The sequence below is a fragment of the Methylobacterium oryzae genome, assembly GCF_036441375.1.
GTDB classification, from domain to species: domain Bacteria; phylum Pseudomonadota; class Alphaproteobacteria; order Rhizobiales; family Beijerinckiaceae; genus Methylobacterium; species Methylobacterium oryzae_A.
Map to the genome: position 1 here is coordinate 927,899 of NZ_MLCA01000001.1, position 224,674 is coordinate 1,152,572.

Genomic DNA, 224,674 nt, shown 5'->3' on the forward strand with positions numbered 1-224,674 from the left:
GTTGGCGCGCTCGGCATCGGTCACGCCGGCCACGGAGGCGCGGGCCGCCTCGGCGGCGATCTGGCGGAGGTTGTGGGCGGCGCCGAGACAGATCCCGAACACCGCGATCCCGGCGAAGAGCAGGAACAGCACGGGCGCCACGAGGGCGAATTCCACCGCGGAACTGCCCCGACGGCAGGTCCATCCGCCGGGCGCCCTCCGCCGACGCAAGCGCCGCATGCCCATCGCATCGCCCTCCGCGACCCGCGCAGCAAAACCACTGCACGACCCATCGTGGCGGCGATCTTCTAACTAATGGTTGTTTTGACTCCTGATATTACAACCAAAGGGCGTGAAGGCAGCCTCCGAGACGGCCTCCCGGCGGGGACCAGGGCAGGGTGTGACCCGGCCTCTCGCCGCGGCGCGCCGCTCGCCAACGTCGGAGGACGGACGCTCCCGACCGCGGCAGTCTCAGATCGCCCGCGGCGGCCGCAGCAGGCCGATCCCGGCCGGATCGAAGGAGGCGCTCTTGATGATGGCGTGGACCTCGCGCCCGGGCGCGAGGCCGAGTTCGCGAACGGCCGCGGCGGTCACCCGCGCGACGAGACGGGCGCCGTTGCAGTCGATCTCCACCGCCGTCTCGGCGCCCGCCGGAGTCAGCCCGCAGATCCGGCCGGCCAGCACGTTGCGGGCGCTGAGACCGCGGGGATGTTCGGTGGCGACGAGAACGTCGCGGGCGGGAATCCGAACCCGCAGTCGCGTCCCGGCCGGGCGCGACAGGCCCGGCACCAGCAGCTGCCCGGCGGCGCCCGTCAGGCGCGTCAGCCCCGTGGTGGCGTCGACCGCCTCCACGACCATGTCGAGGAGCGCGCCGGCCTCGGCCTCGTGGATCGGCACGAGATCGGCCCGGCGCAGGATCGTCTCCGCGGGTCCGGCAGCGGCCACGCGCCCGGATTCCAGCACGATCACGGTCGTTGCGAGCCGCGCCACCTCGGACACCGCGTGGCTCACGTAGATGACCGGCACGCCGACCTCGTCGCGCAGGCGCTCGATATAAGGGAGGATCTCGGCCTTGCGGGTTTCGTCCAGGGCCGCGAGGGGCTCGTCCATGAGCAGGAGACGCGGCTTGGCCAGCAGCGCCCGCCCGATCGCCACGCGCTGGCGCTCGCCCCCCGAGAGGCCAGCGGGCCGCCGGTCGAGGAGATGGTCGATGCCGAGCATGCCCGTCACCGCCGCGAAGGCCCCCGGGTCGGCGCGGTGCCGGGCGAAGACGCGGCCGTAGCCGAGATTGGTCCGGACGCTGAGATGCGGGAACAGCCGCGCGTCCTGGAACACCACGCCGACCTGTCGACGATGCGGCGGCAGGATCAGCCCGGCCGCGGTGTCGACCCACGGGTGGCCCCCGACGACGATCCGGCCGCGGTCCGGCCGTGCAAGGCCGGCGAGCAGGTCGATCAGGGTGGTCTTCCCGGAGCCCGAGCGTCCGAACAGCGCGGTGAGCCCCGGGCCGGCCTCGAAGACGGCCTCGAGCGTGAAAGCGCCGCGCCGGAGCTGGACGTCGACCTGGATGCTCACGCGGCGGGACTCGGGTAACAGGGCCGCCGGCGCGTCCCGGCGCCGGCCCGGACTTGCCCACGATGATCACGGTCCATCACCTCGAGAACAGCCGCTCGCAGCGCGTGCTCTGGCTGCTGGAGGAACTCGGGCTGCCCTACCGCGTGACGCGCTACGCCCGCGATCCCCGGACCCTGCGCGCGCCGCCCGAACTCGTGGCCGTGCACCCGCTCGGCAAGGCGCCGGTGATCACCCACGGCGAGACGGTGGTCGCCGAGACCGGCGCGATCGTCGCCTATCTCACGGGTCTGGCCGGCGAGAGGCTGGTACCCGGACCCGGGGCCGAAGAGCGGCGGCGCTACATCTACTGGTCGCACTACGCCGAAGGCTCGGCGATGCCCCCGCTGCTGCTGAAGCTTGTCTTCGGGCGGCTGGCGCCAAGCAGCCCGTGGCCGCTGCGACCCCTCGTCCGCCGCATCGCCGACACGGTGCTGCGGGGCTTCGTCGATCCGGACCTGCGCCGGCACGCGGCCTTCTGGGAGGCTGAACTCGCCGGCCGTCCGTATTTCTGCGGCGCCGACTTCACCGCGGCCGACATCCTGATGAGCTTCCCGCTGGAGGCCTTCGCGGCGCGCGGCACGGGTGCCGGCCCGCGCGTCACGGACTGGCTCGCGCGCATCCATGCGCGCCCGGCCTATCAGAGGGCGCTGCGGCAGGGCGGCCCCTACGCGTATGCCTGAACGGGCGGGCCGGCTCGGATGGATCGCCATTCAGCCCGCCCCCAGCCGTCGTCCGGCCCGCCGCGCCAGGAATTCCGAGACCAGGAGCGCCGTGACCGACAGCGCGATCGAGATCAGGGTGAGGCGCAGGGCCGGCCCCTCCCCGCCGGGAACCTGCGTCAGCGTGTAGATCGCCGACGGCAGTGTCTGCGTCTCACCCGGAATGTTCGACACGAACGTGATGGTCGCGCCGAATTCCCCCATCGCCTTGGCGAAGGCCAGCACGGCCCCCGCGAGGCATCCGGGCAGGCTGAGCGGCAGCGTGATCGTCAGGAACACCGCGAAGGGGTGCGCGCCCAGCGTCCCGGCCGCCTGCTCCAGGCGCCGGTCCACCGCCTCGATGGACAGCCGCATCGCCCGCACCATGAGCGGGAAGCCCATCACCGCGCAGGCGAGCGCCGCGCCGGTCCAGCGGAAGGAGAAGACCACCCCGATCTCGGCGAGGGGCGCGCCGAGTGGACCGCGCCGACCGAAGGCCAGCAGCAGCAGGTAGCCGGTGACGACCGGAGGCAGGATCAGCGGCAGGTGGACCAGCCCGTCCAGAAGGGCGCGGCCGGGAAAGCGGCGCCGGGCCAGAAGCCACGCCACGGCGAGGCCGGGCACGAGGCTCGCGAGCGTCGCCACCGTCGCCACCCGAAGGCTCAGGCCGACGGCGGTCCACTCCTCCGGCGTGACGCCGAGCAAGGGTCCGGCGCGCCGCTACTGACTGGCGCCGGGCTGCGCGATCACCGTGAAGCCCTGGCGCTCGAAGAAGCCGCGGGCATCCGGGCCGCGCAGGTAGCCGAGCAGCGCCCCGGCATCCGGGCTGCGCGACTCCTTGTTGACGGCCGCCGGATAGACGATCGGCGGGTGGCTGTCGGCCGGGAAGGTCGCGACCACGTGGACGCTCGGGTCCGCGGCCGCGTCGGTGGCGTAGACGATGCCGAGGGGCGCCTCGCCCCGCGCGACGAGAAGGAGGGCGGCACGCACGTTCTCGGCCTGAGCGACCCGCCCCTTCACGGCGTCCCAGGCGCCGAGCTTCTCCAGGGCGGCCTTGCCGTACTTCCCGGCGGGAACGGCGTCGAGCGTCGCCATCGCCAGCCGACCGCCGCCGAGCATCCGCGTCAGCGTGGTGCCGAGGTTCGGCGCCAGGGCGACCTGCGGGGCCGCGGCGCTGTCCTTCGGCCCGGTGGCGATCAGCACCAGGGCGTTGCGCAGGAGATCGATCCGCGAGCCGGTCTTCAGAAGCCCGGCCCGGTCGACATAGTCCATCCAGGCGAGGTCGGCCGAGATGAACAGGTCCGCCGGCGCCCCCACCTCGATCTGCTTGGCGAGGGCGTTCGAGCCCGCATACGAGATCCGCGCGGTCTTGCCGGTCGCCTTGGTCCAGGCGGCGGCGGCGTCGTCGAGGGCGTTCTTGAGGCTGGCGGCCGCGAATACGACGACCGGCTCGTCTGCCCGCGCGCCCCTGCCCGTGGGAGCGAGGGTCAGCGCCGCGAGCGCGACCGCAACCAGGATCCGTCGGGCCAAGCGCATCCGTGAACTCCCCGTGGCGGCCCGCTGTAGACGGCGGGGAACGACGGAGATCATAGGGACGCGACGGCGGGCGGCCAAGGGCCGGCAGCCACGGGGAACCGGGCGGTCCGGCTTCACATCAACCGAGGTTGGCTTCCTGCCGGTCCTTGGGCTCGGCCTCCGCCCGATGCAGGCGGCTCAGCAGGACGAGGAGATGGCCCGGGAGCGGCCCGTCCGGTGCGGGACCGCCGAAGATCCGCTCACGCGGCCGGGGATGCACGGACGTGTCGTTGACGACCACGGGCCCGCGGGGGCCGGAACGCCGGGACTTGGTCACGCTGTACGCACCCTGCTCAATCGTGATTCACGTAAAAAGCCGGCAAAAACGCCGCTGACAGCGGCGGGTTCCGCGGCCGCGATACCTCATTTGGTTAACGCGCGAACATCCTGCCGCATTCCTGGGCAGCCGGGCGCGCGAATCGGACCCATGACATCACCATGTCCGGATGTCGGGCTTCTCGGTCGGGCGCCCGTCCGGCAGCCCGGCCATATCGTTCGCGACCAGCCGCGCCCAGAGCGCGGCCGCGGCCGTGGTCACGGCCGCGAAGGCGACGCTGATGAGGAGGGACGCGGTCATGGCAGCACGATCGTCTGTCAAAACCGGCGCGCCGCGCGGGAAGTGCGGCGCGCCCGAGTTGAGGGTCAGGCCTTGGGAAAGCCGAGATTGTTTAAGCACGCCCGAAGTCCCTGGACACTGATTTTGATCGCTTCAAAAATAAGTATTGGTGCTTGTGTCTGTCCGGCAACAAGGGGTGGGACGGCACGCCCGCCGGGCTTCCCCGCCCGCCGCGCCCGGATTTTTTCGCACCAGCCCCTGGGCTGCGGCGCGCCCCGGCGTTACAGCCGGGCACCATGCTCGAAGGTCTGCCGCCCCATCGCCCGTCCCACGTCCTGCGTCTGCTGACCGACGAACGCTCGGCCCGCGCGATGACCGACCTGCTGGGCGAGATGTTCGATCCCACGGAGACCGCGGTGGCGGCCTTCGAGGACGAGGACGGGCGCACGTGGCGCCTGGAGGCCTATTTCGCGGACGCGCCCGACGAGGATTACGTCCGCGCGCTGATCCGCCCGGTCATCGGCGATGCCGCCGACGCGGCGGAGTTCCGCACGATAGCGCAGCAGGACTGGGTGCGCGCGTCGCTGGAGGGCCTGAAGCCGGTCCGGGCCGGCCGCTTCCTCGTGCACGGCTCACACGACCGGGACTCCGTGCGGGGCAACGATCTGGCCATCGAGATCGAGGCCGCTCTCGCCTTCGGCACCGGGCATCACGGAACGACGCTGGGCTGCCTCCGCGCCCTGGTCGCGGAACTCAAGCGCCGGCGCCCGGCCCATATCCTCGATGTCGGAACCGGAACCGGGATCCTCGCCTTCGCGGCCGCCAAGGCGCTGCGCCAGCCGGTGGTGGCCGGCGACCTCGACGCGGAGGCCGTGCGCACGGCCCGCGAGAACGCCCGCGCCAACGGGCTCGGCCCTTATCTCAAGCTCTACGAAGGGCCCGGGGTGCGCCACCGCCTCGCTGACCGGTCGCGCCATTTCGATCTCGTCTTCGCCAACATCCTGGCCCGGCCGCTCAGGCTCCTCGCGCCGACCCTGGCGCGGGTCGTCGCCACCGAGGGCGTGCTGGTCCTGTCCGGCCTGATCGAGCGCGACGTGCCGGGCGTGCTCTCGGCCTACCGCCTCCAGGGCTTCTCCCTCGTGCGGCGCGGCGTGATCGAGGGGTGGGTCGCCCTGGTCCTGATGCGCGGCGGGTCGGCGCCGCGTCCGCGGCGCTGACCCGCGCGGAGCCGCCCCGAAACTCCCCGCGTGCCGGCGTGTTATCCGGTCATGAGCCAGACGTCGCTCCACGATCCGCCCGCGGACCCCATCGCCGAGGGCGCCCGCGCCCGGGCGCAGGGCCGGCCCAAGGATGCCTGCCCGTATCCGGCCAATTCGCCCGCGCGTCGGGCCTGGATCGAGGGCTACGACGGCGCGCCCGCCGACCGCGCGCCGGACCTGCCGATCACGAACGGCTGATCAGCGCGCGGTGCGCAATCGACCCGGCCGGTCCGGCTCGCCCGCGGTCTCGGCCGGTGACCCCGGCGCGTCCGCCTGCGACACCGGCGCGCCGAGCGCCGCCATCAGCGCGCGCAGGCCGTCGATCCACTCCTCAAGTTCGGCGAGCGAAGCGAAACCGTCGCGGCGGACCACCGTGTCGGGCTCGATCGTCACGACGGCGTCGAAGCGGCCGTCGGGTCTGTCGCTGATCCGGTAGAAAACGCGGCGTGGCATGTCTGAGTAATAGGCCAAAATCGGCGGCGTGATAAGATTGCTAACGATCTTTAAGCACCGCAACCAACCTTCGACCAACCCTTTTGTCGTGAGAGCAGGGTGTTGCGACGCGGGAGCGGCGGGCGCTAGGCTCGCCGCATGACCGACACCCGTTCGTCCCGACCGCGGCAGCGCTTCCAGAGCTTCGATGACCCGAGCCACCGGAAGGGCGCCGAGCGGATCGAGGCGCTTCGCGCGGCCCTGCGCGAGACCGGGCTCGACGGCTTCGTCGTCCCACGCGCCGACGAGCACCAGTCGGAATACGTTCCCGCCGACGCCGAGCGGCTGGCCTGGCTCACGGGCTTCACCGGCTCGGCCGGGACGGCCGTGATCCTGATGGAGTCCGCGGCTCTCGTCGTCGACGGGCGCTACACCCTGCAGGCGCCCGAGCAGGTCGATACCGGCCTCGTCACGGTGGTGCCGCTCGCCGAAACGACTCCGGAGGCCTGGACCGGCGCCAATCTGAGGCGGGATCAGGTGCTCGGCTACGATCCCTGGCTGCACACGCCGGACGGTCTGGCGCGCCTGGAGCGGGCCGTGACCCGCGCCGGCGGCGCGGTGCGGGCGGTGCCGAACCTCGTCGACGCGGTCTGGGCCGGGCGGCCGCGGCCGCCGGCCGGACCGGTGGTGGTCCATCCGGACGCGCTGTGTGGCGAGGCGTCCACCGACAAGCTCGCCCGGATCCGGGCGTCACTCGCCGAGGGCGGCTGCGATGCCCTGGTGATCTCAGATCCGCACAATCTCGCCTGGGCCTTCAACCTGCGCGGGTCCGACGTCGCACATACGCCTCTGGCGCTGGGCTACGCCATCCTGCCGCGCGAGGGGTTGGCCCGGCTGTTCCTGGTCTCGCCGAACGTCGATCCGTCCCTGTGGACGGCGCTCGCGCCGATCGCCGAGATCCTGCCGCGGGCGGACCTGGACGACGGGCTGGCGTCACTGGCGGGCGTGCGCGTCCGCCTCGACGCGGCGACTGGCGCCGTCGCCCTGAAGGAGAAGATCGAGGCCGCAGGCGGCACGGCCGATATCGGCAAGGATCCGATCACCGGCATGAAGGCGGTGAAGAACACCGCCGAGATCGCGGGCGCCCGCGCCGCCCATGTCCGGGACGGGGCGAGCGTCGTGCGCTTCCTCGCCTGGCTCGACGGCGCGGCCGCCGCCGGCGGTCTCACCGAGATCGCCGCCGTCGAGGCCCTGGAGGATTTCCGGGCCGCGGGCGGCGACCTGCGCGAGGTCTCGTTCCCCACCATCTCGGGTTCGGGGCCGAACGGCGCGATCGTCCACTACCGGGTGAGCCGCGCCACCGATCGCACGGTCCGGGCGGGCGAGCTGTTCCTGATCGATTCCGGGGCGCAGTACCCGGACGGCACCACCGACATCACCCGAACGGTCGCCGTCGGCGCGCCGAGCCCGGAGATGCGCGACCGCTTCACGCGGGTTCTGAAGGGCCACGTCGCCATCGCCCGGGCGGTGTTCCCGGTCGGCACGACCGGCGCCCAGATCGACGGCTTCGCGCGGGCGCCGCTCTGGCAGGCGGGCCTCGACTTCGATCACGGCACTGGGCACGGCGTCGGTGCCTTCCTGTCGGTGCACGAGGGGCCGCAGCGGATCGCCAAGACCGGCACGGTGGCGCTCGAGCCCGGCATGATCCTGTCGAACGAGCCCGGCTACTACGCGCGCGGCGCCTACGGCATCCGGATCGAGAACCTCGTCCTGGTCGAGCCCCGCACGATCGCGGGCGGCGAGCGTCCGATGCTCGGCTTCGAGACGCTGACGCTCGCCCCCTACGACCGGCGGCTGATCCAGTCCGACCTGCTCGAACCCGAGGAGCGCGCCTGGATCGACGCCTATCATGCCCGGGTGTGCGAGACCCTGGTGCCTGGGCTCGATAGCGGGACGCGCGACTGGCTGGAGCGGGCGACGGCGCCGCTGGAGGGTTGAGCCGCCCGCGGGGACGCCGGGCGTGGTCCATGTTAAGACCCGGCGCCGTGGAAATGGACGCGCCGGGCCGGAGACGCCGCGCATGAAACCGCGACCGCCCTGCGCGCGAAGGGACAGCATGATCCGCCGCCTCGCCATCCTGATCCTCGCCCTCGCGGCGAGCCTCTCGGCCGCCGCGGCGCAGGGGTTCCCGCAGGGCTTCCGCACGCCCGCGGACCTCGTCCGGGCGAGCCTCGTGGCCGAGCCCGCCGCGGTCGCCGGCGCGCAGCCGTTCACGCTGGCGGTGCGGATGCAGATCAAGCCGGGCTGGCACGTCTACTGGCGCAATCCGGGCGATTCCGGCCTGCCCCCGGAGGTGACCTGGACCCTGCCGGCCGGCTTCAACGCCGGCGCGATCCGGTGGCCGGCGCCGGAGCGCATCCCGATCGCGACGCTCATGAATTACGGGTATGAGGGCGAGGTCACGCTCCTCGTCCCGGTGACGCCGCCGCCGAGCCTCGATCCGGCCGATCCGGTTCAGATCCAGGCGAAGCTGACCTATCTCGTCTGCGAGACCGAGTGCGTCCCCGGTTCGGCCGATCTCGCCCTGACCCTGCCGGTCGGCAAGGCCGAGCCGGACCCGGCCAGTGCCGCGTTGTTCGCCCGCGCCCGCGCAGCTTTGCCCGTGCCGGCGCTCTGGCCCCTGCGCCTGTCGAGCCAGGGCGACACCCTGCGCCTCGATTTCACTGCGTCCGGCCTCACGCCCGAGGCGGTCCGGAACGCCGCGTACTTCCCCTACGCCGAGACGGCGATCGACAACGCCGCCGCGCAGGTGATGACCGTCAACGAGACCGGCCTGCACCTGACGCTCGCCCGGAGCAGCCCGACCGATCCGGTGCCCACCACCCTGCCCGGCGTCCTGACGGTCGACGCGGTCGACGCGGTCGACGCCGCCGGGACCCGCCGGCTCGCCTTCGCGTACGGCGACGAGCCGGTGCTTCCGGCCGCCGGGGCGCCGGCCGCGACCGCGCCGAACCCGGCCGCGACCGCGCCCGCCGCCTCCGACTTCGACGCGCTGACCCTCGCGACCGCCGCGGCCTTCGCGTTCCTCGGCGGCCTGATCCTCAACCTGATGCCCTGCGTCTTCCCGGTTCTGTCGATCAAGGTGCTCAGCCTCGTGCGGCACGCGGGCGAGGGGCCGGCCCGGCTGCGGCTCCACGGTCTCGCCTACACGGCCGGCGTCCTGGCGAGCTTCCTGGCGCTCGCGGCCGCGCTGATCGCCCTCAAGAGCGGCGGGGCCGCGATCGGCTGGGGGTTCCAGCTGCAATCGCCCGCCATGGTCGCGGGACTCGCCTACCTGCTGTTCGCGATGGGCCTGAGCCTCTCCGGCGCGGTCCATGTCGGCGGCCGGCTCGCCGGCCTGGGCGACGGCCTCACCCGACGCGCCGGCCTGAGCGGCTCGTTCTTCACGGGCGTGCTCGCCACCCTGGTGGCGACCCCCTGCACGGCGCCGTTCATGGGCTCGGCGGTGGGCTTCGCGCTGACCCAGAGCGCCGGCGTGGCGCTCACCGTCTTTGCCAGCCTCGGCCTCGGCCTCGCCCTGCCCTTCCTGCTCCTGACCCTCTGGCCGCCGGCCCTGCGGGCGCTGCCGCGGCCGGGCGCCTGGATGGAGACCCTCAAGCAGGTCCTGGCTTTCCCGGTCTACGCCACCGTCGCGTGGCTGATCTGGGTGCTGGCGCAGCAGGTCGATCCGCGCGGGCTGCTGGCGGCATTGATCGGCCTCGTCCTCGTGGGCTTCGCCGCCTGGGTCTGGGAGCACGGCCGCGCGGCCCCGCCGCGGGCCGGCCGGATCGCGCAGGCCGCCGCGGTGCTGGCGCTGCTCGCCGTCGGGGCCCTCGCCGTCACCCTCCCCCGGGACCGTGCCGCGCCCTCGCCGCAGGCCACCGCCGACGGGGTCGAGCCGTTCACGCAGGCGCGCCTCGACGCCCTGGTCGACGCGCACCGTCCCGTCTTCGTGGACATGACCGCCGCGTGGTGCATCACCTGCGCGGTCAACGAGGCGACCTCGCTCAACACCAGGGCGGTGCGGGCCGCGATGGCCGAGCGCGGCGTGACCTACATGAAGGGCGACTGGACCAACCAGAACCCCGAGATCACCCGCCTCTTGGAGAAGCACGGGCGCAGCGGCGTCCCGCTCTACCTGCTCTACACCGGGACGGGGGAGCCCCAGGTGCTCCCGCAGATCCTGACCGAGGGGACGGTTCTGGCGGCGCTGGAGGCGGTGCCTGCGTCCGGCCGGAGCGCGGCGCTGGCGCGCTGAATCAGTTTGATGTCTCAGGCCCCTGAGCAGCGCCACGCTCACCGGCGTCCCGCCGCCCTGGGTCGCTTCGCCGGGCTCGCGATGACGGTGCGCCGGAGCGGTGTGCCCCTCCGACAACCCTTCGGGCCGCCTCAGGCTTCCAGCGAGAAGGTCTCGTCGAAGGCGTAGCCCGAGCCGCGGACCGTGCGGATCGGGTCGGCCTGGCGCGGGCCGTTCAGCGCCTTGCGCAGCCGCCCGACATGGACGTCGACGGTGCGCTCGTCGATGTAGACGTCGTGGCCCCAGACCCCGTCGAGGAGCTGCTCGCGGGAGAAGACCCGGCCGGGCGCCAGCATCAGGAATTCGAGGAGCCGGAACTCCGTGGGCCCCAGATGCAGCTCCTCGCCGCCGCGGCGGACGCGGTGGCCGGTGCGGTCGAGCTCCAGGTCGCCGGCCGCCAGCCGGTCCGAGACGTGGGCGGGCTTGGCCCGGCGCAGCAGCGCGCGGATCCGGGCGAGCAGTTCCGGGACCGAGAACGGCTTGACGATATAGTCGTCGGCGCCCGTGCCGAGACCGCGGACGCGGTCGCCCTCCTCGCCCCGGGCGGTGAGCATGATCACCGGCAGCCGCTCGGTTTCCCGCCGCGCCCGGATCCGGCGGCACAGCTCGATCCCCGACAGGCCGGGCAGCATCCAGTCGAGCAGCACGAGGTCCGGGGTTCGCTCGGCCAGGAGCAGTTCGGCGTCGTCGCCGCGCGCCGCCGAATCCACCAGGAAGCCCTCGGCCTCCAGGTTGTAGCGCAGCAGCGTGGTCAGCGCCTCCTCGTCCTCGACGATCAGGACTTGCATGCTCACGTTCGAAGACTCGTTCTACCGGCGGTCCAGCGCACGGTGCAGGAGGCGCCGCCCTGCCTCAACCTGCACGGATACTTACCCCGGCCGCGCCCACAGGAAGGCGCGGAGACCGGGGTCTGAAGCTCACGGCGCCTGGACGCCGTCCACCGTCGCGTAGTTCGACGCGTCGTTCTTCGGCCGATCGCCCGCCAGCGTCTCGCCGGTGGCGAGGTAGTGGATCGTCTCGGCGATGTTGGTGGTGTGGTCGCCGATGCGCTCGACGTTCTTGGCGCAGAACAGGAGATGCGTGCAGAACGAGATGTTGCGCGGATCCTCCATCATGTAGGTCAGGAGCTCGCGGAACAGGGAATTGTACAGGGCGTCGATCTCGCCGTCGCGCTCCCAGACGTCGTGGGCCGCCTGGACGTCGCGGCTCGCGTAGGCGTCGAGCACGTCCTTGAGCTGGCCCTCGGCGAGGTCGCTCATGTGGCGCACGCCGAGCACGATCTTCTGGGCCGGCGCCTGGTCGGAGATCGCCACCACGCGCTTGGCGACGTTCTTGGCGAGGTCGCCGATCCGCTCGAGGTCGCCGGAGACGCGGATCGCCGAGATGGTCTCGCGCAGGTCGATCGCCAGGGGCTGGCGCCGGGCGATCAGCAGCACGGCGCGCTCCTCGATGTCCCGCTGCAGCGCGTCGAGGCGCTTGTCGGCGAGGATCACCGCCTGGGCGAGCGTGTCGTCCCGGCGCACGAGGGCGTCGGTCGCCTCCGCGGTCATCTTCTCGGCCACGCCGCCCATCTCCGAGATCGAGCGCCGGAGGTTCTCGAGGTCGGTGTCGTAGGAGGTGACGATATGGCCGGGCATGGTGGATCCTTCGATAAAGTCCCGGGAGCGGCGCGCCGGGGCGGCTTGCGGGGACTTGCCGGCGCGCCGGGGGCGCCGACCGGCAGGTCTCGGGACCGGAGCCTCCCGGTCAGACTAGCCGAAGCGGCCGGTGATGTAGTCCTGCGTGCGGCGTTCCGTCGGGTTCATGAACATCCGGTTGGTCGGACCGAACTCGACGAGCTGCCCCAGATACATGAAGGCGGTGAACTGCGAGATGCGCGCCGCCTGCTGCATGTTGTGGGTGACGATCACGATGGTGAACTCGTCGCGCAGCTGCTCGATCAGCTCCTCGATGCGGCCGGTCGAGATCGGGTCGAGGGCCGAGGTCGGCTCGTCGAACAGGATCACCTCCGGCTTCTGCGCCACCGTCCGGGCGATGCACAGGCGCTGCTGCTGGCCGCCCGACAGGCCGGTGCCCGGCTGCCGGAGCTTGTCCTTCACCTCGTCCCAGAGCGCGGCCTTGCGCAGGGATTCCTCGATCCGGCCGTCCAGCTCGGATTTCGGCAGCTTCTCGTAGAGGCGCAGGCCGAAGGCCACGTTGTCGTAGATCGACATGGGGAACGGCGTCGGCTTCTGGAACACCATGCCGATGCGCGAGCGCAGCTCGTTCAGGTCGACGGAGGGGCTGAGGATGTTCTCGCCGTCGAGCAGGATCTCGCCCTCGGCGCGCTGCTCCGGATAGAGGCTGTAGATCCGGTTGAAGCAGCGCAGCAGGGTGGACTTGCCGCAGCCGGAGGGGCCGATCAGCGCCGTGACCTGCCGGTCGTGGAAGTTGAGGTTGACGTCCTTCAGCCCGTGGAAGCTGCCGTAGTAGAAGTTCAGGTCCTTCACGGCGATCCGCACGGGGCCGCCCTCTTCGGCGCGGTTGCGGTTCAGCTCGACCGTGGGGATCGCGGAGGCGGCGTTCATCGTCGTGTCCTCGAGAGGGGTCTCAGCGCGAGGCCTGCGGCTTGATCACGAGGCGCGCGATGATCGACAGCGCCAGGATGGTCGCGGTGATCAGGAGCGCGCCCGCCCAGGCGAGGCCCTGCCAGTTCGGGTAGGGCGAGAGGGCGAACTGGTAGATCATCACCGGCAGGTTCGCGACGCCGCCCATTAGGTTGGCCGAGAACCAGGAATTGTTGTTGAGCGCGGTGAACAGCAGCGGCGCGGTCTCGCCGGCGATGCGGGCGAGCGCCAGGATGATGCCGGTGACGATGCCGGCCGAGGCCGCCCGCCAGGTCACGCTCATGATCACCGTCGAGGGCGGCGCCCCGAGCGCCGCGCCGGCCTCCCGCAGGGTGCCGGGGACGAGGCGCAGCATGTCCTCGGTGGTGCGCACGATCACCGGCACGGCGATGATCGCCAGCGCCACACCGCCGGCCCAGCCCGAATAGGTGCCCATCGGCCGCACCATGAGCGTGTAGACGAACAGGCCGATCAGGATCGACGGCGCGGAGAGCAGGACGTCGTTGAGGAAGCGGATCAGGGCGGCCAACTTCGAGCCGCGCCCGTACTCGGCCAGGAAGGTCCCGGCCATGACGCCCACCGGCGTGGCGATCAGGATGCCGATCCCGGTCAGCACGAGGCTGCCCAGGATGGCGTTGGCGATGCCGCCGCCCTCGGAGCCGGGGCCCGGGGTCGGGTTGGTGAACAGGGTCGGCGTGAAGCCGCGCACGCCCTGCACGATCAGCATCACGAGGATCGAGCCGAGGACCAGGGCACCCACCACGGTGGCGCCGGTGCAGGCGATGCGCAGTGTCCGGTCGGCGACGCGGCGGCCCTGGCGGACCCGGCCGGGGCGGCGCTGCGCGGTCGCGGCGATCGTGCTGGAGGAAACCATCGCGCGTGCTCCTCAGGCGGCCTGGACGCGGCGCGTCAGCAGCCGGGCGATGATGAGCACCACGAAGGTGATCACGAACAGGATGCAGCCCAGGGCCATCAGCGCGTTCAGCTGGAGGCCGTCCGCCTCGTTGAACTCGTTGGCGATCCGCGACGCGATGGTCGAGCTCGGGTCGAAGATCGAGGCCGAGAGGCGGTTGGCATTGCCCACCACGAAGGTCACCGCCATCGTCTCGCCGAGCGCCCGGCCGAGGCCGAGCATGATCGCGCCGATGATCGAGACCGCCGCCTGCGGCACCAGCACGTGGCGCACGACCTCCCAGGTGGTGCAGCCGATGCCGTAGGCGCTCTCGCGCAGCACGGTCGGGATCTGGTCGAGCATGTCCCGGGCGATCGAGGCGATGAACGGCACGATCATGATCGCCAGGATGATCCCGGCGGTGAACACGCCGACGCCCGACGGCACCCGGGCGTAGAACAGCGTGCCGACGATCGGCATGCCCTCCACGAGGTTCGAGACCGGGATCTGTATGTAGCGCGCGAGGAGCGGCGCGAACACGAACAGGCCCCACATGCCGTAGATGATGCTGGGCACGGCGGCCAGCAGCTCGATCGTCATGGCGACCGGCTTGCGGGCCCAGCCCGGGCACAGCTGGGTGAGGTAGACCGCGATCCCGAGCGAGACGGGGACGCCGATCAGCAGCGCCAGGAAGGCGGAGGCGACGGTCCCGATCACCGCGACCAGGGCGCCGTACTGCTCGGTCCCAACGTTCCAGGCGCTGGAGGTCAGGAAGCCGAAGCCGAATTCGCGGAAGGCGGGCCAGCCGCCGTACAGGATCGAGCCGAGGATGCCGGCCAGCACCAGCAGCACCAGCAGGGCCGCGCCGTACGAGCAGGTCCGGAACAGGGCGTCGAGACTCCGGCTCGGCGCCTTCCGCGCGGTCGCGGAACGGGTTCGGCCGAGGGCGATCGATTCGGTCAAAGCGGGCATCCGCGGTTCTCTGCGAAGGGTGGCGTGGTAGCCCGGTGCGTTCCCGGAAGCGAGGGAGGAGGTTCTCACCTCCTCCCGGCCACGCTCACATGTTGAAGACAGGCTTACCGTCCTTGCCCTTCACGTCCTTCCACTCCTGGTGGATCAGTTCGACGACGTTGTCCGGCAGCGGGACATAGTCGAGGTCGGTCGCGAGCTTGTCGCCGTTCTTGTAGGCCCAGTCGAAGAACTTGAGCACGGCGGCGGACTTGGCCGGGTCGGCGGCGTCCTTGTGGACCAGGATGAAGGTCGCGGCCGTGATCGGCCACGCATCCTCGCCCGGCTGGTTGGTCAGCGAGATGCCGAAGCCCGGGGTCGCCTTCCAGTCGGCGCTCGCCGCCGCGGCCTGGAACGCCTTGTCGTCGGGCTGCGGGTACTTGCCGGCCTTGTTCTGCAGCAGGGCGTAGGAGAGCTTGTTCTGCTTGGCGTAGGCCGACTCGACGTAGCCGATCGCGTTCGGAACCTGCTTCACGGTGGCGGTCACGCCCTCGTTGCCCTTGCCGCCCTGACCGACCGGCCAGGAGATCGTCGTGGCCGCGCCGTACTCCTTCTTCCAGGGCTCGGAGACCTGCGACAGGTAGGTGGTGAAGATGTTGGTCGTGCCCGACGCGTCGGAGCGGTAGACCGGGGTGATGTTGGCGTCGGGGAGCTTCAGCCCGTCATTGAGCTTGGCGATGCGCGGATCGCTCCACTTCGCAATCTTGCCGGCGTAGATGTCGGCCAGCACATCGCCGGTGAGCTTGAGCTTGCCCGGCTCGATCCCCGGGATGTTCACCACCGGCACGACGCCGCCCATCACGGTCGGGAACTGGACGAGGCCGTCCTTGGTCAGCTGCTCGGGCTTCAGGGGCGCGTCGGTGGCGCCGAAATCGACCGTCTTGGCCTGGATCTGCTTGATGCCGCCGCCGGAGCCGATCGACTGGTAGTTGAGGCCCGAACCGGTCTCCTTGCGGTAGGCCTCGGCCCACTTGGAGTAGACCGGGAAGGGGAACGTGGCGCCGGCGCCCGTGATATCGGCGGCGAGCGCCGCGGACGCCAGCTGAACCGTCGCGAGGCCGACGGCGAGCGCGTAAGCGAAGGGTCTCAAAGGAATCTCCGTTGCCGTCGGGCAAGAGCCTGCGCCGCTCCGCCGGCAAGCCCATGCCCGCGGCAGAGCTCTGCGGCCGATCTTCCGAAGAGACCCAGCGCCGGCCGCCCGATGGCCCGGCGGTTACGACAAGTAGATGACACCGGGATGACATCGATCCGCGCACGGCGCGGCACGGTTCCGGGCTCTCGCGCGTTCCTCTCTACCACCAGCAGAAGGACGCGCGGATCGTGGACGGCGACGAGGTCGATGCGGCGACGGAATCCGATCCGGCCTGGCTGGCCCTGCACGCCGAGCGGGAAGCCGTGGAGCGGGCCCTGGCGCTGGCGCAGGCCCGTCAGAAATTCAGCGCCGATCCGGCGGCCGCTTCGGCTGCGCGCGTCGAGGAGGCGGAGCTGCTGGTAAGTCTCGACCGCGTGCTGACATTGATCAGGGCCGCCGAGTACCGCCGACGGCCGGGTGCGCGCCGCTGGTAGCGGCGCGGTGCCGTGTCAGACCGCCCGGCGCAGCTCGCGCTCCTTCTGGCGCAGGCGCAGGAGCAGCTCGACATGCGTGTCGGTGATCGGCTGCGTGTCGACGCTGCCCTCGTAGACCGTGCGGAGCGTGAGGCCGAGCTGGCGCGTGTCGACCGCGCGTTTCAGAGGCTGTCCCGCAGACAGAGGCCCATCGGAGTCGACGACTGACGGCTTCATGGCTCCCTCTCGCCCGTCAACCGCCCAAACCTGCCGCGGTACCGGGATGGGAGTACTCTCACTATGAATAGTTAACGATTCATTACCTGCAACCAACGGTTAAGGTTGACGCCGGTTTACGCGTCGGCACCCTGGAGGAGCCGCGCCGCGGCCGCGCGGGCCTCGTCGGTGACGGTGGCGCCCGCCAGCATCCGGGCGATCTCCTCACGGCGCTCGGCGACCGGCAGGCTCGCCACGCGCGTGGCGACGCGGCCGGCCCCTTTCACCGGCGCCTTGGCGATCAGGAAATGCGTCTCGGCCCGCGCGGCGACCTGGGGCGCGTGGGTCACCGCGACCACCTGCACGGTCGCCGCCAGCCGGGCGAGCCGCATCCCGATGGCATCCGCCACCGCACCGCCCACCCCGGTATCGATCTCGTCGAAGATGAGTGTCGGGGCCGAGCCCTTGTCGGCCAGCACCACCTTCAGCGCCAGCATGAAGCGCGACAGCTCGCCGCCGGAGGCGACCTTCATCATTGGGCCGGGCTTGGTCCCGGGATTGGTCTGGGCCCAGAACTCGACCCGGTCGGTGCCCGCCGGATCGCGGGAATCCGGATCCGTGGCGATCTCGGTGATGAACCGGGCCCGCTCCAGCTTGAGGGGCGGCAGCTCGGCCTTGACGGCGGCGTCGAGCTGCTTGGCCGCCCGCCGCCGCCCGGCGCTGAGCTTCTCGGCCGCCTCGGCATAGGCGGCCTCCGCCGCCGCGAGCGCCTGCTCCAGCCCGGCCAGCGCCGCCTCACCGGCATCGATGGCCGCCACATCGCCGGCGTATCGCTCCGCCAGGGCCGCGAGGTCGTCGGCGGGGACATCGTATTTGCGCGACGCGGCGCGCAGCGCGAACAGCCGCTCCTCGACACGCTCCAGGTCGCGGGGATCGAACTCCGTCTCGGCCACCGCCGCGTCGAGGACGGCGCGGGCCTCGTCGAGGGCGACCATCGCGGCGTCGAGGGCGTTCACGCACGGGTCCACGAGGGCCGGCAGCTGCGCGGCCCGGCGCTCCAGCTTGCGCAGGGCGGCGGAGAGGTGCGGCACGCCGGAATGGGGACCGCCGACGGCCTCCAGCGCCTCGTTGAGCTCGCGCGCGACCTTCTCGGATTGCTGCATGATCGTGCGGCGCTCCGCGAGCTGGGCCTCCTCGCCCGGCAGCGGTGCGAGTTCGGCGAGTTCCTCCACGGCGTGGCGCAGGAAGTCGGACTCCTTGCGGGCCGCCTCCACGCGGGCGCGGTGCTCGGCGAGCGCGGTGCGGGCCGTCCGCACGGTCCGCGACGCGGCGGCAACCTTGGCGAGCTGGGCCTGAAGGCCGCCGAAGGCGTCGAGGATCGCCCGGTGCGAGGCGGGATCGGCCAGCGCCCGGTCGTCGTGCTGGCCGTGGATCTCCACGAGGGCCGCGCCGATCGCCCGCAGGACCTGCACGCCCACCGGCTGATCGTTGACGAAGGCCCGAGTCCGGCCGTCCGCCATCTGCGTCCGGCGCAGGATCAGGTCGCCTTCGGTGTCGATCTCGGCCTCGGCCGCGATTCGGCGCGCGGGATGATCGAGCGGCAGATCGAACACCGCCGTGACCGCGCCCTGCGCCTCGCCGTGGCGGACCAATCGGCCGTCACCGCGGCCGCCGAGCGCCAGGGCGAAGGCATCGAGCAGGATCGATTTGCCCGCGCCCGTCTCCCCGGTCAGGACGCTGAGTCCCGATCGGAAATTCAGTTCGAGCCTGTCGATCAGGACGATGTCGCGGATCGCGAGCTGCGCCAGCATGCGGCGACGGGGATTCCTCAGGATGGGACCGCAGACATAAGGCGGCTGGGGCGCGGATTCACCCCAAAAATGCGTCGCACCGCTCGATCGGTGCGCCGCAATGGGAAAGGCCCGGAGCGGCGGCTCCGGGCCTCGATGATTCTCGGTACAGCCCTGTTCGGGTCTGGAAGCTTACTCGGCCGAGGCGGTCTTGCCGGTGACCGTGCGGTAGATCTTCGAGAGGAACGAGGTCTTCTCCTCGCGGGGCTCGAGGCCGCCTTGAGCCAGCAGCGCGTGCGCGTCCTTGTACCACGGGCTTTCCGGGAAGTTGTGGCCGAGCACCGCGGCGGCGTTCTGCGCCTCCTGGGTGATGCCGAGCGCCCAGTAGGCCTCGGTCAGGCGCTCGAGCGCCTCCTCGGCGTGCCGGGTGGTCTGGTACTTGGCGACCACGTCGCGGAAGCGGTTGATCGCCGCCGGGAAATTGCGCTTCTCCAGGTAGAAGCGGCCGATCTCCATCTCCTTGCCGGCGAGCTGATCGCGCGTGATCTGGATCTTCGCCTTCGCGTCCGCGGCGTATTCCGAGGTCGGATACTTCTGGACCAACTCCTGCAGGGCGACGAGCGCCTTCTCGGACCGCTCCTGATCGCGGGTCACGTCCGGAATCTGCTTATAGTTCGACATCGCCATCAGGTACTGCGCGTAGGCGGCGTCCTTGCTGGCCGGGTGCCGCTGCAGGTAGCGCTTCGAGGCGCTGATCGCGTCGTCGTACTTCTGGCCCTCGTAATTGGCGTAAGCCGTCATCAGCAGCGCCTTCCGGGACCACTCGGAATACTGGTACTGCTTGTCCAGGCTGTCGAACTTCTTGACCGCGCCCTCGTAGTCGCTGTCCTCGAGCTTGGCGAGGCCGTCGCTGTACAGCTTGTCGGCCGGAACGTCCGGAACGACCTCGGGCTTGTACTTCTCGGCGAAGATGCTGGTCGGATCGAAGTCGCAGCCGCCGAGCCCCAGGCCGAGGATGGCCACGAGGGGCGCCGCGAAGGCCGCCGCCCGGCGATGACGAATGGTGACAGGCATCTGGCGCTCTTTCCCGGAACCGGCGCCGACTCGCGCCGTCATGCCATCGCGTGGGTGGATCCGGCCCGCCCCGGGCCGTGCCCGCCGTTCACGGACCGTTAAACCGTGCCGTTTGATTCGGGCACGAAAGCGGCAAGGCTGCGGCAGCGAGGATCGGTTGCCGGCTGTGTCCCGAAGGTCACAGGGGGGCTACAGGTCGCCCGCGAAGGCGGCGATGCCCAGGCCGACGCCCAGCTCGGACAGGACGGTCTCGCGGCGCGAGCCCTGCGCCTCGACGATGGCGTAGTTCGCCCGGTCGGCGAAGAGGGCCGACAGCACCCCGACATTCATCCGGTGGCCGCCGCAATAGGAGCGGTAGGCCCCCTGGATCGGAAGTCCGGCCAGGGCGAGGTCGCCGATGGCGTCGAGGATCTTGTGACGGACGAACTCGTCCTGGAATCGCAGGCCTTCGGGATTGACCACGGCGGTCTCGCCCACCGCCACGGTGTTCTCCAGCGAGGCGCCGAGGGCGAAGCCGGCCTTCCAGTAGCGCTCCACGTCTCGCATCATCCCGAAGGTGCGGGCGCCGGCGATCTCGCGGCGGTAGGTGGCGGGCGACAGGTCCATGGCCTTGCGGGAGCGGCCGATCACCGGGCTCTCGAAATCGATCTCGACGTCGAGGCGGAAGCCCCGGTCGATGGGCCGCAGCTCCGCGAAGGACGTCCCGGTCTCGATGCGGACGTGGCGGAGGATCTTGAGCCAGCGGCGCGGCGTGTCGCAGGTGGCGATCCCGATCTTGTCGATCGCCTGGACGAAGGGGAGCGCGGATCCGTCGAGGATCGGCATCTCGGGGCCGTCGATCTCGACCAGGGCATTGTCGACGCCCAGGCCGTACAGGGCGGACATCAGGTGCTCGACGGTGGCGACTGCGCCGGTCTCGACATCGCCCAGGACGGTGCAGAGTTCGGTGGCGGAGACGAGGGCGTGATGCGCCTTGATCAGGCGGTCATTGCCGTGGGTGGTACCGGTGCGGAGGAAGGCGATGCCGTGATTGGCCGGAGCGGGTCGGATCGTGATCTCGGCGGGATTGCCGGAGTGGACCCCGATCCCCGAGAGAGTCGCCGGCCCTTTGAGGGTCGTCTGTTTATGCGTTCGCATTCCTTAGCCCCCGGGCGCGACCAAATCCCGACACCCCGACTGGAGGTGAAGAGGAACTGACTGATCCGTCCGCTGCTTGATGCCCTAGCCCACGCGATCAGGTTGTGTCCTGCTGCGTGTCGTCTCGATCACATGGTTTCTATAGCTGCGCCGCACAGGGCAGCCAAATCACGGATTCTTACGGTCTGTTACAGACACGCTTAGCGGTTCGTCACCGCAAAGCGCTGCTGCCACAAAGGCTTAAAGGTTGGTTAATACGTGACTAACCCGCGGCCGTTCTGTGGCGCCGATGCACCACGCGTCCCGCCTCGAAGGCCGCGGCGCGCAGCCTCGTCGAGCCCGATTCCTCACCGCAACAACCACGAGTTGCTTTGCTGCAGCGCGAAGGGGCCGGCGGTTTCCCGCCAGCCCCAGGCCGTGTCGGAGACCCGGACCGATCAGTTCGCCTGACGGCGGAGGAAGGCCGGGATCTCGAGCTGATCGTCGTCCATCATCCGCGGCTGAGGGGCGACCCGGCCCTGCCCGTCGAGATTGCCCTGGGCCGGGCGGTACTGCGGGACCGCGGGCGGGGCCGGCGCGCGCGGGGCCGGCGGCACGTGCGGCTGGGCCATGTGCGACTGCGGTGCGGCGGGCGAGGCNGCGGGTCATCGGCGCGGCGGCCTCGATGCGGCTCTCGATCCGCGACTCGGGGCGCATCTCGGGGGCCGAGAGCGGCGCGGGGGCCGGGGCGGGGATCGGCGCCGGGGCGACCGACTCGGTGCGGATGCTCGGCACCGGCGAGGCAGCCCGCGAGCGGGCCTCGGCGCGCAGGCGCTCGGCAACCTCGGCGATGCGCTGCTCGGTCTCGGCGATGGCCGGGTTGTTCGGCGAGTTCGCCGAGATCAGGGCCGGCTCGATGCCGGTGGCGACCACCGACACGCGGATGATGCCGTCCAGGCTCTCGTCGAAGGTGGCGCCCAGGATGATGTTGGCGTCCTGATCGACCTCCTCGCGGATGCGGGTGGCGGCCTCGTCGAGCTCGTAGAGGGTCAGGTCCGAGCCGCCGGTGATCGAGATCAGCAGGCCGCGGGCGCCCTTCATCGAGACGTCGTCGAGGAGCGGGTTGGCGATGGCGGCCTCGGCGGCGCGGTTGGCGCGCTTCTCGCCCGACGCCTCGCCGGTGCCCATCATGGCCTTGCCCATGCCGCGCATGATCGCCCGGACGTCGGCGAAGTCGAGGTTGATGAGGCCTTCCTTCACCATCAGGTCGGTGATGCAGGCGACGCCCGAGTAGAGCACCTGGTCGGCCATCGCGAAGGCGTCGGCGAAGGTGGTCTTCTCGTTGGCGACGCGGAACAGGTTCTGGTTCGGGATCACGATCAGGGTGTCGACCGCGGCCTGCAGCTCCTGGATGCCGGACTCGGCGGTGCGCATGCGGCGCATGCCCTCGAACTGGAACGGCTTCGTCACGACGCCGACCGTCAGGATGCCCATGTCGCGGGCCGCGCGGGCGATGACCGGGGCGGCGCCGGTGCCGGTGCCGCCGCCCATGCCGGCGGTGATGAAGCACATGTGGGCGCCGGAGAGCTGGTCGCGGATCTCGTCGATCACCTCGTCGGCGGCGGCCGAGCCGACCTCCGGGTGCGAGCCGGCGCCGAGGCCCTGGGTGACGCCCAGGCCCATCTGGATCACCCGCTCGGCCTTGGAGGAGGTCAGCGCCTGCGCGTCGGTGTTGGCGACGACGAACTCGCAGCCGAGGAGGCCCGACTCGATCATGTTGTTGACGGCGTTGCCGCCGGCGCCACCGACGCCGAAGACGGTGATGCGGGGCTTGAGTTCCCGGATGTCCGGCGCCTGGAGGGTGATGGCCATGGTGTCGAGCCTCTCGCTAACTGTGCTGTCCGTGCGACGCCTGGGCGCCGGATTCCCTTCGATCCCCCCGCGCGAGCGGGCGGGCGTGAAACCTAGAAGCTGTCCCGGAGCCAGCGGCCGACCCGGTTCAGGTAGTTGTCGGTTCCGGTCGCCGCGAAGGCGCCGTGCCCGCGCGGCTCGAAATGCTCGGCGTGGGCCACCTGCGGGTAGACGAGCAGGCCGACCGCCGCCGAGAAGGCCGGGCCCTTGGCGGCTTCCGGCAGGCCCCGGATGCCGAGGGGCCGTCCGATCCGCACCTGACCCTGGAGGACGCGGCGGGCGACCTCCGGCAGACCGACGAGCTGGCTGGCGCCGCCGGTGAGCACCACGCGCCGCCCGGCCTGGGCGGCGAAGCCCGCGTCGCGCAGGCGGTCGCGCACCAGCTCGACCACCTCCTCGACGCGCGGCTTGATGATCCGCACGAGCTGCGAGCGCGGGATGTGGGCCGGCGCCTCGCCCTCGTCCTCGCCGACCCCGTGCACGGCGATCATGTCGCGGTCGTCGGAGGGGGTGGAGAGGGCCGAGCCGTAGAGGGTCTTCAGCCGCTCGGCCGCCGCCATGCGGGTGGAGAGGCCGCGGGCGATGTCCATGGTGACGTGGTGGCCGCCGACCGCCAGGGCGTCCACGTGGACGAGGTGGCCGCCGGAGAACACGCCGACGCTGGTCGTGCCGCCGCCCATGTCGACGACGCACACGCCCATCTCGGCCTCGTCGTCGACCAGGGCCGAGAGCCCGGCCGCGTAGGGCGTGGCGATCACCGCCTCGACGCCGAGGTGGCAGTGCTCGACCGCCAGCATCACGTTGCGGGCCGCGGCGAGTTCGCTGGTGACGACGTGCAGGTCGACGCTGAGCGCCTCGCCGATCATGCCCGACGGGTCGATCACGGCGCCCTGCCCGTCCAGGGCGTAGCCGGTGGGCAGCGCGTGCAGGACCGCCCGGCCGGGGCTGACGCCGTGGGCGCTGGCCGTCTCGAGCACCCGCTCGACGTCGCTGCCGGTGACGGTGCCCGAACGGACGTTCACCCGCGCCTGGAAATGCTGCGAGGCGAGCCGGCCGCCCGACATGTTGACGATGACCGACTGGACCTCGACCTTCGCCATCCGCTCGGCGGCGTGGACCGCCTGACGGATTGCGCCTTCGGCGGCGGCGAGGTCGACGATGGCGCCGCCCTTCAGGCCCAGGGAGCGCTGGTGGCCGATGCCGATGATGCGCGCGAGGTGCGTGCGGCCGCGGAGCGTCGTGAGCGCCTCGGCGGGCTGCAACTCGGCGATGAGGCAGACCACCTTGCTCGTGCCGATATCGAGCACCGAGAGGGTGGTCGAGCGCCGGGCGGAGAGCGGCTTCAAGCGCGGCGTGAGGCCGTGTTGGCTGTGCATTGACGCTACCGGGCGCGGGGTGCGGGACGGGCGGAGATCTTGGTCGAGGGCATCAGCTGGCCGCGCCCTTCTTCTTCGCCTTCTGCGCTTCCGCACGGGCGGCGGCGGCCTCCTCGGTCAGGCGCACCACGAGGCGGTCCGGCATGCGCAGGTCCACCGCGATGATGTCCTTCTCGAGCAGGCCGGCCTCGCGCTCGAACCGGACGAGGCGGGCGAGCGCGGCGGCCGGATCGGCCTCGGGCAGGCGCACGTCGACGCCGTCGAGCTTGAGAGTCCAGCGCCGACCGGACACGTAGGTGCCGGCCTTGATCCGCTCGGCGAGCGGCCCGGCGGCGGCGATGAGGGCGAGATATTCCGGAAGCTTGGTGTTGGCGTCCTCGCCGACCACTAGGGGCAGGCTGGCGTAACGATCGTCGCGCATGGCGTCGATGACGGTGCCGTCGGCGGCGATGACGTTGATCTCGCCGTTCTTCTGCCAGAGAGCCGCGGGCTCGCGCTCCACCTGGGTGATGGCAATCTCGTTGGGATAGATCTTCCGGACCGAGGCCTGCGCGATCAGCGGCACGCGGAGCAGCCGCTCGCGCACGTCGTTGACGTCGAGGAAGGGAACGGAGGAGCGCCAGTCGATCCCGGCGGCCGCCAGGACCTCGCGCTCGTACATGCGGGAGATGCCCGAAATGGTGACGCGCTCGACGCCGAAGCCGGCGACGCGCGCGGCGATGTCGAGCGGGCGGCCCTGCTCGGCCACGAAGGCGTCGTAGCGGCCGCTCGCCACGAAACCGGCGAGCGCCACGACCGCGGCGGAGAGGGAGACGCCGACGATGCCGACGCCGCGGGGCAGGCGCTCGCTCAGGCGCTGACCGGAGCGGGCCCGACGGACCGAGAGCGACCGGGACGAGGCGCGGCCGACGAGCCGGCCCAGGACCGCGCCGGCGAGGCGCGCGGGACCGCTGCGGCCGGCGGCGTCGCCGCTCAGCGATTCAGGGAAGCGTCCTCCACCATCCATCGGACGAGCTCACCGAAACTCAGGCCCGCATGGGCCGCCATCTCCGGCACAAGGCTCGTCTGGGTCATGCCGGGTTGCGTGTTGACCTCCAGCACGACGAGCAGACCGGTTCCACCCGGTGTGTCGTCGTAGCGAAGGTCGGCACGGCTGACGCCCCGACAGCCCAGTGCTTGATGCGCCGTTAACGACAGTTCTTGGACACGCTGGTAAACATTTGGTTTAAGTTCGGCCGGGAGGACATGGATCGACCCCCCCGGGGCGTATTTGGCGTCGTAGTCGTACCAGTCGCCCGTCGCGGCCTTCACCTCGATCACGCCGAGGGCCCGGTCGCCCATCACCCCGCAGGTCAGTTCGCGGCCGGCTATGTAAGGTTCTGCAAGCACTTGCTCGCCGAAGGTCCACTCGTCGGAGGCGAGGATCTGGGGCGGGTGCGAGCGGCCGTCGCGCACGATGATCACACCCACCGATGAGCCTTCCGCGATGGGTTTCACGACGTAGGGTGGCGGCAGAGGGTGTGTCCTGGCGGCCTCACGACGGTTAACGATCCGGCCCTCCGGCACGTCGACGCCGGCGGCGCGCATGACGGTCTTGGCCCGCTCCTTGTTCATGGCGAGCGCCGAGGCGAGGACCCCGGAATGGGTGTAGGGGATCTTCAGGATCTCCAGAAGACCCTGGATCGTGCCGTCCTCGCCGTCCGGGCCGTGCAGCGCGTTGAAGGCGACGTCCGGCCTGAGCGCCGTCAGCACCGCGGCGATGTCGGGACCGACGTCGACCCGCGTGACGCGGTAGCCCTCTCCTTCGAGGGCGTCGGCACAGGCCTTGCCGGAGTTGAGCGAGACTTCGCGCTCGGCGGAGGTGCCGCCCAGCAGGACGGCGACGTGCTTGGACATCAGGGCACCTCGAATAGCTCGGCTTCGATCAGGATCTGAATGCGCCCGAACGGCCACTGTGGGGGGAGCACACCTTGTCCCGGCCCCATCCGCCCGTCGGGAACATCGCGCTCACTTCGTGTCGGCGGGCCGCCCGATCCTGCGGATTTCCCAGCGCAGCTCGATCCCGCTGGTTTCCCGAACGCGGCGGCGGACGTCCTCGCCCAGCCCCTCGATATCGGCCGCGGTCGCGGAGCCGGTGTTGATCAGGAAGTTGCAGTGCATCTCGCTGACTTGGGCCCCGCCCCGCGTCAGCCCGCGGCAGCCCGCGGCGTCGATGAGCTGCCAAGCCTTGCCGCCCTGCGGGTTGGCGAAGGTGGAGCCGCCGGTCCGCTCGCGGATCGGCTGGGCGGCCTCGCGGGCAGCCGTCACCCGCTCCATCTCGGCCTCGATGGCGGCCCGGTCGCCGGGCCTGCCCCGGAAGAGGGCGCGCGTGAAGATCACGTCCTCCGGCGCGTCCGAGTGCCGGTAGGAGAAGCCCATATCGGCGTGGCCGAAGGTGCGAACCTCGCCCCTGCGGTCGATGCCGCGGGCTTCGACGAGCACGTCGGTGGTCTCGCCGCCATGCGCGCCCGCGTTCATGCGGAGCGCGCCGCCGATCGAGCCCGGGATGCCGCGGTAGAAGGCGAGCCCGTCGAGCCCGGCCTCGGCCGCCGCCTTGGCGAGGCGCATGTCCGGGACCGCGGTGCCGACGGTCAGCGTGTCGCCGTCGATCGCGATGCTGCCGAAGGCCTTGCCGCCGAGGCGCACCACGACGCCCGGCACGCCGCCGTCGCGCACGATCAGGTTCGATCCGAGCCCGATCACTGTTACTGGTACGTCCGGATCGAGGGCCGCGAGCAGGCGGGCGAGATCCTCCTCGTCGGCCGGGGTGAACAGGACCTCGGCGGCTCCTCCGACCCGGAACCAGGTGAGCTCGGCGAGCGACTGGTCAGCGAGCAGGCGCCCGCGAAGGTCGGGCGCGGCGGCCCGGATGCGATCGTGCAGAGATGCGGTCATCTGTGAGTCTCCCCTCGCCCCGCCCGCGGGGAGAGGGATGCGACGACGCGGGTGTCGTCGCATCGGGGTGGCAGCTGACGCTCCGAGGCCGGGATCCGGAGATACATCGCCGGGTCCATCCTCGAAGCGCAGCCCAGTGTAGACGGTGGAAGGCGCCGCCGGCCCGAGACGTCTCCCCGGGCGGGATCACGCACCGCGCTTACCGCCCCCGCGCGGCGAGTTCGTCCGGCAGGGCGTAGGCCCACTGCGTGATCGTGCCGGCACCGAGACAGATCACGTAATCGCCGGGCTTGGCGAGCTCGGCGATGATCCCGGGCAACTCCTCCGGCCGCTCCAGCGCCCGGGCGTCGCGGTGGCCGCGCGAGCGCAGGCCGGCTACGAGGCTGTCACGGTCGAAGCCCTCGATCGGCTGCTCGCCGGCCGCGTAAACCGGCGCGACGATGACCGTGTCGGCATCGTTGAAGCAGGTGCAGAAATCGTCGAACAGCGACTGCAACCGGCTGTAGCGGTGCGGCTGCACCACGGCGATGACGCCGTGCTCGGTCGAGGCGCGGGCGGCCTTGAGCACCGCCTTGATCTCCACCGGATGGTGTCCGTAATCGTCGAAGATCGTCGCGCCGTTCCACTCGCCGGTGCGGGTGAAGCGCCGCTTCACGCCGCCGAAGCCGGCCAGCGCCTGGCGGATCGCGTCCGGCTTCACGCCGAGCTCGTGCGCGACGGCGAGCGCCGCCGTGGCGTTCAGCGCGTTGTGCTTGCCGGGCATCGGCAGGACCAGATCCTCCATCTCCATCCGGTAGCCGGGACGGCGGTCGCGGATCATCACCCGGAAGCGGCTCTGGCCGCCGCGCAGGTCCACGTCGATGAGGCGCACATCGGCCTGCGGGTTCTCGCCGTAGGTGATGATCCGCCGGTCCTCGATGTGGCCGACGAGGTCCTGGACCACCGGGTGGTCGATGCACATCACCGCGAAGCCGTAGAACGGGATGTTGTCGATGAAGCGCCGGAACGCGTCCTTGATGGCGTCGAACGAGCCGAAATGGTCGAGATGCTCGGGGTCGATGTTGGTGACGATCGCCACGTCCGCCGGCAGCTTCAGGAAGGTGCCGTCGGACTCGTCGGCCTCCACCACCATCCACTCGCCCGCGCCCATCCGGGCATTGGTGCCGTAGGCGTTGATGATGCCGCCGTTGATCACGGTCGGGTCGAGGTTGCCGGCGTCGAGCAGGGTGGCGACCAGCGAGGTGGTCGTCGTCTTGCCGTGCGTGCCGGCGATCGCCACGCAGGACTTGAAGCGCATCAGCTCGGCGAGCATCTCGGCCCGGCGCACCACGGGCAGCCGCCGCTCCCGGGCGGCCTGCAATTCGGGATTGTCGCGCCGGATCGCGGTGGAGACGACGACGAGGGCGGCCTCCTCGACGTTCTTGGCATCGTGGCCCACGAAGGTCCGCATGCCCTTCTCGGCCAGACGACGGACGTTGGCGTTGTCGGAAGCGTCCGATCCCTGCACCGTGTAGCCGAGGTTGTGCATCACCTCGGCGATGCCGGACATGCCGATGCCGCCGATGCCGATGAAGTGGATGGGGCCGAGCTTGTCGGGCAGCTTCATGGGTCGAACCGTCTGGTGGCGGGACCGCCGGTGCGGAATCCCTCAAGGAATCAGGTGCGGGCGGCCGTCTCGACGACAACCTCGGCCAGCCGCTCGGCGGCGTCGTGGATGCCCGCGCTTCTGGCCGCATCGGCCGCCGCGGTCAATTTTGCCGGCGACTCGAAGCAGGCGGTCAGTTCCGCGGCGAGGCGTTCCGGCGTGAAATCCGACTGCTTCACGGCCAGAGCCGCGCCGATCGCGTCGAGGGTCGCGGCGTTGGCGGCCTGATCCTGGTCGAGGGAGCCGGGCAGCGGCACGAGGATCGCCGGGCGGCCGATCGCCGCGAGTTCCGAGACCGTCGAGGCGCCCGAGCGGGAGACCACGAGATGGCTCGCGGCCATCCGCGCCGGCAGGTCCTTGAAGAACGGCGCCGCCTCGATCCCGGCGAGCCCCATGGCGAGATAGCGGTTCTGAACGGCCGTCAGGTCCTCGGGGCGGACCTGCTGGACGAGGTGCAGGCGGGCGCGCAGCGCGTCGGGCAGGCGGGCGATCGCCTCCGGCACGACCTCGCCCATGACCCGGGCGCCCTGGCTGCCGCCGAACACCAGGAGCCGCAGGACCTCGTCCGGGCCGAAGGACGGATAGGGGATCTTCGCCGCCTCGATCACCGCGGGACGGAGCGGGTTGCCGGTGTGGATGCGCGGGGCGCGGGCCTTGTCGGGCACGCCGCGCACGACCTTGAAGCCGGTTGCGATGGTGCGGGCGCCCCGCGCCAGGAAGGCGTTGGCCCGGCCCATCACGGCGTTCTGCTCGTGGAGCACGGTGGGCACGCGCAGGAGCTGGCCGGCGAGCACAGGCGGCACGGTCGGGTAGCCGCCGAAGCCCACGATGGCGGCCGGGTTGATCCGGCGGATCTCCTTGGCGGCCACGCCGAAGCCGCGGCCGAGCGTGAGCACGGCGCCGGCCCGCCTCAGGGGCGAGCGACCTGACGGCGTCGCCGAGGCGATGGTCACCACCTCGGAGGCCGGGAACTCGGACGCGATCGCGTCGACCCGGGCATCGGTGGCGAGCGCCACCCGGATCCCGCGGGCGCGCAGCGCGTGGGCGAGGCTCTCGGCCGGGAACAGGTGGCCGCCGGTGCCGCCCGCGCAGAGCAGGATCGTGGGGGTGAAGACGGTCACCGCATCACCCCGGCGACGGTGGCGGGCGCGGTGCCGGGCGGCTTCTGGCTGAGCATGACGGTGCGGGGACGCTTGCGGGTCAGGGCGACGAGGAAGCCGGTACCGAGCGCCAGCGAGATCAGCGAGGAGCCGCCGTAGGAGACGAACGGCAGCGTCATGCCCTTGGCGGGCATCAGCTGGGTGTTCACCGCCATGTTGATGCAGGCCTGGAGCCCGAACAGCGTCGTCAGACCCGTGATCGCCAGCCGCGAGAAGGTATCGTCGGTGCGCCGGGCGAGCTTGAGGCCGCGCAGGACGATGAAGGCGAACAGCGCCACGAGGCAGAGGCAGACGATCACGCCGAACTCCTCGCCGGTGACCGAGAAGATGAAGTCGGTATGGGCGTCCGGCAGGTGGCGCTTGGCCACGCCCTCCCCCGGCCCGGTGCCGAACCAGCCGCCCGAGCGGAACGATTCGCGCGACCAGAAATCCTGGAAGCCGCCACCGGAATCCTTGTCGAGGAACTTGTTGAAGCGCTCACGGACGTGGTGGAAGAACAGGTAGGCCGCAAAGACACCCCCGAGCCCCAGCACGCCGAGCACCGCCACCCAGATCAGGTGGAGGCCGGCGACGAAGAACAGGGCGCACCACACCATGGTAATCAGCATGGTCTGGCCGAAATCGGGCTGCAGCAGCAGCGGCACGATGGTGATCGGGAGCAGCAGGAGCGCGAGGATGCCGCCCGGCATGTCGCGGCGCTGCGCGCCCTCCGAGAAGGCCCAGGCGGCCACGACCACGAAGGCCGGCTTCACGAATTCCGAGGGCTGCAGGCCGAAGGAGCCGAACTGGATCCAGCGGTGCGCGCCCTTGATCTCCGGGCCGAATTTCCCCGCGAGCAGGCACAGGGCGACCCCGCAGACCCAGGTCACCAGCGCGAGCCGCCGGATCCCGCGCAGCGACAGGAACGAGACCGCGCAGATCAGCAGGATGGTCGGCGCGAGGTACATCGCCTGCCGGTTGAGGAAGTAGAAGGTCGGCAGGCCGATGCGCTCGGCCACCGGCGGACCGCCGCCCATCAGGAAGACGAGGCCCGCGACCATCAGCGCGAACAGCGCCGCGAGCAGCCCGCGGTCCACCGTCCACCACCAGTCCGTCAGGGGGGTGCGTTCCGCGCGTGACATCATGCCGGGCAACGACTCCAGGCCGCGCGAATGCCGATCCGCGCGGGTCGGACCGGATCCTCGGCAGGAATGGTAAACGGAGCCTTATGGCCGACGCAGCGGCTCGCGCGGGCCGCGAGAGTGGCTGGCCCTGGAATGCTGTATTAGGCGGGCGCAATACTGGTGAGAAGATACTCTATGTTAATCCGCCTGTTGCAACCTTCGGCTGTATCCCCCCGGCGGGTCGCGGTGCGCCGCGCCCGATCCGCCCAGCGGAAGCCGACGCGCCATGTTTTCTGCCCTGAACGTTCGTGAAGCGCACGCCAAGCTCGCGGCTCTCGACCGGGTTCAGGGCGTGATCGAGTTCGACCTGGCAGGACGGATCCTGTCGGCCAACCGGAATTTCCTGGACGTGGTCGGGTACACGCTGCCGGAGATCGTCGGCCAGCACCACAGCCTGTTCATGGATCCGGCCCAGCGGGACGCGCCGGAATACAGTGCGTTCTGGGACCGCCTGCGCGCGGGCACCTTTGAATCCGGCCAGTTCCAGCGGGTCGGGCGCGGCGGCCGGCCGATCTGGATTCAGGCCTCCTACAACCCGATGCTCGACGTGCGCGGCCGGCCCTACAAGGTGGTGAAGTTCGCCACCGACATCACGCAGCAGCGCACCGCGGAGGCCGACCGCGCCGGGCAGATCGCCGCCATCGACAAGGTGCAGGCCGTGATCGCCTTCGACCTCGACGGCACGGTGATCTCGGTGAATGATAATTTTCTCACCGCGATGGGCTACAGCCGCGCCGAGGTGATCGGGCAGCATCACAGCCTGTTCGTGGAGCCCGCCTACCGCGAGAGCGAAGCCTACCGGGCGTTCTGGGCGGCGCTCCGGAACGGGACCTATCAGGCGGCCCAGTTCCGGCGGATCGGCAAGGACGGTCGCGAGGTCTGGATCCAGGCCTCCTATAACCCGATCCTCGATGCCGCCGGTCGGCCCTACAAGGTGGTGAAGTTCGCCACCGACATCAGCGATCAGGTCCAGCTCCTCGCGAACCTCCGGACGCTCATCGACCGGAACTTCGGCGAGATCGAGCAGGCGGTGACGCATTCCACGAAGGCGGCCGCGCTGGCTTCCGGGGCGGCGGATTCGACTTCCGGGAACGTGCAGACCGTCGCGGCTGCGGCCGAGGAACTGGCGGCCTCGGTCGCCGAGATGTCCCAGAGCATCGTGCGCTCCCAGGGCGCCACCGACACCGCCTATGCCTGCGTCCAGGACGCGGACGGCCACACCAAGCGACTCGCCGAGACCGCCACGGCGATGACCGGCATCGTCGGCCTGATCCAGGACATCGCCGGCCAGATCAACCTGCTCGCGCTGAACGCCACGATCGAGGCGGCGCGCGCGGGCGCGGCGGGGCGCGGCTTCGCGGTCGTGGCCTCGGAGGTGAAGGCGCTGGCCGATCAGGCGGCGCGCGCCACCGGGCAGATCAACGGCGAGATCGCCAGCGTGCAGCGCGTCTCGCAGGAGGTCGTGCAGGCGCTCGGCTCGATCGGGTCCTCGGTCTCCGTGATGCGCGAGACCGTGGTCGCCACGGCGGCCGCCATCGAGGAGCAGAGCGCGGTGACCCGGGATCTCGCCGAGAGCATGCAGAGTGCCGCCGGCGCGGTCACGGCGATCACCGGCAATATCGGGGCGATCGTCCAGTCGGTGGCCAACGTCTCGCAGGCGGTCGGAACCACCCGCGAGGCCGCCAAGGTTCTCGCGCGCTGAGGCCGGCGCTGCCTCAGGGCAGCGCCTGAACCAGCTCACGGAATCGGTTGCCGCGGATCTCGAAGTTCCGGAACTGGTCGTACGACGCGCAGGCCGGCGACAGCAGCACCACCGGCTCGGGCGCGCCCGAGGCGGCGGCGTTCTCGGCGGCCTTCGGGACGGCGTTCTCGAGGGTCTCGCAGCGGGTGTAGGGCACGGCGCCCTCCAGGGTCGCCGCGAAGGCGTCCGAGGCCGCGCCGATCAGGTAGGCGTGGGCGACCCGCTCGAAATACGGCACCAGCGGGAAGATCCCGCCCTCCTTGGCCTTGCCGCCGAGGATCCAGTGGATGTCCCGGAACGCCGTCAGCGCCTTCTCGGTGGAATCCGCGTTCGTCGCCTTGGAATCGTTGACGAACAGGACGTGACCGCGACGTCCCACCTCCTCCATCCGGTGCGGCAGGCCGGGGAAGGAGGTCAGCCCGGCCTGGATCCGCTCCGGTGACAGGCCCAGCGCCCGGGCCACCGCGACGGCCACCGCCGCGTTCTGCCAGTTATGGGCCCCCCGCAGCGAGCCGATGCCGTTGACGTCGGCGAGGGCCGTGCCGTCCGACTCCCGGACGATCCCGTCGCGCACCGTCAGCGCGTCGGTGCACAGCACGTCGCCGTGGGGCACGTGGACGCGCACGAGGTCGGCGCCGCGCCGATCGGCGATGGCGCGGCTCGGGGCGTCGTCGACGCCGACCACCGCGAGGCCGGCGCCCTGGATCAGGCGCTCCTTGATGGCCGCGTACTGCTCCATCGTGCCGTGCCGGTCGAGATGGTCCGGCGTGATGTTCATCAGCACGCCGACGCTCGGATCGAGGCTCGGCGTCAGGTCGATCTGGAACGACGACATCTCGATCACGTGGACGCGGTCGGCGGCCGGGGGCTCCAGCGACAGGATCGCGGTCCCGATATTGCCCCCCATCTGCACGTCCCGGCCCGCCTGCGCGAGGACGTGAGCGATCAAGGCCGTGGTGGTCGACTTGCCGTTGGTCCCGGTGATCGCCACGAACGGCGCCCCCGGTGCCCGCGCCCGCCTCTCCCGGCAGAACAGCTCGATGTCGCCGATGATCGCGACGCCCGCGTCCCGGGCGAGCCGGACGCTCCAGTGCGGCTCGGGATGGGTCAGCGGCACGCCGGGGCTGAGCACGAGCGCGGCGAAGTCGGACCAGTCGGCCTCGCGCAGGTCCCGCGTCTCGATCCCGGCCTCCCGCGCGCGGGCGAGGCTGTCGGCATTGTCGTCCCAGGCCTGCACGGCCGCGCCACCCGCCTTCAGCGCCAGCGCCGTGGCGAGCCCCGAGCCGCCGAGTCCGAACAGGGCGACGGTCTTGTCCTGGAAGACGGTGACGGGTGTCATGCGGAACTCTGGATGCGGCAGCCGGACCCGGCCGATCCAGCCCGGACCCTCATCCCGAGGCGCCCGCGTCGGCGGGCCTCGAAGGAGGGTTCCAGGGATCGCGCGCCTGGCTGGAAGCCTCCTTCGAGGCACCTGCTCCGCGGCCACGCCTCAGGGACGAGGGCGAGGATCGGATCGACCTCTCAGACCGCCCCTCTAGCACAGATTTTCAGCGCAGCTTCAGCGTCGCCAGACCGGCCATCGCCAGGATCACCGCGATGATCCAGAAGCGGATCACGACCTGCGGCTCCTTCCAGCCCTTCTGCTCGAAATGGTGGTGGATCGGCGCCATGCGGAAGACGCGCTTGCCCGTGAGCTTGAACGACGCGACCTGGATGATCACCGACATCATCTCCAGCACGAACAGACCGCCGACGATCGCCAGGACGATCTCGTGCTTCGTCGCCACCGCGGTCGAGCCCAGCAGGCCGCCCAGCGCCAGCGAGCCGGTATCGCCCATGAAGATCTGCGCCGGCGGCGCGTTGAACCAGAGGAAGCCGAGGCCCGCGCCGATCACCGCGCCGCAGACCACGGCGAGCTCGCCCGTGTCGCGGACGTAATTCACCTGCAGGTAGCTGGCGGTGAACGAGTTGCCGACGAGGTAGGCGATGAAGCCGAAGGTGCCGCAGGCGATCATCACCGGCACGATCGCGAGGCCGTCGAGGCCGTCGGTCATGTTCACGGAATTGCCCGCCCCGACGATCACGAAGGCGCCGAACAGGGGGTAGAACCAGCCGAGGTTCAGGAGCGCGTCCTTGAACACCGGGAAGGCGAGCTGGTTCTGGAGCGCGGCGGGCGAATAGACCGCGATGGTCACGCAGGCCGCCATCGCGATCACCGCCTCCAGGGCGAGGCGGAACTTGCCCGAGAAGCCCTTGTGCGACTGCTTCGTGACCTTGAGATAGTCGTCGTAGAACCCGATCGCGCCGAAGCCGAGGGTGACGGTCAGCGTCACCCAGACATAGTGGTTGCGCGGGTTGGCCCAGAGCAGGATCGCCACGACGGCGCCGGCCAGGATCATGAGGCCGCCCATGGTCGGCGTGCCGCGCTTGGTCAGCAGATGGGTCTGCGGCCCGTCCTCGCGGATCGGCTGCCCCTTGCCCTGGCGGATCCGCAGGAGCGAGATGATCCAGGGCCCGAACCAGAACACGAACAGGCCCGCCGTGAACAGCGCGCCGCCGGTGCGGAAGGTGATGTAGCGGAACACGTTGAGCGGCGTGAAGCTGCTGCTCAGGTCCGAGAGAAGGTACAGCATCCGGGCGCTCGGCCCCCTTGTTCAGGCTCAGGTTTCGGGGGACGACGCCGGGCGCGCCGAACGCGCGGGCGTGCCGGTCATGGGACGGTCTGGGTCCGCCGGGTCAGGTCGACCGCGTAGCGGGCTTTCAGCGCCTCGACAATCCGGCCCATGCGGCTGCCGTTCGATCCCTTCACCATGACGGCGTCTCCGGACCGCAGGATCCGGGCGAGCGGCTCGATGAGGTCGGTGGCGGTGTCGGCCACCGCGCCGCGGCGGCTCACCGGCAGGGCCTCGAACAGGTGGCGCATCAGCGGACCGGCCGTGAAGACGAGGTCGATCCGGGCGGCCTCGATCGCCTCCGCGAGGCCGCGGTGCAGGTCGGGCGCGGCGGCGCCGAGCTCCAGCATGTCGCCCAGCACGGCGATCCGGCGCCCGCGGGGTCCGGTCTCGATCCCGGCCAGCGTCGCGAGTGCCGCCCGGACCGCGACGGGATTGGCGTTGTAGCTCTCGTCCACGAGGTAGGCGGTACCGCCGCCGATCTCGAGGGCGGTGCGCTCGCCGCGCCCCGCCGGCGGCGTCAGCCCGCCGAGCGACAGGGCGGCGCGGGCGAGGTCGGCGCCCAGGCTGTGGACCACCGCCATGACGCCCAGGGAGTTCAGGGCCGCGTGACGGCCGGCGGTGCCGAGCTTGTAGGTGACGGGCTGGCCCATCACCACGCCGTCGATCGCCGACAGGTCGGGCCGCAGCACGATCTTCAGGGCGCGGACGTCGGCATCCGGATGCTCGCCGAAGGTCACCACCCGGCCCGCCCGGGAGGCCTGCGCGTGGGCGACCAGCCGGTCGAAATGCTCGACGTCGCGGTTCAGGATCGCGACGCCGCCGGGCTGGAGCCCGGAGAAGATCTCACCCTTGGCGTCCGCGATCGCGGCGAGCGAGGCGAAATGCTCGATATGGGCGGGCGCGATCGTGGTGATCAGCGCGATGTCCGGCCGGACCTGTGCGGTCAGCGGCACGATCTCGGCGCCGTGGTTCATGCCGATCTCGAACACGCCGTAGCGCGCGGAGCGCGGCATCCGCGTCAGGGTCAGGGGCACGCCCCAGTGGTTGTTGTAGGAGGCCGCCGAGGCGTGAGTCTCGCCCTGCTCGGACAGGACGTGGCGCAGGGCCTCCTTGGTCCCCGTCTTCCCGACCGAGCCGGTGACCGCCACGACCTGCGCGCGCGTCCGGGCCCGGGCGGCGGCACCGAGGCGCACCATCGCGGTCAGGACGGGGTCGGCGCCCGCCTCGGGCACCGCCAGGACGGGCCCGTGGGCGGTCAGCTCCTCGGCCCGCGCGGCGCTCACCACGGCGGCGCCGGCCCCTCGCGCCAGGGCGTCGGGAACGAAGTCGTGGCCGTCGCGGGCATCACCGCGAATCGCGAAGAACAGGTCGCCGGGCTGGAGCGTGCGAGTGTCGATCGAGGCGCCCGAGATGGGGCGCTCGAAGCCGGTCAGGCGGCCGCCCGTCGCGGATTCCAGCTCCTCCCGCGTCCAGAGTGCGGTCATCGTCAAATCCCCGTCGTCCTCAGGCCGCCGCGGCGATCGCGGCACGCAGGACCGCGTGGTCCGAGAACGGCAGCGTGCGATCCCCCACGATCTGGCCGGTTTCATGGCCCTTGCCGGCCACGACCAGCACGTCGCCCGGCGCGAGCCGGCGGACGGCGGCGAAAATCGCCTCGGACCGATCACCGATCTCTTCCGCCCCTGGGGCCGCCTCCAGGATCGCCCGACGGATGGCGGCCGCATCTTCGGTGCGCGGATTGTCGTCCGTGACGACGACGATGTCGGCGAGCCGCTTCGCGATGGCGCCCATCAGCGGCCGCTTGCCGCGGTCGCGGTCGCCGCCGCAGCCGAAGACCACGATCAGCCTGCCGGTCGCGAACGGCCGGAGCGCGGTCAGCACACTCTCGAGAGCCTCGGGCTTGTGGGCGTAGTCGACGAGGCAGAGGCCGCCGCGCGCCTCGCCGATCCGCTCCATGCGCCCCGGGACGCCGGTCAGATGGTGGAGGGCCGCGAACACGCCGTCGGGATCGGCGGCGCCCGCGGGCGTGGCCAGCGCGAGGCCGGCCGCAACCAGGGCGTTCTCGACCTGGAACTCGCCGACGAGCGGCAGGCGCAATTCCCGGTTCCGGCCCGCATGCAGGAGACGCGCGGCCTGTGCGAACCCTTCCGTCCGGACGGAGTCGATCCGCAGATCGCGCCCGCCGCGCCCGACCGTGCGGACTGGGCGGCCGGCCGCCTCCGCCGCGGCGATCACCCGCTCGGCATAGGCGCCGTCGGCGTTGACGATGGCCGGGCGGCCCGGCGGCAGCAGGTCGGTGAACAGGCGCAGCTTGGCCGCCAAGTACTCCTCGATGCTCGCGTGGTAGTCGAGATGATCCCGGCCGAGATTGGTAAATCCCGCCGCGTCGAGGCGCACGCCGTCGAGCCGGCGCTGCTCGATCCCGTGGGAGGAGGCCTCCATGGCGAGGTCGGTGACGCCCTCCGCGGCGAGCTGCGCGAGCGTCCGGTGCAGCGTCACCGGATCCGGGGTCGTGAGGGAGCCGTACTGCGCGCCGCGATTCGTGACGATCCCGACGGTGCCGAGGCTCGCGGAGTCGCGGCCGAGGCGCGCGAGGATCTGGCGCACGAAGTCGGCGACCGAGCTCTTCCCGGCGGTCCCGGTCACCGCGACCACGGTTTCGGGCTGAGCCCCGGCGAGGCGGGCAGCGGCGAGCGCCAGCGATCGGCGGGCGTCGGCGACCGGGACCCAGGCAACCGCCTCCGGCAGGTCGGCCGGTCGCGCGCCCTCCCCGGCCACGGCGGCNGCCCTCCCCGGCCACGGCGGCGGCGCCGCGCTGGGCCGCCTGCGCGGCGAAGCGCCGGCCGTCGGCCTTCGTGCCCGGAACGGCGACGAAGACCGTGCCGGTCGCGACCTGCCGGCTGTCGGCCGTGAGATCCGACACGGTCAGGTCCGCCGCGGGGCCGGTGGCCTCGGGGAAGAGGTCGGCGAGCCGCGCGCTCATCGATCCACCCTCATGGATCCACCCTCATGGCCCGCCGAGCTGGTTGACGTGGTAGGCGTTGAGCTTGACCATCTGCGGGAACGGTCTCACCGGCGGCTCGAATTGCGGCGGCAGGCCGAGGATCGGCGCCACGCGCTCGATCACCTTGCCGGTCACCACGCCGGAATTCCAGGCCGCCGTGGCGTAGCCGCCCGATTCCGGCAGGCCCTGCGGCTCGTCCATGATCGTGACGAACAGGTACTTCGGATCGTTCATCGGCGCGGCCGCCATGAAGGTCGTGAACAGGCGGTTGTGGATGTAGCGGCCGCCGATGACCTTCTCGGCGGTGCCGGTCTTGCCGCCGACGAAGTAGTACGGGATCGCCGCCTTCTTGGCCGAGCCCTCGGAGGCGTTGAGCCGCATGATGTAGCGCATCGCCTCGGAGGTCTGGCCGGAGAGCACGTGCGTGGCGCGGGCCTTCGCCGCCTCCGGCGTCGTCTTGAGGAAGGTCGGCGTCATCAGGTCGCCGCCGTTGGCGATCGCCGCCACCGCGGCCGCGGCCTGGATCGGCGCCACCGCGATGCCGTGGCCGAACGCGATGGTGATGGTGTTGATCTCGGTCCAGCGCGACGGGACGATCGGCGCCGCACTCTCCGGCAGCTCGGTACGCAGTCGGTCGAGCAGGCCCATCTTCTTCAGGAAGGCCTTGTGGCCGGGCACGCCCACGCCGAGCGCCATCTTGGCGGAGCCGATGTTGGAGGAGTGGGTGAACACCTCCGGCATGGTGATGACGCGGTTGGTGCCGTGATACTCGTGGATCTTCTGCCGGCCCCAGTTCAGCACGCCGCCCCGGGTGTCGAAGGTCGAGTTGACGTTGTATTTGCCGGAATCGAGCGCCATGGCGAGGGTCATCGCCTTGAAGGTCGAGCCCATCTCGTAGACGCCGACATTCATGCGGTTGATCCGGTCCGGCGAGAGCGCGTCCTTCGGATCGTTCGGGTCGAAATCCGGCATGGAGACGAGCGCGATGACCTCGCCGGTCTTCACGTCGAGGATCATCGAGGCGCCGGCCTTGGCCTTGAAGTGGTCGATGCCCCAGGCCAGCTCGTCGCGCACGGCGAACTGCGCGCGCAGGTCGATCGACAGCTGCACCGGCTTCAGGTCGGCCTGCTTGTTGATCAGCCCGAAGCTGTTCAGGGCCTGCAGGCCGGTGGAGTCGATGTACTTCTCCATGCCGGCGATGCCGATGCCGTCGAGGTTCGTCGCGCCCAGGATGTGGGCGGCCGCGACCCCGTTCGGGTAGACCCGCTTGTGGTCGGGCAGGAAGCCGATGCCCGGGATGCCGAGCCGGTGGACCTCGGCCTGCTGCTTCGGCGTCAGCTCGCGCTTCACCCAGACGAAGCCCGCGCCCTTCTTGTCCTTGCGCTGCGTGAGCTTGGCGCGCAGCTCGGAGGCGTTGAGTTCCGGCAGCACGGCGGTGAGCAGCTCGACGGCCTCGTCCTTGTCGTAGATGTTGCCGGGCTCGGCGAAGACCGAGACCGTGCGGATGTCGGTCGCCAGGATCTCGCCGTTGCGGTCGACGATGTCGGGCCGGAAGGCGGTCGAGGACGCGGCCGCGACCCGGTGTTCCTGGCTGGGCGGCTCACCGAAGATCGCCATCATCAGGAGCTTGGCGGAGATCGTCCCGAACACGCCGACGAAGACCAGCCCGACCAGCGCGACGCGCATGTGCGAGCGCTCGATCGCCAGCCGGAACATGCTGCGCAGGAGCGCCTTGAAGCGGTCGGCGCGCGGCTCGGGCTCGCGCGCCTCCTCTTCCAGGGCACGCGGCGCGGCGGCGGCGTGGGCCAAGGCGGCGGCCTCCAGCAGCGCCGCCTCGTGGTCCGACACGGCGGGCTCGACCGCCGGGGCTAGGGTCTGGTCGGCGTCATCGGACACGGGGATTTACCTCGAAGCCGTCGTCGGGGTGCGGGTCGTGGTGACGGTGCGGGTGATCGAGCCGGTCGTGCGCGGCTCGATCGCGCCCTTGTCCTTGGGCGTCGCCGTGGCGGCGAGCAGGCGGCCGATCTCGTCCCCGCGCTCCGGCCGGGCGGGAAGATCCGAGAGGCGCGCCAAGTGGCTGGTGCCGATCGGCTCCAGGGCGAGATGCTTGTCGACGGCCGCCTGGAGGCGGTCCGGCCGCGTCAGCAGCTGCCACTCGGCGCGCAGGACGGCGATGGCCTGCCGTTCCTTGTGCAGGGCCGTCTGCAGCTTCGACACCTGACCGCCCTGGTAGAGCGTGTCGTACTTGATCGAGTAGGCGTAGATCGCCGAGGCGACGAGGCCGGCCACCGCCAGCAGGTTCAGGAGCCGGATCATCGGCGATGGCCTCCGCGGGCCGCGTCGGGCAGGCTCGCCAGCGCGGTCAGCGCGGCCAGCGGTTCGGGAACGTCGGATTCGGTGCGCTCCGCGGCCCGGAGCTTGGCCGAGCGGGCGCGCGGATTGCGGGCGATCTCGGCCTCGCCCGGCAGGACCGGGCCCTTGGTCACGAGACGGAAGCTGCGGACGGTCTCGACCGGGCTCCCGGGCAGATGGCGGGAGCCCTGCGCCGAGCGGCCGCTGCGCGCCGCGAAGAACTGCTTGACGATCCGGTCCTCGAGCGAGTGGAACGTCACGACGGCGAGCCGGCCGCCGGGCCCGATCACGCGCTCGGCCGCGTGCAGGGCACGGACCAGCTCGCCGAGCTCGTCGTTCACGGCGATCCGCAGGCCCTGGAAGGTGCGCGTCGCCGGGTGGATGTGGCTGCCGGGCTCGGTCCGCACCACGCCGGCGACCAGCTCGGCCAGCTGCGCGGTGGTCTCAATCCGCCCGCGGCGCCGCGTCTCGAGGATGGTCCGCGCGACCGCGCGCGAGCGCCGCTCCTCGCCGTAATGGTAGATGATGTCGGCCAGCACGGTCTCGTCGGCGTCGTTGACGAGGTCGGCGGCGCTCGGGCCGTCGCGGCCCATGCGCATGTCGAGGGGGCCGTCGCTCCGGAACGAGAAGCCCCGCTCCGGTGCGTCCAGCTGCATCGACGAGACGCCGATATCGAGGACCACCCGGTCGACCTGCGCGATGCCGGCCTCCGCGAGCAGGCTGTCGAGCTCGCCGAAGCGGCCGGGCAGGAGGCGCAGGCGTCCGTCGAACTCCGCGACGAGCGCCTGTCCGCCCGCGATCGCCGTGGGGTCTCGGTCGATCGCGACGACCTGCAGGGCCGGATCCGCCGCGAGCAGCGCGCGCGTGTAGCCGCCGGCACCGAACGTGCCGTCGACCGCGATCCCGCCCGCGGTGCCGAGCGCCTCGACGACCTCCGCGAGGAGAACGGGCACGTGCGGCTCGGCCGGCGCATCGGCACCGCCGTGACGGGGCGAGTTCTCGGGAGAGGGGCGGCGCCGGCTCATGGGCGCCTCGATGGTGTGGCGCACCGCGGCGCGCGAGGACGGGCGGATTGTCGGCGCGTCCCGGAAATCCGGGCGCGGATGCGGCTCGTGCGTCTCATGGTGCCCTGTGCCGGACCGCGCGAGCGCGGCGCGCGTGACGGGAACGGCACCGGATGCGGAGCGCGCAAGACGCCGCGCACGGACGGGACCTGCGCGGTGGCAGGGTGCGCCCGGCGATCCGATACACGCCGTTGACGGGAGGATGCCGGGTATCATGGGCCTCGGAGGATCGTCAACGCACAAGCTTGGCGCTGCCGCGCGGACCGATCTGAACCCGGCAAGGTTAACCGAAGGTTTTTGCCGCCCCGGAATTTTCGGCGCGCCGCCCGCCGGCGCGGGCACGGCGCCGGGTCGATAAGACGTTGAAGACGCAAGTCTTATCGGGGAGTGGATCAGCCGGCCTGTAAGCCGGGTTCTGTATGGCCGGAGCGCTCGCGCGCCCGACGTGGCGGCCATTCCTCTGGGACGATCGTCGCCGACCGCCTCGAGCAACCAACCCGGGCGACTGGCCTGGAGAGCCGGCCTGCCCTTCTCGCGAAGGGCGCGCCGCCCCTATTCGGTCTTGCTCCCGGTGGGGTTTGCCGTGCCGTCCGCGTTGCCGCGTCCGCGGTGCGCTCTTACCGCACCCTTTCACCCTGACCCCGGACGGATCCGGGGCGGTCTGCTCTCTGTGGCACTGTCCCTGGGGTCGCCCCCGCCGGAGGTTATCCGGCACCGTCTCTCCATGGAGCCCGGACTTTCCTCCCCGGATGCTCGCGCGTCCGGAGCGGCCGCCCGGCCGGCTGATCCGCGGGCAGATGCGCCCGCGGGGCCGTCCGGGTCAAGGGCGCAGAGCCGCTACCAGGCGGGCAGTGTCGCTACCAAGTGCCGGTATTCTCCATGGACTTCCACGGCTCCTGCGGCTCCTTGGCCCCGCCCTTCTGGAGGATCTCGATGGAGATGCCGTCCGGCGACTTGACGAAGGCCATGTAGCCGTCGCGCGGCGGCCGATTGATCGTGACGCCCTTCTCCTGCAGCTTGGCGCAGAAGTCGTAGATATCGTCGACCTGATAGGCGAGATGGCCGAAATTGCGCCCGCCCGAGTAGGTCTCCGGATCCCAGTTGTAGGTGAGCTCGATCAGCGGCGATTTGGTCGCCGAGGCCCGCTCCACATCCCCGGGCGCCGCGAGGAACACGAGGGTGAAGCGGCCCTTCTCGTTCTCGACGCGGCGCACCTCCTTCAGGCCGAACGTGTCGACGTAGAAGGCGAGCGCCCGGTCGAGGTCGGCGACCCGGACCATGGTGTGCAGAAATTCCATCGGGACCTGTCCTGTTGCTCTTCGGAAACGGATCGCCTGCCCGCCTCCGACTGACTCGCCCCGCTAGCTAGCGGCCGGCCCGGCGGTGAGAAGGCCGCCCGGCTCGGTCTCGGTACAAATCGGCCCGGGCGTATGTGGGAGCCGGAGCCCGTCCGAAACGGACGGTGTGGCAACAGGGCCCTCAGAGTCATTCGCGCGAGGGCCATCGTCGAGCCGAGTGCATCCAGTCGGTTCCTCGAGACTCCGGCTCCCGCGATGGAGAGATCCTCGGCCGAAAGATGGTGCGCGGCTTACCCAGCAAGATGTAGCCGTGCCGCGACGGTTTCGACTTATCCGGCGGGACCACGAGAGCGGTTTCGGACATCGGAGGCCGTGATGCGGACGCAGGGGTCTGAGCGCGGCAGGCATGATGCACAGCTGATCGGACTCGACGCGGCCCGCTTCCTCGCCGCGATGCTGGTCATGACGTTTCATCTCGGCGCCTACGCCTGGCAGGCGCCGCTCTCGACGGCCGGCCGCGCCTTCGATGCCGCCGCGGCCTATCCGGATTTGTTCGCCTGGACGTGGTTCGGATGGATCGGGGTCGAGTTGTTCTTCGTCATCTCGGGCTTCGTGATCGCCTACTCGGCCGAGCATGCGACCGCGCGCACCTTCCTGCGCAGCCGCCTCCTGCGTCTCGTGCCGGCGGTCTGGATCTGCGCCACACTCACCGTCCTCGTCTCGCTCGCCATCGGCCGCATGGGATCCGTCCGGCATGTGCTGCGGGCCTATCTCGACTGCGCCCTGTTCGTTCCGGTTGAGCCTTGGCTCGACGGCGTCTACTGGACCCTCGGCGTGGAGATCGCCTTCTACGGTCTCGTCTTCGCGCTGCTCGGGTTCGGGCGATTTCGGAGCATCGGCCCGGTCTGCGCGGTGGTCGGCGGCGCCAGCACCTTCTTCTGGTGCGCGACCTTGGCCGTGCCGAACCTCGCCGCTTTGGCCGCGAACCGCGTGGCCGAACTGACGCTCCTGCGCCACGGCTGCTTCTTCGCGCTCGGCGTCTTCCTGTGGCTGTCGCTGGTCAAGGGTCTGACGGCCGGCCGCCTGTGCGTGATCGCCCTCTGCGCGGTTGGGGCGCTCGTCGAGATCGGCGACGCGGCCGCGTCGTTCCTGGTCCAGATGGGCCGGAGCGAGGGCCCGCTCCTCCCGCGCGTCGTCTTCGCGGGCTGCGTCCTGATGATCGTGGCCAGCGTGCTCGGCAATGCGTGGCTGCGCGCGCGGCTCGGGCAGACGGGCTGCACGCTGGCCCGTCGGCTCGGGCTGATGACCTACCCGCTCTATCTCCTGCACAACGTCAACGGTGCAGCCCTGATCCACCGCCTCGTGAGCGCCGGAGTCCCGCCCTACGCGGCGCTCGCGGCCGCGTGCTGCGCCATGCTTCTGCTGAGCTTCGCCGTCATGCGCGGGGCCGAGCCGGTCGTCCGGGCTCGGCTGTCCACCGGGCTCGACAGGATCGGCCTCGATCGACCGCTCCGTGCGGAGGGCCGCCCGGTTCCAGGCCTCTGAACCGGCCGCGGACTGCCTCACGCGGGCGGATGCGGCGGCTCCGATCGTTGCGCGAGGCGCTCCGAGGGACCAGAACGGGCCCGACCCGCACCCGGAGTGAGCCGAATGCGCACCGAGACGCCGCCGCTGATCCGCCTCGAGGAATACCGGCCCAGCGACTACCTGATCGATCGCGTCGACCTCGACATCCGTCTCGCCCCGCACGCGGCCCGCATCGACGCGACGTTGACGCTGCGACCGAACCCGGCGGGAACGGCCGCGGCACCCCTCGCCCTCGACGGCGACGATCTGCGGCTGGTCTCGGCCGAACTCGACGGCGCGCCGCTGGCGGCCGACGCCTACGCGGCGTCGCCGTCGGGCTTCCTCCTCCGCGATCCGCCGCCGCGGCCCTTCGCGCTGCGCCTCGTCACGGAGGTGGATCCGACCGCCAACACCAAGCTGATGGGGCTCTACCGGTCGAACGGGGTCTACTGCACCCAGTGCGAGGCGGACGGCTTCCGGCGGATCACCTACTTCCTCGATCGACCCGACGTGCTGGCTGTATACACTACGCGCATCGAGGCCGACCGGGCCGAGGCGCCGGTCCTGCTCGGCAACGGTAACCTCGTCGAGACCGGCGAGGCCGGGCCGGACCGCCACTTCGCGATCTGGCACGATCCCCACCCGAAGCCCGCCTACCTCTTCGCCCTCGTGGGCGGTCGGCTCGGGAAAGTCGAGACCAGCTTCACCACGATGGAAGGCCGCCCCGTCACCTGCGCGGTCTACGTCGAGCCCGGCAAGGAGGACCGGGCGGGCTACGCCCTCGACGCCGTCATCCGCTCCATGGCCTGGGACGAGACCGCGTTCGGCCGCGCCTACGACCTCGACGTCTTCAACGTCGTCGCGGTGTCCGACTTCAACATGGGCGCCATGGAGAACAAGGGCCTCAACATCTTCAACGACAAATACGTGTTGGCGAGTCCCGAGACCGCGACCGACGGCGACTACGCGGCGATCGAGGCGATCATCGCGCACGAGTACTTCCACAACTGGTCCGGCAACCGGGTCACGTGCCGGGACTGGTTCCAGCTCTGCCTGAAGGAAGGCCTCACGGTCTTCCGCGACCAGGAATTTTCCTCTGACATGCGCTCCCGGCCGGTGCACCGCATCGCCGAGGTGCGGTCCCTGCGGGCGCGCCAGTTCCCCGAGGATGCCGGGCCGCTGCGGCACCCGGTGCGGCCGCGGGCCTATGCCGAGATCAACAACTTCTACACGGCGACCGTCTACGACAAGGGCGCCGAGATCGTTCGGATGCTGCGGACGCTCGTCGGTGCCGAGGCCTTCCGGACCGGCATGGACCGCTACTTCGCCGACAATGACGGGCGCGCCGCCACCGTGGAGGACTTCCTCGCTTCCTTCGCGGCCGTGACCGGGCGCGATCTCGATGCCTTCGCCCGCTGGTACGAGCGCCCCGGGACCCCCCGCCTCGCCGTCACGGCCGCCTACGATCCGGCAGCCGCGCGCTACACCCTCCGGTTCGCCCAGAGCCTGCCCGTCAGCACAGAGCCCGACGGGCCACCCCTGGTGATCCCGGTCGCCCTCGGTCTCGTCGGGGAATCCGGACCGCTGGCGGGCGCGACGTGCCCGGACGTGCGGGACGGCGTCTACGTGCTCGACCGCCCGGAGGCCGAGATCGAGTTCGAGGCGGTCGCCGAGGAGCCGGTCCCCTCGCTCCTGCGCGACTTCTCCGCGCCGGTGCGGCTCGACCTTGCGCTGACTGACGGGCAGCGGGTGCGGCTGCTGGCGCAGGACAGCGATCCCTTCAACCGCTGGCAGGCCGCGCAGGACGTGGCGCTGCGGCTGATCCTCCACCCCGACGCCCACCGGACGGAGGCCTTCGCGGCGGCGCTCGGCCGCTTCCTCGACGGCGAGGCTCTGGCAGACCCGGCCTTCGCGGCCCTGGTCCTGGCGCTGCCGAGCGAGGGCGAGGCCGCCGACGCCGTGCCGGCCGACGTTGATCCCGACGCGATCCATCAGGCGCGATCCGACCTGCGGGCCCGGCTCGGCCAAGCTCTGCGGCCGCGGCTGGAATCGATCGACGCCGCGCTCGCGCGGGACGCAGCTGCGCCGTACAGCCCCGACGCCGCGTCGGCGGGGCGCCGGTCGCTCCGCAACGCGGCCCTCGACCTGATCGCGGCCGGCGATCCTCAGGCAGGCGCTGCCCGCGCCGCCGAGCGCCTCACCGAGGCCACCAACATGACTGACCGGCTCGCCGCCCTCGGCACGCTGGCGCTGATACCCGGAGAGGCCCGCGAGGCTGCCTTCGCGGAATTCGCGGCCCGCTACGCCGACGAGCCCCTGGTCCTCGACAAATGGTTCGCCATCCAGGCTCAGATCCCGGAACCGGGCACCCTCGAGCGGATCGCGCGGCTTCAGGGACACCCGGCCTTCACCATGACCAACCCGAATCGCGTGCGGGCCCTGATCGGAAGCTTCGCGTTCGGCAATCCGACCCAGTTCGCCCGCCGGGACGGGGCGGGTTTCGCCCGCGTGGCGGACACGGTCGCAGCGCTCGATTCGACCAACCCACAGGTTGCCGCACGGCTGCTCACGGCCTTCGGATCGTGGCGCCGGCTGGAAAAATCGCGCGGCGCCAAGGCGGTCGAAATGCTGAATGGGATCAAGGCGATCCCCGGTCTCTCCCGGGACACGGCCGACATCGTCGCGCGCACCCTCGGAGACGGCTAAGCGTCTGAACCCGCGGCAGAAATTGATTCTCGGGCGGCCGGGCAACACCCGGCTTTCGTCAAGCCCGTATGGTAAAAAATCCGTGGACAAACTGCCTCCCGAAGTGATTGTATTCAGTCAGATTCGGCGGGCCTTCGGGGGCCGGGCGCCCGCACCGGATCACAGTTCCCACGGGCGAGGTTCGGCCATGCCGGAGGCGGCTTCCGCTTCCATCTCCGCGCGTGCGGATTCGAGTCTCACGATCTCCTGGCCGATGCGGGCCCGGGATCCGCGGCTCGGGCAGGCCGAGCGCTGGCTGCGCTACGCCGTGCCGGGAACGCTCGCGATTTTCCTGGCCTGTCTCGTCGGGCTCGCGGCCCTCCACATCCAGGGTCAGCGAGCCGAGATCCTGGCGGGTGCCCGGGCCGAGGTCGAAGGCTTCGCCCGTCTGGCCGCGCGGGCGGTGGATCCGGCCGGCACCGTTGCGGAGGACCTGCGTGCCCTGATGCCGGAGAGCGAGCGGCATTCCGGCCGCCGCCTGCTGGTGGTCCGTCCCGACACGCGTATCGTCGCTGCTCATCCGCCGCTGCCCGCCGACCGGACGACTCTCGCCGCCGTGCTCGGCGAGAGCGAGCCGCTCTCCGGCCTCGGCGAGCGCGCAGGCGCCATGGCCCTCGAGCTTCCCGGCGGCGAGAGCGTGCTCGCCGCCATGCACAGCCTTCCCGGCGGCGCGGGACAGGTGGCGGTGCTCCAGCCCATCGAGCCGCTGCTGCGCGGCTGGAGCGCCCGCACCCGCGACCAGATTGTCCTGATCGCCGCCGCCGCCATCGTCATCGTCGGCGTCGGACTGGCCTACGGTCTCCAGACCCGCCAGGCCGCTCGCGCCGACCGGGCCCGCGAGCAGATTCGCGGCCGCCTGGAAACGGCCCTGCGCCGAGGCGCCTGCGGCCTGTGGGACTGGGACATCGCCCGGGGCCGGATCTACTGGTCCGATTCGATGTACACCCTGCTCGGCTACCGGCGGCAGCACGAGTACCTCTCGTTCGGGGACGTCAACGGCCTGGTCCATCCCGACGACGGCGACCTGTACAGCCTTGCCCGGGGGCTCGCGGCCAACCAGACGCATATCGATCACGCCTTCCGCATGCGCGGCGCCGACGGGGCTTATGTCTGGCTGCGCGCCCGCGCCGAGGTCGTGGCCGACGCCGCCGACGGCGGCCGCCACCTCGTCGGCATCGCCACCGACATCAGCGAACAGCGGGCCCTGGAGGAGACCAACGCCGCGGCCGACATGCGCCTGCGCGACGCGGTGGAGGCGATCTCGGAAGCCTTCGTGCTCTGGGACACCGGCAACCGCCTGGTCCTGTGCAATTCCAAGTTTCGCCACCTCCACGCCCTGAGCCCCGAGGATGCGCAGGCCGGCCGGAGCTACACGGACGTGATGGGCCGCGGCGTGCTCCCCCAGGTCCGACGGGAATCGCCCGAGGCCGGGATGGCGCTGACCGGCCTGGCCGCCCGCACCTTCGAGGCTGAGCTCACCGACGGCCGCTGGCTGCAGATCAGCGAGCGGCGCACGAAGGACGGGGGCTACGTCTCGGTCGGGACCGACATCACCAGCCTGAAGCGCAATCAGGAACAGCTCCTCGCCTCCGAGCGCGAACTGATCGAGACCGTCAAGGACCTCAAACGGTCCCGCCGCACCCTCGAACTCCAGACCCAGCAGCTCGCGGACCTCGCCGAGCGCTACCTCGACCAGAAGGCGGCCGCCGAGGCCGCGAACCAGGCCAAGGCCGAGTTCCTCGCCAACATGAGCCACGAGCTGCGCACGCCGCTCAACGCCATCATCGGCTTCGCCGACGTGATGGAGAACGCCGTTCTCGGCCCGCTCGGTACCCCGCGCTACACCGAGTACTGCCGCGACATCCGCGAGAGCGGTTCGCACCTGCTGTCCATGATCGACGACATCCTCGACATGGCCCGCCTCGAGGCCCGGCGCGTGCGCCTGAGCCCGAGGGCGATCTCCGCCGAGACCGCCGTCAGCGCGGCTCTCGCGCCCGTCGAGGCGGCCGCCCGCGAGAAGGCGATCGCCGTCAGCGTCGACGTCGTGCCGGGGCTCGAGCTGCTGGCCGACCCGCAGGCGATCGGGCAGATCCTCGCCAACCTCGTGCAGAACGCCGTGAAGTTCACGCCCGCCGGCGGCCGCGTCGCGGTCCGCGGCCGCCGCGCCGGCGCCTGCACCCACCTCTACATCGAGGACAACGGCATCGGCATCCCGCGCACCGACCTCGCCCGCCTCGGCCGGCCCTTCACGCAGGTCGAGCGACAGATGACCCGCTGCCACAAGGGTTCGGGCCTGGGCCTCGCCATCACCCGCTCGATGGTCGAGCTGCACGGCGGCTCGCTCCGGATTCGCTCCGAGGAGACGGTGGGCACCATCGTGCTCGTACGCCTGCCGGCCACACCGGCCGAGCGGCCGGATGCCCTCGTTCCGGTCGGCACGGCCAGTTCCGCGACGGCCTATTCCGCGATGGCCGCGCGCGAGACGCCGCGATTGGGCCGCACCGCGGCGGCCGGCTCCGCCGTCTGAGCGGAACCGCTCACGGACGCGGATCGAGGCCGCCGCGGCGCGCGAGGCGGCCCTGTTCCGCGTGCCAGCGCGCATCGGCGACAGCGCGCGCGAGGCGCCGGATGCGCCAGCGCCGGTAGAGGGACAGGACCGGGTTGCCGCCGAGCCCGGCCTGATGGTGGCTCAGGCGTCGCAGCAGGTCCGGCAGCTGCGCCGAGGCCGCGTCGCCCGTGGCGATGTCGATGGCTCGCATCTCCGCCCGGAGCCCCGCCTTCCAGTCGTCCATGACGCCCGCCTCCGCGCTTCGCCCACCCCGTGCGGCCCGCCGGTGGTCCAAGCAGACCGCTCATCAACTCGCCCGCGGCATGAGTACACGCCGGAAAACCCTCCGTTCCGGATCCGGGTTTGCTCCGCAGGTGGTCCGCTCGGCGGACCGGACGTGGAGAATACGGCCGATGCGATCCAGGACAACGTACCGCTGCACCCTGGCGCTCCTGCTCGGGCTCGCCGCCGGGCCGGCGCTCGCGCAGAGCACGGGTTACGTCACGGGCTTCCCCGGCAAGGATCCCGCGGGCGACGAGGAGATCGGCTGGGGGCCTGCCTACCGGCCGGAGACGAGCTTCGCGCAGCCCGGCACGCCGCCGACCCCCGGCGCGATCGCCGGCCGCGCCTATCGTGCCCGGACCGGGCACGGCGTCTACGATCAGGTGCAGGGCGACGGTCTGTACCGGGGCCGCTAGAGCCGCTCCCGCACGAATCGAGGCGGGGGCGATCGTCGGGCCGAAGCCGAGCGAGGCGCCGTGCCGCCTCTCCCGAACGGGAGGGGCGGTACGGCGCGGATGTCTCGACCGGGATCACCGTTCTTCCAAGCCGTCAAACCCGGTCGGGACCGGCTCTAGCGCCGCCGCAGGGCCCGTTTCGCGGCCGCCCGCGCGTCCCGCTCGAACTTGGCGAGCCGGAGGCGCCGCTCCAGCGCGATCACCTGTCGACCGGGCGGGACGGCGATGATCTCGGCGACCTGAATCCGGTCGCGGTAGAGACCTTCCAGGGCCGATCCTTCCAGTGTCGCCGAGTCGAGCCGATCGGCGAAGCCGGTCTCGTGGCAGGCGCGCACGATCTCGGCCTCCAGCAGCAGGCCCGGGGCGTGGCTGCGCAGATCCTCGTCGTAGGCGGTCTTCAGCAGGGTCGCGGTACCGCCGTTGACCAGGGCGAGGCTGACGGCGACTGGCCGGCCGTCGAGGGTCAGCGCGTCCGCTCGGACACTGACCGGACTGGGAGCGGCGGTGAACAGCGCCCGGGCGAGCGCGACGCTCTCGGGCCGGCATGCCATGGCGGTGCCGGCCCGCCCCTTCCACCCGGCGCGCTCCAGGTCGAGGAAGGCCGCGACGAGGCGGTCGAGGTCCGGGCCGGCCGTGGCGCAGGCGTGGGCGACGGTTCCGATCTCCGCCAGGCGGCGCGCCCGGCGGCGCAGATCCTTGAATCGCGCCCGGTCGGGGTGATCGGCGAGGAACGCCGCATGATCGGCGCGCCGGTCCACGACCGGGCGGTCGAATCCCGCCACCGTGCCGATGGCCCAGCCCCGCGCGCGCATCGCGGCCAGCATCTCCGGCACGGCGCCCTCCCCGGTCGGAAGTAGCGGCCAGCGCCACGCGCGTCCGCCGGCGGCGGCCTCGAGGCCGGCCACCAGGGCCCGCGCGTGAGCGGCCCGGGCCGGGCCGTCGGCGACCAGGGGCGCCGTGGCGGTCACGTAGGGCGAGAGGAAGGGCCGCAGGATCCGGCCGCCGAGGCCCGACAGGTCCCGGGCCGCCCGGTACGGCAGCAGCGCGACAAGACGATCTCCCTCGCGGACCGCGACGTAGCGTAGGGCCGCCGGCAGCAGCCCGGCAGTCCGATGGGCCTCGACGACGTGCCGCGAGAAATGCGGGTGCGGCGCGGCGCTGACCGTGACCAGCGCGTCCCAGGCCTCCGGCTCCGGTGCGTCGCCGAGGGTGATCGCGACCCCGGACGGCGCGCGGCGGGTGCTCGCGGGGATCATCGGACCGTCCCGGCGGCCCAGACCGGCGTCGGCAGACCGTGGATCTGCCTCGCGGCCCGTGCCAGCAGGCCGGCCCGGCCCACACTCGCCACCGCGACCGCCACGGCCGCGCCGAGTGTCCCCAGGGCCGGGACCAGGGCGAGGCAAAGGCCGGCGGCGGCGAGGAGGCTCCCCGCCGTGATGCCCGCGCAGAGCCGCTCTCCGCCCAGCATGGTCAGGAGATCCTCGCCCGGTCCGAACAGGCTCGCCCCGACGCTGCCGGCGATCAGGATGCACAGGATCGGCACGCTGTCGCCGAGCCCCGGGCCGAACATGGCCAGGAGCAGGGGACTGACGGCCAGGATCGCGCCGCCGACCACGAGCGTCGCGGCTGCCGTCAGGCGACCCTGGCGCCGGACCAGCTCGGCGAGCAGGAAGCGGTTGGCCTGCGCCTGGGCGGCGCTGTAGCGCTGGAGCGTCGCCGCGCTGACCGCGTAGTGCACGAACACCACGAATTGCTGGATGCGCGTCGCCGCGAAGTAGACCCCGACTTCCGCCGGACTCACCAGGGCGCCGAGCACGATCACGTCGACGAAGCTGAAGCCGGCATTGGCGAGGTCGATCGCGGCGATCGGCAGCCCCGTGCCGAGCCACATGCGCCACCGGTAGCGGTGCGGCCCGGCCGGCAGGTCCCGCCGGAGCCGCGCGACGAGCAGGCCGGCCTGAAGGGCGGTCGCGACCGCGGCGGCGATCAGCATGCAGGCCATCGCGACCTCGGCCCGGGGCGGCGCGCCGAGCAGGATCGCCGCGACCATGCAGGCCATCATCAGGGTCTGGCGCAGGAGGTAGGGCGGCGCGATGGCGAGCCCGACCCAGTTCTGGCTGCGCGCCACCCCCTCGAGGTAATCCTGGAGCGCGAAGAGCGGCATCACGCAGAGCGCGACGAGGATCGGCGCCCGGTAGGCGGGGGCGAGCAGGCCCGGCTCGAGCGCGAGAAGCGCCGCGCCGAGGCAAGCGACGGCGAGCGCCGCCCCGCCGGTCACGAGGGCGCCGGCCCGGATGTAGCCGCGCGCGAGGTCGAGGTCGCCCTGCGCCTGGTCGCCCGGCACGAACCGGCAGGCGCCCTGCGACAGGCCGAGGGTCAGGGTGTGGCCCAGCATCGCGGTCCAGACCCAGACCGACGCGAAGATCCCGTAGGCGTCCCACCCCATCAGCCGCGCCGCGAGCAACTGGGCGCCGTAGGCGAAGCCGGCCGACCCCACGCGGATCGCGAAGACCGTCAGGGCCGCCCGCTGCGGGCCGCCGCGCAGCGCCCGGAGGTGCCGGAACGCGAGGACAGGGAGGGCCGTGGCTGACACTACGCGCTCCGCGCCGGTCCCGAACTCGGCGGGAGGCCGATCTCTGGCCGTCCGGTCTAGCCCGGGGCGCGTTGCGGCTCGGTTAAGGGCGGCTGGGCCGGGGCCGCCTTGGGCTCCTTGGGCGCCTCCGTCCGCATCAGCGAGGTGGCGATCGTCAGGGCCACGTGCTCGGCCATGCAGCGCAGCCCGAGGTCGTTGAGCCGGAACTGGCGGCCGAGCATGTGGCCCTCGCCCTTGTCGCTGCGGCGCGACAGGTACTGCAGCGCCTCGTACCGCCGGACCAGCGGCACGCCCTGCTGGGTCGCGACGCTCCGCACGGCCTCGACGATCCGGTTGTAGTCGACGTCGGCCGCCATGCTGGCCGTGTAGATCGGGTCGACCAGCACCACGTCGATCCCGTGGGACCGCACCCAGCCCACGGCCTCGGCCAGCGCGCTCGCGAAGGCGTCCACGTCGACGCGGGCGATGGCATCGTGGGTGCCGACCTGCCAGACGACGAGGTCGGGCTCGGCCTCGGCCACCATGGTGCGCAGGCGCTCGGCGGCCCCGGAGGCGATCTCGCCCGGCAGGCCGCGGTGGTCGATCACGACGTCGACCTTCGGCAGGGCGTGTTCCAGCGCAGCCTCGAGCTTGGCCGGGTAGGAGGCCGAGGCGCCCGGCGCCGCGCTGCCGCCGATCGCCAGGATCTTGAGCGGACGGTTCTCCGCCAGCGTCGCCTTGACGGCGCCGAGCTGGGCGACGGTGTAGAGCTGCGCGCCCGGGACCCGGCATTCCTGCGACAGGGCCGGATCGTCCCCAACCGGACCGCCGGCCTGCTCGGCCGCGGCCGCTCCGCCGGCGGGGCCCGACAGGAGGAGCGCGGCCAGCGCCGCGGCGAGCCGGGCCCGCGTCATGCGCGGGGCCGTGCCGATCTGCTGCGGCTGCGCCATTCGACGAACCATGCCGTAAACCCCAGCCCGATCAGGCCCGAGCCGGCGACCAGCATATCGATCAGCACGCCGCCGCCGGTCTGGAAACGCACGAGCTGCCCGATCAGGCTCAGGATCGAGCCCATCGAGAAGACAGCCAGTGAATTCCGGCCCATCTGCGTTAGATAACCGACGACGCGGCCGATTCGGGGGGCGAGCACTGCGTAAAGCGGTGCAAACGCTAACAATACCCCCAGGAAATGTACCAGTCGTGCCGGTGTCAGGTAGGTCTTCTCGAAGGTGAAGAGCAGGCGCGGCTCCGGAACGAGCATCGGATCGGGTCGGATCTCCGTCACCGCGAGCACGATCCCGAGGAGAACGATGGCGACGCCCGCGGGGAACAGGCGCCGCGACCAGCGGCGCAGGACGTCGGAGCGCCGGTTCCAGCCCTGCATCACGAAGCCCAGCACCAGCAGGAGCTGCCAGCAGAGCGGATCGAAGAACCAGTCGCCCTCGCCCGGCCAGGACGGCACGTTCCACCCGAAGACGAGGCTCGCGAGGTAGACGCTCACCGAGAGCGCCAGGGCCGCGAGCAGGCTGAGGCGGCCGACCAGGACGAAGACGGGCGCGATGCCGATCAGCAGGACGTAGAGTGGCAGGATGTTGAAGTAGCCGAGCTGGTAGGTCAGAAGCGCCATCCCGCAGACCGACTGGATCGGGTCCGCGAAGAAGCCGCCGGCATTGTGCCATTCCAGGATCAGCGGGTTGTCGAGCAGCAGCGCGGCGCCCGCGATGATCGCGAGCGCCAGCAGCATCACGGTGAGCTGCGCCCGGTAGACCTCGACGGTGCGCGCGAGGAGCCGCACCACGCTCCGGCCCGGCGGCTCCGGATTGCCGTCGCGCCCCCGCGTGGCGATGCCGATCGACCAGCCCGCCAGGAACACGAACAGCTCGGCCGCGTCCGAGATGCCGTACTGCGAGAACGTGTAGCGCTCGAACGTGTTGCCCGGGATGTGGTTGATGAAGATCGTAATCAGGGCGAAGCCGCGCCAGAAGTCGATCGCGTTGGGGTCCCGCATCGTGGCGGCGGCTCCGAGTTTCGACGCTTCAGAATGGCGGCGGCGGGAACGCGGCTCCTGATACGGCGCCGCATCGGTCCTGCAAAGGCGAACAAAGGTGGGGATCGCGCCGCCCGGTCGAACCGGATCGTCACACCCGCGTTATGGCCCGGCACGGAGTTCCCGACAGATGATCCGCCCGCTCACGAAACTCGGCCTCGCCCTCCTAATGCCGATCCTGGCGGTCTCCGCCGCGGCGGCGCAGACTCAGACCGGCACAGGCGGCGGCCCCGCCTCCACGGCGACGGCGCCGAACACCTCGTCGGTCGGCCGCGTCATGCCGCCGAGCCGCGGGGCCGGCGCCGCGACGCCGGACGATCGGCGCGTGCGCACGCCGCGCGAGGCGCAGAACGACAGGCTCATGCGCGGCATCTGCATCGGCTGCGCCCCCCGATAGACAGGGCGGCGACCGAGCGCCGTCGCGCTGGGCTACTTCCCGCGGCGCAGGCGCAGATCGTCCTCGCTCTCGCGGGAGAGGCGAAGCAGGTTCTGCCCGTAGGCGGTCTTGGCGAACATCTCGCCGCGGGCCACGAGCTGGTCGCGGGTGATGAACTTCTGGAGGTAGGCGATCTCCTCCAGGCACGCCACCTGCAGGCCCTGCCGGTTCTGCAGCGTGCGGACGAACTCGCTCGCCTCCAGCAGGCTGTCGTGGGTCCCGGTGTCCAGCCACGCGTAGCCGCGGGACATGCGCTCCACGTGCAGCTCGCCGCGCTGCAGGTAGGCCTCGTTGACGCTGGTGATCTCCAGCTCGCCGCGGGCCGAGGGCTTCACGTCGGCGGCGATGTCGAGGACCTGATTGTCGTAGAAGTAGAGGCCGGTCACCGCCCAGGTCGATTCCGGGTTCTGCGGCTTCTCGACGATCTTCGTCGGCCGCCCCGACTTGTCGAGGTTGACGACGCCGTAGGCCTGGGGGTTGTCGACGTGGTAGGCGAAGACGGTCGCGCCCTGCTTGCGGCTCGACGCGCGCTCCAAGAGCTCGCCCATGCCGGCGCCGAAGAACAGGTTGTCGCCGAGGATCAGCGCCACGTCGTCGTCGCCCACGAAGTCGCGCCCGATCACGAAGGCCTGGGCGAGACCCTCCGGCCGCGGCTGCAGGGCGTAGGAGAACTTGAGGCCGAACTGCTCGCCGGTGCCGAACAGGCGCTTGTAGTTGTCGAGGTGCTCCGGCGACGAGATGATCAGGATCTCGCGGATGCCGGCGAGCATCAGCACCGAGACCGGGTAGTAGATCATCGGCTTGTCGTAGACCGGCAGGAGCTGCTTGTTGATCGACAGCGTGGCCGGGTGCAGGCGCGTGCCGGATCCGCCGGCCAGAACGATGCCCTTCATGGCTTGGAAACTCCCTCTGAGACCGGCCCGACGAGCCGGTCCAGGATATCGTCGAGCGCCGCCTCCCAGGGCCGCGGCGCGATGCCGTAGGCGGCCGTGAGGCTGTCGGTGGACAGGCGCGAATTGGCCGGCCGCCGGGCCGGTGTCGGGTAGGCGGAGGTCGGGATGCCCTTGACCGGAACGATGCGGCCACCGCGCCGGGCCGAGCCCGCCACGATCGCCTCGGCGAAGCCGCACCAGGTGGTGTCGCCGGCATTCACGCAGTGGAACGTGCCGGACGGCGCGTCCGGATCCGCGGCCATGGCTTGCGCGATCGTCGCGAGCGCGGCGGCGAGGTCGGCGGCGGAGGTCGGGCAGCCGTGCTGGTCGTTCACCACGGTGAGGGCGTCGCGCTCGGCCGCGAGCCGCAGCATCGTCTTGACGAAGTTGCCCCGGTGCGGGCTCACCACCCAGGCGGTCCGCACGATGGCGTGGCGCGGGTTGCCGGTGCGCACCGCCAGCTCGCCGGCGGCCTTGCTGGCACCGTAGACGCTCTGCGGGTCGATCGGCGCGTCGGGCGCGTAGGCCCCGTCGGGCTTGGTCCCGGCGAAGACGTAGTCGGTCGAGACGTGCACCAGCGGGATTCGCTTGGCGGCGGTCGCGGCCGCCAGGATCGCCGGGGCCAGCGCGTTGAGGCGCCACGCCGCGACTACGTCGGACTCGGCCTTGTCGACGGCCGTGTAGGCGGCGGTGTTGATCACCGCCCGGTAGTCGCGGGCCGCGAGCGCCGCCGCGACGGCGTCCGCGTCGGTGATGTCGAGATCCGCGCGGCCCGGCGCGTGGACGGTGACGCCGTCCGGCCAAGCCAGGGCCTGCAGCTCGGTGCCGACCTGGCCGGCGCCGCCGAGGACGAGGACGTCCATCAGCCGTTGAGCCCCAGGCGCTCGCCCTTGTAGCGGCCCTCGCGGATCGGGCGCCACCAGCCCTCGTTGCCGAGGTACCACGCCACGGTCTCCTCCAGCGCCTGCTCGAAGGTCTTCTGCGGGCGCCAGCCGAGCTCGGTCTCGGCCTTGGTGCAGTCGATCGCGTAGCGGCGGTCATGGCCCGGGCGGTCGGCCACGAAGCTGATCAGCTGCTCGTGCGGCGCGCCCTGCGGGCGCAGCCGGTCGAAGGCCGCGCACAGCGCCTTGACCACCGCGAGGTTGTTGCGCACTGCGCGGCCGCCGAGCAGGTAGGTCTCGCCGATCCGGCCGCGCTCCAGCACGGCCACGAGGCCCCTGGCGTGGTCCTCCACGTGGATCCAGTCGCGCTCGTTCAGGCCGTCGCCGTAGACGGGCAGCTTCTTCCCCTCGAGGGCGTTGAGGATCATCAGCGGGATCAGCTTCTCGGGGAAGTGACGCGGCCCGTAATTGTTCGAGCAGTTGGTCACCAGGACCGGCAGCCCGTAGGTCTCGTGCCAGGCGCGGGCGAGGTGGTCGGAGGCCGCCTTCGAGGCCGAGTAGGGCGAGCGCGGATCGTAGCGGCTCTCCTCCGTGAAGAACGCGTCCGGCGGCAGCGAGCCGTAGACCTCGTCGGTGGAGACGTGGAGGAAGCGGAAGGCCTTCTTCTGGGCCTCCGGCAGCGTCTCGTAATGGCCGCGGGCGCCGTCCAGCATGGTCTGCGTGCCGATGACGTTGGTGCGCACGAAAGCGCCCGGATCCGTGATCGAGCGGTCGACATGACTCTCTGCGGCCAGATGCATCACCGCCTCGGGCTTGAAGTCCGCGAAGGCCTTCTGCACGGCGGCGCGGTCGCAGATGTCGGCCTCGACCAGGCGATGGCGCGGGTTGTCGGCGAGCGGCGCCAGCGAGACCGGGTTGGCCGCGTAGGTCATCGCGTCGAGAGTGCAGACGTCGTGGCCGAGATCGTTGACGAGGTGCAGCACCAGCGCCGAGCCGATGAAGCCGCAGCCTCCGGTCACCAGGATGCGCATGGTGGATTACCTCTTCGGATCGATCGAGAACTGAGAAAGCCGGGGCAGCCTAAGACCGGCCGTCGTGACGAAATTGCGGCCGGGCCGCGCTCTTCAGAAGACGTGGCCGAGATCGGCGAGCTTCGGCGCCCGGCGATCCTTGTCGGACAGGATCGCCGCCTCGGCCGAGACCGGCCACGGGATCCCGATCGCCGGATCGTTCCAGAACAGCGCCCGGTCGTGCTCGGGGCTGTAGTAGTCGTCGACCTTGTAGGCGACCATGACGTCGGGCGTCAGGGTGCAGAAGCCGTGCGCGAAGCCGTGCGGGATGTAGAGCTGCTCGCCCTTCTCGGCGTCCAGGGTGACGGCGACGTATTTCCCGTAGGTCGGCGAGCCGCTGCGGATATCGACCGCGACGTCGAGGATCGCGCCCTGCAGCACGCGGATCAGCTTGGCCTGCGCGCGGGGGGCGATCTGGAAGTGCAGGCCGCGGACCGTCCCCTGCGGCGCCGAGAAGGACTGGTTGTCCTGCACGAACGGCGTGGTGATGCCGGCTCGCGCCAGGGTGTCGGCCCGGAAGGTCTCGGAGAACCAGCCCCGCGCGTCGCCGAAGCGCTTCAGCACGATGCGCTTCACGTCCGGGATCTCGGTCTCGATGACGTCCATGCCAGCGCCCTTCTTGCGGATCCCGTCGCGAGGTCCAGCGGACGTCTCCGCGTCGATCGTTCCGGGTCGCGCGCCCGCCTCGCCGACCACAACCTCGGTGATGCCCCGCGACTTCCGGTCATTCGCCGTCCGTGTCAAGGCGTGCGGGCTGCGGTGGCGTGCACGAGGGGAGCCGATGACGGGCGGAGCCGGACCCGCGGTGGACGGCCTGCTGCGTGCCCAGCTGGCCGATCCGGCCTGCACGTGGAGCCTCGGCGGCTACGGAGCCGCCGCCGTGTTCGCGCGGCAACCCGACGAGCCGGCACGGCCCCTCGAGGACGACGCGATCGGGCTCCGCACGGCCCGCGGCGCGCTCGCGGTCCGGGCGCATCCGGATCTCAGGCCGTTCGCCTACGAGACCGGCTTCGCCGACGGCTGGAGCCAGACGGTCGCGCTCTGCCTTCCCGAGGCCGCCTGCGCGATGGGCCGGCGCACCGTTCTGACCGAACTGGGTCCCGACGAGGCGGCAATCCGGCCGGAGGACCGCGCCGCGCGCCTGTTCGATCTCGGCCTCGGTCTGCCCGCCGCGGATGCCTGCATCCGGACCGCCGACCCCGCGCGGATCGCCCGCTTGCGGGCGCTGGCGGGCCGTCCGCTCCTCGCCGCCGGCGCCGCGGCGATGCCGTCCGCTGTCATCTCGAGCCTGGACCAGATCGTCATCACCCGCATCGGTCGTGTCGAGGTCTTCGCGCCGGAGGCCGATCGGGCGGCCGCGGGGCCCGGGCCGCGGTGCCACCTGCTGCCGCAACTCCTGCGACTCGCACGCACGCACGCGGCCACCGCGCCGATCCCGCCGGGTTGGATACCCTGCGGGACGCTGCATCCAGCCCATCCCGCGCGGGACGGGGCCGGGCGACCGGTCCCGTTCGATGCCGGGCGCCACGCCGCGTTCGGACGCGTCCTCGACCGATGGGGCGATCCGGCGTTGGTGGCCCTGCGCCGCGCCGTGCTGGACGGCAAGGATCCCGATCCGCCGCGCGCGGGCGGACGGTTCGCGCGCTCGGCGATCCGCGCGGCGCGCGCCCAGCGGGGGGCCTGCCTCGGCTAGGGCCCATGCCGGTCCAGACAGTCGCACCGGACCCGCTCTCCCGCACGGGAGAGGAGACACGCGCCGCGTACGGTACGGGCTTGGCTGCCGCACCGTCCCGAACCCGATCCGCCCAGATTGCCGTCCCTTAGGGAATGCCGATCATCTTGTGGGTCTGCAGCGAGAGCCGCCAGCGGGCGTCCCGGCGGCAATAGGCGATCGCCGCCTCGGTGCTGGCGATCCGGTCGGGCCCGTCCATGGGCTGAAGGAAGCGGTGCTGGAAGGCGAGGCCCACGAAGGCCGCAGGATCGGCATCCGCCTGCGGGTAGACGAGCTTCAACTCGTGGCCGGAGACCTGCGCGAGGGCGTTGCTCCCCTTGGGGCTGACGCAGATCCAGTCGATCCCGGGGGGCGCCGGCAACGTGCCGTTGGTCTCGATCGCGATCTCGAACCCGGCCGCGTGGACGGCCTCGATCAGGGGCGGGTCGAGCTGCAGCAGCGGTTCGCCGCCGGTGAAGACGACGTAGCGGTTCTCGGCACCCCCCGCCCAGGTGACGGCGATCGCGCCGGCGAGGGAGGCCGCGTCCGCGAAGCGCCCGCCGCCCTCCCCGTCCATCCCGACGAAGTCGGTGTCGCAGAACCGGCAGGCCGCGGCGGCGCGATCGGCCTCGCGCCCGGACCAGAGGTTGCATCCGGCGAACCGGCAGAACACGGCGGCGCGGCCGGCCTGCGCGCCCTCCCCCTGGAGCGTGTGGAAGATCTCCTTGACCGCGTAAGCCACAACCGTCCCAGTCGCTGTCGCGCGATCCGGTCCGCGCGCTCGGCCTGCACATAAGTCGTGCCGCGCCCACGGGCCACTGACAACCGCGCCGTGCAGACCCGCGATGTGATCTCGCCTTGCTCTTGCCACGGTAGGCTCGTTCATGCCGAGATGCAGTCCGGCGATCGCCTTTCGGCCGTCCGGGTTGCGCCGCTCTCCGGCTGGCCGGCCGGAAATCCGACGCCCCTCGGCGTCGATCCAGGCGATCCTCTGACGAGTCGGGCTCGAATGTCCTCTTCTCTCTACCGACGCCTCACCGTCGGGCTCGCGGCGCTGACCGGTCTGCTCGGTGCAGGCTTGGTCGGGATCGGCGCCGCGAACGCCGTGACGGTGCCGATCCTCGTGGCTGACGTGGATTCCGGCAAGGTCATCTACGCGCAGGCGCCGACGGATCCCTGGTATCCGGCGTCGATCACGAAGCTGATGACGACCTACGTCGCCCTGGACCTCGTCCGGCAGGGCAAGGTCTCGCTCGACTCGATGATCACCATCTCGGCGGCCGCCGCCGCGGAGCCGCCCTCGAAGATGGGCTTCAAGCCGGGGACGCAGCTCACCCTCGATAACGCCCTGAAGATCATCATGGTGAAGTCGGCCAACGACATCGCCTACGCGATCGGCGAAAATCTCGGCGGCTCCATCGACAATTTCGCCGCCATGATGAACGAGACCGCGCAGCGGATCGGCATGCACGACAGCCGCTGGTTCAATCCGAACGGCCTGCCCGACCCGCGCCAGTGGACCTCCGCGCGTGACATGGCGGTGCTCGCCCGCGCGCTGATCCGCGACTTCCCGGATTCCCACGACCTGTTCTCGATCTCGGCGATCCAGTTCGGCCGCGCCGTGATGGCGAACCACAACGGCCTGCTCGGTCGCTATCCCGGCACGGACGGGATGAAGACGGGCTTCATCTGCTCGGGCGGCTTCAACGTCGTCGCGACCGCCACGCGCAACGGCCGGCGCATCGTCACGATCGTGATGGGGCAGCCGAGCCCGCGCGAGCGCGACGTGAAGACCGCCGACCTGTTCGACTACGCCTTCGGCCAGAGCGCCGGCTGGAGCAGCCCGACCCTCGACGCGCTGCCGGCCTCCGCGCTCCCCGCGCCGCCGGACATGCGGCCCTTCGTGTGCGGCGGCAAGAAGCCCCCCGCCATCGAGGACGGTCCCGGCGCGCTGAGCGCTCCCGGCTCCGCGGCGCAGCTGATCGGCGGCTCGGCGGCGAACTCGCCGGCGCTGGCGCTGGCCGCGTTCTCCAACCCGGCCCTCCGGGCACGGTCCCTGCCGCCGCGCGCGCCGCTCCAGCCGATCGCCGTCTGGATCGGCCGGAATCCGGCCGAGGGCCAGCAGATCCTCGAAGCCCAGGAGGCCGAGCAGAAGGCCGCCGCCGCCAACACTCGCGCCGCCAAGCTCGAGGCCGCCAAGGCCAAGCGCGCGGCGGCTCTGGAGGCGGCCAAGCAGGCGCGCGCGGCGCGTCTGGAGCGGGCCGAGGCTGCGAAGGCCGCCGCCAAACCCGCCCCGAAGGTCGCCGCGAAGCCGGGCCATGGCGTACCGCGGAACGCGAGCGCCTACACGGCGGACGTCACGCCCGGCATGCCCGAAGCCAAGCCCGGCAAGGGTCTGACCAAGCCGGCGCCGAAGGCAGCCGCCCACAAGCCGGTGCCCGCCAAAGCCGAGTCGAAGCCCGACAAGGCGGCCGCGAAAGCTCCGGCCAGGAAGCCGGCCGCCAAGAAAGCGGCCGCCGACGAATAGGTCCGTGCGGGTGCACGGTCTGCCGCCGCGTTGCCGCGGATGCCGGCGCACCCCACTTCGCCGCCTATGTCAGAGACCCTCGCCGCCACTCCGGACCCGCGCCGCCCGGAGCCCATCCCGCTGACGGTGCTCACCGGCTTCCTCGGAGCCGGAAAGACCACCCTGCTGAATCGGCTGCTGCGCGATCCCGCGCTCGCCGACACGGTGGTGATCGTCAACGAGTTCGGCGAGATCGGTCTGGACCACCTGCTGATCGAGACCGTCGACGAGGACATGATCCTGCTCGGCGCCGGCTGCCTGTGCTGCACGGTGCGGGGCGACCTGATCGCCACCCTCGAGGACCTGCTGCGCAAGCGCGACAACGGCCGGATCCGGCCGTTCCGGCGGGTCGTGATCGAGACGACGGGCCTCGCCGATCCGGCGCCGATCCTGCACGCGCTGATCTACCACCCCTATCTCGTGCTGCGGTACCGCCTCCAGGCCGTGGTGACGGTGGTGGACGCGCTCACCGGCGCCGAGACCCTCGACGCCCATCCGGAAGCCCTGCGGCAGGCCGCGGTCGCCGACCGGATCGTGCTGACCAAGGCGAACCTCGCGGATGACCTCTCGGGGATCCGCGCGCGCCTGGCGGCGCTCAACCCGGCCGCCCCGATCGTCGCGCCGGATGCCCCCGCGGAGACGCTCCTCGGCGGCCTGTTCGGCCTCGACGGCAAGACCGCCGACGTCCGCGCGTGGCTCGGCGACGCGGCGCTGGAGCAGGCGCATCACCACGATACCGACGTGAACCGCCACGACGCGTCGATCCGGGCGATCTGCCTGACCAGCGCGGCGCCCGTCCCGCGCCCCGCCTTCGAGATGTTCATGGATCTCCTGCGCTCCGGCCACGGGCCGAAGCTGCTCCGGCTCAAGGGCCTCGTCGCCCTCGCCGACGACCCCGAGCGCCCGCTCGTCGTCCACGGCGTCCAGCACGTGTTCCACGCGCCGGTCACCCTGCCGGCCTGGCCGGATCCCGACCACACTTCGCGGCTCGTCCTGATCCTGCGCGACCTCGATCCGGCCTTCGTGCGCCAGCTCTGGGACGCTTTCCTCGGACGTCCCCGGGTCGACGCGCCGGATGCCGCCGCCCTCTTCGACAATCCCCTGGCGATCCCCGGCCCCTGACGCAAGACGTCGGCACCGTCCTTGAAGCCCTCGACACGAAGGGCGCCCCGGAGGCGCCGGATCGTCCCGGATCGGGACGGATCGTCGAGAGGCAGGACACGCGGATGGCGCGACGCTTCACCGTGATACAGGGCGGCCGGTCCGAGCGGCCGGAGCTCGCGGCGGCCCCGGACGCCGATTCGGACGCCGGGGCCGGCACTTGGCGGGTCGATCTGCGGCGACCCGGTGCCGTCGACGCGGCCTCCGTCGCCGCGTGGCGGGCCATGCTGGTGCGCAACGCGGTGACCGACCCGCTGCGCGACCCGGACCACCTCCTCCCGCTCGCCCAGCACCGCCCGGCCGGTCGTCCCGTCGCCGTCGCCGTCGCCCTCGCCTGGAGCCGCGACGCGCGCGACGGCCACGAGACCCTGCGCGGCGTGGTCCCGCTGGCGATGCCGCATTCGGTCTGGGGCCGCCGCGCCCGGCCCTGGGAGCCCGCCGAGCCCGACGCGGCCGCCCTCGTGGAGNAAGGCGGCCGCACGGGCGGCGCTGCGGCCGCGCGGGGCGGGCGAGGCCGACCGGGTGGCCGCGATCCTCGCGCGCCTCGCCGAGAGGGACCCGGATCCGAAGGCCGGGTTCGACCGCACTGACCCGTTCCGCCTGCTCGTGACCGTGCTGCTCTCGGCCCAGTCCACGGGCCCGACCGTCGCGCGAATCGCGGAGGCGCTGTTCGCCGAGGCCCGCGATCCCGCCGGCATGGCGGCGCTCGGGGAGGCCCGGATCACCGAGATTGTCCGGCCGGTCGGGCTCGGGCCCTCCAAGGCGCGCAACATCGTCAGGCTGTCGGCGGTCCTGCTCGCGGAACACGGCGGCGCCGTCCCGCGCAGCGCCGCGGAGATGCGTCGCCTGCCGGGGATCGGCCGCAAGAGCGCCGAGGTCACGGCGAACTTCGCCTTCCACGAGCCGGTGATCGCGGTCGACACCCACATCTTCCGGATCGCGAACCGGATCCCCCTCGCCCCGGGCCCGACGGTCGACGCGGTGGCCGACGGTCTCGCCCGGATCGTGCCCGACGCGTTCAAGGACAACGCCCATGTCTGGCTGTTCCGGCACGGGCGCGACATCTGCACGGCCCGGAATCCCGCTTGCCCCCGGTGCCCGGTCTCGGACCTGTGCGCGTGGCCGAGCAAGGCGACGGTCTAGACGCTACTCGTCCTCGCCGAAGCGGTTGGCCAGCAGGGCCTCGATGGCGTCGAGGCAGCTCTCCGCGTCCGGGCCGACCGCGGTGACGGCGACGCGCGTGCCCATGGCAGCCCCCAGCGTCAGCAGGCCCATGATCGAGCGCCCGCCGACCGTCTCGCCGGCCCGGGTGACCGTCACGGCGGCGTCGTAGCGTTCCACGGTCTGCACGAACTTCGCGGAGGCGCGGGCGTGGAGACCCCGCCTGTTGATGATCGGGAGCTTGCGGAGAAAACCGCCCTCCGGAACCGGCGGATCGTCATCGGTCTCGAAAAGCTCGTCCATCGCCCGTGGTGTTTCCCGCCCGAACGGCGGCCCTCGCGGCCGCCTGCACCGAACCTAAACCATTGACCGGGCGTGTCGATCCCGCAGCGCCCGGGGCGCGGTCGAACGGGCGGCCGTGTGACCGTGCCGGCTACCACTCGTACTCGGCGCCGACGCCGAGGCTGGTGCGGCCGTCGCTCCCGGCCTCGCCCTTCAGCTTGATCCGGCGGGTGACGTCGAAGTCGACCCCGACGGCGGTGTCGGCGGGCTTCGCCCCGGCCTTCACGCCGACGCTGACCCGATCCGATATGTAGCGCGAGGCGCCGATCGCCGGCCCGCCGCTCGCGCCGGTGGAGACGTCGAGGCTGTCGAGGCCGAGGCTCTTGCGCGCCTGCTCGAACACGTCGGGACCGGCGGCGCCCCCCGAGAGCTGGGCGACCGCCTGGGCGAGCTGCAGCGCCTGGAACGGCGACAGGCCGGCCGAGGCCTTCTTGAACAGGATCCGCGACAGGATCTCGTCCTGCGGCAGGACTGGATCCGAGGTCAGGGAGAATTGCGGCGCGTCCGCGAAGCCCGAGACCGCGATGCGGGCGGTCACGTCGGTGGCCTTGGTCTCGGCGACGAAATCGAGCTCCGGCGTGGTCAGGCTGCCGGCGAAGGTCAGCCGGCCGCGGCTGAAATCCAGGCGCTGGCCCACGAGCTCGAACTGTCCGCGCCGCAGCGAGAACGCGCCGTTGGCGTTGGGCGACGCCGAGGTGCCGGTGACGCGCAGCGCACCGCCGAGTTCCGCGTCGATGCCGCGCCCGCGCACGAAGATGCGGCTCGGCGCGTCGATCGTCACGTCGAGGGTGGCGTCGAACGGGACGGCCGGCTTCCCGCCTCGTCGCCCGGACCGGGTCGCGGCCTTCCGCTCCGCCCGCTGTGCCAGGCGCGCCTTCAGGGCCGGCGGCGTGTTGACGTGGCGGACGCCCGGCAGCGGCCGGATGGTGGCCGGCAGCCGGTCCGGAACCGCGACGTCGATTGACACGACGTTCACCCGGCCGGCGATCCGCGGCGTCCGCGCCAGCGGCCCCGCCAGCGTGATGTCGACGCTCGACACGGCCGTCATCAGAGGGCTCGAGACGAGTTCGGCCTTGTCGGCGACGACGTGGAAATTGCCCGGGAAGTCGGGCGCGAGGGAGACGCGGCCGGTGACGGAGACCTGACCGCCGTTGCGGGCGGTCGCGGTCAGGCGCTCGACCACGACGCTGTCGCCGCGGCCGGTGACGCGACCCTCGATCCCGGTGAAGCGGAGCCCGTTCAGCGGATCGGTGAAGCTCCCGCCGCTCAGCACCGCCGCGCCCTGGGCCCGCGGCGCCGCGAGCGTGCCGGTGACGCCGCCGTCGATGGCGATCTTGCCGGTGACGCTCTGGCCGCCGACGCTCAGGAGGGAATTGGCGAGGGCGGCGTCGAGCGTCCCGCGCGCGCGCAGGTCCAGCGGACCCCCGGCCTCCACGGGCAGCGACCCGGAGACCGTCAGGGCGACGCCGCGCCCGGCCGTGACCCGCCCGTCCAGGCTCGCCTGCCCGTCCGACAGCGTGCCCTTGGCGGTCGCGTCGATCGCCGGCAAGCCGGCCTGCCGCGTCTGCGGGGCGACGAGCTTGGCGACGCTGACCGCGTAGCGTCCCTCCGGCCGCGTCGCGGGGCCGCGGAGATCCGCCTCCCCGTCCAGGATCCCCGAGAGGGCGAGGCTCGGGGCGGCGATCCGGACGAGCGACAGGGGCAGCGACCGGATCGCCACCCTGAGGTCGAGATCCCGCCCGGCGCGGCCCGCGACCGTGACGCGGCCGGAGCCCGCCGCGATCGACAGGCCGTCGATCACCGCGCCGCCGTCCCGGAGGGTGATCGCCGCCGGCCCGGTGAGGGCGAAGCGGTCGTTGCCGCGGGCCGCCGACAGGCGCTGGATCTCGATCCGCGTGTCCGCGGCCGGGACGACCCGCGCGGCGCCGTCGAGCGTGAAGCCGCGCGCCCGGGCGGTGAGGCTCACGTCGCTGAAGGCGGGCGTGCCGTTCGCGAGGAGCCGGATCGTGTCGACCTGCTGGCCGGCGGCCACGAGCCGGTCGGCCTCGACGCGCCCGTCGAGGACCGGGTGGGCGCGCAGGTCTCGTCCCGAGAGGTCCGCGTCGAGCCGCGCGAGGGCGGTCTCGCCGTAGCGGAGACCGGCCCCGGTGGCACGGACGGTCACGTCCTGGCGCCCGCCGTCGCGGGCGAGGGTCAGTGCGGCGTCGAGGCGGCCCGCGACCGGTTCCGGGACCAGGGGCGCGATGTCTGTCAGGTCGCCGGCCCGCACGGTGAGTGCGCCGGCCGACAGCCACGTGTCGGCCGCGACCATCGCCTGGCCGGCGACGGAGACCGAGCCGAGATCGAGGCCGAGCCGGTCGAGGACCCAGTCCCCGCCGACGCGCGCGAGGTGCGCGCCGCCGGTCAGCGGCTTGCCGCCGACATCGCCGCCGAGCCGGACCGTGCCGTCCGGCGCGAGGAGCGCGTCCCGCAGGACCGCCTCGACGCGCAGGTCCCGGATCGGCTTGCCGGCCGCGGTGGCGGAGGGCGCCGTCAGGGTCGCGGTCACGTCCGGATGCTCCAGGGATCCGGTCAGGCGCGCGTCGACGCCCGCCCTGCCGGTGAGGCGCCCGTCGAGATCCGCGAGGCTCTTGAGGTCGATCCGTCCGGTCACGTCCGCGCGGGACGCCGTCGCCTCGCCCTGCAGGGTCGCGGTGACGCCGGAGCCTTCCAGGCGCAGATGGTCGAAGCCGTAGCCGTCGAAGGTCTGGGAGACGCGCCCCTGGAGGCTCGGCGCGCGGCCGAGGGTGCGGTCGGCCGCCCGGATCCCGGTGACGACGCCGCTCGTCGTCACGGCGAGGTCGGCGGCGACGGCCTTGCGCGCCGGATCGCCGCTGAGCCGCGCCTTGGCGTCGAGGCTGCCCGCGAGACCCTGGCCCGCGAGGCCCGAGAAGACGGAGAGGTCCGGCAGCGCCGCGTCCACGGTGCCGGTCAGGGTGTTCTGGCCGACCCGGCCGGCATAGGCGGCCCGCGCCGTGTCGGAATCGAGCTTGAGCGCCGCGATATCGAGAACGCCGTCGGCGCCGGCCGAGGCCCGGAGCGTCACGGTGGCCCGGCTGCCGATCGCCCGACGCAGGGCCGGGTCGGCGAGCTTCAGCCCGTCGACCCGGCCGTCCGCCGCGATGGCGAAACGCTGCGCCGACGGCTCGCCCTGCGGGTCGATGCCGAGACTGGCCTCGATCCGGTCGAGGCTGGAATCGCGGCTGCGCAGGGCGGCCGCGTCGAGACGGCCCCGGACGGTGGGCGCCGCCAGCGGTCCCTTGAGGCTGCCGTCGAAGACGAGCTTGCCGATCTCGGCCTCGCCGGCCCGGGTGACGTCGCCCTCCGTCGGCAAGGCGCGCGCCTGCAGCGTCAGGTCGGCGATCCGGTCGCGGGTGAGGCTGCCGCCGGCCGTCAGGCGCGCCGTGCGGGAGGCCAGCTCCAGCCGGTCGATCCGGAAGGCGCCGCTATCCGCGAAGGCGAGGCCGCCGTCGAGCTTGGTGGTGCCGGCGAAGACCGCCGCCGCCGGACCGGGCATCAGCCCCTCGATCCGGGCCGCGAGGTCGAGGGCGAGGCGCCGCTCGGCCCCGATGCGGGAGATCTTCGCCCCGCCCCTGGCGCCGATGTCGGGACCGGCCGTGAAGTCGAGCTTGGCCCCCCAGGCATCCAGTGTCCCGGTCCCGTCGAGCTCGAAGTCGATCGGCGGGGTGCCGGGCAGGTTGGCGGCCTTCGAGAGCAGGCCGCCCGCCGGCTCGACCAGGTTCGCCTTGAGTTCCAGCCGCTCGCCGTTCGGCACGAACAGCAGCGACAGCAGGAAGCGGCCCGGCGCGTCGAGGCGCTGCGCCCTCGCCTGCAGGTCGAGCCCCTCGCTGGCGGCGCCGAGCTTCGCCCGGCCCTCCGCCGACAGCCGCGCCGGCTGCCCGGCCACCGCCTCGCCCAGGGTCAGCTCGGCCAGCTTGAAGCCCTTGATCTCGACCTTGACCGGCAGGTCCGGGAGGAGCCGCCCGTCGGGCTTGGCCTCGGGCGGCGGCGGTCCGGGTATCGGCCGGCGCAGCACGTCGAGATGCCCGATCTCGAGGCTGTCGACCTCCAGCCGTCCCGACAGGAGGGCGAGCCGCCGCCAGACGATGCGGGCCCGGTCGAGCTTCAGCCAGACGCCGTCGCGGTCGCTGATCGCCACGTCCCGGATGGTCGCGTCCGAGGATAGGGCGCCGTCGATGGCGCCGATCGCCACCCGCGACGAGGGCGTCGACAGGGCGCGGGACAGGAGGCCGCCGAGGACGGACTTGTCGCCCTCGTCGGCGCGCGTCACCGCGAGGGTCCAGGGCAGCAGGGCGAGGCAGACCAGGACGAGCGCCAGGCTCCACCGGCCGGGACGGGCGGTCGGACGCGCGGTGCAAGGCGTGAGTCCGGTTCGGAACACCATTCAGAACGCCTGCCCCAGGCTGAGATACAGGACGGCGGGACGCACGTGTCCGCCCTTGTAGGGGTCGAGCGGGAAGGCGACGTCCGCGCGGATCGGCCCGATGCCGGTGTAGTAGCGCAGGCCGATGCCCACGGATTTGCGGATCTTCTCGTCGAAATCCGGCGTCGCCGAGGCGAAGGCAGTGCCCGCGTCGAAGAACGGCACCACGCCGATCGTGTCGGTGACCTTGATGCGTGCCTCGAGCGAGGCCTCCAGCAGGCTGCGGCCGCCGATCGGCAGGTTGAAGGGGCCGATCGGCCCGAGGGTTCGGTACGGGTAGCCCCGCACCGAGCCGCCGCCGCCGGCGAAGAACCTGAAATTGTCGGGGATCTCCCCCAGCGGCGCGCCCGAGACCGAGCCGAAGCCGATGCGGCCGGCGAGGATCACGCGGGCCTCGTCGTCCAGGGCGTAGTAGGTCGATCCCTGCGCCTTTGCCACGACGATGCCGGGCGACGAGATCGCGCCGGGATAGACCGCCAGCGAGGCGATGGCCCGGACGCCCCGGGTCGGGTCGAGGAGGCTGTCGGTGGAATCGTAGGTGACCGAGGCGGGCACGCCGATCAGCCGGTAATTGACCGTGCCGAGGGCGTCCTTCGACCGGCCCGCCTGCGCGTCGAGCCCGATCTGCGCCGAGAACGTGTCCGAGAACCGGTGGCGGATCGCCCCCGAGACGCCCCCGCCATCCACGAGGTAGCTCTGCTGCACCTCGCGGGTGATGAAGGCGTTCGCGAGGAAGTCGTTGCGCGTCCCCCACAGGGCCGGCTGGACGTAGGTCGCAGAGAGGCGGCCGCCGAGGCCGTTCGTGCCGATCCCCGCGAGCTTGCGCTGGTTGGCGAACGGGTCGTTGCCGAGACCCAGATAGTAGATGTCGGCATCCACCCTGAAGGACTCGCCGCCACCGAACAGGTTGCGGTTGGCGTAGTAGGCCCGCACGCCCGGCCCGTCGACGGTGGAGTAGCGCGCCGAGACGCCCACGAGGTTGCGCTCGCGCTCGGTGACCGCGACGAACAGCGGCAGGTTCCCGTCGCCGTCGAGTGTCGTCCCCTCGCGGACCCGCACGCCGCCGATCCCCTCGATCCGCGCCACCGACCGGCGGATCGCCGCCACCGCCTGGGGCGAGTACGGGTCGCCCGGCTCGGCGTAGATGAAGGACCGGATGGTGGCCGGGTCGATCCCCGGCGCGCCGCTGACCGCGACCGGGCCGATGCCGGCCACGGGGCCCGGCGCCACCGTGAAGGTCACGTCCATGACGTGGGCGGAATCGTCCACCACGGGATCGCGCGCGACCACCTTGGCGAAGGGATGGCCCTGCGCGCGGAACTGGTCGACGATCTGCGCTTCCCGCGCCAGCACGGTGGCGGAGCGCGCGGGCACGTCGTCGTCGACGCGGGTGACCCGCGCGGGCAGAACGGCGTCCGGGAACGCTTTGCTCGCCGGATCGCGCACGGTGATCCGGCGCAGATGGTAGAGGGGTCCGAGATCCACCGCGATCCGCACTGGGACGAGGCCGCGATTGCGCCACACCTCCGCGGCACCGACCGCGGACGCCGCTTGGCCCGGCACCGGCGCGCCGTCGATCCGGATCGTGACTGTTCCCTGATAGTAGCCGTAGCCCGACAGGACGTCGGCAAGCTTGGCGGGGTCGGTCTCGGCCCGGCGCAGAAGGCCCTCGCCGTCGGGCGGGGGCTCCTGCCTCAGGCGATAGAGGGTGGACGTATCTTGGAGGGCCCGCAGCACGTCGGAATCGTCCGTGCCGGTGATCCGCAGCGTGTACGGAAGCGCTGTCGCGCTCGGTGGCGGCGGCTCCGGCTCGCTGCCGAACAGGCCGAACAGGTCGAAGGCGCGCGCGGGTTGGCTCCCCGCGGCGACCAGCAGGGCGAGGGCCAGGGCGGCCAGCCTCGGCGGCGATGCGCGACGCATCACCGGGCGGGCCGCACGATGAGAGGGAGCGGAGACGCGCAAACCGCGATCTTCAGCTCCGATCGAGGTCGGCCGTGCCGCCCGCCTGTGAGATCATTGCCGCTCCCCCCTTACGCCGTATCCCGGCGTACCCCAGCGCATCTTAAGGCCAGGTGCCTGCGAGGCCAACACCGCCAAGGTCGCGGTTCGGAGACCGGACTCAGGATCCGGGTCGGCTTTTCCCACGCGACGCCGTCCGAGGATATGGACCGAAGCGGACTGATGAACGCTCCGACGGACGGCGATCATCCGGTTGGCGCGATGCTCGGACCCCCTCCCCTGCCGGAGGGCGGAAAGCGGTGCAACGCGTCTCCGCGCGACGACTGGGAATTGGGACGGGTCGATCACGTCAACAGAGAAAAACCCGCCGGGCCTTACGGCGCGGCGGGTTTGTGTCCTTGGTTGCGGGGACAGGATTTGAACCTGTGACCTTCAGGTTATGAGCCTGACGAGCTACCGGGCTGCTCCACCCCGCGCCAAGTGTGTTCGGCTGGTCCGGGCGCGCGGGCTCTGGTGAGCGTGCGCGGTGTATCCGGGGCCGGATCGGTGTTCGTGGTGAGGGAATGTGTGTCTTGCGTTGTGCGGGTCTGGCGGCGACCGACTCTCCCGTGTCTTGAGACACAGTACCATAGGCGCTGGCGTGTTTAACGGCCGAGTTCGAGATGGGATCGGGTTCTGGGCACGCCGCTCAGGCCACCAGACCGGCGCAACGCAAGTGTTTGGCACTGGGCGGCGCAGGGTGCTGCGACGGCGAGTGCTCAGTTCGGCAAGCATGCAGCGGATCCGCTGCGGGTCTTTCTGTTTCGTGTGTCTCTGGCTTCGCCAGCCTTTGCGGCTGCCGAACCAGTCCGGACACGGATCACGAGAGCGATCAAGCCAATCGGGCGATTAGTACCGGTCGGCTCAACGCGTCGCCGCGCTTGCACCCCCGGCCTATCGACGTGGTCGTCTTCCACGGCCCTCAAGGGAGGTCTCGTTTTAAGGGGGGTTTCCCGCTTAGATGCCTTCAGCGGTTTCCGCCGCTGACCCCGAAGGGCCCGCTCGACTTGCATGTGTTAAGCCTGCCGCCAGCGTTCGCTCTGAGCCAGGATCAAACTCTCACGTTGAAGAGATTGATCTGGCCGATCACGTGTATTCTCAGACGGAGCCTCACATCGACCAAGCATCCGGCGCTTCACAGCGCCAAACACCCGTCGGTGAGCTCAGAAAGAAGAACAACAGATCGGCACAAGTCTACTCACGCCAGACCCTAAGGCCCGGCCGCAAGGACAAACGCCGCCCGCGTCTCCCTTCCTCATTCCAACTTGTCAAAGAACGCCTCAGTCGCCCGAGGCTCATCAGAAGGCAAACAGAAGACCGCCCGGCAATCCCGCCGGCCAGTCCCGCCGCTTGTCAGAAGATGGCTCAGCGCCCGGTCCACTTCCGCGGCCGGCGCCGATGAGCCGGGGTATAGAGCCACCAATCCGGGCCGTCAACACCCTTTTTGCCGATCACCCGTTGGACGGGTCCGGCGTCGTCGCCGTGGTTTGCCTCGGTCTCTCCCGTGGGGCGGTGGCGATCGGCTGCGGCACGCCTCAATCTGGACACGCTGGGTCGAGAGATGGGATCACCGGACGCGGATGTCGCCTCCGGTATGGTCGAGCCCGGCCTCAGTGCCTCCGGTCCTGCGGGGACGCCCGTTCGCCATCGTCTTCTCAGGGCCTTCGAGTGAAGCGCGAGCGACTCAAGATCGGCGACGTGTCCGCCCTCTCTCCGGCACATGGGGTGCAGGCGCCCCTGGATCACCTCGGGGCGACCGCGACGCAGATCGACCGGCGTGCCGTCAACCTGCGCTGGCTCTGCGCCAGCAGCCTCACGGGGCTGACCGGGGCCGGCTTGATTGCCGCGGCCCTCCACGTGTCTCTACAGGGCGACGTCTCCTTCGCGGCCATTCCCGAGAAGGCGACGGTCATGCCCCGGCCTCAGCCCAGCGAGAGCGGTGCCAACATCGCCCGCAAGGGCGACCGGCTGGTGCGCAACCTCATGGTTGCCTCGGCCAAGCAAAGCTTCAAGGCGCCCGTCACGGTCCGCCTCGGCGACCGCGAGATCATCAAGGCGAAGGCCTTCGTGCGGCTGACCACGCCGTTGTCGATGACGACGGGCGTCTACGCCAGCGAGCCCCCTCGGTTCGACCCCATGAAGTTCGTGTCCGACGAGCCGCTGGAGCGCGCGCCCGACGCGTCCGCCGATGCGCCCAGTGCCGAAGTCACCGTGGTCAAGCGCGATCTCATCGACGCCGCCGTGGACGCCAACGCGCCCGCGCTCACCGACGACGACGTCACCGCGCAGGTGGAGGAGGAGCGCCGGATCGCCGCCGAGGCGGGGCGCCGCGCCGCCATCCCGATCGCGCCGCAGATCATGCTGTCGCGGACGCTCCAGCAGGGATCGGCCGCGGACGGTGATGGCGCGGCGCCGAAGGACGCGAACCCGTTCAAGTCGATCGAGGTGCTGGTCGTCCCGGAGAACGTCACCAAGGTCGCCAAGGTCGAGTTGAAGGCCAACGAGGCGCCGCTCGTCGAGGAACGCGATCTCGCGCTGAAGCGCGGCGAGACCCTGGAGACCACGCTGAAGGCCACCGGCTTCGCGAGCGACGACGCCGTTCGCGGCATCGTCGCCGCGCTCGGCGGCAAGGCCCGCACCGCCGCCCTCAACGAGGGCCAGCCGATGCGCGTCCAGGTCGCCCCCGGATCCCATCCCGGCGATCCCCGCCAGGTCACGCGCGTCGTGCTCTACGGCGAGAACGGCATCGAGGGTATCGCGGCGCTGAACGACCGCGGCGCCTTCGTCTCGGTCGCCCCCCCGGCCGAGGAGGCCCCCTCCCCCAAGGCGCAGCCTCAGGCGGAGGCCGGCGAGGACGAGGACGAGGATTCCGGCTCCGGTCCGCGCCTGTACCAGAGCCTCTACGAGACCGCCGCGCGCCACGATCTGCCGCGGGCCACCGTCGAGGATATCGTCCGAGTCTTCAGCTACGACCTCGACTTCCAGCGCCGCATCAGCAGCGGCGACGGGCTCGACGTCTTCTACAGCACTGACGACGATGCCAGCGCCGACCGCCCGGACCTGCTCTACGCGGCGCTGACGCTCGGCGGCGAGACCCGCAAGGTTTACCGCTTCCAGTCCCCGGATGACGGCACGATCGACTATCTGGACGAGCAGGGCCGGTCCCTGAAGAAGTTCCTGCTGCGCAAGCCCATCGCGGACGGGATCATGCGCTCCGGCTTCGGCTACCGGCGCCACCCGGTGCTGGGCTACGCCAAACTGCACACGGGCGTCGACTGGTCGAACCCGATCGGCACCCCGATCATGGCGGCCGGTAACGGCGTGGTGATCCGGGCCGAGATGACCTCGGGCTACGGCAACCGGGTCGAGGTCCAGCACGTCAACGGTTACGTGACGACCTACAACCACATGTCGCGGTTCGGCCGCGGAATCCGCGAGGGCGTGAAGGTGCGGCAGGGCCAGATCGTCGGCTATGTCGGCTCGACCGGCCTGTCGACCGGCGCGCACCTCCACTACGAGGTGATCATCAACGGCCACTTCGTCGACCCGATGAAGATCCGCGTCCCCCGCGGCCGGGAGCTCGACGGGCGCCTACTCGCCGAGTTCAAGCGCCAGCGCGAGCAGATCGACGCGACCATGCAGAAGTCGAAGAGCGCCACCGCCCTCGCCCAGCGCGACGCCGCGGTTCGCTGAGGCGATGCGCTGACGCCCCTGCTCAGGCGAAGCCGAGCCGGGCGCGAATCTCCCCGGGCGTCCGGCCGGCCTGCCGCAGGTCGGCGAGGGATTGCGAGCCCCGCGATTTGGACAGCTTCTCGCCCGCGGGGTCGAGCAGCAGCGGGTGGTGGCGATAGTGGGGCACCGGCAGGCCGAGCAGGGCCTGCAGCAACACGTGCAGGTCGGTGGCCGCCTCCAGGTCGCGGCCGCGCACCACGTGGGTGATCCCCTCCAGCGCGTCGTCGTGGACTACGGCGAGATGATAGCTCGTCGGCACGTCGCGCCGGGCGATCACCGCGTCTCCCCAGCGCGCCGGATCCGCCGCGACCCGGCGCGCGCCGGCCTCGTCGAAGGCGATGTAGCCGTGCGTCGGGCCGGCGCTGTGCAGGGCGGCCGCCATGTCGAGCCGCCACGTGTGCGGATCGCCCCGGGCAGCCCGGTCCTGCGCCACCGCGACGTCCAAGTGGCGGCAGGTGCCGGGATAGAGGGGCACGCCGTCCGGATCGCAGGGGCTCTCGCTGTCAGACGCCGTGCGCGCCCGGATCTGGCCCCGCGAACAGAAACAGGGATAGGCGAGGCCGCGGCCGATCAGGCCGCTCAGGGCGGCCCGGTACGAAGACATGTGCTGCGACTGACGCCGCACCGGTTCGGGATAGGTCAGCCCTAGCCACGCGAGGTCGGCGACGATCCCGTCGATGAAGTCCGGCTTCGAGCGCGCGGGATCGATGTCCTCGATCCGCAGGCGGCAGAGGCCGCCCATCCGGTCGGCGAGATCCGCGTTGAGCAGCGCCGAGTAGGCATGTCCCAGGTGCAGCCGACCGTTCGGGCTCGGTGCGAAGCGCAGCACCGGCGACCCGGTGGTCACGGGCCGTGCCGCCGGATCAGCCGTCGCGGCGGTGCAGGCATTGCAGCGCACCGGGCTGGCAGGCGATGCCGGGCAGCGAGCAGGCCGGTCCCTCGGCCAGGCGCTGGCAGACCTTGCAGCCGTCGCTCCACTCCAGGCAGGCCGGGTCGTCGGCCGCCGAGCGCGCCGGTGTCCCGTGCCGGGCCGGCGCGAGGGCGCCGATCAGCACGGTTGCGATCACGAGGAAAGCCGTGCCCCAAGCGGCAAGCGCGCCGCTCGACGAGCGCGGTGCGGGCGACGGAGGGCTGGCTGTCGACATGGGCCTCCTGTTGGCGCGGGACGCGCACGCCTGTCAACGCGCGCCCTCAGGCGGCGCGCGCGGATCGGCGCTCCAGCAGTGCCGGGAGCAGCTTCAAATTGAGCGGCTTGGCTAGGAACCCGTCGAAGCCGGCCGTCCGCGCCGCGACCTCATCGTCCCGGCCGGCATTCGCGGTCAGGGCGACGAGGTGGAGCCGGGGCGCGCCGCCCGCTTCGGCGGCCCGGATCCGCCGGGCGGTCTCATGCCCGTCCAGGCGGGGCATCCGCACGTCGATCAGCGCGAGGTCGAAGGGGCCGTCCGTCTCCAGCCGCGCGAGCGCCTCGAGGCCGTCGACGGCGTGGATCACCGTGGCGCCGAGCCGCTCCAGGGCCCGGGTCGCCAGCAGGGCGTTGATCGGGTTGTCCTCGGCGAGCAGGATCCGCAGGCCGGGGCCGACACGCGTCGCCGCCGCCGGCGGCGCCGACGCGGCCTCGACCGGGCTCGTCGACGCGAGCAGGCGCTCGAACAGGGAGCGGGGCCGGACCGGCTTGATGAGGTAGCCGTCGAAGCCCGCCGCCCCGGGGGCCCCGAAGCCGCGCCGGTCGAAGGGCGAGAGGAGCACGAGGCTGGTGCGGACCCCGCAGGCCCGCGCCGCGTCGGCGATCTGCCGCACCGCCGCGTCGCCCAGCGCCCGGTCGGCCAGCACCGCGTCGAACGCGGCGCCCGACAGGGCGTCGAGGCCCGAGCCCAGGCTGTCGACGATCACGGTGGCGGCGCCGGCCCGGGACAGGCTGCGGGCGAGGTACGGGGCCTGGAACGGCGAGTCGGCGACGATCAGGCAGCGCCGCGGCGAGAGGCTCGGCAACGGGGCGCGCCCGCCGCCCTCGACGCCCGCGACCGCGGCCAGGGGCAGCAGGACCCGGAAGGTTGAGCCCCGGCCGACGCGCGATTCCGCTTCGATCCTCCCGCCCATGCGGGTCACGAGCCGCCGCGTGATGGCGAGCCCCAGCCCGGTGCCCTCGTGGCTGCGGCTCGCGCTGCCGTCGCCCTGCTCGAATTCCTCGAACAGGATCGGCAGCCTCTCCTCCGGGATGCCCGGACCGGTATCCGCCACGGCGAGCACGACCTCGCCGCCGGTCCCGCTTCGCGCGAAGTGCAGGCTGACGCCGACGCCGCCGCGCTCGGTGAACTTGATGGCGTTGCCGGCGAGGTTGATCAGGATCTGCCGCACCCGGTCGGCGTCGCCCAGGACCGCGGCCGGGAAGTCTTCGGCCACGTCGAGGGCGATCTCGATGCCCTTGTCCTGGGCGCGGGGCGCCAGCAGCTCGACGACCCCTTCGGAGAGCGCCGGCAGGTCGAAGGGTTCCGCCGCGAGGTCGAGGCGCCCGGCCTCGATCCGCGAGAAGTCGAGGACCCCGTCGATCAGGCCGAGCAGGGCTTGGCCGCTGGTGCGCACCGCCTCCACGTAGGTGCGCTGCTCGGGGTTCAGCTCGGTCCCGAGCACGAGGTCCGCCATGCCCAGGATGCCGTTGAGGGGCGTCCGCATCTCGTGGCTCACGGTCGCCAGGAAGCGGGACTTCGCGACGCTCGCCGCCTCGGCGCGCTCCAGGGCCGCGTCGCGGCTGCGGATCGCCTCGACCCGCGCGGTCACGTCCCGGCCCGCGCGCAGCCAGTGCGTCGCGTCCCCGTGCGCCACCGGCATCTCCACGAAGGCGAACCAGCGCGCCCGGCCGTCCGATGTCCGGACCTGCGCCTCCATGCGCCGGACCCCGTCCGGCCCGACCTCGACGGCGTTCCGGTCGAGGATCTCGAGGTCGTCCTGGGAGCCGATCAGCGCGATCGGCTCGCGGCCGAGCAGGCGGGCGAAATCCTCGTTGGCGTAGGTGATGCGGCCGCGGGCATCCCGCTGTACGATGATCTCGGTGGTGGCAGCCACCAGCGCGCGGTAGCGGTCCTCGCTCTCGCTGATCCGCCAGATGCGATCCTGCAGCCGCTCGGCCTCGCGCTCGGCGCGCCGCGTTCCGAGCAGGCGCCACAGGCCGAAGGCCAGCAGGGCCGCTGTCAGGAGCGCCAGGACAGGCGCCAAGGTGTCGATCATTCCGGCCTCCCCGGCTTCAGGCCGGTTCGCCCCAGGATCGCAGCCGAAGCTGAAGGCGGCGTTGGGAAAGGCCCTTAACCGCCGGTTGCGGACTTCGCGGATTCCGCGACGCGGCGCGCACTTAACGGAACCGTGAGGTGATCCGAAGAGCGGCTCGCGAGTTGCCTGCCAGGGCGAGAGCCCGGACGGAGACGGCACATGCCCGGTGAGCACTACGACGTCATCATTGTCGGGTCCGGTCCCGGCGGCGGCACGATGGCGTGGCGCCTCGCCAAGACGGGCAAGCGCATCCTGCTGCTCGAGCGCGGCGACTACCTGCTGCGCGAGCCGCGGAACTGGGACAGTCAGGCGGTGATCGTCGACGGCTACTACCAGGCCAAGGAGACGTGGTACTCCTCCGACGGCAAGAGCTTCCACCCGGGCCTGCACTACTACGTCGGCGGGAACTCGAAGTTCTACGGCTCGGTCCTCTTCCGCCTCCGCGAGAAGGATTTCTCCGAGATCCGCCACCAGGATGGCGTCGCGCCGGCCTGGCCCGTCGGCTACGACGTTTTCGAGCCGTACTACCAGGCGGCCGAGGAGCTGTTCCACGTCCACGGCCTGCGCGGCGAGGACCCGACCGAGCCCTGGTCGACGAAGCCTTACGCCCATCCGCCGGTGACGCACGAGCCGCGGATTCAGGAGCTGTTCGACAACCTGAAGCGGACCGGCCACAATCCGTTCCACCTGCCGGTGGGCGTGCGGCTGGTGGAGAAGGACGGCCGCGCCGTGCCGACCTCGCCCTGCATCAAGTGCGAATCCTTCGACGGTTTCCCCTGCCCGACCAACGGCAAGTCCGACGCGCAGACCATGGTGGTGGATCCCGCCCTGCGGGACTGCCCCAATCTGACGCTGCTCACCCGCACCTATATCGAGCGCCTCGTGACCGACGCCGCGGGCGGCACCGTCACGGGCGTGGTGGGCACCCGCGACGGCGCGCCCTTCGAGGCCTCGGCCGACATCGTGGTGGTGGCCTGCGGCGCCCTCTCGTCGGCGCTGCTGCTGTTGCGCTCGGCCAGCGACCGGCACCCGAACGGTCTCGCCAACGGTTCGGATCAGGTCGGGCGCAACTACATGCGCCATAACAACTCGACCGTGCTGGCGATCTCGAAGGTCCCGAACCCGACTCGGTTCCAGAAGACGCTCGGCCTCAACGACTTCTATTTCGGCGATCCGGACCCGAAGGACGGTTGGGATTTTCCCCTCGGCCACATCCAGATGGTCGGCAAGTCGGACGGGGCGCAGATCCACGGCGAGGGCCTGCCCGGCTTCCTGCAATGGTTCCCCGACAAGCCTTTCGACTGGATCGCCAAGCACTCCGTCGATTTCTGGCTGACCTCCGAGGACGTGCCGCTGCCGCAGAACCGGATCTTCTACAAGGACGGCAAGGTCCATCTCGACCTCACCGAGACGAACGTCGAGGCGCATGAGCGGCTTCGGCAGAAGCTTCGCGAGATCTGCAGCTTCACCGACATCCACCCGCACCTGTTCGACCGCTCGCTCTATCTCGGCAAGAATGTCCCGATCGGCGGGACGGCCCATCAGGCGGGGACGCTGCGGTTCGGCGAGGATCCGAAGACGTCGGTGCTCGATCCGAATTGCAAGGCGCACGAGTTGGACAACCTCTACGTGACCGATGCCAGCTTCTTCCCGTCGATCGGCGCCGTGAACCCGACGCTGACGATCATCGCCAACGCCCTGCGGGTCGCCGACCATCTCGTCGCCCGGATGGGCGCCCGCGACGAGATCCCGCCGCCTCGGCTCTTCGACCACACCGAGCCGCGGGAGCCGCTGCCGGCCTGAGGATCGGCGGCGTGAGAACTACCGCTCCCACCCACCTCCGCATCCTGCGATGCCCGCGCCAGCCCTCTTCGGAGGCGGGCGCCAGACATCGCGGGCGAACCGGCTGAGGACGCCGCGGGAAGACGCACGCACGGAGTCGTTCATCGCTCTTCCGGTGCAGGGCCGAGACGAGCGTCGCCCACAGCGGAGAAGAGGACCGCCCCGGACCGAGCCGCGCGGATGTTGCTATAGCGCGGGAGTGAGACCGACAGACCGATTCGCTTGTGGCCATTGACCATATCGATCTCAGCCGGATCGACCTGAACCTGCTGGTCGCCCTCGACGCGCTGCTCGACGAGCGCAGCGTCACGCGGGCCGCCGCGCGGGTCGGGATCGGCCAGTCGGCGATGAGTTCGAGCCTCGCCCGCCTGCGGCGCCTGTTCGACGACGAGCTCCTGACCCGGGCGCCGGACGGGATGCGGCCGACGCCCCGCGCCCTCAAGATCGCCGAGCCGCTACGGGCCACCCTCCGGCAGGTGCAGGCGCTGGTCCACCGGGAGGAGCGGTTCGATCCGGCCACCGTCGCGCGCACCTTCACGGTGAGCCTGCCGGACAGCGTCGAGGCGCTGCTCGGGCCGCGGCTGATCGCGCAGCTGCGGCGGGACGCGCCCGGCATCCGGCTGCTGCTGCGCTCGGTCGACCGGACCCGGATCCTGGACGAGCTCGACGCCGACCGGGTCGACCTCGCCATCGGCCTGTTCTCGGAGGGGCAGCTCCACCACAAGCAGCGCCTCCTCTACCGGGACAGCTACGTCGTACTGTTCAACGCCGCGCTGGTCGGCCTGGAGCCGCCGATCGGGCTCGACGATTACCTGCGCTTCCCTCACGTGCTGACGTCCCTGCGCGAGACCGCCCACGGGGTCGTCGACGACGCCCTCGCGCTGATCGGGCGCTCGCGCACCCTGGCGGTGACGACCCCGCGCTTCCTCGTGGTCCCGTTCATGGTCCGGGCGGCGCCGGTGATCGCCACGATGCACGCCCGGCTCGCCACCTCCTTCGCCAGCGCCCTGGCGCTCAGCGTCAGCCCGGTGCCGGTGCCCCTCGACGACGTGCCCGTGTCGATGCTCTGGCACGCCTCCTACGATCACGACCCGGCCCACCGCTGGCTGCGGGACCTCCTGGTCCGGCTGGCCCACGAGCCGCCGGCGCCCGGCATCATCTGAGCCCCGCGCTCACAGGCAGGGGTCGTCCGCGGCCGTCAGGCGCCCGCTCGCGATCGCCGCGCGGAACAGGGCGAAATCGGCCGCATTGCGCTCGGCGTAGGCCGCGGCCCAGTCGGCGATCGCCCCGCGCAGGTCTTGGTGCTTGCCGCTGCCGCAGTAGCCGGCGATCGCCGCCGCGTCGCCGGTCCGCGCGTGGGCGCGCGCGAGGAGCGCTCCGTAGGCGTACGAGAAGGTCAGGAGCGGCGCGCCGGACATCCGGGCGAGCGGGATCGCGCCCTTCAGATTCTTCATTTGGCGTACGTAGAACGGCCGGCCGGCGATGCTGGTCCAGCCGAGCAGCGGGTCGCCCACCGCCTGGAGCAGGCGCTGGCCGTAGATCACCCGCTCGCCCTCGTGCCCGGAGAACGGCGCCGGCACGCCCGGCAGGTAGGGCGCGTGCGCCGGGCGGACCGCCTCCTTGACCTGGAGGAAGAGCGCGTCGGCGTCGGAATTGCCGAACAGCAGCGCGAGGTAGGCCCGGGTGCCGACGCTGCCGACGCCGACGACGCGGTGAGCGACGTCGACCATGTGGTAGCGGTCGAGCATGAAGCGCCGCTCCCGCGGCAGGGTCTCCGCGTAGCGCTCCAGGCCGGTGACGACGCCCTCGCGGGTCGCCTCGTCCACGGGCGTGAGGATCGGGGGATCGGTCTGCAATTGCCAGCTGCCGTCGGTGCGCCGCTCGGCCACCTGCGCGAGGAGGCTGCGGTTGTTCCGCCGCCGCGCCTTGTCCACCGCCCGCCGCACCACGGCCCGGGCCTCCGCGTCCATCTGCAGCCCGGCGATGTGCGGGGCGTCGGCGCGGGTGGTCTGGTACCAGACGTCGAGGGAGCCCTGGGGCGCGAGCCGTCGCATCGTCTGCTGGTAGCCGCAGACCGCCTCCATGACGGCCGCGCGCCGCTCGCTCGCCGGCGCGCCCGCGTCTTCGGTGGCGATCGCGAGGCCGGCCGCGAGGCGCTTCAGATCCCATTCCCACGGGCCGATCGTGACCTCGTCGAAATCGTTGAGGTCGAGGACGATGTCGCGCTGCGGCGTGCCGAACAGGCCGAAATTGTCGGTGTGCGCGTCGCCGTTCATCACGACGTCGATGCCGCTGCGCGGCCCGCGCGACAAGTCCCAGGCCATGACATGCGCCGCCCCGCGCAGGAACGCGAAGGGCGAGGTCGCCATCCGGGCGACCCGCAGCGGGATCAGGTGCGGCTGGCGGCCCCGGTGCGCGGCCTCGATGAGGGCGATCGGGTCGGGCCGGTCCGGATCGGAGTCGAGCGCGCTCTGACTCACGTGGGGCACCTCGGCGCGCAGTCGCTTGCCGGCCCTGCGGCGCTTATCCCAGGCCTCGACCCCCGCGCGGAGGTCGATCCGCGGAAACTCGGCGACCGGCGCGAGGACGGAATCCGGGCCGGGAGCGTCCGTGTCCCGGTCCGCCGGCGCGGTCTTGTCGCTTGCGATGCGATCCATCGATGTCCCAATGCGGCATGCGGCACAGTTTCGGCCGTACGGTCATCGTCCCCGAGACGGGGGCGGACTTCCCTACGATAGCATCCGGCCGGCTCTGTGACGTCCCGGGCCCGGACGGCCCTTGACCACCCTACAGGGGGGCCCTCTAACGAACCGAATAGCCGGGGGGTGTTCTTCCGTCCTGCGTCGTTCACGGCCTCGCGATCACAGTGCCGGGACCGGCGCGGACGGACCGGGAACACCGTCGCATCAGCGAGACTTCGCATGCCCAAGGGTTCAGATCTCCTCGTCGCCGCCCTCGAGAACGAGGGCGTCGACCGCATCTTCGGCATCCCCGGCGAGGAGAACCTCGACGTCGTCGAATCCCTGCGGAACTCCAAGATCGAGCTGGTCCTGACCCGCCACGAGCAGGCGGCGAGCTTCATGGCCGCCACCCACGGCCGCCTGACCGGCCGGCCGGGCGTCTGCCTCTCGACCCTGGGGCCCGGCGCGCTGAACTTCTCCACCGGCGCGGCCTACGCGCATCTCGGCGCCATGCCGATGATCATCATCACCGGCCAGAAGGGCATCCTGTCCTCGCGGCAGGCCAAGTTCCAGATCGTCGACGTGATCTCGTCGATGAAGCCGATCACCAAGATGGCCCGGCAGATCGTCTCGGCCTCCTCGATCCCCACCATCGTGCGCGACGCCTTCCGGGTCGCCACCGAGGAGCGGCCCGGCCCGGTGCTGCTGGAGCTGCCGGAGGACATCGCGTCCGAGGAGGCCGAGGCCGACCTCGTGCCCTCGCACCCGATCGACATCCCGGTCGCGCACCCGACCGCCATCGCGCGCGCCGCGGAGATGATCCTCAACGCCAAGCGCCCGCTGATCATGCTGGGCGCCGCCGCGAGCCGCCCGCGTGCCACCGGCGAGCTCGGCGGCTTCGTGCAGCGCACCGGCATCCCGTTCTTCACCACCCAGATGGGCAAGGGCACCGTCGCGGGCGGGACCGACCTCTACATGGGCACGGCGGCGCTCTCGGAGCGCGACTACGTCCACGAGGCGATCGACAAGGCCGACCTGATCATCGCGATCGGCCACGACACGATCGAGAAGCCGCCCTTCTTCATGGGCCAGGCCGACCAGAAGGTCGTCCACATCAGCTACATGCCGGCCAACGTCGAGCAGGTCTACTACCCCGACGCCGAGGTGGTCGGCGATCTCGGGCCGACGCTGAAGCTCCTGGCCGACAAGCTCGACGGCAAGCTCCCGAATGCCGGCGCGCTGCTGCACCTGCGCGAGCACATCCTCAGCCACATCGGCGACCGGGCCGGCGAGGACCGCTTCCCGGTGACGCCGCAGCGCCTCGTGCGCGACGTGCGCCGGGTGATCCCGGAGGACGGGATCGTCTGCCTCGACAACGGGATGTACAAGATCTGGTTCGCCCGGAACTACCGCACCTACGTCGCCAACACGCTGCTCCTCGACAACGCGCTGGCCACGATGGGCGCGGGCCTGCCCTCGGCCATGATGGCGGCGATGCTGTACCCGAAGCGGCGCGTGATGGCCGTGTGCGGCGACGGCGGCTTCATGATGAACAGCCAGGAGATGGAGACCGCCGTCCGGCTCAAGCTCAACCTCGTGGTGCTGGTGCTGGACGACTCGGCCTACGGGATGATCCGCTGGAAGCAGGCGGTCGACAAGTTCGCCGATTACGGCATGACCTTCAACAACCCGGACTTCGTCCTCTACGCCAAGTCGTACGGGGCGACCGGCCACCGGGTCGAGTCGGTCAACGACCTCGTGCCGACGCTGGACCGGGCCTTCGCGGCGGGCGGCGTCCACCTCGTGGCGGTGCCGATCGACTACTCGGAGAACACCCGCGTGCTGGTCGACGAGCTGCGCGCCAAGGTGAAGGATTTCGAGCCGGCCGAGTGATCTCGGCCCCGCAGACGGATCGGCACGACAACAGGGCAGCGCGATGAACCCGTTCACCTTCCAGACCACGCCGAACGTGCTGTTCGAGGCCGGCGCCGCGAAGAAACTGCCGGAGATCGTCGGCAGCTTCGGGGCCAGGCGCGTCCTCCTGGTCACCGACAAGGGCGTGCGCGGCGCCGGCCTCACCGAGGCCGCCGAGGCGGCGCTGGCCGCCGCGGGCGTCACCCTCGACGTCTACGAGGACGTGGTCGCCGACCCGCCCTCCACGGTGATCGAGGCGGCGGCGAAGCGCGCCCGGGAGCTCGGGACCGACCTCGTCCTGTCGATCGGCGGCGGCTCGGCGCTCGATACCGCCAAGCTGGTGGCCTATCTCGCGAAGTCGGACGAGCCGCTCGACGCGATCTACGGCGTCGGTCTCGCCAAGGGCGACCGGCTGCCGCTGATCCTCGTGCCGACCACGGCCGGCACCGGCTCGGAGGTGACGCCGATCTCGATCGTCACGACGCCGACCACCGAGAAGAAGGGCGTCGTCGCCCCGAAACTCCTGCCCGACTGGGCGGTGCTCGACCCGGAGCTGACGCTCGGCCTGCCGTCCCACGTGACGGCCGCCACCGGCATCGACGCCATGGTCCACGCGATCGAGGCCTTCACCAGCAAGAACAAGAAGAACCCGATCTCCGACCAGCTCGCCAAGCAGGCGCTGGCGCTGCTCTCGGCCAACATCCGCACGGCCTGCGCGGACGGGAAGAACCTCGAGGCGCGCTCCGGCATGCTGCTCGGCTCGATGCTCGCCGGCATGGCCTTCGCCAACGCCCCGGTCGCGGCGGTCCACGCCCTGGCCTACCCGGTGGGCGCGATCTTCCACGTGCCGCACGGGCTCTCGAACGCCCTGGTGCTGATGGGGGTGATGCGCTTCAACCTCTCGCACGCCGAGGCGCTCTACGCCGAGCTGGCGCCGATCCTCGACCCCGCCGCCGCGGACCTGCCGCAGCCCGAGGCCGCCAAGCGCTTCGTCGAGAGCCTCGACGCGATCTGCCGCGACTGCAAGGTGCCGGCCTCGCTCGCCGAGGTCGGCGTCGCCCGGCAGGACCTGGAGCGCATGGCCACGGACGCGATGAAGCAGACCCGGCTCCTCGTGAACAACCCGCGCGAAGTGACCTACGACGACGCCTTCAAGATCTACGCCGAGGCGCTGGGAGAGGTGCGACCGGCGGCGTGACGGTTCCCCGACCCGCACCCTCATCCTGAGGTGCGGCGAAGCCGCCTCGAAGGAGCCCTCCAGAAATCGCGCGGCTGGCTGGAGCCCTCCTTCGAGGCCTCCGCTGCGCTCCGGCACCTCAGGCTGAGGGATGGAGATGGGAATACCGGGTTCGCGCGAAGGTCTATCGGGTCTGTGAGCTGACGAGAGGCGCCGCGGTCGCGCGGCGCGCCATACGGTCGGGAGGGGGCGCCAGCATGGACCAGTTCGACGCGTTCCGGGCGCTGAGCGAGTTCTGGACCCGGGCCGGCGCGGGCTTTTTCACCCCCGGTGCCGGGCAGGCCGCGCCCGGCTTCGGCTGGCCAACCTTCCCGGGGGGCGACCTCGCGGATCTGGCCACCGCGCAGGCCAAGCTCACCGAGGCCTGGACTTCCGCCACCGCCCTCTCGCAGACCCTCGCGAAATCCCTCCAAGGCGGCCCCGGCGCGCCGGACCCGACCGCCGGGGCGGTCCTCGCCCGGATCTTCGACCCGCAGGCCTGGCTCGGCGGCTCGGCCGAGTTCGACGCCGCCCTGACCCGCATGGCCGAGGGGCCGCAGCTCGCCGACCTGTGGCAGACCGAGCGGCGCTACGCGGCCCTGTTCACCGCCTGGGCGGGCCTGCGGCGAGCGCAGAGCGAGCACCAGGCCGTGATGCTGCAGGCCTGGACGCGGGCGGCCGGGACCTTCGCCCAGGAGGCCAATGCCCGCGCCGAGAACGGCGAGAGTTTCGCCTCCGCCCGCGAGATGATGAGCCGGTGGATCGAGACCGCCAACGGGGTCCTGCTGGAGGTCCAGCGCTCCGACGCGTTCCTGACCTCGCAGCGGGCCGTGCTCCGGGCCTCGACCGATCTGCGCCTCGCCCAGCAGGACGTGGCGGCCTTCCTGTCCGAGTTCTACGGCCAGCCGACCCGGGCCGAGCTCGACGACGTCCACAAGAGCCTCACCGAGCTGCGCCGCGAGGTCCGGGCGCTCCGCCGCGAGCGCCGGCGGGCCAGCAAGGTCGCGAAGGCGGGTGGTTCACAGGTCGGGGAGGACGTTCATGGCTGATCAGGAAAGCCCGAAGGGGCCGGCCGCGCCGCTGAATCTCACCCCCGCCGCGTTGCTGGCCGAAGTCGGCACCCTCGGGCGCCGGATCAGCGAGGGGGCCAAGCTGTTCGCCGATGTCAGCGACGCGGACGTCGAGATCGCCACCACGCCGAAGGATCTGGTCTGGAGCCAGGACAAGGTCAGCCTCTACCGCTACCGGCCGCTCGCCGAGAGCAAGGGCCTGCCGCCGGTGCTCATCGTCTACGGCCTGATCGGCCGCTACACGATGGCCGACCTGCAGGAGGACCGCTCGCTGGTCCGCAACCTGCTGAAGCTCGGGCTCGACCTCTACGTGGTCGACTGGGGCAATCCGGGCCGGGCCGACCGCTACGTCACCATCGACGACTACGTGGACGGCTACCTCGCGGAATGCGTCGCCTTCATCCAGGAGGCGGCCGGGCGCGAGCGAGTGAGCCTGCTCGGCATCTGCGAGGGCGGCGTCTTCACCACCTGCTACGCGGCGCTCTACCCCGAGACCGTCAACGCGATGGTGCTGACCATCACGCCGATCGACTTCCACGCCGACACGCGGGAGAACCGAGCCGGCCACGGCTTCATCAACGTCTGGACGCGCTCGCTCACGCCCGAGGATGTGGACCGGCTGATCGACGCGCAGGGCTCGCTGCCCGGGGCCTTCATGGGCTCGGTGTTCTCGATGATGACGCCGATGCGCACCATGACGAAGTACAACCTCGACCTGCTCGACGCCCTCGACGACAAGAAGAAGTTCCTGAACTTCCTCCGCATGGAGAAGTGGATCGCCGACCGGCCGGACCATCCCGGCGAGGCCGCCAAGCAGTGGCTGAAGGACCTCTACCAGGACAACAAGCTGGTCGAGAGCGCCTTCGAGCTGGGCGGCCGCAGAGTGGATCTGAAGAAGATCACCTGCCCGGTGCTGAACGTCTTCGCGCAAGACGACCACATCATCCCGCCCGCCACCTCGAAGGCGCTGAAGGATAAGATCGGCACCACCGACTACACCGAGATGGGTCTGCCCGGCGGCCATGTCGGCGTCTTCGTCGGCGGCAAGGCGCAGAAGTTGTTGGGCTCCGGCATTGCCGACTGGCTCGGCAAGCGGGGGTAGCGTGCAGGCTCGGGGGAGTGCCGCATGGGCAGCCTGAAGAACAAGATCGTCAGCGCCGACGAGGCCGCCGCTATCCTGCAGGACGGCGACATGGTGGCGGTGTCGGGCTTCGTCGGGATCGGCACGCCCGACGAGTTGATCCTGGCGCTCGCCCGCCGCTTCGAATCCGGCAACGGCCCGCACGGGATCGGCCTGATGTTCGCCGCCGCCCCCGGCGACGGCAAGGAGCGCGGCCTCAACCGCCTGGCGATCCCGGGCCTCGTCCGCCGCGTCGTCGGCGGCCACTGGGCGCTCGTGCCGAAGCTCGGCGCCATGGCGGTGGCGGGCGAGATCGAGGCCTACAACCTGCCGCTCGGCGTCGTCTCGCACCTCTACCGGGAGATCGCCGCCCACACCCCCGGCCACATCACCAAGGTGGGCCTGCGCACCTTCGTCGACCCGCGGCTGGAGGGCGGCAAGCTCAACGCCGTCACGAAGGAAGACCTGGTCAGCGTGGTCGAGCTCGGCGGCGAATCCTGGCTCCACTACAAGGCCTTCCCGGTCAACGTCGCGCTGATCCGCGGCACCACGGCCGACCCGGCCGGCAACATCACCATGGAGCGCGAGGCGCTCACCCTCGACAACCTCGCCGCCGCCATGGCGGCGAAGAACTCGGGCGGCTTCGTCATCGCGCAGGTGGAGCGGCTGGCCGAGGCCGGCTCGCTCAACCCGCGCGAGGTGCAGGTCCCCGGCGTGCTGGTCGATTGCGTGGTCCTGAGCAGTCCCGAGAACCACCGTCAGACCTACGGCACGCCCTACAACCACGCCTTCACGGGCCGCCAGCGCGTGCCGCTCGACCGGATCGCCCCGATGGCGCTCGACACCCGCAAGGTCATCGCCCGGCGCTGCGCCTTCGAGCTCCCGCCGGGAGGCGTGGTCAATCTCGGTATCGGCATGCCCGAGGGCGTCGCGGCGGTCGCCGCGGAGGAGCGGGTGCTGAAATACCTGACGCTCACCGCCGAGCCTGGCGTGATCGGCGGCCTGCCGCAGGGCGGGCTCGATTTCGGCGCCGCCCTGAACCCGGCCGCCGTGCTGCACCAGAACCAGCAATTCGACTTCTACGACGGCGGCGGCCTCGATCTCGCCTGCCTGGGCCTCGCCCAGTGCGACGCCGAGGGCAACGTCAACGTCAGCCGCTTCGGCACGCGGCTCGCGGGCGCGGGCGGGTTCATCAACATCTCGCAGAACGCCAAGAGCCTCGTCTTCGCCGGCACCTTCACGGCCGACGGCCTCAAGGTGGCGGTGGAGGACGGCGGCATCCGGATCCTCAGCGAGGGCCGCTCGCGGAAATTCGTCGCCGCGGTGGAGCAGGTGACCTTCTCGGGGGCCTACGCGGCCGAGCGCGGCCAGCCGGTGCTCTACGTGACCGAGCGCTGCGTGTTCCGGCGGACCCGGGCCGGCATGGAGCTCGTCGAGGTCGCGCCCGGCATCGACATCGCGCGCGACATCCTGGGCCAGATGGGCTTCACGCCGATCGTGCAGGATCCGCAGCCGATGGATCCGCGCCTGTTCCGCGAGGCGGTGATGGCGCTAGAACCGTGGCTGCTGGGCCTCTCGCTGTCGGAGCGGATCAGCTACGACCCGGAGCGCAACATCCTGTTCTCGAACCTCGAAGGTTTCCAGGTCCGGACCATCGACGACGTCGAGCTGGTGCGCCGCGAATACGAGCGCGCCTGCCAGGAGATCGGCCGCAAGGTCCACCTGATCGCCAACTACGACGGCTTCGAGATCGACCCGACCGTGAGCGATGCCTACTTCTCGGCGATCGCCTATCTCGAAAACCGCTATTACGAGACCGCGTCCCGGTATACCACGAGCGCGTTCTTGCGATTGAAACTCGGCGCCTCGTTGGCGAGCCGCGACCTGGCTCCCCATGTCTTCGAGACAAAAGCCGAGGCGCAGGCGAGGAATACGGCCCAGAGCGTGCCTCTCAAGCCGCGGCCCGGCATGTCCCAGCCCGACATGCCGCGACCGCCGAAGGAACCGTTGGATGCCTGAGTTCGAGACCCCCTCCCTGAAGGACCGCGCCCTGCTGGTCGATGCCTGCCTGATCGGCGGTGCATGGTCGAAGGCCGGTTCCGGCAGCATCGACGTCACCAACCCGGCGACCGGCGCGCTGATCGTTAAGGTGCCGAATGCCGGCGCCGAGGAGACCCGCCAAGCGATCCGCGCCGCCCACGCGGCCTACCCGGCCTGGCGCGCCAAGACCGCCAACGAGCGCGCCGTGCTGCTGCGCAAGCTCGCCGCCCTGGTGACCGAGCATCAGGAGGACCTCGCGCAGATCCTCACCGCCGAGCAGGGCAAGTCCTTGACCGAGTCCCGCGGCGAGGTCGCCATGTCGGCCGCCTACGTGCTGTGGTTCGCGGAAGAGGCGCGCCGCGTCTACGGCGACGTGATCCCCTCCCCCTGGGGCGACCGCAAGATCCTCGTCACCAAGGAGCCGGTCGGTGTCGTGGCGGCGATCACGCCGTGGAACTTCCCGTCCTCGATGATCGCCCGCAAGATCGCCCCGGCGCTCGCCGCCGGCTGCCCGATCGTGATCAAGCCGGCCTCGCAGACCCCGCTCTCGGGCCTCGCCTGGGGCGTCCTGTGCGAGCGCGCCGGTTTCCCGGCCGGCACGGTCTCGATCCTCACCGGCTCGGCCCGGGCGATCGGCGCCGAGATGACCGGCAACCCGCTCGTGAAGAAGATCACGTTCACCGGCTCCACCGAGGTCGGCAAGGTGCTGCTGGAGCAGGCCGCCCACACGGTGAAGAAGGTCTCGATGGAGCTGGGCGGCAACGCGCCGTTCATCGTGTTCGACGACGCCGATCTCGACAAGGCGGTCGCCGGCGCGATGCTCGCCAAGTACCGCAATTCCGGTCAGACCTGCATCTGCACCAACCGCTTCCTGGTGCAGGACGGGATCTACGACGCCTTCGCGGAGAAGATGGCCGAGGCGGCCAACCGCCTGAAGGTCGGCAACGGCCTCGAGGACGGCGTCGCCCAGGGACCGCTGATCGACATGGCCGCGGTGGAGAAGACCGAGGCCCATATCCGCGACGCCGTCGAGAAGGGCGGCCGGGTGGTGGCGGGCGGCCACCGGCACGCGCTGGGCGGCCAGTTCTTCGAGCCGACGGTGATCACCGGCGCCACGCCCGCCATGGCGGTGGCCCGGGAGGAGACCTTCGGGCCTCTGGCGCCGCTGTTCCGGTTCCGCGACGAGGCCGAGGCGATCCGCATGGCCAACGACACCGAGTACGGCCTCGCCTGCTACTTCTACACCCGCGACCTCGGCCGGACCTTCCGGGTCGCGGAGGCGCTGGAATACGGCATGGTCGGGATCAACGAGGGGATCATCACCACCGAGGTGGCGCCCTTCGGCGGCGTGAAGGAATCCGGCCTCGGCCGCGAGGGCTCGTACCAGGGCATCGAGGATTACCTGAACACCAAGTACCTGTGCGTGGGTGGGCTGGGCGCGTAGCGCTCGACCAGCGAGACGCCTCGTCGTGATGTGACGGGTTCTCCCGCCCCCGCGCGGAGGAGGGAGAACCGGTGCGTCCTACCGCCCGCTCGGCGCGGCGCCGCTTCCGGTGGTGCCGTTGCCCGAGCTGCTGCCGGCCGGCGCGCCGGGGGTGCTGACGCGCGGGCCGCCGCTGGTGCCGGGCGCCATGCCGGCACCGGTGGTGCCGGTGCTCTCCATGGAGCCGGCTCCCGTCCCGGTGCCGCCCACCGCGCCGGACTTGTTGACGTTGCCCTGGTTGGCGCCCCCGGTCTGCGGCGCCTGGGCCAGCGCCGCGCCGGACGTGGCGAGAACGACGGACGTGGCGAGGGCGAGGATCGTCTTCGACATGGGGCCTCCTGACAGGACGTTGGGCTGTGGTGTCAGGCCAACCCGGACGCGCCGGGATTGTTCGGCCCCTCTCAGCGGGCGAGCGCCTCGCGCCACGCCGTCCAGGGCCAGCGCAGGGCCTCCCCGCCCGCTGCCGGCGCGATCGAGACCGTCGCGGTCCGACCGCTCACCAGCCGCGGATCCGCCGTGCCGCCGTCGAGGGTGATCCGCACCGGGATGCGCTGGGCGAGGCGCACCCACGAGAAGGTCGGGTTCACGTTCGCCAGCAGGTTGGTGGCGTCGCTGCGGCCGGTCTCGCCGATGCCGCCGGCGATGCTGGCGACGTGGCCGCTGAGCACCCCGTCCTCGCCCATGAGCTGGACGGTCACGGGCGCGCCGACGCGGATCCGCGGCAGCTTGGTCTCCTCGAAGTAGCCCTCGATCCGGACCGTGTCGCGGTCGATCAGCGCCATGACCCCGCGGCCCGTGGTGACGTAGGCGCCCGGGCGGAGCTCCATGTTGGTGATCCGGCCGTTGACCGAGGCGCGCACCGCCGAGCGCTCCAGGTTCAGCTTGGCGAGGTCGCGATCCGCCAGGGCCTGCTCGTAGGCCGCCTCCGCGGACAGGTCGGCCGCCTTGGCGGCCTCGACCTTCTGCTGCGACACCGCGGCGTCGGAGAGCTTGCTGTAGCGGGCGTAATCGGCGGCCGTCTGCTCGGCGGTGGCCTTGCGGTTCTGCACCATCGCCTCCGCCTGCCGCAGCCCGAGGCGGAACCGGTCCGGATCGATCCGGAACAGGACGTCGCCCTTCCGCACGAGCTGGTTGTCCTCGACGAGCACCTCCGTGACGAGGCCGGAGACGTCGGGGGCCACCGCGACCACGTCGGCGCGCACGCGCCCGTCCCGGGTCCAGGGGGCGTCCATGTAGTAGTCCCACAGGCCGAGGCCGACGATCAGCGCCGCGGCGACCATGCCGAGGGTGACCAGGAGGCGGCCGAGGGCGGAGAACAGGGCGGTCATTGCAGGGTCCGGTGGGCGAGGGTCACGACGCCGCCGAGCAGGACGACGTAGAGGGCGAGGTCGAAGAGCGGCCGGTGCCAGACGAGGCGGTAGAAGCCGGCCGCCGCGAGCAGGCGGCGCAGGGGCAGGCTGAGGGCGAAGGCGAGGGCCATCCAGAGGGCGAGGCCCGGCACGAACACGCCGTAGAGGTCGATCTCGCCCATCATGCCGCCATCTCCCGGTCGTCCAGCGCAAGTGCCGCCCGGTAGGCCGGCGCGTCTGGGAAGAGCCCGCGGCGCAGGCCGGTCAGCCCGATCAGGGCGGCGCGCCGCTCCGGCGACGGGGCCGCGCCCGCGACGGCGTCGAGCGCCTCGTCCAGGGCCGCCAGGAGCGCCGAATCCGGCTGGCCGGTTCGGCCGTCAGCCGCCGACGCACCCGACGGACCTCCACGAGGTTGATGCCGACCCGGACATCGGCCAGCAGGTCGCCCACGGAGGCCGACATCTCGGCGGGCAGGCTCGCCAGCCGCGGCGCGATCAGGCCGACCCGGTCCAGCATCAGGGCCGCGAGCTCGAGCCCGTGGCCGGTGCCGCGCCCGTCCGCGGCGGCCGCGAGGCTCTGCCGGTTGATGCGCGCGAGCCGGCGGGCGCTCCAGCCGGCGCCGACCGAGCGGATCAGCCGGGTCACCACCGCGCCGACCCACATGCCGACCACCGAGGCAATGACCCCGTTGGCGAAGGGCGCGAAGTCGCCGCTGTAGCCGTTCTGGAGCGCCAGCAGGGTCGCGCCGTTCAGCGCCGCGCCCATGCCCATCGGGGCGGTGCGCGGCTGGGTCATCATCAGGCCGCACAGGATCAGGGCCGGCGCCAGCGCCAGGGCCAGCATCTCGAAGGAGGTGGCGAGCGGCAGAACCGCGAACAGGTAGAGGCCCGCGCCGAGGGCGCCGACGATCGCCGAGTTGGTGAAGCTCAGGATCTGCGGCGCGGGATCGTCCTGGGCGGCGAACAGGCAGCAGGCAACCGCGCCCATCATCGGCGCCGCCGATCCGTCGGGCCAGCCGGTGGCGATCCAGATCGCGCAGCAGACCAGCAGGCCCACGAACACCCCGAAGGCGGAGAACGCCGCCAAGCCGTGATCCCGGTGGCGGATCGACCGGACCCGGGCCGTGTAGGCGAAGGCGAGCGGCGCCCGGGGCACCGTGCCGCCGGCGATGTGGCCGCGGAGCGCCCGCAGGTCCTGGCGCAGGTCGATGACGTCGCGCAGGCGCGCCGCGAGGCTCGCGAGCAGGAGCGTGGTCCAGTCCGGAGCCCGGCCGAGGGCGGGCTCGAACCCGTCGATCCGGCCGCGCAGCTGGGCGGCGCGATCCGGATCGTCCGCCTCGTCGGCGAGCCAGGCGGCGAGGTCCGACAGGAAGGCCCGGACCCGCGCCGGCAGCGCCCCGGCCTGCTCGAGGGCGGCGACGCGGTCCGCCACGGCGGCGACGATCGGCAGGACCATCAGCATGTGCTGCCGGAGCGGCGCGAAGGCCTGGGCGGCGCGCTCCGCGCCCGTCGCCTCGTTGCGCAGGGCGAGATCGAGAGCGTCGAGGCCGATCGCGTCCGAGGCGAGGCGCAGGCGCCGGCCCTGGCTCGGCCCGGCGGCCTCCGGCGCGCGGGCGGCCGCGAGGGCGCTCCGGATCCAGGCCCGGGCCTCGGCCGACCAGTGGTCCAGCCGCTCGACGATGAGCGGGGCCGCCGATTGCGGCAGGATCAGCGTGGCGGCGAGGCTGGCGCAGACGATGCCCAGGGAGATCTCCTCGGCCCGCGCCACCGCGGTGTCGAAGATCGCCCCGGGATCCTCGACGGCGGGGAAGCCGATCAGCGCCGCCGTGTACCCGGCGAGCATCGGCAGGTAGCTCGCGGGGGTGCGGTCGAGGAGCGAGACGTAGAGGCAGAGCGCGACCCAGAGCGCCACCGCGAGGCTCAGCAGGATCGGCTCGTTGACGAGGTTCGGCACCAGCACGACGCTCACCGCCGCGCCGAGCACGGTGCCGCAGACCCGGTAGACGGCTTTCGAGCGCGTCGCGCCCGAGAGAACCTGGCTGGTGATGTAGACCGTGCCGAGCGCCCAGTAGGGCCGCGGCAGGTCGATCCAGAGCGCGAGGAACAGGGCGAGCATCGCCGCCGCGTAGGTCTTCAGCGCGAAGGCCCAGTCGCGCCATCCGGGAAGGGTCACGACACCGGCTCCGGCTCGCGCGCGGCCGCGGCCACCTCCCGCCCGTGGCGCTGGAGCGCCGCGAAGACCCGGAGGCTCGCCTCGAGATCCGCGCCGTCGATTCCCGCGAAGACGCGGGCGCGCAGGGTGGAGAGTTCGGCCTCGATCTGCTCGAAGACCTGGCGGCCGCGCGGGGTCAGGCCCAGCACCTTGGCGCGGCGGTCGGACGGATCCTCGCGCCGGACCACGAGTCCGGCGGCGGCGAGCTGGTCGACGAGGCGGACCAGCGAGGGCCCCTCGATGCCGACGGCCTCCGCCAGGACGTTCTGGCGCGGCTCCTCGTCCATCCGGCCGATGATGATGAGCGGGTGCGCGGTGGCGTCGGACAGGCCGTGCGCCTCCGCGACCGTGTTGGCGGCGCGGCGCCAGTGGCGGCCGGTCGTCAGGAGGGCGTGGGTGAAGGCCTGCTGCAGCCGCTCGCGCGTCTTCGGATCGTCGATACCGGTCACGACCTGTCCCATCGCCGCGAGGACCCGGTGCAGAGATCGGATCAATCAGCTCGCATGCTGATAGATAGCATCATATCAATTCGAATAGAGAGGCATTCCGAGCTGTCAGGGTTGCGGCTGACGAATGGGCTCCGCCTTTTCCTGAGCGCATGCAGCGTCGGCGGACTGCGATCCGGGAACCAGCGCGAGAAGGCGCGAAGCATCCGTCGGCTACCGTTGTCGGTTGAGCGCTCCGGTCGGTGCAGACCGCTTCTCATCGCGCGTGCAGCGAAGCGACGCGAGGTCAGCGCGACGCTGGAAAACGTGGCGCTGCTGGATTGCTTCGCTCCGCTCGCAAAGACGGCGGAGCCGATCCGATCAATCGGAAGCGGTATGGATCATCCTGTGCCGCTCACGCGGCGCTCCGTGTGCTGGGTCCCGGATCGTCGTCCACTGCGTTCCAGGCGTTCGGGAAAGCGGCGCGCCTCAGGCCAAGTGTGGATTCTGGCGCCCGCCGTCTCTGCGAGCGGAGCGAAGCAATCCAGCCGGCGCACCGCTGAGCAAGATCGCGCCGCACTGGGTCATGTCGCGGCGCGCGTGATGTCGGTGCGGACTGAGCCGGCACGTTCGTAACAGAGCCGCGCCTCGACCCCGCCCGTCACGCCGGATGCGTGTTGTGGATCTGGTCGAAGTCGAGCGACGCCGTGTCGATCACGATCTGCGTCCGGCTGATGACCTCGAGCTTCCGCAGGATCTCGGAGACATGGGCCTTCACGGTCGAGTCGCCGACCTGAAGCTCGTGGGCGATCTGCTTGTTGAGCTTGCCCTGCCGAATCATCATCAGGACCCGCAGCTGCTGCGGCGTGAGCCGGGCGAGGCGCTCCGGCAACGGGGCCTTCTTGCTCCGCGGCGCGGGCGCGCTGGCCTCGGCGAGCCCCGGCGGCAGGAACAGCGCCCCGCTCATCACCTCGGTGATCGCCCGGGTGAGCGTCGCCTTGTCCATGGCCTTCGGCACGAAGCCCGCCGCCCCGTGCTGCAGGGCCTCGCGGACGATGCGCGGATCCTCGTGGCCGGAGACGATCAGGAGCGGGATGCGCGGGAAACTCGCCCGGATGGTGATCAGCCCGTCGAAGCCGGTCACGCCCCGCATGGAGAGGTCGAGGAGCGTCAGGTCGATGCCGCGGTTCGCGGCCAGCACCGCGCAGGCCGCCTCGATCCCGTCGGCCTCGTGCAGGACCGCGTCCGGGTGCGCGAGGCGGATCGTGGCCGCCAGGGCGTCGCGGAACAGGGGGTGGTCGTCGACGATCAGGAGATGCACGGAGACCTCGGTCCTTCGCTCGAGATCCTCACAGGATCCGCCGATACCGCGGGCGGGAGGTCCGAAGGTGATCGATGCGGCCCCGGGGCGCAAGCGGGTGTTGAGACGATCGCCCGGCCCCGGGACCTGGGTGTGCCGGCCCGTGGCGGCCGGCACACTTTCGGTTGGGCGCCTTCAGCGCGACGCCACCGTCTTGGGCAGCTTGAACGCCCAGAAGCTGCCGCCCTGGTTGATGCCGGCCGTGGACTTGGCGACCTCGCCGCCCCAGAGCGGCACCGCGCCGCCCCAGCCGGCCGCGACGCCGACCCACTGCTCGCCGTCCTGCTCCCAGGTGATCGGCGAGGAGACCACGCCGGTGCCGACCTGGAACTTCCACACCTCCTCGCCGGTCTTGGCGTCGAAGGCCTTCAGGAAGCCCTCCGGGGTGCCGGTGAAGACGAGGTTGCCCGCGGTGGTGAGCACGCCGGCCCAGAGCGGGGCCTTGTTCTTGTACTCCCACACGACCTTGCCGGAGGCCGGGTCGATCGCCTTGAGCGAGCCGATATGGTCGTCGAAGACCGGCTTGATGGTGAAGCCGGCCCCGAGATAGGCCGCGCCCTTCTTGTAGTTCACCGGCTCGTTCCAGATATCCATGCCCCACTCGTTGGAGGGCACGTAGAACAGCTTGGTGTCGGGGCTGTAGCCGATCGGCATCCAGTTCTTGCCGCCGAGGAAGCTCGGCACCGCGAAGACCGACTTGCCCTTCTTGTCGTCGCCCTGGGCCTTGCTCGGGTCGCCGGGCCGGTTCTCCTCGTTGTAGATCGGGCGGCCGTTCTCATCGATGCCCTTGGCCCAGTTGATCTTCTCGACGAACGGCGTCGCCGAGATGAACTTCCCGTTGGTCCGGTCGAGCACGTAGAAGAAGCCGTTGCGGTCGGCGGTGGCGCCGGCCTTGATGCTCTTGCCGCCCTTGTTCAGGTCGAAGGGCACGAACTCGTTGACGCCGTCGAAGTCCCAGCCGTCGTGCGGGGTGGTCTGGAAGCCCCAGACGATCTCGCCGTTGTCGGGGTTGAGGGCGAGGCGCGAGGAGGTCCACTTGTTGTCGCCCGGCCGCAGCCAGGAGTTCCACGGGCCGGGATTGCCGGTGCCGAAGTAGATCAGGTTGGTCTCGGGGTCGTAGGTGCCGCCGAGCCAGGTGGCGCCGCCGCCGAACTTCCACATGTCGCCCGGCCAGCTCTCGTTGACCTTGCCCGTCATGGTCGAGGGCTTGCCGTTGAGCTCGCCCATATGGCCCTCGATCACGGGGCGCTTCCACACGACCTCGCCGGTCTCGGCGTCGCGGGCCTCGATGCGGCCGATCACGCCGAACTCGCCGCCCGACACGCCGGTGATGATCTTGCCCTTCACGATGATCGGGGCGGCCGTGTAGCTGTAGCCGGCCTTGAAGTCGTCGATCTCCTTCCGCCAGACCACCTTGCCGGTCTTGGTGTTCAGCGCGACGAGCTTGGCGTCGAGCGTGCCGAAATAGACGTTGTCCTTGTAGAGCGCGGCGCCGCGGTTCACCACGTCGCAGCAGGGCAGGATCCCCTCCGGCAGGCGGGCGTCGTACTCCCACTTCTTCTCGCCGCTGCGGGAATCGATCGCGTACATGCGCGAGTACGAGCCCGTGACGTAGATGATGCCGTCCTTGACCAGCGCCTGGCTCTCCTGGCCGCGCTGCTTCTCGCCGCCGAACGAGAACGACCACGCCGGGACGAGGCCCTTGATATTGTCGCGGTTGAGGGTCTTCAGCGGGCTGAAGCGCTGGGCCTGCGGCCCGAGCCCGTAGGTGACGACGTCGCCGGGCGTCTTGGCGTCGTTGATGATGTCCTGCTCGGTGACCCCCTGGGCCATGGCCGGCAGGGCGCCGCCCGCCACGAGGGCGGCGACGCCCACCGCGGCGAGGAACCGGGTCCGCATTCTCATGACGTGTCCTCCGTGGTCGGCCCCGGTCCGTGTGGCCGGGGCATCCGGGTTTCGACGCGGACCGCACGAGTCGCGGGGCGCCCCCTTGGAGATCGAGGCTATCGATGTTCTCAGAGAAGTCTTATTGGCCATTGGTCCAATGAGGCCATTCTGCGGACTGGCGGATGCAATGTATTCGTCGAGATCGGCGCTAAAATCGGCACGGATATGCGGGGCATCCCGTGCGGGAAATCTGATGTTCGCCCTTGCCGTCGACGCGAGCGGAGCGAAGCGACCCAGAGCGGCGCAACATCCCGAGATGGCGCGCTGCCTGGATTGCTTCGCTCCGCTCGCGATGACGGAGGCGGTCAGTACCCTTTCGGCGGCGTGTAGGGGACGCCGTAGGTCTCGCAGATCGCCCTGAGGCGGCCGTCCGCGCTCAGCGCCGTGATCGCGTCCCCGACCGCGTAGGCGAGGTCGCGGGAATCGGTCCTCACCGCGCCGCCGATCTCCCAGCGGGTCTTCACCAGCCCCGTCGAGGGGACCGTGGCGATCGAGTTGTCGTCCTTCGGGACCTTCGCGGCGGACAGGGCCGCCGCGATCGCCGCGCGGGTTCCGGCCAGGATCGGCGCCTCGCCCGCGAGGTAGGCCTTCGCGGCCTTGTCGAAGCTCTTGTAGTGCTTCAGGTTCGGCCGGAAGCGACCGCCCTGGGCGGTCAGCAGCATCAGGTCGGCGGCGCCCGTGCCTTCCAGCGCGACGCTCCTGTCGCCGATGTCGTCGAGCCTGTCGAAGCCCTCGAGCGCGTCCTTGCGGTACGCGAAGGCGATCTCCTGCTCGAAATACGGTGCGGTGAAGAACACCTGCTCGTTGCGCAGGGCGAACTGCCGGTCGGTGGGCACGTGCAGCATCAGGTCGGCGAGCGGCGTGCCGGCGAGGTCGCCGCGCCACAGGTTCAGGCGCAGGTCGCCGTCGACGTTCTCGCCGGCATCGACCACGCGCAGGTCCAGCTTCACGTTCAGCTTCTCGGCGATCGCGCGGGCGAGATCGACGTCGATCCCGCGGGGCCTGCCCCTGTCCTCCTCGGAGAACGGCGCGTTGTCGCCGTAGACCGCCACCCGCAGCGTCCCGTCGGCCGTGACCTGGTCGAGGGGGCGCGCCGCCGCTTCCGGCTGGAACCGGAGGGCCATCAGCAGGCCGCAGGCGAGAAGGAGCCGTGCGCTACTCCTCATGCTTCGACTCGATGTAGCTGCGGATCGCCCACAGGCCCTCCTGCGAGATCACGCCGTCGAAGGCCGGCATCTTGGTCACGCCGTTGATGACGGCGCCGTGCTTCATGCGCTCGACGAAGTACTCGTCGCCCTCCTTGCCCTGCGGCAGGTAGCGCAGGTCCGGGGCGAGGCCGCCGGAGATCATCTCCAGGCCGTGGCAGCGGGCGCAGTTCTGATTGAAGCCCGAGGCGCCGATCGCGATGGCGTGCTTGTCGCCCTTGTAGGGGTTCTCGGCGACCCACTCGGCGCCCAGCGCCTTCAGGCCGTCGGTGTTGACCGGCTGGGGCTGGACGTCGCCGTGCCCGAGGGCGCTGCCCGCGGCGAGGACCAATCCCAGAGCGGCGAGCACGCCGCTCGCCGCCGTCTTCATCGTGCGCATCCGCCCCTCCGATTGTCGTTGCACGAGGGTTAGCAAGTACCGGGCGGCAGACCCATTATGCTTTGGTACGGATCAGTCAGGATAGCGCCGGCCACGACTTGTGTTGCATTGCACAAAATCCGTTGGGTGCACCTTGGTCTAATATCCGAGGGCGCAAATCCGCCCCTAGACTCCGGGTCAACGACAAGAACCGCGGGGATGGAGGAGACGGACGGGGATGGGATCCTCCGGTGCGCGGCGGCCCAGGATGCGCGGCGGCCTTCGGGCCGGCCCGCGCCTCGCCGTCATCCTGGCGGCCCTCGCGCCGATCCCTGAGGGGCAGGCCGCGCCCGCGCCGGCGGGTCCGCTCCTGACGATCCAGTACCTGGAGCGGCGGGTCGAGCGACCGGTGCCGGTGAACAACGAGGACCCGATCCCCGACGACGAGGGCGCGAAGGGCGCGGAGCTCGGCCTGAGGGACTCGAACGCCACCGGCCGCTTCCTGGGCCTCGGCTTCGAGCTCGGCGCGACGATCGTCGAGCCGGGCGACGACATCCGCCGGGCCTTCCGCGATCTCGCCGACCGCCGCTTCGTGGTGCTCAACGCGCCGGCCGCGGACGTCCTCGCTCTCGCCGACCTGCCGGAGGCGAAGGGCAGCGTGCTCCTCAATATCGGCGCCCCGGACACGCGCCTGCGCGACGCCGATTGCCGGAGGAACCTGCTCCACGTCCTGCCGTCCCGCGCCATGCTGGCCGACGCGCTGGTCCAGTTCCTGGCGTTCAAGCGCTGGTCCCGGATCCTGCTGGTGAGCGGGCCCGCGCCGGGGGACGCGCTCTACGCCGAGGCGCTGCGGCGCAGCGCCAGGAAGTTCAGCGCGCGGATCGTCGCCGAGTCGCGCTACGACCCGCAGGGCGGCGACGTCCGCGACACGGCCCTGCGCGAATTTGCGCTGCCGACCCGCGGGCCCGAGCACGACGTGGTGGCGGTGGCCGACGAGGCCGGCGCGTTCGGCGCGAGCCTCAACTACAACACCGCCTCCCCCCGGCCCCTCGTCGGCACGCAGGGCCTCGCGCCTTCCGCCTGGGGGCGGCCCGTCGAGGCCTGGGCCGCCGTGCAGCTCCAGGGCCGGTTCCGGAAGCTCGCGGGCCGCGCCATGCGGCCGGTCGACTGGGCCGGTTGGATGGCTGTGCACGCGGTCGGCGAGGCGGCCGTGAAGGCGCGCAGCACCGATCCCGCCGCCGTCCGAGACGCGCTGACGGCGCCCGGCTTCGAGATCGGCGGCTTCAAGGGTCGCCCCCTGAGCTTCCGCGCCTGGAACGGGCAGCTGCGCCAGCCGGTCTTCCTGCTCTGGCCCGGGGCCGTCACCGCGACGGCGCCGATCGAGGGGTTCCTCCACCACCGCACGGAACTCGACACCCTCGGCCTCGACGAGCCCGAGAGTGCCTGCCGCGCCTTCTCAGGGACATCCGGATGAGCCGGCTCACCCCCCTCGCCCTCGTCCTCTGCCTCGCAGGGCCCGCGCTGGCCGAGGAGATCTTCGTCTCGAACGAGCGCGACAACACCGTCTCGGTGATCGACGGCGACAGTCTGGAGGTGCTGCGCACCTTCCCGGTCGGCCGGCGGCCCCGCGGGCTGACCTTCTCGCAGGACGGGCGGTCTCTCTACGTCTGCGCCAGCGATTCCGACGCCGTGCAGGTGATCGACCCGGAGACCGGCCAGGTCCGGCACAACCTCCCGTCGGGCGAGGATCCGGAGCAGTTCGCCCTGGCGCCGGACGGGCGCACGCTGTTCATCGCCAACGAGGAGAACGCCACCACCACGGTCGTCGATGCGCAGACCCGCAAGGTCCTGGCGCAGATCGATGTCGGCATCGAGCCTGAGGGCGTCGCGGTGAGCCCCGACGGGCGCACGGCCGTGACGACCTCCGAGACCACCAACATGGTCCACTGGATCGACACGCAGACCCTCGCGGCCGTGGACGCGACGCCGGTCGGGCAGCGGCCGCGCTTCGCCGCCTTCACGGCGGACGGGTCCAGGCTCTGGGCGTCCGCGGAGATCGGCGGCACCGTGTCGGTGATCGACGTTGCGACCCGGAAGGTGGTCGAGACGATCGCGTTCGCCGTCAAGGGGATCGCGGCCGACCGGATCCAGCCGGTGGGCGTCCAGATGTCGAAGGACGGGCGGCACGCCTTCGTGGCGCTGGGGCCGTCCGACCGGGTCGCGGTGGTGGATACCGCGACCTACCGAGTCGAGAGCTACATCTTGGTCGGCCGCCGGGTCTGGCAGCTCGCGCTCAACGCAGCGGGCACGCGGCTCTTCACCACCAACGGCGTCTCCGGCGACGTGACGGTCATCGACACCGCGACGTTCCGGCCGATCAAGACCGTGAAGGTCGGCCGCTTCCCCTGGGGCGCGGCGGCGCGGCCCATGAGTTCGGCGCAAGCGCCGGACGGTCGCGCCGCCGGTGCGGCGCCGTGAATCTCCGGCTGACGCGCACCCTGGCATCCGCCTCCCCCTCTGGATGTTTCCGGATCCGCGCAGGCAGCTGGGCAACAGCGGCGAAGAAGCGCTCTCCGGTCCCCTCTCCCGTGCGGGAGAGGGACAGGGCGAGGGATCAGGGCCGTCCGGACGAGGCGCGAGGCGGCCGCGCGTCGAGACCGTGTTCCATCCTGAAATTTCTCGTCCCTCTTCCCAACCCTGTCCCGCACGGGAGAGGGGGTCCGTCGCGCCCTGTCGCCGGCGCCCATGCCCGACCCGGGTGCGTGACGGACGAAGGCTGGGGAGGAGGTAGGGAGAAGGCGCGGCCGCTGCGGAGCGGAGCGTCTCGCAACCCGCCCGCGCCCCGAACCGCGGTGAGCCTGGGTGCCGGCACGCTCCTGCGCGCCGCGCTGCTCCTTCTCGTCCTCCTCTTGCCGACCCTGCCAGTCCATGCAGGCCAGCTCGATCGCGCCGCCCTCGAACGCCATTTCCCGGCCCCGCTGGTGGTCGGCGAGAAAGACGACAAGCTCCCGGTCTGGCCGATCCTGAAGCAGCAGGCCGGGTCCTACGAGGTCTTCGCCTACGCCTTCGAATCCGTCGACCTCGCGCCGATCCCGGGCTTCGGCGGCACGCCGCCCGACCTGCTGATCGCGCTCGCCCCGGACGGCACCTTCCGGGACGTGACGGTGCTCTCGCACCACGAGCCGGTCTTCCTCGAGGGCCTCGGCTCCGAGCCGCTCTACGCCTTCGTCGACCAATATGCCGGCCTCTCGGCCCGGCAGGCGATCCGGGTCGGGCGGCCGAACGCGCGGGCCGCCGGCGCCGCGCCCCGGACCACCGTCGACGGCATCTCCATGGCCACCGCATCGACCCGGGTGATCAACCAGTCGATCCTGGCCTCGGCGCTGGCGGTCGCCCGCGCGAAGCTCGGCTTCGGGATGGCCAATGTCGGCCTGAAGGTCGAGGCCAAGCCCGACCTCTACGAGCCCCTGTCCCTGTCCGACCTTCTCGCCCGCGGCTGGGTCCGGCGGCTGACGGTGACGAACGCGGACGCCGCCGCGGCCTTCAAGGACACCGGCGTGGCCGATTCGTCCGAGGGGGCGCCGGACGCCGTGCTGACCGACCTCTACGTCGCCGCCCTGGACCCGCCCTCGATCGGCCGCAACCTGCTGGGGCCGGCGCGCTACGACGCGCTCATGCGCGAGCTCGGCGCCGGCAACCACGCCGTGATGGTCGTCAGCGCCGGGCCGGAGGACGCGCCCGAGAACCCGGTCGGCGACCGGTTCGTGCTGGGCGCCGTCCCCGACCGGCTGGCGATCGGCCAGGCCGGCCTGATCGTGAACGCCCGCGACATGGCGGTGGAGCGCCGCGACGCCGGCCTCGCCGAGGGGCTGCCGCCCGGCCCCTGGACGATCCTGCGGATCGACCAGGCCGCCGGCTTCGACCCGTCCGCGCCCTGGGTGCTGACCGAGACGATCGTCCGCGAGCGCGGGCAGATCCTGTCGGAGAAGATCGCCCGGACCTTCACGGTCGAGACCGCCCTGCCCGCCGACCTGTTCACGCGGGTCCGGCCCGATGACGGGCCGAGCTGGACCGACCCCTGGCGGGCCCGGGCGCCCGAACTCGCGCTGATCGGGCTGATGCTCGCGGTGCTGGTGCCGGTCCTGAGCCGCCAGCGCGGGCTGGTGGCGGACCAGCGCCGCTTCGCCCTCTTCCGCCTCGGCTTCCTGGCGCTGACCCTCGGCTTCGTCGGCTGGTACGCGCAAGCGCAACTCTCGATCGTGACCCTCGTCGGCCTCGTGCGGGCCGCCACCGTGACCCACGACCTCGCCTTCCTGCTCTACGACCCGCCCTCGCTGGTGCTCTGGGCCTTCGCGCTGGCCGCCCTGGTGGCCTGGGGGCGCGGCACGTTCTGCGGCTGGCTCTGCCCCTTCGGCGCGCTGCAGGAATTCGTCGCGCTGCTCGCCCGGCCGCTGCGCATCCGCCCCGTCGCGGTGCCGCCGGGGCTCGACCGGGCGCTGCGGCCGCTGAAATACGTCGTGCTCGCGGGCATTCTCGGCGCCGCCGGGATCGGGTCCCCCCTCGCCGACACCGCCGCCGAGGTCGAGCCGTTCAAGACCGCCATCACCCTGTCCTTCGTCCGGGCTTGGCCGTTCGTCGCCTACGCGGCCGGTCTGCTGGTGCTCAACCTGTTCGTCTACAAGGGTTTCTGCCGTTACCTGTGCCCGCTCGGCGCCGGCCTCGCCCTCCTCGGGCGGGTGCGGATCCTCGACTGGATCCCGCGCCGGGTGGAATGCGGCTCGCCCTGCCAGCTCTGCAAGGTCCGCTGCCGCTACGGCGCCATCGCGCCGTCCGGCAAGGTCGACTACGCCGAGTGCTTCCAGTGCATGGAGTGCGTGACGATCATCCACGATCCCGGGCAGTGCGTGCCGCAGGTGGTGGCGCGCAAGCGGGGCCGCCGCGCGGCGGCCCGGTCAGTGACCGTCGTCGGATGAGCGCGCCGATGCGCTTCACGCCGGGCCGCCGCCGGATCCTCGTCGGCGCCGCGGGACTCGCCGGTCTCGGGGGGATCGCGGCGTTCCGTGTTTCCGCGGCGTCGCAGGGGCTGGCGCTGCGCAGCCGCGCCGGCCTCGCCTTCGGCACGACGGTGGCGCTGACCGTCGCGGGGTCCGACCAGTCCACCGTCGAGGCGGCGCTCGGCGAGGGGTTCGCGGCGATGCGCGCCGTGGAGGCGGCCGCCAGCCTGTTCCGGAGCGACAGCGCTCTGGCACGGCTCAACCGTGACGGAGTCCTGGAGGCGCCCGACCCGCACCTTCTCACCCTGCTGCGCTTCGCCCTGGCCCTCTCGGCCGAGACCGGCGGCGCCTTCGACCCGACGGTCCAGCCGCTCTGGCCGGTCTGGACCCAGGCTGCCGCCCGCGGCGAGCGGCCGGGGTTCGATGTCCTGCGCGCCGCCCTGGCGCGGATCGGCTGGCGGCGCGTGCAGGTCGGGACGGACCGCATCGTCCTGGAGCCCGGGACGGCCCTAACGCTGAACGCCCTGATCCAGGGCTACGCCGCCGACCGGGTCATGGCAGCGCTCCGGGCGCGCGGCGTCGCGGACGCCTTCGTGGATACCGGCGAGATCGGCGCCGCCGGCGCGCATCCCGACGGCACGCCCTGGCGCCTCGGACTGGCCGATCCCCGCCATCCCGGCGCGGTCGCCGACGTCATCGCCCCGTTCACCGGCTTCGCCGCGACCTCGGGCGACTACAACATGAGCTTCTCGGACGACCGCGCCGACCACCACATCTTCGATCCGGCGACCGGCCGGTCGCCGGGCTTCCTGTCCTCGGTCACGGTCACCGCGCCGACTGGGCTCGTCGCCGACGGGCTGTCGACCGCCTGCATGGTGCTGGGGCGTGAGCGCGGCGCGGCGCTCGTCGCGGCCCATCCAGGCTGCGCCGTGCGCTTCACCGGGAAGGACTGACACATCCGCCCCCAATCGCGCGGGCCGGCGCCGGAACCCGGCACCGAACTCTGCCCCCGCGGGAGCCATGGCTGTACGGGTGGTTCTCGCCGCGGCGCGGGCCCTGCATGCTCCCGGCCCGGAATGGACTGTCGGGAGATCGCGTGTGACTGGAGCAACCGGGCCGTACTGGCCGACGGAGGTCTGGGCGGAGCAGGACCCGGGCGCGGCGGGGCTCGATCCCGGCCGTCTCGCGGAGGCTGTCGCCTTCGCGGAAGCCCACGAGAGCGCGTGGCCGCGCAGCCTGTACTATCCCGACGGTCGCTATGTCGGGATCGTCGAATGGAACGAGACGGGGCCCTGGAGCGCCATCGACGGGCCGGTCCACCCGCGGGGTGGCCCGGCGGGGGTGATCCTGAAGGGCGGCCGGCGCGTCGCCGCCTGGGGCGATACCGCTCGCCCGGACATGACTTTCTCCATCGCCAAGAGCTACCTCGCGGTGCTGGCCGGCCTCGCCCACGACGACGGTCTGATCCCCGACGTCGACGCGCCGGTGCGGGACAGCGTCCCCGACCCGCTCCTCGACGGCCCGCACAACGCCGCGATCACGTGGCGCCATCTCCTGCAGCAATCGAGCGAGTGGCAGGGCACCCTGTTTGGCAAGTCCGATCAGGTCGACCATTTCCGGCAGATCGGCCCGGGTGCGGACAACAGCCGCAAGGGCGAGGCGCGCGCGCTGCGAGGCCCGGGCACCTACTACGAGTACAACGACGTGCGGGTGAACCTGCTGTCGTACTGCCTGATGCGCCGCTTCGGCCGGGCCCTCCCGGAGGTGCTGCGCGAGCGGATCATGGATCCGATCGGCGCCTCCAGCGACTGGTCGTGGCACGGCTACGGCACGGCCTGGGTCGAGGTCGCCGGCGCGCGGGTCCAGTCGGTCCCCGGCGGCGGCCACTGGGGCGGCGGCCTGTTCATCGGGGCCGACGACCACGCCCGCTTCGGCCTCCTCGTCGCCCGCGGCGGCGCCTGGAACGGGCGGCAGCTCCTCTCGGAGCGCTGGATCCGCGCCATGCTGACGCCCTCCCCGACCCTCGACAGCTACGGCTACCTCTGGTGGCTGAACCGCGGCGCGGCCGCCAAGCCGCAGCTGCCGGCCTCGGCCTTCAGCGCCCTCGGGGCGGGCAACAACGTCATCTGGTGCGATCCCGAGCACGACCTCGTCGCGGTCCTGCGCTGGATCGACAAGGCGGCCCTCGACGGCTTCCTGCTGCGTCTCGCGGCGGCGGTGCGCGACGTGGGGGCTGCGTGAGGCTGCGGCACGTTCGGGCGCGAACGGCGACGCCCCGCCCGTCGGGCGCCCCGGGGCAAGCCTTCCGCTCGAACGTGCCGCACGTGCGCAGAAGCGGGTGGCGGGGATCGTGCAGGAAGAAGCCCGGAAAGCTCGAGCGCCGGCTCGCCGCCTCGAGCAGATAGGCGGAGAGATCCGGAGGCTCGAGGTGGCCGCAGCCGCGGCCGACCGCGTGCCCGCGGAGCCGGTGACCGGCGACCGCTACGGCGCGGCCGGCCTCGCGATGGTCGGTCTCTGAGTCGTCAGAGTGCCGCGACGGTCTCGGCCATCGCGCGCGCCCGCGGCACGAGGCTTGCCACCTCCAGATACTCCTCGGGCGAGTGAGCCTTGCCGCCCACCGGGCCCACGGCGCACAGGGTGGGGCAGCCGACGCTGGCGGTGAAGCCCGAATCGGCGCAGCCGCCGGCGAACTCGCCCGCGACCGGATGGCCGCCTCCGGCGCTCACCCGGGCGTAGGTCTCGAACAGTGCCCGCGAGGCCTCGTCCTGCACCAGCGGCAGGAACTCGCCCTTGATGGTCAGATGTGCGGTGGTGTCGGGCACCGTCGATCCAGCCACGATCGCGGTGATCCGGCTCATGGCCGCTTCTCGGTCGGGCGGGGTCACGTAGCGCAGGTCGATCTCGCAGGTCGCCCGGGGCGCCACGGTGTTCACCGACTGGCCACCGGAGATCAGGCCGACATTCACCGTGGTGCCGCGGTCGAGGTCGGTGAGCGCGTGGAACGCGACGGTCTTGTGGGCGAGTTCCAGGATGGCGCTGCGCCCGTCGGCGTAGTTGCCGCCGGAATGGGCCGCCCTGCCGAGCACCTCGAGCTGCATGAACACCCCGCCCTTGCGGCCGGTGACGACGTTGCCGGTCGGCCGGCCGGGCTCGGAATTGAGCACCGCGCGGGCGCCCCGGGCGGTCTCCTCGATGATCGGCCGGCAGGCCGGCGAGCCGATCTCCTCGTCGCTGGTGAACAGCCCGACGAGCGGCACCGGCGCGCCGCCGGCCCGGTGGTAGGCGGCCAGCACGAAGGCGTTCATCACGAGGCCTGCCTTCATGTCGGCGACGCCCGGCCCGTAGGCGCGACCGTCGGCGATCCGGAACGGCCGCCGCGCCGGCTCCCCCTTCGGGAAGACGGTATCGCGGTGGCCCATGAGCACGACCGGCCGGTTGCCGCCGCCGGACCCGGCCACGTTCGCCTTCAGCGCGTCGCCGTAGCCCTCCACCGGGATCGTCGTGACCGGGATGCCGTGGCCGGCGAGGAATTCCGCGATGCGGATGCCGACCGCGTCCACGCCCGGCTTGTCGTAGGAGCCGGAATCGATGTTCACCAGGTCCTCGAGGAGGGACAGCATCGCGCCCTCCTGCCCGTCGAGCCAGCGGAGAACGTCGGTGTCAGATGTGGCCATTGAGGTCCTCATATCGGCCTGTCAGGACCGCTCGGCCCGGATGTCCTCGCGAGCGGAGCGAAGCGATCCAGTCGGCGCTATGCTGCGAGACGTTGCGCCGCCTTGGGTTGCTTCGCTCCGCTCGCAAAGACGGGGCCGCGTCCGCACGATCCACCGATCTGGTCGGCCGCGCCTACTCGACCGTGACCGACTTGGCGAGGTTGCGGGGCTGGTCGACGTCTTTCCCCATGAACACCGCCGTGTGGTAGGCGAGCAGCTGGATCGGCACCGCGTACACGATCGGCGCCACCGTCGCGTCGAGCGCCGGCATGGTGAAGGTCGCGAGCGTCTCCAGCCCGTGCTCGGCCGCGCCCTTGGCGTCGCCGATCAGCACGATGCGGCCGCCGCGCGCCGCCACCTCCTGCATGTTCGAGACCGTCTTCTCGAACACCGCGTCGTGCGGCGCGATGACGATCACCGGCACGCTCTCGTCGATGAGCGCGATCGGCCCGTGCTTCAGCTCGCCGGCCGCGTAGCCCTCGGCGTGGATGTAGCTGATCTCCTTGAGCTTCAGCGCGCCCTCGAGCGCCATCGGGTAGCTGGTGCCGCGGCCGAGATAGAGCACGTCACGCGCCTTCGCGACCTCGCGGGCGAGGACCTCGATCGCCGCCTCGTGGGTGAGCGCCTCGGCCATGAGGCCGGGGGCCTTGATCAGGCCGTCGACCAGCCGCCGCTCGCCCGCCGCGTCGAGCGTGCCGCGGGCGCGGCCCGCCGCGATGGCGAGGCAGAGCAGCACGGTGAGCTGGCACGAGAACGCCTTGGTGGAGGCGACGCCGATCTCCGGTCCCGCCAGCGTCGGCATCACCACGGAGGATTCTCGCGCGATGGTCGAGGTCGGCACGTTGACCACGCTCAGCGTGTGCTGGCCCTGAGACTTCGCGTAGCGCAGGGAGGCCAGGGTGTCGGCGGTCTCGCCCGACTGCGAGATCACCAGCGTCAGCCCGTCCTTCTCCAGGGGCGCCTCGCGGTAGCGCGCCTCGGAGGCGACGTCGATCTCGACGGGCAGGCGCGCCACCTGCTCGAACCAGTACCGGGCGACGAGGCCCGCGTAGTAGGCCGTGCCGCAGGCGGTGATGTAGACGCGGCTCAGCTTGGCGAAGTCGAAGGGCAGCGACTCGGGCAGCGCGACCCGCCCGTTTGCCATGTCGACGTAGTGGGCGAGCGTGCGGCCGACCACCTCGGGCTGCTCGTGGATCTCCTTGGCCATGAAGTGGCGGTACTCGCCCTTGTCGATCCGGTAGGCCTGGGTGGCGATCTTCTGCCGGGCGCGCTCGACCGTTGTGCCCGACGCGTCGCGGATCTCGGCGCCGCTCCGGGTCAGGATCGCCCAGTCGCCCTCGTCGAGATACGTGATGGCGTCGGTGAACGGGGCGAGCGCCAGGGCGTCGGAGCCCAGGTAGGTCTCGCCCTGGCCGAAGCCGATCGCCAGCGGCGCGCCGTGGCGGGCGCCGATCAGCAGGTTCTCCTCGCCGGAGAAGATGAAGCCCAGCGCGAAGGCGCCGCGCAGCCGCGGCAGCGCGGCGGCCACGGCCTCCACCGGCCCCATCTGCCGGTCCATGTTGCGGCTGACGAGCTGGGCGACGACCTCGGTGTCGGTCTCGGTCTCGAAGACGACGCCGTCTGCCTCCAGTTCCTGCTTGAGCTCGCGGAAATTCTCGATGATGCCGTTGTGCACGACGGCCAGCCGCGCGGTGGCGTGCGGGTGGGCGTTGGTCTCGTTGGGCCGGCCGTGGGTCGCCCAGCGAGTGTGGCCGATGCCGATCGTGCCGGTGAGCGGCTCCTGGGCGAGCTTGGCCTCCAGGTTGAGCAGCTTGCCCGAGGCCCGGCGCCGTGCCAGCCGGCCGTGCTCCAGGGTGGCGATGCCGGCGGAATCGTAGCCGCGGTATTCGAGCCGCCGCAGGGCCTCGATCACCTGCCCCGCCACCGCGTCGCGCCCGACGATGCCGACGATGCCGCACATAGGAGTGTCTCTCGCTGTCGCGCCCGGACGGCCGCGCGAAGTCGTCGCGCGAGGTCCGGGCCGCCCCGCTCCGTGCGGGGCCGAGCGGGACTTCTACCGGATCGGGGCGGCGCAGGGCCAGCCCCGGCCGCGCGGCTTGTCGGGCCTCAGCCCTTCCCGCGCCGCGCCTTCTCCGCCTGCAGCGCCGCGCGCTTCTCCTTGGCCCAGCCCGGCTTCACCGCCTGCCGGCCTCGGGCCACGGCCATCGCCTCCGCCGGCACGTCGTCGGTGATCACCGAGCCCGAGGCGACGTAGGCGCCCTCCCCCACCGCGACGGGGGCGACCAGCGCCGAGTTCGAGCCGATGAACGCCCCGGCGCCGATCGTGGTCCGGTGCTTGAGCACGCCGTCGTAATTGCAGGTGATCGTGCCGGCGCCGATATTGGCCTTGGCTCCGACCTCCGCGTCGCCGAGATAGGTCAGGTGCGCGGCCTTGGCGCCGGCTCCCATCCGGGCATTCTTCAGCTCGACGAAATTGCCGAGTTCCGCCCCGGCCTCCAGCACCGCGTGGCCGCGCAGCCGCACGAACGGGCCGATCTTCACGCCCGCCTCCAGGCTGGTCTCGGTGAGATGCGCGAAGGCCCGCACGGTGCATCCCTCCGCGACCCGCACCCCCGGGCCGAACACCACGTTGGGTTCCACGATCACGTCGCGCCCCAGCACGGTGTCGTGGCTGAAGAACACCGTCTCGGGAGCGATCAGCGTGGCGCCGCCCAGCATCGCGCTGCGGCGCAGCTGCGCCTGGATCGCCGCCTCCGCGACGCTGAGCTGCACCCGATCGTTGACGCCCTGCGCCTCGGCCTCGTCCACCGGCACGACGGTGACGGGAAGCCCGTCGGCGACCGCCAGCGCCACCGCGTCCGGCAGGTAGTACTCGCCGGCGGCGTTGTCGTTGCCGATGCGGGCGAGCAGCGTCAGGGCGTGCCGTCCGGCCAGCGCCATCAGCCCGGCATTGCACAGGGTGACGGCGCGCTCGGCCGCGCTCGCGTCCTTCTCCTCGCGGATGGCCAGGACGCGGTCGCCCTCGGTCAGCACCCGTCCGTAACCGGTGGGCGTCGCCGTCTCGAAGGCCAGCACGGCCACCGCGGCGCCCTCGGCCAGGGGCGCACGGAGGCGCAGGAAGGTTTCTGCCGAGACGAGCGGCGTGTCGCCGAAAGCGATCACCACGTCGTCGTCGGGATTGGCCAGGATCTCCCGGGCGGCCAGGACCGCGTGGGCGGTGCCGAGGCGCTCGGCCTGCGGGAAGACCCGGGCGCCGGGGGCCGCCCGCGCGATCTCAGCGGCGACGTCGTCGCGGCCGGGCTCGGCCACGACGGCGATCCGGCCCGCCCCCGCCGCCTGCACGGCGGCCAGGACGTGGCCCAGCATGCTGCGCCCGGCGATCCGGTGCAGCACCTTCGGCAGGTCCGAGCGCATCCGCGTGCCCTTCCCGGCCGCGAGCACGATGGCGGTGAGGCTGCGCGAGGGCGTTCCGGTCGGGGTCATCGCAGGTCCAGGCGTCGGTCGAAGGGCCCGACGGATGAGCCGGACGGGCGCCCGGCGCAACCCCGTTCGGGCCGATCAGCGCAGCGCGAGGGCGGCGTGCTGACCGGAGCCGTGGGCGAAACGCTCGCGGCGGCGCTCGATCGAGCTCGGGATCCGCAGGGATTCCCGGTACTTCGCCACCGTGCGCCGGGCGATGTCGACGCCCTCCCCGCGCAGCTTCTGAACCAGCGCGTCGTCGGACAGCACGTCGTCGGGCGTCTCGCCGTCGACGAGTTGCTTGATGCGATGGCGCACCGCCTCGGAAGAGTGTGCGGCGGCGCCGGCCGCCCCGGGAATCGCCGCGGTGAAGAAGTACTTCATCTCCAGGGTCCCGCGGCTCGTACCGATGGCCTTGTTGGAGGTGACCCGCGAGACGGTCGATTCGTGCATGCCGATCGCCTCGGCCACGGTCTTGAGGTTCAGCGGTCGCAGGTGGGTGACGCCGTGGACGAAGAACCCGTCCTGCTGGCGGACGATCTCGGTGGCGACCTTCAGGATCGTGCGGGCGCGTTGCTCCAGCGACCGGGTCAGCCAATTGGCGTTCTGCAGCGCCTCCGACAGGAAGGCCTTGTCGCCGTCCGCGGCGGCATTGCGCGAGACGCGGGCGTAGTAGCTCTGGTTTACCAGGACCCGGGGCAGCGCCTCACTGTTCAGCTCGACCAGCCAGGAACCGTCCGGCGCGGCGCGCACGAACACGTCCGGAACCAGGACCTCGACGGCGCTCGACCCGAAGGCCCGGCCCGGCTTCGGATCCAGGCGACGGATCTCGCCCAGCATGTCGACGAGGTCCTCGTCGTCGACGCCGCAGAGCCGGCGCAGAGCCGCGAAGTCGCGCTTGGCCACGAGGTCCAGGCGCGAGACCAGGGCCTGCATCGCCGGGTCGAACCGGTCGCGCTCCCGCAGCTGAATCGCGAGGCACTCGGCGAGGTCGCGGGCCGCGATCCCGGGCGGGTCGAAGGTCTGTACCAGCGCCAGCAGCCGACCGACGACGGCCGGGTCGGCGCCGAGCCGCTCGGCCACGCCCTCCACCGACTCGCGCAGGTAGCCGGCCTCGTCGACGGCGTCGATCAGGAAGCCGCCGATCAGCCGCTCGGCCGGATCCCGGGTCGCGAGGTCGAGCTGACTTGCGAGGTGCTCGCGCAGCGAGGTCTCGGCCGTGAGGGTCGCCTCGAAATCGGGCGCCTCGGCATCGAAGCTGCCCCCGGTGCTGCCGTAGGGCGGCGGCGTCAGCGAGAGCATGTCGCCCCCGCCCGCCTCGCGCGCCTGGACGGGGATCTCGTCGGGGAAGACATTGTCGAGACGCGTGTCGAAATCGCTCTCGATCTCGCCGCGATTCGGGTTGAGATCGGCCGAGAGCCACGATTCGGGCTCCGCCGCCTCGAAGCCGTCCGAGCCCGCATCCTCGGCGTGGCTGCTTGGATCGGGGGCCTCGCCCGCGCCCGGCAGGTCAGGCTCGGCGCGCTCCAGCAGCGGGTTGCGCTCCAGCTCGGCCTCGACATAGGCCGCGAGATCGAGTTGCGACAGTTGCAGAAGTTTGATCGCTTGCAGGAGCTGCGGCGTCATCACCAGGGCCTGGCCCTGACGCACTTCCAGCCGTTGCACCAAACTCATGCGAGGCCCCGATGCCCTTCCGGCGCGTGTCGCCAGCCGGAGCCACGCTGCTCACGGCATGGTTCTTGCTTGCTCCGTTCCGCTTTCTCTAGCCCGATCCGGCCCGCGCGTCAAAGCGCGACCGTGTAGGCACATGTTGGCAACTGCGCAGCGGCGCCCGGCCCGTGGCGCGCCGGCCACATCGCGTCGCGCTCTCCGGCAGTCTGAAGGCAGATCTTAAAGGAAGGTTTGCGCATTCGTCCGTGCGCACTTGCCAGGACATCCGGAAATCGCCGGCATTGCTTTGTCTGGTCGCGGACCCTTCGCGCGCTAGATGCAATATCCGCTCGCTATTGTGTGTTGATCCGAGCATGGCTCGCGGGTGCGCGCCGGTTCCCGCACTCGAGCCGGAGCGCGGATGTCGATTTCTGCGTACGCGTTTGCCGAATGCCGCATCAGAACCGCCTTCTGGCCGCCCTATCCGAGGCAGATGGTGCGCTGCTCGGGCCTCATCTCGAGGCGATCGACCTCCCCCTCGGCAAGGTGCTGGTCGAGCCGGCCGCCGCTATTCCGCACGCGGTCTTCATCGACACCGGCCTGTGCTCCGTGGTTTCGATCCTCGCCGAGGGCGGCCGCATCGAGGTCGGTCTGTTCGGCCGCGACGGCATGGCCGCTCCGGCACTTCTGCTCGGAACCGACACGATCCCGTACCAGATCTTCATGCAGGTTGCCGGTCGAGGACGCCGGATCTCCGTCCCAGCCCTGCGCGAGGCCCTGAAATCGAGCCCGTCGCTGCGCAACCTGCTGCTGCGCTACGTCCAGACCTTCCTGGTTCAGGTTACCCAGACCGCCATCGCCAACGCGGGAGCGCCCGCCGAGGAGCGGCTCGCGCGGTGGCTTCTCATGTACCACGACCGGCAGGATGGCGACGATCTGTCCGTGACTCACGAATTCCTGTCGATCATGCTGGGCGTGCGCCGCCCGACTGTCACGGTCGCGATCCATACCCTGGAGGGCGCCGGCCTGATCCGGGCCCGGCGCGGCCGGATCCAGGTCCTGAGTCGCACCCGCCTGGAGGAGGCCGCCGGCCAGACCTACGGCCCGGCCGAGGCCGAGTACGAGCGTCTGATCGGCCCGCTGCGGCGGCAGAGCACGCTGGCGTAGGGCATTTCGGCCACCATTGCGCTGGCCTCGTCCGTGATGACGACGCAGTCCGCACGCCGGCCCGGGTTCGTGGCGTCGACATGCGGCGGGCGCCGCGTGTCGCGCAGGACGTCTCGGGCGAGGATGCTCCGCCGCCACGCGGTCGGGCAACTCGTCGCCCTCCTGAACGGCGTGCAGCGCCGCTGGACGTCGTGGGGGGCTGGACAGATCACACCCCCTTCGCGAATCGGCCAGTGGGTTCCTCTGCGTGTCCGCCCGCGGCGTGAGCGATGCCCGTCCGCCGGAGACAGGACGCCTTGCCCCTGCGGCCCGTCGCCGCGACCTGAGCGGGATGTCGGCTCGACGTGAATCGCGCCGCGCGGGCGCTGGCCGCGCCGTGGCCGCTGGGAAAGGCGGTGTGCGCGAGGGCGGCCGCGGCACCTCGCGCACCGACGCGTTGGAGTTGGCCGGCGCCGGCCCTATCGTCGTTTCGTGCGGAGGGCGCCGCGTCCGGGGCCGGCTGGATCGTGCCGCGCGGGGCCGCGTCTGCNCTGCGCGGCCGCCGCGGCGCGCCGATCCGGCGTCGGGGCGCGCGAGGCCGGGCCGGCGGCCACACACAGGTTAACGACATCGCTCAGGTCGCGGCGCAGGCTCGTCCTCTGGCCGTGAGGTTCTGCGCCGTGCGCTACTTCACCGATTTCACCGACGACCACGGGCTGTCCCTGGACGAGGAGGGGCTGCCCTTCGCCGATTGTCACGAGGCGTGCCTGTCGGCGGCCGAAGCCCTGATCGAGGCCGTGCACGACCGGCTCCGCGTGAGGGCGGACCGACCGGTTCCCGGAGATGCCGGCCTGGTGCTCGAGACGCGGGTCCGCGACGCGAGCGGCAGCACGGTCTTCCACGCCCGGCTCATCCTCGACCTGGATTGGCACGGCGTCGACGGCTGAGCGCGGGCTCTACCAGCCGCAATTCGGGACCGGGGGCTGCGCCTTGGCCATCGCTGACTTCTCGATCTGAACCATCGCGCCCCAGGCGTATTTCTGGGCGTGAGGCGTGACGTTGGTGAAGAGGCAGCCGAGCTGGAAGTGGGTCGCGCCCATCTCACCCGAGAAGCCCATGCAGTCGAGAAAGGTCCAGGTCTTGGGCACCGGGGTCATGGACCGCCAGCGCGGCATCGCCACCGGCGAGCAGACCTTGACCGCCCCGGTGCCGTCATCCGCGTTCAGCGCGTCGCCCGGGCTCTGCGCCGCGCCGGGCCGCACGGCCAGGCCGAGCAGGAGGGCCGCCGCGAGGGACGCCGCGCGGGTCGTGCGACAGGGAATCAGGGCGTGTCGGCTCATCGGGTCAGCGCATCGTCCACCACAAGGCCGCGAGGATCGCGAAGCCGATGACGTTGTAGAGGATCGCCCAGATCCAGACACCCAGGACGGCGCGGCTCGGCTGCCGGGGCCGCGGCCGGCCCAGGCGGAGACGGTTCCGGTCGTCCGGCGTCGGCCAGATCGCCGTCCGGGGAGCCTTGAGGAGCCGCGTCAGCGCCTCCGGAAGATGGGGGCCGTGCGGTGTCTCGCCGGTCATGGCGGTCTCCGATGCGACGGTGAGCCTTAACGGGGCGGAACTGCCCGGAGCCGGACCGGTTGCGAGTGTCCGGCGGTCCGCCGGGCGCCCGCTGCCTCCGCTGCGTCCGCCATTCACAGGACCGTGCCGGGCGCCTGCGGGTAGTACTGGTAGGCCCAGGTCTCCGAGAGCAGCCGGTCCCCCGATTTCAGCTGCAGACGCATCTCCACCGGGTCCGGCCCCTCGGCGTAGACCTTGAGGAAGACCCGCCAGGGGCTCGGCTTGCCGTAGGGCGCCCAGGTGGCGCCGACCTCCTCGACGCCGCCGCGCGACAGGGTGAGCGCGACCGTGGCCTTCTCGGGATCGAGGCCCGCCAGGGCCGCGCCCTCGAATTCCAGAACGAATTGCCGCACGAGGTTGGCGCGGCCCGGCCGCCGGTCCGCATCCGCGAGCCACGCGGCCTTGGTGGCCCGGGTCGCGACGCAGCGGGCGAGATCGGTGGCGACCGGCTCCGTGGCGGTCCAGCGCAGGCGATAGGCGAAGCTGCGGTCGGATCCGGCCTGCGGCGCGTCGTCCGGCACCCAGAGGGCGACGATGTTGTCGTCGGTCTCCTGGTGGGTCGGGATCTCCACGAGCTGGACGCTGCCGCGGCCCCAGTCCCCCTGCGGCTCGACCCAGATGTCGGGCCGGTTCTCCTCGAACCCGTCGTCGAGGTAGTTCTCGTACGCGCGGTCGCGCTGGAGCAGGCCGAACCCCTTCGGCGATCGGTCCGCGAAGGCGCTGACGCTGAGGCGCGGCGGGTTGTTGAGCGGCCGCCAGATCAGCTCGCCGGCCCCGGTCTGCATCAGCAATCCGTCGGAATCGTGCACTTCGGGCCGCCAGTCGCTCGCGAGGAAGCGGCTCATGCCCTCCGAGTACCAGAGCATCGAGGTCAGGGGCGCCATGCCGAACCGTTCGACGGATTTCCGCATGTAGACCGTGCAGGCGACGTCGATGACGACGTGCGGCTCCTTCCGGGCGACGAACCGGTAGGCGCCGGTGAGGCTCTGGCCCTCGAGGAGCGCCAGCACGGTCACGGCGCCGTCCGAGGCCGGGCTCACGTAGAAGCGCGTGAAGACCGGGAACTCCTCGGTCCTGCCGGCCCCGGGCGCCGTGTCGATGGCGATGCCCCGGGCCGAGGCCCCGTACTGGGCGCCGTCCCCGGCGGCCCGGAAGTACGACGCGCCCAGGAAGGCCAGCCAGTCACCGTCGTCGCCCGGCTGGCCGGCGGGCGCCTTCTGGAACCGGAACCCCGCGAAGCCCGCCCCGTCCGGGACGTCCTTGGCCGGATTCCCGGGCGGGTAGGTGAACAGGTCGTGGCCGTAGAGCACCTCGCGGGCCTGCCCGCCTTCCAGGGCGTAGACCTTCACGGGATGGCGGAAGAAGTTGCCGAGGTGGAAGAAGGTCACCGGGTACGGGCTGTCGGCGAACAGGGCGTGGCCCGGCGGGTAGCGGATCTCCTGGAGCGGCCCGTAGGTCAGGGCGTCGAGGGCCGCCGAGGCGGGCGCCTCCGGGGGCGGCGCGTAGGGCCGGTCCCGCAGCGCCCGGGCGAGATCCTTCAGCCGGTCGAGATCCATGGGCTCGGGCAGCGCGAGGCGCGGCCCGCCGCCGGCGGCCCGGGCGAGGCCGGGATACGGCGCGAGGGCGAGGAGCCCGATGGCGGTCAGGACGCGGCGCGTGATCAAGCTGGAACCCCCGGATTCGGTCGGGCCTCGCGACCCGCGCCGCCCTCTAGCCACGCCGCCGCGGCGGCGCAATTTCCCGGCCCGCGGCTCAGCTGCGCGGACCGCAGCTACCGGTGCTGCCGTCGGTCGTCCAGAGATTGGCGCTTCCCCCCGGCGGGCACTGCCCCGGCAGCGCCAAAGTGATCAGCTTCGCGAAGGTGCTGGCCTCGTCCTCGCCGTAGCCGATCTCGCCGACCATGCGGCCGGTCTTGTCGAAAAGCGCCACGGTGGCGGAGTGCTCCATCGTGTAGTCGCCGTCCTTGGTCGGCACGCGCTTGTAGGCGACGTGGTAGGCGTCGGCCATGCGGGCGACCTGCTCCGGCGTCCCGACGAAGCCGCGGATGCGCGGATCGAACGAGGCCAGGTACGCCCGCAGGGTCTCGGGCGTGTCGCGCTCCGGGTCGAGGGTGACGAAGACGACGTTGAGGCGCTCCGCGTCGCGGCCCATCCGGCCGAGGGCGGCCGTCAGGGTCGCGAGCGTCGTCGGGCAGACATCCGGGCAGTGAGTGAAGCCGAAGAACAGGACGGCCGGCTTGCCGCGGAGATCGGCCTCCGTCACGGGGCGGCCGTCGAGATCCGCCATCGTGAACGGCCCGCCGACTCTCCGGGGATGGCTGAACCGCGAGCCCTGCTGAAGGACGATCGCCCCGGTGCCGGTGGCGACCACGGCGATGAGGGCGGCGGAGGCGATGAGGGCGAGAGGGCTCGGTGCCATGCTGTGACCTGCGACGGCGCATCGAAGCGGCCGGTATCGATGCGGCCAATATGGGGTCCGTGTCGACCGGCGTGAGGCCGCAACGCGCCGTGCGGCGCCGCGATGGGCGCGAGGAACACGCCCGGGTGCGGCCGGTTGGCCAGGATACGGGCGCTCGCGCCATTCGGCACCGCGACCCGCGGGCGCGCCGCGCGCCCGACCGTCTCCTCCGCGACCGCATACAGGAGCCGCCCCAGATGGCCCAGCAGATCCCCGTCGACCCGCACGCCCGGGCCGACGATCCCCGCCGCGACGCCGAGCGGGACGACGCCACCCACGCCCTCGCCGACGACGTCGCCTACCAGCGCCACGTCCTGGTCAACGTGGTGTTCGTGGGCGCTCCCGGCGCGGGCGACCGGGGCTGGGTCCTGATCGACGCCGGGGTGATGGGCGCCAAGCGCGGGATCGAGGCCGCCGCCCGGGCCCGCTTCGGCGAAGGGGCCCGGCCGGCCGCGATCGTCCTGACCCACGGCCATTTCGACCATGTCGGCGTCCTGGAGGATCTCGCCGAGGAATGGGACGTCCCGGTCTACGCGCACGCCCTGGAGCGCCCCTATCTGGACGGCAGCGCCGCCTACCCGACGCCGGATCCGAGTGTCGGCGGCGGGCTCCTGGGTCGCCTCTCGCCGCTGTTCCCCACCCGTCCCGTCGACGTATCCGGGCGGCTGCGCCTCCTGCCGGAGAACGGTTCGGTGCCGCCCCTGCCCGGCTGGCGCTGGATCCACACGCCGGGCCACGCGCCCGGCCACGTCTCGTTCTGGCGCGAGGCCGACCGGACGCTGATCGCGGGCGACGCCTTCATCACCACGGCGCAGGAATCCGCCTACGCGGTCGCGACGCAGGCGCCGGAACTGCACGGGCCGCCGATGTACCTGACGATCGACTGGCCGGCGGCGCGCGATTCGGTGCGGGCGCTCGCCGCGCTCGCTCCGGAGCGGGTCGTCACCGGACACGGCCGCCCGCTCCAGGGGCCCGAGATGCGTCGCGCCCTCAACGCCCTGGCGCAGGATTTCGACCGCGTCGCGGTTCCGGAGACGGGCCGGTTCGTGGAGCACCCGCTCCGCGCGGCCGACGGCTCCGCCTACAGGACGCCAAGCTGATCGGCCTGACGCCGCGAGGGCGGCGTCCCGCGCCTCACGAGGCCCGCGCCAGCTCCTGGAACGGGGTCGCGTGTTGCGCGGCGGCGAGCACGTCGTCCATCTCGGCCTTCGGCATGGCGTGGCCGAACAGGTAGCCCTGGCCGAAATGGCAGCCCTGGTCGGACAGCCAGTCGAGGCTGGCATCGGTCTCGATCCCCTCGGCAGTGGTGGAGAGGCCGAGGCTCGCCCCGAGCTTGATGATGGCGTCGACCAGCTTCGCCCGCTCGTCGCTCATCGTGATCGCGTCGACGTAGCTGCAGTCGATCTTGAGCTTGTCGAACTTGAGTTCGCGCAGGTGGTACAGGCTGGAATAGCCGGTACCGAAATCGTCCAGCGCGATGCGCACGCCGAGCTCGCGCAGCGACAGCAGGGTTGTCCGGGTCGCCTCCAGGTCCTGGATCAGGGCGCTCTCGGTGATCTCGACCTCCAGGCGCTGCGGCGGGAAGCCGGTCTCGGTCAGGATCCCCAGGATCCGCTGGGCGAGCCACGCGTCCTGAAACTGCTGCGGGGCGATGTTCACCGCGAGGATCAGGTGCGGCGGCCAGGCCCGGGCATCCAGGCAGGCGCGCCGGATCAGGTTGTAGCTGAGGTCCGCGATCATCCCGGTCTCCTCGGCCACCGGGATGAACTCGCTCGGTCCGACCAGTCCGCGCGTCGGGTGACGCCAGCGCGCCAGCACCTCGACGCCGACGATCTCCTTCTCGGGGAGCGACACCACCGGCTGGTAGAAGGGCTCGATCGCGCCGGCCTCTATGGCGGTGCGGAGTTCCGTCTCCATGCGGGCGCGGGCGCGCAGCTCCGCGTCCATGGCGCTGCGGAAAAAACGGAAGTTGCCGCGCCCGTCCTTCTTGCCCTGGTACATGGCGAGGTCCGCCGCGTGCAGGATCGCGTCGGCATCCCTGTGCTCGGGCGACACCGCGGCGACCCCGACCGTCGCGCCGACCTTGAGGTCGTTCTGGCTCCACGTCACCGGCTCTGCGATCCGGGCGATGACCGCCTGGGCGAGACGTCTCAGCCCCTCGCTCTCGTACCGGAGCGGGACCAGCATGGCGAACTCGTCGCCGCCCAGTCGGGCCGCCAGGCCGCCCGACGGCACGAGCTGCTGGAGGCGCTCGGCCACGGCGCACAGGACGGCGTTCCCGGCCGCGTGACCGTAGAGGTCGTTGACCGGCTTGAACCGGTCGAGGTCGATGAGCAGCACCGCCGCCTCAGCGGTGCTCGACGCGTGCGCCCGCTCCACGGCGTCGATGAAGCGGCGGCGGTTCGCGAGACCGGTCAGGCCATCGTGACGGGCGATCGCCTCGGCCTGCGCCGCCGCGGCGGCGCGCTCGAGCATGAGCCGCCGGAGGATGATCGATTTGCGGATGCTGGCGCCCCATTGCGCCACGCCCATGCAGGCGGCGAGCAGCAGGAGATCCGTGAGGTTGTAGGTGGCGACGAGGGTGTTGAGATACGCGAAAGTCCCGAGCGTGACGCCGACGAACCAGATCCCGACGCCGATGACGAGCAGGCACAGGGTCTCGTACAGCTCGCCGCGGCCCCAAGCTTTCGACGTCTCGATCGGCATGGTCAGGACCCGGTTTCCAACGTCAGCGCAAAACATGCCGTCCGCTCATCAGCTGTAAATCAGCCCTCGGACGCGGCAGCCTGTCTACATCTTTGCCTGTCTTTGTCTTGGTTTAATTTAGATTAAGGCGCGCTCCGGCGTCGTCGCGCACGGCTCGATCGCGCGTGCACGCCATCGAGGGCGAAAATTGCCAACTCTGGTTCGGCCGTCGCTGCAGCGGCCGGGCTGTGGGGCGGCGCCGTTACCGCGCGTCCACGACATCCGGGCGGTTCGCACCCACGCGGTTCTCTTGGAGGGTGGCCGCCGCCTTGACGATGGACAGGATCCCGCCGCGGGTCGCCTCGTCGGTGATGCTGGTGAAAGCCAGGACGAGTTCCATGACCTTCGGATCCTCGAACAGGGCCGCAGGTCCGACCCGTCCGCCGCCGTTGTCCCGCGGGTCGGCGAAGAAGGTGTCCACCGGCACCTTCAGCAGGTCGGCAATGGCCTGAAGCCGGCCGGCGCCGATGCGGTTGCGCCCCTTCTCGTATTTCTGAACCTGCTGGAAACTGACGCCGATGGCTTGGCCGAGATCCGTCTGACTCAGACCCTGTGCCACGCGCAGTGCCGCGATACGGCCGCCGATCGTGCGATCGGTCTCGGTGGCGGACTTGGGCTTCGGGGAAGACGACATCGGACGGAAACCTTCGGCATGCTGACGGGAGCGACTTACCCAGAGTCGCGGGAAAAAACACAACCGAAAACTGCTTAGTGCACCAATAGGTTGCGCAAGTCCTAGTTGCACCGGGCGCATGGCTTGGCTGTTGGTTGTAATCCCACGGCCCTCGACACCGCAACGGTCAACTGTGTCCGTCATGGAGCGCACAAATGACTGCGCGCAGGCGTCGGTTTTCGTCGGCTCCCGACACCATCCGACGGTCTTCCGCAGCGCTGTATCAGAGATCGGCCGGCGCGCTGTAAAGTACCGAGATCGTGGAAGGTGTTCGGGGAACAAGGCGGTCGTGTCGAGCCGCTGGCCTTGTGGCGGGATTCGCCCGCCGAGGGCTGCCAAGACATCGCCGATGCGCTCGGCCGGGGTGACGGGCGCAGTCGGCGGGGCGAGACCCTCTATTTTCGCCAGGAGTATGCCATCATCGCGCGTCTGAACACTTTATGTTCTGACTGGGAAAATCTATGAAATGATGTATTCACCGGCCAAGCCCGACGGTAGGGTGGGTCTCCCATCACAGCGCCAGCGTCGATGACCGATCTTCTCACCACCTTCCAGGAGCCGACCGCCTCTGCCGGGCAGGCCGAGCCGGTGACCGAGACGTCGGCCCTGAGGGCGCACATCGCGCGGATCCTGCGCAAGCTCCCCTCCGCCAAGTCGGCCGGCGCGGCGCGCTGATCGACTCCGGGCCCGCCCTCGAGCCCGGCGCGGTTGAACTGCGGCTTGCTCCGTGTGGTTGAGCGAGTGTCACTCCTCACAACGACACGGCGGGAAGACCACGTATGATGACCAAATCCGGTTTCCGGCTCGGAGCCGCACGTTCGGCTTGGCGCATCGCGGCGGCCGTCGCGGCCGGATTGTGGGTCGGCTCGCTGACCGGCTTCCTGACCGATGGCGCCCGTGCGGCCGAGGCGATGCCGAGTGTCGATCTGACCATGACCGCGGAGAACGGAGCCGCGAAATGCGCGCCCGCCGAGCTGCGCCTGCCTGCCGATACGGATGTCAGCATCCGGGTGCAGAACAAGTCCACGAGTCAGATCGTCCTGACCGCGCCACAGATCTTCGAGAACAAGAACGTGCTCCACCACGACGGCGACGTCGTGCACGTGGCGAGCAACGAGGGCTACACGGTCAAGCAGAACGGCAAGGGCGAGATCCGCGTGCGGACGATCGCGGCCGGCCAGTATCCCTACGGCTGCACGAGCGTGAACGACAAGTCCCAGCCGTTTCGGGGAACCCTGACCCTGAGCCCGGCGGCGCGGTAGCGGCCCGGGGCGCCGTCCAGGTCTGGGCGGCGCCACTTGGCCCCGCCCTCCCGGTCAGGCGACGGCGTCCAGCGTCTGCGGGCGGGCGCGGATCCGGTCCAGGATGTCGAGCGCGCTGATGCTGTCCGCGAGCGGCATGGTCGGGCTCTCGCGCGCGCCGGCGATCAGGCAGCGATGCACCTCGTCGATCTGATGCCGTAGCCCGAAGCCCAGGTACGGCGTCGGGATCAGCGCGACGCGGCGGAAATCCAGCGGCTGCAGGAGGCGTTTCGCGAAGGCGAACCGGCCGACGGCCTGGCGGCGCGGCGGGGCGCGGTCGGCGGCCGCTTGAGCGGGCGCCGTGCGCACGCGCGTCAGGAAGGGCGGGCACAGGAACTGGCGGTGCAGGTGGATGCGGCCGCGCGCGCCGACGATCACGGCGGCGTTGTCGGCTTCGCCCGTGGAGCCGCAACTCAGCGTCGCGGTCCGATCGGGCCAGGCGAGCGCGAGCGCGGCTTGCCGGGGTGCCGAGGCGCCGCGGTCGAGGCCGGTGCCGGAGACTTGCGCCGGAGCGCCGAACAGGTGGAGCGCCAGCGACACGGGATACACGCCGAGATCGAGGACGACCCCGCCTTCCGCCGGATCGTCCGGTCGGCCGGCCGGGGGCGGCGAGCGGGGAAAGAACAGGCGGGCGTCGAGATGCAGGGGATCGCCGATCTCGCCCGCCTCCAGCATCGCCTTCGCCCGCACGACGCCGGGCGTGAAGCGCATCCACATCGCCTCCATGCAGAAGACGCCCTTCCGCTTCGCCGCCTCAGCGATGCGCCGCGCCTGCGCAGCCGAGAGCGCGATCGGCTTCTCGATCAGGACGGACTTGCCCGCCTCGATGCAGGCCAGAGCGCTGGCCATGTGGTCGCTGTTGGGCGTGGCGACGTAGACGATATCGATATCCGGTCGCGCGGCCAGGGCCTCGACGCCGGCAACGGCGGCCGGCGGGCCGGAGGCTCGGCTGAAGGCCCGGGCGAAGGCCTCGGCACTGCCGGCGCTTCGCGCCCCGACGGCGGCGAGCCGCGCGTCCGGGCGCCCCAGCAGATCGCTCACGAACCGCTGGGCGATCGTCCCGGTGCCCAGGACGCCCCACGAAATGGTCTGTGCCATGGCTAGAACCTGGATCTCAGCTGGATCACCGCGCCGCCGCCGGCATTCTGCATGGCGAGCGCGATCTCGGTGATGTGCAGCACGAACCGCGCCGGGAGTGGCGCCGGAACGCCCTTCCGGATCGCTTCGGCCTGGGCGGCGGGACCGCGCGCGAAATCCATCCGCGACGGGTAGCTGGGCAGCTTGCCGCCGAAGCGGGGGATCGGCAGCTTCCGGCCGAGGAAGATGCGGCCGGGCAGGTAGCGCTGGATCCGGTGCAGCAGGCGGCCGAACCGGCCGGGCGCGTCGCCGCTCGGCGACCGGAGATAGACCGGGCCCTGGCTGGACCAGGAATCCGTCACGGTCAGGACGCCCCGGTCGCCGATGATGTGGAGGGATCGGTCCTGCGGCGCGACGAGGCCGCAGGTGATCCGCGCGACGACGCCGGATCGAAACTCCAGGCACGCCGTGGAGAAGTCGTTGGCGACCGAGTCCGGGGACTGGCCGGTGCCCTTGTCCGGGTAGAGGCGCGACGCGAAGGCCGTCATGCGCGCGACCGGGCCGAACATCAGGCTCATCCAGGTCAAGTAATAGCCGGCGTGCTCAAGGGTGCATCCGACCCGGTACTCGTCCTCCGCCGGCCAGGGAGCGCCGGTCACGCTCCGCCACTCGTGCACCGGCTCGCGGAAGACGGGCCCGTCCTCCAACTCGGCGTAGACGAGCCGGACCGACCCGATCTGGCCGGACGCCACGGCCTCCCGCACGGTCGCACCCGCTTCGCCGAGGATGCTCGCGGGGGCGCCGCTCAGCGAGAGGCCCTTGGCCTCGGCGAGTTCCACCAGCGCTTCGGCCTGCGCGTACTCCATGGCGAGTGGCTTCTCGGAGTAGACGTGCTTGCCGGCCTCCAGGGCGGCCTTGGTCACCACGAAGTGACTGTGCGGGTTCGTCAGGTTGAGGATGAGACCGATCTCGGGCTCGGCCAGCAGGGCCTCGAGGCTGTCGAACGCGCGCGCGTTGTAATGGCGGCAGAAGACGGCGCGCCGCTCCGGGTCCCGGTCGTAGACGCCGGCCAGACGCAATTCAGGATGGTTGACGAGGGTCGTCATGTAGAAGTCGGCGACGTAACCGCAGCCGACGATCCCGATCTGCATCTCTGTCCCTGACGGTCACCCACACCGGTCTCGGGACGTAACGGCAGGGCTCCGTTCTCGGCCCTCATCAATTGGGCGTAGGATCGGACCCGGAGAGATCACCGACCCGTTCGTGCACCGGTGTCCGGCGCGCGACTCGGCAGCACAGGCCGCTCACGCTGCCGACGGCGACGCGATTTCGTCGAACGGGTGTTTAACGCGCCGTTTACCGTGCGGTCCGAGAGTTCCGGTTGCAACCGGAGCCCCCTAGCCAACCATGCTTGATGTCGCCTTCTGGTGGTGCGTGGCCGTGGCTCTGACCGGATCGGTCGGCCTGGTCGGCCTGGCCCTCTTCGCCGGGCGGAGCGCCCACTCGCAGCCGCGCGGCGTCAAGCTTCCTCGGAACGAGCCCCTCGTGCTCCGCCACTTCGGACGCGCGTAGGTCGGCGCTCTGCCGTCATTGGCCCGGCGACGGACGTCTGAGATCTGTAGGTTCGCGGCTGGGTCGATCTTGCCCCGCGAAGGTCCGGCCGGCCCGGATGGCACGAAGATCCGGACGTGATCGTCCGGGGATCGTGAGCCGCGCTTGGTGGAGGGTGCGCCTGCCGGAACTACCGGATCACGTGTCAGCGTCGGGACCATCTGCCCACGCGCGACATGCGCAGCCTGATTCCGCGCGCGACCGGGGACCGCTGCTCCGCAGAGTTATCGTGATCCGAATCTCGCCCCCGCGATCCCGCGTTAAATAGGTTCGGGAATTCGATGCTCCGCGGGCGGCCGAAGGGCGCGCGCAACGAGGCCACGGCGGAGATCAAGACGCTCTGCCAGGAGCACGGTCCGAAGATGGTCGCGCGCCTCGTGGCCATTGCCAGCAACGCGAAGACGCCGGAGGGCGCGGCGGTCGCGGCGATCCGGGAGATCATCGACCGCGGCTACGGCAAGCCGACCCAGGCACACGAGCAAGGCGGCGGTCCGATCGCGATCGACCTGACAGGCGCGACCGATGAGCAACTGGCCGCGCTCGCAAGTCTCTTCGGTCCCCCTGCCGCCGCCGGCTCAGCTGCTGACGGCGATCCGGGCGGAGCAGGCGCGGCGTCGCGAGAGGGCCGAGCGCGATCGGATCGGAACCCGCTGCGCGTCGCTCGCCGGCTTCGTCCAAGAGGCGTGGCACGTCCTGGAGCCCAACCAGCCCTACGTCCACGGCGGGCACATCGAGGCGCTCTGCGCGTGGGCCCTCGACAATGGTGCGGCGATTGAGGCGGCCAACTACGGGCACGACAGCACCAAAACGAGGCCTTGAGAGCGCGTCCGCTTTTGGCTCGTCAGAGGTTGAACCGCTGTGTCTCATCAGGGTCGCAAGCTGAACGACCGCTCGGGGTGGCCTCCCGCCGGTCTGCTTTCGGGCGGCAAACCAGAAGAGCGGACGTCATCGCCGCGCCTGCTCCCGAACCTCCTCGGACGTTCAAGCTGTGCTGTGCTACGGCGATGTCCGGAATTGAAGGAGAAGCGGCCGCTTAGCTGCAGCACGCCTTCTCCGTTCGCTTTGCCTCGAGCCAGCGATCGCGCGGCTTGCAGCTCGCAGCGCGCGGCGAGAGCGCGACTTGAAGCACGCCGTCGATCAGTTCGGGTGTGTCGGCGTAGTGGAGCTGCATCGGCACCACGCCGTCGCTGACCTCGAAGGTGAGCCGCGCGGCGGCATCGAGGCCGACGTGCTCCGACACCTTGCGGATGATAGCCGCGAACTTGCCGGCCGTCATGTGAGTACGGTCGCCGTCGATCACGTCCCAGAGCTGGATGAAGATCTCCGACCAGGACTCGGGATTACCGCCGCAGTCGAGGGCGGAGAACTGGCCAGCCTTCACCTCGGTGACGTGGTAGCCGGGCCGCACCGGACGGCCCTCGTAGACGAACACCAGCGGGAGCGACGGTTGCGCGTCGCAGGCGGCGAGCAGGGCGCCAATCTGGATGTCGTCGGGGGTCCTGCGAGGCGGCACCGCCACATCGATCTTGGCAACGTCCAGCATGGTTGCTACTCATTCAAACAGTCGCAGGATTATCGAATGATGGACGAGCGTCAAGCACTGGCTGCGTTCGCCGCCCTGTCCCAGGAGACCCGGCTGCAGATCGTGCGGCTGCTCGTCCAGGCTGGACCGGAGGGCGTGGCCTCCGGGCTTCTGGGGAGCGAGCTGGGCGTGTCCGCCTCCACCGTCTCCTTCCACCTGAAGGAGCTGGATCACGCCGGTCTGATCCAGGCACGGCGCGAGGGCCGCTCGATCATCTACAGCGCGGCTTACCCGGCGCTCTCGAGCCTCATCGCCTTCCTGATGAAGGACTGCTGCCAGGGGCGTCCGGAGGTCTGCACGCCGGCCGTCGCCTCGCTGTCGAGCTGCTGCAACCCTCAGACGGAGGCCGGTCATGCCTGAGACGTTCGACGTAGTGATCTACCACAACCCGGAATGCGGCACGTCCCGCACCACCCTGGCGATGTTCCGCAACGCCGGCGTCGAGCCGCACATCATCGAGTACCTGAAGACCCCGCTGCACCGAGCGCTGGTCAAGCAGCTCGCGACCCGCGACGGCTTCACGGTGCGCGAGGTGCTGCGGGAGAAGGGCACGCCCTACGCCGAGCTGGGCCTCGCCGACTCGGCGCAGTCTGACGAGCGGCTGCTCGACGCGATCGAGGCGCATCCGATCCTGATGAACCGGCCGCTGGTGGCGAGCCCCAGCAGCGTGCGCCTGTTCCGGCCCTCGGAGGCCGTGCTGGATCTGCTGCCGGTGCGGCGGGGCGAGTTCGTGAAGGAGGACGGGGAGCGGGCAGTCGACGAGCACGGCCGCCGCGTCGCCACCGCCTGAGGAGCGCCCATGTCGACGTTTGAACGCTATCTCACCGTCTGGGTGGCCCTCTGCATCGTGGCCGGCGTGGCGCTCGGTCACGTCATGCCGGGCGTCTTCCAGGCGATCGGCTTGGCCGAGGTCGCCCAGGTCAACCTGCCGGTGGCGGTCCTGATCTGGCTCATGGTCATCCCCATGCTGCTCAAGATCGACTTCGCGGCGCTGGGTCAGGTCGGCCGGCATTGGCGCGGGATCGGCGTGACGCTCCTGGTGAACTGGGCGGTGAAGCCGTTCTCGATGGCGGTGCTGGGCTGGTTGTTCGTGGGCTGGCTCTTCCGGCCCTACCTTCCGGGGGACCAGATCGACAGCTACATCGCCGGCCTGATCATCCTGGCGGCGGCGCCCTGCACCGCGATGGTGTTCGTGTGGTCGAACCTGACGAAGGGCGAGCCGCATTTCACACTCAGCCAGGTGGCGCTCAACGACACGATCATGGTGGTGGCCTTCGCCCCCATCGTTGGCCTGCTGCTCGGCCTGTCCGCGATTGCCGTCCCCTGGAGCACGCTGGTGCTCTCGGTGGTGCTCTACATCATCCTCCCGGTGATCGCGGCGCAACTGGTGCGACGCTCGCTCCTGGTGTCGGGCGGCCAAGCGGCGCTCACCCGCCTCCTGAAGGCGCTCGGCCCGGTGTCGCTGGTGGCGCTCCTGGCCACGCTCATCCTGCTGTTCGGCTTCCAGGGCAGGCAGATCGTCGCGCAGCCGCTGGTGATCGCCCTGCTGGCCGTGCCGATCCTCATCCAGGTCTACTTCAACGCCGGACTCGCCTACCTGCTCAACCGCATCGCAGGCGAGCAGCACTGCGTGGCCGGTCCCTCGGCGCTGATCGGCGCGTCGAACTTCTTCGAGCTGGCGGTGGCGGCGGCGATCAGCCTGTTCGGGTTCCACTCGGGCGCGGCGCTGGCGACGGTGGTCGGCGTGCTGATCGAGGTGCCGGTGATGTTGACCGTGGTCTGGATCGTGAATCGGAGCCAGGGTTGGTACGAGCGCGGCGCCACCCGGAGCGCGGCACTCAAGACTGTCGCCCGTGAGACCTGATGGGGGCGACCGGAACCGCCTGACGGTGATCAGTGCCCAGGGCGTGGTCGAGATCCTCGCGCGGGGCTCGTCGTTAGACCTGCCGGCCGTGCTCGCGCGGCCGGTCGCTGAGAACCCCGGACAGAAGTAGCCGGAGGGCAGACGACAGCCGCTTTGGAGAAGCGCAGAGAGCGGACTGGGCGGCTGCGTTGGGTCGGATGCGGAATGACCGGACAGGGTGGATTGCTGCCCATCCGCTTCCGCGCCTATTTAGGCGCGGAAGCGGACGTTAGAGTGCAATCGAGTTCTGTCGCGCGCGTTGCGGATCGCTGACCTGAAGTCAGGCGGCTCGCACCGTTGCCAAGAAGCGCCCGACCTCCGACGTCAGATACTCGGATTGACGTGACAACTCGGAGGCCGCGCCGAGTACCTGGCTGGCCGCTGCGCCTGTTTCCTCGGCCGCGCCCGCCACGCCGGAGATGTTGCTCGTCACCTCGCCGGTGCCCATCGCTGCCTGAGCGACGTTGCGGACGATCTCCTGGGTCGCTGCGCCCTGCTCTTCGACGGCTGCCGCAATCGACGTCGCCACACCGCTGATCTCGCGGATCCGGCCCGTGATGCCGCTGATCGACGTCACTGCCTGCCCCGTCGATGCCTGGATCTGCGCGATCTGCGTAGAGATCTCACTCGTAGCTTTAGCTGTCTGCTCGGCGAGCGCCTTCACCTCGGAGGCCACCACAGCAAAACCTTTGCCAGCCACTCCGGCGCGGGCGGCCTCGATGGTGGCATTGAGGGCCAGCAGGTTGGTCTGGCCAGCGATGTTCGAGATCAGCCCGACGACATCGCCGATCCGCGACACGGCCACACTCAGCTCCTGGACCAGAGTACCGGTCTGGTCGGCCTCGTGCACGGCACGCTGGGCCAATTCGGCCGAGCCCGCAACTTGGCGGCCGATCTCTTGAACCGACGAGCCCAATTCCTCCGCTGCCGCAGCGACAGTGTTCACGTTTGACGCGGCCTCCTCCGCCGCCGCAGCCACAGTGGTCGACTGGCTGGCGGTTTCGGTCGCCGTGGCCGTCATGGTCTGGGCGGTCGCCTGCAACTCGGTCGCGGAAGACGAAACCATGCCGATGATGCCGCCAACCGCGGCCTCGAAGCCGTCGGCCATCTGGCGCATGCCAGCCTTCCGCTGCTCCTCGGCTGCCAGCCGTGCCTGTGCTGTCTCTTCTTCCAGCGCCTTCATGCGGATCAAGCCGTTCTTGAACACCTGCACGACGTTCGCGATCGTTCCGATCTCTGTCCTCTGGCCCTGATTGGGGATGGTGACGGCAAGGTCGCCGTTGGCCAGCGCCTGCATCGGTTGCACAACAGAGTTGATGCCCCGCGAGATGCTCACGACAATCAAGGTTGCCAAAGCAATCGCCAGGAACGCGGCGATAAGACCAGCACCGATGAGCACTTTGTAGGTTTGAGCGTAGGTCGCTTGGCTGTCGCGTGCGGCCTGCTCGGCGCCGTCCTGATTGAGCTTGATGATCTTGTCGAGCGCGACCGAGGCGCTCCGACGCGGCGAGACCACCTTGGCCTCGTAGAGGCTGAGGGCCTGCGCCTTCTCACCCTTGCGAGATAGCACCAGGATCGGCTCGACAGCAGTTGCAAGCGCGCGCCATTCCCGATTGAACGCCTCGTAGAGTGCGCGCTCTTCAGGCGAGCTGATCAGTGCTTCATAGATTTTGGTTGCGGCCTCGATTTTCTTACCACGATCAACGAGATCGTTATCGACACTCGCCAACATCTGAGGTTCTTCCGTCAGGATATGGCGAAGCAGGCTGGTCGTGTAGCGACCTGTCAGAGAATCAATCTGGCTCGCGGCGCGGACGCTGGGTAACCAATTCGTCTCGACATCGATGAGCAAGCCATTGAGTGTTGATGCGCTGCGAAGCCCTATGACGCTCAGGCCGCCGAGAAACAGTAGTAGCACTGCGAAGGCGGCAATCAGCTTGCTGCGTATGGATAGCGATTGAAGGGACACGACATACCTCAATGGCAGCCTTTCAGCGAAACAATCATGAGGCTACCAGCACCGGAATATGCCCGATAATGGTTAATTATAGTGTTAATACGGCTTGAAGATAGCCGTAAGCTCCAGAATTGTATGAATCAATACGTAAATCAGCTACACATCCGGGCCTGAGGCAGAACACCGCGTTAGGACAGCGCGGATGAGGCGAGCACAGTGAGCGGCTCGCGGTGGCAGAGGACGAACGACTGGAGGCTGGCGGACCAGGGCCCGTGCCGGGGTTGCGATACTTTCAGAAGCGGACCGAGGCCGTGCTGCGGTAGCCTTAAGCGAACGCTCGGTATCCAACCGCGCGGGCCACATGCGAACTTCAATAGTTCCCTGGAAGGTCCGCTTCGCGGCACAGTGATGCGCGATGGCCTACGACTAGGAGCCGGTCCCGCGCTGGTCGAGAAGGGTGAGCGGGTAGCGCGCTGGTGGGTGAAGGCGCTTGCTTATGCCTTCAACCCTGTCTGTGGACCTGCGCGAGCGTGTCGTGGCTGCCGTGATGGCGGGTGCCTCCCGCCATCGCGCCGCAGCCCGCTTCGGGGTCAGCGTGTCGAGCGCCAGCCGCTGGTCGGAGCGCTTCCGCCACGCGGGCCGACTCGCCCCCGAGCCGATGGGCGGCGATCACACCTCGGAGCGCATGGAGGCGCATGCCGGGCTGATCCAGGCGATCTATGAGCAGGAGCCGCGTATTTTCCTGCGCGAGGTGCGCGACCGGCTCGCGGAGCAGGGCATCCAGACCAGCACGAGCGGCCTGTCGCGCTTCTTTGCCCGCCACGGGATCAGCTGGAAAAGGGGGCGACGTACGCAGCTGAGCAGGAGCGTGCGGACGTAAGAGCGGCCCGCGAGGCGTGGTTCGAGGCGCAGCCCGAGCTCGATCCGGGCTAGCTGGCGTTCCTGGATGAGACGGTGGCGGCCACCAACATGGCGCGCCGCTACGGCTGGGCACCACGCGGCGAGCGCTGCCGGCTTGCAGCCCCATTTGGTCACTACAAAACCACGACCATCACGGCCGCCCTGCTCACGAGCGGACTGTGCGCGATTGCGCTGCTGGACGGTTCCGCGAACGGCAGGCGCTTCCGCAACTATGTCACCGAGACCTTGGTCCCGGTGCTGCAGCCGGGCGACATCGTCGTCATGGACAACCTACCAGCCCACAAGGTCGCGGACGTGCAGGACGCGATCGAGGCTGCAGGAGCGCGGCTGCTCTACCTCCCGTCCTACAGCCCTGATTTCAACCCGATTGAGCAGGCCTTCGCAAAGCTGAAGGCGCTGGTGCGGAGTGCGGCCGCCCGCACGATCCCGGATCTCTGGGCGGCGATCCGTCAGGCCTTCACGCGCTTCAATCCGCAGGAGTGCCGCAACTACCTCGCCGCAGCCGGCTACGAGAACGACTTGGCTGTCCCTACGGCACCGGGAACGGCTCTAGCTCAGCGCGATCAGCATCCAGGTACGCGCCTTCGCCATCAGGTCCCCGTCCCCGGCCGTCGGGTCGGATGCGATGACGCGGTCGATGATCTGGCGCGCATCCGGGCCCCGCATCCCGATTCCCTGCGCGAAGCCGCTCAGGCGCTCCATCAGGCGGTTGAGGGTGGCTTCGCGATCCTGATCGGCCTCGGTCTCGCTCATCCCTTCACCGGGTGCGCCAGCAGGAACGCAGTCTGGATCATGTTGCGCTTCCATGCCGTCTTATCGGTAGTCAGCGCCTCGGCCGCACGGGTGTTCGTGCGGAGCGTCTCGAGGAGGTCGAACGTCCAGCCTTTCGCGAGCGGGTATGATTCGGTGGCGAGGTCGGCCAGCATTGCGTCGACCGCGGCATCGGTCTCCTGGTCGATGACCTCGGCGGCTTTGCGCGATTCAGAGACAGTTGGGTTCGTCGCCATCGGCCCCAGCTACCCCAAACAGCCTGCGGTGCGCCAACCGAGAACAGACCGTGGTGGGCAATGTGGGTGGTTCAGGCGACCAATGGTCCCCACGTCCACCGTCCGTTCCGCATCGGCTTGCCGGCGTCCGATGGTTGGATCGTGGAAAAAGCCTTTCAACCCAAAGGCTTTAATGGTCGGAGTGGCGGGATTCGAACCCACGACCCCTAGTCCCCCAGACTAGTGCGCTAACCGGGCTGCGCTACACTCCGACGCCGCTAGGGCTCGCGGCTCTTAGCCTCCGCGCCGCGCACGCGCAAGCCCTTCGGCGAGCGCGGCTCGCACGGAGATGCTGGCTCTCGCGGATCAGGCCCGCTACGGGGAGGCCTCGCCCCGACAATCGCCCGAGGATCATGACGGACCGACCGATCGCCTTCGATCTCACGCGCCTCGTCACGCGGCTGCGCCACGCGAGCCCGTCGGGCATCGACCGCGTCGACCTTGCCTACGCGCGCGCCTATCTCGGCCGGGCGGAGTCGGGCGTCGGCGTCGTCTCCACGGCGTTCGGACCGCGCATCCTCGATCGCGCCCAGGCCCTGGAGATCGTCGAGGCGGTGGCGGCCGGCTGGGTCGAGGACCGGGACGCGGCGTCGGATCCGGTCTACCGGCGGCTCGCCTCCCGCTGCGGCGACCCGCCCGCGCCGCCGCCGGTCGCCGTGCCGCCGGCCGGCTCCGCCGACAGGCGGCGGATCCAGGCGCGGAAGACGGTCGACATCGCGCTGCGCGGCCGGTCGGTCGCCGTCCTCCCCCGGCATGCGCTCTACCTGCACACCTCGCACCTGCGCCTCGACGACCCGCGACGGTTCGACTGGCTCTACACACGGCGGGACGTGCGGGCAGCCTTCTTCGTCCACGACCTCATCCCGATCACCCATCCCGAATACGGCCGGTCCGGCGAGGCCGACCGCCACCGGGCGCGCCTGCGCACGATCGGGCGGCACGCCTCCGCCATCCTGGTGAATTCGGAAGATACCGGCCGACGCACCCTCGCGCATCTCGCCGCCGAGGGGTTCGGGCGGCCGCCGGTGGCGGTGGGCCATCTCGGGGTCGAGCCCGCCTTCGGGCGCGAAGGGCCGCGGTTCACGCCCGACCGGCCGACCTTTCTGGTCTGCGGCACCATCGAGTCGCGCAAGAACCACCTGCTGCTGTTCCAGATCTGGCGGAGCCTGGCCGAGCGCCACGGGGATGCCGCGCCCCGGCTCATCGTGGTCGGGCGCCGGGGCTGGGAGGCCGAGAGCGCCATCGACATGCTCGAACGCTGTCCCGGCGTGCGCGCCCACGTCATCGAGGCCTCGGGCCTGTCCACGCACGGCCTGGCGGCGCTCATGCGCAGCTGCACCGCCCTGCTGATGCCATCCTTCACCGAGGGCTACGGCATTCCCGTCGTCGAGGCGGCGGCCTCGGGGCTGCCAGTCATCGCCTCCGACATCGCCGTCCATCGCGAGATCGCCGACGGCTTCGCGCTGTTCCGCGATCCCCTGGACGGTCCGGGCTGGATCGAGGCGATCGAGGCGCTCGCGCGCCCCGGCGCGCCCCTCCGGTCCGAACTGGTCGGTCGTCTTGACGGGTATCGGCCGCCGGACTGGCTCGCGCATTTCGCCGCCGTAGCGCCGACCCTCGCGGCGCTCTGAACGGGGCGTCCGGCCCGCCTGCCGGCCTCACGCCGGTTGCGCGCCGGCCGCGCGCCGACGCCGCACGTTGCGCCGCCGGGGTCTGACGAATAAGGAAAAGCGTCAGTCAGCCAGCCTGGCCGAGAGCGGGCGGAACGGAGATCCTGCCGATGCGGGTGGTCGACCTCGATCGCGAGACGGTCAAGCGCGGGCTTGATGACGGCTCGATGCTGGTCATCGATGTCCGTGAGCCGCATGAATACGAGGCCGGCCATATCCCGGGCGCCGTCTCGCACCCGCTCTCCGGTTTCGATCCCCAAGCCGTCGCGGCCCTCGTCGCCGAGGATGGCCGGAGGGCGGTCTTCTCGTGCGCCGCGGGCGTCCGCTCGGTCCACGCGCTGATGGCCGCGCAGAACGCCGGGCTTGACCTCGTCGAACACTACAAGGGCGGGTTCAAGGATTGGTACAGCGCGGGCGAAACCGTCGCCTGACCTGCCGTTTCATCCGGCTCACGGGGCCGTGATGTGCGCTCGCGCACAAGCAACAACGTCGACTGCGGGTTACGGCGCCCCCGCGGCGGAACAATCGTCAAGCTCGGCGCGACCGGACGGTCGGCCAACGGACAGCAGGACCCGATGCGCAGCCGGCTTCCCAGCCTTCTCACCGTCTTGTCAGGCCTGATCGTGGGTCTCGCGGCAGGGCCCCTTGCGACCCCGGCCCGTGCACAGGCCCCGGGCGGCCCGCCGCCCAAGGTCACCGTGGCCAAGCCCGTGGTGCGCCAGATCGTCGAGCAGGATCAGTATACCGGCCGCTTCGACGCGATCGAGTACGTGGAGGTCCGCGCCCGCGTCACCGGCTACCTCGAGAAGATCAACTTCGTCGACGGCCAGACGGTGAAGAAGGGCGACGTCCTGTTCGTGATCGACCGGCGCCCCTACAAGGCGGCGCTGGAGCAGGCCCAGGCGGCCCTGGCCTCCGCCAAGGCGCGGCAATCCTTCTCGCAGACGGACCTCGAGCGCGCGCAGACTCTGTCCCGCAGCGGCAACATCTCCGAGCAGGTCACCGACCAGCGCCGACAGGCCTCGCAGACCGCCCAGGCCGACGTCGACAGCGCCCAGGCCGCCCTCAACAACGCCCAGCTGAACTACGACTTCAGCGAGGTGAAGGCCCCGATCAACGGCCGCATCAGCCGGCGTCTGGTGACCGAGGGCAACATCGTCAGCGCCGACCAGACCATGCTGACGACGATCGTGTCCCTCGACCCGATCTACTTCAGCTACACGGTCGACGAGAAGTCGTTCCTCAAGTACCAGAACAGCCTCGGCATCGGCATGGGCCAGACCCAGCAGGGCAAGGGCGTGCCGATCCTGATCGCTTTGTCCGGCGAGGCGAAGCCCACCCGCAAGGGCACGCTCGACTTCGTCGACAACCGCGTCGACAACGCCACCGGCACGATCCTGCTGCGCGCCACCGTCCCGAACCCCGACCTGTTCATCAAGCCCGGCCTGTTCGGCATCGTCTCGATGCCGGCGACCAAGCCGTTCCAGGGCATCCTGCTGCCCGACGAGGCCGTGGCCGCCAACCAGGACAAGCGGATCGTCTACATCGTCGGTCCCGAGAACGTCATCCAGCAGAAGGACGTCGTGCTGGGGCCGAAGGTCGACGGATACCGGGTGATTCAGTCGGGACTGAAGGGCGACGAGACCGTGGTGGTCAACGGCCTGTCCCGGGTCCGGCCCGGCGCGAAGGTGACGCCCGAGACGATCGAGCTGCCGCCGAGCAAGACCTGAGCCCGCGCGGCTCGACACGAACGCCCTCGTGCGCGCCGCGCGGCGCGCCCCGCACCGACGACGCAGGGCCCCGTCCGGGAGACCGGCGGGCCTCAGAGGTTTGACCGATGCGTTTCGCCCATTTCTTCGTCGACAGACCGATCTTCGCGTCCGTCACGTCGATCGTCTTCCTGATCCTCGGCTTCGTGGCCTACGAGAGCCTGCCGGTCTCGCAGTACCCCGAGATCGTGCCGCCGACCGTGACGGTGCGCGCCTCCTATCCGGGCGCCAACGCCGAGACCGTGGCCGCCACGATCGCGACGCCGATCGAGCAGGAGGTCAACGGCGTCGACAACATGCTCTACATGACGTCGTTGTCGACCAACGACGGCAACATGCTGCTGACCGTGACCTTCAAGGTCGGCACCAACCTCGATATCGCCAACGTGCTGGTGCAGAACCGGCTCTCGGTGGCGCAGCCGCGCCTGCCGCCGGACGTGCGCAACCTCGGCGTCACGGTCCGCAAGGCCTCGCCCGACCTGATGCTGGTCGTGCACCTGCTCTCGCCGAACAAGACCTACGACCAGAACTACCTCGCCAACTACATCTACCTGAACATCCGCGACGAGCTGCTGCGCCTCGACGGCGTCGGCGACATCACGATCTTCGGCGGTAACGAGTACGCGGAGCGCGTCTGGGTCGACCCGAACAAGCTGGCCGCCTACGGCCTCTCGGTCACCGACGTCACGACGGCCCTGCAGGAGCAGAACGTGCAGGTGGCCGCCGGCCAGCTGAACGGTCCGCCGGCCGCCAAGGGCGAGGCGTTCCAGCTCGTCGTGCAGTCGCAGGCCCGGTTCAAGACGCCGGAGCAGTTCGCCGAGGTGATCATCAAGGCGCAGGACGGGCGCCTCGTCCGGGTCAAGGACATCGCCCGCGTCGAGATGGGCCAGAAGGACTACACGACCAACTCGTTCCTCAACGACACGCCCGCGGTCGGCATCGGCGCCTTCCAGAGGCCGGGCACCAACGCCCTCGACGCGGCGGCGTCGGTCAAGAAGGTGATGGAGGAGGTCAAGAAGAACTTCCCGCCGGACGTCGAGTACCGCATCGCCTACAACCCGACGGAGTTCATCGAGGAATCGATCCACGAGGTCTACAAGACGCTGTTCGAGGCGGTCGGCCTCGTCGTCATCGTGGTGCTGGTCTTCCTCCAGAGCTGGCGGACCGCCCTGATCCCGGTCATCGCGATCCCGGTCTCGCTGATCGGCACCTTCGCGGCGATGGCGGCCTTCGGCTTCTCGCTGAACAACCTGACCCTGTTCGGGCTGGTGCTCGCCATCGGCATCGTGGTCGACGACGCCATCGTGGTGGTGGAGAACGTCGAGCGCAACATGGCCGAGGGCCTGTCGCCGGGCGACGCCGCCCACAAGACCATGGACGAGGTCGGCGGCGCGGTCATCGCCATCGCGCTGGTGCTCGCCGCGGTGTTCGTGCCGACGGCGTTCATCCCGGGCATCTCGGGCCAGTTCTACAAGCAGTTCGCGCTCACCATCGCGGCCTCGACCCTGATCTCGGCCTTCAACTCGCTGACCCTGTCGCCGGCGCTCTGCAAGCTGCTGCTGGTGCCCCACCACGCCCGCAAGGAGCCGAAGTTCTTCCTGACCCGGTTCGTGAACTGGCTGGCGAACGGCTTCAACCGCGCCTTCGACGCCACGTCGAACGCCTACGGCCGGACGATCCGGGTCCTGACCGGCGGCATCGTCGGCCTCGGCGTGATGCTGCTGGTCTACGCGGCCGTGATCGCCGGGACGCTGCATCTCGCGCAGACGACGCCCACGGGCTTCATCCCTGACCAGGATCAGGGCTACCTGATCGGCGTCGTCCAGCTCCCGTCCGGCTCCTCCCTCGACCGCACCACGGAGGTGTGCCTGCGCGCCGCCAAGCAGGCCCGGACGGTCGACGGCGTGGCCAACGCGGTGATCATCGCGGGCTTCGACGGCGCGACCTTCACCAACACCACCAATGCCGGCGTGATGTTCCTGACCCTCAAGGGGGCGAAGGAGCGCGCGGAGGTCGGCCGAAGCGCGGCCGTCATCACCGGCGACGTGCTGAAGGCCACCTCCGACATCCAGGAGGCGCGGGTCATCGTGATCCCGCCGCCGCCCGTCCGCGGTCTCGGCAACGGCGGCGGCTTCAAGATGCAGATCGAGAGCCGCCAGTCCTCGGATATCGGCCCGCTCATGGCCGCCGCCGGCGAGGTGATCGCTCAGGCGAACCAGAGCGCGGACGTGCAGCGCGTGTTCACGACCTTCGACAACTCGACGCCGCAGCTGTTCCTCGACATCGACCGCACCATCGCGCGGATGCTGAACGTGCCGCTGGCGAACGTGTTCTCGTCGGTCCAGGCGGATCTCGGCGGCACCTACGTCAACGACTTCAACACGCTGGGCCGCATCTACCAGGTGCGCCTGCAGGGCGACGCGGCGTTCCGCACGTCGGTGCAGGACATCTCGCAGATCAAGGTGCGCTCCTCCACCGGCGCGCTGGTGCCGATGGGGACGCTCGCCTCCGTGCGGGACGTGACCGGCCCGCAGATCGTGCAGCGGTTCAACCTGTACTACTCGGTCCCGGTCCAGGGCGTGGCCAAGCCCGGCGTCTCCACCGGTCAGGCGCTCACCGCCATGGAGGAGATCGCCAAGAAGGCGCTGCCCGACGGCTACTCCTACGACTGGACCGAGATCGCCTACCAGCAGAAGGCGGCCAGCGGCACCGCGGGCGCGGTCTTCGCCCTCGGCGTGCTGCTGGTCTTCCTCGTGCTCGCCGCGCAGTACGAATCCTGGGCGCTGCCGCTCGCGATCCTGCTGGTGGTGCCGACCGGCGTGCTCGCCGCCCTGGCGGGCGTGCAGTTCCGGGGGCAGGACAACAACATCCTGACCCAGATCGGCCTGATCGTGCTCATCGGCCTCGCGGCCAAGAACGCGATCCTGATCGTCGAGTTCGCGCACGACATCGAGCAGCGGGAGCATCGCGGCCCGGTCGAGGCGGCGGTCGAAGCCTGTCGGCTCCGCCTGCGCCCGATCCTGATGACCGCCTTCGCGTTCATCCTCGGCACCCTGCCGCTGGTCGTGGCCACAGGCCCCGGCGCCGAGATGCGCCAGGCGCTCGGTACCGCGGTGTTCTTCGGGATGATCGGCGCGACCTTCTTCGGCCTGTTCCTAACACCGGTCTTCTACGTGGTGATCCGCCACTTCTCGATCTGGCTCGGACGGTTCCGGAAGAAGCACACGCACGGCGACCCCGGCGGCGCCGCGCCGGTTCACGGCTGACGCGCACCGCCTCGGCCGCCGAAGTTTGGAAGCCGCGCCGGATCCGCGAGGATCGGGCGCGGCTTCCGCGCGACGGGCGGGGGCGCCCGGTGTAGAGGCTCGCGGCATGCACGCGCTCGGTCGCCTGATCCTCGGGGCCTTCGGCCTCCTCCTCGCCGTTCCGGCGGGCTTCGCGGTCCTCGTCCTGGCCCTGCTCGTTGATCCGGCCGCGCAGGGCTGGCTGACCGGCGGGGCGCTCGCGGGTCTGGACATGGCCCTGTCGGACCTCTCGGCCGGGCTGGCGCCGGAGGGGCTCGCCCTGTTCCTCGCCGGCCTCGCCAAGGCGCTGTTCGTGCTGCTGTTCGTACCCCCGGCCGTGATCGGCCTGGGCGGTGAGATCCTCGGGCGCCGCGGCCTGCTGTGGTACGGCGCCGGCTGCGGGCTGCTCACCGCCGCCCTCCCCTGGCTGACGCGCGGCGCGCTCCGGTCCGGCGGCGCCCGCGACGCCGCGCTCCTCGCGGGCGAGGCGCGCCTGACGCTGATCCTGTTCGCGGTCGGTGCCAGCGCCGGCCTGGTCTACTGGCTGGTCGCCGGGCGCGGCGCGGGGCTCGTCCGAGAGGGGCATCGCCCCGAGGGCGCCTGACGCCGCCCCGCACGTCGCCCTTGGCCGCGGACATGCGGGCGCGCTACAGGGGAGCCGCCACGACACGGTTCCCGATGCTCGCCCTCCGCTCTCTCGCCTTCAACGTCTGCTTCTACGCCGTCACGACGGTCCTGGCCCTCGTCGGCCTGCCCATGCTGGTCTCCGGCCGCTCGGTGCTGCGGCTCGCCCGCGCCTGGGGTCGGATTACCCTGTGGCTCCTGCGGGTGGTCGCGGGGACGCGGGTCGAGTTCCGCGGGCTCGAGAACATCCCGCCGGGGCCCCTGCTGGTGGCGGCCAAGCACCAGTCGGCCCTGGAGACCCTGGCCCTCTGCACGGTGCTGCCGAACTTCGCCTACATCCTGAAGAAGGAGCTGCTGCTCATCCCGCTGATCGGCTGGTACCTGTCGCGCAGCGGCATGGTGGCGATCGACCGGTCGAAGGGCAGCCGGGCCATGAGCCTGATGAACGCCGCCGCCGGCGCGGCGATCCGGGACGGGCGCCAGCTCATCATCTTCCCCGAGGGGACTCGTCGCCCGGTCGGCGCGCCCCCCGCCTACAAGCAGGGGCTCTCGCATCTCTACACCGCCCTGAACGTGCCCTGCCTGCCGGTGGCGCTGAACACCGGCCTGTTCTGGTCGCGCAACAGCCTCGTGCGCCGGCCGGGCCGGGCGGTGATCGAGTTCCTGCCGCCCATCCCGCCGGGCCTGCCCCGCCAGGAGTTCCAGGCGCTGGCCCAGGAGCGGCTCGAGACGGCCTCGAACGCCCTCGTTGAGGGCGGCTTCCAGGACCTCGCGGCCGAGGGGCACGCCGTGCCGGCCGACGAGGCGCCGGCCGCCGCAGACGCCCGTCGCTGAGCCGTTCGCGGGCGCGGTTTTCCGCGTCGGACCGGCGCCCGGCGGCTTGTGGATAACGGGCATCGTCGCCACATCTCGCTATAGGAACGTCGCCCTTGACGCCTGTGGATATCGCGCGTTAGGTTGGAACAAATGGCGAACAGAAGAGCCCTGTCCTGGTCGGCCGCGCTCCGCGACCTGAAGGACGATCGCACTCGGAGGCAGGACGTGCGTGAAGAACGCCTCAAGACAACCGCCGGTCTGCGCGGCTCCCCCGCGCTTCCGCTCTCGGCGTGGCGCGGCCGCTCCGGCCGGCGCTACGTGGTCGGAGTCCATCCGGCCGGGGGCTTCGACCTCGACGAGATGGCGCAGGCCGTGGTGATCGCCGTGCGCCGGGACAATGCCGGCATCGCCGAGATGGTCTCGGTGGCGAGTTCCAGCGAGAGTCCGCGCGACCATCTGCGGCGCACCTGGCTCGACCGCGTCCGTCGCCGGGGCGCCACCGAGATGCACGTGCATCGCCTCGCCGAGAACGAGGCCGAGCGGGTGGCGATCGTCGAGGATCTGCAGCTCGACACCGTCGAGCCGGCGCAGGTCTGACCGGAAACGCGGCGCACGCGGACCGATCGTGTCCGCGGCGGTCGACCCGGGGCGGCGCTGCCCCAGTTTCGCCCCTTGCGTGGCCTCAAGGCGGGGCCGCGATGTCTCTGCGGAGACGAGCTCGGGGAACGGAACGCATGGTGCAGGATCGGACACGGCCGGAGAGCGCCGCCCAGACAGCCCCGCCACAGCGCGCGCGGCGGTCCCGGCTCGGGCTGTTCCTGCCCTACATCCTGCTCGCCCTCGTGGTCGCCGGCTGGTCGGCGGGCTGGCTGTGGATGCGCGAGCGCGCGGTCGGCGAGATCGACGGCTGGATCGCCCGCGAGGCTTCGGCCGGGCGGACCTGGACCTGCGCGGACCGATCCCTCGGCGGCTACCCGTTCCGCCTCGAGCTGCGCTGCAGCGCCGTGACCCTGGAGCGGGCCGACGGCCGCTTCCGGCTCGGCCCGAGCACCGCGGTGGCGCAGATCTACCAGCCCCGCCTCGTCGTGTTCGAGAGCGCGGGCCCGTTCCATGTCGAGCAGGGCCCGCTGTCCGGCGACGCGTCCTGGAGCGCGCTCCAGGGCAGCTTCCACGGCGCGGCGGGGGGCTTCACCCGCGCCTCGCTGGTCGTCGACAATCCCGACATCACCGTGAAGGGCGCCGAGCCCGGCCCGATCGCGGTCTCGGGCCGGCACCTCGAGCTGCACGCCCGGCCCAGCCCCGGCCGGTTCGAGTCCGACGGCGCCGTGGATGTCAGCCTGCGCCTGAACCAGGCGGCGGTGCCGCAGCTCGACGGCCTCACCGGCACGCAGGATCCGGCCGATCTGGCCCTGGACGCGACCCTGACCCAGGCCACCGTACTGCGCACCGGGACGGTGGCGCGCGAGCTGGAGCGCTGGCGCCAAGCCGGCGGCACCCTGGACCTGAACGGCCTGTCGCTGGCCAAAGGCCCGCAGCGCGTTCAGGCGAAGGGCACGCTCGCCCTCGACGCCGCCCACCGCCCCGCGGGCCAAGTCGATCTGCGGGCGGCCGGCGTCGACGCGCTGGTCGGCAGCATCGTCGGTCAGCGCTTCGGCTCGGACAGGGGCGCCCTGGTGGGTCAGCTGGTCGGCGGGCTCCTGGGCTTGGCCCAGCGCCCGAACCCGGACGCGCCGGCGGACGGGGCTCCGCTGAAGGCGCTCCCGCCCCTGCGGCTCGTCGACGGGAAGGTGGTCTTCAGCGGCTTCCCGATCCCCAACGTGTACGTGCCGGCGCTGTACTAGGCCTCCGCCGGCGGGACGCGCCCAGGCCGCATCCGGACCGGCGCAGGACAACCCTCGGACCCGCTGCGCGGGCCTGCTCGGCGTCGCAGGATCGGCTATAGAGGGGCCATGGCCTCATCCGCGTCCCCAACCCGCGTCAAGATCTGCGGGCTCAGCACCGAAGCGACCCTGACCGCCGCACTGGAGGCCGGGGCGGACTGGATCGGCCTCGTGCACTTCCCGCGCAGTCCGCGGCACGTGTCGCTCGCGCGGGCCGCCACCCTGTCGGCCCTCGCCCGCGGGCGGGCCGAGCGGGTCATCCTGCTCGTCGATCCCGACGACGCTCTGCTCGCCGCGGCGGTCGAGGCGGCGGAGCCGGATCTCATACAGCTCCACGGGAGCGAGAGCCCGGAGCGCGTGGCGGCGGTCCGCGCCCGGACCGGGCGGCCGGTGATGAAGGCGATCGGCGTCGCGACGGCGGCGGATCTCGCGGCGATGCCCGCCTACGCGGCGGTCGCCGACCGCATCCTGCTGGACGCCAAGGCACCGGCGGATGCGGCCCTGCCGGGCGGCAACGGCCGGCGCTTCGACTGGGAGATCCTGCGCGGCGCCGCTCTCCCGCCCGGCACCATGCTGTCGGGCGGCCTCGATTCCGGAAACGTCGCCGACGCCCTCGCCCGAACGGGGATCGGCGCCGTCGACGTCTCGTCGGGCGTCGAGACGGCGCCGGGGCTGAAGGATCCGGCGAAGATCGCGGCTTTCGTGGCCGCCGCGCGCGGCGCGCGCTGAGGCCGAGACCTCAGCGTGGCGCCGGGAGGGCGGCCCGGCCCGTATTCGGAACCGTGTAGGCGCCCGATGTCTCGCTCTCCGGCGCGTAGGCCCGCAGCCGGCTCGCTTCGCGCTCGTGCCGGACGGCCTCGCGGCGATGGTAGCGCGCCCGCGCGCGGGTCTTGCCCTGGCCGAGCCACGTGAAGATGCCGCCCACCACGATGCCCAGCGCCACCGCACCGAACAGGATCGCGTAGAGCGGAAGATCGACGCTGAAGACCGGCGCGTCCGCGTTGAACGGATCGAAGGAGAGCCGCACCGGCGCGCGGTTGGCCACCGCCAGGAGGATCACCACGGCGGCGATCGGCAGCAGCACGAGGCTCTTCAGGAAACGGATCATCGCGCTCACAGGTCCTTCCTACTCGGCGGCCGAGGCATTCTCGCCGATCCCGGCGGCGTTGAGGCGCTGGCGCATCTCCTTGCCGGTCTTGAACACGGGGATCGCCTTCTCGGACACGGCAACGGCGGCACCCGTGCGCGGGTTGCGTCCCCGGCGCGCCTCGCGGCGCTTCACCGAGAAGGCGCCGAAGCCGCGCAGCTCGACCCGGTCGCCGCGGGCCAGCGCGTCGGAAATGGTGTCGAGGATCGCGTTGACCAGGATCTCCACGTCGCGCTGGTAGAGATGCGGGTTCTGCTCGGCGATCTTGAGGACGAGCTCCGACTTGATCATGGCGTGGGGTCTTCTCGCGGGATCGGGGCGGGCTGCGCGGCGATGCTCGTTCAGGGTTCCGGACGCCAGAGGGCGAGCATCCCGCCCCGGGCGGCCTGGGCCTCGGCGCCGACGGACCGGAGCCGCGCCGCGAGGCCGTCCAGACCCATGAGATCGGCGCCGATCCCGGCCGCCGACCACAGGGAGAACCGGCTCTCCGAGGCGGGCTTCCAATCCTTGATCGGCAGGTTCGCCTGGACGCCGCGGGCGCTCTCCAGCCACGCCACCGCCTGCCGCTCGCCGCCGAGTTCGTCCACGAGCTTCAGCGGCACGCTCTGGCGCCCGCTGAACACCCGGCCGTCCGACACGGTGCCGAGCTGGGCTGGATCCATGCCGCGCCGCTCCGCGACGAGGCCCTTGAACCACGCGTAGGTGTCGCCGACCACGGAGGCCAGCGCGGCGCGCGCCTCGGGCGAGGTCGGGGTGAAGCCCGAGGGCTCGGCCTTGAGCGGCGACGACTTCACCGACTCGACCTTGACGCCGACCTTGTCCAGCAGGCCCGAGAAGTCGGGGTACTGGAACAGCACGCCGATCGAGCCGACCAGGCTGGTCTCGCGCGCGACGATGTGATCGGCCGCGATGGCGGTGATGTAGGCGCCGGACGCGGCGGTGCCGTCCACGAAGGCCACGATCGGCTTCTTGGCGGCGAGCGCCCGGAGGTTGCGGAAGATCTCCTCCGAGCCCGTGGTCGTGCCGCCGGGCGAGTTGATCGAGACGATCACGCCCTTCACGGCGGCCGAATCGCCGACCCGCTTCATCAGCTTGGCGGTGGCCTCGCTCCCCGCGATGAAGCCCGAGACGGAGATGCGGGCGATCTGCGGCTGCACCGCGAAGGCGCCGTCCGCGCCCGTCCGCACACGGTACCCGAGGGCCCCGACCGCCACGATGAGGCCGCCGACGCCGAGCACGCGCCAGAGGGACAACCTGCGACGCAGGCGCCGCCGGTCAATCAGCAGTTCGGCATCGGCTGCCATGCTGTCGCTTCCCCTAAAGCACCCCGACCGGCCCCTCGACGGGGTGCGGGAGCCATACCCCCGCGCCGGGCAAGTCCTTGGTTTCCTTCGGCTCGCTCGGCCCGAGCCGTGCGAGGCCGGTGTTCTAGAGCATTTTCCGCGGGCGTGGATACGGGGCGCGCGAAGAAAATGACGGGGCGGCCCGTCCCTGTCGCGTCGGACGGCGCGACCCGGCCCGCGGCCCGCCCTCGGCAACCTTGGATTGCCGGCGCGAAAAGAAAAACCCGCGCCGGACCGGGGTCCCGCGCGGGTCTCAACGAAGCGGATCCGCCGCCCGGACAGGCCGGGCGGCAGAGGCCGTTCCTCACTCGTCGTCGGAGCGCTTCTTGTTGAAGGCGGCGCCGAGGATGTCGCCGAGCGAGGCGCCCGAATCGGCGGAGCCGAACTGGGCCATGGCCTCCTTCTCCTCGGCGACCTCGAGGGCCTTGATCGAGACCTGCACGCGGCGGGCCTTCCGGTCGAACTGGACGACGCGGGCGTCGAACTTCTCGCCGGTGGCGAAGCGCTCGGGGCGCTGGTCGCCGCGGTCGCGGGCGAGCTCGGCGCGACGGATGAAGGTCTGCATGTCGGTGTCGACGATCTTCACCTCGACGCCGGCATCCTTCACCTCGACCACCTCACAGGTGACGATCTGACCCTTCTTGATCTCGCCGGCCTCGGCGAAGGGGTCACCGCCGAGCTGCTTCACGCCCAGCGAGATCCGCTCCTTCTCGACGTCGACGTCGAGAACCTGGGCGCGGACCATGTCGCCCTTCTTGAACTCCTCGATGACCTGCTCGCCGGGACGGTTCCAGTCGAGATCCGACAGGTGAACCATGCCGTCGACGTCGCCCTCGAGGCCGATGAACAGGCCGAACTCGGTCTTGTTCTTGACCTCGCCCTCGACCTCGGAGCCGACCGGGTGCTTCTCGGCGAAGGCTTCCCAGGGGTTCTGCAGGGTCTGCTTGAGGCCCAGCGAGATGCGGCGCTTGACCGGATCGACCTCCAGGATCTGAACCTCGACCTCCTGGGAGGTGGAGACGATCTTGCCCGGATGAACGTTCTTCTTGGTCCAGCTCATCTCGGAGACGTGGATCAGGCCCTCGATCCCCGGCTCCAGCTCCACGAAGGCGCCGTAATCGGTGATGTTGGTCACGCGGCCCTTGAGCTTGGCGCCCTCCGGGTAGCGGGCGGCGATGCCCTCCCACGGATCGGCGAGCAGCTGCTTGATGCCGAGCGAGATGCGATGCGTCTCGTGGTTGATCTTGATGATCTTGACCTTGACCGTCTGGCCGATGGTCACGACCTCGGACGGGTGGTTCACGCGGCGCCACGCCATGTCTGTGACGTGCAGCAGGCCGTCGATGCCGCCGAGGTCGACGAAGGCGCCGTACTCGGTGATGTTCTTGACGACGCCGTCGATGACCTGACCTTCCTCAAGGTTGGCCACCAGCTCCGAGCGCTGCTCGGCGCGGCTCTCCTCGAGCACGGTCCGGCGCGACACGACGATGTTGCCGCGGCGGCGATCCATCTTGAGGATCTGGAACGGCTGCGGGGTGCCCAGCAGCGGGGTGACGTCGCGGACCGGGCGGATGTCGACCTGCGAGCGCGGCAGGAACGCCACGGCGCCGTCGAGGTCGACGGTGTAGCCACCCTTGACCTGGTTGAAGATCGTGCCGGTGACGCGGTCGTTGTTCTCGAACGACTTCTCGAGCTTGACCCAGCTCTCCTCGCGGCGCGCCTTGTCGCGCGAGATGACGGCCTCGCCGAGCGCGTTCTCGATCCGGTCGACGTAGACCTCGACCTCGTCGCCGACCTTCAGCTCGCCCTCGCGGCCGGGGCCGGTGAATTCCTTGAGCGCGACACGGCCTTCCGTCTTGGCGCCGATGTCGATGACGGCCACGTCCTTCTCGATCGCGACGACGCGACCCTTGACGACGGAGCCTTCGGTGATCTCGTGTTCGAGGAAGCTCTCCTCGAGGAGGGCTGCGAAATCCTCGCGGCTCGGGCCACGCCCCAGAGCGGTACCTGCGGTCATTCTGTCTCCTGAACGGCCTCCGGCGGAGGCCCGTTGCGTCGGCGGCTCGCGTTGCAGGCGCCCCCGTTCGCCGCGGCCTCCCCGGAGTCTTTCGGGAAAGGCGACCGGTCCCGCGGGATCCGGTTTGCCGACGCGTCGATACGGATGACGAGGGCGGTCCAGCCGGCGGCCCGGCGGGCGCGCCAGATGACGAGCGCGCGAGGGCGGATCCGGGAGGACGCGCGTGCCTTACAACATCGGCCTTGCGACTTCAACCAATTAGGGTTTTAGGCACGGCGAACGGTCGGCGCCGTTCGGGGCGCTCTTGCCGCCGGCCTCGGATCCGGCAAATTTGTCCGCTGGCGGACACTTGCGGTCGCGCTTCCGCCGGTCGACACGGGTAATCCCCGTTCGGCGGAGGTTCGGACCGATCCGGCGATCCGGAGCGTTTTGGGGGGAGAAGCGTGCCGCGTCCTGATCTCGACTCTCGGATTGCCCGTCCTCGGCGCGGCGGGGCAGCGCGTTCATCCCGATCCGGGACCTGAGTCTCCGATGCCGAGCGGGTACAACACCCCGATGGAGATGCTGGCGCGCAAGCTCGACAGCATCGCGCGTCTGACGGATCCGGACCGGGAGGCGCTCCTCGATCTGCCGCACACGGTCCGGAATCTGCCGGCCCGCCACGACATCGTCCGGTTCGGCGACCGGCCGAGTCATAGCTGCCTCGTCCTGCAGGGCTGGGTCTACCGCTACGCCGCCCTCTCCGAGGGCGGGCGGCAGATCCTGTCGTTCTACATCGCTGGCGACCTGCCGGACCTGCAGAGCCTCCACCTGCACCGGATGGATCACAACCTCGCCACCCTGACATCCTGCGTGGTAGCGCTCATCGCGCACGAGGACCTGCGTCAGGTCCTCCTGAGCAACCCGGGGCTCGCCGCAACCCTCTGGCGCGACAGCCTCATCGACTCGGCCCATTACCGCGAGCGGATCACCAGCCTCGGGCGGCGGCAGGCGCTCGGTCGCGTGGCCCACCTGTTCTGCGAGCTGTATCTCCGACAGAAGGCGGTCGGGCTCGCGCGCGGCCTGAGCTGTCCTCTGGCGCCCAAGCAATCCGAGCTGGCCGACGCCCTCGGCCTGACAAGTGTCCACCTGAACAGGGTCCTGCGGACCCTGCGCGGCCGGGGGCTGGTCACGCTCAGCGGCGGCATCCTGACCATCGAGGACTGGGGGGCCCTGACCGAGGTCGCGGAGTTCGATCCCACGTTCCTGCACCTGGCGAACAACCAGGCGCCCGCGCCCGAGCCCGCCGAGGCCGTCTAGCGGGCGGCCGAGTCAGGCAGCCCGGGCCAGCACGTCCGGTGCCGCGGGGACGTCATCGGTGTGGACATCGAAGCGGACCAGATGGGCGGCGCCGAAGCTCGTCGTCAGGGCGCAGTCGGTGGCGTCGCGCCCGCGGGCCATGACGATGCGGCCGATGCGGGGCCGGTTGTGCCGGGCGTCGAACGTGTACCAGCGCGGGCCCTCGGGCCCGTCGAGGAAGACCTCGAACCACGCCGAGAAGTCCATCGGCGCCGGATCCTTCGGCACGCCGATATCGCCCAGGTAGCCGGTGGCGTAGCGCGCCGGGATGTTCATGCACCGGCACAGGGTGATCGCCAGATGCGCGAAGTCCCGGCAGACCCCGACGCGCTGGTTGTAGCCGTCGAAGGCGGTGCGGGTGGCGTCGGCCTGCTGGTAGTCGAAGCGCAGACGCGAGTGGGCGAAGTCGACAATCGCCTGAACGCGCGCCCATCCCTCCGGCGTGCCGCCGAACTGCGACCACGCGATCTGCGAGAGCTTGTCGATGTCGCAGTAGCGGGACCCGAGCAGGTACACCATCACGTCGTCGGGCAGATCCTGCACGGCGATCTGGCGGGCCCCGGGGGCCTGATCGTCCGGGCGCCCGCTGTCGGCGATAGTGAAATCGACCGCCATGGTGATCCGGCCGCCCGGCGCGACGATGCGCGTGCAGACGTTGCCGAAGCCATCGACGTGCCGCGTCGCCGCGACCGGCGGTTCGAAGGTGATCACCTCCGGCGTCAGGAGGTCGCCCGCGCGCTCCGGGCGCACGTTGAGCAGCAGGTTCATCGGCGTCGAACCGAACGTGTCGAAGGCGATCGAGAAGCCGGCGCGGATATGCATCGTCGGAGACCGTGAGGAAGGTCGCTGTCCGGTCGGGCCGGCAGGCGGGTCGTTACAGTACAGGGCCCTACAAGCCGCGAGCCGAGGCCGGGTTCCGTCGACGAGGTCAGTTCAAGGCGATGTGAACTGTGCGAATATCTGCCAGAGCCAGCGGTCGCGCCGCAGCCATGCGGCAGGCCGAGGTCGGGGCTGCGGTCGAGCGGGGCCGTCCGGCGCCGCGCCATGTTGCAACGCACACGGCGCCCTCTTATCCGTGGCCGCTCGAATCCAGGGTCGGTCGGCTCCAGCCGGCACGGCCTGCTGCCAGACGATCGACGCCCATGACGCCCGACAAGCTTTCCCTGCCGAAGGACAAGATCCGCGTCCTGCTGCTCGAGGGCATCAACGACAGTGCCGTGGCGCTGATGCGGGCGGCCGGCTACCACAACCTGACCCGGCTGCCGAAGGCGCTGGACCGCGAGGCCCTGCACGAGGCGCTCCAGGGCGTGCACATGGTGGGCATCCGCTCGCGCACGCAGCTCGACGCGGCCGCCTTCGAGGCGGCGGACCGGCTCCTGGCGGTCGGCTGCTTCTCGGTCGGGACGAACCAGGTCGATCTGGAGGCGGCGCGCCACCGGGGGATCCCGGTCTTCAACGCGCCCTTCTCGAACACCCGCTCGGTGGCCGAGCTGACGATCGGCGAGATCGTGATGCTGCTGCGGCGCATCGTGCCGCGCTCAGTCGGGGCCCATGCGGGCCACTGGGACAAGTCGGCGGTGGGCTCGCTGGAGGTGCGCGGCAAGACGCTCGGCATCGTCGGCTACGGCAATATCGGCACGCAGCTCTCGACGCTGGCCGAAGCCATGGGCATGCGGGTGCTGTTCTACGACCACACCGACAAGCTGCGCCACGGCAACACCGAGCCGGTCGAGACGCTGCACGAGCTGCTGGCCCAGAGCGACGTCGTCTCGCTGCACGTGCCGGAGACCGACGCCACCGCCAACATGATCGGCGCGGCCGAGATCCGGGCGATGAAGCCCGGCGCCTTCCTGATCAACAACGCTCGGGGCACCGTGGTCGATCTCGGGGCGCTGGCGGCGGCTCTGCGCGACGGCCACCTCAAGGGCGCCGCCGTCGACGTCTTCCCGGTGGAACCCGGCTCGAACGCCGAGCCCTTCGTGAGCCCGCTCCAAGGTCTCGAGAACGTGATCCTCACCCCGCATATCGGCGGGTCCACCGAGGAGGCGCAGGAGCGCATCGGGTCCGAGGTGGCGCGCAAGCTCGTGGACTATTCCGATATCGGCTCGACGGTCGGCGCCGTGAACTTCCCGCAGGTGCAGCTCCCGGCCCGTCCAACCGGGACGCGATTCATCCACGTCCAGCGCAACCTGCCCGGCATGCTCGGGCGCCTCAACGACGTGTTCTCCCGCGGCCACGTCAACATCGCCGCGCAGTTCTACCAGACCGACGGCGAGGTCGGTTACGTCGTACTGGAGACCGACGCCACCGACGCGGATGCCGAGGCCCTGCTCACCGAGATCCGCGCGATCCCGGGCACGATCCGCGCCCGCCTCCTCTACGAGCGCCGCTGACGCCGCGCGTCGCGCGGGAAATTGCGCGGCGCGCGTGAACGCGGCGCATCTTGCCGCGTTCGTCTTGCGCGGCCAAGCTGGCCGCTGTTCAAGTCATGGACGGCATTATCGACGGCCTCGACCGATCGAGCGCCCGGCCGGCGGAGGAATTGCGGTGACGAAGCGTGTAGCGTGCGCATGGGCCGGCCTCGTGCTCGGCCTCGCCGGGTCGGTCTCGGTCGTCTCCGGCGCGTCGGCAGATTGCCTGCGCCGGGTCTACAACCGGTCGAACCTCGTCCTGGTCGCCCGCCAGGACGGCGGGCCCGCCGCCACGCTGCTGCCCGGCCAGTCGCTTCCGGTGCGGCTGGCGCGGCCGGGCCGAATCGATATCGCGGCCTATTGCGGGGTGCCGGCCGCGGGCGGGACGCCGGTCACCCAGCGGACCTTCGATTACGAGGCGGTCCTCGACCGCTGCTTCGTCCGGTTCGGCGGAGATCTGTTCGTGCCGCAGCTCGGGCGCGGCTTCATCGGCCTGCAGGAGACGGCCCCGTTTACGGTGAACAACCCGCGCCAGGGCGACATCATCCTCGGGCCCGCGGCCGGGGTGTCCTGCCCGCTGCCGGCGGCGGCTCCCGTGCTGAGCCGCCGGGGCTGAGCGTCAGAGATAGTGTCGGAAGACGACGCCAGCATCGTCGGAGGCGCCCGCTTGCGGAGGCGACACCGGCCCGATGAACGGGCTCGCCAGGCGCAGGGCGACGAGTCCGAGGGCTGCCAGCGCCGGGGCGATCAGGCGGAACGGGCGAGCGAGCATGGGCGCCTCCGTCGCGCCGCCGATCCCGCCTGCGTCGTGCGGGCAGACCGGGTGCGCATGTGAAGCATCGCACCTTACGGCCGAGCTGAACGTGCCGAAGCGCACATGGGTAACGTTAAGGTCGTCCCCGGCCTGCCGGATCGCGGCCTCGGCCGGGGACGACGTGACGGTCGGGCGATTGCGTCCACGGCGTCGCTGGCATGTGCACCGATGCCCTCCTATGCTGCCCCTGTCGGGGGCTGCCTGGGGTCGCGCTGCACGGGCCGCGATGGCGGTTCCCGGGTAGAACCGACTGCGTGAACGAGGACGCGCGTATGCTGACCCAGACAGGCAACTCGATTCTCCGAGGCGATCTCGGCGTCGAGGAGACCACCGAGTCCGACAACATCGTCCGCTGGGACGGCGAGCGGCTCTACGTGGAGCAGGACGTCTACCACAACGGGCAATTGGTTCATCGCAAGTACCGTCGCACCGTCACCGAGCCTGTCGCCCGCGCGCTCTGGGCGATCATCAACCGCGCGAAGCAGTGAGCTGCCGGGCGGGTGCGCCGCTGACGCGCCTGCCCGTTCCGACGCGCCGCGCTCCCGGCCGCGTCGGAGAAGACGGTCGCGGCCGGGAAGCGATGCCCTGGGATGGGGCGTCCGGCGGGGTGCCCCGTCCCGGATTCCGGCCCCCTTCCCCGACACCTTCTGCTCTCGACGAAGCCGGAGCGGCGCGCCCGTGTCGGGCTCGACCGTGATCGGTGAACCCCCGTCACGCCTGAGTTCTGCCTCCAGGCGCGATCAGACTGTCGCCCGGACCGTGCCGGCGCGATTGCTCCTCCACCGCTGGTCGACCATCGCGCTGCCGCTGACGCTCGTCGGGGTCGCTTCGCTGCTCTGGGGGTTAAGGTCTCGCAGGCCCACGCGGCGATCATGAGGCCCGCCAAGTGATCGGGAAAATGGGCATCGTCCTGCTCGGCTGGGGCGTGGTGCTGGAGGAGCGCCCCGGCGTGAGTCATCTTCTCGGCGGCGTGAAGAGCGGGGATCCGGCTTGCCAAGCGACGGTCGACGCGCTCTGCTACAGGGGCGGCCTCGCCCTGCAGGGCCTCGCACTCGTCGCCGAGATCCTCGCGCGCTGTTTCGAGGTCCCGGACCACATCATCGACATCGGTCGGATCGCGTGGGTGGTCCTGTCCGGTGGGGCCGCCTTCCGCGCCTTCGGCCACGCGGCGCTCGGTCGGTCTCGCGACGGTCCGTGACGAGGGCGTCGGCGCGCTCCTATGCGGGGCGCGCCCGCACTGAGACCCCCGTCCGCGCGCGGGCGTTTCCAGTTTCGCCCGAGATGGTGCGTCTAGGCGGCGACCGCCGCCGTCGGCTCGACGAGGGTGAGGTGGGCCGGTCGCAGCACCTCGAGGCGGTCATGGGCGTTGTCGAAGGCGGCCCGGATCGTCGCGCCCGCGTCCTCGACGGCGACCAGCACCGCCAGCTTCTGGGCGCTGGCCCGGTCCGCGAGGCTGCGCGCCGCCGTGACGAGCGACTGCTCCAGGGTGAGGAATTCCGTCTCGGCATCCTTCCCCGCCTCGCGCGCGACCGATGCGAGGCGCTCGAGCGCGGCTTCCAGGGCGTGGCGCAGGACAAGCGTCCGCACGCGCTCCTGCAGGAGCGCCCTCTCGTCGATCTTCATCGGAATCGGTCCGGGTTCGGGAACGCGGCCAAGCTCTCATACTTCGGGGTCGTGTGCAGCCACCTTTTTGCAACAGCGCAATACTGTCTCGCGACCTGAGCCCTCCGCGCGTTCACCGTTTCGGCGGCAGCCTCGTGCAAAGTTGTTCTACAATCATGTGCCGAGCAACTGTGCAAGTTGAGAGGCGAATGCGCTGACTCGACAACTTCATAGGCCAGAATCGCGCGTTCCAAGGCGCGCTTCGCCGTCCGAATACCTCCGATTCGACAGTGGCGATGCTGTCGGCCGTGCGGCCAGGCCGACGCCACTCCGGCGGGCCGGAGGCGCCCAGCTGTTGCACTGCGGGTCAGTACGGCGTGCCGCGCCGGCGGCGGTCCCGCAGGGCCTCGGCGTGCCATTCCAGCTCGTCCAGGAAGCGCGCGGCCGCCGAGGTGAGCCAGGGCTCGGCGGGAACCCCCTCCGCGTCGACGGCCTTCTGGAGCCGCGGGATCGGTAGCAGCGAGGGGATGCTGGACATGCCCATCTCGGCCAGCATGGCCCGCAGCGGCATCGCGGCCCGGACGCCGCCGAACTGGCCTGCCGAGTAGCAGCAGATGGCCGAGGGCCGCCAGAAATACTCCTCGAGGAAGTGATCGAGGGTGTTGGACAGAGCCGGCGGGACGCCGTGATTGTACTCGGCCGTGACGATCAGGAAGGCGTCGGCGCGGCGGAAGAGGACGGCGCAGCGCTGCAGGGGCTCCGGCGCCGTGCCGGCCGGGTATTCCTTGAACATCCGGTCGAGGAGCGGGAGCGCCAGTTCGGCAGGATCGACCAGCGGGGCGGCGTGGCCGCGCGCTTCGAGCTGCGCGACGAGGAAGCGCGCCGCGCGGATGCCGATGCGGTCGGTCCGAACGCTGCCGAGGATCACGGGGACGGTCAGGGGCATGGCGCTCTCCGGGTTTCCGGATCATGCCAGAGGCCGTCTCGCCACTCCAGACGCAGGTCGGTCCCGCGACCGTCAGGCCTTGGTGCTGCTGGTGAGCGCGGCCGCGATGCCGAGCGGTCCGCCGGCCGCGTAGGCGGTGACCGCCTTCGTCACCTGCTGCAGGAAGGATTGCAGGTCGCTGCCGCTGTCGGTCGCCGTCGCGGGATCGGCGGTCGCCGTCGCGGGATCGGCGGTCGCGGTCGCGGACGTGCTCGCGGATGCTGACGCGGACGCATCCGTGGCGGTGCCGGTCTGGCCTGCCGCCCCGTCCTGCTCGGCCTCCGACGCCGGCCGATGGCCGTGATGGCCGCGATGGTGGTGGACGGAGGTCGCGCCGGCCGCGGCCTGGTCCGGTGCGGTGCCGGTGGTCGACGTGTCGTCGGCGCTGGCCGCGGCTTCCGCGGGCGTCGTGACGCCGTTCTGGAGACCCATCTGGCTGAAGTCGGATTGCAGCTGGAGGAGCGACGCCATCAGATCGTTCGACAGGGCCGGCGTCGACGCTGTCCCGGACGACGAAGCGGTGCCATCCGCGGCCGCCTGCGTGCCGGCCTGCTGGGTTGCCGGTGCGGCGGTGCCGACGTCGAGGCGGGCGGCATTCGCCGCGCGCGCCTGCCGCAGGGCGCTGACGAGATCCCGCTGGAGAGAACTGCCCGAAACCGAATTCACCGACATGGTGCGCCTCCGCGACCGCCTTCGGTATAGGCAGGCACGAGCCGTTCCAGAATTTTCCCAATGATTTCAGCGGCGCGTCCCGGCTCCAGGCCGGCAGGATCGGCCGAGCGGCAGAATCTGCCGATTCTGCCGGCCGACAGGGACCTGATCAGCACGGGACCGGTCGTGCGGGAGCTGCCGAAGACGGCGAGGTGCGCGACCACGTTCAGCAGCACGCTCAGGAGGAACAGGGCACCCAGACACTCCGTCACGGCCTCGGCGCGGGTCCCGGCCTTCCCGGTCGGTCGGGTCCGCGCCTCCGCTGATCGCGCGCGACATCCCGGTCGCTGGCGGCGATCAGGAGGAGTTCGCCCAGGCCCAGCGCCGCGAGCAGGAGCCGGTCGCGCCCCGGCTCGCCGCGCAGCAGGGCGGCCGCACCGACGAAGCCGAGGGCGCCGACCGCGTCGCAGGCGAGATGGGTCCGCATCGACAGGACGGGGATGAGGCCGCCCTCGTAGCGCGTCAGCACGGTGTAGGCCGCGTGCCAGACCGGTCCGATCTGCATGATCCGGCGGGTCGCGGGTCCCCGCCCCGGCCGCCGCGACAGCGCGGCGATCAGGGCGGGGAACGCGTAGTCGGTGACGGCGTGTACGCGGGTCGGGATCATGTCCGGCACGTCCTCTGCGCGAGTCAGGACGTTTTCGGCCCGGTGCGGGCGTCGCCGAGATGGCGGAGGTTCTCGGGCGGGGTTTCGGCCTCCGTCGCCTCCACGGAGGCCACGCTGCCGCCGCTCACCGCGTCGAGGCGCTGCTGACCCGACGCGGTCCGGACGACTTCGGCCTGCCAGCCCGGATCGGACTGGCGCTCGTGCATCAGCTCCGCCGGGCGAGCGAGATCTCGGGCCTCGTCCTGGCCGAGATCCTGGCCGTTCCGGTCGGCCGTGGCGCTGAAAGAGCGCAGGGTCGCGCGGGTGGATGACTTCGGATCGTGCGGGTTCTGGGTCATGGCGGTTCTCCTGGGCTCTCGACGGGATCGGGTCAGATGATCGGCTTGCCGCCGGTCACCGCCACGGTGGCGCCGGACACGTAGCTCGATTCCGGGCCGGCCAGCATGACGTAGACGGGGGCAAGTTCGCAGGGCTGGCCGGGGCGCTTCATCGGCACCTGCGAGCCGAAGGTACGCACCCTCTCCTCCGGCATGGTGGAGGGGATGAGCGGCGTCCAGATCGGTCCCGGGGCCACGCAATTCACCCGGATGTCGCGCTCGGCCAGCATCTGGGCGAGGCCGCCGGTGAAGTTCTGGATCGCACCCTTGGTGGTGGCGTAGGCCAGCAATTGCGGGCTGGGCGAGTCGGCGTTCACCGAGGTGGTGTTGATGATCGAGCTGCCGGCCTTCATGTGCGGGAGGGCAGCCTTCACCAGGTAGAACATGGCGTGGATGTTGGTCGCGAAGGTGACCTCCCACTCCTCGTCGGAGATCTCCTCCGGATCGGCGAAGGTCTTCTGGTGCGCGGCGTTGTTGACGAGCACGTCGACCTGCCCGAACGCGGCCACCGCCTTGTCGACGATGGCGCGGCAATGCTTCGGGTCCTTGATGTCCCCCGGCACCGCCACCGCCGTGCGGCCGGCCGATTCCACGAGGCGACAGGTCTCACGGGCGTCGTCGTGCTCGTCATAGTAGCTGACCAGCACGTCCGCGCCCTCACGGGCGAAGGCGAGCGCCACGGCGCGGCCGATGCCGCTGTCCGCGCCGGTGATGACTGCCTTGCGGCCGGACAGCCGCTCGGAGCCGCGGTAATGCGCCTCGCCGTAATCCGGGCGCGGATCCATGTCGGCGTCGTGGGCGGGCGGGGTGAGCTTGCGCTGCCGGTCGAAAGGCGGCTTCGGGAAGTCGGTCATGTGGCGCTCCTTGCGCGGCGGCGAGGCTGTCGCGATGCGGGTTTCCGGACGCGAGGCGTCGAACGGGGGTGGCGCTGCGACGGCGGCATCGGGCGCGGAGATGCCCGCGGCCGGCCGCCGGATGTCGTGGGGCGTGCGGATCCGAAACCGGCCTGTCCGCGGGAGCCGTTCCCCGTGTCGACAACCCGACCCGGCGGCCATTGTTTCGCGCGGCTTCCCGAACGGCCGCGATGGCCGGCCGTCGTCGCGCAGGCGCTCACAGTATAGAGGCGGATGCCACCGGTTTATCGCGAACGAGAGCGCCGCAAGCGAATGTATAGATTCGCTGTCACGGTGCAGCACGCGCGGCTCAGCTATCAAGCGTTGCCGGATAAGCGTCGTCGGGAACGATGCGGAGCTTGTCGGGTTGGCTCCGCATTGAGCAACACGGGGTACACATGACGACGAAGCCACCGCCCGTTCCGCCGGCCAACCGGTCCGATAAGGGGCCCGGCAGCGCCACTGAAGCGCCGCTCACGCAGGGCCGCGCCGGATCCCAGACCAAGGACCCGGACAAGGTCGGCCAGGCCGGGAACTCCAAGGTGAACACCACCGACCAGGGCTACCAGCAGGACCGCTGACCGCCCGATCCGCGCGGGCACCGCGAGCGGCCGTGCCCGACGAGAGTGTTGATCCGCACCGGAGGATGATCATGGCGAATGCCAGTCGGCACAAGGTCGGCCCAGGCGCCCAGGGCAAGGGAACCGGAACCGGGGCCATGTCGGACCTGCCCGAGGGCGTGCTGCCGGAGAACATGGTTCTCAGCAACCGCGACAAGTCTCGGCACAGCGACGAGCGCGGGTTGGACAGCAAGAACGTCCAGACCGAGCAGTATCAGGACCATGCCGGCAATCGGCAGGTGGACGCCGATCTTGATCAGGACGCGGACGGCAACACGAGCGGCTTGGCGAACCCGAAGTCGGACGAGTCCGGGGCGCAGAGCAGCCTGAAGCGTCAACAGCAATCGTAGGGGTCCGACCGCACGGTCTGGGAGGCGCGGCGCGGTCTGCGTCTCCCGTGAACGCGCCGCATGTGACCCGCAGAAGCCCGCGGCGACGCGGCGCGTCCGATGTTCGACCTGTCAGTCAGGGGCGACCGGGACGGCCGCCATGCGCCGGAGATAAGCGATGTGGCGACTGCAAGTTGTGGCCGTGTCGCTTCTCGTCTCGGCTGCCGATGGCGCTCCGGTGCAGGCTGTGAATCCGACGCCGGGAACCGAGGCGGCGCAGTCCAACGGGCTCCTCGGAATCCCGTCCGTGCTGCTGGTCGGCGTCATCATCGCGTTCGCGGTTCCCTGCGCGCTCCGCGCCCGGCGGCGCCGAGGGGCGACTTTCCCCTGCTCCAGGCTCCGAGCAAGGTTCCAGGCCGCGCGATCGTGGGCCCTCAAGGTGCCGCGCAGCCTCGCTCGAAGTGGAAGACGGCGGGTGCACGCCCACGGCACCCGCAGGGCCTTGAGCCGAGATCAGGCATCCCGGTCGGGTCGACGCGGTCAGCCAATTCCCGCCCGCATGGCGCCGGGCGGAGGCCGAGACTGGGCGACGGTGAGGATGCCCGCGGGCAATCTTCGGCGTCCGACCCATCACAGGACAAAAGGAAGCGGGATTGCCCGAGTCCGGCGCGACGTTGATCCGGGTAGACGCAACGCAGCCAGAGTGGCGATCATGAATCGGACGGTCACAGCGATTGCATCGGCAATCCTTGCCGGCGCCCTTCTCGGGGTGCCGACCGGAGCCCAGGCACAGGCGGGCAGCTTCGCCAATCACGGCTTCGGCAACCACAATTTCGGAGCCGCGGCCGCCGCGGGCAGCGGTGGCTTCAGCCATCACGGCTTCGGAAATCACAGGATCGGGGCTGCCGCAGCGGGAGGCGGCTTCGCGAACCGGGGTCTCGGCGATCACAATTTCGGGTCGGTGGGCGGTGTCGGTGCCGGCTTCGCCAATCAGGGCTTCGGCAACCACAATTTCGGCCGACCGGCCGTCAGCGGCCTGTCCAACCCGGGCTTTGGACACGGACTCGGCGCGCATCGCGGCTACGGCCATCATCGCCATTACGGCGACAATCGGGGCTTCTATGGCCGGCCCTACGGCTACGGCTATGGCCGGCGCGGATACGCGCTCGGCGGGCTCGGCCTGGGACTGGCCGCGCGCGGTCTCTACGGCGTGTACGGTTATCCGGGATACGGCTACGACCCCGGGTATTACGGTGGCTACGGGCCGGTCACTTACGGCTACGCCGACGTCGAGACCGACCGTGTCGCCGACGATGACCGCTACTGCGCGCGTCGTTTCCGATCCTACGACCCGCAGAGTGGTACCTACCTGGGCCGGGACGGGCGGCGCCATCGCTGCCGGTAAGCTCCGGTCGTCCCGAGAACGACCGCATCGGAACGCTGCAGCCCCGCCGCCCTGTGGGGGCGGCGGGGCTGGAGGCGAGCCGGCTCGGTATGCCCGACCGGCCATTCGGCGCGGGGAATCGCCGCGCTAGAACTTTGCCTCGGCCTCGGCCTCGTCGCCGCCGGTGGCCCCGGTTGTGGGCCCTGGCCGATACGCGTCGAGCGTCGCGTAGGCATCCGTGTCGGTGAGCCCGAGCCGTTCCATATCGGCCAGCAGCGCCAGGATGTCGGCGTCGACCGGGTCGCCGCTTTCCTTGCGGGCGATCAGGGTATTGACCAGCTCCAGGTCGTTGATCGACGTCGCGCTGGGTTCGTTCGGGTCTGGGAAGGCCATGGCCGGTCTCTCGCAGGATGGGTCCGGGATCTAGGTCGCCACCCTCTCCCCGGCCACACGCGGAAGCCGACGCGACAGCTGTGCGGCGGCCCTGCCGATGTCAGCCCTGCCGAGAGCATGAGCGCGAAGCTGTCGCTCCGTCACATCGTCGGATGCGACGATGGCGGTGTCTTCAGCTGTGAGGCCTCGTGCTGCCAGGCGGGGTGACGCGCATCCAGTCCGACGTGCTGGCCGACATACAGGGTGGCCAGGAAGCCGAGCAGCAGCAGCAGGCCGAAGGTCACCGCGTCCGGATGCCGGCGCGCGCTGTGGATGCTGAAACAGCCCAGCGTGAAGACGGCCGCGAGGATCAAGGGACCGAGCGTGTCGCGCGACATCGGGATCACCGCCGTGCGTGTCGTCGTTGCTCCCCGCGCCGCCGCGCGGTGCAGGGCCGCAGAACGTAGACGTGCAACCCCGCCCGAATCATCCCGACTTCCGTCACCGACACCGCGCGCCGGATCCGGCAGGGGCTCACCGCACGCTCTGGGACTGTGCCCTGGCCGGTCGCGGCCGAGCCGCGGGACGGCCCTGCCGCCGGCAGACCCGCATGGCGCCAGTCGAACACAGCCCGAAGCGCGTATTGCCGATCACCGGAACGGCAGCGCTGTTTCAAATCCTCAGCACCCGGTGCGGGAGCGAGGAGCGAAGCCTCAGCGCGATCAAGATGTTGGAAAGTGTATGGCTCCCCGAGCAGGACTCGAACCTGCGACAAGGCGATTAACAGTCGCCTGCTCTACCAACTGAGCTATCGGGGATCACGAGGGGGTCTCTACACACCGGGATCGCGGGACGCAAGGGCCTCGAGGCACGATCCGCCCTCAATCCGTCGCTCGGCGCCCTGCGGCACGGCGCAGGAGGCGCCTCCGGACGGTCGGAAGACCCCGGGTGTTGCTGATCGGCAACAGACCGTCGGCCGCGCTCGTCGGTCTCGCCCAGCTTCCCGGTGCTCGCCCGGCCGAAGTCATCCGTCTGTCGTGGCACGCTCCTAAGGGGGCCGGCCCGCCGGAGAGCCGGTGTGATGATCCTGCGACCATGCTGACCCATCGCTGCCTCGACCCACAGGACCCCTATGCCGAGCGCGAAGTGCGCGTCGCTTTCGAGTGGGCCGCCGACCGGCCCCGCCTGATCGCGGCCCTGGACGAGCACGAGGCCGACATCCTGCCAGACCTCGTCGAGGTGCAGTGCGACGATCTCCGCCGCGAGATCGTCGCTGCCCGCCTGGTTTCGGATGCGAGCATCCCGGCCCGTGCCGCGATCCGGTTGCCGTGATCGCCACCCGGAAGCCCCGGTCCGGCCAGGGCGCGCCGCTCCACCGGTGCGCAGGCGAATCCAGTCTCGCGGCTGTCCGCCAGCCTGGCGATGGCGGGCGCGAGACTGCACTGGCTTTCCCGCGCTGGCCGAGATCTGAAAAAGCGCGACCTATTCTTCGCGTAAAATCGCCGATAAGAACCGTGTTTTGCTGGCAATGAGTCCCGAACTGCAAAGTAAAAAAAGGAATAGGTTTTGCCGGCTATATTTACCTGTTCAGAATGAAATGCTTCGGTATAGGTGTGGCCGCTCGAACTCTGGCCAAAGCGGCGCGGCTGCCATGCGTATCTCACTCGGCGTGAAGCTCTCTGCGGTGATCGGGTTGCTGGCCCTCGTGGCGATCGGGATCGCGGCCTTCGCTGTTCGCCAGTCGAACTGGGAGCAGGAGCGCGCCGCCGCAACGGACCGGATCTGGAATGCCGGCCTGCAGGCGGGCGCCCTGGGCCAGGCCATCGAGCACGCCGTGGTTCAGGCCACGGCCCTCTACACCGCGGACGACACGTCCGAGGCGCGCACGCGTCTGTCGGCCCTCCACGACGCCCTCGCGACGGTCGAACAGGTGCGGGGACCCTTCCTGGAGGCCATGGAGGATCAGCTTCCCGCCGACCGCCGTCGGCGGTTCGATCTCTTCGTCAAGGAGTTCATCGCCTACCAGACCGACACCGCCGAACTCGGCCTCACAGTCTCGCCGAAGGCGGCGCTGATCCAGGCGACCGACGAGGCGACGGTGAAGAACCGCGAGCGCATGGTTGCCGAGATCGGCGCGCTCGGACGGGAGGTTCTGAACCGTCTGAATGCCCGCCGTGCTGGTGACGCGGCCGACCGCCGTCAGGCGCGGATCACCCTCGTGGTCGTACCGGCGGCGGCGCTGGCGCTGGGCCTGCTCGCGGCGATCTGGATCATCGTGAGCCAAGTGCGACGCCCCCTGCATCGGCTCAAGGACGGCATGACGGCGCTCGCTGCCAACGATCTCGGCCGCACGATCCCGTTCACGCATCGCCGCGACGAGATCGGCGAGATGGCCGCCGCCATCGCGGCGTTCCGCACGGCGCTGATCGAGAAGCGCGACCTCGACGCGGAGGCGCAGGCGCGCCGCGATCGCGACCGCGCCCGCGCTGAAGCCCTGGCCGCGGCGACGCGCACCTTCGAGGCCGAGACGCATCGCGCGGTCACCGATCTCGCCGACTCGGCCGAGGCGATGCAGGCGGCGGCCGACACGCTCTCGGGCAACGCGGGCGCGATGGCGGCCGAGGCGGCCGTCGTGGCTGGAGCGTCGAACCAGAGCGCCGGCCTCGTCGACAGCATCGCGGGCGCCGCCGAGGAACTCTCGGCCTCGGCTCGGGAGATCGAGGCCCGGGTCCGGCACACCAGCGCGATCGCCTCCTCCGCCCTGTCCGACACCCAGGGGCTGAAGGAGACGGTGATGAGCCTCTCGCGGGCGGCCGAGGAGATCGGCGCCGTGGTCACGCTGATCCGCGAGGTGGCCGAGCAGACGAACCTCCTCGCGCTCAACGCGACGATCGAGGCGGCCCGCGCGGGGGATTCCGGGCGGGGCTTCGCGGTGGTCGCCGCGGAGGTGAAGGCGCTGGCCGGTCAGACGGCGCTCGCCACCGATCGCATCACCGGGCAGGTCGGGTCGATCCAGGGCGCGGCCGGGCGCACGGTCGGTGCCATCGGCACGATCGGCGAGACGATCGCCCGGATGAGCCTGATCGCCTCCGAGGTGGCGGACGCCACCGATCAGCAGGGCCACGCCAGCCAGGAGATCGCGCGGGCGATCCTCGGCGCGGCGGCGGAGGCCCGGCAGGTCTCGGAGAGCGTCGCCGGCGTTCAGGCCGCGGCCGCGTCCAACGAGGCGCAGGCCGGGCAGGTGCGCGGCAGCGCCGCCCGGGTCAATGCCGGAACGCACAGCCTGCAACGGGCGATCGAGACCTTCATGATGGAGGTCCACGGCGCTTGACGGGGCGCCGCGGGCGCCGGCGCATCACGGCCTGTTCAAGCTGTATGGGAAAGATGGAGGCCTCGCCCGGAATCGAACCGGGGTGCAAGGATTTGCAGTCCTCTGCGTAACCACTCCGCCACGAGGCCTTCCTGAACGGCGCTGCCGTCCCGTCCGGAGCTTGGCGGACAGCTCCGGGTGCGCGTCTCTAGCAGAGGTCGGCCGTCGCAGGCAACGGCCCGAGGCCGCGGATTGTGCAGACCGCGTCAGCTCTGCCAGACCCGGGGCATCGGCAGACCGCGATAGCCGGCGAGGAACCGCGCGACGAGTCCGCGTAGGGGGCCAACCGCGTCTCCCAGGGCGCGCACCGCCAGGTGGCCGTTCCAGGCGCTCGCCGCGGCCGTCGTTCCGGGCGACGCGGCCTCGGCCAGACGGGTCCGAGCCTCCTCGAGGCGCGCCTCCGCGCCGGGGGAGACGTCGAGGATCGTCGCGCAGGCGCGGGCGCCGCCCCCGATGGCCGGGCGGGCGAGGTGATCGCTGATCGGACCCTCCAGCAGGACGTCGTCCGCGTAGGCGAGCCGGCCGCCTCGGCGGATGCGCCAGGAATCCGCGAACAGCCCGTCGGCGATCCGCTCGCCCCCGGCAGCGCGGCCGAACGCGACGATTTCCACGGCGATCAGGGCGGAACCCGCGGCGAGATCGGCCTCGAAGCGCCGCCTCACCCGCGCGCGATCGAACACGATCGTCTCCTGCGGCAGCCAGGCGAGGCCGGCCCCCTCCCCGAGGGTCAGGGTGTTGGCGATGCGGCTCACGGGGCCGTCCGAGCGGTAGATCTTCTCGGCCGCCGTGGTGGTCAGCACCAAGTCGGCCCCCGGCTCCAGGGCGAGGTCGATGGCGAAGGTGTCGCCGCAGGCTACGCCGCCCGCCGTGTTGACGAGGACCGTCTCCAGCGCGCCGGTCCCGCGGGGGAAGCGCAGCCGCGACGGCCCGGATTCCGAGAGATCCAGGATGCGCGTCCCGCCGCCCGGACGGGCCGGCCCGACGCGCAGCCGGACGCGCCCGTCCGAGCGCTGGCGCGCGGGCGCGGCCCCGGTCGTCCCAGGTGAGGATGAGGGGGCAGGAGGGCCGTGCATCAGGCGCGTCCGGCCGGCTCAGACGGCACGGCCTGGATCGGCGCGGTCGGCCGGTCGAGGATGCGCCGCCCGAACAGGCTCGCCACCAGCTCGACCAGAACCCGGGCGCTGCGGCCGCGCTCGTCGAGGAAGGGGTTGAGTTCCACCACGTCGAGGGAGCGCACCAGACCGGAATCGTGCAGCATCTCCATGATCAGGTGCGCCTCCCGGAAGGTGGCCCCGCCCGGCACGGTCGTGCCCACGGCCGGCGCGATCGAAGGGTCGAGGAAGTCGATGTCGAGGCTGACATGGAGATGCGCCCCCTGCGCGGCGACGCGGTCGAGCACCCGCCGCAGGGGTGCCACGACTCCGAACTCGTCGATCGTGCGCATGTCGGTGACGCCGACCCGGCGCGCCGTCACCAGGGCGCGCTCGCCGGCATCGATCGACCGGAGGCCGAACAGGTGGACGTGGGCCGGCGGCAGGGGAGCCGGTGCGGGCTCGGCGAAGAGCGGCGGGAAGCCCGGCTCGCCGCACAGGGCGGCGAGCGGCATGCCGTGGACGTTGCCGGAAGGCGACGTCGCCGGCGTGTTGAAGTCGGCATGGGCGTCGAGCCAGAGCACGAAGACGGGCTGGCCGCGCCGCGCGCAGTGCCGCATCACCCCGTCGACGGAGCCTAGGGACAGGCTGTGATCGCCGCCGGCCGTCAGCGGGAGCGCCCCCTCGTCGAGGACGGCCTCCACGACCCGGCACAGGGCCCGCGTCCAGGCGGCGACGCCGTCGAGCCCGCGCGCCCCCGCGGGCCCGTCCGGGGCGACGTCGCCGCGATCCGTGATCGCGTGGCCGAGTTCGGCGAGCGCCCGGACCAGCCCGGCCGTGCGCAGGGCTGCCGGTCCCATGAGGGCGCCGGGCTCGCTGGTTCCGACCTCGATCGGCGCTCCGATCAGCGCGATGCTGCGCGCCGCGTCCGGCTGGGCTTCGCCGCTCATCCCACCTCCATCGCCGTCCCGGAGCACCGGTGCTCCACGGCCGCTGTACCATTCGGACTCATAACCGTCCGATGACGGTGACCGCGAGACCGGATCGGCCAGCAAGATCCGTGACGGTGCGCCCGGGCCGGGATCGCGGCCGCGAGAAGATGCGTGCTCCAGGGGCGCGCCGGATGCCGGGCATCCGTCACCGCGCGCAAGGTTCCGACGGCGTTCCGACCGGCGGAACCTTTCCGGGAGGGACGATTGACCACTCACAACTTGGGTTATTGGTGCCTGGATTGCCTCTTAAGTTGTATGCTTCGAGTCTGCTGAAGTTTCGAGCTGTGTATTGGTGTTTACGAGATTTTTATAAGGATTGGGCGATTGGTACGCCTCAAGCAATCTCTAAAAAATTCAAGGGCATCATGATCACGCTATCGCGGCTGAGCACGCGCCTTCCCGCGACGACCGTCGGCCTGGCGCTCCTGAGCGCCACCGCCATGGGCGGATTCAGCTGGTACTCGGCGCGGGCGGGGTTGATGACTGCGGCCCACGAGCGCCTCGAACTCGCCGCGGCGGCGCGCCGGGACGCGATCGAGCTGGTGGCCGACCGGGCGCAGGCCGACTTCCTGGCGGTGGCGGCGCACCCGCAGATCGTCTCGAACTTCCCAGACCTGCTCGAGAACCTCGACCCGGCGAAGCCCGACACCGCGAGCGTCATCGAGGCGTTCCGGGCGCCGCAGACCGCCGAGGCTCGGGTCGCCCTCGACGGCAGCGGCATGCAGTCGATGTATGCCCGCCGGCACGTCAAGGTTCAGGAGGTGGCTCGCAAGCTCGTCGCACAGCCGGGCTACGCCGACCTGATGTTCCTCGATGACAGCGGCCGGATCGACTACACGACAACGAAGGGCGCCGATTTCGGCAAGTCCGTGACGGACGACGGCCTCGCGGGAACGGCCCTCGCGCGCCTCGTCGAGCGTCTGAAGTCCGCCGACCCGGGCGCGGTCCTCTACGAGGATTTCGCCGCCTACCCGGTGGACGGGGTCCCGGCCGCCTTCATCGGCCGCGCTATGACCAAGCGGGCCAACGTCGCCATGGGCACGGCGCAGGCTGCCGAGCGGATCGGCTTCATCGTCATGCGGGTCACGCCCGCCCTGTTCGACCAGACGCTGTCCAAGCGGACCGGCCTCGGCGACACGGGGCAGATCCTGGCGGTCGGCGTGGACGGACTCCTGCGCAGCAACCCGCCGCTGAACCCGGCCGTGCACGCCGGCGCGGGCCTCGCCGGGATCGGCCTAGCCGCCGATCGGATCAAGGCTGGCGGACCCGTCGACTTCACGGCGGGGAACGGGGCCCACATGGCGGCCGCTTCGCCGGTGACCGTCCTCGGCGCGCCCTGGACGGTGGTGGCGGAGCAGACCCAGGCCGAGGCGATCGACGCGGTTGAGGCCCTGTCGCGCACGCTGATCCTGACCGGCCTCTTCGTCCTGGCCGGAACGGCCCTGCTCGGCCTGCTGCTCGCCCGATCGATCGTGGCGCCGCTCGGTGCCCTGACCCGCGCGCTCAAGGCCCTCGCCGATCGCCAGGCCCTGACCGACGTGCCCGGCAGCAAGCGGCGGGACGAGATCGGCGACATCGCCCGCGCCGTGGTCACGATCCGCGACATGTCCCTGGAGGAGGCCGCCCAGCAGCTCCAGACCACGGAGGCCGCGCGCCTGCGCGAGGAGCAGAGCCGGCGCGCGATGCTGCGCGAACTCGCCGACGGGTTCGAGCACTCGGTCGGCGGCATCGTCGAGGGCCTGACGGGCGCCGTCACGGAGCTTCAGGGCGCGTCGGACACGATGCGCTCCGCGGTCGCCGGCACCTCCGAGCGCTCGACCAGCGTCGCCGGGGCCGCGCAGCAGACCTCCGACAACGTCAACACCGTCGCGGCCGCGGCCGAGGAGCTCGGCGCCACCGTTCAGGAGATCGGCCGTCAGGTCGAGCAGGCGGCGGGGATGTCCGCCACCGCCGTCGGCGAGGCCCGCCGGGCCGAGCAGACCATGACCGACCTCGCAGCGGCCGCGACGCGGATCGGTGACGTGGTCGGCATGGTCTCGACGATCGCCGGGCAGACGAACCTGCTGGCCCTCAACGCCACGATCGAGGCCGCCCGCGCCGGCGAGGCCGGCCGCGGCTTCGCGGTGGTCGCCGCCGAGGTCAAGGAGCTCGCCGCCCAGACGACCCGCGCCACCGAGGAGATCAGCCGTCAGGTCGCCTCGATCCAGACGGTCACCGGCGACGCGGCCGGGGCGATCCAGGGCATCACCGCCCAGATCGAGGCGATGAACCAGGTCTCGACCAGCATCGCCGCCGCGGTGGATCAGCAGGGCGTCACCACGCAGGACATCGTCCGCAGCATGGGGCAGGCCTCGGCCGGCACCGGCACGATGACCCTGGAGATCGCCGAAGTCGCCCGGGTCGCGGGCGATGCCGGAGAGGCCGCGGACTCGGTCGCGCAGGCGTCCGACGCCCTCGCGACCCGCTCGGAGCAGCTCCGCGCCGAGGTGGCGCAGTTCCTCCGCAACGTGCGGGCTGCGTAGACCGGACGGGAAGCCGAGGCGGCGTCAGGCCGCCTCGGCCGGGAGCGGCGCGGGCTTCCGCGCCGCGCGCCCGGCGAAGGCCTGGGCAGCCAGGGGCAGTTCGATCGCCGCGCAGAGGCCGCCCTCGGGGCGGTTCTCCAGCCGCAGACGCCCGTTATGGGCCTCGACGATGGCCTGCACGATCGAGAGGCCGAGGCCGAAGCCGCTCGCCTCGTTGAGATTGCGGGCCCGGTCGCCGCGGACGAAGGGCTGGAGCATCGCCTCGCGCTCCGCTTCCGGGATCCCCGGGCCGGAATCCAGGATGCAGACCCGGACGCCGCGCTCGGACGATTCCATCTGCACGTCGGCGCGGCCGCCGTACTTCACGGCGTTGTCCACGAGGTTGGTCACCGCCCGCTGGAGCTCCTCGGGCCGGCCCTGAACCAGGACGTGCCGGCTGCGGCTGACGCTGACCGGGGCGCCGAAATCCGAGAAGTCGTCGCAGACCGTCTGCACCACCGAGGCGAGATCCACGAGGCTGTGGCTGCTCGCGTCCCGGATCTGGCCGTCGCGCACGAAGGAGAGCGCCGCCTCGACGAGGCCGTTCATCTGGTCGAGGTCGCGCAGCGTCGAGGCTCGGGCACTCTCGTCCTCGATGAACTCGGCGCGCAGGCGGAGCCGGGTGATCGGCGTGCGCAGGTCGTGGCTGATCGCCGCCAGCATCTGCGTCCGGTCGTCGATCAGGCGGCGGACGCGGGACCGCATCCGGTCCAGCGCCCGGGACACGGCGAGCACCTCGCGGGGGCCCGCCTCCGGCAGCGCCACGTGGTCGTCGCGGGCGCCGAACGCCTCGGCGGCGCCCGCGAGCCGCTTCAGCGGCGCCGTGAGGGCGCGGGTGGCCCAGACGCAGAGCAGCGCCAGCGTCAGCGCCAGGAACACAACGGTGAAGATCAGCGCCCCCTGGCGGGGCGGCCGGAGCGGATCGTTCGGCAGCGTCGCCTGGAGACGCACCCCCGCCGGCGTGACGATGCCGATATGCAGGCGCGCGTCCGACCGGTCGCGCTCGGGATCGGCCGCGGCGAGGTCGGTGATCGTCACCGGCCGGCCGGCGCCGTAGCGCAGCTTCCGGATCACCGGCAGGTCGGGGAGCGACTTCGCCCCCGACGGCACGGTCCCGTCCCAGGGCTCGACCTGGATGAGCGGCAGGCTGCGACCGCTCGCCAGCAGGGCCGGCCGCGCCGCCGGGTCGGCCGCGTCCAGCAATCGCACCAGGACCCCGAGGCGGCTCGCGGCCACGCCCGGCAGCGTGTCGGGATTCTGCGACTCGTGCAGCATCAGGAACGCCGCCGTGGCGACGACGTGGGCCACCGCGATGCCGGCGACCACGAGCAGCGCGATCTGGCCCGCGATGGTCTTCGGGCGCAGCCGCGCGCGGAGCCGGCGCAGGCCGCTCATGACCGCGTGACCTCGGGGGTGAACAGGTAGCCCCCCGACCGGATCGTGCGGATGAATTCGGGGTTGCGGGTGTCCCGCTCGATCTTCTGGCGGATCCGGGAGATCAGCACGTCGATGCTCCGCTCGAACGGGCCGGCGGCCCGCCCCTGGGTGAGGTCGAGGAGCTGGTCCCGCGACAGCACCCGCCCGGGCCGGAGGCACAGGGCGTGGAGGAGGTCGAACTCCGCCCCGGTGATCGAGATGCGGGCGCCCTCGGGTGACAGGACCTGCCGCAGGGACACGTCGAGGGTCCAGCCCGAGAAATGCAGCCGCCGCCGCTCGTCCGCGTCCGGCGCCTCGGCGGCGACCCGGCGGAGGATCGCGCGGATGCGGGCGAGCAGCTCCCGCGGGTTGAACGGCTTGGCGAGGTAATCGTCGGCGCCGAGTTCCAGGCCGAGGATCCGGTCCACGTCCTCGGACTTCGCGGTCAGGATCAGGATCGGGATCTGCGAGGTGCCGCGCAGGCGCTTGCACAGGCTCAGCCCATCCTCGCCGGGAAGCATCAGGTCGAGCACGATGAGATCGATGCGCGCTTCCGCAAGCACCCGGTCCATGTCGCCGCCGTCGCCCGCGAGTGTGACACGGCAATCGTTGCCGCGCAGGTAGCGCGCGATCAGCGCCGAGATCTCCCGATCGTCCTCGACGACGAGGATGTGGGGTGTTGCGGGTGCGCTCATCGCAAAGGAGTCGGTCTGCGGTTCAGCCTGCATCATCAGGCTATTATGACGTGTCCCGCAGATTATTCGTAGGTGGGGCGCGGAACCATTTTGTAAGCGCGTGTTTCCCGCACGGACCTGAACTGAGTTGCCGCACGGCGTCACGTCACGGGGGAAACGATGACCGGAACCGAGGATCGGAGGGACCTGATCGCGCCGCGACCGCCGGAACTCCCCTCCCCCTGGCGGACCGACGCGCGGGCAGCGCTGCAGGCCGAGGCCCGCGCCTTCGCCCGCGGCACGGTCCTCCCGCTCGCCGACGAGCTCGACCGTCAGAAGGCCGAGATGCCGCGCGAGCTGATCGACGCCATGGCCGAGAAGGGCTGGTTCGGCATCACGATCCCCGCGGAGCACGGCGGTCTGGGGCTCGGCGTGTTCGAGTACTGCCTCGTCTCGGAGGAACTCGCCCGGGCCTGGCTCTCGGTGGGCAGCATCCTGGCCCGCGGCCAGGGACTCGGCACCCAGACCCTGGACCCGGCGCGCCGGGCGGAGCTGCTCCGGCGCTCGGCCCGCGGCCAGTGGATCGGCTCGATCTCCCTGTCGGAGCCCGATGCCGGCTCCGACCTCGCCGGCGTGCAGACCCGGGCCGTGCGCGACGGCGACCAGTGGCGGCTCACCGGGACCAAGCGCTGGGCGGGGTTCGCCAAGGGCGCCGACTTCATCGAGGTCCTCGCGCGCACCCGCGATCCGGAGCCCGGAGAGCCGCGCTCGGCCGGTCTCGAACCGTTCCTCGTGCTCAAGGAGCGCGACAGCTTCCCGCGCGGCGTGACCGGCCGGGTGATCGACAAGATCGGGTATCACGGCTTCCAGACCTTCGAGCTGACCCTGGAGGACGTGCGCGTCCCCGAGAGCGACCGGCTCACCGGGCTCTACGGCGACCAGGGCGCGGACGCGGATTCCGGCGGGTTCGCCGCCGTCCAGCGCGGCCTCAACATCGCCCGGGTCCACACGGCGGCCCGGGCCGTCGGCGTCGCCCGCGCGGCGGTCGAGGATTGCCAGGGCTACCTTCAGGAGCGCGTCCAGTTCGGCCACCCGATCGGCGATTTCCAGGCGCTGCGCTTCGCGCTGGCCGACATGGCGGCCGAGGTCGCGCAGGCGCGGGCTTTCTGGCATCAGGTCGCCCACCTCCTCGACCAGGGCGAGCCCGCCGAGAGCGAGTCGGCGATGGTGAAGCTGCTCGCCACCGAGATGGCGGTGCGGGTCACCAACCAGGCGATGCAGCTCCACGGCGGCAACGGCTACACCACCGAGCGCCGCGTCGAGCGCTACTGGCGCGACGCGCGGCTGACCACGATCTTCGAGGGCACGAGCGAGATCCAGCGGCGGATCATCAGCGACCGCATGCTGCCGCGGCCCGGGGCCTGATCGACCGCGATCGGCCGTGCGGCGAATCGTCGAGCGGGACTCCCCGCCCGGCGTCACCCGGCTACCTCAGGACCAGCCCTGCCCGGCGGACCGGGTGCCGCCATCCGGAAGCCCCGTGTCGAAGCCCATCAGCGATTACGCCCTCATCGGCGACACCCATTCCTGCGCGCTGATCGACCGCGACGGCTCGATCGACTGGCTGTGCTGGCCGCGGCACGACTCGCCGGCTCTGTTCGTGAAGCTCCTCGACGACGACAAGGGTGGGGCGTGCAGCCTCGCCTTCGACGGCCCGACCGGGAGCGCGCGCCGCTACCTGCCCGACACCAACATCCTGGAGACGACCTTCACGACCGAGACCGGCCGGGCGCGCCTCGTCGACCTGATGCCGGTCAATCCGCCGAGCCCGGAGCCCGACGAGGGGCCGGACGGTGAGGGCGAGAGCCGCCTGATCCGGCTGCTGACCTGCGAGCAGGGCCGCGTCGCCGGCACGTTTCGGGTCCGCCCGACCTTCGACTACGCCCGCCGCCCCTGCACGCCGCTGGTCGAGGGCGGGTCGGTCCTGTTCGAGGCCGGGGACTGGCGCTTGCGGGTGAACGCGCAAGCCTGCCCGACCCTCGCGGGGGACGCGGCCGAGGTCCGGTTCGACCTGGCGGAGGGCGAGACCGCCTACCTGGTCCTGACTCACGGCGAGGATCAGGACGAGGCCTGCATCGAGGACTTCGCCGGTGCCCGGCGCCGCCTGGAGACGACCGCCGACTACTGGCGCCGCTGGAGCGCCCGCAGCACCTATCGGGGCGCCTACCGGGACGCCGTGATGCGGTCCGCCCTGTGCCTGAAGCTTCTGACCTACTCGCCCTCGGGCGGGATCGTGGCGGCGGCCACGGCCGGCCTGCCCGAGGCGGTGCCGGGCAACCGCAACTACGATTACCGCTTCACCTGGATGCGGGACGCCGCTTTCACGGTCACCGCCTTCGTGATGCTGGGCTACGTCCGCGAGGCGTCCGAGTTCCTGCGCTTCCTGCGCGAGCGCGACGGCACCTTCGGGCGGGAGACGCGGCTCATGTACGGCATCGCCGGCGACATGCCGCCGGAGGAGGAGCTGAGCCACCTCGCCGGCTGGAACGGCGTGGGGCCGGTGGTGATCGGCAACCTCGCCGAGTGCCAGGACCAGCACGACATCTACGGCGAGCTGCTCCGGGCGCTGTGCGTGTTCCTCGAGGCGGTGGATTACGACCCGCCCGAGAAGGTCAACGACCGGCTGCCGGAGGTGCTGGACAACCTCACTGCCCGGGCCATCCGCCACCGCCACGACGCCGATAACGGCATCTGGGAGCTGCGCACCGGGCCGCGCCAGCAGGTCCACACCAAGGCGATGCTCTGGGTCGCGCTGCGGGACGCGGCCCGGATCGCCCGCAACATCGCGGGTGTGCCGGAGGCGAAGATCGCCGAGTGGGAACGGATCGCCGCCGAGATCCGGTCGGACTATCTGGAGAAGGGCTGGAGCGCCGAGAAGCAGGCCTATGTCGGCGCCTACGGCTCGCATCACCTCGACGCCGCGGTCCTCCGCGTCGCCCTGTTCGGTGCCCTCGACCCGCGGGAGCCGCGCGTGCGCGCGACCCTGGCGGCGGTCGAGCGCGAGCTGGGCGTGGGCGACCTGATCTACCGCTACCGCATGGAGGACGGCCTGGAGGGCGACGAGGGCACGTTCACGGCCTGCGCCTTCTGGCGGGTCGGCTGCCTCGCCCTCGACGGGCGGACCGGCGAGGCCAAGGCCACCTTCGAGCGGCTGATCGCCCGGTGCAACGATGTCGGGCTGCTCGCCGAGGAGATCGACCCGGCCACCGGCGCGCAGCGCGGGAACACGCCGCAGGGCTTCTCCCACATGGCCCTGATCAACGCCGCGCTGCGGCTTGAGGACAGCATCGCGCGCTTCGGCGCGGACGAGGGGCCGGAGAGCGCGGCCCGGACGGCCGCCGAGTAGCGCCGCTTCGGCGCCCGGCGCGGGCCGGTCCGCGCCACGTCGCGGTTGACCAAGCGAGTGTCGCTGGCGTGGCAGCGGGCGGTCGGTCCGGCGGCGATAGTTTCGGGGCCTGAATGGCTCCGGAGGTCCCATGCTCGACGTGACGCCGACCCCTCTGCAGCGTCTCCTGCGCGAGCGCCGTCGCGGCTACAGCCTGCCGGCCGAGTTCTACCTAAGCCCCGAAGTCTTCGAGGCCGACATGGCGGTGATCTTCGGCCGCCACTGGATCTACGTCGGCGTCGAGCCCGACGTGCCGGAGGCCGGCGACGTCGTGGTCGTCGACATCGGCAGGACCTCCGTGGCGATCGTCCGCGACGACGACGGCGCGGTCCGGGCCTTCCACAACGTCTGCCGCCACCGCGGGGCGCGGCTGGTCCACGAGGAGAAGTCCACTGTCGGCAACCTCGTCTGCCGCTACCATTCCTGGACCTACGACCTCACCGGCGCCCTGATTCACGCCGACCACATGGGACAGGATTTCGAGCGCGGCTGCCACGGCCTCAAGCCGGTCCAGATCCGCTCGCTGGAGGGCCTGCTCTTCGTCTGCCTCTCCGACGACCCGCCCGCCGATTTCGACGCCATGGCGGCCCGGCTCGGCCCCTACATCGCGCCCCACAACATCCGCGACACCAAGGTCGCCTTCCAGAAGGACATCGTCGAGCCGGGCAACTGGAAGCTCACGATGGAGAACAATCGCGAGTGCTACCATTGCGGCGCGAACCATCCCGAGCTGACCGTGCCGCTCTTCGCCTACGGCTTCGGCTTCGCCCCCGAGGAGATGGACGAGCACGATCGCGCCCAGGCCGAGCGCTACGGCTGCCTGCTCCGAACGCGCCACGGCGAGTGGGAGGCGGAGGGGCTGCCGTCGAAGGAGATCGACGAGCTCGACACCATGATCACGGGCTTCCGCACGGAGCGGCTGCCGCTCGACGGCGCGGGTGAATCCCACACGATCGACACCAAGGCCGCCTGCCGGAAGCTCCTCGGCAGCCTGACCAACGCCAAGCTCGGCGGCCTCTCGGTCTGGACCCAGCCCAATTCCTGGCACCACTTCCTCGGCGACCACATCGTCACCTTCTCGGTGCTGCCGCTCGACGCCGAGCGCTCGCTCCTGCGCACCAAGTGGCTCGTCCACAAGGACGCGGTCGAGGGCGTCGACTTCGACCTCGCCAACCTGACCGGCGTCTGGGAGGCCACCAACGACCAGGACAGCGAGCTCGTCGGCATCTGCCAGCAGGGCGTGCGCAGCCCGGCCTACGAGCCCGGCCCGTATTCGCCCCACACCGAGATGCTCGTGGAGAAGTTCTGCACCTGGTACGTCGGCCGCATGGCCGCGCATCTGGGGCGCTGATCGTGACCCCGGCCCCCGACAGGGTCCCCGGATCGGCAGAGCCGGCCGCCGCGTCGCTCGCGGCCGCCGCGCCCTGGGATGCCGAGACGGACGACGTCCTCACCTGCGTCGCGGTGCGGGCCGAGACGCACGACGTGAGGACCTTCGTGCTCGCCGCCCGCGAGCCGCGGACGTTCCGCTACCGGCCCGGCCAGTTCCTGACCTTCGCCTTCGGGATCGGCGGGGAGACGCTCCACCGCTGCTACACGATCTCCTCGGCGCCGACCCGGCCCCACACCCTGGCGATCACCGTCAAGCGCGTGGCCGGCGGCCCGGTCTCGAACTGGCTGCACGACAATCTGAAGCCCGGCGACACCGTCCGGGCGCTCGGCCCGATGGGCGAGTTCTCGTGCTTCACCCATCCCGGGGCGAAGTACCTGCTCCTGTCGGGCGGCAGCGGCGTCACGCCGATGATGGCGATGGCGCGCACCTTCCACGACCTCGGGGCGGGCCGCGACGTGGCCTTCGTCCACGCGGCCCGCAGCCCGGCCGACATCGTCTTCCGGGACGAGCTCGCCCTGATGGCCCGCGGCGATCCGGCGCTCAAGGTCCACGCGATCTGCGAGGCCGACGCCCCGGGCGAGGCCTGGACGGGCCCGCGGGGCCGGCTGACCCCGGCACTCCTGCGCGAGACGGTGCCCGACTTCCTGGAGCGCACCGCCTTCGTCTGCGGCCCGAAGCCCTTCATGGGCGCGGTGCGGGCGATGCTGGCCGAGGCCGGCTTCGACATGGCCCGGCACCACGAGGAGAGCTTCGATTTCGGCGCCCTGCCGGAGGCCGAGCAGGACGCCGCCCGCGAGGCCGAGCAGGCCCTAGACGACGCCCCGGCCGCCGGCGTGCGCAGCTTCCGGGTGGAGTTCGCCAAGACCCGCCGGGTGCTCGATTGCCCGGAGGACATGACGGTGCTGGACGCGGCCCGCAGGGCCGGGATCCGCCTGCCCTCCTCCTGCGCCAAGGGCCTGTGCGGCACCTGCAAGTCGAAGCTGACCTCCGGCACCGTGGCGATGACCCACGCGGGCGGCATCCGCCAGCGCGAGATCGATGCCGGCATGGCCCTGCTGTGCTGCTCCCGGCCGACGAGCGACCTCGTCATCGAGCGGTGAGGCCCGGGCCGCGCCCGGCCCCTCCCCGCATCGCACACCCCTCGCCTTCGGGAGTGCTCCCGTGATCGCCAACGCCGACGCGCTGCTGAAGCCCCTGACCATCAAGGGGCTGACCATCCGCAACCGGGTGATGTCCACCAGTCACGCGCCGGGCTACGGCCGCGACGGCAAGCCCCAGGAGCGCTACCAGCTCTACCACGCCGAGAAGGCCAGGGGCGGGATCGGGCTGACCATGTTCGGCGGCTCCTCGTCGGTCGCCCCCGACAGCCCCGCCGCCCCCTGGAACCAGATCTCGGTCGCCGACGACGCGGTGATCCCGTTCTTCCGGCAGTTCGCCGACCGGGTCCACGCCCACGGCGGCAAGCTGATGATCCAGCTCACCCATATGGGTCGGCGCACCAAGTGGGACACCGAGCACTGGCTGCCGACGCTCGCGCCCTCGCCGCGCCGGGAGCCCGCCTCCCGCACCCTCCCGAAGGAGATGGAGGCCGAGGACATCGCCCGGATTGTGCGGAGCTTCGCCGCGGCCGCGCGCCGCTGCCGTGAGGGCGGGCTCGACGGCTGCGAGGTCTCGGCCGCCCACGGCCACCTGATCGACCAGTTCTGGTCGCCCGCGGTCAACCGGCGCACCGACCGGTACGGCGGCAGCCTGGAGAACCGGATGCGCTTCGGCATCGAGGTGCTAGAGGCGATGCGCGCCGAGGTCGGCGACGATTACGTCATCGGCATCCGCATGTCGGGCGACGAGATGGTCGCCGACGGCCTCTCGCAGGAGGATTGCCTCGCCATAGCGTCGGAATACGCGAGGCGCGGCCTCGTGGACTTCCTCAACATCCTGGGCGGGCAGGCGCGGGACCACATCGCCCACGCGATCTCCCTGCCCAACATGTCCTTCCCGGTGGCGCCGTTCCTGTTCCTGCCGAGCGCGATCAAGCGCGAGGTCGACGTGCCGGTCTTCCACGCCCAGCGCGTCACCGACCTAGCGACCGCGGCCCGGGCGGTGGCGGAGGGCCACGTCGACATGGTGGCGATGACCCGGGCGCACATCGCCGACCCGCACCTCGTCCGCAAGCTGTCCGAGGGCCGGGCCGACGACATCCGCCAGTGCGTCGGCGCGGGCTACTGCATCGACCGGATCTACGTCGGCGGCGACGCCCTGTGCATCCAGAACGCGGCCACCGGCCGCGAGGCCACGATGCCGCACGAAATCCGAAAGGCGGACGTCCGCCGCCGCGTCGTGGTCGTCGGCGCGGGGCCCGCTGGGCTCGAGGCGGCCCGCGTCTGCGCCGAGCGCGGCCACGCGGTCGTGCTGTTCGAGAAGGGCGCCCAGGCCGGCGGGCAGATCACCCTGGCGGCGAAGGCCGGCTGGCGCGAGGCGATGTCGGGCATCACCCGCTGGCTCGTCGCCCAGGTCACCAAGCTCGGCGTCGACCTGCGCCTGAACACCCCCGCCACCGAGGCGGCGGTCTTGGCCGAGCAGCCCGACGTGGTGATCGTCGCGACCGGCGGCAGCCCGTCCCGCGGCCACGCCAAGGGGGCCGAGGCGCACGCGGTGACCACGGCCGAGGTGCTCTCTGGCGCGGTCGAGCCGACCGGCTCGGTCCTGCTCTACGACGAGATGGGCCAGCACAACGCCGCCTCGGTCGCCGAGTTGCTGGCCAAGCGCGGCTGCCTCGTCGAGATCGCCACCCACGACCGGATGGTGGCCGAGGAGATCGGCACCACGAACCAGCCGATCCACCTGCGCGAGCTCTACAGGCTCGGCGTCGTGATGACGCCGAACATGGAGCTGATCGAGATCTATCCCGAGGGCAACCGCTTCGTGGCGGTCCTGCGCAACACCATGACCGACGCCGAGGAGGAGCGCCTCGTCGACCGCATCGTGGTGGATCACGGGACGCTCCCGGTGGACGGGCTCTACCACGGCCTCAAGGCCGGCTCGGTGAATCGCGGCCAGACCGACCAGGGGGCCCTGCTCCGCGGCGAGCCGCAGCCCTTCGACCTGTCCGGGGGCTTCGCCCTCCACCGGATCGGCGACGCCGTGGCCGGGCGCAACATCCACGCGGCGCTCTACGACGCCCTCCGGCTGTGCAAGGACATGTGAGCTGAGCCATGGCCGGTCCCGTCTCTCTGGCCACCGTATTCCCCGGCCTCGTCTGGGCGATGGCGGCGCTGGCCCTCGTTCAGGTCGCGCGCCGGGCGGCCCTCTGGCGGGCCGGGGCGTCGGCCCCGGTGGCGTGGCTCGACGGCCTCGCCAAGCTGCCCCGCCGCTACCTCGTGGACGTGCACCACGTCGTGGCGCGGGACGCCTACGCGTCGCGGATGCACGCGGTGGTGGCGGGCGGCCTGCTCGCCGCCTCGGTCCTGACGGCCGTGGCGATCCTGCCGCCGCTCGGCGGCTCCGCGCCCTACTGGATCCTCGTCGCCCTGGCCTTCGGCGTCACGGCGGCCGGGTCGCTGCTCGTCGGCGCGCGCCGCTACCCGCGCCGGACGCCGCGCCTCTCGGCGGGGCGTTTCCAGATCCTGCCCGTCCTGCTCGTCGCCTACGCCCTCGGCGGCACGGTGACGGCCCTGGCGCTCGCCTCCGGCGGCGGCGGCCCCCTCGCCCCGCTCGACCTGGCGCTCGCGGCGGCNGGCGCCCTCCACCTCGTCGCCCATCCGCGGCCCGGCCGCTTCGCGGGGCGGCCCGACACCGCGCTCCAGCCCCTCGACCTCGCGGCGCCGCGCCTCGGCGCCGCGATCCCGGCCGACTTCACCTGGAACCGGCTCCTCTCCTACGACGCCTGCGTCAGCTGCGGGCGCTGCGAGACCGCCTGCCCGGCCTTCGCGGCCGGCCAGCCGCTCAACCCGAAGCGGCTCATCCAGGACCTCGTCGCCGGCCTGTCGGCGGCGGAGCCCGCCTATGCCGGCGCGCCTTACCCGGGTGGCCGCGCGGCCGCGGGCGCGCGCGGTCCCCTCGCCCGCCTGATCGGGCCGGACGCCCGGATCCATCCCGACACGCTCTGGTCCTGCACCACCTGCCGGGCCTGCGTGGAGGAGTGCCCGATGATGATCGAGCACGTCGACGCGGTGGTGGCGCTCCGCCGCCACGAGACCCTGGAGCGCGGCGCCCTCCCCGAGAAGGCGGTCGCCCCGGTGACGGAGCTGCGCCAGGCCGGCGATCCCGGCGGCCGGCCGCTCCCGGCCCGCACCGACTTCGCCGCCGGCCTCGACCTGCCGCTGATCGCCGGCCGGGAGAGCACCGACGTGCTGCTCTGGCTCGGCGAGGGCGCCTACGATCTGCGCTACGGCCGCACGCTCCGGGCCCTGGTGCGGCTCCTGCGGGAAGCGGGCGTGGACTTCGCGGTCCTCGGCCCGGAAGAGCGCGACACGGGCGACCTCGCCCGGCGACTCGGGGACGAGGCGACCTTCCAGGACCTCGCCCGCACAAACGCCGCGACGCTCGCCCGACACCGCTTCCGGCGCATCGTCACGTCGGACCCGCACGCCCTACACGCCCTGCGCAACGAGTACCCGGCCTTCGGCGCCCGCTACTTGGTGGTGCACCACACCGCCTTCCTTCTGGAGCTGATCCGGGCCGGGCGCCTGAAGCCGGGACGCCTCACCGACCGGGCCGTGACCTATCACGACCCCTGCTACCTCGCCCGCTACAACGGGGAGACGGAGGCGCCCCGGGCCGTGCTCGACGCGATCGGGCTGACCCGGGTCGAGATGGCCCGCTCCGGCCGACGCGCGATGTGCTGCGGCGGCGGCGGCGGAGCGCCGGTGAGCGACATCCCCGGCGAGCGGCGCATCCCCGACCTGCGGATGGCCCAGGCGGCCGAGACCGGCGCCGGAACCGTCGCGGTCGCCTGCCCGTCCTGCACGGCGATGCTCGAGGGCGTGACCGACCGCAGGGCCGAGATCCGCGACGTCGCGGAGCTGCTCCTCGAGGCCGTCGAGGCCGGACGATGAACCGCCCCCGTCGCGACCCCCGCGCCGATCTGGCCGCACAGCGGGTCGCTCCCCGCGATGCCGGAGACCGGCCGCGCTTCGACCGCACCGCGCCCCGGGCCGGCGGCCGCCCGGCGCCGCCCGCCCGCGCTTCGACCTGGGCCAGCAGCACCGCTACGCGGTGCCGATGGCTGCCCAGGCTGCCCGCCCGGCGAAGGCGGCCCCCACCGTCGTGACGGTGGAGGATCCGGCCTTCCTCGTCGTCGCGGTGCCCGACTGCGCCGGCGGCCGGCTCTCGACTCACGACCGGCAGCTCCTCGGCGCCGCGCGGGTTCTCGCGGGCCGCGACGGCGCGGTCGTCCTGCTCGGCGTCGGCGACTGCGCCGGATGCGGCGAGGCGGGCGCGGACCGTCTCCTCGCGCACGGAGACGGTGACCGAGCCTACGATCCCGCCGGCCGCGCCGCCCGGATCGCCGCGGCCCTGACAGCGCTCGATCCGCGGCACGTCCTGTTCCCGGAATCCCTCGACGGCGGCGACGTCGCCCGCCGGGTCGCGGTCCGGCTCGGCGCGCCGCTGTTCACCCAGGCCGAGAGCGTCTCCGCCACCGGGCTGATCCGCCCGGCGCGGGGCCGCAGCGTCGAGCAGCGGGCGGCGCCGGGGCTGCTCGCCACCGTCGCTGTCGACGCGGTGGCCGAGTATGCCGGTCCGCCCCGGGAAGCGCGGCCATTGGAGGTCGCTATCGCGGAGCCCGCGCCGGCCGGGGCGAGAATCCTCTCGGCGCAGCGCATCGCGGCCGACCCGGCGACGGTCCCGCTCGCGCTCGCGGAATTCGTCACCGCGGCGGGCAACGGCGTCACCGACCTCGACACGTTCCGGCAGCTCGTCGCGGCGCTCCGCGCGACCCCGGGCGCGAGCCGGGTCCTGTGCGATTCCGGGCTGATGCCACGTCGGAGCCAGGTCGGCGCCTCCGGCACCGTGCTGGCGGCGACCTGCTACCTCGCCCTCGGCATCTCGGGCGCGCCGCAGCACCTGCAGGGCGTCGCGGGCTGCGAGCACGTCGTGGCGGTCAACACCGACCTGCACGCCGCGATGATCGAGCGGGCGGGCCTCGCCATCGTGCAGGACGCGCAGGCGGTCATGCCCACCCTGCTGCGGCTCCTGGCCGAGGAAGCCGCGCGCCCGGAGGGCAGCCCGTGACCAGCGTCGTGCTCCTCTCCGCGGGACGGCATCCGGTCTCTGGCGCGACGGTCCTGCCGCGGCTGGAGGCCCAGGCGATCCGCCTCGCGACGGGCCTCGGCGAGGCCGTCGGCCTCCACGCCGGGCCGGACGCCGCCGCCGTCTCGGACGCGCTGGGCCACGGCCTGTCCCGGATCGTGCACGTCCCCGTGCCGGCGGGAGCCGATCCGGTGCCGGCCCTCGTCGCGCGCCTCGCGACGATGGCGCCCGGCCTGATCCTCGCGGGCCGGCGCGGCCAGGGGGGCGACGAGACCGGGATGGTTCCCTACGCGGTCGCGCAGGCCCTCGACTGCCTCCTGATCCCCGACATCGTCGCCCTCGCGGGTGGCGACGCGGGCGACCTGCCCCTCGACCAGACCCTCGGCCGCGGTGCCCGCCGCCGCGTGAGCCTGCGCGGGCCGGTCCTGGCCACGATCCATCCCGACGCGCCCGCGCCCCTCCCCTTCGCCTACGGGCAGGCGCGGCGCGGCGTGATCGAGACCGTCGCGGGGGACCCGGCCGCGGCGGCCCCCGTCCCGCTCTTCGAGGAGCGCCCCTATCGCCCCCGGCCGAAACTCGTGAAAGGTGCGCCGTCCGGCGGCTCGGCGGCGGAGCGGCTGAGGGCGGCGACGGGCGAGGCCGCGTCCGGCGGCGGGCGCCTCCTCATCCGGCCGGAGCCCGACGCGGCCGCCCGCGAGATCCTGGCTCACCTTCGCCGGATCGGCGTCCTCGCGCCGCCGGCCCGCGAACCCCGATGAGGAACCCGATGCCCTTGACCTCCGACGACCTCCTGGCCCGGCTGCGCGAGCGCGGGGTCGCCTACAAGCTCTACGAGCACGCGCCGGTCCTGACCGTCGAGGCGATGATGGCGGCCTGCGGCGACATCGTCGGCGCGCACACCAAGAACCTGTTCCTGCGCGACGGGAAGAAGACGTACTTCCTGGTCACGCTCCATCACGACGCGCAGGTGGACCTGAAGGCGTTCCGGGCCGTCCTCGGCGCGCGGGGTGGCCTGTCCTTCGCCAGTGCCGAGGCGCTCGGCGAGCAGCTCGGTGTCGCGAGCGGCGCGGTCTCGCCGCTCGCGGCCCTGAACGCCGCGCCGGGCAGCGTCAGGATCTTCATCCAGGACAGCCTGCTCGCGGAGGCGCGGATCAACGTCCACCCCCTGGTGAGCACGCGCACCCTCAACCTCACGCCGGACGACCTGCTGGCCGCGCTGCGCGCGGAGGGGCACGCGCCGGAGCCGTTCGCGCTGCCGGAGGCGGCGCGGGCGGCCTGACGCGGCCCCCTGCCGGGATCGGCGGCCCCGCGCGCTCCCGGGCGTGCGGGGCGGCGCGGGACGTCGCGCTCAGCAGGCGGCGACGTTGACCGCGAGGCCGCCGAGGGAGGTTTCCTTGTACTTGGCCTGCATGTCGTGCCCGGTCTGGCGCATCGTCTCGATGACCTGATCGAGGCTCACGAAATGCACCCCGTCGCCGTGGAGGGCGAGGGAGGCGGCCGCCACCGCCTTGTTGGCGCCGAAGGCGTTGCGCTCGATGCATGGGATCTGGACGAGGCCGCCGATCGGGTCGCAGGTCATGCCCAGATGGTGCTCCATGGCGATCTCGGCGGCGTTGGCGACCTGCCGCGCGTCGCCCCCGAGGACGGAGGCGAGCCCGGCGGCCGCCATGGCGGCCGCGGAGCCGACCTCGCCCTGGCAGCCGACCTCGGCGCCCGAGATCGAGGCCCGGCGCTTGATCAGGCCGCCGACCGCGGCGGCGGCGAGGAGGTAGTCGCGGCCGCGCGCCTCGCTCCAGCCGGGATAGAAGTCGACGATGTAGCGCAGCACCGCCGGCACGATCCCGGCCGCGCCGTTGGTCGGCGCCGTGACGATCCGTCCGCCGGACGCGTTCTCCTCGTTCACCGCCAGGGCGAACAGGCTGATCCAGTCCATGATCTCGTGGGCCGGCCGGCTGTTGGAGAGGCGGTTCGCGTCGAGGGTCTCGTGCAGGCGCTTCGCGCGCCGCCGGACTCTGAGGCCGCCGGGCAGCTCGCCGTCCATGCGCAGGCCGCGACTGATGCAGGCCAGCATGGCGTCCCGGACGGCGTCGAGCCCGGACTCGATCTCGGCCTCGCCGCGCAGGGCGCGCTCGTTGGCCATCTGGACTTGCGGGATGGTGAGGCCGGTCTCGGCGCAGATGCGCAGGAGGTCGGCGCCGCTCTCGAACGGGTGGGGCACCGCGACGGCGTCGAGGCCGCCGGTCTCCGCCGCCCCCTCCTCCTCGACGAACCCGCCGCCGACCGAGTAGCAGACCACCTCCTCCAGCACGGCGCCGTCGGCGTCGTGGGCGCGGAAGCGCATGCCGTTGGTGTGGCCGGGAAGGACCTCGGTGAAGTTGAACAGCAGGTCCTTCGTGGTGTCGAAGGCGACGCCCGGCAGGCCGGTGGCGCCGGTCTCGGCCAGGGCCCGCGTGTAGCCCGCCACGGCGTCCGGATCGACGGTCGCGGGCTCGTGGCCGAGCAGGCCAAGGAAGATCGCCACGTCGGTGCCGTGGCCGCGCCCGGTCCAGGCGAGGGAGCCGAAGATCTCCGCGCTCACCCGCGCGACGCCGGGCCGCCCGGCGACGCGGTCGCGGAAGCGGCGCGCGGCCACCATGGGTCCGATCGTGTGGGAACTCGACGGGCCGATGCCGATCTTGAACAGATCGAAGGCGCTGATCATCGCGCGGCGGCTCTCTCCAGCGGGCCGACCCCAAAGGCGGCCTCCTGCAGCAAGCCATACACGTAGGTCGCGAAGGACCGCCAGCACTCCACCCGGTATGCCGGGACCGGGCCGGGGCGACGGATCAGCACGATCTCGGCCTTGCCGAAGAGCGTGCGGGTGGCGCTGCCTGCCGGGAAGGCGGCGTCGCCGAGGTCGAGGGGGCAGCCGGCATTGAGGGCGATCGCAGCCGCCGCGCCGCGGACGTCGATCCCGACATTGCGGTGCGACACGTCCACGAGGGCGTGCGCCCGGCCGGCGAGGTCGGCGATCGCGGCGGCGGCCAGGATGTCGGCATCCGTCTCGGCCGCGCCGATCAGCCACTCGTCGGGACCCAGACGTGCGATCCAGCGGGTCTCGTCGCCCGACACGGTGTTGATCGGGCGGTCGAGGGGGAGGCCGGCCGCCGCCACGAGCGGGCCGCGCAGGCGCAGGGAGAAGCGCGCCTCGGCCGCGGCCGGCCGGATCAGGAGGCCGGCGCCGGCCGGCGCCGGGAGGCCGGCGCCGGCCGGCGCCGGCGCGTCGGTGCGGCCGAGCGGGAGCGCCCGGGCGGTGCGGTAGCGGGCCTCAAGCATGGATGCGCTCCCCCTTGGGATCGAAGAACACCGGCTCGGCCACGGTGGCGGTGGTGAAGCCGTCCGGGGTCGTGACGTGGAGGGTCTGGCCGAGCAGGTCGCGCCCGCCCGCCACTAGGGCCAGCGCGATGGAGCGCTCGCAATTCGCGCTCCAGTAGCTCGACGTGACGTGGCCGAGCATCCGCATCGGGATCGGCTGGTTCGGGTCGGCGACGATTTGGGCGCCCTCGTCGAGGACGCAGCTCGGGTCGTCGGTGACGAGCCCGACGAGCTGCTTGCGGCCGGAGGCGACCACGTCGGGCCGGGCGAGTGAGCGCTTGCCGACGAAGTCCCTCTTCGCCTTGGCGATCATGCCGGCCAGTCCGACATCGTCCGGGGTGACGGTCCCGTCCGTCTCCTGACCGACGATGATGTAGCCCTTCTCGGCCCGGAGCACGTGCATCGTCTCGGTCCCGTAGGGGGTGATCCCGTGGGGCCGTCCCGCCTCCATGAGCGCCTCCCAGACCGCCAGCGCGTGGTCGGACGGGACGTTGATCTCGAAGCCGAGCTCGCCGGTGAAGGAGACCCGGAACAGGCGGGTCGGCACGCCGCAGAGCGTGCCGGATCGCATCGCCATGTGCGGGAAAGCCTGAGGCGACAGGTCGATGCCCTCGACGAGCGGCGCGATCACCTCCCGCGCCCTCGGGCCCTGGAGGGCGATCACCGCCCACTGCTCCGTGGTCGAGGTGAGGAACACCTGGAGGTCCGGCCACTCGGTCTGGAGGTAATCCTCCATGTGGGCCAGGACCCGGGCGGCGCCGCCCGTGGTGGTCGTGACGTGGAAGCACTCCGGCGACACGCGCGCCACGACGCCGTCGTCGAGGATATACCCGTCCTCCTTGAGCATCAGGCCGTAGCGGCAGCGACCCGGCTCCAGCTTCGCCCAGGGATTGATGTAGAGGCGGTTCATGAACTCGGCCGCGTCCGGGCCGACGATCTCGATCTTGCCGAGCGTCGAGGCGTCGAAGATGCCGACGCCCGCGCGCACGGCCCTGCACTCGCGGGCGACCGCCGCGTGCAGGTCCTCGCCGGGCTTGGGGAAGTACCAGGCGCGCCGCCACAGGGCGACGTTCTCGAACAGGGCGCCGTGCGCCTCCGCCCAGCCGTGGATCGGCGTGGTGCGGATTGGGTCGAACAGGGCGTGGCGCGCCGGGCCGACGAGGGCGCCGAAGGTGACCGGGGTGTAGGGCGGCCGGAAGGTTGTCGTCCCGACCCCGGGGAGCGCCTTGTCGAGCTGCCCGGCGACGATGCCGAGGGCGTTCATGTTCGAGGTCTTGCCCTGGTCGGTCGCCATGCCGGTCGTGGTGTACCGCTTGACGTGCTCGATCGATTGGAAGCCCTCGCGCACCGCGAGCTTGATGTCCTTCGCGGTGACGTCGTTCTGGAAGTCCACGACGGCGCGGACCTTCGCGGGGTCGGCGTCGGTCGGCATGATCCGGACCGGCTGGAAACCCGTCGGCGTCGGCGTCGCCGTGAAGGGGCGCCGCTCCGCGGAGCCGGCCGCCGCCGCACCCGCCGCGTCGCCCTCGGCGAGGCAGGCCGCGAGGTCGTAGGTCCCCCTGGCCGCCCCGGCCGAGCGCTCGGCCTGGGCCGAGGTCCCGGGCAGGAAGGCGTCGAGGGCGGGATCGTAGGCGAGCTTGCCGCGGGACTGCGAGAACAGGTGGACCGCGGGTGTCCAGCCGCCCGACATGCCCACGCAGTCGCAGGCGAGACGGCGACGGCGGCCGCACCGGCCGTCGCTCCCGATCGGCGCCACGAGCAGTCCCGCGACGCGCGACCGGCCCGTGGACCCGACCACGGTGTGGCCGGTCAGCACGGTGATCCCGGCTGCCCGAAGGCGCGCCGGCTCGGGCCCGCAATCGGCCTCGAGGCGCAGGTCGACCAGGGTCACGTCGGCCCCCGCCCGCTTGGCGTCGAGGGCCGCCACGTAGGCCGAGGCGCCGCTGGTCGCGAACACGATGCGCCGTCCCGGCAGGACGCCGTAGCGGTTGATGAAGACCCGCACGCTCTCGGCAAGCAGGATGCCCGGGCGGTCGTTGTCGGCGAAGACCAGCGGCCGCTCGTGGGATCCGCCGGCGAGCACGACCTCGCCGGCGCGCACCTGCCAGAGCCGCTCGCGGGGGGCATTCGCGGCCCCGGCGGGCAGGTGGTCGGTGACGCGCTCGGCCAGCGCGACGTGGTTGTGGTTGTAGTAGCCGAAGGCCGTCGTGCGCGGCAGCAGGACGACGTTCTCCCGCCCGTCGAGGTCGGCGAGGGCGGCCTTCAGCCACTCCGCGGCGGGTCGGCCGTCGATCTCGGAGGTCACGTCGTGCAGGAGGCTGCCGCCGGGCTCCGCACCCTCGTCGGCGACGATCACCCGCTTGCCGGTCCTCGCCGCCGCCAGTGCCGCCGCGAGGCCGGCCGGCCCGGCGCCGACGATCAGGACGTCGCAATGGGCGTGGCGGTTGGCGTAGCGGTCCGGGTCGGCCTCGGTCGGCGCCTTGCCGAGACCGGCGGCGGAGCGGATGAACGGCTCGTAGACCCGGTCCCAGAACGTCCGGGGCCACATGAAGGTCTTGTAGTAGAACCCCGCGACGAAGACCGGCGAGAGCAGGTCGTTCACGGCGCCGACATCGTACCGCAGGGACGGCCAGTGGTTCTGCGACCGGGTCTTGAGGCCCTCGCGCAGCTCCACCACCGAGGCGCGGTTGTTCGGGTCGACCCGGCCGGGGCCCCGATCCACCGAGAGCAGGGCGCTCGGCTCGTCGGGGCCGTGGCTCAGGATGCCGCGGGGCCGGTGGTACTTGAACGAGCGCCCGACGAGGTGAATGCCGCTGGCGAGCAGGGCCGACGCGACGGTGTCGCCCTGGTAGCCCTCGACGGTGCGGCCGTTGAAGCTGAAGCGGACCGGGCGCGCGCGGTCGATGCGGCCGCCCCGGGCCAGTCTGAACGGCTGTGCCATCACGCCCTCGCCTCGGTGTCGGTGGAACGGGAGGGCGCGGCGCCCGCGGGGTAGGTCTCGAGGAAGCGGTCGCTCACGGTGTCGCGCAGGGCGTTGAACCAGCGCCCGCAGCCGTGGGCGTGGTTCCAGCGCTCGGCGTGGACGCCCCGCGGGTTCGCCCGCACGAACAGGTGCTCGGCCCAGGCAGCGTCGTCGAGGGCGGCGGGGTCGGCCGGCCGGGCGACGTGCGCCTGGCCGCCGCAGCGGAACTCGGTCTCGGGTCGGTTCCCGCAATACGGACAGGCGATCAGCAGCATCGGGCGTCTCCTCGATGGGACGGGTGGTCGCCGGTCAGTGCGCGACGGCCGCCGCGGCGGCCTCGTCGATGAGCCGCCCGGTGCGGAATCGGTCGAGGGTGAAGGGCGCGTTGATCGCGTGGGGCGCGCCGGTCGCCAGGGTGTGGGCGAAGACGTGGCCCGAGCCCGGCGTCGCCTTGAAGCCGCCGGTGCCCCACCCGCAATTGACGAACAGGTTCCGCACCGGGGTCTTGCCGATGATCGGCGAGCGGTCGGGCGTGACGTCGACGATCCCGCCCCAGGAGCGCAACATCCGCATCCGGGTGAATTGCGGGAAGAGCTCGCAGATCGCGTCGAGGGTGTGGGTGGTGATGTGGAGCCCGCCCTGCTGGCTGTAGGACGTGTACTGGTCCGTGCCGGCCCCGATGACGAGCTCGCCCTTGTCCGACTGCGAGATGTACGCGTGGACCGCGTTGGACATCACCACGCAGGGGAAGACCGGCTTGACCGGCTCCGAGACCAGGGCCTGGAGCGGGTAGCTCTCCAGGGGCATCCGCACGTCGGCCATCGCCATGACGGTCGAGGTGTGCCCGGCCGCGACGACGCCGATCCGGCCGGCGCCGATGAAGCCGCGGGTCGTCTCGACACCGATCGCCGCCCCCGAGGCGTCCCGGCGGACGCCCTTCACCTCGCAGTTCTGGATGATGTCGACACCGCGGGCGTCGGCGCCGCGGGCGTAGCCCCAGGCCACCGCGTCGTGCCGGGCGGTGCCGGCCCGGCGCTGCAGGGCGCCGCCGAGCACCGGGTAGCGGAGGTGGCCGCCGATCTCGAGGGGCGGGCAGAACTCCTTGCACGCCTCCTTCGACAGCCACTCGTTGTCGATGCCGTTGAGGCGGTTGGCGTAGACGTGCCGCTTGAAGCTCTGAACGTCGTGGATGTTGTGTGCGAGCATCAGCACGCCGCGCTGGGAGAACATCACGTTGTAGTTCAGTTCCTGCGCCAGGCCTTCCCAGAGCTTGAGGGCGTGCTCGTAGAGGGCCGCGCTCTCGTCGTAGAGATAGTTGGAGCGGATGATCGTGGTGTTGCGGCCCGTGTTGCCGCCGCCGATCCAGCCCTTCTCCAGCACGGCCACGTTGGTGATGCCGTGGACGGTCGCGAGATAGTAGGCCGTCGCCAGGCCGTGGCCGCCGCCGCCGACGATGACGACGTCGTAGGCGGCCTTCGGCTGCGGATCGCGCCACTGGCGGCCCCAGCCCTGATGGCCCCGGAGCGACTCCGAGAGCAGCGATGTGAGGGAGAAGCGGCGCATCGGTGAGCCCCCTTGGATGATCGATCATCGGCGCGCCGACCGGCACCGGCTTTCTCGACGGCGACCGCGAGTTTGCGATTTGCGACGCCCTGTTCCGCCGCTCTCCCGGAGCTGGATTCGTCGGTCGTTTCTCGCCTCAGCCGGTTGTGATCGGCGCGGACTTACCTTTGAATGGTTCTCGGCTAATCTGTCCCCGGGGGACGTCGATGGACCGGATCAGCACGGAATGTCGGGCATCGGAGACGACATCGGTCGGCTTCATGCTCGTCGCCCAGTTCTCGATGATCGCCTTCTCGTCGGCCATCGAGCCCCTGCGCCTCGCCAACCGGGCCGCGGGCCGGGAGCTCTACCGGTACTCACTCTGGTCGGAGCGCGGAGACGGGTGCACCGCGTCGAACGGCGTCGAGGTCAAGGTGTCGGGCGCTTTCGGTGAGGCTCAGAGCCTCGACATGCTCATCGTCTGCGGCGGCATCGACATCCACCGGCACGACCACCGGGCGCTGAACGCGAGTCTGCGCCGCAGCAGCACTCGCGGCGCGGCAATCGGCGCCGTCTGCACCGGGACCTACGTGCTGGCGAAGGCCGGTCTCCTCGACGGGTACCGCGCGACGATCCACTGGGAGAATCTCGCGAGCCTCGCCTCGGAGCACGATGCCCTGGAGATCGGCTCGGACCTGTTCGAGATCGACCGCAACCGCTTCACCTGCGCGGGCGGCACCGCGGCGGCCGACATGATGCTCTCGCTCATCGTGCGCGAGCACGGGCCGGACCTGGCCTCGAACGTCGCCGAGCAGCTGATCCACCACCGCATCCGCGAGGCCGGCGAGCGCCAGCGGATGGACCTGCGGATGCGCCTCGGCGTGGCGCATCCCAAGCTCCTGCACGTCGTCGGGCTGATGGAGGAGACCTTCGCCGAGCCCCTCGGCAGCCAGGAACTCGCGGATTCTGTGCGCCTGTCGAAGCGCCAGCTGGAGCGGCTGTTCCTGAAGTATCTCGGGCGCTCGCCCGCGAAGCACTACCTGCGCATCCGACTCGAGCACGCCCGGCACCTGATCCGCCAGACGGCGATGCCGCTGCTCAGCATCGCCATCGAGTGCGGCTTCGCCTTGGCGTCACACTTCTCGAAGGCCTATGTCGACCATTTCGGGCGCCCGCCGAGCGCGGAGCGCAAGCGCACCGGCGGCACGATCGGGCGCGGGCCGGGCGCCGCGGAGGTCGCGCTCGCGAAGGCGGGGGCCTAGGTCGGGTGCGCTGGTATGCGCGGCGCAACGATCGGCGGCGGGCGCGGCGAACCGGGCGCATCCGTCGGTCCCTTTGCTTCGAGCACGTCTCCGGAACGATGGCGCAGGGTGATCCGATCGCGGAAACCGTTGAAGCGCCAGATTTTTCCGTCGAGGCCTATCGGGTAGTTCTCGTGTGTGATCGTGTCGTGGTTCTCGAGCAGCCAGTCGATCGAGACCCCGCTCACGCCGTCCCGCGCATGGGCGGACGCGCCCGCAACGGGCGCGTCGGTCCCGGTCAGAAATAGTAGCCGATGCTCATGATGAAGCGGGACTTCCAGCGGTTGTCGCCGCCCATGGCGAGGCCGCTGCTGAACTGGCCGGCGCCGACGTAGGGATCGTTCCGGCCGAACACCCCCTCCGTGTAGATCACGAGGTTGGGGTCGGCGGTCAGGGTCCAGGCGCTGCCGAGGATGAAGCGCTCGCTCGCCTTGAAGCGCGCCTTGTCCTTGTAATAGGCGCTGTAGCCGACATACGGGACCGCCGTGAACGGGCCGATCGGGTCCGCGATCTTGTAGGTCACCTCGGCCGAGACGAAGTTGCCGTGGGTCGCCATATTGTAGGAGAAGTCGAAGCCGCCGACGGTGATCTGGTCGTTGCGGGTCGGGTTCTTCGGGCTGATGTCCTGGCGGACGTAGATCGCCTTGAAGCCCCACGGTCCGGAGGTGCCGAGCACGTGCACGCCTTCGAGCTGTTTCGACCCGGTCGATCGCGTGTCGAAGTTGTAGACCTCGGAGTGCCAGAGCGAGCCGCCGATCGCGAACGAGGTGACGTCGTTCTTGAAGAGGAAGTACTCGGCGCGGCCGATGAACATGTTCTCTTCGGCGTTGCGGCTGCCGCCAAGCACGTAGCTGTCGGCCTTGACGATGTTGGTCGAGTAGCGGGCGCTGTCGACGCTGGCGCCGATCGCGTTGGGATTGGCGCCCGGATAGTAGGCGAGCTGATAGTTGAAGTCCGGCTCGACGTGCGCGTATTTCACGCCCAGATTGTAGACCTCCTCGATGCCCATCGTGAAGCCGAGTGTCTCGATGAAGCTGGCGCCGAAATACGGCACCAGGCCGAAGGGCACTTGGTTCATGCCCGCGGTGATGCTGTCTTCCTTGGTGAATTTGTAGCCGAGATAGGCGTAGAGCGGGAAACTGACCTCGCCCGGGAAGCCGCGGTAGCCGTTGCGCGGGCCGTAGATCGAGCTGCCGCCGTAGAAGCGGTACTGGGCGGCCCCGAAGATCGTGTCGGAATCGTAGGCCGCCTTCAGCGCCAGGGTGTCGAAGTCGAAATGCTCCGAGGCTTTCGGTGTGCCGACGCGGTCGACGTCGTCGAACCGCCAGTCGTAGCGGGCACGGATCGCGCCGCCGAAGGTGAATTTCTCGGACGGGCTGGCGGCCAGGACGGGCGTCGGGTCGGGCACAGCCACCGGCTGCTCCCGGTTGAGCCGCGTCGGCTCGGCGTCGATTTCCTGCGCGCCCTGTCCCGGCCCGCTCTGCCCCTGCGCGCGCGCCGTCGTACCGCACAGCATCGTGGCAGCCGTACAGGCAGCCAGGACGGCGCTGTATCCTTTCAGCATGGTAGTGCCCCCGAATTTTAGGTCGCCGTAGTTCCCGTGGCGGGTGTTTTTCTTGGTTTTATCGGGTTGAACTGAGTTCTTATTTCAGCCAGCTGTCGACTGTGGCCCGGTTCTCCGCGATCCACTTCGCGGCGGTCTGATCCGGCTTGACGCCGCGCTCCTCGTTCTGCGCCATCATGGCTTCTTCGTCCTTGATGCCGAGCTTGAACTTCTCGAGGATCGCGTAGACCTCGGGGAGATCCTCCTTCAGTCCCTTGCGGACGATGGTGTTGACGCTCTCGTCCTCGCCGAAAGTCTTCTTCGGATCGGTGAGGTATTTCAGCTCGTAGCGGGCGAACATCCAGTGCGGCGTCCAGCCGGTGACGACGATGTCCTTCTTCTGCCGGATCGCGTTCTTGAGGGCGCTGGTCATCGTGGCGTCGCTGCCGTCCACGAGCTTGACCGGCAGCCCGTAGGCCTTGATGGCGGCCTCCGAGCTCTTCATCACTCCGGCGCCGGGGTCGATGCCGATCACCTTGCCGTCCACCTCGGCGGCCCTGGTCTTGAGATCCTCGATCGAGGTGAGCGGCGAGAAGGCGGGCACCACCCAGCCGATCTTCGCCCCAGTCACGTTCGGCCCGAGCAGGTCCAGGCGGTCCTTGAGCTTCTCGTAGTAGGCGGCCTGCGTCACCGGGAGCCACGCCGCGACGCTGGCATCGGCGTCGCCCGTGGCCACCGCCTGCCACATCGCGGCCGCCGCGAGCGGGACGGCCTTCACCGTGTAGCCCTTCTCCTCCAGCACCTGCTTGAGGATCGTCGTGGCGGCGACGGCGTCGGCCCATTCCACGTAGGCCAGCCGGACCTGCTTGGTCGCGGCTTCGGCGGCGCTCTGGGAGAGCGCGAGGCAGAGGAGGACGGTGACGGTTCGGACGCGCATCGCTGGACCTTTCAGGGCGGGACGGAGCGGAGACAATCGGCGCGCGGCAGGCTGGCACCCGGCCAGTCCGGGCGCCGCGTGCGAGGGTCCCGCGGCGGCCTCTGTGAGGTGATGACCGTCAGGCCGAGCCCTGCGGGCGGGCGCGCGCGGCGAGGGCCTGGGTGAAGCGATCGAGGATCACGGCGAGGATCACGATGCCGAGCCCCGCCTCGAACCCGGCGCCCGCCTCGAGGCGCTGGATCGACTGCCACACCTCGCGCCCGAGGCCGCCGGCCCCGATCATCGCGGCGATGACGACCATGGAGAGGGCGAGCATCATCGTCTGGTTGACGCCGGCCATGATGGTCGGCAGCGCGAGCGGCAGTTGCACCTTCAGGAGCTTCTGCGTCGCCGAACCGCCGAAGGCGTCTGACGCCTCGACCAGTTCCGCCGGCACGTTGCGGATGCCGAGCGTGGTCAGACGGATCACGGGCGGCACGGAGAAGATGATGGTCGCGAAGCAGGCCGAGACCGCGCCGAGGCCGAAGAAGGGCAGCGCCGGGATGAGGTAGACGAAGCTCGGCAGCGTCTGCATCATGTCCAGCACCGGCGAGAACACCTTCCAGGCCCACCGGCTGAGGGCGAACCAGATCCCCACCGGGATCCCGATCAGGAGCGCCATCACGGTCGCGAGGCTCACGAGGACCAGGGTCTCGATCGTGGACTGCCAGAGCCGGAGATCCCACAGGAACAGGAGCCCGGCGAGCGTGAGGAGCCCGACCTTCCGCCCGGCGATCCTGTAGGTCGCCAGCGCCGCCACCGCGATGATTGCCCAGGGCGGCACGGAGACGAGGCCCGTGGTCAGCGTGTCGATCCAGTTCGAGACCGAGCGGCTGACGGCGCGGGTCAGCCAAGCGCCATGGTCGGTGAGCCAATCGAGCCCGTCGTCGCTGAGCGTGTCGAGGGGAAATTTCGGGACGTTCCAGTCCATCCTTCCGCTCCTGTGGGCTTTTGAAAGGGGGCGGCGCTCACCGCTGCCCGGCCGTGCGTGCCCGGGCGCGCCGCCAATGCGCGGACGATGTCCCGGCTCGTGAGGGTGCCGATCAGGCGCCCGTCCTCGGCGACGACCGCCAGGGAGCCCTCGTCGGCGACCCGGCCCATCACCGCGTCGAGACGGATGCCCGCCGTCACGGTGACCGGATCCAGATCGAGGAGGCCCGACACGGTCTCGCCGGCACGGGCGGCGGCGAGCCTGTCGCGCCGGATCCGCCCGACGAAGCGGCCCTCCGGATCGGCGACGAGCCACGCATCGGCAGTATCCGCCGCCACCGTCGCGCGCGCCTCGGCCGCGGTGAGCGTCGGCGCCAGGACGAGGGAGTCCCGGTTCGCCACGTGCTCGGTCCGCATGACCGCGGACAGGTCGATATGCTCCACGAAGCGCGCGACGTAGTCCGTCGCGGGGCGCGCCACGATCTCCTCGGGCTGACCGATCTGGACCACCTCGCCGTCCTTCATCAGGACGATGCGGCCACCGAGAGCGACGGCCTCGTCGAGGTCGTGGGAGACGAAGACGATCGTCTTCCTGAGCGTGCGCTGAAGGTCTCTCAGCTCGGCCTGCATGTCCCGGCGGATCAGCGGATCGAGGGCGCTGAAGGCCTCGTCCATCAGCAGGATGTCGGCATCGGCCGCGAGCGCGCGGGCGAGGCCGGCCCGCTGCTGCATCCCGCCGGAGAGCTCGTGCGGATACTTGTGTTCCCAGCCCTTCAGGCCGACGAGGGCGATGGCCTCCATCGCGCGGTCGTTGCGCTGCCGCGGGGGGAGCTTCTTGATCTCCAGTCCGAAGGCGACATTCGACACGATGGTGCGGTTCGGCAGGAGGGCGAAATGCTGGAAGACCATGCCGAAGGTCTTCTGCCGGAACGCCAACAGGTCCTTCCGGCCGAGGCGCGTGACGTCGACGTCGTCGACCAGGATGCGCCCGCTGGTCGGCTCGACGAGCCGGTTCATGCAGCGCAGCAGCGTCGATTTCCCCGACCCGGACAGTCCCATCAGGACGAGGATCTCGCCCTCGACGACGTCGAAAGAGATGTCGCAGAGACCGACGACCGCGCCGCATGTCTGGGCGATGTCGGCCTTCCGTTTCCCTTCGGAGATCAGCGCGATCGCCTCGGCATGGTTGGCGCCGAAGATCTTGCTCACTCCCGCTAAGGTAATACGACCCATGTGGTTACGACCTCTGCGATCTAATGCATTTTTCCAGTCGTCGCTTCTTGCCCTGAGCCGGACGAGCCTTTTATCTTTGACAATGAAAAGCTACCGGCAGGCCTTTCGCGGGCTTGCCTTTCTGCGACGCTTTCTGGCCGTAAGACGACACGTCTGGAATTTTACCGTCATGAATTCACAATGCACCGCAGCATTGGCACGGAATTAGACAGGTCTGAGAACTTATTGTGCAGGAACGGGCGCGTTCCTTTGCAGGCACGAGGGGCGCTGGACCGTGCCTTGTCCTGGGCGTTCGCCGCCCGCCTCGCCCACTGGGACGGCAGCGTCGGCTCGGACTGAGCTGACGCTCGCCTCCACGGTCGCGGCGGCCGTGGAGGCCGCTCCCCGCGGGCCCGGAGCGGTCAGCCTGGCCGCACGGTCGACGGAGCCCCCGCGCTGCGTGTGCGCTCCCGGAGCCTCGTCGCGCGGCCGCTCAGTGCGGCTTGTCCAGGAACGACAACCGCGCCGGTGCCGGCGCGCCGCAGAATGGGTGTCTCGCCTATGGGCGAGGAGCCGCGACAGCTGGTGTGCCGGTCATCGGCGCCATCGGGCAGGTTCGGGCAGGTTCGGGGATGAGGAAGCCGCATCGGCCGAGCGCCTGACTCGGCGGCCGCGATGGGCTACGAGGCGTCCAGCCGAAGCGATGGGCGCCTGGATGCGGTTAGAGATCGAGCGGAAGTTCCTCGTGGCAGGCGATGGCTGGCGCGCCGCGTCCACATCCATTCGGCACCTGAAGGACGGCTTGGTCGGTCATTTCGCGCGCGGGAAGGTCCGGGTGCGCCTCGACGGCGAGCGCGCCTGGATCACGGTCAAGGGCGCGCGCGAAGGCATCGCCCGGGCGGAGTTCGAGTACGAGATCCCGCACGCCGACGCCGCCGCCATGATCGATCAGGTGTGTACCGGCAACGTGATCGAGAAGACCCGGTACTGCATCCCGCATGGCGGCCTGACCTGGGAGGTCGACGTCTTCCAGGGCTCGCTGGCCGGGATGGTCCTGGCGGAGGTCGAGCTCACGCGGGCCGATCAGTCCTTCAGCAAGCCCGCTTGGCTCGGCGAGGAGGTGACCGGCGATCTGCGGTTCCGGCAATCCACCCTGCTCCATCTCTGCGGCGAAGCCGGCCGGCCGATCACGATGGACGACGTGCTGCGGCTGCCCGTTGCCGCGTAGCGGACGCGGGGACCGAACCGCGCTGCTCTTGCCGGGCGATCGCCGGTGCGATCGGGCCGGTGTCGATCCTCGCCTTCCCTGAGCCCAGCAACTCGACAGCCCAGCAGCGCGATGATGCGGGGGCCGCCGCCCGCCGCTGCGTGCGAGGACGAGGGCGGGACCTGATCGCGGCCGGCGGCGATTCGGCGTCGGTGCCCCTCGATGACCGATCCGTCCCGGTCGCTCCGCGCGGAAGCCGGATGGTCTGACCGGCCGCCGACTGCCCGGCTCCGGCGGCGCCGGCCGACTTCGATTTTCCAGCCGGACCGGATAGGGGTCGCACCGGCGGCCCGCGCGGCGACGGTTCCGTCGACCGCACCGGCCACCGCTCGGCCGACGTTCCACCCCGTGGGGACCGGCGTCCCCGAGAAAGCTGCTCATGGATCAGGCGAAGCCCAGTCGCGGAACATCGATCGCGCGGGCGGGGGCGGGGCGGACCGGCTACGTCACGGTCAGAGGGGCGCGCGAGCACAACCTGCGCGACGTCGACGTGGAGATGCCGCGCGACGCCCTCGTCGTGTTCACGGGCGTCTCCGGATCCGGCAAGTCCTCGCTCGCGTTCGGCACCCTCTACGCGGAGGCTCAGCGCCGCTACTTCGAATCGGTCGCGCCCTACGCGCGGCGGATGATCGACCAAGTCGGCGTCCCCGACGTCGATTCCATCGAGGGACTCCCTCCGGCGGTCGCCCTGCAGCAGCAGCGCGGCACGCCCAGCGCGCGCTCCTCGGTCGGCAGCGTCACGACCCTGTCGAGCCTCGTGCGCCTGATGTACTCGCGCGCCGGCACCTATCCGCCCGGCCAGCCGATGCTCTACGCGGAGGACTTCTCGCCGAACACGCCGCAGGGCGCCTGCCCGTCCTGCGGCGGCCTCGGGCGGGTCTATCAGGCGACGGAAGCCTCGATGGTGCCGGACCCGTCGCTGACGATCCGCGAGCGCGCCGTCGCGGCCTGGCCGCAGGCCTGGGGCGGCCAGAACCTGCGGGACATCCTCGTGAGCCGGGGCGTCGACGTCGACACGCGCTGGAAGGATCTGCCCCGGACACTCCGGGACTGGATCCTGTTCACGGACGAGCAGCCGCAGGAGCCGGTCTATGCCGGGCTGTCGCCCGAGCAGACGCGGCTCGCTCGCCGCCGCGGCCTGGAGCCGAGCTACATGGGCACGTTCACGAGCGCCCGCCGCCACGTTCTCGGCACCTTCACGAACTCGCAGAGCGCGCTCATGCGCCGCCGCGCCGCGGGCTACCTCGTCAGCGAGGACTGCCCCGCCTGTCACGGCAAGCGCCTCAAGCCCGAGGCGCTGTCGGTCACGTTCGCGGGGCTGGATATCGGCGCGCTGTCGCGCATGCCGCTCTCCGCGCTCGCCGAGGCCCTGCGACCGGCGGCCGAGGACCGGCAGCCCGACGACCACGTCGCGCCGGCCGCCCTCGACCGCGCGGTGGGCCGGCGGGACCGCGCCNACCGCGCGGTGGGCCGGCGGGACCGCGCCGAGCGGGCCGCGTCCGGCGGCTCGGCCCATGCGGGCGCCCCCGACGTCCGCGTCACGCCGAACCTGTCGATCGAGAAGCGCCTCGCCGCCCAGCGGCTGGCCACCGACCTCATCGGGCGGATCGGGACGCTCGCGGATCTGGGCCTCGGCTATCTCTCGCTGGATCGGGTCACCACGACCCTATCGTCGGGCGAGCTGCAGCGCCTCCGTCTCGCGACCCAGTTGCGCTCGCAGCTCTTCGGCGTCGTCTACGTGCTGGACGAGCCCACGGCCGGGCTGCACCCTGCCGACGGGGACGCCATGCACGAGGCTCTGGCCGGGCTGCTGGCCGCGGGCAACTCGCTCTTCGTCGTCGAGCACGATATCGGCACGATGCGCCGCGCCGACTGGCTCGTCGATGTGGGGCCGGCCGCGGGCGAGAACGGCGGCACGATCCTCTACAGCGGGCCGCCGGAGGGTCTGCGGGACGTCGAGGCGTCGCGGACGCGGCTCTACCTGTTCGGGCTCGCGGCGGCGGCCCCGCGGCCGTCGCGGGTGCCCGCGGGCTGGCTGCGCCTGGACGGCATCGTCCGCAACAACCTGCGCGGCGTCTCGGTCCCCTTCCCGATCGGGTGTCTCACGGCCGTCACCGGCGTCTCGGGCTCCGGGAAGTCGAGCCTGGTGAGCCAAGCCCTGCTCGAACTCGTCGGCGAGCACCTCGGCCGGCCGGTCAAGACCGAGGACGAACCGGATGATCCGCTGGATGAGGCGCCGGGTCCGACAGAGGGCCGCATCGCCGGCGGGATGGACGGGATCGGGCGCCTGGTGAAGGTCGACCAGAAGCCCATCGGTCGCACCCCGCGCTCGAACCTCGCCACCTACACCGGCCTGTTCGACGCGGTCCGCAAGCTGTTCGCTTCGACCCCCGAGGCTCGCGATCGCCGCTACGATGCGGGCCGCTTCTCGTTCAACGTGGCCAAGGGGCGCTGCCCCGCCTGCGAGGGCGAGGGCTTCGTGAGCGTCGAGCTGCTGTTCATGCCGAGCGTCTACGCCCCCTGCCCGACCTGCCACGGCACGCGCTACGCGCCGGAGACGCTGGAGGTGACCTGGAACGGGCTGAGCATCGCGGACGTGCTCGCCCTGACCGTCGACCGGGCCTGCGCGGCCTTCGCGGAGGAGCCGTCCGTCCTGCGGCCGCTCACCGTGCTGCGCGATCTCGGCCTCGGCTACCTGCGGCTGGGGCAGCCCGCGACCGAACTCTCCGGCGGAGAGGCCCAGCGCATCAAGCTCGCGACCGAACTGCAGCGCGGGCAGCGCGGCGGCACGCTCTACGTCCTCGACGAGCCAACGACGGGCCTGCACCCGACCGACGTCGACCGCCTCATGGTCCAGCTCAACGGTCTGGTCGATTCGGGCAACACCGTCGTCCTGGTCGAGCACGACATGCGCGTCGTCGCCCAGGCCGACCACGTCATCGACATGGGTCCCGGAGGCGGCGACCGGGGCGGCACCGTCGTGGCCGCGGGCCGGCCCGACATCGTCGCCGCGAACCCCGCCAGCCGCACGGCGCCCTACCTGCGCGAGGAACTGACCGTCTTCGGCGATGCGGCGCGGCCGGTGGGCTGAGATCGGCCGGCCGGAGCCCGCCCCGGGCATGCCGGGCTGTGCCGGGGGCGCGCCGCCGCTCGCTCGCGCCGAGCCTCGGAGCGGGCGCAGCCATCCGTTCGCCGGGCCAGGCCGATGGTGCTCCGCGTCGGGAAGCGCGAAGACGCGCTGCGATGCAGTATCGATTAAAGTGGTGTTCGTGGGATCAGTATTGAGGCGCCGGAGTTTCAGTACTTACTGCTGAAGATACCGGAGAATCCCCATGGGTCTCACTGCCTTCGCCGTGTTCGTCATCCCGTGGGTCGTGCTCGCGGTGTTTCTCACGCGGTCCCCCTCGGTTCTTCGTCTGGGTGCTGCCCCGGCACCGTGGCGGTACATCCCGACCCATCGAGAGCTGGCCCGGGCCGACCGTCGCGCGATGCACCCGCACGACCGGCGCCCTTCGGAGGCGGGCCTGATCTCGGGCCGAGACCCGCACAATCGGACTGAGGCGCCCGCGGGCGGTGCGCTGGGCACGAGCGTCGAGCCCACCGAGCCGGATGACAAGCTCAGCTAGCGGGTCTTCCCGGAGCGGCACGGCCCGACCCGGAGGGCCGCGTCGGTTCGCGTCACGGTGGCCTGCAACGGCCGGAGCGGCCGCCGTCACGCACCCGCGGCAACGTGCGGCTTGCAGTAGCTGTCGCGGACGGCGGGGATGTGGTCGTAGCCGTCGACCGTGCAGAAGTACGTGCACACCAGCCAGGCGGCCAGAGCGACGCAGAGAACGCCATTGTAGAGCCACAGGCCGACCACGCGCCGGCTGGGCAGGCTCGGCAGTCCGACGACGGAGCCCGGGACCCAATCGACCGCGAAGACGATCGTGCAGACGGCACCGAGCACGCCGGCCATCATCACTGCGAGGGCGGTGGACGTCATTCCGCTTTCCAATCGCGGTACCTGAGACAGGAACATGGCGGTGCGCCGGGGCGCGCGCGACGCCCCGTGAGGACCTTGCGCAGCCGAACGCCCGTCACAGCTCTCTCCTGGCCCACCGATCCACCCCACACCAGCTAACCGGGAAGGTAGCGACGAGTCGATATCGTGCGACGCGCGGCGTCGTCACCCGACGCGCTGCCTGCGCATGTAATCTGAGGATTGCGGAGCCGAGACGTTCGGCGACGTGCCTGGAAGGCTTGGTGGGCGCACTAGGGTTCGAACCTAGGACCCGCTGATTAAGAGTCAGCTGCTCTACCAACTGAGCTATGCGCCCGATCGCGTCTGCGACCGCCCGGTGGCCACCAAGTCCGTCCGGGGTGGCGGGCTGATACCAACGCGGCGGGGGCGTGTCCACCCCCGGCCGCAGCTTTTTCTCATTCCGCCGCCGCATGCTGTGCATGCACGCGCACGGAATGGGCCGACAGCTTGTTCAGCGCAGAGAGATACGCCTTCGCGGAGGCCACCAGCGTGTCCGGATCGGCGCCGCGGGCGGTAACGCTGCGCTCGCCGTCCCGCAGGCGCACCGAGACCTCCGCCTGCGCGTCCGTCCCGCCGGTCACGGCGTGGACCTGGTAGAGTTCCAGCTGCGCCTCGTGCGGCACCAGGGCCGAGATCGCGTTGAACACCGCGTCCACAGGCCCGTTGCCGTCCGCCTCCTCGATGCGCGTGCCGGTCTCGTCGGCGATGCGCAGCGTCGCGCGCTGCGGCCCGCGAGTGCCGGCGATGACCGACAGGGAGACCAGCCGGATCCGGTCGTGGGCCGTGGCGAGGTTCTCGTCGACCAGCGCCTCGATGTCCTCGTCGTAGACGTGCTTCTTCCGGTCGGCGAGCGCCTTGAACCGGTCGAAGGCGTCCTGGAACTGGTTGTCCGACAGGTGCAGTCCGAGATCCTCCAGCTTGGAGCGGAACGCCGCCCGGCCGGAATGCTTGCCCATCACCAGGGAGGTCTTGGTCAGCCCCACCGAGGCCGGCGTCATGATCTCATAGGTCTCGGCGTTCTTGAGCATGCCGTCCTGGTGGATGCCGCTCTCGTGCGCGAAGGCGTTGCGGCCGACGATCGCCTTGTTGAACTGCACCGGGAAGTTCGTGGCGTGGCTCACGAGCTTCGAGGCGCGGGTCAGCATGGTCGATTCGACGCCGGTCTCGTAGGGCAGGACGTCCGCGCGGGTACGCAGGGCCATCACGATCTCCTCGAGCGCGGCGTTGCCGGCCCGCTCGCCGATGCCGTTGACCGTGCACTCGACCTGCCGGGCGCCGCCCTCGATGCCCGCCAGGGAATTGGCGATCGCGAGGCCCAGATCGTTGTGGCAGTGGACCGAGAACACGGCCTTGTCGGCGTTCGGCACGCGCGCGCGGACATTCGCGAACATGTCGCGGTACTCCGACGGCGTGGCGTAGCCGACCGTGTCGGGCAGGTTGATCGTCGTGGCGCCGGCCTTGATCGCCGCCTCGACGCAGCGGCACAGGTAGTCGAGCGGCGTGCGCGTTGCGTCCATCGCCGACCATTCGACGTCCTCGACGAGGTCGCGGGCCTGGGCCACGGTCTTCAAAATGATCTCGACGACCTCGTCCTGGCTCTTGCGCATCTGGTGCGCGAGGTGGATCGGCGAGGTCGACACGAAGGTGTGGATCCGCGCGCGCTTGGCGTGGCGCACGGCCTCGCCGGCCCGGGCGATGTCGGCGGGGATCGCCCGGGCGAGGCCCGCGATGGTGGCGCGCTTGGTCCGGCGGGCGATCTCCGAGACCGCCTCGAAATCGCCGTTCGACGCGATCGGGAACCCGGCCTCGATGATGTCGACGCCCATCGTGTCGAGCAGCTCGGCGACCGCGAGCTTCTCGTCGAAGGTCATGGTGGCGCCGGGGCACTGCTCGCCGTCGCGCAGCGTGGTGTCGAAGATCAGGATCCGGTCGCGGGCGGAGGCGGTGCTGGTCGTGGTCATGGCATTACCCTGTCGCGGGCCGCCCGGCACGTGGTGGCGCGGCGCGGCGTGGTGCCCTCGCGGGCGGATTCGCGAATGAAAGAACTCCCCTGAAGGCCCAGGCGCGCGCCCGGACGGCCCTCAGGGGCGGGTAAGCAGAAGCGGAAGAAGGAGCCCGGAGCGGCGCGCACGGGACCGAAGCGCCGTAGAGGCGGCGCGGGCGGTCTCGATCGCTGAGCCGGCTCTGGCCAAGGCTCGTCTCTCCTGTCGGCGACCCGCGCGGGACGTTCTCACGGCGCGGTGCCGCCCGTAGGTATCCCCGCGGCGGCCGGAACACAAGCGAGACCGGCGTCAGGACGCGCAGGCCGGGACGGTCCCGGCCGGCGGCGCCGCGAGGATCGCCGCCGCGAGATCGTCGTAGAACAGCATCTGCCCGGCGGCCCAGGCCTCGTATTCCGCCAGCAGCGTCGGGTCGAGGGCGGCGAGGCGGCCGCCGGAGATTCGGATCCATCCCGCGGCCTCCGCCTCGCCGAGCAGATTGCCGATATGGGCCCGCGACACGTCCAGCCGCTCGGCGAGGCCGCGCAGGCTGAGCGGAATCGCCGCCGGCGCGCCTGGGATCGTGGCGGCGTAGTGGGCCCCGACGAGGGCGGTGAGCAGCGGGTAGCCGCAATCCCGTTCGGCGAAGTGGAGCACCCGCGGGAACGGCGCGATGAGCGTGCCGTGCCGCAGCACGTGGGCGGCCGACCGGCAAACGAGTTCCCCGAGCCGGTCGGGCCCGTCGAGTTGCGCGGCGCGGCCCGGAACGCGACGCGCCACGACGTCCATGGCGGCGGCGAACAGGCGCCCGCTGCGAGCGATCTCGGACACCAGGGACGGCGCGGCCTGCAGGCATTTCACGCGCCCGTCGCCCCGATCCGCCACCGCGGTGACGTATCGCCCGGCCTTCAGGGCCGACACGAAGCCGGCCGTCTGCCGGCGACTCAGGCCGACCATCGCCTGGAGGGCGGTCAGGGTGGGGCGCGGGCCGCCGTGGTGGCGCCACGCGTAATCGTTGTGGATCAGCATGAACGAGACCACGTAGCGCGCCATCTGATTGAGCAGCTTGTGGCTCGGCCAAACAATCTGCGACGGCTCGACCATGCCGTGGCAGTAACCGGCGACCGCTCGACGGAACGCGCGCTCGGATCGAAGCAGTGCGATGCGCGTCCGGAAATGATCGTCCAACATCCGTGCCCCGCGTCAGCCGGACCTCGACCTACGGGATGCCCCGCCGGACCGCGCGGGTCCAGAATTTCCTGCAAAGTTTGGACTCGGCGGCGAAGAACGGGCGGGGATACGAGTCGCTGTGCTTGTCTCCGCGCCGACGTGACGAGCGGTCCGCCGGGCTTGGCCGGCGTGGAACGCGAAGGGATTGTCCACCGTGTGCGACCTCCATCGACCTTCCCTCTCCCGACGCGGCCTGGTGGCGGCCGTGGCGGCCGGCACCGTTGCGGGCGCCTCCGCCGGGATCCGGCGCGCCGAGGCGGCCCCCGACGGGGCGCGATCGAACGCCATCGCGCCCGATGAGGCGCTGGCGCGGCTGCGCGATGGCAACGGTCGCTACGTCGCCAACACGCCGGCGAACCGTGACTTCTCGGCCGGTCGCGCCGCGCGGGCCGCCGCGCAATACCCGATCGCCTGCATCGTCGGCTGCGGCGATGCCCGGGTCGCCCCGGACTTCATCTTCGACCAGGGACCGGGCGATCTCTTCGTCGTCCGCGTCGCCGGAAACTTCGTCACCACCGACGGCCTCGCCAGCCTCGAGTACGGCGTGTCGGTCCTGGGCGCGCCGCTGATCCTCGTCCTTGGCCACTCCGATTGCGGGGCCGTGAAGGCGACGATCGACGTCATGAAGACCGGGGCCGCGCTCCCCGGCCATCTCCCCGCGCTGATCGACGCGATTCGCCCGGCGGTGGACCTGTCCGAGAAGGCGCGGGCGCAGGATCCCCTCGCCGAGGCAGCCGCCCAGAACGTCCGGCACAGCGTCCGGCGGCTCGAGCAGGCCGGGCCGATCATCGCGGAGGCCGTCACGGCGCAGCGGGTGAAGGTCGTGGGCGGCTTCTACGACATCGCCACGGGCCGGCTCGCGCTCCTCTGAGCGAAACGCGGTCGGGGGCGACCTTCGAGCGGGCGCCTTGCCAATGACGGTGCAGCGTCGATAAAGCCCGCCGGCACGTCGAGACCAGAACCGCGAGACCGTCATGGCCAGCTACAAGCTCCTGCTCCTCCCCGGCGACGGGATCGGCCCGGAGGTCGCCGGCGGCATGCAGGTGGTGCTCGACACCCTCAAGGAGACCGGGCTCGCGACCTTCGAGACCGAGACCGACCTCGTCGGCGGCAGTGCCCTCGACGCGCACGGCGTCCCGCTGGCGGACGCGACGCTGCAGCGCGCCAAGGACGCGGACGCGATCCTGCTCGGCGCGGTGGGCGGTCCGAAATGGGCCGGCGTCGCCTACGAGAACCGTCCCGAGGCCGGCCTGCTGCGCCTGCGCAAGGAGCTCGACCTCTTCGCCAACCTGCGCCCGGCGATCTGCTACCCGGCCCTGGCCGAGGCCTCGGCGCTGAAGCGCGAGCTCGTCGAGGGGCTCGACATCATGATCGTGCGGGAGCTCACCGGCGGCGTCTATTTCGGCGAGCCGAAGGAGATCACCACGCTGGAGGACGGCTCCAAGCGGGCGGTGGACACCCAGGTCTACACGACGGCCGAGATCGAGCGGATCGCCCATGTGGCCTTCGACCTCGCGGGCAAGCGCTCGGGCCGGGTCGCCTCGGCCGAGAAGCACAACGTGATGAAGTCCGGCGTCCTCTGGAAGGAGGTCGTCACCAAGGTGCATGCCGAGCACTACGCCGACCTGCAGCTCGAGCACATCCTGGCCGACAACTGCGCCATGCAGCTGGTGCGCCGGCCGAAGCAGTTCGACGTGCTGGTGACCGACAACCTGTTCGGCGACGTGCTCTCCGACATCGCCGCCATGCTCACCGGGTCCCTCGGCATGCTGCCCTCGGCCTCGCTCGGCGCGGTCGACGCGAGCGGCCTCCGCCGCGCGCTCTACGAGCCGGTCCACGGCTCGGCGCCCGACATCGCCGGCCAGGACAAGGCCAACCCGATCGCCATGATCGGCTCGCTCGCCATGTGCCTGCGCTACTCCTTCGGCCTCGGCGACGCCGCCGACGCCCTCGACGGCGCCATCACCGACGCCCTGTCGGGCGGCGCGCGCACCGCCGACATCGCCGGCGCGGGCGCCAACCCGATGGGCACGCGCGCCATGGCCACCGCCGTGGCGGACGCGCTCCGCGCCCGGGTCGGCTGAGACACGTCTCCGGCGCGTCGCAGCACCCGGGCGATCCCCAGCCGCGTGTTTGGACGCATGGCGGTCGGGCTCGACCTTCGCTATGACGCGCCCATCGAGGATTGGGAGCGTCATGAAGGCCGGAGACGGGGCGTCTGAGCGCGCGAGCGCGGATTTCGGCTTCGAGCGCGTGGCGCTCGACGAGAAGCAGGGGCGCGTCGACAGCGTCTTCCACTCGGTCGCCCGCCGCTACGACATCATGAACGACCTGATGTCGGCGGGCCTGCACCGGGCCTGGAAGGCGCAGCTCGTGTCGATGCTGCGGCCGCCGCAGAACCGCGCCTTCGCGCATCTCGACGTGGCCGGCGGCACCGGCGACGTGGCGTTCCGGGTGCTGGCCGCGGGCGGTCCGCGCACCCGCGTCACCGTCCTCGACATCAACGAGTCGATGCTGCGCGTCGGCGCGGAGCGGGCGCGGGAGCGCAAGGTCGACGAGGCCGGCGACCGGATCGCCTTCGTGACCGGCAACGCCGAGGCCCTGCCGCTGCCGGACGCGTCCTTCGACGCCTACACGATCGCCTTCGGCATCCGGAACGTGCCGCGGATCGAGACGGCCCTCGCCGAGGCGCGGCGGGTGCTGAAGCCCGGCGGGCGCTTCCTGTGCCTGGAATTCTCCGCCGTCGACATCCCGCTGCTCGACCGGATCTACGACGCCTACTCGTTCAACGTGATCCCGCGCATCGGCGCCCGGGTGGCCGGCGATGCCGAGTCGTACCGCTACCTCGTGGAGTCGATCCGGAAGTTCCCGACCCGCGGCGCCTTCGCGGGCATGATCGAGCGCGCGGGCTTCCGGCACGTCACCGACCGGGCGCTGACGGGCGGGATCGTGGCGATCCATTCGGGCTGGAAGGTCTCTTGACCGCCGCCGCGCGCGACGGGAGCCAGCTCCGGTGATCAGCGCCGCCGTCAACCTGTTCCGCGGCGCGCGGGTCGGCTTCGTGCTGGCCCGCGAGGGCGCCCTTGCCTTCGCCGATCCCTCCGAGCTGCCGCCGCACCTGCGGCTCGCCCTGCGGATCGGGCGCACCCTCGAGCGGCCGGGCCTCGACGACGGCGCCGCCCGGCTGTCGGCGGCGATGACCCGCCTCGGCCCGTCCTACGTGAAGTTCGGCCAGTTCCTGGCGACGCGGCCCGACATCGTCGGCGTGCGCGCGGCCTTCGACCTGGAGAAGCTGCAGGACCGGGTGCCGCCCTTCCCGCAGGCGGTCGCGCTGCGCACGGTCGAGGCCGCCCTCGGCAAGCCCGTGAGCGCCCTGTTCGTCTCGTTCAGCGAGCCGATCGCGGCCGCCTCGATCGCGCAGGTCCACAAGGCGATCGTGCAGGATCCCGACGGCACGCAGCGCGCGCTCGCCGTGAAGGTGATGCGGCCCGGCGTCCGCGAGCGGTTCATGCGCGACCTCGAGGTCATGCGCTTCATGGCCCGGGTGGTGCACGCCCTGTCGCCGCAGGCGGAGCGGCTGCGCCCGCGCGAGGTGGTGGAGATTCTCGCCCGCTCGGTGCTGATGGAGATGGATTTCCGCCTGGAGGCGGCGGCCGCCTCCGAACTCGCCGAGAACACCAAGGACGATCCCGATTTCCGCGTGCCGAGGCCGGAATGGGAGCTGACGGCCCGGGAGGTGCTGTCGGCCGAGTGGATCGAGGGCACCCGCCTCCACAGCGCGGCCGAACTCGCCGCCCGGGGACACGATCCGCAGACGATCGGGCGGACCGTCATCCAGAGCTTCCTGCGGCACGCGATCCGCGACGGCTTCTTCCACGCCGACATGCACCAGGGGAACCTGCTGGTCGACGCCGAGGGCCGCCTCGTGGCGGTGGATTTCGGCATCATGGGCCGCCTCGGCCCGAACGAGCGCCGCTTCCTCGCCGAGATCCTGCTGGGCTTCATCCTGCGCGACTACCGCCGTGTGGCGAAGGTCCATTTCGAGGCGGGCTACGTGCCGGCCCACCATTCCGTGGAGGATTTCGCGCAGGCGATCCGCGCCATCGGCGAGCCGATCCACCAGCGCCGGGCCGACGAGATCTCGATGGCCAAGGTCCTGACCCTGCTGTTCGACATCACGGCCCTGTTCGACATGAGCACCCGCACCGAGCTGGTGATGCTCCAGAAGACCATGGTGGTGGTGGAGGGCGTGGCCCGCTCCCTCGATCCGCGTCTCGACATGTGGACCACGGCCGAGCCGGTCGTGCGCGCCTGGATCGCCCGCAACATGGGCCCGGTCGGCCGCGCGCAGAGCGGGCTCGAAGCCCTGCGGGTGGTCTCCGACGTGGTGAGCGACATTCCCGACCTCGCCACGCGGTTGAAGCGCGTGCTGGTCCGCCTCGACGAGGCCGGCACGGGCGATGCCCGTCGCCTGGAGCATTTTGCCCGCCAGGAGCGTCAGCGCGCGATCTGGTTGACGCTGGCCCTGTGGGGGATCGCCGTCGGCGCGCTGATGCTGGCGTTCCGGGGGCTCTGACCCCGCACCCGGCCCCGGCCCGGCACCGATGATCGCGCGCCGCGGCCGCGGGCGGCGAGCCGCGCCGCGCGCTCAGCCCGCTCCGGTTCCCGAGACAGGCTCGTCCTCCGTCGCGGGGATCAGGGCGCGCAGCGCGCGGGCGAGTTCATGGAGTCCGGTCGAGCCCTTGGCGAGCACCCGGTCGGCCTGGCCGGCCAGACGGCGCCGGTCCTCGGCCGTGATGTCCTTGGCGGTGAGCACCACCACTGGCACGTCGCGGCTCTCCGGGCGTTCCCGCAGCGCCCTGAGGAAGGCGAAGCCGTCCATCTCGGGCATCATCAGGTCGAGGAGGATCAGGGAGGGCCGGTCCGTCTCCAGGGCGGCCAGGGCGCTCAGCCCGTTCTCGGCCTCGCGGACCGGGAAGCCCTCGCGCGCGAGATAGGCGCAGACATGCCCCCGCACGTCCGCCTCGTCCTCGACGACCAGGATCGCGCCGTCGCCCGAAGCGGGGCGGAATCGGTCGACGATCTGCCGCAGGTTGCCCCAGTCGATCGGCTTCTGCAGGTAGTCGGTGGCGCCGAGGGAGAAGGCGAGGTTCTGCTCGTCCAGCACCGTCACCATCACGATCGGTGTCGTGCCGATCTCGGGATCGGCCCGGATGGTGCGCAGCACCGCCCATCCGTCCATCTGCGGCATGGTCACGTCGAGGAGCACGGCCCGCGGGTGCAGGCTGCGGGCGAGTTCGAGCCCCCGCCGCCCGTCCTCGGCGACCGTCACCGAGAAGCCTTCGCGCTCCAGGAAGCGCGCCAGCAGGTCCCGGGTGGCGGCATCGTCGTCGACCACCAGGATCGTCCCGCGGTCGCCGGTATCCGGGCCGGCCGTCTCCCCACCCTCGTCATTGCCGGCCACGAAGCGGGCCGGCAGGGCGAGCGTGAAGGTGGTGCCCGCGTTCTCCCGGCTCTCCACGGCAATCGTGCCGCCCAGCATCTCGGCGAAGGCCCGGGTGATCGCGAGGCCGAGCCCGGTGCCGCCGAACCGGCGCGTCGTGGAGGCGTCGGCCTGGGTGAAGCGCTCGAACAGCCTGCCGACCTGCTCCTGCGTCATGCCGATGCCGGTATCGGTCACGGCGAAGCGCAGGGTGCCGTCGGCGCAGCCGACCGCCAGGGTGATCCGGCCGTTCTCGGTAAACTTCGCCGCGTTGCTCAACAGGTTGATCAGGCACTGGCGGAGCTTGGTGACGTCGGTGTGGGCGATGCCCAGCTCTGGCTCCAGCTCCAGCGCGAGGGCGTTGCCCTTCTTGGCGATCAGACCCTCGACCGTGACGGCGACCTCCTGCACCACGGCGGCGACGTCGAAATCCTCCGCGTAGATCTCGACCCGGTCGGCCTCGATCTTCGAGATGTCGAGCACGTCGTTGATCAGGCCGAGGAGGTGCCGGGCGTTGGTCTCGATCTTCTTCATGTCGGTGACGAGATCGGCCTCGCCGATATCCTGCAGCTCCTCCTGCACCATCTCGGCGTAGCCGATCACCGCGGAGAGCGGCGTGCGCAGCTCGTGGCTCATATTGGCCAGGAACTGGCTCTTGGCCGCGTTGGCGGCCTCGGCGGCCGCGCGCGCCGCCTCGATCGCGGCCTCGGCTTCCTTGCGCTCGGTGATGTCCGTATGGGTCCCGACCCACTCGCGCAGGCTGCCGTCGGGTTCGAGGATCGGCACGGCGCGGACGCTCATGTGCCGGTAGGCCCCCGAGGCGGTGCGGATCCGGTGCTCGGTGGCGTAGGGCTCGAGGATGCCGACCGCGCGCGACCACGCGACCCGGGTGTGCGCGCGGTCCTCGGGATGGATCGCGTCCAGGAAGCCCAGTCCCGCGTAGGCGGCCTCGTCCTGGCCGGTGAAGCGGGTCCAGGCCACTTGGCGGCGGTGCAGGCTGCCTTCCGGATTGGCGGTCCAGACGATGGCGGCGCTCGCCTCGATCAGCGAGCGGAAGCGCTCCTCACTCCGCCGCAGCCGAGCCTCCGCGAGGTGGCGGATGGTCTCGTCGACCACCACGAGGCCGACGCCCTCGACGCGCCGGTCGGCCGTCGCATTCTCGTCGCCCCGGAGCGGGTAGAAGCTCATCGAGAAGTGGCGGATGCCCCCCGGGGCCGAGGGGGCCGGTACCGCCACCGGCACGTTCGGTGAGACCAAGCCCTCTTTCAGGGCCGCGTCGAGCTTCGGGGCGAGCTCTTCCCGCAGCGTCGGGAGCATGGCCCAGATCGGCGCGCCGAGATCGGCCCCGAAGCCGCGCTCGCTCATCGTGGCGAGCGCCCGGTTCATGTGCCGGATCTTCAGGTCGCGGTCGAGGAAGCCGAGCCCCACCGGCGCGTTGGCGAGCACGCCGTCGAGGAGCCGCGACATGCGCAGGGATTCCTGCCGCCGCACCAGGGCGAGGCGCGCCAGCAGCACGATCGCCCCGAGGGCCGCCGTCGCGGAGAGCAGGAACAGCAGGAGCCCGCGCCAGCCTTCGCGCGCCTGGAGGCTGGCGAGCTGCTGGACGGTCGCGTCCTGGCGGGCCGCCGCCTCGGTGCGGATCGCGTCCATCAGGCGCTTGCCCTCGCCGGTGCGCACGAGGTCGGTGGCGGCGTCGAAGCCCCGGTTCCGCCGCGCCTCCACCACCCGGGCGGCGAAGTCGCGCTTCCGCGCGATCAGCCCGGCGAGGGTCGGGCCGCCGGACCGGACCGGATCCTGCGCGGCCGCGCCGAGGCCGGTCAGCTCCGTATCGATCTTGGTGAGCGCGGTCGTGTAGGGCCCGAGATAATCCTCGCTGCCGACCAGCACGTAGCCGCGCTCGCCGGTCTCCATGTCCTTGACCTCGGAGATCAGGCGCTCAATCCCGGAGATCGTGGCGTTCGCCCGGGCGGTCGCGGCGCGGTCGGCCTCGCCGGTCAGGTAATTGGCCGTGCCGCTGCCCAGGGCTACGATCAGCAGGATGAAGGCCGCCGGGGAGCCCAAGAGCCAGCTCAGCGGGCCGGCACCGCGCCAGTTCCGCCGACGCAGGCCGAAGATCGACCCGGCGCGTGACGGGGCGCTCACGTCTCCACCAGCCCGGTGCTGGCGCCCGACGCCTCGGAATCGGGCCGGCCGTGCGGCTGGCCGAGATATTCCCGCGATCGCATCTCGATGAGGCGCGAGACCGTCCGATCGAACTCGAACGCCTCGCGGCCGGTCTGGGCGGTGTAGAGGTCCTGGGCCTCGGCGGCCGCGGAGGCGACGAGCTTCACGTGCCGGTCGTAGAGCGTGTCGACCAGCGTGATGAAGCGCTTGGCCTCGTTCCTTTCCGCCTCCCCCATCACCGGGATCCCGTCCAGAATCACCGTGTGGTAGGCGCGGGCGAGCGCCATGTAGTCGGAGGCGCCGAGGGGCTGGCGGCAGAGATCGTCGAAACCGAACCGGGCCACGCCGCTCGCCTGCTCCGGGACCGCCACGGCCCGGCCGTGGACCGTGACCGTCGCCGGGAGGCCGCGGGCCTTGCCGGTCAGCGCCTTGAAGGCGGCGTCGAGGGCCGCGCGCGCCGCCGCGTCGGCCGGCACATGGTAGACGGCCGCGCCGCCGAGCTTCTCGAGCCGGAAATCGGTCCGGGAATCGAGCCGGACGACCTTCACGCGCTCCTTCAGAGTCGCCACGAAGGGCAGGAACAGCGCCCGGTTGAGGCCGCCCTCGTAGAGCCGGTCCGGCTCGACGTTCGAGGTCGCGACGACCGTCACGCCCCGCCGGAACAGGTGGTTGAAAAGGCGTCCCAGGATCATCGCGTCGGCGATGTCCGTGACGGTGAACTCGTCGAAGCACAGCAAGGTCGCCTCGTCGGCGAGCTGGTCGGCCACCGGTCCGATCGGGTCGTCACCCTTGACGGTGCCGGCTTTCAGCGCCTGCCGGTAGGCGTGAATGCGCTCGTGGGCGTCGGCCAGGAAGCCGTGGAAATGGACGCGCCGCTTCGGCTCCGGCGCCGCCTCGTGGAACAGGTCCATCAGCATGGTCTTCCCGCGCCCGACCGAGCCCCAGATGTACAGGCCCCTGATCGGCTCTGCCTCGTCCTTGCGGCGGAACAGCCATCCCAGAGCGCTCGTCTTGCTGGCGCGCTTGCGGCGCTGGAGGTCGAGGACCAGCCGGTCGAGGGCGCGCACCAAGTGCCCCTGGGCCGGATCGCGCTCGATGGCGCCCGTGGCCACCAGCGCCTCGTAGCGCTCGTGGACCGGGCCGGGCGAGACCGCGCCGGCGAGCGCCGCCGGCGACGGGGCGATGGACTTGCCGGATCTGTCGTTCACGCCGCCGGTTCCTCGCTGCTGGCCGCGGCACCGGTTCGGCACCCCCGACGCCCGCGTCGGCGGTCAACGACCCGGGGCCCGTCCCAGTGCCGCGCAAGCTCGGCCCGAATCAACCCCGCGGCCGAACAGCCGCAGGGAAGCGTCCCATCGGTCCCGCGCATGGCAGACGCGCGGACGACCGCCCCCGCGCTCCGCTGCATTGCACAATGGATACGGGAATGCGACATCCCGGCGGTCTCTGGGAGGAGCGTCCGGATCATCCCGCGCGGCAGCGCGCAAGAACCGGAGCTTCATCATGGCGGTACAAGCCCTCGATGGGCCGGCCCACACCATCCGGCGTCTCTGGCCGGCGGACCGCGCGGCGGTCCTCGACTACTTCCTGCGGCTGGACCCGGAGACCCGGGCGAGCCGCTTCATGGGCAATGTCAGCGAGGCCGGAATCCGCGCCTACGCCGCGCAGGCCCTGACCGCGGAGGGCGTGATGTACGGCGCCTTCGTGGGCGGCGTGCTGCGCGGGCTCGGCGAGCTGCGGCCGATGGGCCCCGGCGCGTCCCGCTACGCCCTGGGCCCCAGCGCGGAGGCGGCGTTCGCGGTCGAGCAGACCTTCCGCCGCCGGGGCATCGGCGCCGCCCTGTTCGCCCGGATCGCCCGCTCGGCGCGGCATCGTGGCGTCGAGGATCTCCACGTCCGCTGCCTGTCCGGCAACGGCCCGATGCTGCGGCTCGCGGCCAAGCACGGGGCGGCGCTCCAGCACGAGGGTCGCGAGATAGAGGGCGCCCTGCACCTCGCGCGCCCGACGCCGTTCTCGCTCTGGTACGAGGGGATCGCGGAGGCGTTCGACTTCACCCTGGCGGCGAGCTTCCCGGAGCGGATCCAGGCTGGGCGATGAGGCCCGGCGCTGGGGCCGGACGCGGCTTCGGGCCCGGCGACCGACCCTCTTCGGCAGGCCTTCAGCCGGCGGCGTCGCCGACGAGCGCGAAGGTCAGGAGATCCACGGAGGCCGCTCCGGCGCGCAGCAGCGCGCGCGCGGCCGCGTTGCCGGTGGCGCCGGTGGTCATGACGTCGTCCACGAGGAGAACCCGGCGCCCGCGGACGCGATGCTGTTCCGCGGCCGTCACCCGGAAGGCCCCGCTCAGATTCTCGGCTCGGGCCGCGCGGCTCAAGCCGACCTGGGACCGGGTCGCGCGCGCGCGCACCAGCGCCGTGGCCACGAACGGCAGACCTGCCGGACCGGCGATCGCCTGCGCCAGCAGGGCGGATTGATTGAAGCGCCGCCGCCACAAACGCCCGCGGTGGAGCGGTACCGGAACCAGGCACTCGGCCTCGGCGATCAGGGTCCGTCCGCTCGCGGCCATCATCCGCGCCATGACGCCGGCGAGATCGAGCCGATCCTCGTATTTGAGGCGGTGGACGAGCCGCCGCGCGACGGAATCGTAGAGGGCGACCGCCCGGGCACGTCCGAACACCGGCGGTTCCGCGATCGCCCGGGGCGACACGAGCGGGCCGACCCCGAGATCGACGGCGAAGGGCGTGCCGTAGCGCTGGCAGACGGGTTCCTCGATCAGGCGCAGGCCCGACCAGCAGGCTGGACAGAGGGCGCCCGGATCGGCGGTGGCACCGCCGCAACCCGCGCAGGTGGGTGGGTAGATCAGGGAGACGACCCCGCGCGGCAGACCGCGCAGGGCCGTGGCAACGGCCTGGAGGGCCGTCATGCGCGGCGCGCGCCGCGCGAGCCTCGCTCAACGAGCTGAGACGGGGCGGGCCTGCGGCGCCATCTGCTGCTGGTCCACCTGGCGGTCGCGGGCATTGGCGCGGTGGCGGCCGATGGCGCAGCCGGCAGCGGCGCCGAGGAGGCCGTGATGGCCGGCATAGTGACCCGCCACGCCGCCGACGATGGCGCCCTTGATGCAGCCCTTCGCCTCGGCGCCACCCGCGGCGGCGAGGGCGGTGAGGGCCACGGCGGCCCCGACGAGCATGCGCTTCATGACTTGTGCTCCATGAGGAATCTCGGCCGTTGGGCCGGTTGCAGCAGGAACAGCGACGCTGCCGAGTCGTTCCCTGATCCTAGCGCAGCTCACGCGACCGTGCGCGGGGGCGGTGGCGCGCGGCGATGTCAAATGCCATCTGCCCTCCGATGGATGCTCCCGCCGCCCTGTTCGACACGCCCCTCGCCCGCCGCCGCCTCGCCCGGGCCGGCCGCCTGGGCTACCCGGTTTTCCTCCTCGACCGGCTCGCCGAGGATCTCGACGACCGGCTCGGCGCCGTCCTGCGCAACTTCGTCTCGGTGCTCGACCTCGCCACGCCGCTCCCGGTGGCGACCCGGCCGCTCGCCGCCCGGTATCCGGCGGCGCGGCATCTCCGCCTCGCATCCCTGCCCGAGCCGGGCGGCGACCTGATCGTCGGCGATCCCGAGGCGCTGCCGCTGGCCACGGCGAGCCTGGACCTCGCCGTCTCGCTGCTGGCCCTCCACGCCGTGAACGACCTGCCGGGCACGCTGATCCAGCTGCGCCGCGCCCTGCGGCCCGACGGCCTGTTCGTCGGCTGCCTGCTCGGCGGCGCGACCCTGACCGAGCTGCGCCAGAGCTTCGCCCAGGCCGAGAGCGAGGTCGAGGGCGGGGTCAGTCCGCGCGTGGCGCCCTTCGCGGCGGTGCGCGAGGCCGGCGCCCTGCTGCAGCGCGCGGGCTTCGCGCTGCCGGTGGCCGACACCGACACGCTGACGGTCCGCTACGCCGACCCGTTCGGCCTGATGCGCGACCTGCGGGCCATGGGCATGACCAACGTGCTCACCGAGCGGCGGCGGACGCCGCTGCGGCGGGCGACGCTCCTGCGCACGGCCGAAATCTACGCCGAGCGGTTCTCGGATCCGGACGGCCGCGTGCGGGCGACCTTCGAGGTGCTGTGGCTCTCGGGCTGGGTGCCGCACGAGACCCAGCAGAAGCCGCTCAGGCCCGGGACCGCGAAAACACGCCTCGCCGACGCGCTCGGGACCGTCGAGCTGAAGCCTGAGGGAGGGCGCACGCCGTGAAGGTGCCAGGACCGGACCACCCGATCACCGTCGAGCCTGAGCCCCGCCGCGTCCGCGTCGTCGTGGCGGGCGTGGCCGTCGCCGAGACCCGGAACGCCCTGCGGTTGCAGGAGGCGCGGTACCCGCCCGTCTTCTACGTGCCGGGGAGCGATATCCGCCCCGAGTTCTTCGTCGCGTCGCGGCGGACGAGCCACTGCCCGTACAAGGGCGACGCCCACTATTTCGATCTCGTCGTCGACGGGACCCGGCGCCCCGACGCGGTCTGGAGCTACGGGGACCCCTACCCTGCCGTCGCGGCGATCCGGCAACACGTGGCGTTCTATCCGGACCGGGTCGACGCCATCGCGCTGGACGACTGAGCCGGTCATCCGATCGGGCTCAGTCGCGGACCAGGTTCCAGAACGCGTGCTTGCGGCCGTGCGCCTGCCGCAGGGCCGCGCGGTAGGCCTGCGGATCCGGGATGACGTCGCCGGCCGCGAGACCTGCGGCCAGGGCGTCGAGGTCGGCGAGGTAGCGCGCCCCGTGCGGGTAGGCGGCGCTGCGGCCGGTCTCCAGGATGGAGTCGAGAAGGCGGCGGTACAGGATCGTGGCGGCCCGGGGATGATCCTGGGCCAGCGCCTCGGCGACCGGCGCCAGCACCGCGTACTGGTCACCCTGCCAGGTCTCGGGCCGCGCGACGACCAGCGCGGCCGCCCGCCGCAGATCCGGCCAGGAAGCTAGGAACGAGAGAGCCCGGTGCGGCTGCGGGAAGGCCTCGGCGTGGTCGAGGGCGCGCCGGAGCGCCTCCTCGTCCTCGAAATCCGGAAGTTTGGCGAGGAAGGTCCGGAGCATCGGCGCGTCGAGCTCGCGCTCGAACCACCCCCAGCGCAGGGCCTGCGCCTCGTCGCCCCGGCCGAGCGCGTCGAGGATCTCGATCTCCAGCGCCTGCCGCTCCCGTTCCGGTCCGCGCAGATCGAAGCCGGCGATCAGGTCGGCCCGGGTGGCGATGCGCATGCCCGGATCCTGCATGCGCCGGATCCAGTCCAAAGCCTCGGCGGCGCGCCCGGAATCGAGCAGGCGTCGGGCGATCGCGACGCGGTTCTCCCGCCCCGGCAGCACCGCCTGTTCCAGGGCGACGAAGGCGTCCGGATCGCCGCGCCGGTCGGCGATGGCCTGCCGCAGGCGCAGGATCTGGATCCGGGCCGCCTGCCGGTGATGGGTCGCCTCGCGGCGGGGATCGCCCCCCTTCGGCATGGCGGCCTCGGTGGCCGCGAGCCGGTCGTCGATCTCGGCGAGGGCCGGCGCGGGCAGCGCCGGGATCAGGTCGCCGAGGACGGTTCCGAGGGGTCCGAACGGATCCGCCGCGAAGGGCTCGACGAGGCGCGCGGCCAGCCCGGCGGCGTCCTCCGGCGGCAGGGATCCCGCGATCTCCACGAAGGCCGCGGCGGCGCGGTCGAACACCCCCTGCACGGCGCCGGTGCTGTCGTCCACGCGGTTCAGCACCGCGTCGGCGCCGTCGAGGAAGCGCCGGAGCCGGTCGAGCGCGGCTCCGGGATCGAGGGGCCGCAACTCGTTGAGGATCACCGTCACGGTCGTGTTGAGGTCGGCCGCGAAGGTCCGGCGCTTCTGCCAGTCGATGTAGCCCTGGGCACCCTCAAGGGCCGTGAGCCGCCGGTCGACGATCGCCGCGACGGCCTCGGGCCCCTGGAGCGACGCGAGCGCGGCGCTCACCAGCTTCTTGAAGGCCGGGTTGCGCCCGGTCTCGCCGAGGATCAGCGCGATCAGACGGTCCGGGCCGAGCGCCGCCAGCGTCTCCGGCGACGGGGTCGTCCGGCGCGCGCCCTTCGGCAGGGCGGGCGCCGCGCGGGCCGCGGGCGCAGCCGGGGGGATCACACGCCGCGCGCGCGCCACGATGGCCCCCGTCGATGCGTCCGATCCCGCACGGCCGTCCCGTCCGTCGCGGCTACTCCACGACCCGGGCACGGGGCCGGTCGCTGCCCTGCGCGGTCTCGTCGTGCCAGCCGCCGGCCTGATCCTGGTAACGGATGCCCTCGGTGGAGCCGGGGACCTGCTGCTCCGCAGCCGCGGCCTGCGCCGCCTGCAGCGCCTCCTCGCGGCTCGGGAAGGTCTCGGAGAACACGTCGCCGACCTTGTAGGCGTAGCCGCCGTCGTGCTCGACGATGCGATAGGTAACCTCGGACATCACGCCTCCTGTACGCGCCCAATCATCGTTGAGCGCGAACCCGCCGGACGCGCCGCGGTTCCAGCTGACGGGGCCTCGGCCTCCGATCCGCCGGAAAGTGGACCTAACCCGGCGCGGTCCCGGCACGCAGGCGACGACGATGCAGCTCCGACCGATCCTCGCCCTCGCCCTCCTCCTGGTCGCCCGTCCGGCGAGCGCCGAGGAGGGCTTCCTCGACAAGCTGTTCGGCGGCTCCGGGCGCGGGGCGCCGCCCAACCCCTTCGCGTCGAACTACCCGTCCGCGCCGCCCTCGCCCGAGGAGGCGCGCGCCGCGCGGGAGCGGCGGTCGGTCCGCGGCGAGCGCGGGACCCCGGCCGGTCCCCTCCCCCCGGGGCGTATCCCGGAGGAGTGAGGCGCCTCAGGCGTCGCCGACGACGCCGGCCGCGTCCTGGGCCTGGAGCACGTCCGGGCGCGGCATCGAGATGATGTTGTAGCCGGCATCCACGAAGTGGACCTCGCCCGTCACGCCGCCCGAGAGCGGCGACAGCAGGTAGAGGGCCGAACCGCCGACATCGTCCAGGCTGACCGTGCGCCGCAGCGGTGCGTGCGCCCGCTGGTGGTTGAACATCAGCCGCGCGTCGGCGATGCCGGCGCCCGCCAGCGTCCGCATCGGGCCGGCCGAGAGCGCGTTGACCCGGATCCCGTCGGGGCCGAGGTCGCTCGCGAGGTAGCGCACCGAGGCCTCCAGCGCCGCCTTGGCGACGCCCATGACGTTGTAGTTCGGCATGACCCGGGTCGCGCCGCCGTAGGTCAGGGTCAGCAGCGAGCCGCCCGGCCCCATGCGCTTGGCCGCGCGCTGCGCGATCTCGGTGAACGAGAAGCACGAGATCGTCATGGTGCGCACGAAGTTCTCGCGCGTCGTCACGTCGACGTAGCGGCCCTTGAGCTGCGCCTTGTCGGAGAAGCCGATGGCGTGGACCACGAAGTCCAGGCCGCCGTCGAAGCGCGCGTCGAGCGTCTCGAAGGTCGCGTCGACGGAGGCGAGATCCTCTACGTCGCAGGGCAGCACGATATCCGAATCGAGCTTGGCGGCGAGCGGCGCCACCCGGCGGCCGAGGGCTTCGCCCTGATATGTGAAGGCCAGTCGCGCGCCCTGTTCGTGCAGCGCCTTCGCGATCCCCCAGGCGATCGAGTGATCGTTCGCGACGCCCATGATCAGGCCGCGCTTGCCCGCCATCAAACCCGTCATGCCGACTCACATCCTGACCGAGCACGCCGGACCCGCGAAGCGAGCCCGGACCGGGGTCGCGACGAGCGAACCGCGGCAGGCTGCCTTAACGCGGCTCGCGCCGCGTTCCAAACGCGGCGGTGTCCGGCGACGGGCAAAAAAAAGCCCCGCCGGCGGGCGGGGCGACGGTGGCGCGGCGGCCGGGCTCAGAAATGCCCGTCCGTGTGGGTCTCCGCTTCCTCCAGCGCGACCTGCTTCGCGTAAATCGCGGCGACGCCGGCGATCATCAGGCCGCCCAGCGTTCCCAAGATGAATGTCCCCATCACCACCACCAGATCTCAACGACGTGTAAACGCCGGCCTTCGGCCGGCGGTTCCGCGCCGGGCGATCAGGCGTCGACGTGCTTCAGGACCAGGGTGGCGTTGGTGCCGCCGAAGCCGAAGGAATTCGTCAGCACGTGCCCGAGCTGCGCGTTGTCCCGGCGCTGCTGCAGGATCGGCATGTCGGCGAAGGCCGGATCGAGGGTGTCGATATGCGCGCTCTCGCAGATGAAGCCGTTGTTCATCATCAGCAGGCTGTAGATCGCCTCCTGGACGCCGGTCGCGCCCAGGGAATGGCCGGTCAGCGACTTGGTGGCCGAGATCGGCGGGCAATCCTCGCCGCGGCCGAACACCTCGCGGATCGCCTCGATCTCCTTGTCGTCACCGACCGGGGTCGAGGTGGCGTGCGGGTTGATGTAGTCGATCCGCGCGCCCTTCAGCCCGACCAGCGCCTGGCGCATGCAGCGCACGGCGCCCTCGCCCGACGGCGCGACCATGTCGTGCCCGTCCGAGGTGGCGCCGTAGCCCGCGACCTCGCCGTAGATCCGGGCGCCGCGCGCCTTGGCGTGCTCCAGCTCCTCGAGGACCAGCACGCCCGCGCCGCCCGCGATGACGAAGCCGTCGCGGTTCGCGTCGTAGGCGCGGGAGGCCCGGGACGGCGTGTCGTTGTACTTCGACGACATGGCGCCCATGGCGTCGAACAGCACCGAGAGGGTCCAGTCGAGGTCCTCGCAGCCGCCCGCGAAGATGATGTCCTGCCGGCCGCCCTGGATGATCTCGGCGGCGTTGCCGATGCAGTGGTTCGAGGTCGCGCAGGCGGAGGAGATCGAGTAGTTCACGCCGCGGATCTTGAACCACGTCGCCAGCGTCGCCGACGCGGTCGACGACATCGCCTTCGGCACGGCGAACGGGCCGATCCGCTTGGGGCCCTTGTCCCGCGCGATGGCGGCGGCCTCGACGATCACCCGGGTCGAGGGGCCGCCCGAGCCCATGATGATGCCGGTGCGCTCGTTCGAGACGTCGCCCTGTTCCAGGCCGGCATCCTGGATCGCCTGATCCATGGCGACGTGGTTCCACGCGGTGCCGCCGCCGTGGAAGCGCATGGCGCGACGGTCCACGACGCCCTCGGGATCGAGGGTCGGCGCGCCCGAGACCTGGCTGCGGAAGCCATGCTCGGCGTAGCTGGCGTCGCGCGCGATGCCCGAGCGAGCCTCGCGCAGGGAGGCGAGCACCTCCTGCGTGTTGTTGCCGATGGACGAGACGATGCCCATCCCGGTGATGACGACACGGCGCATGATGGTGACACTACCTCCGTCGCGGTCCCGGTCGCCCGGTCCGCGTCCCGGTCAGCTAAGGTGACGCGGACACAATCTCAACCGCCGAGACCGTCCGGCGTTGCGGCCGAGCCGCAAACCGGACGCCGGGCGGCGCGGCTCAGCTCTGGAACAGGCCGACGCGCATGTCCTGGACCTGGTAGACGCGCTCGCCATCGGCCTCGAGCCAGCCGTCGCCGATGCCGAGCACGAGCTTGCCCTGCCGGACCCGCTTCACGTCGACATTGTAGATGACCTTCTTGATCGACGGCAGCACCTGGCCGGCGAGCTTCACCTCGCCCACGCCCAGGGCGCGGCCGCGGCCCGGCGAGCCGAGCCAGCCGAGGTGGAATCCCAGCATCTGCCACAGGGCGTCGAGGCCGAGGCAGCCCGGCATGACCGGGTCGCCCTGGAAATGGCACGGGAAGAACCAGAGGTCCGGCCGGATGTCGAGCTCGGCCGTCACGTGGCCCTTGCCGTGGGCGCCGCCCTCGGTCCCGATGGACGTGATCCGGTCGAACATCAGCATCGGCGGCAGCGGCAACTGCGCGTTGCCGGGTCCGAAGAGTTCGCCGCGCCCGCAGGCCAGAAGATCCTCGTAGGAATAGTGCGACCGGCGGTTCGCACCCTGCGCTTGTGTCTCGGCGTCTGGCGGCATTGCGGTGGCTGTTTCCTCGGATGTGCGCGATCTTCGCGTCGCGGGCGACTATACTCGGCCCGTCGGCTGGCGCGCGGGTTAGCACGGGGCGCCGCGCCTTCAAAGCCTGCAGCCGCGGGAGTGCGGCAACGCTCGGGTTGCGACTGTCCGACCACTTCAATATACTGAGGAGACATCCGTTCCTTGCGGCCCCTCGTCGAGCGTTCAGTCCAGCAATGTCCGAACCGGTGCCATTCCAGGCCGTCTTCAACGGCCGGGTCCCCGCCCCCCAGCTGGAGGCCAACGGGACTCCGCGCCGCGGCTGCCCGCTGTCCGACCTGCGCGATCGCCTGCGTCGGGCCGGCCTGCGGCCGACGCGGCAGCGCCTGTCGCTGGGCTGGCTGCTCTTCGGGCGCGGCGACCGCCACCTGACGGCCGAGATGCTCTACGACGAGGCGATGCGCGCCAAGGTGCCGGTATCGCTGGCGACGGTCTACAACACCCTGCACCAGTTCACCGAGGCCGGGCTCCTGCGCCAGCTCGCGCTCGACGGGTCGAAGGCCTATTTCGACACGAACCCGACCGAGCACCACCATTTCTACCTGGAGGACGAGAGCCAGGTGATCGACATGCCGGATTGCGGCATCACGGTCGATTCGCTGCCCGAGGCGCCCGAGGGCATGGAGATCGCCGGGGTCGAGGTGATCGTTCGCCTCCGCCGCAGCCGGCCGGCGGGCCGCCGCCAGGGCTGAGGCCGAGCCTCACCACCCCTCACAAGCGACGCGAGGCCCGGCATCGTCCGGGCCTTCGCTTTTTCAGGCCGCGCCGTCCCGGGGGCCTCGACGGTTCCGGGTCCAGTTTCCCGCCGCGCGGCCGCGGAATGACGGCCCGGGCGCCGTCGTCGACCGCGCCGGCCGCTACTCCACGACCTCGTTCGGGTAGACGCCCCACAGGCGGTTCTGGCGGATGTAGCCGTCCACATCCCGCTTGTTCGGGAGCGCGACGATCATGCGGCACCAGGTGCCGGTGCAGCTCTTGACGCTTCCGATCACGCCGGTCTGGAGCTTGGCCTCGTCGTCGGCGCCGTCGTCGGCCTTGGCCCGCAGCGACACGGACGCCTTCTCGGGTCCCTTGTCCGGGCCGGCATTCACGATCGCGGTCCGGCGTCCGGACAGGAGCGAGTGCAGCACCCAGCCCTCGGTGCCCTCCGAATCGCGGATCCGCCGCCAGGTCTCGAACTCGCCCACGATCTCGACCGGAAGGCCGGCCCGCTGGAACACCCACAGGGTTCGGTGATCCTTCGAGGGACCCTCGCGGAGGTTGACGCGATCGGTCTTCAGGCTCGCGTAGCGCGGCAGCGGCAGCTTGGTGACCGGCCCGATCCCGGCCTCGGGGCCCGCGGGCGGCGCCGCGCCGGCACCGGTCGCGAGACCGCCGGCCAGCATCGCCGCGACGGCGAGGCTGAGGCGTGGCACGCGCATGGTCGTCTCCCTATCCAGACGTGGCGTTCATGGGCGCCGGACATGACGAGAGCGGGGCCGGTTCGACGCGCGGACCGGTCCGCATCCGATTGTGTTCCGGCCCACCTCTGGTAG

At 71.3% G+C, this 224,674-nt stretch carries 195 protein-coding genes, 5 tRNA genes, 1 rRNA gene, 1 other RNA gene, 5 pseudogenes and 1 other annotated feature (1 of these 208 only partly in view); of the genes and pseudogenes, 84 read left to right on the plus strand and 123 right to left on the minus strand.

What is annotated here, in order from left to right; genetic code table 11:
* Nucleotides 1–156 carry the 5' portion of a TadE family protein gene (locus MOTC310_RS04465; protein WP_331289860.1) on the minus strand. It extends 222 nt beyond the left edge of the window, so 156 of the gene's 378 nt are visible here — the first part of the coding sequence; the start codon lies at nt 154–156; its stop codon lies beyond the left edge, outside the window.
* A 294-nt stretch (nt 157–450) separates the two neighbouring features.
* Complete coding sequence (gene modC, locus MOTC310_RS04470) at nt 451–1,554, minus strand: molybdenum ABC transporter ATP-binding protein (protein WP_331300921.1); 1,104 nt, start codon at nt 1,552–1,554, stop codon at nt 451–453.
* A 62-nt stretch (nt 1,555–1,616) separates the two neighbouring features.
* On the opposite strand from modC, the gene MOTC310_RS04475 reads away from it, so the two are divergent.
* Nucleotides 1,617–2,273, plus strand: a complete 657-nt coding sequence (locus MOTC310_RS04475) for a glutathione S-transferase (RefSeq protein ID WP_331300922.1) — start codon at nt 1,617–1,619, stop codon at nt 2,271–2,273.
* A 30-nt stretch (nt 2,274–2,303) separates the two neighbouring features.
* On the opposite strand, the gene modB is transcribed toward MOTC310_RS04475, so the two are convergent.
* The 4 genes from modB to MOTC310_RS04495 form a co-directional block, all read right to left on the minus strand.
* Complete coding sequence (gene modB / locus MOTC310_RS04480; RefSeq protein ID WP_331300923.1) at nt 2,304–2,996, minus strand: molybdate ABC transporter permease subunit; 693 nt, start codon at nt 2,994–2,996, stop codon at nt 2,304–2,306.
* A 15-nt stretch (nt 2,997–3,011) separates the two neighbouring features.
* On the minus strand, nt 3,012–3,827 hold the full coding sequence (gene modA, locus MOTC310_RS04485) for a molybdate ABC transporter substrate-binding protein (RefSeq protein ID WP_331300924.1): 816 nt from the start codon (nt 3,825–3,827) through the stop codon (nt 3,012–3,014).
* 118 nt (nt 3,828–3,945) lie between these two features.
* Nucleotides 3,946–4,143 (minus strand): hypothetical protein, encoded by a 198-nt coding sequence (locus tag MOTC310_RS04490; RefSeq protein ID WP_331289865.1) that lies wholly within the window; start codon nt 4,141–4,143, stop codon nt 3,946–3,948.
* Between the two features lie 156 nt (nt 4,144–4,299).
* Nucleotides 4,300–4,443 carry a hypothetical protein gene (locus MOTC310_RS04495; protein WP_331289866.1) on the minus strand — a complete coding sequence of 48 codons (144 nt, stop codon included), beginning with the start codon at nt 4,441–4,443 and terminating at the stop codon, nt 4,300–4,302.
* 275 nt (nt 4,444–4,718) lie between these two features.
* Here MOTC310_RS04495 and MOTC310_RS04500 point away from each other — a divergent pair, with 275 nt between their 5' ends.
* Together MOTC310_RS04500 and rmf are read left to right on the plus strand one after the other, a co-directional pair.
* Nucleotides 4,719–5,639: a 50S ribosomal protein L11 methyltransferase gene (locus MOTC310_RS04500; RefSeq protein ID WP_331300925.1), complete on the plus strand. Its 921-nt coding sequence runs from the start codon at nt 4,719–4,721 to the stop codon at nt 5,637–5,639.
* Between the two features lie 51 nt (nt 5,640–5,690).
* Complete coding sequence (rmf, locus tag MOTC310_RS04505) at nt 5,691–5,879, plus strand: ribosome modulation factor (protein WP_331289868.1); 189 nt, start codon at nt 5,691–5,693, stop codon at nt 5,877–5,879.
* On the opposite strand, the gene MOTC310_RS04510 is transcribed toward rmf, so the two are convergent.
* A complete protein-coding gene (locus tag MOTC310_RS04510) occupies nt 5,880–6,212 on the minus strand; it encodes a hypothetical protein (RefSeq protein ID WP_331300926.1) in 333 nt (110 codons plus the stop codon).
* A gap of 60 nt (nt 6,213–6,272) precedes the next feature.
* Between MOTC310_RS04510 and MOTC310_RS04515 the strand changes: the two genes are divergently transcribed.
* Both MOTC310_RS04515 and MOTC310_RS04520 read left to right on the plus strand, forming a co-directional pair.
* Nucleotides 6,273–8,111 (plus strand): aminopeptidase P family protein, encoded by a 1,839-nt coding sequence (locus tag MOTC310_RS04515; protein ID WP_331300927.1) that lies wholly within the window; start codon nt 6,273–6,275, stop codon nt 8,109–8,111.
* A gap of 118 nt (nt 8,112–8,229) precedes the next feature.
* The gene (locus MOTC310_RS04520) at nt 8,230–10,410 is read left to right on the plus strand and encodes a protein-disulfide reductase DsbD family protein (RefSeq protein WP_331300928.1); all 2,181 of its coding nucleotides are present in this window, start codon (nt 8,230–8,232) and stop codon (nt 10,408–10,410) included.
* A gap of 131 nt (nt 10,411–10,541) precedes the next feature.
* On the opposite strand, the gene phoB is transcribed toward MOTC310_RS04520, so the two are convergent.
* The 6 genes from phoB to pstS all read right to left on the minus strand — a co-directional run bounded on the left by phoB (nt 10,542) and on the right by pstS (nt 16,045).
* Nucleotides 10,542–11,237, minus strand: coding sequence for a phosphate regulon transcriptional regulator PhoB (phoB, locus tag MOTC310_RS04525; protein ID WP_331290288.1), 696 nt, complete (start codon nt 11,235–11,237; stop codon nt 10,542–10,544).
* 129 nt (nt 11,238–11,366) lie between these two features.
* Nucleotides 11,367–12,086: a phosphate signaling complex protein PhoU gene (phoU, locus tag MOTC310_RS04530; RefSeq protein ID WP_192708539.1), complete on the minus strand. Its 720-nt coding sequence runs from the start codon at nt 12,084–12,086 to the stop codon at nt 11,367–11,369.
* 114 nt (nt 12,087–12,200) lie between these two features.
* Nucleotides 12,201–13,016, minus strand: a complete 816-nt coding sequence (gene pstB, locus MOTC310_RS04535) for a phosphate ABC transporter ATP-binding protein PstB (protein ID WP_020094141.1) — start codon at nt 13,014–13,016, stop codon at nt 12,201–12,203.
* A gap of 22 nt (nt 13,017–13,038) precedes the next feature.
* The gene (pstA, locus tag MOTC310_RS04540) at nt 13,039–13,929 is read right to left on the minus strand and encodes a phosphate ABC transporter permease PstA (RefSeq protein WP_331289871.1); all 891 of its coding nucleotides are present in this window, start codon (nt 13,927–13,929) and stop codon (nt 13,039–13,041) included.
* A 12-nt stretch (nt 13,930–13,941) separates the two neighbouring features.
* Nucleotides 13,942–14,919 carry a phosphate ABC transporter permease subunit PstC gene (gene pstC / locus MOTC310_RS04545; RefSeq protein ID WP_331300929.1) on the minus strand — a complete coding sequence of 326 codons (978 nt, stop codon included), beginning with the start codon at nt 14,917–14,919 and terminating at the stop codon, nt 13,942–13,944.
* Nucleotides 14,920–15,004: 85 nt separating this feature from the next.
* Nucleotides 15,005–16,045, minus strand: coding sequence for a phosphate ABC transporter substrate-binding protein PstS (pstS, locus tag MOTC310_RS04550; protein ID WP_331300930.1), 1,041 nt, complete (start codon nt 16,043–16,045; stop codon nt 15,005–15,007).
* Between the two features lie 230 nt (nt 16,046–16,275).
* Here pstS and MOTC310_RS04555 point away from each other — a divergent pair, with 230 nt between their 5' ends.
* Complete coding sequence (locus tag MOTC310_RS04555) at nt 16,276–16,521, plus strand: hypothetical protein (protein ID WP_331289874.1); 246 nt, start codon at nt 16,276–16,278, stop codon at nt 16,519–16,521.
* A 15-nt stretch (nt 16,522–16,536) separates the two neighbouring features.
* On the opposite strand, the gene MOTC310_RS04560 is transcribed toward MOTC310_RS04555, so the two are convergent.
* The 12 genes and pseudogenes from MOTC310_RS04560 to MOTC310_RS04615 all read right to left on the minus strand — a co-directional run bounded on the left by MOTC310_RS04560 (nt 16,537) and on the right by MOTC310_RS04615 (nt 30,846).
* Nucleotides 16,537–16,737 carry a hypothetical protein gene (locus MOTC310_RS04560; protein WP_331289875.1) on the minus strand — a complete coding sequence of 67 codons (201 nt, stop codon included), beginning with the start codon at nt 16,735–16,737 and terminating at the stop codon, nt 16,537–16,539.
* 116 nt (nt 16,738–16,853) lie between these two features.
* Nucleotides 16,854–18,527, minus strand: coding sequence for a DNA repair protein RecN (recN, locus tag MOTC310_RS04565; protein ID WP_331289876.1), 1,674 nt, complete (start codon nt 18,525–18,527; stop codon nt 16,854–16,856).
* Between the two features lie 171 nt (nt 18,528–18,698).
* The gene (locus MOTC310_RS04570; RefSeq protein WP_331289877.1) at nt 18,699–19,580 is read right to left on the minus strand and encodes an outer membrane protein assembly factor BamD; all 882 of its coding nucleotides are present in this window, start codon (nt 19,578–19,580) and stop codon (nt 18,699–18,701) included.
* Nucleotides 19,581–19,769: 189 nt separating this feature from the next.
* Nucleotides 19,770–20,717, minus strand: a complete 948-nt coding sequence (lpxC, locus tag MOTC310_RS04575) for a UDP-3-O-acyl-N-acetylglucosamine deacetylase (RefSeq protein ID WP_331289878.1) — start codon at nt 20,715–20,717, stop codon at nt 19,770–19,772.
* 437 nt (nt 20,718–21,154) lie between these two features.
* A pseudogene (gene ftsZ, locus MOTC310_RS04580) lies at nt 21,155–22,568 on the minus strand (cell division protein FtsZ).
* 92 nt (nt 22,569–22,660) lie between these two features.
* On the minus strand, nt 22,661–23,983 hold the full coding sequence (ftsA, locus tag MOTC310_RS04585; protein WP_043384227.1) for a cell division protein FtsA: 1,323 nt from the start codon (nt 23,981–23,983) through the stop codon (nt 22,661–22,663).
* 52 nt (nt 23,984–24,035) lie between these two features.
* Nucleotides 24,036–24,989 (minus strand): cell division protein FtsQ/DivIB, encoded by a 954-nt coding sequence (locus MOTC310_RS04590; RefSeq protein ID WP_331289879.1) that lies wholly within the window; start codon nt 24,987–24,989, stop codon nt 24,036–24,038.
* Nucleotides 24,956–25,879, minus strand: coding sequence for a D-alanine--D-alanine ligase (locus MOTC310_RS04595; RefSeq protein WP_331300931.1), 924 nt, complete (start codon nt 25,877–25,879; stop codon nt 24,956–24,958). Before MOTC310_RS04595 ends, MOTC310_RS04590 begins: the two co-directional genes overlap by 34 nt.
* 111 nt (nt 25,880–25,990) lie before the next feature.
* On the minus strand, nt 25,991–26,917 hold the full coding sequence (murB, locus tag MOTC310_RS04600) for a UDP-N-acetylmuramate dehydrogenase (RefSeq protein WP_331300932.1): 927 nt from the start codon (nt 26,915–26,917) through the stop codon (nt 25,991–25,993).
* A gap of 199 nt (nt 26,918–27,116) precedes the next feature.
* The gene (gene murC / locus MOTC310_RS04605; protein ID WP_331289882.1) at nt 27,117–28,523 is read right to left on the minus strand and encodes a UDP-N-acetylmuramate--L-alanine ligase; all 1,407 of its coding nucleotides are present in this window, start codon (nt 28,521–28,523) and stop codon (nt 27,117–27,119) included.
* A gap of 50 nt (nt 28,524–28,573) precedes the next feature.
* A complete protein-coding gene (gene murG, locus MOTC310_RS04610; protein ID WP_331300933.1) occupies nt 28,574–29,683 on the minus strand; it encodes an undecaprenyldiphospho-muramoylpentapeptide beta-N-acetylglucosaminyltransferase in 1,110 nt (369 codons plus the stop codon).
* Complete coding sequence (locus MOTC310_RS04615; RefSeq protein ID WP_238287649.1) at nt 29,680–30,846, minus strand: FtsW/RodA/SpoVE family cell cycle protein; 1,167 nt, start codon at nt 30,844–30,846, stop codon at nt 29,680–29,682. Before MOTC310_RS04615 ends, murG begins: the two co-directional genes overlap by 4 nt.
* Nucleotides 30,847–31,111: 265 nt before the next feature.
* Between MOTC310_RS04615 and MOTC310_RS04620 the strand changes: the two genes are divergently transcribed.
* Nucleotides 31,112–32,587 (plus strand): methyl-accepting chemotaxis protein, encoded by a 1,476-nt coding sequence (locus MOTC310_RS04620; protein WP_331300934.1) that lies wholly within the window; start codon nt 31,112–31,114, stop codon nt 32,585–32,587.
* A 13-nt stretch (nt 32,588–32,600) separates the two neighbouring features.
* On the opposite strand, the gene murD is transcribed toward MOTC310_RS04620, so the two are convergent.
* The 9 genes and pseudogenes from murD to MOTC310_RS04665 form a co-directional block, all read right to left on the minus strand.
* On the minus strand, nt 32,601–33,965 hold the full coding sequence (murD, locus tag MOTC310_RS04625; RefSeq protein WP_331300935.1) for a UDP-N-acetylmuramoyl-L-alanine--D-glutamate ligase: 1,365 nt from the start codon (nt 33,963–33,965) through the stop codon (nt 32,601–32,603).
* Between the two features lie 208 nt (nt 33,966–34,173).
* Nucleotides 34,174–35,259 carry a phospho-N-acetylmuramoyl-pentapeptide-transferase gene (gene mraY, locus MOTC310_RS04630; RefSeq protein WP_331300936.1) on the minus strand — a complete coding sequence of 362 codons (1,086 nt, stop codon included), beginning with the start codon at nt 35,257–35,259 and terminating at the stop codon, nt 34,174–34,176.
* 77 nt (nt 35,260–35,336) lie between these two features.
* Entirely contained in the window at nt 35,337–36,785 is a 1,449-nt protein-coding gene (locus MOTC310_RS04635) for a UDP-N-acetylmuramoylalanyl-D-glutamyl-2,6-diaminopimelate--D-alanyl-D-alanine ligase (RefSeq protein WP_331300937.1), read from the minus strand.
* Nucleotides 36,786–36,804: 19 nt separating this feature from the next.
* Nucleotides 36,805–38,284, minus strand: a pseudogene (locus MOTC310_RS04640) (UDP-N-acetylmuramoyl-L-alanyl-D-glutamate--2,6-diaminopimelate ligase).
* A gap of 24 nt (nt 38,285–38,308) precedes the next feature.
* The gene (locus MOTC310_RS04645; protein WP_331289889.1) at nt 38,309–40,201 is read right to left on the minus strand and encodes a peptidoglycan D,D-transpeptidase FtsI family protein; all 1,893 of its coding nucleotides are present in this window, start codon (nt 40,199–40,201) and stop codon (nt 38,309–38,311) included.
* 6 nt (nt 40,202–40,207) lie between these two features.
* Nucleotides 40,208–40,621, minus strand: a complete 414-nt coding sequence (gene ftsL, locus MOTC310_RS04650; RefSeq protein WP_012319332.1) for a cell division protein FtsL — start codon at nt 40,619–40,621, stop codon at nt 40,208–40,210.
* Complete coding sequence (gene rsmH, locus MOTC310_RS04655; protein WP_331300938.1) at nt 40,618–41,682, minus strand: 16S rRNA (cytosine(1402)-N(4))-methyltransferase RsmH; 1,065 nt, start codon at nt 41,680–41,682, stop codon at nt 40,618–40,620. The genes ftsL and rsmH overlap by 4 nt, the downstream gene beginning before the upstream one ends.
* Nucleotides 41,683–42,109: 427 nt before the next feature.
* An RNA gene (gene rnpB, locus MOTC310_RS04660) (RNase P RNA component class A) lies at nt 42,110–42,507 on the minus strand.
* Nucleotides 42,508–42,578: 71 nt separating this feature from the next.
* Complete coding sequence (locus tag MOTC310_RS04665) at nt 42,579–43,019, minus strand: VOC family protein (RefSeq protein WP_331289891.1); 441 nt, start codon at nt 43,017–43,019, stop codon at nt 42,579–42,581.
* A 375-nt stretch (nt 43,020–43,394) separates the two neighbouring features.
* Between MOTC310_RS04665 and MOTC310_RS04670 the strand changes: the two genes are divergently transcribed.
* From MOTC310_RS04670 to MOTC310_RS04680, 3 genes are all read left to right on the plus strand, one after another.
* Nucleotides 43,395–44,564, plus strand: coding sequence for an acyltransferase family protein (locus MOTC310_RS04670; RefSeq protein WP_331300939.1), 1,170 nt, complete (start codon nt 43,395–43,397; stop codon nt 44,562–44,564).
* Nucleotides 44,565–44,669: 105 nt separating this feature from the next.
* On the plus strand, nt 44,670–47,291 hold the full coding sequence (gene pepN, locus MOTC310_RS04675) for an aminopeptidase N (RefSeq protein WP_331300940.1): 2,622 nt from the start codon (nt 44,670–44,672) through the stop codon (nt 47,289–47,291).
* 187 nt (nt 47,292–47,478) lie between these two features.
* Nucleotides 47,479–49,857, plus strand: a complete 2,379-nt coding sequence (locus tag MOTC310_RS04680; protein WP_331300941.1) for a sensor histidine kinase — start codon at nt 47,479–47,481, stop codon at nt 49,855–49,857.
* A gap of 10 nt (nt 49,858–49,867) precedes the next feature.
* Here the strand turns inward: MOTC310_RS04680 and MOTC310_RS04685 are convergent, their stop codons facing one another.
* Entirely contained in the window at nt 49,868–50,122 is a 255-nt protein-coding gene (locus MOTC310_RS04685; RefSeq protein ID WP_331289895.1) for a hypothetical protein, read from the minus strand.
* Nucleotides 50,123–50,291: 169 nt separating this feature from the next.
* Here MOTC310_RS04685 and MOTC310_RS04690 point away from each other — a divergent pair, with 169 nt between their 5' ends.
* Nucleotides 50,292–50,576, plus strand: coding sequence for a hypothetical protein (locus MOTC310_RS04690; protein ID WP_331289896.1), 285 nt, complete (start codon nt 50,292–50,294; stop codon nt 50,574–50,576).
* Nucleotides 50,577–50,731: 155 nt separating this feature from the next.
* On the opposite strand, the gene MOTC310_RS04695 is transcribed toward MOTC310_RS04690, so the two are convergent.
* Genes MOTC310_RS04695 through MOTC310_RS04710 form a run of 4 tightly spaced genes read right to left on the minus strand, consistent with a single transcriptional unit; the run spans nt 50,732 to nt 55,195 of the window.
* Nucleotides 50,732–51,871 carry a GNAT family N-acetyltransferase gene (locus tag MOTC310_RS04695; protein WP_331300942.1) on the minus strand — a complete coding sequence of 380 codons (1,140 nt, stop codon included), beginning with the start codon at nt 51,869–51,871 and terminating at the stop codon, nt 50,732–50,734.
* On the minus strand, nt 51,868–53,208 hold the full coding sequence (locus tag MOTC310_RS04700) for a lipopolysaccharide biosynthesis protein (RefSeq protein ID WP_331300943.1): 1,341 nt from the start codon (nt 53,206–53,208) through the stop codon (nt 51,868–51,870). Before MOTC310_RS04700 ends, MOTC310_RS04695 begins: the two co-directional genes overlap by 4 nt.
* Before the next feature lie 56 nt (nt 53,209–53,264).
* A complete protein-coding gene (locus MOTC310_RS04705; RefSeq protein WP_331300944.1) occupies nt 53,265–54,137 on the minus strand; it encodes an SGNH/GDSL hydrolase family protein in 873 nt (290 codons plus the stop codon).
* Entirely contained in the window at nt 54,098–55,195 is a 1,098-nt protein-coding gene (locus MOTC310_RS04710; RefSeq protein ID WP_331300945.1) for an OpgC family protein, read from the minus strand. Before MOTC310_RS04710 ends, MOTC310_RS04705 begins: the two co-directional genes overlap by 40 nt.
* A gap of 169 nt (nt 55,196–55,364) precedes the next feature.
* Here MOTC310_RS04710 and MOTC310_RS04715 point away from each other — a divergent pair, with 169 nt between their 5' ends.
* Complete coding sequence (locus MOTC310_RS04715; RefSeq protein ID WP_331300946.1) at nt 55,365–55,631, plus strand: hypothetical protein; 267 nt, start codon at nt 55,365–55,367, stop codon at nt 55,629–55,631.
* A 32-nt stretch (nt 55,632–55,663) separates the two neighbouring features.
* On the opposite strand, the gene rfbA is transcribed toward MOTC310_RS04715, so the two are convergent.
* The 4 genes from rfbA to rfbC form a co-directional block, all read right to left on the minus strand.
* Nucleotides 55,664–56,563, minus strand: coding sequence for a glucose-1-phosphate thymidylyltransferase RfbA (rfbA, locus tag MOTC310_RS04720; RefSeq protein WP_331300947.1), 900 nt, complete (start codon nt 56,561–56,563; stop codon nt 55,664–55,666).
* Nucleotides 56,560–57,465, minus strand: a complete 906-nt coding sequence (rfbD, locus tag MOTC310_RS04725; RefSeq protein WP_331300948.1) for a dTDP-4-dehydrorhamnose reductase — start codon at nt 57,463–57,465, stop codon at nt 56,560–56,562. Before rfbD ends, rfbA begins: the two co-directional genes overlap by 4 nt.
* Complete coding sequence (gene rfbB, locus MOTC310_RS04730; protein ID WP_331300949.1) at nt 57,465–58,514, minus strand: dTDP-glucose 4,6-dehydratase; 1,050 nt, start codon at nt 58,512–58,514, stop codon at nt 57,465–57,467. The genes rfbD and rfbB overlap by 1 nt, the downstream gene beginning before the upstream one ends.
* A 93-nt stretch (nt 58,515–58,607) precedes the next feature.
* Nucleotides 58,608–59,159, minus strand: coding sequence for a dTDP-4-dehydrorhamnose 3,5-epimerase (rfbC, locus tag MOTC310_RS04735; RefSeq protein ID WP_331289905.1), 552 nt, complete (start codon nt 59,157–59,159; stop codon nt 58,608–58,610).
* 175 nt (nt 59,160–59,334) lie between these two features.
* On the opposite strand from rfbC, the gene MOTC310_RS04740 reads away from it, so the two are divergent.
* Nucleotides 59,335–60,246 (plus strand): DUF6925 family protein, encoded by a 912-nt coding sequence (locus tag MOTC310_RS04740; protein ID WP_331300950.1) that lies wholly within the window; start codon nt 59,335–59,337, stop codon nt 60,244–60,246.
* A gap of 127 nt (nt 60,247–60,373) precedes the next feature.
* Here MOTC310_RS04740 and queE read toward each other — a convergent pair whose 3' ends face one another.
* Nucleotides 60,374–61,006 (minus strand): 7-carboxy-7-deazaguanine synthase, encoded by a 633-nt coding sequence (gene queE, locus MOTC310_RS04745; protein WP_331300951.1) that lies wholly within the window; start codon nt 61,004–61,006, stop codon nt 60,374–60,376.
* A gap of 267 nt (nt 61,007–61,273) precedes the next feature.
* Here queE and MOTC310_RS04750 point away from each other — a divergent pair, with 267 nt between their 5' ends.
* The 3 genes from MOTC310_RS04750 to MOTC310_RS04760 all read left to right on the plus strand — a co-directional run bounded on the left by MOTC310_RS04750 (nt 61,274) and on the right by MOTC310_RS04760 (nt 65,134).
* Complete coding sequence (locus MOTC310_RS04750) at nt 61,274–62,791, plus strand: D-alanyl-D-alanine carboxypeptidase family protein (RefSeq protein ID WP_331300952.1); 1,518 nt, start codon at nt 61,274–61,276, stop codon at nt 62,789–62,791.
* A gap of 66 nt (nt 62,792–62,857) precedes the next feature.
* Nucleotides 62,858–63,952 carry a CobW family GTP-binding protein gene (locus tag MOTC310_RS04755; protein ID WP_331300953.1) on the plus strand — a complete coding sequence of 365 codons (1,095 nt, stop codon included), beginning with the start codon at nt 62,858–62,860 and terminating at the stop codon, nt 63,950–63,952.
* Nucleotides 63,953–64,513: 561 nt separating this feature from the next.
* Nucleotides 64,514–65,134 (plus strand): endonuclease III domain-containing protein, encoded by a 621-nt coding sequence (locus tag MOTC310_RS04760; RefSeq protein ID WP_331300954.1) that lies wholly within the window; start codon nt 64,514–64,516, stop codon nt 65,132–65,134.
* Nucleotides 65,135–65,137: 3 nt separating this feature from the next.
* Here MOTC310_RS04760 and MOTC310_RS04765 read toward each other — a convergent pair whose 3' ends face one another.
* The 5 genes from MOTC310_RS04765 to rrf all read right to left on the minus strand — a co-directional run bounded on the left by MOTC310_RS04765 (nt 65,138) and on the right by rrf (nt 72,637).
* The gene (locus tag MOTC310_RS04765; RefSeq protein WP_331289912.1) at nt 65,138–65,455 is read right to left on the minus strand and encodes an HPr family phosphocarrier protein; all 318 of its coding nucleotides are present in this window, start codon (nt 65,453–65,455) and stop codon (nt 65,138–65,140) included.
* Between the two features lie 130 nt (nt 65,456–65,585).
* Nucleotides 65,586–69,938, minus strand: coding sequence for a translocation/assembly module TamB domain-containing protein (locus tag MOTC310_RS04770; protein WP_331300955.1), 4,353 nt, complete (start codon nt 69,936–69,938; stop codon nt 65,586–65,588).
* Nucleotides 69,939–71,897: an autotransporter assembly complex protein TamA gene (locus tag MOTC310_RS04775; protein ID WP_331300956.1), complete on the minus strand. Its 1,959-nt coding sequence runs from the start codon at nt 71,895–71,897 to the stop codon at nt 69,939–69,941. It abuts the gene before it with no gap.
* 438 nt (nt 71,898–72,335) lie between these two features.
* Nucleotides 72,336–72,412: transfer RNA gene (locus MOTC310_RS04780), tRNA-Met, on the minus strand.
* Nucleotides 72,413–72,521: 109 nt separating this feature from the next.
* Nucleotides 72,522–72,637 (minus strand): 5S ribosomal RNA (rrf, locus tag MOTC310_RS04785).
* 179 nt (nt 72,638–72,816) lie between these two features.
* Nucleotides 72,817–73,037: a sequence feature (23S ribosomal RNA rRNA prediction is too short), on the minus strand.
* Nucleotides 73,038–73,643: 606 nt separating this feature from the next.
* Between rrf and MOTC310_RS04790 the strand changes: the two genes are divergently transcribed.
* A complete protein-coding gene (locus MOTC310_RS04790; RefSeq protein ID WP_331300957.1) occupies nt 73,644–75,668 on the plus strand; it encodes a M23 family metallopeptidase in 2,025 nt (674 codons plus the stop codon).
* 22 nt (nt 75,669–75,690) lie between these two features.
* On the opposite strand, the gene gluQRS is transcribed toward MOTC310_RS04790, so the two are convergent.
* The 3 genes from gluQRS to MOTC310_RS04805 are packed head-to-tail and all read right to left on the minus strand — an operon-like array spanning nt 75,691 to nt 78,929.
* The gene (gene gluQRS / locus MOTC310_RS04795) at nt 75,691–76,554 is read right to left on the minus strand and encodes a tRNA glutamyl-Q(34) synthetase GluQRS (RefSeq protein WP_331300958.1); all 864 of its coding nucleotides are present in this window, start codon (nt 76,552–76,554) and stop codon (nt 75,691–75,693) included.
* Nucleotides 76,555–76,570: 16 nt separating this feature from the next.
* On the minus strand, nt 76,571–76,852 hold the full coding sequence (locus MOTC310_RS04800; protein WP_331289917.1) for a hypothetical protein: 282 nt from the start codon (nt 76,850–76,852) through the stop codon (nt 76,571–76,573).
* A 46-nt stretch (nt 76,853–76,898) separates the two neighbouring features.
* On the minus strand, nt 76,899–78,929 hold the full coding sequence (locus tag MOTC310_RS04805) for an ATP-binding protein (RefSeq protein WP_331300959.1): 2,031 nt from the start codon (nt 78,927–78,929) through the stop codon (nt 76,899–76,901).
* 198 nt (nt 78,930–79,127) lie between these two features.
* Here MOTC310_RS04805 and MOTC310_RS04810 point away from each other — a divergent pair, with 198 nt between their 5' ends.
* A complete protein-coding gene (locus MOTC310_RS04810; protein WP_331300960.1) occupies nt 79,128–80,771 on the plus strand; it encodes a GMC family oxidoreductase in 1,644 nt (547 codons plus the stop codon).
* Between the two features lie 263 nt (nt 80,772–81,034).
* Nucleotides 81,035–81,973 (plus strand): LysR family transcriptional regulator, encoded by a 939-nt coding sequence (locus MOTC310_RS04815; RefSeq protein WP_331300961.1) that lies wholly within the window; start codon nt 81,035–81,037, stop codon nt 81,971–81,973.
* A 9-nt stretch (nt 81,974–81,982) separates the two neighbouring features.
* On the opposite strand, the gene MOTC310_RS04820 is transcribed toward MOTC310_RS04815, so the two are convergent.
* The gene (locus MOTC310_RS04820; RefSeq protein ID WP_331300962.1) at nt 81,983–83,467 is read right to left on the minus strand and encodes a DUF2252 domain-containing protein; all 1,485 of its coding nucleotides are present in this window, start codon (nt 83,465–83,467) and stop codon (nt 81,983–81,985) included.
* 264 nt (nt 83,468–83,731) lie between these two features.
* Between MOTC310_RS04820 and MOTC310_RS04825 the strand changes: the two genes are divergently transcribed.
* The 6 genes from MOTC310_RS04825 (at nt 83,732) to MOTC310_RS04850 (ending at nt 92,295) form a co-directional block, all read left to right on the plus strand.
* Nucleotides 83,732–85,384, plus strand: coding sequence for an acetolactate synthase large subunit (locus MOTC310_RS04825; RefSeq protein WP_331300963.1), 1,653 nt, complete (start codon nt 83,732–83,734; stop codon nt 85,382–85,384).
* Between the two features lie 43 nt (nt 85,385–85,427).
* Nucleotides 85,428–86,603, plus strand: coding sequence for an iron-containing alcohol dehydrogenase (locus tag MOTC310_RS04830; RefSeq protein WP_331300964.1), 1,176 nt, complete (start codon nt 85,428–85,430; stop codon nt 86,601–86,603).
* A gap of 236 nt (nt 86,604–86,839) precedes the next feature.
* Nucleotides 86,840–87,670, plus strand: coding sequence for a poly(R)-hydroxyalkanoic acid synthase subunit PhaE (locus tag MOTC310_RS04835; RefSeq protein ID WP_331300965.1), 831 nt, complete (start codon nt 86,840–86,842; stop codon nt 87,668–87,670).
* Entirely contained in the window at nt 87,663–88,793 is a 1,131-nt protein-coding gene (gene phaC / locus MOTC310_RS04840; protein ID WP_331300966.1) for a class III poly(R)-hydroxyalkanoic acid synthase subunit PhaC, read from the plus strand. The genes MOTC310_RS04835 and phaC overlap by 8 nt, the downstream gene beginning before the upstream one ends.
* A gap of 24 nt (nt 88,794–88,817) precedes the next feature.
* Complete coding sequence (locus MOTC310_RS04845; protein ID WP_331300967.1) at nt 88,818–90,830, plus strand: acyl CoA:acetate/3-ketoacid CoA transferase; 2,013 nt, start codon at nt 88,818–88,820, stop codon at nt 90,828–90,830.
* The gene (locus MOTC310_RS04850; RefSeq protein ID WP_331300968.1) at nt 90,823–92,295 is read left to right on the plus strand and encodes an NAD-dependent succinate-semialdehyde dehydrogenase; all 1,473 of its coding nucleotides are present in this window, start codon (nt 90,823–90,825) and stop codon (nt 92,293–92,295) included. The genes MOTC310_RS04845 and MOTC310_RS04850 overlap by 8 nt, the downstream gene beginning before the upstream one ends.
* Nucleotides 92,296–92,373: 78 nt before the next feature.
* On the opposite strand, the gene MOTC310_RS04855 is transcribed toward MOTC310_RS04850, so the two are convergent.
* From MOTC310_RS04855 to pedF, 9 genes are all read right to left on the minus strand, one after another.
* Nucleotides 92,374–92,664, minus strand: a complete 291-nt coding sequence (locus MOTC310_RS04855) for a hypothetical protein (RefSeq protein ID WP_331300969.1) — start codon at nt 92,662–92,664, stop codon at nt 92,374–92,376.
* 71 nt (nt 92,665–92,735) lie between these two features.
* Nucleotides 92,736–93,662 (minus strand): HlyD family secretion protein, encoded by a 927-nt coding sequence (locus tag MOTC310_RS04860; protein WP_331290346.1) that lies wholly within the window; start codon nt 93,660–93,662, stop codon nt 92,736–92,738.
* Complete coding sequence (locus tag MOTC310_RS04865; protein ID WP_331300970.1) at nt 93,659–93,868, minus strand: DUF1656 domain-containing protein; 210 nt, start codon at nt 93,866–93,868, stop codon at nt 93,659–93,661. The genes MOTC310_RS04860 and MOTC310_RS04865 overlap by 4 nt, the downstream gene beginning before the upstream one ends.
* An 88-nt stretch (nt 93,869–93,956) precedes the next feature.
* On the minus strand, nt 93,957–95,855 hold the full coding sequence (locus tag MOTC310_RS04870; protein ID WP_331300971.1) for an FUSC family protein: 1,899 nt from the start codon (nt 95,853–95,855) through the stop codon (nt 93,957–93,959).
* A complete protein-coding gene (locus tag MOTC310_RS04875) occupies nt 95,852–96,355 on the minus strand; it encodes a MarR family winged helix-turn-helix transcriptional regulator (protein ID WP_331290903.1) in 504 nt (167 codons plus the stop codon). The genes MOTC310_RS04870 and MOTC310_RS04875 overlap by 4 nt, the downstream gene beginning before the upstream one ends.
* A gap of 625 nt (nt 96,356–96,980) precedes the next feature.
* Nucleotides 96,981–97,640: a response regulator transcription factor gene (locus MOTC310_RS04880; protein ID WP_331300972.1), complete on the minus strand. Its 660-nt coding sequence runs from the start codon at nt 97,638–97,640 to the stop codon at nt 96,981–96,983.
* 174 nt (nt 97,641–97,814) lie between these two features.
* Nucleotides 97,815–99,584: a PQQ-dependent methanol/ethanol family dehydrogenase gene (locus MOTC310_RS04885; RefSeq protein ID WP_331300973.1), complete on the minus strand. Its 1,770-nt coding sequence runs from the start codon at nt 99,582–99,584 to the stop codon at nt 97,815–97,817.
* A gap of 347 nt (nt 99,585–99,931) precedes the next feature.
* The gene (locus tag MOTC310_RS04890) at nt 99,932–100,792 is read right to left on the minus strand and encodes a substrate-binding periplasmic protein (RefSeq protein ID WP_419539856.1); all 861 of its coding nucleotides are present in this window, start codon (nt 100,790–100,792) and stop codon (nt 99,932–99,934) included.
* Complete coding sequence (gene pedF, locus MOTC310_RS04895; RefSeq protein ID WP_419539108.1) at nt 100,782–101,210, minus strand: cytochrome c-550 PedF; 429 nt, start codon at nt 101,208–101,210, stop codon at nt 100,782–100,784. The genes MOTC310_RS04890 and pedF overlap by 11 nt, the downstream gene beginning before the upstream one ends.
* 217 nt (nt 101,211–101,427) lie before the next feature.
* Here pedF and MOTC310_RS04900 point away from each other — a divergent pair, with 217 nt between their 5' ends.
* From MOTC310_RS04900 to MOTC310_RS04920, 5 genes are all read left to right on the plus strand, one after another.
* The gene (locus tag MOTC310_RS04900) at nt 101,428–102,663 is read left to right on the plus strand and encodes an ABC transporter substrate-binding protein (RefSeq protein ID WP_331300974.1); all 1,236 of its coding nucleotides are present in this window, start codon (nt 101,428–101,430) and stop codon (nt 102,661–102,663) included.
* A complete protein-coding gene (locus tag MOTC310_RS04905; protein ID WP_331300975.1) occupies nt 102,660–103,667 on the plus strand; it encodes a YVTN family beta-propeller repeat protein in 1,008 nt (335 codons plus the stop codon). The genes MOTC310_RS04900 and MOTC310_RS04905 overlap by 4 nt, the downstream gene beginning before the upstream one ends.
* 374 nt (nt 103,668–104,041) lie before the next feature.
* Nucleotides 104,042–106,162 carry a 4Fe-4S binding protein gene (locus tag MOTC310_RS04910; RefSeq protein WP_331300976.1) on the plus strand — a complete coding sequence of 707 codons (2,121 nt, stop codon included), beginning with the start codon at nt 104,042–104,044 and terminating at the stop codon, nt 106,160–106,162.
* Nucleotides 106,159–107,136, plus strand: a complete 978-nt coding sequence (locus MOTC310_RS04915) for an FAD:protein FMN transferase (RefSeq protein ID WP_331300977.1) — start codon at nt 106,159–106,161, stop codon at nt 107,134–107,136. Before MOTC310_RS04910 ends, MOTC310_RS04915 begins: the two co-directional genes overlap by 4 nt.
* 145 nt (nt 107,137–107,281) lie before the next feature.
* Nucleotides 107,282–108,424: a serine hydrolase domain-containing protein gene (locus MOTC310_RS04920; protein WP_331300978.1), complete on the plus strand. Its 1,143-nt coding sequence runs from the start codon at nt 107,282–107,284 to the stop codon at nt 108,422–108,424.
* 281 nt (nt 108,425–108,705) lie between these two features.
* Here MOTC310_RS04920 and MOTC310_RS04925 read toward each other — a convergent pair whose 3' ends face one another.
* The 4 genes from MOTC310_RS04925 to rpoN form a co-directional block, all read right to left on the minus strand.
* Nucleotides 108,706–109,857, minus strand: a complete 1,152-nt coding sequence (locus tag MOTC310_RS04925; protein WP_331300979.1) for a M20 family metallopeptidase — start codon at nt 109,855–109,857, stop codon at nt 108,706–108,708.
* 172 nt (nt 109,858–110,029) lie between these two features.
* Nucleotides 110,030–111,856 carry a glutamine--fructose-6-phosphate transaminase (isomerizing) gene (glmS, locus tag MOTC310_RS04930; RefSeq protein WP_331300980.1) on the minus strand — a complete coding sequence of 609 codons (1,827 nt, stop codon included), beginning with the start codon at nt 111,854–111,856 and terminating at the stop codon, nt 110,030–110,032.
* A gap of 146 nt (nt 111,857–112,002) precedes the next feature.
* Nucleotides 112,003–113,379 carry a bifunctional UDP-N-acetylglucosamine diphosphorylase/glucosamine-1-phosphate N-acetyltransferase GlmU gene (gene glmU / locus MOTC310_RS04935; RefSeq protein WP_331300981.1) on the minus strand — a complete coding sequence of 459 codons (1,377 nt, stop codon included), beginning with the start codon at nt 113,377–113,379 and terminating at the stop codon, nt 112,003–112,005.
* Nucleotides 113,380–113,454: 75 nt separating this feature from the next.
* Nucleotides 113,455–115,029 (minus strand): RNA polymerase factor sigma-54, encoded by a 1,575-nt coding sequence (rpoN, locus tag MOTC310_RS04940; protein ID WP_331300982.1) that lies wholly within the window; start codon nt 115,027–115,029, stop codon nt 113,455–113,457.
* 426 nt (nt 115,030–115,455) lie between these two features.
* Here rpoN and MOTC310_RS04945 point away from each other — a divergent pair, with 426 nt between their 5' ends.
* Complete coding sequence (locus MOTC310_RS04945; protein ID WP_331300983.1) at nt 115,456–116,172, plus strand: Crp/Fnr family transcriptional regulator; 717 nt, start codon at nt 115,456–115,458, stop codon at nt 116,170–116,172.
* A gap of 659 nt (nt 116,173–116,831) precedes the next feature.
* Nucleotides 116,832–117,098, plus strand: coding sequence for a DUF6894 family protein (locus tag MOTC310_RS04950; RefSeq protein ID WP_331300984.1), 267 nt, complete (start codon nt 116,832–116,834; stop codon nt 117,096–117,098).
* Nucleotides 117,099–117,107: 9 nt separating this feature from the next.
* Here MOTC310_RS04950 and MOTC310_RS04955 read toward each other — a convergent pair whose 3' ends face one another.
* The 4 genes from MOTC310_RS04955 to MOTC310_RS04970 form a co-directional block, all read right to left on the minus strand.
* Nucleotides 117,108–117,491, minus strand: a complete 384-nt coding sequence (locus MOTC310_RS04955) for a hypothetical protein (RefSeq protein WP_331300985.1) — start codon at nt 117,489–117,491, stop codon at nt 117,108–117,110.
* 4 nt (nt 117,492–117,495) lie between these two features.
* Entirely contained in the window at nt 117,496–117,726 is a 231-nt protein-coding gene (locus MOTC310_RS04960) for a hypothetical protein (protein WP_331300986.1), read from the minus strand.
* Between the two features lie 113 nt (nt 117,727–117,839).
* Nucleotides 117,840–119,429: an OpgD/OpgG family glucan biosynthesis protein gene (locus MOTC310_RS04965; RefSeq protein WP_331300987.1), complete on the minus strand. Its 1,590-nt coding sequence runs from the start codon at nt 119,427–119,429 to the stop codon at nt 117,840–117,842.
* Nucleotides 119,430–119,517: 88 nt separating this feature from the next.
* Nucleotides 119,518–120,183, minus strand: coding sequence for an SCO family protein (locus tag MOTC310_RS04970; protein ID WP_331300988.1), 666 nt, complete (start codon nt 120,181–120,183; stop codon nt 119,518–119,520).
* Nucleotides 120,184–120,419: 236 nt separating this feature from the next.
* Between MOTC310_RS04970 and MOTC310_RS04975 the strand changes: the two genes are divergently transcribed.
* Nucleotides 120,420–121,322: an MBL fold metallo-hydrolase gene (locus tag MOTC310_RS04975; RefSeq protein WP_132366750.1), complete on the plus strand. Its 903-nt coding sequence runs from the start codon at nt 120,420–120,422 to the stop codon at nt 121,320–121,322.
* A gap of 34 nt (nt 121,323–121,356) precedes the next feature.
* Here MOTC310_RS04975 and MOTC310_RS04980 read toward each other — a convergent pair whose 3' ends face one another.
* Both MOTC310_RS04980 and MOTC310_RS04985 read right to left on the minus strand, forming a co-directional pair.
* Nucleotides 121,357–122,928, minus strand: a complete 1,572-nt coding sequence (locus MOTC310_RS04980) for a putative bifunctional diguanylate cyclase/phosphodiesterase (RefSeq protein WP_331300989.1) — start codon at nt 122,926–122,928, stop codon at nt 121,357–121,359.
* A gap of 241 nt (nt 122,929–123,169) precedes the next feature.
* Nucleotides 123,170–123,601 (minus strand): helix-turn-helix domain-containing protein, encoded by a 432-nt coding sequence (locus tag MOTC310_RS04985; protein ID WP_331300990.1) that lies wholly within the window; start codon nt 123,599–123,601, stop codon nt 123,170–123,172.
* A 567-nt stretch (nt 123,602–124,168) separates the two neighbouring features.
* Here MOTC310_RS04985 and MOTC310_RS04990 point away from each other — a divergent pair.
* Together MOTC310_RS04990 and MOTC310_RS04995 are read left to right on the plus strand one after the other, a co-directional pair.
* Complete coding sequence (locus tag MOTC310_RS04990) at nt 124,169–124,315, plus strand: hypothetical protein (RefSeq protein ID WP_331290368.1); 147 nt, start codon at nt 124,169–124,171, stop codon at nt 124,313–124,315.
* Between the two features lie 104 nt (nt 124,316–124,419).
* On the plus strand, nt 124,420–124,902 hold the full coding sequence (locus MOTC310_RS04995) for a cupredoxin domain-containing protein (protein ID WP_331300991.1): 483 nt from the start codon (nt 124,420–124,422) through the stop codon (nt 124,900–124,902).
* A 54-nt stretch (nt 124,903–124,956) separates the two neighbouring features.
* Here MOTC310_RS04995 and MOTC310_RS05000 read toward each other — a convergent pair whose 3' ends face one another.
* Together MOTC310_RS05000 and MOTC310_RS05005 are read right to left on the minus strand one after the other, a co-directional pair.
* Nucleotides 124,957–126,039 (minus strand): Gfo/Idh/MocA family protein, encoded by a 1,083-nt coding sequence (locus MOTC310_RS05000; protein ID WP_331300992.1) that lies wholly within the window; start codon nt 126,037–126,039, stop codon nt 124,957–124,959.
* A 2-nt stretch (nt 126,040–126,041) separates the two neighbouring features.
* Entirely contained in the window at nt 126,042–127,169 is a 1,128-nt protein-coding gene (locus MOTC310_RS05005) for a Gfo/Idh/MocA family protein (protein ID WP_331300993.1), read from the minus strand.
* A 256-nt stretch (nt 127,170–127,425) separates the two neighbouring features.
* On the opposite strand from MOTC310_RS05005, the gene MOTC310_RS05010 reads away from it, so the two are divergent.
* Nucleotides 127,426–127,590 (plus strand): hypothetical protein, encoded by a 165-nt coding sequence (locus MOTC310_RS05010; RefSeq protein WP_331300994.1) that lies wholly within the window; start codon nt 127,426–127,428, stop codon nt 127,588–127,590.
* A 561-nt stretch (nt 127,591–128,151) separates the two neighbouring features.
* Complete coding sequence (locus MOTC310_RS05015) at nt 128,152–128,448, plus strand: hypothetical protein (protein WP_331300995.1); 297 nt, start codon at nt 128,152–128,154, stop codon at nt 128,446–128,448.
* Between the two features lie 214 nt (nt 128,449–128,662).
* Here the strand turns inward: MOTC310_RS05015 and MOTC310_RS05020 are convergent, their stop codons facing one another.
* Nucleotides 128,663–129,172, minus strand: a complete 510-nt coding sequence (locus tag MOTC310_RS05020) for a DUF6428 family protein (protein ID WP_331300996.1) — start codon at nt 129,170–129,172, stop codon at nt 128,663–128,665.
* A 36-nt stretch (nt 129,173–129,208) separates the two neighbouring features.
* On the opposite strand from MOTC310_RS05020, the gene MOTC310_RS05025 reads away from it, so the two are divergent.
* The 4 genes and pseudogenes from MOTC310_RS05025 to MOTC310_RS05040 all read left to right on the plus strand — a co-directional run.
* A complete protein-coding gene (locus tag MOTC310_RS05025) occupies nt 129,209–129,571 on the plus strand; it encodes an ArsR/SmtB family transcription factor (protein ID WP_331290374.1) in 363 nt (120 codons plus the stop codon).
* The gene (gene arsC, locus MOTC310_RS05030; protein WP_331300997.1) at nt 129,564–130,001 is read left to right on the plus strand and encodes an arsenate reductase (glutaredoxin); all 438 of its coding nucleotides are present in this window, start codon (nt 129,564–129,566) and stop codon (nt 129,999–130,001) included. Before MOTC310_RS05025 ends, arsC begins: the two co-directional genes overlap by 8 nt.
* A gap of 9 nt (nt 130,002–130,010) precedes the next feature.
* Nucleotides 130,011–131,075 carry an ACR3 family arsenite efflux transporter gene (arsB, locus tag MOTC310_RS05035; protein ID WP_331300998.1) on the plus strand — a complete coding sequence of 355 codons (1,065 nt, stop codon included), beginning with the start codon at nt 130,011–130,013 and terminating at the stop codon, nt 131,073–131,075.
* Nucleotides 131,065–131,196: pseudogene (locus MOTC310_RS05040) on the plus strand (MFS transporter); the annotation flags it as partial. The gene arsB and the pseudogene MOTC310_RS05040, both read left to right, overlap by 11 nt.
* Nucleotides 131,197–131,394: 198 nt before the next feature.
* Here MOTC310_RS05040 and MOTC310_RS05045 read toward each other — a convergent pair.
* The gene (locus MOTC310_RS05045; RefSeq protein ID WP_331300999.1) at nt 131,395–133,083 is read right to left on the minus strand and encodes a methyl-accepting chemotaxis protein; all 1,689 of its coding nucleotides are present in this window, start codon (nt 133,081–133,083) and stop codon (nt 131,395–131,397) included.
* Nucleotides 133,084–133,567: 484 nt separating this feature from the next.
* Between MOTC310_RS05045 and MOTC310_RS05050 the strand changes: the two are divergent.
* Nucleotides 133,568–134,526 (plus strand): annotated as a pseudogene (locus MOTC310_RS05050) (IS630 family transposase); the annotation flags it as partial.
* Nucleotides 134,527–134,541: 15 nt separating this feature from the next.
* Here MOTC310_RS05050 and MOTC310_RS05055 read toward each other — a convergent pair.
* The 3 genes from MOTC310_RS05055 to MOTC310_RS05065 all read right to left on the minus strand — a co-directional run bounded on the left by MOTC310_RS05055 (nt 134,542) and on the right by MOTC310_RS05065 (nt 135,250).
* Nucleotides 134,542–134,745, minus strand: coding sequence for a hypothetical protein (locus MOTC310_RS05055; RefSeq protein ID WP_331301000.1), 204 nt, complete (start codon nt 134,743–134,745; stop codon nt 134,542–134,544).
* Entirely contained in the window at nt 134,742–134,999 is a 258-nt protein-coding gene (locus MOTC310_RS05060) for a hypothetical protein (RefSeq protein WP_331301001.1), read from the minus strand. Before MOTC310_RS05060 ends, MOTC310_RS05055 begins: the two co-directional genes overlap by 4 nt.
* 173 nt (nt 135,000–135,172) lie before the next feature.
* Nucleotides 135,173–135,250: transfer RNA gene (locus MOTC310_RS05065), tRNA-Pro, on the minus strand.
* 141 nt (nt 135,251–135,391) lie between these two features.
* Between MOTC310_RS05065 and MOTC310_RS05070 the strand changes: the two genes are divergently transcribed.
* The 9 genes from MOTC310_RS05070 to MOTC310_RS05110 all read left to right on the plus strand — a co-directional run bounded on the left by MOTC310_RS05070 (nt 135,392) and on the right by MOTC310_RS05110 (nt 145,810).
* Complete coding sequence (locus MOTC310_RS05070) at nt 135,392–136,669, plus strand: glycosyltransferase family 4 protein (RefSeq protein ID WP_331301002.1); 1,278 nt, start codon at nt 135,392–135,394, stop codon at nt 136,667–136,669.
* A 149-nt stretch (nt 136,670–136,818) separates the two neighbouring features.
* A complete protein-coding gene (locus MOTC310_RS05075; RefSeq protein WP_331290381.1) occupies nt 136,819–137,139 on the plus strand; it encodes a rhodanese-like domain-containing protein in 321 nt (106 codons plus the stop codon).
* A 144-nt stretch (nt 137,140–137,283) separates the two neighbouring features.
* On the plus strand, nt 137,284–138,438 hold the full coding sequence (locus MOTC310_RS05080) for an efflux RND transporter periplasmic adaptor subunit (RefSeq protein WP_331290382.1): 1,155 nt from the start codon (nt 137,284–137,286) through the stop codon (nt 138,436–138,438).
* A gap of 107 nt (nt 138,439–138,545) precedes the next feature.
* Nucleotides 138,546–141,743, plus strand: a complete 3,198-nt coding sequence (locus MOTC310_RS05085; RefSeq protein ID WP_331301003.1) for an efflux RND transporter permease subunit — start codon at nt 138,546–138,548, stop codon at nt 141,741–141,743.
* A 106-nt stretch (nt 141,744–141,849) separates the two neighbouring features.
* Nucleotides 141,850–142,365 (plus strand): hypothetical protein, encoded by a 516-nt coding sequence (locus tag MOTC310_RS05090; protein ID WP_331301004.1) that lies wholly within the window; start codon nt 141,850–141,852, stop codon nt 142,363–142,365.
* Between the two features lie 74 nt (nt 142,366–142,439).
* Nucleotides 142,440–143,219 (plus strand): lysophospholipid acyltransferase family protein, encoded by a 780-nt coding sequence (locus MOTC310_RS05095; protein WP_331301005.1) that lies wholly within the window; start codon nt 142,440–142,442, stop codon nt 143,217–143,219.
* A 132-nt stretch (nt 143,220–143,351) separates the two neighbouring features.
* Nucleotides 143,352–143,798 carry a hypothetical protein gene (locus MOTC310_RS05100; RefSeq protein WP_331301006.1) on the plus strand — a complete coding sequence of 149 codons (447 nt, stop codon included), beginning with the start codon at nt 143,352–143,354 and terminating at the stop codon, nt 143,796–143,798.
* 137 nt (nt 143,799–143,935) lie between these two features.
* Nucleotides 143,936–145,042: a DUF2125 domain-containing protein gene (locus MOTC310_RS05105; RefSeq protein WP_331301007.1), complete on the plus strand. Its 1,107-nt coding sequence runs from the start codon at nt 143,936–143,938 to the stop codon at nt 145,040–145,042.
* Between the two features lie 108 nt (nt 145,043–145,150).
* Nucleotides 145,151–145,810: a phosphoribosylanthranilate isomerase gene (locus tag MOTC310_RS05110; protein ID WP_331301008.1), complete on the plus strand. Its 660-nt coding sequence runs from the start codon at nt 145,151–145,153 to the stop codon at nt 145,808–145,810.
* Between the two features lie 10 nt (nt 145,811–145,820).
* On the opposite strand, the gene MOTC310_RS05115 is transcribed toward MOTC310_RS05110, so the two are convergent.
* From MOTC310_RS05115 to rpsA, 4 genes are all read right to left on the minus strand, one after another.
* On the minus strand, nt 145,821–146,189 hold the full coding sequence (locus MOTC310_RS05115) for a LapA family protein (protein ID WP_331290906.1): 369 nt from the start codon (nt 146,187–146,189) through the stop codon (nt 145,821–145,823).
* A gap of 18 nt (nt 146,190–146,207) precedes the next feature.
* Nucleotides 146,208–146,519, minus strand: a complete 312-nt coding sequence (locus MOTC310_RS05120; RefSeq protein ID WP_012319412.1) for an integration host factor subunit beta — start codon at nt 146,517–146,519, stop codon at nt 146,208–146,210.
* Nucleotides 146,520–146,569: 50 nt separating this feature from the next.
* Nucleotides 146,570–147,532 carry a signal peptide peptidase SppA gene (gene sppA, locus MOTC310_RS05125; RefSeq protein WP_331290392.1) on the minus strand — a complete coding sequence of 321 codons (963 nt, stop codon included), beginning with the start codon at nt 147,530–147,532 and terminating at the stop codon, nt 146,570–146,572.
* A 343-nt stretch (nt 147,533–147,875) separates the two neighbouring features.
* Nucleotides 147,876–149,588, minus strand: a complete 1,713-nt coding sequence (rpsA, locus tag MOTC310_RS05130; protein ID WP_010683172.1) for a 30S ribosomal protein S1 — start codon at nt 149,586–149,588, stop codon at nt 147,876–147,878.
* A 531-nt stretch (nt 149,589–150,119) separates the two neighbouring features.
* On the opposite strand from rpsA, the gene MOTC310_RS05135 reads away from it, so the two are divergent.
* Nucleotides 150,120–150,887, plus strand: coding sequence for a Crp/Fnr family transcriptional regulator (locus MOTC310_RS05135; RefSeq protein WP_331301009.1), 768 nt, complete (start codon nt 150,120–150,122; stop codon nt 150,885–150,887).
* Between the two features lie 12 nt (nt 150,888–150,899).
* Here MOTC310_RS05135 and MOTC310_RS05140 read toward each other — a convergent pair whose 3' ends face one another.
* The gene (locus tag MOTC310_RS05140) at nt 150,900–151,748 is read right to left on the minus strand and encodes a transglutaminase-like domain-containing protein (RefSeq protein WP_331301010.1); all 849 of its coding nucleotides are present in this window, start codon (nt 151,746–151,748) and stop codon (nt 150,900–150,902) included.
* A 320-nt stretch (nt 151,749–152,068) separates the two neighbouring features.
* Here MOTC310_RS05140 and serA point away from each other — a divergent pair, with 320 nt between their 5' ends.
* Both serA and MOTC310_RS05150 read left to right on the plus strand, forming a co-directional pair.
* Nucleotides 152,069–153,319: a phosphoglycerate dehydrogenase gene (serA, locus tag MOTC310_RS05145; RefSeq protein WP_331290395.1), complete on the plus strand. Its 1,251-nt coding sequence runs from the start codon at nt 152,069–152,071 to the stop codon at nt 153,317–153,319.
* Nucleotides 153,320–153,473: 154 nt separating this feature from the next.
* Nucleotides 153,474–153,953: a hypothetical protein gene (locus MOTC310_RS05150; protein WP_331301011.1), complete on the plus strand. Its 480-nt coding sequence runs from the start codon at nt 153,474–153,476 to the stop codon at nt 153,951–153,953.
* 3 nt (nt 153,954–153,956) lie between these two features.
* Here the strand turns inward: MOTC310_RS05150 and MOTC310_RS05155 are convergent, their stop codons facing one another.
* A complete protein-coding gene (locus MOTC310_RS05155; RefSeq protein ID WP_331290397.1) occupies nt 153,957–154,109 on the minus strand; it encodes a hypothetical protein in 153 nt (50 codons plus the stop codon).
* A 314-nt stretch (nt 154,110–154,423) separates the two neighbouring features.
* Here MOTC310_RS05155 and MOTC310_RS05160 point away from each other — a divergent pair, with 314 nt between their 5' ends.
* Nucleotides 154,424–154,639 (plus strand): hypothetical protein, encoded by a 216-nt coding sequence (locus tag MOTC310_RS05160; RefSeq protein ID WP_012319420.1) that lies wholly within the window; start codon nt 154,424–154,426, stop codon nt 154,637–154,639.
* Nucleotides 154,640–155,049: 410 nt separating this feature from the next.
* Nucleotides 155,050–155,349, plus strand: coding sequence for a hypothetical protein (locus tag MOTC310_RS05165; protein ID WP_331301012.1), 300 nt, complete (start codon nt 155,050–155,052; stop codon nt 155,347–155,349).
* 92 nt (nt 155,350–155,441) lie between these two features.
* Here MOTC310_RS05165 and MOTC310_RS05170 read toward each other — a convergent pair whose 3' ends face one another.
* The 6 genes from MOTC310_RS05170 to MOTC310_RS05195 form a co-directional block, all read right to left on the minus strand.
* Nucleotides 155,442–155,774 (minus strand): hypothetical protein, encoded by a 333-nt coding sequence (locus MOTC310_RS05170; RefSeq protein ID WP_331290399.1) that lies wholly within the window; start codon nt 155,772–155,774, stop codon nt 155,442–155,444.
* Between the two features lie 346 nt (nt 155,775–156,120).
* Complete coding sequence (locus MOTC310_RS05175; RefSeq protein WP_331301013.1) at nt 156,121–156,699, minus strand: NADPH-dependent FMN reductase; 579 nt, start codon at nt 156,697–156,699, stop codon at nt 156,121–156,123.
* 72 nt (nt 156,700–156,771) lie between these two features.
* Entirely contained in the window at nt 156,772–157,410 is a 639-nt protein-coding gene (locus MOTC310_RS05180; protein WP_331301014.1) for a cell wall anchor protein, read from the minus strand.
* A 247-nt stretch (nt 157,411–157,657) separates the two neighbouring features.
* Entirely contained in the window at nt 157,658–158,056 is a 399-nt protein-coding gene (locus MOTC310_RS05185) for a hypothetical protein (protein WP_331290402.1), read from the minus strand.
* A gap of 23 nt (nt 158,057–158,079) precedes the next feature.
* The gene (locus MOTC310_RS05190; RefSeq protein ID WP_331301015.1) at nt 158,080–158,394 is read right to left on the minus strand and encodes a hypothetical protein; all 315 of its coding nucleotides are present in this window, start codon (nt 158,392–158,394) and stop codon (nt 158,080–158,082) included.
* A 32-nt stretch (nt 158,395–158,426) separates the two neighbouring features.
* Entirely contained in the window at nt 158,427–159,287 is an 861-nt protein-coding gene (locus tag MOTC310_RS05195; RefSeq protein ID WP_331301016.1) for an SDR family oxidoreductase, read from the minus strand.
* Between the two features lie 437 nt (nt 159,288–159,724).
* Here MOTC310_RS05195 and MOTC310_RS05200 point away from each other — a divergent pair, with 437 nt between their 5' ends.
* The 3 genes from MOTC310_RS05200 to MOTC310_RS05210 all read left to right on the plus strand — a co-directional run bounded on the left by MOTC310_RS05200 (nt 159,725) and on the right by MOTC310_RS05210 (nt 161,680).
* Nucleotides 159,725–159,907: a hypothetical protein gene (locus MOTC310_RS05200; protein WP_331301017.1), complete on the plus strand. Its 183-nt coding sequence runs from the start codon at nt 159,725–159,727 to the stop codon at nt 159,905–159,907.
* A 71-nt stretch (nt 159,908–159,978) separates the two neighbouring features.
* A complete protein-coding gene (locus tag MOTC310_RS05205; protein WP_331301018.1) occupies nt 159,979–160,296 on the plus strand; it encodes a hypothetical protein in 318 nt (105 codons plus the stop codon).
* Between the two features lie 691 nt (nt 160,297–160,987).
* On the plus strand, nt 160,988–161,680 hold the full coding sequence (locus MOTC310_RS05210) for a BA14K family protein (RefSeq protein ID WP_331301019.1): 693 nt from the start codon (nt 160,988–160,990) through the stop codon (nt 161,678–161,680).
* 126 nt (nt 161,681–161,806) lie between these two features.
* Here the strand turns inward: MOTC310_RS05210 and MOTC310_RS05215 are convergent, their stop codons facing one another.
* From MOTC310_RS05215 to MOTC310_RS05225, 3 genes are all read right to left on the minus strand, one after another.
* Nucleotides 161,807–162,052 (minus strand): hypothetical protein, encoded by a 246-nt coding sequence (locus MOTC310_RS05215; RefSeq protein WP_331301020.1) that lies wholly within the window; start codon nt 162,050–162,052, stop codon nt 161,807–161,809.
* Between the two features lie 140 nt (nt 162,053–162,192).
* Nucleotides 162,193–162,429: a hypothetical protein gene (locus MOTC310_RS05220; RefSeq protein ID WP_331301021.1), complete on the minus strand. Its 237-nt coding sequence runs from the start codon at nt 162,427–162,429 to the stop codon at nt 162,193–162,195.
* A 344-nt stretch (nt 162,430–162,773) separates the two neighbouring features.
* Nucleotides 162,774–162,849: transfer RNA gene (locus MOTC310_RS05225), tRNA-Asn, on the minus strand.
* Between the two features lie 130 nt (nt 162,850–162,979).
* Here MOTC310_RS05225 and MOTC310_RS05230 point away from each other — a divergent pair.
* Complete coding sequence (locus tag MOTC310_RS05230) at nt 162,980–163,363, plus strand: hypothetical protein (RefSeq protein ID WP_331301022.1); 384 nt, start codon at nt 162,980–162,982, stop codon at nt 163,361–163,363.
* 319 nt (nt 163,364–163,682) lie between these two features.
* Nucleotides 163,683–165,362 (plus strand): methyl-accepting chemotaxis protein, encoded by a 1,680-nt coding sequence (locus tag MOTC310_RS05235; RefSeq protein WP_331301023.1) that lies wholly within the window; start codon nt 163,683–163,685, stop codon nt 165,360–165,362.
* Nucleotides 165,363–165,416: 54 nt separating this feature from the next.
* On the opposite strand, the gene MOTC310_RS05240 is transcribed toward MOTC310_RS05235, so the two are convergent.
* The 3 genes from MOTC310_RS05240 to rocF all read right to left on the minus strand — a co-directional run bounded on the left by MOTC310_RS05240 (nt 165,417) and on the right by rocF (nt 167,442).
* Nucleotides 165,417–165,490, minus strand: a tRNA-Cys gene (locus tag MOTC310_RS05240).
* Between the two features lie 117 nt (nt 165,491–165,607).
* Nucleotides 165,608–166,474 (minus strand): urease accessory protein UreD, encoded by an 867-nt coding sequence (locus MOTC310_RS05245; RefSeq protein WP_331301024.1) that lies wholly within the window; start codon nt 166,472–166,474, stop codon nt 165,608–165,610.
* A complete protein-coding gene (rocF, locus tag MOTC310_RS05250) occupies nt 166,474–167,442 on the minus strand; it encodes an arginase (protein ID WP_331301025.1) in 969 nt (322 codons plus the stop codon). The genes MOTC310_RS05245 and rocF overlap by 1 nt, the downstream gene beginning before the upstream one ends.
* A 407-nt stretch (nt 167,443–167,849) precedes the next feature.
* On the opposite strand from rocF, the gene MOTC310_RS05255 reads away from it, so the two are divergent.
* Nucleotides 167,850–170,006 carry a methyl-accepting chemotaxis protein gene (locus MOTC310_RS05255; RefSeq protein ID WP_331301026.1) on the plus strand — a complete coding sequence of 719 codons (2,157 nt, stop codon included), beginning with the start codon at nt 167,850–167,852 and terminating at the stop codon, nt 170,004–170,006.
* 24 nt (nt 170,007–170,030) lie between these two features.
* Here the strand turns inward: MOTC310_RS05255 and MOTC310_RS05260 are convergent, their stop codons facing one another.
* A complete protein-coding gene (locus MOTC310_RS05260) occupies nt 170,031–171,440 on the minus strand; it encodes an ATP-binding protein (protein ID WP_331301027.1) in 1,410 nt (469 codons plus the stop codon).
* On the minus strand, nt 171,437–172,192 hold the full coding sequence (locus MOTC310_RS05265; protein ID WP_331301028.1) for a response regulator: 756 nt from the start codon (nt 172,190–172,192) through the stop codon (nt 171,437–171,439). The genes MOTC310_RS05260 and MOTC310_RS05265 overlap by 4 nt, the downstream gene beginning before the upstream one ends.
* A gap of 123 nt (nt 172,193–172,315) precedes the next feature.
* Between MOTC310_RS05265 and MOTC310_RS05270 the strand changes: the two genes are divergently transcribed.
* From MOTC310_RS05270 to MOTC310_RS05310, 9 genes and pseudogenes are all read left to right on the plus strand, one after another.
* Nucleotides 172,316–173,560 carry an acyl-CoA dehydrogenase family protein gene (locus MOTC310_RS05270; RefSeq protein WP_331301029.1) on the plus strand — a complete coding sequence of 415 codons (1,245 nt, stop codon included), beginning with the start codon at nt 172,316–172,318 and terminating at the stop codon, nt 173,558–173,560.
* A gap of 115 nt (nt 173,561–173,675) precedes the next feature.
* Entirely contained in the window at nt 173,676–175,541 is a 1,866-nt protein-coding gene (locus MOTC310_RS05275; protein WP_331301030.1) for a glycoside hydrolase family 15 protein, read from the plus strand.
* Nucleotides 175,542–175,671: 130 nt separating this feature from the next.
* A complete protein-coding gene (locus MOTC310_RS05280) occupies nt 175,672–176,931 on the plus strand; it encodes an aromatic ring-hydroxylating oxygenase subunit alpha (RefSeq protein ID WP_331301031.1) in 1,260 nt (419 codons plus the stop codon).
* A gap of 2 nt (nt 176,932–176,933) precedes the next feature.
* Entirely contained in the window at nt 176,934–178,073 is a 1,140-nt protein-coding gene (locus MOTC310_RS05285) for an FAD-binding oxidoreductase (protein ID WP_331301032.1), read from the plus strand.
* A gap of 61 nt (nt 178,074–178,134) precedes the next feature.
* Nucleotides 178,135–180,177, plus strand: a complete 2,043-nt coding sequence (locus MOTC310_RS05290; protein ID WP_331301033.1) for an NADH:flavin oxidoreductase — start codon at nt 178,135–178,137, stop codon at nt 180,175–180,177.
* Nucleotides 180,178–180,185: 8 nt separating this feature from the next.
* Nucleotides 180,186–182,027: a DUF3483 domain-containing protein gene (locus MOTC310_RS05295; RefSeq protein WP_331301034.1), complete on the plus strand. Its 1,842-nt coding sequence runs from the start codon at nt 180,186–180,188 to the stop codon at nt 182,025–182,027.
* Nucleotides 182,024–183,204 (plus strand): annotated as a pseudogene (locus MOTC310_RS05300) (electron transfer flavoprotein subunit alpha/FixB family protein). The gene MOTC310_RS05295 and the pseudogene MOTC310_RS05300 overlap by 4 nt, the downstream one beginning before the upstream one ends.
* Nucleotides 183,201–183,980, plus strand: a complete 780-nt coding sequence (locus MOTC310_RS05305; RefSeq protein WP_331301035.1) for an adenine nucleotide alpha hydrolase family protein — start codon at nt 183,201–183,203, stop codon at nt 183,978–183,980. Before MOTC310_RS05300 ends, MOTC310_RS05305 begins: the two are co-directional and overlap by 4 nt.
* A gap of 8 nt (nt 183,981–183,988) precedes the next feature.
* On the plus strand, nt 183,989–184,501 hold the full coding sequence (locus MOTC310_RS05310; RefSeq protein ID WP_331301036.1) for a prolyl-tRNA synthetase associated domain-containing protein: 513 nt from the start codon (nt 183,989–183,991) through the stop codon (nt 184,499–184,501).
* A 69-nt stretch (nt 184,502–184,570) separates the two neighbouring features.
* Here MOTC310_RS05310 and MOTC310_RS05315 read toward each other — a convergent pair whose 3' ends face one another.
* The 5 genes from MOTC310_RS05315 to MOTC310_RS05335 are packed head-to-tail and all read right to left on the minus strand — an operon-like array spanning nt 184,571 to nt 191,101.
* Nucleotides 184,571–185,923: an L-serine ammonia-lyase gene (locus MOTC310_RS05315; RefSeq protein WP_331290427.1), complete on the minus strand. Its 1,353-nt coding sequence runs from the start codon at nt 185,921–185,923 to the stop codon at nt 184,571–184,573.
* Nucleotides 185,920–186,537 carry a sarcosine oxidase subunit gamma gene (locus MOTC310_RS05320; protein ID WP_331301037.1) on the minus strand — a complete coding sequence of 206 codons (618 nt, stop codon included), beginning with the start codon at nt 186,535–186,537 and terminating at the stop codon, nt 185,920–185,922. The genes MOTC310_RS05315 and MOTC310_RS05320 overlap by 4 nt, the downstream gene beginning before the upstream one ends.
* Entirely contained in the window at nt 186,530–189,517 is a 2,988-nt protein-coding gene (locus MOTC310_RS05325; RefSeq protein ID WP_331301038.1) for a sarcosine oxidase subunit alpha family protein, read from the minus strand. The genes MOTC310_RS05320 and MOTC310_RS05325 overlap by 8 nt, the downstream gene beginning before the upstream one ends.
* Nucleotides 189,517–189,813: a sarcosine oxidase subunit delta gene (locus MOTC310_RS05330; protein ID WP_331290430.1), complete on the minus strand. Its 297-nt coding sequence runs from the start codon at nt 189,811–189,813 to the stop codon at nt 189,517–189,519. Before MOTC310_RS05330 ends, MOTC310_RS05325 begins: the two co-directional genes overlap by 1 nt.
* Before the next feature lie 34 nt (nt 189,814–189,847).
* Entirely contained in the window at nt 189,848–191,101 is a 1,254-nt protein-coding gene (locus MOTC310_RS05335) for a sarcosine oxidase subunit beta family protein (protein WP_331301039.1), read from the minus strand.
* 206 nt (nt 191,102–191,307) lie between these two features.
* Here MOTC310_RS05335 and MOTC310_RS05340 point away from each other — a divergent pair, with 206 nt between their 5' ends.
* On the plus strand, nt 191,308–192,342 hold the full coding sequence (locus tag MOTC310_RS05340) for a GlxA family transcriptional regulator (protein ID WP_331301040.1): 1,035 nt from the start codon (nt 191,308–191,310) through the stop codon (nt 192,340–192,342).
* On the opposite strand, the gene MOTC310_RS05345 is transcribed toward MOTC310_RS05340, so the two are convergent.
* The 5 genes from MOTC310_RS05345 to MOTC310_RS05365 all read right to left on the minus strand — a co-directional run bounded on the left by MOTC310_RS05345 (nt 192,339) and on the right by MOTC310_RS05365 (nt 197,063).
* Nucleotides 192,339–192,569: a hypothetical protein gene (locus MOTC310_RS05345; RefSeq protein WP_331301041.1), complete on the minus strand. Its 231-nt coding sequence runs from the start codon at nt 192,567–192,569 to the stop codon at nt 192,339–192,341. The two genes, MOTC310_RS05340 and MOTC310_RS05345, sit on opposite strands and share 4 nt — an antisense overlap.
* A 50-nt stretch (nt 192,570–192,619) precedes the next feature.
* Nucleotides 192,620–193,945, minus strand: a complete 1,326-nt coding sequence (locus MOTC310_RS05350) for a hypothetical protein (RefSeq protein WP_331301042.1) — start codon at nt 193,943–193,945, stop codon at nt 192,620–192,622.
* Nucleotides 193,946–194,024: 79 nt separating this feature from the next.
* A complete protein-coding gene (locus MOTC310_RS05355) occupies nt 194,025–194,861 on the minus strand; it encodes a glycine betaine ABC transporter substrate-binding protein (protein ID WP_331290434.1) in 837 nt (278 codons plus the stop codon).
* A 118-nt stretch (nt 194,862–194,979) separates the two neighbouring features.
* On the minus strand, nt 194,980–195,831 hold the full coding sequence (locus tag MOTC310_RS05360; RefSeq protein ID WP_331301043.1) for an ABC transporter permease: 852 nt from the start codon (nt 195,829–195,831) through the stop codon (nt 194,980–194,982).
* Nucleotides 195,747–197,063, minus strand: coding sequence for a quaternary amine ABC transporter ATP-binding protein (locus MOTC310_RS05365; protein ID WP_331301044.1), 1,317 nt, complete (start codon nt 197,061–197,063; stop codon nt 195,747–195,749). Before MOTC310_RS05365 ends, MOTC310_RS05360 begins: the two co-directional genes overlap by 85 nt.
* A 694-nt stretch (nt 197,064–197,757) precedes the next feature.
* Between MOTC310_RS05365 and MOTC310_RS05370 the strand changes: the two genes are divergently transcribed.
* From MOTC310_RS05370 to MOTC310_RS05380, 3 genes are all read left to right on the plus strand, one after another.
* On the plus strand, nt 197,758–198,270 hold the full coding sequence (locus MOTC310_RS05370) for a CYTH domain-containing protein (RefSeq protein ID WP_331290907.1): 513 nt from the start codon (nt 197,758–197,760) through the stop codon (nt 198,268–198,270).
* Nucleotides 198,271–198,688: 418 nt separating this feature from the next.
* Nucleotides 198,689–201,400 (plus strand): excinuclease ABC subunit UvrA, encoded by a 2,712-nt coding sequence (locus MOTC310_RS05375; protein WP_331301045.1) that lies wholly within the window; start codon nt 198,689–198,691, stop codon nt 201,398–201,400.
* A gap of 241 nt (nt 201,401–201,641) precedes the next feature.
* Nucleotides 201,642–201,935, plus strand: a complete 294-nt coding sequence (locus MOTC310_RS05380) for a hypothetical protein (protein WP_331301046.1) — start codon at nt 201,642–201,644, stop codon at nt 201,933–201,935.
* An 86-nt stretch (nt 201,936–202,021) separates the two neighbouring features.
* Here the strand turns inward: MOTC310_RS05380 and MOTC310_RS05385 are convergent, their stop codons facing one another.
* The 4 genes from MOTC310_RS05385 to MOTC310_RS05400 all read right to left on the minus strand — a co-directional run bounded on the left by MOTC310_RS05385 (nt 202,022) and on the right by MOTC310_RS05400 (nt 205,503).
* Entirely contained in the window at nt 202,022–202,294 is a 273-nt protein-coding gene (locus MOTC310_RS05385; protein WP_331301047.1) for a hypothetical protein, read from the minus strand.
* A 258-nt stretch (nt 202,295–202,552) separates the two neighbouring features.
* Nucleotides 202,553–202,628, minus strand: a tRNA-Lys gene (locus MOTC310_RS05390).
* Between the two features lie 100 nt (nt 202,629–202,728).
* Nucleotides 202,729–204,294 carry a 2-isopropylmalate synthase gene (locus MOTC310_RS05395; RefSeq protein WP_331301048.1) on the minus strand — a complete coding sequence of 522 codons (1,566 nt, stop codon included), beginning with the start codon at nt 204,292–204,294 and terminating at the stop codon, nt 202,729–202,731.
* A gap of 330 nt (nt 204,295–204,624) precedes the next feature.
* Nucleotides 204,625–205,503 carry a cyclic nucleotide-binding domain-containing protein gene (locus MOTC310_RS05400; RefSeq protein WP_331301049.1) on the minus strand — a complete coding sequence of 293 codons (879 nt, stop codon included), beginning with the start codon at nt 205,501–205,503 and terminating at the stop codon, nt 204,625–204,627.
* A 193-nt stretch (nt 205,504–205,696) separates the two neighbouring features.
* Between MOTC310_RS05400 and MOTC310_RS05405 the strand changes: the two genes are divergently transcribed.
* From MOTC310_RS05405 to ubiB, 4 genes are all read left to right on the plus strand, one after another.
* Nucleotides 205,697–206,413, plus strand: coding sequence for a carbonic anhydrase (locus tag MOTC310_RS05405; protein ID WP_331301050.1), 717 nt, complete (start codon nt 205,697–205,699; stop codon nt 206,411–206,413).
* Nucleotides 206,414–206,516: 103 nt separating this feature from the next.
* A complete protein-coding gene (leuB, locus tag MOTC310_RS05410) occupies nt 206,517–207,626 on the plus strand; it encodes a 3-isopropylmalate dehydrogenase (RefSeq protein WP_331301051.1) in 1,110 nt (369 codons plus the stop codon).
* 112 nt (nt 207,627–207,738) lie between these two features.
* Nucleotides 207,739–208,524 carry a bifunctional demethylmenaquinone methyltransferase/2-methoxy-6-polyprenyl-1,4-benzoquinol methylase UbiE gene (gene ubiE / locus MOTC310_RS05415; protein ID WP_020092132.1) on the plus strand — a complete coding sequence of 262 codons (786 nt, stop codon included), beginning with the start codon at nt 207,739–207,741 and terminating at the stop codon, nt 208,522–208,524.
* Between the two features lie 31 nt (nt 208,525–208,555).
* The gene (gene ubiB, locus MOTC310_RS05420) at nt 208,556–210,118 is read left to right on the plus strand and encodes a 2-polyprenylphenol 6-hydroxylase (RefSeq protein WP_331301052.1); all 1,563 of its coding nucleotides are present in this window, start codon (nt 208,556–208,558) and stop codon (nt 210,116–210,118) included.
* A gap of 72 nt (nt 210,119–210,190) precedes the next feature.
* On the opposite strand, the gene MOTC310_RS05425 is transcribed toward ubiB, so the two are convergent.
* Together MOTC310_RS05425 and zapE are read right to left on the minus strand one after the other, a co-directional pair.
* Complete coding sequence (locus MOTC310_RS05425) at nt 210,191–213,166, minus strand: response regulator (RefSeq protein WP_331301053.1); 2,976 nt, start codon at nt 213,164–213,166, stop codon at nt 210,191–210,193.
* Nucleotides 213,163–214,395, minus strand: a complete 1,233-nt coding sequence (zapE, locus tag MOTC310_RS05430; RefSeq protein ID WP_331301054.1) for a cell division protein ZapE — start codon at nt 214,393–214,395, stop codon at nt 213,163–213,165. The genes MOTC310_RS05425 and zapE overlap by 4 nt, the downstream gene beginning before the upstream one ends.
* A gap of 295 nt (nt 214,396–214,690) precedes the next feature.
* Here zapE and MOTC310_RS05435 point away from each other — a divergent pair, with 295 nt between their 5' ends.
* Nucleotides 214,691–215,284, plus strand: coding sequence for a GNAT family N-acetyltransferase (locus MOTC310_RS05435; protein ID WP_331301055.1), 594 nt, complete (start codon nt 214,691–214,693; stop codon nt 215,282–215,284).
* Between the two features lie 61 nt (nt 215,285–215,345).
* On the opposite strand, the gene MOTC310_RS05440 is transcribed toward MOTC310_RS05435, so the two are convergent.
* Entirely contained in the window at nt 215,346–216,107 is a 762-nt protein-coding gene (locus tag MOTC310_RS05440) for a ComF family protein (protein WP_331301056.1), read from the minus strand.
* 27 nt (nt 216,108–216,134) lie between these two features.
* On the minus strand, nt 216,135–216,380 hold the full coding sequence (locus tag MOTC310_RS05445; RefSeq protein ID WP_331290451.1) for a hypothetical protein: 246 nt from the start codon (nt 216,378–216,380) through the stop codon (nt 216,135–216,137).
* A 149-nt stretch (nt 216,381–216,529) separates the two neighbouring features.
* Here MOTC310_RS05445 and MOTC310_RS05450 point away from each other — a divergent pair, with 149 nt between their 5' ends.
* Together MOTC310_RS05450 and MOTC310_RS05455 are read left to right on the plus strand one after the other, a co-directional pair.
* The gene (locus MOTC310_RS05450; protein WP_331301057.1) at nt 216,530–217,420 is read left to right on the plus strand and encodes a methyltransferase domain-containing protein; all 891 of its coding nucleotides are present in this window, start codon (nt 216,530–216,532) and stop codon (nt 217,418–217,420) included.
* Nucleotides 217,417–217,779, plus strand: coding sequence for a DUF427 domain-containing protein (locus MOTC310_RS05455; RefSeq protein WP_331301058.1), 363 nt, complete (start codon nt 217,417–217,419; stop codon nt 217,777–217,779). The genes MOTC310_RS05450 and MOTC310_RS05455 overlap by 4 nt, the downstream gene beginning before the upstream one ends.
* A 19-nt stretch (nt 217,780–217,798) precedes the next feature.
* Here MOTC310_RS05455 and MOTC310_RS05460 read toward each other — a convergent pair whose 3' ends face one another.
* Together MOTC310_RS05460 and MOTC310_RS05465 are read right to left on the minus strand one after the other, a co-directional pair.
* The gene (locus MOTC310_RS05460; protein ID WP_331301059.1) at nt 217,799–219,310 is read right to left on the minus strand and encodes a DUF6880 family protein; all 1,512 of its coding nucleotides are present in this window, start codon (nt 219,308–219,310) and stop codon (nt 217,799–217,801) included.
* Nucleotides 219,311–219,362: 52 nt separating this feature from the next.
* A complete protein-coding gene (locus MOTC310_RS05465; protein WP_331290454.1) occupies nt 219,363–219,602 on the minus strand; it encodes a DUF2188 domain-containing protein in 240 nt (79 codons plus the stop codon).
* 139 nt (nt 219,603–219,741) lie between these two features.
* On the opposite strand from MOTC310_RS05465, the gene MOTC310_RS05470 reads away from it, so the two are divergent.
* Nucleotides 219,742–219,993, plus strand: a complete 252-nt coding sequence (locus MOTC310_RS05470) for a hypothetical protein (protein WP_331301060.1) — start codon at nt 219,742–219,744, stop codon at nt 219,991–219,993.
* 6 nt (nt 219,994–219,999) lie between these two features.
* Here MOTC310_RS05470 and fabI read toward each other — a convergent pair whose 3' ends face one another.
* The 3 genes from fabI to fabA form a co-directional block, all read right to left on the minus strand.
* The gene (fabI, locus tag MOTC310_RS05475; protein WP_331301061.1) at nt 220,000–220,830 is read right to left on the minus strand and encodes an enoyl-ACP reductase FabI; all 831 of its coding nucleotides are present in this window, start codon (nt 220,828–220,830) and stop codon (nt 220,000–220,002) included.
* 367 nt (nt 220,831–221,197) lie between these two features.
* Nucleotides 221,198–222,424, minus strand: a complete 1,227-nt coding sequence (fabB, locus tag MOTC310_RS05480; RefSeq protein ID WP_331301062.1) for a beta-ketoacyl-ACP synthase I — start codon at nt 222,422–222,424, stop codon at nt 221,198–221,200.
* Nucleotides 222,425–222,563: 139 nt separating this feature from the next.
* Entirely contained in the window at nt 222,564–223,100 is a 537-nt protein-coding gene (gene fabA / locus MOTC310_RS05485) for a 3-hydroxyacyl-[acyl-carrier-protein] dehydratase FabA (RefSeq protein WP_331301063.1), read from the minus strand.
* A gap of 215 nt (nt 223,101–223,315) precedes the next feature.
* Here fabA and irr point away from each other — a divergent pair, with 215 nt between their 5' ends.
* Nucleotides 223,316–223,831: a Fur family transcriptional regulator Irr gene (irr, locus tag MOTC310_RS05490; protein WP_012319639.1), complete on the plus strand. Its 516-nt coding sequence runs from the start codon at nt 223,316–223,318 to the stop codon at nt 223,829–223,831.
* Between the two features lie 165 nt (nt 223,832–223,996).
* Here irr and MOTC310_RS05495 read toward each other — a convergent pair whose 3' ends face one another.
* Complete coding sequence (locus MOTC310_RS05495) at nt 223,997–224,560, minus strand: SH3 domain-containing protein (RefSeq protein WP_331301064.1); 564 nt, start codon at nt 224,558–224,560, stop codon at nt 223,997–223,999.
* Between the last annotated feature and the right edge of the window lie 114 nt (nt 224,561–224,674).

Excerpts from the sequence above, each read along its gene's own strand:
- MOTC310_RS04475 (WP_331300922.1), top strand. The coding sequence starts at position 1,617 with ATGATCACGGTCCATCACCTCGAGAACAGCCGCTCGCAGCGCGTGCTC.
- modA (WP_331300924.1), bottom strand. The coding sequence starts at position 3,827 with ATGCGCTTGGCCCGACGGATCCTGGTTGCGGTCGCGCTCGCGGCGCTG.
- MOTC310_RS04495 (WP_331289866.1), bottom strand. The coding sequence starts at position 4,443 with ATGACCGCGTCCCTCCTCATCAGCGTCGCCTTCGCGGCCGTGACCACG.
- MOTC310_RS04500 (WP_331300925.1), top strand. The coding sequence starts at position 4,719 with ATGCTCGAAGGTCTGCCGCCCCATCGCCCGTCCCACGTCCTGCGTCTG.
- rmf (WP_331289868.1), top strand. The coding sequence starts at position 5,691 with ATGAGCCAGACGTCGCTCCACGATCCGCCCGCGGACCCCATCGCCGAG.
- MOTC310_RS04515 (WP_331300927.1), top strand. The coding sequence starts at position 6,273 with ATGACCGACACCCGTTCGTCCCGACCGCGGCAGCGCTTCCAGAGCTTC.
- MOTC310_RS04520 (WP_331300928.1), top strand. The coding sequence starts at position 8,230 with ATGATCCGCCGCCTCGCCATCCTGATCCTCGCCCTCGCGGCGAGCCTC.
- phoB (WP_331290288.1), bottom strand. The coding sequence starts at position 11,237 with ATGCAAGTCCTGATCGTCGAGGACGAGGAGGCGCTGACCACGCTGCTG.
- phoU (WP_192708539.1), bottom strand. The coding sequence starts at position 12,086 with ATGCCCGGCCATATCGTCACCTCCTACGACACCGACCTCGAGAACCTC.
- pstB (WP_020094141.1), bottom strand. The coding sequence starts at position 13,016 with ATGAACGCCGCCTCCGCGATCCCCACGGTCGAGCTGAACCGCAACCGC.
- pstA (WP_331289871.1), bottom strand. The coding sequence starts at position 13,929 with ATGGTTTCCTCCAGCACGATCGCCGCGACCGCGCAGCGCCGCCCCGGC.
- pstC (WP_331300929.1), bottom strand. The coding sequence starts at position 14,919 with ATGCCCGCTTTGACCGAATCGATCGCCCTCGGCCGAACCCGTTCCGCG.
- MOTC310_RS04560 (WP_331289875.1), bottom strand. The coding sequence starts at position 16,737 with ATGAAGCCGTCAGTCGTCGACTCCGATGGGCCTCTGTCTGCGGGACAG.
- recN (WP_331289876.1), bottom strand. The coding sequence starts at position 18,527 with ATGCTGGCGCAGCTCGCGATCCGCGACATCGTCCTGATCGACAGGCTC.
- MOTC310_RS04570 (WP_331289877.1), bottom strand. The coding sequence starts at position 19,580 with ATGCCTGTCACCATTCGTCATCGCCGGGCGGCGGCCTTCGCGGCGCCC.
- lpxC (WP_331289878.1), bottom strand. The coding sequence starts at position 20,717 with ATGCGAACGCATAAACAGACGACCCTCAAAGGGCCGGCGACTCTCTCG.
- ftsA (WP_043384227.1), bottom strand. The coding sequence starts at position 23,983 with ATGCACAGCCAACACGGCCTCACGCCGCGCTTGAAGCCGCTCTCCGCC.
- MOTC310_RS04590 (WP_331289879.1), bottom strand. The coding sequence starts at position 24,989 with ATGGATGGTGGAGGACGCTTCCCTGAATCGCTGAGCGGCGACGCCGCC.
- MOTC310_RS04595 (WP_331300931.1), bottom strand. The coding sequence starts at position 25,879 with ATGTCCAAGCACGTCGCCGTCCTGCTGGGCGGCACCTCCGCCGAGCGC.
- murB (WP_331300932.1), bottom strand. The coding sequence starts at position 26,917 with ATGACCGCATCTCTGCACGATCGCATCCGGGCCGCCGCGCCCGACCTT.
- murC (WP_331289882.1), bottom strand. The coding sequence starts at position 28,523 with ATGAAGCTGCCCGACAAGCTCGGCCCCATCCACTTCATCGGCATCGGC.
- MOTC310_RS04615 (WP_238287649.1), bottom strand. The coding sequence starts at position 30,846 with ATGATGTCACGCGCGGAACGCACCCCCCTGACGGACTGGTGGTGGACG.
- MOTC310_RS04620 (WP_331300934.1), top strand. The coding sequence starts at position 31,112 with ATGTTTTCTGCCCTGAACGTTCGTGAAGCGCACGCCAAGCTCGCGGCT.
- murD (WP_331300935.1), bottom strand. The coding sequence starts at position 33,965 with ATGACACCCGTCACCGTCTTCCAGGACAAGACCGTCGCCCTGTTCGGA.
- mraY (WP_331300936.1), bottom strand. The coding sequence starts at position 35,259 with ATGCTGTACCTTCTCTCGGACCTGAGCAGCAGCTTCACGCCGCTCAAC.
- MOTC310_RS04635 (WP_331300937.1), bottom strand. The coding sequence starts at position 36,785 with ATGACCGCACTCTGGACGCGGGAGGAGCTGGAATCCGCGACGGGCGGC.
- ftsL (WP_012319332.1), bottom strand. The coding sequence starts at position 40,621 with ATGATCCGGCTCCTGAACCTGCTGGCGGTGGCCGGCCTCGTCGCCTCG.
- rsmH (WP_331300938.1), bottom strand. The coding sequence starts at position 41,682 with ATGAGCCGGCGCCGCCCCTCTCCCGAGAACTCGCCCCGTCACGGCGGT.
- MOTC310_RS04665 (WP_331289891.1), bottom strand. The coding sequence starts at position 43,019 with ATGGAATTTCTGCACACCATGGTCCGGGTCGCCGACCTCGACCGGGCG.
- MOTC310_RS04670 (WP_331300939.1), top strand. The coding sequence starts at position 43,395 with ATGCGGACGCAGGGGTCTGAGCGCGGCAGGCATGATGCACAGCTGATC.
- pepN (WP_331300940.1), top strand. The coding sequence starts at position 44,670 with ATGCGCACCGAGACGCCGCCGCTGATCCGCCTCGAGGAATACCGGCCC.
- MOTC310_RS04680 (WP_331300941.1), top strand. The coding sequence starts at position 47,479 with ATGCCGGAGGCGGCTTCCGCTTCCATCTCCGCGCGTGCGGATTCGAGT.
- MOTC310_RS04685 (WP_331289895.1), bottom strand. The coding sequence starts at position 50,122 with ATGGACGACTGGAAGGCGGGGCTCCGGGCGGAGATGCGAGCCATCGAC.
- MOTC310_RS04690 (WP_331289896.1), top strand. The coding sequence starts at position 50,292 with ATGCGATCCAGGACAACGTACCGCTGCACCCTGGCGCTCCTGCTCGGG.
- MOTC310_RS04695 (WP_331300942.1), bottom strand. The coding sequence starts at position 51,871 with ATGATCCCCGCGAGCACCCGCCGCGCGCCGTCCGGGGTCGCGATCACC.
- MOTC310_RS04705 (WP_331300944.1), bottom strand. The coding sequence starts at position 54,137 with ATGGCGCAGCCGCAGCAGATCGGCACGGCCCCGCGCATGACGCGGGCC.
- MOTC310_RS04710 (WP_331300945.1), bottom strand. The coding sequence starts at position 55,195 with ATGCGGGACCCCAACGCGATCGACTTCTGGCGCGGCTTCGCCCTGATT.
- MOTC310_RS04715 (WP_331300946.1), top strand. The coding sequence starts at position 55,365 with ATGATCCGCCCGCTCACGAAACTCGGCCTCGCCCTCCTAATGCCGATC.
- rfbA (WP_331300947.1), bottom strand. The coding sequence starts at position 56,563 with ATGAAGGGCATCGTTCTGGCCGGCGGATCCGGCACGCGCCTGCACCCG.
- rfbD (WP_331300948.1), bottom strand. The coding sequence starts at position 57,465 with ATGGACGTCCTCGTCCTCGGCGGCGCCGGCCAGGTCGGCACCGAGCTG.
- rfbB (WP_331300949.1), bottom strand. The coding sequence starts at position 58,514 with ATGCGCATCCTGGTGACCGGAGGCTGCGGCTTCATCGGCTCGGCGCTG.
- rfbC (WP_331289905.1), bottom strand. The coding sequence starts at position 59,159 with ATGGACGTCATCGAGACCGAGATCCCGGACGTGAAGCGCATCGTGCTG.
- MOTC310_RS04740 (WP_331300950.1), top strand. The coding sequence starts at position 59,335 with ATGACGGGCGGAGCCGGACCCGCGGTGGACGGCCTGCTGCGTGCCCAG.
- MOTC310_RS04750 (WP_331300952.1), top strand. The coding sequence starts at position 61,274 with ATGTCCTCTTCTCTCTACCGACGCCTCACCGTCGGGCTCGCGGCGCTG.
- MOTC310_RS04755 (WP_331300953.1), top strand. The coding sequence starts at position 62,858 with ATGTCAGAGACCCTCGCCGCCACTCCGGACCCGCGCCGCCCGGAGCCC.
- MOTC310_RS04765 (WP_331289912.1), bottom strand. The coding sequence starts at position 65,455 with ATGGACGAGCTTTTCGAGACCGATGACGATCCGCCGGTTCCGGAGGGC.
- MOTC310_RS04770 (WP_331300955.1), bottom strand. The coding sequence starts at position 69,938 with ATGGTGTTCCGAACCGGACTCACGCCTTGCACCGCGCGTCCGACCGCC.
- MOTC310_RS04775 (WP_331300956.1), bottom strand. The coding sequence starts at position 71,897 with ATGCGTCGCGCATCGCCGCCGAGGCTGGCCGCCCTGGCCCTCGCCCTG.
- MOTC310_RS04800 (WP_331289917.1), bottom strand. The coding sequence starts at position 76,852 with ATGTCGACAGCCAGCCCTCCGTCGCCCGCACCGCGCTCGTCGAGCGGC.
- MOTC310_RS04805 (WP_331300959.1), bottom strand. The coding sequence starts at position 78,929 with ATGATCGACACCTTGGCGCCTGTCCTGGCGCTCCTGACAGCGGCCCTG.
- MOTC310_RS04810 (WP_331300960.1), top strand. The coding sequence starts at position 79,128 with ATGCCCGGTGAGCACTACGACGTCATCATTGTCGGGTCCGGTCCCGGC.
- MOTC310_RS04820 (WP_331300962.1), bottom strand. The coding sequence starts at position 83,467 with ATGGATCGCATCGCAAGCGACAAGACCGCGCCGGCGGACCGGGACACG.
- MOTC310_RS04825 (WP_331300963.1), top strand. The coding sequence starts at position 83,732 with ATGCCCAAGGGTTCAGATCTCCTCGTCGCCGCCCTCGAGAACGAGGGC.
- MOTC310_RS04830 (WP_331300964.1), top strand. The coding sequence starts at position 85,428 with ATGAACCCGTTCACCTTCCAGACCACGCCGAACGTGCTGTTCGAGGCC.
- MOTC310_RS04835 (WP_331300965.1), top strand. The coding sequence starts at position 86,840 with ATGGACCAGTTCGACGCGTTCCGGGCGCTGAGCGAGTTCTGGACCCGG.
- phaC (WP_331300966.1), top strand. The coding sequence starts at position 87,663 with ATGGCTGATCAGGAAAGCCCGAAGGGGCCGGCCGCGCCGCTGAATCTC.
- MOTC310_RS04845 (WP_331300967.1), top strand. The coding sequence starts at position 88,818 with ATGGGCAGCCTGAAGAACAAGATCGTCAGCGCCGACGAGGCCGCCGCT.
- MOTC310_RS04850 (WP_331300968.1), top strand. The coding sequence starts at position 90,823 with ATGCCTGAGTTCGAGACCCCCTCCCTGAAGGACCGCGCCCTGCTGGTC.
- MOTC310_RS04855 (WP_331300969.1), bottom strand. The coding sequence starts at position 92,664 with ATGTCGAAGACGATCCTCGCCCTCGCCACGTCCGTCGTTCTCGCCACG.
- MOTC310_RS04860 (WP_331290346.1), bottom strand. The coding sequence starts at position 93,662 with ATGACCGCCCTGTTCTCCGCCCTCGGCCGCCTCCTGGTCACCCTCGGC.
- MOTC310_RS04865 (WP_331300970.1), bottom strand. The coding sequence starts at position 93,868 with ATGATGGGCGAGATCGACCTCTACGGCGTGTTCGTGCCGGGCCTCGCC.
- MOTC310_RS04875 (WP_331290903.1), bottom strand. The coding sequence starts at position 96,355 with ATGGGACAGGTCGTGACCGGTATCGACGATCCGAAGACGCGCGAGCGG.
- MOTC310_RS04885 (WP_331300973.1), bottom strand. The coding sequence starts at position 99,584 with ATGAGAATGCGGACCCGGTTCCTCGCCGCGGTGGGCGTCGCCGCCCTC.
- MOTC310_RS04890 (WP_419539856.1), bottom strand. The coding sequence starts at position 100,792 with ATGAGGAGTAGCGCACGGCTCCTTCTCGCCTGCGGCCTGCTGATGGCC.
- pedF (WP_419539108.1), bottom strand. The coding sequence starts at position 101,210 with ATGCGCACGATGAAGACGGCGGCGAGCGGCGTGCTCGCCGCTCTGGGA.
- MOTC310_RS04900 (WP_331300974.1), top strand. The coding sequence starts at position 101,428 with ATGGGATCCTCCGGTGCGCGGCGGCCCAGGATGCGCGGCGGCCTTCGG.
- MOTC310_RS04905 (WP_331300975.1), top strand. The coding sequence starts at position 102,660 with ATGAGCCGGCTCACCCCCCTCGCCCTCGTCCTCTGCCTCGCAGGGCCC.
- MOTC310_RS04915 (WP_331300977.1), top strand. The coding sequence starts at position 106,159 with ATGAGCGCGCCGATGCGCTTCACGCCGGGCCGCCGCCGGATCCTCGTC.
- MOTC310_RS04925 (WP_331300979.1), bottom strand. The coding sequence starts at position 109,857 with ATGGCCACATCTGACACCGACGTTCTCCGCTGGCTCGACGGGCAGGAG.
- glmS (WP_331300980.1), bottom strand. The coding sequence starts at position 111,856 with ATGTGCGGCATCGTCGGCATCGTCGGGCGCGACGCGGTGGCGGGGCAG.
- glmU (WP_331300981.1), bottom strand. The coding sequence starts at position 113,379 with ATGACCCCGACCGGAACGCCCTCGCGCAGCCTCACCGCCATCGTGCTC.
- rpoN (WP_331300982.1), bottom strand. The coding sequence starts at position 115,029 with ATGAGTTTGGTGCAACGGCTGGAAGTGCGTCAGGGCCAGGCCCTGGTG.
- MOTC310_RS04945 (WP_331300983.1), top strand. The coding sequence starts at position 115,456 with ATGCCGCATCAGAACCGCCTTCTGGCCGCCCTATCCGAGGCAGATGGT.
- MOTC310_RS04955 (WP_331300985.1), bottom strand. The coding sequence starts at position 117,491 with ATGAGCCGACACGCCCTGATTCCCTGTCGCACGACCCGCGCGGCGTCC.
- MOTC310_RS04960 (WP_331300986.1), bottom strand. The coding sequence starts at position 117,726 with ATGACCGGCGAGACACCGCACGGCCCCCATCTTCCGGAGGCGCTGACG.
- MOTC310_RS04970 (WP_331300988.1), bottom strand. The coding sequence starts at position 120,183 with ATGGCACCGAGCCCTCTCGCCCTCATCGCCTCCGCCGCCCTCATCGCC.
- MOTC310_RS04975 (WP_132366750.1), top strand. The coding sequence starts at position 120,420 with ATGGCCCAGCAGATCCCCGTCGACCCGCACGCCCGGGCCGACGATCCC.
- MOTC310_RS04980 (WP_331300989.1), bottom strand. The coding sequence starts at position 122,928 with ATGCCGATCGAGACGTCGAAAGCTTGGGGCCGCGGCGAGCTGTACGAG.
- MOTC310_RS04985 (WP_331300990.1), bottom strand. The coding sequence starts at position 123,601 with ATGTCGTCTTCCCCGAAGCCCAAGTCCGCCACCGAGACCGATCGCACG.
- MOTC310_RS04990 (WP_331290368.1), top strand. The coding sequence starts at position 124,169 with ATGACCGATCTTCTCACCACCTTCCAGGAGCCGACCGCCTCTGCCGGG.
- MOTC310_RS04995 (WP_331300991.1), top strand. The coding sequence starts at position 124,420 with ATGATGACCAAATCCGGTTTCCGGCTCGGAGCCGCACGTTCGGCTTGG.
- MOTC310_RS05000 (WP_331300992.1), bottom strand. The coding sequence starts at position 126,039 with ATGGCACAGACCATTTCGTGGGGCGTCCTGGGCACCGGGACGATCGCC.
- MOTC310_RS05005 (WP_331300993.1), bottom strand. The coding sequence starts at position 127,169 with ATGCAGATCGGGATCGTCGGCTGCGGTTACGTCGCCGACTTCTACATG.
- MOTC310_RS05010 (WP_331300994.1), top strand. The coding sequence starts at position 127,426 with ATGCTTGATGTCGCCTTCTGGTGGTGCGTGGCCGTGGCTCTGACCGGA.
- MOTC310_RS05015 (WP_331300995.1), top strand. The coding sequence starts at position 128,152 with ATGAGCAACTGGCCGCGCTCGCAAGTCTCTTCGGTCCCCCTGCCGCCG.
- MOTC310_RS05020 (WP_331300996.1), bottom strand. The coding sequence starts at position 129,172 with ATGCTGGACGTTGCCAAGATCGATGTGGCGGTGCCGCCTCGCAGGACC.
- MOTC310_RS05025 (WP_331290374.1), top strand. The coding sequence starts at position 129,209 with ATGATGGACGAGCGTCAAGCACTGGCTGCGTTCGCCGCCCTGTCCCAG.
- arsC (WP_331300997.1), top strand. The coding sequence starts at position 129,564 with ATGCCTGAGACGTTCGACGTAGTGATCTACCACAACCCGGAATGCGGC.
- arsB (WP_331300998.1), top strand. The coding sequence starts at position 130,011 with ATGTCGACGTTTGAACGCTATCTCACCGTCTGGGTGGCCCTCTGCATC.
- MOTC310_RS05055 (WP_331301000.1), bottom strand. The coding sequence starts at position 134,745 with ATGAGCGAGACCGAGGCCGATCAGGATCGCGAAGCCACCCTCAACCGC.
- MOTC310_RS05060 (WP_331301001.1), bottom strand. The coding sequence starts at position 134,999 with ATGGCGACGAACCCAACTGTCTCTGAATCGCGCAAAGCCGCCGAGGTC.
- MOTC310_RS05070 (WP_331301002.1), top strand. The coding sequence starts at position 135,392 with ATGACGGACCGACCGATCGCCTTCGATCTCACGCGCCTCGTCACGCGG.
- MOTC310_RS05075 (WP_331290381.1), top strand. The coding sequence starts at position 136,819 with ATGCGGGTGGTCGACCTCGATCGCGAGACGGTCAAGCGCGGGCTTGAT.
- MOTC310_RS05080 (WP_331290382.1), top strand. The coding sequence starts at position 137,284 with ATGCGCAGCCGGCTTCCCAGCCTTCTCACCGTCTTGTCAGGCCTGATC.
- MOTC310_RS05085 (WP_331301003.1), top strand. The coding sequence starts at position 138,546 with ATGCGTTTCGCCCATTTCTTCGTCGACAGACCGATCTTCGCGTCCGTC.
- MOTC310_RS05090 (WP_331301004.1), top strand. The coding sequence starts at position 141,850 with ATGCACGCGCTCGGTCGCCTGATCCTCGGGGCCTTCGGCCTCCTCCTC.
- MOTC310_RS05095 (WP_331301005.1), top strand. The coding sequence starts at position 142,440 with ATGCTCGCCCTCCGCTCTCTCGCCTTCAACGTCTGCTTCTACGCCGTC.
- MOTC310_RS05100 (WP_331301006.1), top strand. The coding sequence starts at position 143,352 with ATGGCGAACAGAAGAGCCCTGTCCTGGTCGGCCGCGCTCCGCGACCTG.
- MOTC310_RS05105 (WP_331301007.1), top strand. The coding sequence starts at position 143,936 with ATGGTGCAGGATCGGACACGGCCGGAGAGCGCCGCCCAGACAGCCCCG.
- MOTC310_RS05110 (WP_331301008.1), top strand. The coding sequence starts at position 145,151 with ATGGCCTCATCCGCGTCCCCAACCCGCGTCAAGATCTGCGGGCTCAGC.
- MOTC310_RS05115 (WP_331290906.1), bottom strand. The coding sequence starts at position 146,189 with ATGATCCGTTTCCTGAAGAGCCTCGTGCTGCTGCCGATCGCCGCCGTG.
- MOTC310_RS05120 (WP_012319412.1), bottom strand. The coding sequence starts at position 146,519 with ATGATCAAGTCGGAGCTCGTCCTCAAGATCGCCGAGCAGAACCCGCAT.
- sppA (WP_331290392.1), bottom strand. The coding sequence starts at position 147,532 with ATGGCAGCCGATGCCGAACTGCTGATTGACCGGCGGCGCCTGCGTCGC.
- rpsA (WP_010683172.1), bottom strand. The coding sequence starts at position 149,588 with ATGACCGCAGGTACCGCTCTGGGGCGTGGCCCGAGCCGCGAGGATTTC.
- MOTC310_RS05135 (WP_331301009.1), top strand. The coding sequence starts at position 150,120 with ATGCCGAGCGGGTACAACACCCCGATGGAGATGCTGGCGCGCAAGCTC.
- MOTC310_RS05140 (WP_331301010.1), bottom strand. The coding sequence starts at position 151,748 with ATGCATATCCGCGCCGGCTTCTCGATCGCCTTCGACACGTTCGGTTCG.
- serA (WP_331290395.1), top strand. The coding sequence starts at position 152,069 with ATGACGCCCGACAAGCTTTCCCTGCCGAAGGACAAGATCCGCGTCCTG.
- MOTC310_RS05155 (WP_331290397.1), bottom strand. The coding sequence starts at position 154,109 with ATGCTCGCTCGCCCGTTCCGCCTGATCGCCCCGGCGCTGGCAGCCCTC.
- MOTC310_RS05160 (WP_012319420.1), top strand. The coding sequence starts at position 154,424 with ATGCTGACCCAGACAGGCAACTCGATTCTCCGAGGCGATCTCGGCGTC.
- MOTC310_RS05165 (WP_331301012.1), top strand. The coding sequence starts at position 155,050 with ATGGGCATCGTCCTGCTCGGCTGGGGCGTGGTGCTGGAGGAGCGCCCC.
- MOTC310_RS05170 (WP_331290399.1), bottom strand. The coding sequence starts at position 155,774 with ATGAAGATCGACGAGAGGGCGCTCCTGCAGGAGCGCGTGCGGACGCTT.
- MOTC310_RS05175 (WP_331301013.1), bottom strand. The coding sequence starts at position 156,699 with ATGCCCCTGACCGTCCCCGTGATCCTCGGCAGCGTTCGGACCGACCGC.
- MOTC310_RS05180 (WP_331301014.1), bottom strand. The coding sequence starts at position 157,410 with ATGTCGGTGAATTCGGTTTCGGGCAGTTCTCTCCAGCGGGATCTCGTC.
- MOTC310_RS05185 (WP_331290402.1), bottom strand. The coding sequence starts at position 158,056 with ATGATCCCGACCCGCGTACACGCCGTCACCGACTACGCGTTCCCCGCC.
- MOTC310_RS05190 (WP_331301015.1), bottom strand. The coding sequence starts at position 158,394 with ATGACCCAGAACCCGCACGATCCGAAGTCATCCACCCGCGCGACCCTG.
- MOTC310_RS05195 (WP_331301016.1), bottom strand. The coding sequence starts at position 159,287 with ATGACCGACTTCCCGAAGCCGCCTTTCGACCGGCAGCGCAAGCTCACC.
- MOTC310_RS05200 (WP_331301017.1), top strand. The coding sequence starts at position 159,725 with ATGACGACGAAGCCACCGCCCGTTCCGCCGGCCAACCGGTCCGATAAG.
- MOTC310_RS05205 (WP_331301018.1), top strand. The coding sequence starts at position 159,979 with ATGGCGAATGCCAGTCGGCACAAGGTCGGCCCAGGCGCCCAGGGCAAG.
- MOTC310_RS05210 (WP_331301019.1), top strand. The coding sequence starts at position 160,988 with ATGAATCGGACGGTCACAGCGATTGCATCGGCAATCCTTGCCGGCGCC.
- MOTC310_RS05215 (WP_331301020.1), bottom strand. The coding sequence starts at position 162,052 with ATGGCCTTCCCAGACCCGAACGAACCCAGCGCGACGTCGATCAACGAC.
- MOTC310_RS05220 (WP_331301021.1), bottom strand. The coding sequence starts at position 162,429 with ATGTCGCGCGACACGCTCGGTCCCTTGATCCTCGCGGCCGTCTTCACG.
- MOTC310_RS05235 (WP_331301023.1), top strand. The coding sequence starts at position 163,683 with ATGCGTATCTCACTCGGCGTGAAGCTCTCTGCGGTGATCGGGTTGCTG.
- MOTC310_RS05245 (WP_331301024.1), bottom strand. The coding sequence starts at position 166,474 with ATGCACGGCCCTCCTGCCCCCTCATCCTCACCTGGGACGACCGGGGCC.
- rocF (WP_331301025.1), bottom strand. The coding sequence starts at position 167,442 with ATGAGCGGCGAAGCCCAGCCGGACGCGGCGCGCAGCATCGCGCTGATC.
- MOTC310_RS05255 (WP_331301026.1), top strand. The coding sequence starts at position 167,850 with ATGATCACGCTATCGCGGCTGAGCACGCGCCTTCCCGCGACGACCGTC.
- MOTC310_RS05260 (WP_331301027.1), bottom strand. The coding sequence starts at position 171,440 with ATGAGCGGCCTGCGCCGGCTCCGCGCGCGGCTGCGCCCGAAGACCATC.
- MOTC310_RS05265 (WP_331301028.1), bottom strand. The coding sequence starts at position 172,192 with ATGATGCAGGCTGAACCGCAGACCGACTCCTTTGCGATGAGCGCACCC.
- MOTC310_RS05270 (WP_331301029.1), top strand. The coding sequence starts at position 172,316 with ATGACCGGAACCGAGGATCGGAGGGACCTGATCGCGCCGCGACCGCCG.
- MOTC310_RS05280 (WP_331301031.1), top strand. The coding sequence starts at position 175,672 with ATGCTCGACGTGACGCCGACCCCTCTGCAGCGTCTCCTGCGCGAGCGC.
- MOTC310_RS05310 (WP_331301036.1), top strand. The coding sequence starts at position 183,989 with ATGCCCTTGACCTCCGACGACCTCCTGGCCCGGCTGCGCGAGCGCGGG.
- MOTC310_RS05315 (WP_331290427.1), bottom strand. The coding sequence starts at position 185,923 with ATGATCAGCGCCTTCGATCTGTTCAAGATCGGCATCGGCCCGTCGAGT.
- MOTC310_RS05320 (WP_331301037.1), bottom strand. The coding sequence starts at position 186,537 with ATGCTTGAGGCCCGCTACCGCACCGCCCGGGCGCTCCCGCTCGGCCGC.
- MOTC310_RS05325 (WP_331301038.1), bottom strand. The coding sequence starts at position 189,517 with ATGGCACAGCCGTTCAGACTGGCCCGGGGCGGCCGCATCGACCGCGCG.
- MOTC310_RS05330 (WP_331290430.1), bottom strand. The coding sequence starts at position 189,813 with ATGCTGCTGATCGCCTGTCCGTATTGCGGGAACCGACCCGAGACCGAG.
- MOTC310_RS05335 (WP_331301039.1), bottom strand. The coding sequence starts at position 191,101 with ATGCGCCGCTTCTCCCTCACATCGCTGCTCTCGGAGTCGCTCCGGGGC.
- MOTC310_RS05340 (WP_331301040.1), top strand. The coding sequence starts at position 191,308 with ATGGACCGGATCAGCACGGAATGTCGGGCATCGGAGACGACATCGGTC.
- MOTC310_RS05350 (WP_331301042.1), bottom strand. The coding sequence starts at position 193,945 with ATGCTGAAAGGATACAGCGCCGTCCTGGCTGCCTGTACGGCTGCCACG.
- MOTC310_RS05355 (WP_331290434.1), bottom strand. The coding sequence starts at position 194,861 with ATGCGCGTCCGAACCGTCACCGTCCTCCTCTGCCTCGCGCTCTCCCAG.
- MOTC310_RS05360 (WP_331301043.1), bottom strand. The coding sequence starts at position 195,831 with ATGGACTGGAACGTCCCGAAATTTCCCCTCGACACGCTCAGCGACGAC.
- MOTC310_RS05365 (WP_331301044.1), bottom strand. The coding sequence starts at position 197,063 with ATGGGTCGTATTACCTTAGCGGGAGTGAGCAAGATCTTCGGCGCCAAC.
- MOTC310_RS05370 (WP_331290907.1), top strand. The coding sequence starts at position 197,758 with ATGCGGTTAGAGATCGAGCGGAAGTTCCTCGTGGCAGGCGATGGCTGG.
- MOTC310_RS05380 (WP_331301046.1), top strand. The coding sequence starts at position 201,642 with ATGGGTCTCACTGCCTTCGCCGTGTTCGTCATCCCGTGGGTCGTGCTC.
- MOTC310_RS05385 (WP_331301047.1), bottom strand. The coding sequence starts at position 202,294 with ATGACGTCCACCGCCCTCGCAGTGATGATGGCCGGCGTGCTCGGTGCC.
- MOTC310_RS05395 (WP_331301048.1), bottom strand. The coding sequence starts at position 204,294 with ATGACCACGACCAGCACCGCCTCCGCCCGCGACCGGATCCTGATCTTC.
- MOTC310_RS05400 (WP_331301049.1), bottom strand. The coding sequence starts at position 205,503 with ATGTTGGACGATCATTTCCGGACGCGCATCGCACTGCTTCGATCCGAG.
- leuB (WP_331301051.1), top strand. The coding sequence starts at position 206,517 with ATGGCCAGCTACAAGCTCCTGCTCCTCCCCGGCGACGGGATCGGCCCG.
- ubiE (WP_020092132.1), top strand. The coding sequence starts at position 207,739 with ATGAAGGCCGGAGACGGGGCGTCTGAGCGCGCGAGCGCGGATTTCGGC.
- MOTC310_RS05435 (WP_331301055.1), top strand. The coding sequence starts at position 214,691 with ATGGCGGTACAAGCCCTCGATGGGCCGGCCCACACCATCCGGCGTCTC.
- MOTC310_RS05440 (WP_331301056.1), bottom strand. The coding sequence starts at position 216,107 with ATGACGGCCCTCCAGGCCGTTGCCACGGCCCTGCGCGGTCTGCCGCGC.
- MOTC310_RS05445 (WP_331290451.1), bottom strand. The coding sequence starts at position 216,380 with ATGAAGCGCATGCTCGTCGGGGCCGCCGTGGCCCTCACCGCCCTCGCC.
- MOTC310_RS05450 (WP_331301057.1), top strand. The coding sequence starts at position 216,530 with ATGGATGCTCCCGCCGCCCTGTTCGACACGCCCCTCGCCCGCCGCCGC.
- MOTC310_RS05465 (WP_331290454.1), bottom strand. The coding sequence starts at position 219,602 with ATGTCCGAGGTTACCTATCGCATCGTCGAGCACGACGGCGGCTACGCC.
- MOTC310_RS05470 (WP_331301060.1), top strand. The coding sequence starts at position 219,742 with ATGCAGCTCCGACCGATCCTCGCCCTCGCCCTCCTCCTGGTCGCCCGT.
- fabI (WP_331301061.1), bottom strand. The coding sequence starts at position 220,830 with ATGACGGGTTTGATGGCGGGCAAGCGCGGCCTGATCATGGGCGTCGCG.
- fabB (WP_331301062.1), bottom strand. The coding sequence starts at position 222,424 with ATGCGCCGTGTCGTCATCACCGGGATGGGCATCGTCTCGTCCATCGGC.
- fabA (WP_331301063.1), bottom strand. The coding sequence starts at position 223,100 with ATGCCGCCAGACGCCGAGACACAAGCGCAGGGTGCGAACCGCCGGTCG.
- irr (WP_012319639.1), top strand. The coding sequence starts at position 223,316 with ATGTCCGAACCGGTGCCATTCCAGGCCGTCTTCAACGGCCGGGTCCCC.
- MOTC310_RS05495 (WP_331301064.1), bottom strand. The coding sequence starts at position 224,560 with ATGCGCGTGCCACGCCTCAGCCTCGCCGTCGCGGCGATGCTGGCCGGC.